This is a genomic window from [Clostridium] colinum, from assembly GCF_940677205.1.
Lineage (GTDB): Bacteria > Bacillota > Clostridia > Lachnospirales > CAG-274 > Tyzzerella > Tyzzerella colina.
Genome location: NZ_OW712331.1, coordinates 346,029 through 576,714, shown reverse-complemented (window position 1 = coordinate 576,714; position 230,686 = coordinate 346,029). Strand labels below are relative to the sequence as shown.

Here is a 230,686-nt window from a genome sequence, read left to right as displayed (position 1 = left end):
TTTATTAATTTTTTAATTGTAATAATCTTTTGTTATTAATATTTATGTCCCTAATTTTTAACTTTTAAAGATACATAAAAATAAAGGTTGTACAAATTTATTTAAGTACAACCTTTATTTTATTAAATATAAGATTAAATATTATTTTTTAATTTAAAATCTGAAACAGATGAATAGAATACTTCTGCTTGGCTAGCAAGTTCTTGAGCTGCTGCAGCAGATTCTTCACTTGTAGCAGTATTAGTTTGAGTAACAGTTGCTATTTGTGATATACCTGTTGTAACTTCTTCGATAGATTTTTCTTGTTCTTTAGAAGCTATAGTAGATGCATCTACTAATGCAGATATTTCTTCTATTTGACTAACAATACTAAGTAAAGATTGAGCAGTATTATTAGCTATTTTAGAGCCTTCTGCCACTTTTTCAACAGAGCTTTCTATAAGTTCTGTTGTTTCTCTTGCAGCTTGTTGGCTTCTAGCAGCAAGGTTTCTAACTTCTTCTGCAACTACCGCAAATCCTTTACCGTGTTCCCCAGCACGAGCCGCCTCAACAGCCGCATTAAGAGCAAGTATATTTGTTTGGAATGCAATATCATCTATTACTTTTATTATATTAGATATACTATTAGAAGCATTATTTATTTCTTCCATAGCTACAAGCATACTATCCATTTGATGACTACCATCATTAGCACTTTCTTTTGCTTGTAAAGCAAGTCTATTAGCTTTTTCAGAATTTTTAGCATTATCACTAGCTTGATTAGATATTACTTTTACAGTAGAGTTAAGTTCTTCTACAGCCTCAGCTTGTTTTGTAGCACCTTCTGCAAGAGATATACTAGATTCTGATATTTGTTTAGCACCAGCTGATACTTGTTCTGCAGAAGATATTATATCTTTTGTAAGGTTATTAAGATTATTAATAATTAAGTTTACAGAATTTTTGATTTGTCCAAAATCACCTAAGTATTCTCTTTCTATTGAAAGGTCAAAGTTTTTATCTGCCATTTCATTTAATATATAAGATATTTCTGATATATAAGAACCAACACTTTCTGCTGTATAATTTACATTTTGTTTAATGCTTTCAAATTCACCTTTATAGTCATTAGTCATTCTATGAGTAAAATTACCTTTAGAGAATTGTCCAAGTGCATCTTTAGCTTCTTGTATAGGTGTAACAACATTTTCTACAAGTTGATTTAAGCCATATGTTATTTCTTTCCATTGTCCAACATATCTAGATGTATCTAATCTAAATTCTAAATCACCATCTCCAGCAGCTTTTATAAGGTTATATATATCATTTGATACACTTTCTAAAGCCTTTTGTACACCAGAAATTTCTTCTTTTATAATAGCTTTATCACCTGGAAAATCTTTAACTTTAGACTCAAAGTTACCATCTCCAAATTCTTTTATCATACTAACTATATATAAACTGTCTTCAATTAAGTTGTTAGTTGATTCATTTACAGCTATTGTTGCATCTTTAAATACACCTTCATATTTTTCTGTATTTATTCTATAATTAATATTACCTTTATCTAATTGAGTAGATAATTCATTAATATCTAATAATATACCTCTAAATGTTTCTGCCATATTAGATATAGCATTAGATAATTCTCCTATTTCATCTGTAGAGTTTGATCTAGCATCAACATCTAAGTTACCTTTAGAAACTTGTACTGCAACCTCTTTTAATCTTTCAATAGGGAATCTTATCAGACGAGAAAGATATGTTCCAAAAATAGTGCCTACTATTACTATAATTATAAATAAAACTATTAAAATTATATTACGTTTTATAACACTACTTCTTACCGCTGTCATCTCTCCCAAAAGTAAATCAAATGAATCTTCTAATATGTCATACGCTATTGCAGTAAAATCTTTACTTAATTTTGCCATTTCATTAACGGTTTGTAATCTTTTAGTATCATTTTTAGTTTCTATTGCAGATGCTAAATCTTTATATAATGAGTAATAATTTTCTAGAGATACTAAAAAACCTTCAACTAATTTTATATTTGCTTCTCTATTTTTTCCTTTTTCTTGTATAATTTTAACATCTTTTAAATATAACTCTGCAGCTTCTTTTGCATTCTTATATGATTCATCTACACTTTTTTTATTTTCTTCTGTAATATAATTAGAAAATGCTATAGCAGTTAAATCTCTACGCATATTAGCTATATTCTCTGTTATTATCATGCCTTCTCTAACAGTAGTATCGTTAGATTTTAATGCATCATAATATGTGTTATTTGCATAACTTAAGCTTGAAACACCATTTAACCCAAGGATAAATACTAACAATAGTATTATTCCAAATGCAATTAAGAATTTAAATTTCAATTTTAAATTTTTAAGTTTATTCATAAAATCCCCCTTATAAAATATAATTAGAATACTTAATTATTTTCAAATAATATAATACAACATTTCTTAACATTTTTCAACTATTTTTTTATATAATATTTATAAATATATTACTATTAATATATTTATTTTTTAATACCCATTATATTTTACAATTAAAACATAATTAATCACACAATTTCTTTTTTAATTTACGTCTTTCGTATATTCTAGATGCAAATAATTTTATTGTTGCAAATACTGGTACTGCAAAAACCATACCCCATAATCCAAATAAATTACCTGCAATTGATAATGCTATAATAACTATAACTGGACTAAGCTCAACACTTTCTCCAACAACCTTTGGTGCTATAAATATAGTGTCTACTTGTTGTAAAGTTAACATACCTATTGTAGCATACAATGCTTGCATAGGTTCACCACTTATAAATGCTACACTTATAGCTAATAAAAATCCTACTAATGCTCCAAAATATGGTATTACATTAGAAAATCCAGATATTATACCTATAATTACTGAAAATTTTAAACCAATAACAGATAAAACAATGCTTATAAGTATAGTCATAATAGAAGCATCTAATAGCATTCCTCTTATATATCCAGAAAATACTGCGTGTACATCTCCTAATCCATCTTTTACAACTCTATAAAATTTTTTAGGTAAAAATGCTATACATACATTTTCAAGTTTACTTTTTATAACTTTTTTATCTTTTAAGAAATAAAAACAAATTACTATACTAATTAAAACATTAATGATACCATTTCCAATAGCTTTTGTAATATATATAAGATTATTTCCTATGTCATATATAAAAGATGTAAAATTTTTAGCTATTTTACTTATATGTGGTGATATATATTCTTCAAAAACTTCATTACTAATTATTTCACCATCTAATTTATTATAAAATTTAATTAAATCTTCTTGAAAACTAGATATAGATGTTTTTATAGATGTTGTAATATTATCTATAAAATTACCATTTCCACTTTTACTAATACTATTTACTAATACTATACTAATAATTATTAATACTAAAACAATTGATAAATAAGTTAAAAGTGTACCTTCTAGCCTTCCTTTTTCACCTTTTTTATGTTTTTTCTTATTATTTTTTCTCTTTATATTTTCTAATTTATCTTTTAAATATTTATTATATATTTTTTCATATTTTTCTTGAAAAAAATCTACAACTGGGTCTAATAAATATGCAAATATAAAAGCTATTACTACTACTATAATTGTTGATAAAAACCAACCTATAGCACCTTGTATTGTATAAATTATAGTACCAAAGTTTTTTAATACATATGCTAAAAAGTCTATTCCATATTTTAACGCATATATCATAACTAAAGTTACTACTACGTGAAAAGCGATTATTAAATATTTTTTATTCCAAGGTAATTTCATTTATAATATCTCCTAATTTAATTCTTTTAAAAGATTTAATAAAAACTTCCAAGTTCTATCAATAGATGAAATACTAGCTTTCTCATCTGGTGTGTGTATGTCATATAAATTAGGACCAAAAGATACTAAATCTAAATTAGGCATTTTTTTAGCAAAAAGACCACACTCTAAACCAGCATGTATTATTTGCAACTCTGGTTCTTTATTGTACATTTTTTTATACACTTCAAAACATTTTTCTCTAATTACAGAATCTTTTTTATATTCCCAAGCTGGATAGTCTCCTCTAAATTCTACTTTGCTATCAATACTATTTAGAAAAATTTCAATTTGTTCCATTATACTCTCTTTTTTAGATGCAACAGCACTTCTTATAGACGCTGTTATTTCAACAGTTTTATCCGTAGTTTTTACTACACCTAAATTTATAGAACTTTCTGTAAGTCCTTCTATATCCGTACTCATTGTTTGTGGACCATTTGGTAAAATCATAATGCTCATTATAACATTATTAAAAGATGATTTAGAAAAACATTTTTCTTGTTTATCAACCTTTTCTATTTTTAAATATAAATTAGAATCTGTATTTTGATATTCTTTTTTATAAATATTTTCTATTTCTTTCAACTTTTGATTTAATAAATCAAAATCTTTATCATCAAAAGATATTATAGCTTCGGCTTCTCGTGGTATAGCATTGTCTTTAGCTCCACCCTCTATTCTATTTAAAGAAAAATATACATCTTTATATAAAGTATTTAGTGTTCTAGCTAAAAGTTTGTTAGAGTTTGCTCTACCTTTATTAACATCTATTCCTGAATGTCCTCCCATCAAGCCATAAATACCTATACAATAAGATGGTTTGTCATTATCTTCAAAGCTTACAGGTATTTGTATATCACATTTGACACCTCCGGCGCAACCAACAGTAAAAATACCTTCTTCATCTGAGTCTATATTTAAAAATATACTAGATTTTAAGTCGCTAGTGTCTAAAGCATTTACTCCTTCCATACCAGATTCTTCACAAGCTGTAAAAATAGCCTCTATTGGTGGGTGTGCTATATCATCTGAATCTAATATAGCTAAAGCCATAGCAACTGCTATACCATTGTCTGCTCCTAAAGTAGTTCTATCTGCTTTTATAAAATCTCCTTCGTATATTATTTTAATAGGGTCTTTTAAAAAGTCATGTTCTACACCTTTATTTTTTTCACATACCATATCTGTATGACCTTGTATAGCAACTACTTTACTATTTTCATATCCTTTTGTTCCGGCCTTTTTTATAATAACATTGTATGCTTCATCTGCTCTTACTTCTAAATTTCTTTCTTTAGCAAAATTTACTAAATATTCACTAATAGCTTTTTCATTAAAACTACCTCTAGGTATTTTACTTATTTCTTCAAAAAATTGAAATACTTTATAACTTTCCAAATTAGATATATTTGTCATAAATATTCCTCCATAACACTAATTTTTAAAACTGTGAATTGGTGCAGGTATTCTTCCTCCACGTTTAATAAAATCTTCACATTTAGCCTTATTTACAGGCATTATAGGTGCTTGGCCTAAAAGTCCTCCAAAAGATACCATTTCTCCAACGTCTTTTCCTATAACTGGTATTATTCTTACCGCAGTTGTTTTATTATTTACCATACCTATTGCCATTTCATCTGCTATTATTGCCGATATTGTATGTTCATCTGTATCTCCTGGGATAGCAACCATATCTAATCCAACTGAACATACACAAGTCATAGCCTCTAATTTATCTAATGTTAAAAATCCTTTTTGAGCTGCTTCTATCATTCCATGGTCTTCGCTAACTGGTATAAACGCACCGCTAAGTCCGCCAACATAAGATGAAGCCATAACTCCTCCTTTTTTAACATTATCATTTAAAATAGCTAAAGCTGCTGTTGTTCCATGAGCCCCTGCATATTCAAGCCCCATTTCATTAAATATTTCTGCTATACTATCTCCTACTGCTGGCGTTGGTGCAAGAGATAAATCTATTATACCAAAAGGTACATTAAGCCTTTTAGATGCTTCTGTTGCTACTAATTGTCCTGCCCTTGTTATTTTAAAAGCAGTCTTTTTAACTGTTTCACAAAGTATTTCAAAATCTTTACCTTTTACTTCTTCTAATGCTTTTTTTACAACTCCAGGGCCACTAACTCCTACATTTATAACTACATCTCTTTCTGAAACACCGTGAAAAGCACCTGCCATAAATGGATTATCTCCAACTGCATTACAAAATACAACAAACTTTGCACAAGCCATGGAGCTATTGTCTTTTGTAAGATAAGCCATTTCTTTTATTATTTTTCCCATTTTTTTCACGGCATTCATATTTATTCCATATCTGGATGAACCAACGCAAACAGATGAACAAACTCTTTCTGTATTAGCCAATGCTTCTGGTATACTTCTAACAAGGTTTATGTCTGAATTTGTGCTACCTTTTTCTATTAAAGCCGAATAACCTCCAATAAAGTTTACTCCTATATTTTGAGCTGCTTTATCTAAAGTTTTAGCTATTTCAACAAAGTCTTGTTGTTTATGCCCTGCTCCTATAAGTCCTATTGGTGTAACAGATATTCTTTTATTAACAATAGGTATTCCATATTCTTTTGATATGTCTTCCCCAACAGATACTAAATTTTGAGCATTTTTTGTTATTTTATCATATATTTTATCTTTTAACTTATTTATGTCCGAATCTATACAATCTAAAAGACTTATACCCATTGTTATTGTTCTAACATCTAGGTTTGATTCTTCAATCATTTTATTAGTTTCTCGTATTTCATAATTTGTTAACATTAATATTCCTCCAAATTATATTAAATTCTATGCATACTATCAAATATATCGGCTCTTTGTAATTTTATTTCCATTCCAATATTTTTTCCAACTTGTTCTATACCTTCTATAATTTGACTAAATTTATCATCTACTTTAGATATATCAATAATCATTGTCATGTTAAGATATCCTCCAACTATATGTTGAGATATTTCTAATATATTAATTTCATTTTTAGCTAAAAAGCTACACACCTCTGCTATAATTCCTATCTTATCTTTCCCTAAAACGCTAACTATACCTTTCATTTTTATTCCTCCAAAATTTTTTAAGATTAATTAATTATTTTAACATAAATTTCAAGTTAATTCAACTTTTACTTTAATCTATAGATTTTATAATCAATAAATAACCATTTTTTATTGAAATATTAACATTTTCATCTTCCATAACATTACTTACACCTAAAGATTTACCTATATACATAGTTGCATTATCTAACGGATATTCTAACCCAGTTGTGCTTATTCCTTCCACCGTTGTGGTAAGAGGTATTAATGATAATAAATCTCCTTTTTTACCTTTTATATTAACTGTACTGCTAGTAATATTTATTTGATTATTTTTATCTATTATAGTTGCTTTTATATTAGCATCTTCAGCTTTTTTTAATAAATTTATATTAGTTAGTGTATGGTCTAGTCTTGTGCCTGTACCACCTAAAATAACAATTTCATCAATACCTAAAGATATAGAAAAATCAATGCAAAGCTCCATATCTGTTTCATCTTTTTTAGTATCAAACTTTTTAAATATTACATTTTTTGTTTCAAAAAACTGTATTATTTGAGGTATAGAAGAATCTAAATCACCTATTATATAATGTGGTATAATTCCTTCTTCAAATAAATATTTACTACCACCATCACAACATATGATAATATCACTAGGTTTTAAAATATCTTGTATACTGTTTTTTATATCTCCACTTGCTATAATTAAAGCTCTCATTAAATATCACCCAAAATTTTTAAATATTTCATTATATTGGCCTATTACATAAGTCTTGTCCTCTTTTTCAAATATATCAGACCCAACAACTATAACATTTGCTCCTGCTTCTAAGGCTTTATTAACATTGTCTAATTTTATACCACCATCTATCTCTAACTCACAGTTTAATTTATATTCATCTATATACTTTCTTATACCACGTATTTTTTCTATACTATCTTCTATAAGTTTTTGTCCTCCAAACCCAGGCTCTACCCCCATAACAAGTACTAAATCTATATATTGTAAGTAAGGTAATATTTCTTCAAATTTAGTGTTAGGTTTTATTGTCATACCAACTTTTTTATTAAAACTTTTTATTTTATTTATTATATCCATATGTTTATCTGTTGCTTCAATATGAAAATTTATAATATCACACCCTAAAGATATAAATTCATCTATGTATCGTTCTGGTTTTTCTATCATAAGATGTACATCTAATGTCATATTTGTAATTTTTCTAATACTTTTTACAACAGGCATACCAATAGATATATTAGGTACAAACATTCCGTCCATAATGTCTATATGTATATATTCTATTCCCTCTTTTTCTAATATTTTTATTTCATCTTCTAATCTTACAAAGTTTGCAGATAATATAGATGGTGATAATTTAATCATAAATTATTACTTCCTTTCTGTTAGTTCATTTAACAATTTTGTGTATCTATTATATCTTTGTTCAGATATATTTTTACCTATTTGAGCTTTTATAGCACATTCTGGCTCATGTATATGCTTACAATTATAAAATTTACACTCACCTAAAAATTCTCTAAATTCTTTAAAATAATATTGCATTTTATTTTCTTCTATAAAATCAATAGTAAGTGAAGTAAATCCTGGAGAATCTACAATATAAGTGTCTTCCCAAGCCTCTAAAAGCTCTACTTGTCTTGTTGTATGTTTACCTCGTTCTATTTTTTTACTTATATCTCCAGTTTTTAAACTTACATTAGGTAAAATAGAATTTATTAAACTAGATTTTCCAACACCTGAAGGACCTGCAAAAACAGTAACTTTTTTATTAATAAGCTCTTTTAACTCTTTTATCCCTTCATTATTTATAGTGCTAGTAAATATTAACGGATACAAACTTTCATATAATTGTTTTATCATATTAATATCTTCTTTTTTAGCTAAATCTGCCTTATTAATACATATTATTATATTTTCGATATTTTGGCTTTCTGCTAATATTAAAAATCTATCTAATAAATCTATATTAATGTTAGGGCTAATTATAGAAAATGTAATAATAGCACAGTCTATATTGGCTACTCTTGGTCTAATAAGAATATTTTTTCTTTCTAATATTTCTTCTATAATACCTTTATTTTCTTCTAATAAATCTAATTTTACATAATCTCCAACTGTTGGTATTATTTTATTTTTTCTAAATATACCTCTAACAGAACATTCTATTAGTCCTTTATTAGTAGATACAAAATATAAACCACCAACGCCTTTTATTATTCTTCCTTGTAACATATATACCTCACAACTTTTTCTTACAATAATAATTATATAATAATATTATATTTTATACAATATTAAAAATATAAATTTAAATTATATATACTTAATATATTTAATAAAAAATTTATTATTAATAAAATTTTATATTATAATTTTTGACAAATTTTATAAAATATATTACCTTTCATTTTATATCTAAACTTAATTATATACCTGTTATAAATCAATTTTTTGAATACTTGTGTATTCAAAAATAGGTATTCCTAAAATTTATAAAAATTAAAATTTAAACCAAAAACCCGTTTATAAATTTTAATTTCATAAATTAAGTCATACCTTAATTGTAATAATAAAAAAGACAAAGTCTAAATAGAGACTTCGTCTAAAATGTAAATATTAAAAATTTTTATTATCTATCCTTTAAATAAAATTATACTTTTACTCTTTATTTTGCCATTTATCAAATGTTTCCATTACTTTGTCATATGTTTTTTGAGATATTTCTGGAAGCTCATCTCCCCACATTCTTTCAACTTGTTTAAACCCTTTATCTACTGCATTACGCATTTCTTCTATTTTTTTAGGGTCATCACCTGCAATAGCTTTTGCAAAGCTTAATATTCTTTCAGAAGTTTGATTTACACCATAATAACCATCTTCAGATATATCTTGTTTAGCTTTTTCTATTGTTTTAGCATCTACAGTCAAATTTTTATAAAAATTTTTTAAATTTCCATCATAGGCCATACTAGCCATAGTTGCTTTATTAGATTGTTTTGAAAATATGCTAGATACTAATTTTTCAAAATTTGCTGTTTGTTGGTTTGCTTGTCTAACAATAGCATCTATTTCTTTTCTTTTTTCTCTATCAGAAAGTTTTACTGATACTCCATTATCTGTCGATTTTGTTTTGCTAGCTTTACTTGATTGTTTATTTTCTTCAGTATTTAATGTTTTTTCTATATCTTTATTATCTTCTTTGTTTGTATTTTTATTTGTAGTATTATAAGTAACTGAAGAACTAAAAATGCTATTTACCATACAACTACCTCCTCATATTTTTCTTATATACTATATATCGTCATATTTTAAAAAATATTAATATTAGTTGTAAAAAATTTCTTGTGCTTCAATTATTGTATTTTCATATTCAAAACTATTAGTATATGCATTTACATAAAAAGGAGTTTTACTATTTTTTATATAAAATCTATAATAAGGTAAAAAAGAAAATGTTATATTTTCGTTATCATATTTTAAATAATATCCTAAGTCTATTTGTGTTATATAAATTACTTTATCTGGTATAAGAGTTTTTATTTTTTTTATAAAAGTATATGTTGCTTCATCAGATGAACAAATATCTATTTTTTCACTTATTATATCTGGTTTTTGATAATTATTAAAATATATTTCAACTTTTCCTTTTTTGTATATCTTAATATTTAAAATATTATTAAATATTTTATATTTATTTAATTTCTGTATATAAGATACAAAAATATATTCTTCTTCTTCTTCAAACCTATCTAAATACATTTTCCCATATATTTTTTCTAAATTATCTTTATATTCTTTTGCTATGCTAAAACAATTTTTTTTATTATATGCAAAATTATCTTTTTCTTCTAAATCTTTAAAATGAATAAATAAATTATTTATTATTAAAATTTTATCTCCTTGTTTAAATATTGTATCTTCAAATTTTTCTGTTCTAATAAGATTAGATGTATTATCAAAAAAAACTTTTTGTAACATTAAGTTATCATTTTTAGTTTTTTTCATACTAATTTTATGCATAGGATAATATTTTTTAGGTAACTCTGTATATATTTTTATATTTTCTTGCTCCAAATAAGATACTATAGCTTTTTCTTGCTCTTTATCTAATTTATATTTATCTTTTAATAAAAAACTAATAAAAAATAACAATATATTTAATATTATTAAAAACAATATAGTATAGTTTTTAGCTAATTTTGTGTCCATATTTATCCTCCATATGCTACATCTTCATAATATACCTCATCTTTTACACCTATTAACCATCTAATACAAATTGGTTCATTTACATTGTTAAAATTATATATTAGTTTCATTTCATCTATATAATCATTATTTTTATTATTTAATAAAAAACTATCTATTGCTTTTATAAAAGATTTTTCTACTGTAATATAATCTTCTTGCACAACAAAGTCATAAATAATCCTTTTATATTTAGACACTATGTTATCTTCTATTGTTATTTCTATCATACTTTGCATACCTGTTTCTTCTTTCTTTTCGTTAGATAGCATAATAGGAAAATTATTTATTTTATAGTCAAAATAAAATGTTGTTTTATTTTCTTCCATTTTATAATCTTTTAAATAATATTCATTTTTTATATTCGTATCTTTTCCCAAAAATTGTAAAGCTATTTTATATGGATTACCTTGATTATCATTTAAACTACTTTTGTACTTTACATACTCTAAAACACCGTTTGGATAATATTTTACAATAATATTTTGATCATTATACGTATAAGTATTATTTATAAAAGAACTGGTTTTTGTAATAGGATTATCAAAAAATATATTTACATATTTTTCACTTTCAGATAATAAAATACCACCATCTTGTTCTAAAGGATTTATAGCTAATATATTATTTACGTTAAAGCTATCCTCTTTTGCTTTTGGTAAAAATTGATTTTTACTAAATAATGATATTCCACTTTCTTCACTAGATATATAATAAAAACTTTTTGGCTCTAAGTTATTAAATTCATTTATAGCATTTAAAACATTATGACTTAAATTATCTTTATTAATTTTTATTTCATAAGCTTCTGAAGTTTTGGAAGATAAAAAAATAGTTTTTATATTATATTTTTCACTAATAATAGGTAAAATAATTATTGTGTCAAATTCTTTTATTTTAGAAAAGTGATTTCCATTAATATTAAATATTTTACTTGCATCTTCTCCTTTAATATTAAAACTATAAGTATATATGACAGATTTATTATTTAAAACTTCATCTATGCTAAAATTATTTAAATAATAAAAATCTCCATTTTTAATACAAGTATAAATTACTTCATCAAATATCTTTTTATAATCTGTATTTGATATATTGTTATATTTTCTAATAAATTTATTGTTACCTGTATTTATTAATATACTTTCTGTTAAATATTGTGTATCTTTTTGTATATTATTATTAATAACTTTATTTCTACTTAAGTAAAAAAAGCTATGGGTTGAAAATTCTTCAAACCATAGCCCAGTAGTCTGATAAATAGCTAAAAATATTAAAAAAATTATAATAAAATTTTTCCATCTACTTAAATACATTTTACCACCTTTAAATTATTAAGCTATTTTCTAGTTCTTCCTAAAATAACAGCTTGCTCCAATTCATTTTTTATTTCACTATTTTTACGTGTAATAGATGTTTTGGCACTAGAAGTTTTATTATTTTTATCTTTAACATTTACACATATAATATTTTCACCAATAGCAAAATTTAATGTTTGACTAAAATATCCAGATGCACCAACAACTATTTTATACCTTTCAAGCTCTTTTAACTCTTCTTTCATTTCAAGAAGTTTTTCATAAACTATAATTGTAACAGTAGACCCCTCTTCGGCTTTGCCAGTTATTATTCTTGTTTTATCAAATGTAGCCTGACAATCTTTAGAAAAATCTAAACCACCTGTTATATAAAAATTACTTTTTACCTCATTAGAAACAGAGGCTGCAAATGTTAAAAAGCTATTATTAAGTATTAAAATAAAGATGGTTGACAATATTAGTATTAGTTTTTTCATAACAGTCCTCCTTTCTACTTTATATTATTATATTATACATTAATTATATTACATTTGTGTTACAATACCCTTACTTTTAATTTACATTATAATGTAATAATAAATAAAATTTACATAAATAACAAATATTTGTTATAAATTTTATAATTAAAAATTTTGGTTTTCATAATTAAATTTCAAGCTATTTTCAATATTTTTGTATTTTTTAAATATCACTTGCATAGTAGTTCCTTCTCCTACTTTACTATATGCTTTTATATCTCCGCTATGTTCTTGCATTATTTCTTTAGCAATAGATAACCCTAATCCATTTCCTCCCATTGCTCTACTTCTAGCTTTATCAACACGATAAAACCTTTCAAATATCCTACCTATATCTTCTTTTGGTATGCCTATACCATTATCTTTTATATTTACTATAAAGGTACTTTTTGTTTCCTCAATATATATTTGTATAACTGTATTCTCATAGCTATATTTTATAGCATTTGATACAATATTATTTAATACTTGATTTATTCTTCCTTCATCTACTATTACAATCATTTCTTTATTTTCAGGCTCATGTAGTAAAATTTCTTGATTTTTTTTGTTTGCTATAATTATATTTTGTTTTACACACCCAACAACAATATCATATAAATTTACAATATTAAAATTAAAGCTAATTTTACCTCCATCAAAGCGCGAAAGTTCTAAAAGGTCATCTGTCAAAAATTTCATTCTATCTGCTGCCTCATTTATAGTATTTAAAAAATCTATAGCTAATTCTTTTTCTTCTATTGCACCTTCTAAAAGAGTTTCTGTATAGCTTTTTATAGTTGTAATAGGTGTTCTTATTTCGTGAGAAACATTAGCTACAAATTCTTTTCTCATATCATCAAGTTTCTTTTGCTTAGTTATATCTTTTAAAACTATCATTATACCTTCTATAAAATTATTTTTATCTGTATATGGTATAAGAACAACCTGTATATATTTACCATTTTTATCTATTAATGTTTCTGTATTTTCATTTAGCTTTATTTTATTTTTAGGTAAGTCTATCTTATTTAAAAAATAATCTAAATTTATTTTATACAAATCTTCTTCTAAGCCCATAAGCTCGTAAAATTCTTTATTGGCGTGAATAAGATTACCTATTTCATCAAATGCTACTACTCCATCTGTCATATTGTGTAAAACTATTTCTAGTTTATTGTTTTCGTTTTCCATTTCTGATACAGTTTTTCTAAGCTCTCTTGCCATATGATTAAAACTTCTTGTAAGTTGTCCTATCTCATCTTCACCTTTAACGATAATATGTTGTTCTAAATTACCTTTTGCTAAAAGATTTGCTTTTCTAGTTAAGATAGATATTGGTGACGTTATTGTATTAGAAAACATACCTCCCAATATTATTGCCAAAACTAAAGCTATAATTACGGCTACACCTATTGTATTTGTTGTTTGAGTTAAAGTAGCTCTTATATTGCTAGAATCCATTTGAACATATATTACATATTCAACTTTATTATTATCATCAAAAATTGGATAAGCATAGCTTAACCATTCTTTAACAACAGAATTTTCATCTAATCCTTTTTTAAATTTTTCAAACTTTTCTTTTCCTGCTAATGCTGATATAACAATAGAATTTTTATATTGATATGGGCCTTGTGTTTGTGAAAAATTAGTAGCCGCTATTGTTTTTCCATCTTTATCTATTATAGCACCTTGCATATTTTGTATAAAAACTCTTTTCATAAAAAGGTCTGTAAATCCACTTTGAAAATCTTCTGGGTTTTCATACTGGTCTATAATCTGTTCTTTTATAGCTTTAGAAAAACTTTTAAGTTCTTCTTCTATTTTTATTGTTTCTTGTTTTTGTATAGTAAAAATAATAAATGTACCACTTATTATCATAACTATAAAAACTAATATAAAATATATAAAAATTAGTTTAAAACGTATACTTTTCATATCTCTTGTACCTATCTATGACATAAAATAATATCCTATACCTCTTTTAGTTATTATAAATTTAGGCTTACTAGCATCATCTTCTATCTTTTCTCTAAGCCTTCTTATAGTAACATCTACTGCTCTAACATCTCCAAAATATTCATATCCCCACACCTGAGATAATAATACCTCTCTAGTAAAAATTTGATTTTTTTTAAGTGCTAAAAATTTTAATAGCTCAAACTCTCTTATCGTAAGATTTATAGGTTCATTTCTTTTAAAAACTTCATATCTATCCAAATCTATAGTAAGTTCGCCAAAATTTTTAACATTTCCACTATTAATATTTGCTTGTTCATTTTCTTGATTTATATTAGTTTTTCTTCTAAGATTAGCTTTAACACGAGCCATAAGCTCACGATTGCTAAAAGGTTTTGTTACATAATCATCAGCCCCTATTTCAAGCCCCAAAACTTTATCTACTTCATCTGCACGAGCAGTAAGCATAATAATAGGTATGTCACTTTTGTCTCTTATCCTTTTGCAAACACCATATCCATCTATTTTAGGCATCATTATATCTAAAAGAATTAAATCTGGACTTTCTTCTTCAAAAATTTTTATAGCCATTTCTCCGTCTTCAGCACATACAACTTCATAACCTTCTTTTTTTAGGTTAAAAGCAATAATATTCATTATACTTTGTTCATCATCGACAACTAAAATTTTATTAGCCAAAAAATTCCCTCCTACTTAATTAAATTTATTTAATAATTTTTTATTATACTCTACTATTTTAAAATATTCAATATTTTAATTATATTATAATAGTTTATTAAAATAATATCCTACATTAAAAATTTTTAATTAAAAAAGATAGATTTTTTAAAAGTATTTAAATTTATAAAAATCTATCTTTTATGGTATATTAAAATAATTTAACTTTTTTTATTTTATTATTTTGATAATAATAGTTTTATAACATTTCTATAAATAATTTTCTCCAAAATTTAATAAACTATACTTAAAATAACCAAATTTTAGATTAACAAAATGTATTTTTATATTTTATTCTTAGAATAATTTAACCAATCATTACTAAAATCAAAATTAACATTAGTTTGTAAAGCTTCAAAATGTTTTTTACCACATTTTATTTTTAAATTTTCTTTAATTCTTAAATCATAGCTATTTATACTACCTTTTGTTTCTATAACAAAATAAAGTTTTTCTGTATCATTTTCTTGTCTATAAATTGCCCAATCTGGATTATAACTGCCAATAGGTGTATCTATTTTAAACTTTGAAGGAAATTTAAAAAATATTTTTACACTAGGGTCATTATCTAATTGTTTAGCAAAAGATTTTTCTACTGTTTCACTCTCATAAACTATATAATCATAAGGTGTTTTATTATTTTCAATTTTCAAAGCATTTTTATCTAAATATGCTATTATTTCACTTGTATCAAATATTTCTTCTTTTATATAATATTTGTCATTTTCATTTTTTATGTAATATATACCATTAATAATAGTTTTAGCTTGCACTTCTTTAAAAATATCAATCACTTGTTCTATAAATTTTTTAGGGTCATTATAAATTTCATCTAATCTTCCACTTTTTGATAACACTTCTAAAACTAAATTTATATGTACAGAAGATTTTTCGGCTATTTCCCATAAATCTTCTAAAGTTGGATTAAATTGTTTATATTCTATGTTTGTAAACTGTTCATACTTTTCTTCAGAATATACACCATCTTTTTCTACGTTAATATCAGCATTTTTTGTTACAATTCTTATTCTATTTATTTTAGGCATTTCTTTTATTTTTTCAATACATTCATTTTTATAGCTTTCTTCGTCTAATTTAAATCTATATTTTGTTTTATATTTTATTTTTTCCCAAAGTTCTAAAAAATCTGGGCTAACTAATACTTGTTTGTTCAATTTTACTACAACTTGCTTGTTAGCATTATTAATAGGTAACTTAATAGTAGATTTTAAAACTATATTATTTATATTGTCTTTAGCATTTTCAAATTTTTCTGGTAATTTTATATTACCTTTTTCTAAATCTTCTTTTAAAGTTTTTGTAACTTGTCCTTTATTATCTATATACTTACTATCTTTAAAACTTTGGAAAATTTCTCTTGCATCTTCTTCTGTTGTTATTTTCTCTTCTTTAGTAATTTTTTCATAAGTAATGTTAGTTAATAATTGTTTATTAAGATTTTCTATTTTTTGCTGTGTAAATATAGTTTCTACTTCCTTTTTAACATTTTCAAATTTTTCTGGAATATTAAAAAAGTTATCTTCTATATCATTTTTAATTTTTTCAGTATCAACATTTCCCTCATCATCAATATATCCTATTTTTTCAAAATGATTTAAAATTTCAGTAGCATCTTCATTTTTTATATTTACTTGCTCTATAACTGTTTGTTCATAGGTGATACCAATAAAAGATGTTATATCTATACTGCCAAATTTTAATCCTGTTTCTTCTTCTATTTCTTTTTGTAAATTTTTAGCAAAATCTTCAAAACTTTCGTTAGCTATAATATGTAAATTATTAATAGCTTTATCTTCTATACGCTCACCATTTTGATTTACACATAATCTAAGCCCTCGTCCTATTTTTTGTCTTGCGCTAAATTTTGATTTTTGCTCAATAAGTGTACAAACCTGAAAAACGTTAGGACTGTCCCACCCCTCCTTTAAAGCACTATGAGAAAAAATAAATCTTAAAGGACATTCAAAAGACAATAAATATTCTTTATCTTGCATAATAGTTTTATATGTGTTATCATCTTCATTACTTTCTCCTTTAGTATTTTTAAAATTACCTTTTTTATCTTTAGAAAAATATCCATTATGTATCTTTTCTATTGGTTGCGTAAATCTTTCTTTTAATATTTTATATTTAGGTAAATTTATAAGCTCTGTATAACATTCTTCAAACATTTTAGCATATATGCCTTTTTCTCCATCACCTAATCTATATTTATCTACTTTATCAATAAAAAATAAAGATAAAACTTTAATATCTAAATCTGTATAAATAAGTTCTTTTTCAAGGTGTTGTTCAATAGTTCTTTTGATTTGTTCTTTTTTTATTAAATCTTCATCTATATCCCCTATTGATTTTCCTAAACTTAGAGTTTGAGTATTAGCAAATTCTATATGCTCCTTATTTTCTGTACAATCTATGTTTGTAATTACATATCCGTTATATTCTTCTCTTTTAGTTATAGACTCTAAATCATCATTTTGTTTTAATATTTTTTTAGTTCTTGTTATTTTTCCATCTTTTAAAATATCTATTTCTAGCTTAGCTTTAAAATTTATACCACCAGTTACACCATTATCCATAGAAACCTCTAAAAGTTTTAAATAAGGTGTATTAAAATCTTGAGATGAAAAAACACTAGCAACAGAAATTTGTTTAACTATGCCCATTTGAAAGGCATCAACTGGAGTTAATCTATAAATAAGATTTATTTTTTCTCTATGAGTAGCAGAATACTTTAAAATAGCTAAAGGGTTAAGAGAATTTATAGCCTCCTTAGATTTTTCTGTATTATCTACAGATTGAGGTTCATCTATAATAACAATAGGACTAGTCTGTTTAATATACTCTATTGGTGTTTTAGCTAGTTTATCATTATCTTGATTTATAATATTTTCATCTTTTTTAAAAGCATCAATATTTATAATCATAATTTCAATATTGTTAGAAGTTGCAAAATTTTTAACTTGATTTAATTTACTAGAATTATATATAAAAACATTATAATTTTGGTTATATTTTTTAAGCTCATCTTCCATTATTTGAAATGACTTAAATACACCTTGTTTAATAGCAATACTAGGTACAACTATAATAAATTTTTTAAATCCATATTTTTTATTAAGTTCAAAAATAGTTTTTGTATATGTATATGTTTTACCTGTTCCTGTTTCCATTTCTATGCAAAAAGTGTTATTTTGTATGTCATTTGTAGTTTGTAACATATTTTGTTTTTGTACTCTTTGCATATTTTCAAGTATTTTTTCACTAGATATATTAATAGCATTATAACTTATATCATTAGGTATAAAAGTTGTTTGTATATCATTATCATCATAGGTTGTAGTATAATCTTGTTTAATTTGTCCATTAAACAAATTTATAACACTTTGTATAGCTTGTTTTTGAAATGCTTGTTCTTTAAACTTAATCTTCAATTTTAACAATCCTCCTTAAAAACCAGTAGAATTATTTAATCTACTGGTTTTTATTAAATTTATAAATAATTTTTAATTTCTTCCTCTGTTAAATTATAGTCTTCAGATATTATTTTTACTATTTCATCATTTGATACATTAAATTTTTTTAATGTCTTTATATGGTTAGTTACAACTTCTTTTATTCCTTCTTTTATTCCCTCTCTTATTCCTTCTTTTATTCCCTCTTTTATCCCTTTGGCAAAATTTTCTTCTGCTATTTCTTGTTCTCTCATTAATAGTGTCATATATTCTTGCCTCCATTCTTTATTTTCTTTTATTGCTTTTATTTTTTTATCTAATTTTTCTATAAATTTATTTTTTTCTTTTTCTCCTTTTACATACTTTAAAAATGTTTTTACTTTTTCGTCTTTTTCTTCTTCAAATCCTTCTGTATTAAAAAATATTTTATGTGTTTCATCTTTTAGCTCTAGCTGTTTTTTATCTTTACAATAATATCTAAATTCATATTTTGACATATTTTCTCCAAATGGGTCAAATGTACATATAAATATTACGTAGCTTTCTTTTAAATTTTTGTATGTTTTTCCTTTTTCTATTATATCTAAATCTATTAGCCCTTGATAATATCTACTTCTTTTTGCTAAATTTTTATTATTTACCACTTGCATTTCTACATTATATATTTTTTCATCTGCCTCTACATATACGTCTAGTCTTATACTTTTTGCATCATATCTTATGTCTATTGCTTTTTGTTCTTGTATATATTTTATTTCTTTTATTTTTATATTTAACAAATTTTCTAATGTTTCTTTACATATTTCCTTATCTCTCATTACTTTAGAAAATATAAAATCATTGCTTATCGTTAAGTTTTCCCATTTTTCAAAATTCATTTCTTGCTCCTTATTTATTTTATTATATCATACTTTTTTATTAAAGTCATTTTTTATTTTAACATCTTCAGCAAAAACCAGTAGATTTATTTACTCTACTGGTATAACTTTATAAATATTTTATTGCTTCTTCTTTTGTCAAATTATAATCTAACATTATTCTTTTTATTATTTCTTCTTCTTTTACTCCAAACTCTTTTAATAATTTTATTTCTTTGATTATTCCTTCTTTTATCCCTTCTTTTATCCCTTTGGCAAAATTTTCTTCTGCTATTTCTTGTTCTCTCATTAATAGTGTCATATATTCTTGCCTCCATTCTTTATTTTCTTTTATTGTTTTTATTTTTTTATCTAATTTTTCTATAAATTTATTATTTTCTTTTTCTCCTTTTACATACTTTAAAAATGTTTTTATTTTTTCGTCTTTTTCTTCTTCAAATCCTTCTGTATTAAAAAATATTTTATGTGTTTCATCTTTTAGCTCTAGCTCTTTTTTATCTTTGCAATAATATCTAAATTCATATTTTGACATATTTTCTCCAAATGGGTCAAATGTACATATAAATATTACGTAGCTTTCTTTTAAATTTTTGTATGTTTTTCCTTTTTCTATTATATCTAAATCTATTAGCCCTTGATAATACCTACTTCTTTTTGCTAAATTTTTATTATTTACCACTTGCATTTCTACATTATATATTTTTTCATCTGCCTCTACATATACGTCTAGCCTTATACTTTTTGCATCATATCTTATATCTATTGCTTTTTGTTCTTGTATATATTTTATTTCTTTTATTTTTATATTTAACAAATTTTCTAGTGTTTCTTTACATATTTCTTTATCTCTCATTACCTTTGAAAATATAAAATCATTACTTATCGTTAAGTTTTCCCATTTCTCAAATTTCATTTCTTACTCCTTATTTATTTTATTATATCATACTTTTTTATTAATGTCATTTTTTATAAAAATTCTACTTCTATTTGAGCATATGAAAATTCTTTACTTATTATATGTTTAGCTGTAACTATCTCCGACGTGTCTTTAAATGCTTTTCTGCTAAAAATCATTTTAGCTGGTGCATATTCTATTGCTTGTTCTACTATTTCTATTGGTATATTTTCTTCAAAACTAACCATAACTAAACAATCTTCTCCTATATGGTAAAATTTATATCCTCCTATGTCTAACCTATAAATTTTTTCTGTTAATGGAAAACCATTTTTTATAAGTATTTCAAACATTGCATCTACTTCTCTTCTTCCAGATATAATGCTTTTATTATTGTTTAAAAATTGTTGTAAATCTATTTCATCTGATAAAACTATGTTCCATTTTAAAAAGTTGCTTTTATCTAATTTAAACACTCTAAATCCTATGTCTAAATTTTCTGTATTTTCAATTTCTTCTTTTATTTTAGCTCCTGCTCTTCTTATTCTTTCTTTTCCTATTTCACATATATTTTTATATCCCGATTTATAAGCCTCTGTTTTTTCATCACATAACTGTGGCAATTGTACCATTATATATTTACGCTTTCCTCCGTCTTCTGCGTTTAATTGCATTACTGCGTGGGCTGTTGTTGCCGAACCACTAAAGAAGTCTAATATTATGTCATCTTTTTCTGTATATAGGTCTATACACCTTTTTATTAAATCTAAAGGTTTTGGATATGAAAATATTTTTTCTCCTTCAAAAAGTTTTTTTAATTCTTGTGTCGCCCCTTGAGAATGCCCAACTTCTTCATATTTCCACAAACTTAATGGATTAATTCTCTGTTTTACTTCTCTTAAAAAAGTTTTTATTCTAGGAACACCATTACCATCTTTACCAAACCATATTCTATTATCCTCTATAAGTGAATTATATTTTTCTACTGTATATACCCAATATCTACCATTAGGCGGAAAAACTTTTCTACCACTAGGTGTTTCTATTTCGTATAAATATTTATCCGTACCATTAGAAACAGTCATTGTACTAGATTGCCAATCTCCTCTAGGGTCATTATCTGGATTTGAATACCTGTCTAAACTTTTTCTATCTCTCGGTATACCAAAACATTCTAAATTTTGAATACTTTTACTATATATAAGTAGATAATCATGTCCCAAAGAAATATGCTTATTATCATTTTTAGGAGCAAAAGCTCTTTCCCAAATTATAGAAGATATAAAATTTTCTTCCCCAAAAATTTCATCACACATTTTTCTTAAATTATGTACTTCATTATCATCTATACTAATAAAAATAACACCATCATCTTTTAATAATGTATGAGCAAGCATTAATCGTGGAAACATCATATTTAGCCACTCTGTATGAAAACGTCCACTTGTTTCTGGATTTGATTTTCCTATACTGCTTACTATCTTTTTATAATTTTCTAAACTATCTCTATAATCATCTTTATATACAAAGTCATTTCCTGTATTATACGGTGGGTCTATGTATATCATCTTTACTTTGTTATAATACCCTTGTTGTAATATTTTTAATACCTCTAAGTTGTCCCCCTCTATGTACATATTTTCTGTATCGTTAAAATTTACACTTTCTTCTTCACACGGTATTAACGTTGCTTTTGTTCTCTCCCTTGCCGTTTTGTAGCATTCGTTTTTTCCTTTCCACGTAAATTCATATTTTTCATAATCTTTCTCGTCATATTCCCCTAATATATTTAATAGTTGGTCTATTTTTACCTTTCCCTCTACTACACACTGTGGAAATATACTTCTTAATTTTTCTATTTCTTCTTTTACTATATCTTTTGAATACCCGTCCATTTTTAATACTCCTTACTTGATAATTTTTTTATTGTGATATATTATAGTTATTTTCTAATATATGGTCAATAATCTTTATCTCATAATTATATAAGTCCATTTCAAATTTACTTTTAAAAAATAAAGAAAAAACAAATTTTGTTAAAAAATAAGTAATTCTAAATACTGTTAAAAACAAAAAAACCACGTAATTATTATAGCAAGTATATATATAAATATATTACCAATAAGCTCTACCTTTAAAATTTGTTGCACAAAATCACTTAATAAAGCACTCATTATAACTGTAAAAATAAAAATTCTTACATTATCTGAACTAGATATATCATTTGAAATAATTTTATATAAATAATTTCTTCTAAATAATAACTCATATTCTTCATTGTTATTTAACTTATTATGCAAAATATTTTTATCTATATCATAGTTATACCTTTTTATATATAAATCACTTATTATTTTTTCTATAAATTTATAGTCTTTAAAATTTATTTTTTCATAGTTAATTTGTATATTTAAAAATAGACCAAAAAATTTTCTTGGAAACGCCTTTTTTATTCTAATCCGTTCTTCATATGTTAGCTTTTCATTATTTAGAATGTTATTTATTTTTTTAGACACAATATTATGAATATTTAACCCTAAAATTCCTTTATTAAAATATAAATATAATTTATATTTTAAGCTATTATATAAATATATTTTTAATTTTTCTAACAAAACTCTTCACCCCTAAATATAATTACTAACTTTTACTCCTTTACAAATTATTTTTTTTGTTGTATAATTAAATTAACAAGAGGTAATTAAGATGTTGCCAACAATGTTTTATACTTTTATGTTTTTAGTAATAGCACAAAACTTTGCGGGCTTGGTGCTATTACTTTTTTGTGCTTTTAATAAGTACAATTATCAAACTTATGAAATTAATCATTGTATTTGACAATGTAAGTAATATTATTATTACCTTGTATGTACCCATTTGCACCACCTCCAATCTTATTAGATTGAAAGTATACCTCCTCTGTTTTATATTTATAATCATAAGTATAAAACATTGTTGGCTTGTAAGTAACAACACTTACTATATCTTAATTACCCTTTTTACATTTTACAACATTTTATTATTAGGTGCAACATTTTTTCCAAACTTTTAATAAACCTCTAAAACAAACAATCTATCAAAATCTACACTAAATTTTTCACTTTCTTTTAAGCTTTCAATACTATTTTTATAATTATTTTCAAGCCTTATTTCATCTAAAAATAAATCTTGTTCTAGTTTTTTAAGCTCCTTTTCTTTTAAAATTACTTTTTTATTAATACTTAATTTTTCAATTTTATTTACAGTTTTTTCATATTCTAGTTTTAATATGTTAAGCTCTGTTTTTATAGTATTAATATTATTTTTTAATTTTATTTTTTGTGTTTTTAAATCTTCTTTTAGATTGCCTAAATTTATTTCATTATTTTTGCTTAACCTATCTAAAAACATTTTTTCATATTTTGTTTTGTCCAAATTTTTTTCTATTTCTTCTATATTTTCAATATTAATATAATCTATATCTTTTGCCTCTTCCACCTCTAAACACATTATTTCTTTACACATTTCATTATTTAATATTGTGCCTGTTTTACTAACTCCTATAAGCTCACAAAAAAACTCTGTTGCAAACGACAAATGATTTATCTGTGCCTTATATCCCAAAATATAACAAGGTGATATATTACCTACAACCTTTATTTTAGCATATCCTTTTACCAAATATTTTACTTGTAGATTAAAATTATTTATTAATTTTTGTGTAATATTGCTTGTAAAAGTTAAATAGTTGTGATGGCTTATTCCCATACTTCTATCAAACATACTATATTTTATTTCTTTTTCTGTTTGCCTTTCATATATGTTTTTTGGTATGTAAGATTTTAGTATACTTATTGTCCTTGTTTTTTTATCATATTTAAACCCTTTTTCGTCTTTAAGCATAAATTTTGCTAGTTCCCATATAGCATTATTTATAAAATCATTTTTATATTTTAAATATGCTGGATTTATTTTATATCTTTCTTCTATCTCTTTGTTAAATATATATTTTACTATTGTTTCTGTATTATCTAATAACTTTATGTTTTCTTCTTTATTTTCTTCTAATATATTGTTATATTGTTCCTCTATCTCTTCTTTACTTCTTAATTTTATGTCCATATCTTCACAAAAGTCTATTATTGTATCTGTCATTCCCATTATGTCATTAAATTGTTTTAACCTTTTCTTTATAAGCTCTAATAACCTTACATCATAAAAGTTATTTACGTTAAAAAAGTTTACAACTAATACATCAAATGCCTGTCCCTTTCTATGACACCTACTTATACGTTGTTCTAGCTTTAACACATTGTAAGGCAAATCATAATTTATTACAAAACAACAAAAATCTAAATTAAACCCCTCAGATGCTATATCTGTTGCTATTAATATTTCATATTCTCTTTTAAATTTATCTATTATTTTATAATCTCTACTATTATCTCCGTTAAATACTAAAACTTTATATTTACTATTTAAAATGTTATATAAATAATTTTGAGTGGCTTTACTTTCTGTAAATATTATTGCTTTTTTATTGGCTCCTACACTTTTTAAATTATTAAACCCTTTTTTTAATATTAATTCCAATTGTTTTGTCTTCTCACTTGATTTTATACTATTACTAAACTCTAACATTAACTTTAATTGGTTTAATTCTTCATCACAATCTTCTATATTTTCTGCTCTTTTTATAATATTTTCAAGCATATTAGAAAAACTATTTACAGATGATGATAAATTTTTAGTAAACATTAACGTTAAATCATATAGCTCCATTTTAGGAAATATTTTTTTATTTTCTAACTTTAAATAAATTTCTATCATTTTATATAATTTTTCTTCTTTTTTAGTAAAATTATATTTTACCATTTTTATTATTCTATTTGGTATTTTTACATAATGTTTTACTTGTGCTTTCAAAGTTCTAAAGCAATATTTATTTACTTCTTCTAACAATTCTTTATATTTTTCCTCTTTTTTATAATATCTTTTAAAAAATGTATCCTTGTCCATTCCCCAAAAAGCATTATCATCTATAAATTTTATAATACCGTATAATTTTAAAATATTTATTTCAAAAGGTAACGGTGTTAATAATAGCTTAAAGCTATTTTTTATACTTTCTCTTAAGCTACTTATATATTTATTTTTATTATTATAAAAACTTCCTAATCTTTGTGCCTCATCAAAAATTACTATATCAAAGCTAGCTTGTTTTAATAATCCAAATTTATTATTTAAATATTCATATGTAGTTAATATTACTCTGTCATCAAATATATTTTCCGTAGCCTTTTCTTCTCCATTTAACACCTTATAATCTAATGTTAAATTATTATTCATAATTTCGCTCCATTGTCCTATTAAAGATATAGGTGTTACTATTAATATCTTTTTACCCTCTATATAATTTTGTGATATAAAAATCATAGATGTAAATGTTTTTCCAAGTCCTGCCTCGTTACCTAATATTAGTCCTTTTTCTTTACTATCTAATGCAAATATTGTTTCTGCTATTTGATGAGGATATACTTTCATAATAGAAGAAGAAAATGCTGGTATTAGTCTATCATAACCTTTGCTATTAGTTAATTTTCTAATTTCCGATATTTCATAAAATATATGATACCTACTTTTTCTTAACATAATATTAACGCTCCTAAACTTTATTTGCTTTATTAAATATATTATATAAAATATGTTGGTTATTTTCTACAATTATTTTGAATATAACTAATTTTAAAAATAATTTAATTATAATCAATTAAATCATACATTAATTGTAATAATAAAAAGAGAATGTTTTACACACACTCTCTCATACTGTATACAAAATATTTTATAGGTAATTTTTTTATTTTTATGCTTTTCATAAAAATTCTAATCACAATATGGGGCTTTGCCTCGTATTGTGTAAAAAGCTAGATTTATAGGGGCTTTAGCCCTTGTGCGAATAAATCTGCTTTTTCATACAGTATCTCAAAAAAATAATCTTGTTATTTTTTTGAAAGGTTGTAGATAAAGTCTACAACCTCAGAAAATGTTTTACACACTCTCTTTTTATATTATCTATTTTCTTTTAATATATTATAACTTTTTTATTCTTTTCATCTATATCTGCCTTTTTATTGTTATGTTTTAAAATATTATTCAAACTATAATATTTTTTACCATCTATATTAATACTATTTTCTAAATATATTTCATTTAAATCTATACTATTTAAGTTAAAATAACTTTCATCTACAAAAAATTGATTATCTATTTTATAAGCTAAACTATTTAATTTATATTCTTGCATTATCTCTCTTTTATTGTCTGCAAAAATTACAGATGATAAAAATATATCATTATTTAATAAATTTTTATAAGTTTCTAATATTTTTTTATTATCTGTTATTAAATAATTTTGCTTGTTAACTTTTTGTGTTTTAAAAGTATCATAATTTATATAGTTAATCATTTTTAATCTTTCATATTTATAAGGCATTTTATTAAAATATCTATTAAGTTCATTTATTTTATCATTTATATTATAGTTATAAGATGTATTGCCAAAATGCGATATAGCTAAATTTATAAAAATAGGCTTTTCACTCGCATATTTTTTATAAAAAAAATCAAATTCTTTAAACATTATATCTAATTTGTTGTTTTCATCTATATTTTCATATATTTCAATTCCAACCCAATCTACATAATTATCACCTGGATAAAAATCTTTTGCTCTATAAGAAAGATTTTTATCTATACTCCAGACCAGTGCAACATTAGGTGCATAAAGCTCAAAATATGTTTTTGCATCTTGTAAAAATTTTATATATTCGTTATTTCTACCTATAAAGCTATTATTTGCTGGGTATATACTAACAAACATAGGTATTTGTAAGCTTCCAAAATCTTTTGCAACATTTTTTATTAAAGTATTATTAAATGTATCTTTTTCATTTTCTGGTGGCAATATAGTTATAAATGGTGTTTTTAGATTAGAATAACAATTTAAAACCCACGATAAAGGATAACTATCATCTAATTTTTGGCTATACATATATATGCTAGGACTTGTATTTGTATAGCTTTCAAATTCCTGTATAAAGTCCCCTTCTATTTGCTCTATAAAAACACCTGTGTAGCATTTTTCTTCTGGTTCATATTTTTTTAAAGTATATTTATCTTTTTTATAAATATTATAAAGTTCTATTTGTTTATAATTATTTTGTACATTTACAGCCAATACATTTTCTTTAGGTTTGCTTTTATTACAACCTACTAAAATAATGCTTAAAATAAGTATACATATTTTCTTCACAAACACACCTTCTTTAATTATATTCTTTTAAGTATGTGTTTAATGCCTCTAAATAATGTACATAAAATTTTCCACTTTGCTTAACAATATATTTTTTTTCAAATGCTTTATATGGTATAGATTTTCTACCACCATTTTTAGCATTTTGCCACCATTTTAATATATCTTTAAATGGTAAATAATAATATTCATCATACATTTTAAAATATACAAGCATAAAAGCTATACCTTCTTGTTTTTCAAAACTTTCCATAAAATCTACTTGGTGTTGATGTATATTTTGTAAAGGTAAAAACCCTTGGCTTGTCTCTTTTGCATCAAAACATACTGGTATACCTTGTATTACACCCATATAGTCTACTGTACTTTTTTCGTTAAAATAAGCAAGTGTTATTGTTTTATTTTCGTTATTTATTTTAACTGGTGTTATAGGTGTTGGTATCTTTTGGATTATTGCCAAATTTTTCTCCCTATATACATCATTTGTAAGGTTTATAAATTCTTCTAAGGTGCTACCTCTAAGCCCTCTACTATTAAAATATCCCATTTTTTCACCTTTTGTTATTTAATTTATCTATTGCCCATAAAGCATAGTTTTTTATATCTTCTCTTGTATCATTTTTCATTTTTTCTAATATTTCTATTGCTTTTTCACTATATTTATAGTTAGCTAAAGCTATTATTGCATTACGCTGTAAAATTTTTTTACCTCTCCAACCACAAGCTGTTTTTTTATAGGTACTTTCAAATTGTTTATTAGTCATATTTAAAATTTCTTTGATATTAGGATAAAAAGTATCTACATCACATATTTCTTCTTTATATACTTCTTTATTATAAGGGCAAACTTTTTGGCAAATATCACAACCATATATTTGTCTATTAATAAGCTTTTTTTCTTCTTCACTTTCTAGCTCTTTTTTTTGTGTAAGATATGATATACATACTTTATAATTAAATCCATTTTCTAATATAGCTCCACTAGGGCAAGCTTTTATACATTTATCACAATTTTTGCATAAATCATCTGTATAAGTGTTAATGGTTGGTTTAAGTTGTACATTTGTTACCATATATCCTATAAAAAATATAGACCCTAATTTTTTATTAATAATGTTACCACTTTTACCAGCAATACCTAGTCCACACCTTTTAGCTACTTCTCTATCTACCAAAGGTCCTGTATCTACAAATATATCTCCTTCTATTTTAAGGCTATTTTTTATGTTTTCAAGTTTTTCTTTTACAAGTATATGATAATCTAGTCCCATGGCACCAATAGATATTTTACCTCTTATTTTATTATCTATATCACCTACAAAAGTTTTATTATAGCTAAGTCCTAAGGCAATAATACTTTTAGCATCACTTCTTATGAGCATAGGATTTATCCTTTTTTCAATATCTTTTTCTACAAAAGGTATATCACTCTTTTCTAATATAGGTTTTATACTATAAAAAGGTGTTGCATCTGATATACCTATAATAGTATTTTCTTCTTCAAAAGAATATATTTTTTCTTCTAATGTCATAATTTATCCCTTTAATTTATCTTTTAATATTTTCCATATTTCTTCTTTTTCAAGCCCTCTTTTCCAAGCTCCTGCTCCTGCTATATCATACTTTAAAACAAGATTTAATCTCTGTGTTATGCTCGTTTCATCTTCTAGCCAAACTTTATATGTTTTGCTACCTTCTTTTACTTCTCCATAGTTTTGTCCTGTTTTTTCATCAAATATAAAAGTTCCACCTTTTTCTTCTATAAAATTATAAGCTTTATTCATACTATAAGCTTTTGAAGTAAGCTTTACCTTATTATTTTGTAAATTTTCTGTCCAAATTCTACAATAAAATGGTATACCAAGTATAAGTTTTTCTTTAGGGACACCCTCTGCTAAAGTATCTTTTATAGCTATATCAGACCAGTTCATAGATGCAACAGACCCTGCACTTTCTGACCCTGCATAATGTTCGTCATAACCCATAACTATAACATAATCTGCTATTTTCCCTACTTCATTTCTATTGTAATGTTTAGTCCACGGCTTAGGTACAAATAAATCTACAGATAAAACTGCTCCTTCTGCTCTTAATAATGGAGCAAGTTCTCTTAAAAATTGAACAAAGTTATCTCCATCTTCTTTTGGAATACTTTCAAAATCAATATTTATACCATCTAAATCATACATAGCAACATATGCTAAAAGTTGCTTTATAACGTATTCTCTAATTTTAGTTGAAGATAAAACACTATGTGATATTTTTTTATCAAAATTATCTGTTAATAACCCCCAAACTTTATATCCATTTTTATGTGCCCAATCTACATATCCTTTATCTGCTATATTTATAATTTCACCTTTTTCATCTTTAAAAGAAAACCACGTAGGAACTAAAACATCTACTCCATCATGATATGTTCTTTTAGCCTGTGAACTATTAGCTAATACGTTTTGCACTTGGTCAAAAACAAGATTTATTTTTCCATTATCTACTTTCCAAGGAGCTTTGGCTACATAATCATTTTCATAGTTATTTTCCACTGTTTTATTTTCTATATTAATTAACAATTTTGTAGGTACAAATCCGATATAGCCATCATCATTTACTACTTTAGTATATCCATTTTGTTCATTTTCATAAAAATATACTGTTTCTCCTTTTTTAATTTTTTTAATATAAGGAGATTTTTTATCTGCTTCTTTTCTAATTCTAGTATTTTTAGATAAAGTAGCTTTTTTATAATCTTCTTTTATTATATTTAAAATTTTTGTATGTTCTATATATTGAAACTGTAACTCATAAAAATCTTGTAAAAATGATTTTGGTATGTAAGCTACGTTTTCTATATTATATATAGGTAAATTTAATTTTAAAGGCTCATTATTTACAAAATATTCTAGCTCATTTGTTTTCATTCTTATAACATTGTATTCATTTGTTATAGTTATTTGATTTTCTTTTTTATCCCAATAAATATATTTATCTATATAATCTTTAACAAAATCAATAGGAAGGTATATTTCATCATTTTGATATAAAGGTGGATTTTTCATAGATATATAGTCTAATTGCATATTTATACCTATCTCATCTTTAGATAAAGATACACTATCTCTATAATCTATATGCTTAAAACTTGGCAAAAATATTTTAAGTAATACTATAAAAAATATAACTAAAATAATTAAAGCTAAATTTTTAAATACTTTATTTTGTTTTTTATACTTCATATTTATTTTACCTCCATTAAATCATTTATAAATTATACGACAACTATTTTAAAAAAGTATAGTAATTTACCATTTTTATATATAATTTATAATATATTATATATTTATAACTTTTTTCTCTTCAAATAAGTATATTACTATTTATATAATAAAGCAATATATTTGTAATATAAAATAAGCTATATATAATAAAATTATAAATATAGTTTATTGGAGGTATATTATGAAAATCTTTATAGATGCAGGCCACGGTGGTAAAAATCCTGGTGCAATAGGCCCTAACGGTCTTCATGAAGCTGATGTAAATTTAGATATAGCTTTAAAACTTGGTAGAATATTATCAAAATGGGGCTATGAAATAGAATATTCCAGAACAATGGACATAACATTAACTTTATCTGAAAGAGCAAAAATGGCTAATGATTGGGGGGCAAATTATTTTGTAAGTATACATTGTAATTCTAATGTAAACCCAGAAGCTAGAGGAACTTCTACTTATTTTTATAAAACAAGAACAATAGCAGAAAGTTTTGCAAAAACTGTAAATAATAATTTAGTTAGACAAATAGAATTAAAAGATTTAGGAATATTCTCAGCAAACTTTGCAGTACTCCGTCTCACAAGAATGCCTGCTATATTAGTAGAAACCGCTTTTATATCTAATCCATATGAAGCTAGTTTATTAGCTACAAATTCATTTAGACAAAACTGTGCTATAGGAATAGCAAATGGTATAGCAGAGTTTACAACATAAAAATTTTAATATTAGTCAAGACCACCCGTTTAACGGGTGGTTTGCTTAAGTCCTATAATAACTTTTTTCTTGTTTTAAGCCTCTAAAAAGACCTTGAATACTCTGCCAATTACGATACTATTTCTTGACTTTCACTAAAGCTAATAATTTTTTACCTACTTATTCTTCCTATCTGTAAATGGAACAGTATACTTTTTTATAGTCTTTTGATCACTGTATGTACATATACCTTCTAAACCAAAATGGCTATTCCCATATTTATACTTTAAATTTACATACCTATCAAATATCATTAACCTGTTTTTACTACTTTAAATATAGCATAAATTATGATACACTCAAAATATAATTGTATCTCTACTAACATATATATTGTCTTTGCATGATTTAAGATTGTATGTTTTAACATATTTTTTCCCATAATGTGCTTAATATCTTCAATATATCTGCTTTTATCTTTCCATATATTTCATATCTTCTATATTTTAGTGAAAATGCTATATAATATTTACATATTAATTTAGAATTTGATAAACTATTTATATCTTTATGACTAAATCTGCTATGATTTTATTTTTAGGTGCCATACCAACTTTATTCTATTATATGAGTTTTTTTATTTTTCTATAATAATTTTTGCTTATCACTAACATATCTTGTGGTTTATATCAAATCTATTCAGCTATAATAAAAATATTTATAATTTTTATACCATAACTGTTAAATTTTATTTTTTTAATTTTTAAAGGTTCTATAAATTTATAATAAAATAATCAATAAATACCATTATATCAAACAAGTCATTTTTTCTTTTTAATACGTAAGAAAATAAGAACAACAAAAATTTTCTAAACAATTCAAAAAATATTTTAAATGTTTAAAATAACTTTTTGACTAAAAAATATAAATATTTAAATGAAGAATAAAAAATTCCATTTAAAAATATACTTAAAATTAGTTATAATGATGCATAATACTTTAAAAAAACCTTTTTTAGATCTTTGAATAATAAAATACTAAATGATACATTATGCTATATATTCTATCATGACTAAATTTAACCTTATGATAAAATTTTTTCTAATTAGCATAATAAAACAATTAATTCTTTTAATTTTTATTATATTAATGATTTTTTTTGAATATGTAATAATAAAATTAAGGTTTTAAAATGTAATGATTATGGTTATTATAGTTTTAGTCTTTTTATAAAGCGTATACTACATATATTAAATTGATTTTAATATAAAAAGTTATGGTTTTATAGTATATCTTTTTATATCTATTTTATTAATTTACGTTATACTAACTATTGAAAAAAATAATTTATTTTTAGTTTAAACCTATCAATATTAATATACAAATAACATTTACGATTTATGTAATTATAAATTATAATAATTAGTATCTTCTATATATATAGTTTAATATTTTTTAAATCTTTATCTAATTTTTAAGAAATCCAATAGATTTATACTTATATAATTTTAATTATTTTTATACTTTTTAAATATTTTTTGTAATTTAAAACTGCATTAATCATATAATGATCAAAAATATTTCTAGAATATAATATATTTTCTAACCAATTCTCTAATATTTCATCACTTTGTTATATTGCTTAGCTAATTGTTTTTTATACTTTGTTTCTTACCTTTTTCTATTTTTAAATTTTTATTTTCATTTTCTGATATATTTCTATAAAAATTATAAATCATACCCATTGTAAATAAACTTATAGCAACTATCCATAAAAATTATTTTTATAACCTTATGGTTCTATTTTATGTACTGATATATATGCTAGTTTAGTTCTTAAAGATATTTATATAAATTCTAATTCTTGCAATAATATAGTTCTAAATTTTTTTTCAAATAAAAATATTTTCAAGCATTACTTTTAAAATGCAGAAAATAACCTGTAAATGAATAATAATTAAAATTAAATAGTGTATTTATATATTTTTCTTGGTCTTATATATAATGCTTACATTTGATCTTCACATATAGTTGATGTTTTTATTTTATTTCAAATAAAAACATCATCATTGTATTACGCATAATATATAAATATAGCATAGGCATTACAAAGTCTATATAATATTATTATACTCTTATAAAAATGTTAATATTTTTTTAAAATCTTTTTTAAATTTTTATATACAATAATTTAATATCATAATCTTCTATTATATTATACATATATATCCTATATACAAAATCTAAAATACATGTTATAATATTAGCAAGTGATAGTATTATTATACCTTTTATAATTTTACTTTTACTCATAAAATCCCATTTTTAGATTTTTATTTAAATATGAGTTTTATTTATAATTATTACTTTGTTTGTAATTATCTATTTTAATTAATTTATTAATATGATATAATAAAAATTAAAATAAATATCAGGAGAATGCTTATGAAAAATAAATATACATTTTTACAACCAACTTTTTATAAAGATTTTAAATGTTCTGGTAATAACTGTGAAATAAATTGTTGTAGTTATAATTGGGGAATAACTGTAGATAAAGATACCTACTTTAAATATCGTAATGTTAAATATCCTAACGACTTAGTAGATTTATTAAATAAATATATTAAAAAAAATAGAAGTAAATTAAATAATAATAATTATGGTAAAATTGTCCATATAAAAGAAAAAATTAAAATAGATTACACTACTATAGAAGATGGTATTGAACAAGAAATAACTGAAGATATATATCTAAGTTTTTGTCCTTTTCAAGATGAAAATAAACTTTGTAAAATTCATAAAGCTTTAGGTGAAGATGGTCTTTGTACTACATGTAAAATATATCCAAGAGTTACCAACAATATATTTAGTAACTATGAACGTTCATTATCTATAGGTTGTGAAGAAGTTAGTAAACTTTTATATAATATAAAAGATGGTATTTCATTTGAACTTGTAGAAGTTAATAATAAAGATAGTGATTTTTATATCGTAGATTTATCCAAAAATAAAGAACTAATTTTAAATTATTTTGACGATATTAGAATAACTTGTTTAGAAATTTTACAATATAGAAATTTATCTTTAGATAATCGAATGATTTTGCTTAGTATATTTATGTTTAAAATAGATGAATTTAATAAAAATAATAATCTTAGTTCTATTCCAAACTATATAAATAACTTTTTTAATAATATTCAGCTATATGAACCAATATTAAATTTAAAAAAACAACAACAATATTTACTTTTAGATATAGTTTTAAAAGTTCTAGATTCTAATACAAACAATTTTGGTGTAAAAAGTCTTATATTAGAAACAAAAAAAGTAATTTTAACTTTATTTAAAGCTTATCTAGAAATAGTAACTGAAGAAAATAATACTTTTTCACCTTTATATAATGAATATAAAGAAAATAGAAATAAATTAATGAAAGATAAAGAATATTTTATAGAAAATATTTTTGTAAATTTATTTTTTGTTAAAGGATTTCCTTTTAATGGTCAAAACTCTATCAAAGAATGTTGTATTATATTTATTTTTAATTATATTTTCTACAAAGGTCTATTATCTGGATATTTAGCAAAAGAAGAAACATTAAATGAAAATATCTTGCATAGAATAAGTACTGTATTTGGTAGAACTTGTGCTGACCAACCTAGTAAATTATTAGAAATATTAAATGCATTTAAAAATAGTGAAATTGATAGTTTAGCATTTTTAGCTATATTAATAAAAAGTGCATAAAAAACCACCATTTAGGTGGTTTTTTACTATATAAACTATTAGTTTACAGATGCCATATGAGAAACTAAATCAAGACATTTATTTGAATAGCCCCACTCATTATCATACCAAGAAACTAATTTTACGAAATTATCATTTAATGCAATACCTGCTTTAGCATCAAATACAGATGTACAGTATTCATGGATAAAGTCAGTAGAAACTACATCATCTTCTGTGTATCCTAAAATACCTTTTAATTCACCATTAGCTGCTTCTTTAACAGCTGCTTTAATTTCTTCATAAGTAGCTGGTTTTTCAAGACGGCAAGTTAAGTCTACAACAGATACGTTAGTAGTTGGAACTCTAAATGCCATACCAGTTAATTTACCATTTAATTCTGGAATAACTTTACCAACGGCTTTAGCAGCACCAGTAGAAGAAGGTATTATGTTAGCAGCAGCAGCACGTCCACCTCTCCAGTCTTTTTTAGATGGACCATCAACTGTTTTTTGAGTAGCAGTTGTAGCATGTACAGTTGTCATTAAACCTTCGATTATGCCAAATTTATCGTTGATAACTTTTGATAAAGGTGCAAGACAGTTAGTAGTACAAGATGCATTAGATACAACATTCATATCTGATTTGTACTCTTTGTGGTTTACACCCATAACAAACATAGGTGCGTCTGCAGAAGGAGCAGATATAACAACTTTTTTAGCACCACCTTTAAAATGTGCAGATGCTTTATCAACAGTAGTGAATACGCCAGTAGATTCTACAACATATTCAACACCAGCTTCGCCCCAAGCGATATCTTCTGGGTTCATACATTGGAATACAGTGATTTCTTTACCATTAACAACAAGTTTGTCACCTTTGATAGAAACTTCACCATCAAATCTTCCGTGAACTGAGTCATATTTAAGCATATAAACCATATATTCAAGGTCAATAAATGGGTCATTTATTGCAACAACATCTAAATTATCTCTTTCAATTGAAGCACGAAATACAAGACGACCGATACGTCCAAAACCATTAATACCTACTTTAATCATTTTAAAGTCCTCCTAATTTTAAAGATTGAAGTTAAAAATTAATAATATTACTAATTTTTAACAACTATATTAACATTATAGCATAAATTATTAATAAGATAAACATTTTTTTAACGATTTTTTTATTTTTATTTTCTTTTGTGAACAAGTGATACAATAGACAAAGCTAAAGCACACCCACTTATTAATAATGCTACTGAACTTACAACAACACTTGTTACTTTCATATAATAACACCTCATTTTTTTATATTTTTTTATTAATTTTTACTTTTCTAGCCTTTTCTAATAATATAACTGTTATTAATATTAATATAGGCATAAAAATTAATGTTAATACTATATTTGTTATGGTAAATTTTTGTAGGTTTGATACTTCACCATATTCTAAAATAAAACTACATAATATACCTAAACTAATTAATACAAATGTAATATTATATATAAACACATATCTTTTATTTAATAAGTAAAATAATAGACTTATTAATAAAACACCTTGTAATTTCGGGTGTAATGTAAAAATACTTATACATAACATTGTACTAATGATAGTTGTTATATTTAATGTACTTCTCCATAATAAAATAAATATTAATACTGTAAATATTGTTAAAATTAGTTCTATTTTATTTAACATTATAGAAAATATAGGAAAATTAAATGTAATATAAAAAGGAATAAATATTATTATCAATGTTAATAAAATTTTATTTAGTACCTTTTCATTTTTTAATTTTAAATTATTTTTAATTTCTTTTATTAACTCATTTTTTAACATTATTATATTTTCCTTATATTATATAAGATTATTTTTCACTTTCCTTAAATCCTTCTAATCTCATTTTTTTGTATGCTTTAAATTCACCTTTTTCTAAAGCTTCTCTTATTTCTTCCATCATATTATTATAAAAATATAAATTGTGTAAAACACATAATCTCATAGCCAACATTTCTTTAGCTTTAAAAAGATGTCTTATATAAGCTCTACTATAAGTTTTGCAAGCAGGACAATTACAATCTTCTGCTATTGGTCTATCATCTAGCTCATATTTAGCATTATTAAGATTTAACTTACCTTTGTTAGTATATACATTAGCGTGTCTACCATTTCTAGCTGGCAAAACACAATCAAAAAAGTCTACGCCTCTATCTACGGCTTCTAAAATATTTTCTGGAGTGCCAACTCCCATAAGATATGTTGGTTTATTTTGTGGTAAATAAGGTACAACATCTTCTAATATTCTATACATTTCTTGATGTGTTTCTCCAACTGCAAGACCACCTACTGCATATCCATCTAAGTTTAAGTCTGATATAACTTTTGCATGTTCTATTCTAATATCTGAATAAGTCCCCCCTTGATTTATTCCAAAAAGCATTTGCTTTTTATTTATCGTATCATCTAAAGAGTTTAATCTATTCATCTCTTCTATACATCTTTTTAACCAACGAGTAGTCCTATCTACAGAATTTTGCATATATTCTCTAGTAGCTGGATAAGGAGGGCATTCATCAAAAGCCATAGCAATAGTAGATGCAAGATTAGATTGTATTTGCATACTTTCTTCTGGTCCCATAAATATTTTTCTACCATCTATATGTGAATTAAAATACACACCTTCTTCTTTTATCTTTCTAAGACCTGTTAAAGAAAATACCTGAAACCCACCAGAATCTGTTAATATAGGCTTGTCCCAAACCATAAATTTATGTAAACCGCCTAATTTTTTTACAACTTTATCTCCTGGTCTTAAATGTAAGTGATATGTGTTAGAAAGTTCTACTTGTGTTTTTATCCCTTGTAAATCTTCTGTAGAAACTGCTCCTTTTATAGCTGCTATAGTACCTACATTCATAAACACTGGTGTTTTTATAATTCCGTGTACTGTGTGAAATTCACCAAGCTTAGCTCTTCCTTCTGTTTTTAATAGTTTATACATAATTAAACCTCTACTTTATTTATTTTAATAATCTCATTATACAATATTTTTTTTATATAATAAAGCCTTATTTACTATTTTAATATTAATTTTTTTAATTATATATCAATATTGTTGAATAATTTGTTTTATTAATATATAATTTATTTAGTTATTCAAAATTACTTATATTTAGGAGAATTTTTATGATAAATTTTATTGCAACAACAACTTTTGGGCTTGAAGCTATTGTTAAAAGAGAAGCTCAAAATTTAGGATTTTCAAACATTAGCGTAGAAGATGGTATTGTAAATTTTACTGGTGAAATAAAAGACATACCTAAAGCTAATATATGGTTTAGAAGTGCTGACAGAATATTAATTGTAATGGCAAAATTTAAAGCTACCACTTTTGAAGAATTATTTCAAGGAGTTAAAGCTGTAAATTGGGCAGATTTTTTACCAAAAGATGCAAATTTTATTGTGTCTGGTAAATCCTTAAAATCTACTCTATCTAGCGTTCCAGCCTGTCAAAAAATAACAGAAAAAGCTATTGTAGAAAAATTAAAATTAACATATAAAGGTATAGAATATTTTTCAAAAAGTGGTAATTTATATAAAATACAAGTATCTCTTTTAAAAGATACTGCTACTATAACACTTGATACAAGTGGAACTGCTCTACACAAACGTGGATATAGAGAAAATCAACTTTCTGCCCCTTTAAAAGAAACTTTAGCAAATGCTTTAATAGATTTAAGCTACTATAAAAAAGAACGTATACTCATAGACCCAACTTGTGGTTCTGGCACTATAGCTATAGAGGCTGCTATGAGAGCTAAAAACATTGCACCTGGTCTTATGAGAAGCTTTGCTTCAGAAAATTGGGAATTTATAGATAAGTCTTACTGGAAAGATGCAAAAAAAGAGGCTTATAGCAAGATAGATGTAACATATCGTCCAGAAATATACGCAAGTGATATAGATGAAAAAGCTATACAAATAGCTAAAGGTAATGCAAAAATAGCTGGTGTTGATGATTGTATAAGATTTGAAGTAAAACCATTAAATAAATTAAATATTAAAAATATTAAATATGGTATTTGTGTTTGTAACCCTCCATATGCTGAACGTATTGGAGTTTTAAAAGAAGTTGAACAACTTTATAAAGATATGGGAAAAATTTTTAATAGTAATAAAACTTTTTCTACATATGTATTAACCTCGCACAAAGGATTTGAAAATTTATACGGTAGAAAGGCAGATAAAAAAAGAAAATTATTTAATGGTAATGTAAAAGTTGAATATTATCAATTTTTTGGAGAAAAGCCACCAAAACAAAATAAATAAAAATAATTATTACATAATATTATTATGTCTAAGACTGAAGACAAAATATTTTTGACTATTTTTATAAAAAGTATAAAAATTTTAATCACAAAATAAAGCTTTGCCTCGTATTGTGTAAAAAGCTAGATTTCTAGGTACTTTAGTCCTTAAGCAATTATTTTTTGAAATGTTGTAGACAAAGTCTTCAACCTCTAACATAATATTATTATATATATTAATTTAAATTAATTTTTTAGGAGGTTAAAATGTTAAATGAAAATGATATAAGTCTTTTAGAAAATAGCTCGAAAATTAACCTTACGTTAGAAGAAAAAAATTATATAATATCTAATTTTAATACTATATTAAAAAAATGTGATATACTTAAAGATTTACCTAAAACAAAAGAAGTATTTTTTAATAATATTGAAGATGAAATAATGTAATTTGGAAATGGAGATAACTTATATGAATATTTTCAATATGACTGCTTTACAAATTGGTAATAAAATAAAAAATAGAGAATTAAGTTGTTTAGAAGTTACAAAATATTTTTTTGATAATATAAATAACAAAAGTAACGGTTATATATGTTTTTGTGAAGATTATGCCTATAAAAAAGCTAAAGAAATACAAAAAAAGCTTGATAACAAAGAAAATTTACCTATTTTAGCAGGTGTACCTATATCTATAAAGGATAATATATGCACTAATAATATAAAAACTACTTGTGCCTCTAATATGCTTAAAGATTTTACTCCATCTTATAATGCAACTGCCTTTCAAAAATTAGAAAATGCAGGAGCTATACTTGTTGGTAAACTTAATATGGACGAATTTGCTATGGGTAATAGCGGTAAAACTTCTTTCTTTGGAGCTTGTAAAAATCCTTGGGACAATACAAAATCTACTGGTGGCTCTAGTAGCGGTTGTGCTAGTACTTTAGCATATAATGAAGCAATTTTTACCCTAGGCTCAGACACTGGTGGTTCTATAAGACAACCTTCTGCTTTTTGCTCTGTAACCGGTATTAAACCTACTTATGGTCTTGTTTCTAGATATGGCCTTGTTTCATTTGCTCCATCATTTGACCAAATAGGACCTATAACTAAAGATGCTTTAGACTGTGCTAAAACTTTAGAGATAATTAGTGGATATGATAAAAATGATAGCACTACAATAAAAAAAGATAATTTTAAATTTATAGATGAAAATTTTAATATAAAAGGACTAAAAATTGGTGTTTGTAAAAATTTTATAGAATATAGTGATGATGAAGTAAAAGAAGAAATATTAAAAACTATAAATATATTAAAAAATATGGGGGCTATAATAGAAGAAATAAATCTGGACGTTATAGAATATTCTATGCCTACGTATCAAATTTTATCTAACGCTTTAGCCTTTTCTAATATGGCTAGATATGATGGTATAAAATATGGGCTTAAACCTGAAAATATAGATTGTTTAAATGAATTGTGTATAAAATCTAGAACAGAAGGCTTTGGTATAGAAGTAAAAAAACGTATAATGCTTGGAAACTTTATATTAAAAAATAAAGATATTGAAAATAGTTATTATAAAAATGCTATAAATGCTAAAAATTATATAGCTAAACAATTTAAAGAGGCTTTTGAAAAATATGATATTTTATTATCACCTACAACACCTAAAACTCCTACTTCTTTTGACGATGATAGCGAAACAGATATATTTTTAGTATGTTCTAATCTAATAGGTACTCCTTCTATATCTATACCGTGTGGGTTTACTAAAAGCAATATACCAGTAGGGTTACAACTAATGGGTAACTATCTTAATGATAGCCTTATATTAAATGTAGCAATATGCTTTCAAAAAAATACAGATTTTCATCTAAAAAAACCTAACATACAATAGGAGGAAGATATGGATTATAAAGTTAATATTGGCTTAGAAGTTCATATAGAACTACTTACTAAACATAAAATGTTTTGTATGTGTAAAAATAACTTTGGTGATATACCAAATAAAAATATCTGCCCTATTTGTACAGGGCTACCTGGTAGTTTACCAGTACCTAATAGAGATGCTATATATCTTGCTGTTAAAGCTGGTTTAGCTACAAACTGTATAATAGATAAAAAAATAATATTTGATAGAAAAAACTATTTTTATAAAGATTTACCTAAAGGATACCAAATAACTCAATTTTTTAATCCTATTTGTAGAAATGGATATATTAGTTTATCAAATAAAAATATAAACATCAAAGAAATTCATATGGAAGAAGATGCAGGAAAAAGTAAAAATAATATTATAGACTATAATCGTGCTGGTGTTCCTCTATTAGAGCTTGTTACTATGCCTGATTTTGAAAATGAAGAAGAAGTTATAGAATTTTTAAATATTTTAAAAGAAATTTTAGTTTTTTGTAATATATCCGATTGTAAAATCCAAGAAGGGTCTATGCGTGTAGATATAAACTTATCTGTTAGAAAAGAAAATGAGCCTATGGGAAATAGAGTTGAAATTAAAAATGTAGGCTCTTTTAAATCTATAAGAAATGCTATTAAATATGAAATAAAAAGACATATAGAATTATTAGAATCTGGTAAAACTATAAATACAGAAACTAGAAAATTTGATGAAAATAGCAATAAAACTGTTTTTATGCGAAATAAAGAATCTATTAATGACTATTGTTATTTTAAAGACCCAGATATAACACCTATAAATTTATCTAATGATTTTATAAAAAATATAGCTAAAACTATACCTACATTACCACAAGAAAAACGAAAAATTTATAAAAATTTATATAATTTATCTATTGATGATATTAATATAGTTCTATATAATCCTAAAATAAACTCTTTATTTGAAGAATTAGTAAATAAAACAAATAAACCTAAAGAAGTTGTAAATCTTATATCTAGCGAGCTATTTAAAATATTAAATGAAAAAAATTTAAATATTGATACTTTAAATTTTAATACTAATTATATATCAAGCCTTATAAATATATTTTTAGATAATAAAATCTCAAGAGACACTTATAAAAAAGTATTTTTAGAAATAATAGTTAATAATATTAATCCTATTAATTTTATAAAAGAAAATAACTTGTATTTAATAGAAGATACAAAATTTATAGAAGATACTATTATAAATATAATAAATGAAAATACTAAAAGTGTTTTAGACTATAAAAGTGGTAAAGAAAAAGCATTAAAGTATTTAATAGGACAATGTATGAAAGCTTTTAAAGGAAAATGTGATATAAAGCTTATAGAAAAATTATTATTAAAGCATATAACTTAAACATTAATTTGTATACTAAATTTATATATTTTACACTTTTTAAAAATAGTTGAAAATTTTTTATTTTTTGATATAATTTATATAAACATTAAAATGATATATTTTAAAATTAAATTAAGGAGGTAATAGTATGACTAAAATTGATTTAAATTCCCCTACTGAAGATTATGCTAAAATAATTTTACAAGGTCTTGGTGGTAAAGATAATATCAAATTTATGACAAACTGTATAACTAGACTAAGACTTGTCTTAAATGATATATCTAAAATAGATGAAGATTTATTAATAAAAAAGACTGGTGCTACTAAAATCATTATAAATGAAAATGATGTTCACGTTGTTTATGGAATACACGTAGAAAAAATAAAAAAAGCTATAGATGAAGCTATAAAAAATGAAAAGTCTAACGAAGGTTATGTTGGTGATGTTAATGTAAAAAAAATATTGCAAGGTATTGGTGGTAAAGATAATATTAAAGATTTAACAAACTGTATGACTAGATTAAGACTTGTTTTAAACGATGTATCTAAAATAGATGAAAATTTATTAATAAGTGAAACCTTTGCTAGTAAAGTAATCGTTATAGATGAGCATAATGTTCATATTGTTTATGGATTAAAAATTGAAGAAATAAGAAACGCTCTAGAAAAAGAACTTAAAAATATCTAATAAAAATTATAATAATTGTGAAAATTTACTTTAAATTATTTAAAAAGCCAAATTTTTAAAGGATTTAAACCTTTTATTAGAAAATTGGCTTTTTTTCATACAAAATTTTTATTATATTATTGTATTGAAGCTGTAGATTTTAGCTACAACCTCAATATAACTTATTTTTATTTTTTATTATTTAACTAAAGCAATAACTTCAACTTCAACTAAAACTTGTTTTGGCAATTCTTTTACCGCTACACAAGAACGAGCTGGATTAGAAGTAAAATATTTAGCATATATTTCATTAAATCCTGCAAAATTTGACATATCTGATAAAAAGCAAGTAGTTTTTATAGCATTTTCAAAATTTGTACCTGCTTCTTCTAAAACAGCTTTTAAATTTTGCATAACTTGCTCTGTTTGTTCACTTATATTACTACCTACTACTTCACCATCTAAATTTAAAGGTATTTGACCAGATGTATATAAAATATTATTTACTAGCATAGCTTGTGAATAAGGTCCTATTGCTTTAGGTGCTTTGTCTGAATGTATTTTTTTCATAAATTTACCTCCAAGTTTTTATTTATAGTATATATTTTTTTTGTTTTTTAGTCAATTATTTTTACCAATTTTTAATAACTTCTATTGCTTTTTCTAATTGTAAATCTTCATTACTACCTTCTAAATTAGTTACTTTATAATGTGGTTCTATTCCTGTTCCATCTATACAAATACCACTAGGTGTATAATATTTAGCCATAGTAATTTTTACTCCACTACCATCACTTATTTGATATGTATTTTGTACAACACCTTTTCCATAAGTAGTATTACCAACTAATTTACCAACACCAAAATCTTTAACAGCGCCTGATAATACTTCTGACGCAGATGCAGAATTTTCATTTACAAGTATAACCAAAGGTTTGTTATAATAATTAGCATCTGATTTATGATAATCTCTATTACCATTTTTATCTTCTATATAAGTTATTGTTCCCTCTGGTACTAGCATATCTGTAATTTTATTAACTGTTGTTAATAACCCTCCTGGATTATTTCTAAGGTCAATTATAAGCCCATTAGAATTAGATAAATTATCAAATGCTTCTTTAAACTGTTCATATGTAACACGGTCAAATTGTGATATTGATATGTATCCTATGTTGTCTTGTAAAGTTTTATACTCCACAGTAGGAACATCTACATGTTTTCTTGTAACACTTACATCAAATGTTTTATTACCCTCTTCTCTATAAATAGTAATTTTTACCTTTGTACCCTCTTCACCTTTTATATTAGATATTATCTCTTGATAGTTTTCTATATTTGGAACAACATCTTCTACTTTTACTATTTTATCCCCTTCTTTTAATCCACTTTCTTGTGCTGGAGACCCTTTAAATACTTTATTAATATTAATTTTTCCATCTTCTGTTAAATTAACCATTATACCAATACCTACATAGTTTCCCTCTGTGCTTTCTAAAAATTGTTTAAGTTCATTTTTAGAAAGATAATAAGAGTAAGGGTCGCTTAAAGAAGCTATCATACCTTTATACATTGTTTCTTCCATAAGCTCTTTATCATAGTCATTTACATAATATTTATCTACTATTGATTGTATTTCTGCTGTTTTTTGCTTTAATGTTAATTCTTTTGCTATAAATCTTTTATAAATTAAATTTATATTTGTTACAAAACTATTTATAACAAATAAAGCTACCATCCCAAAAATAAATCCTGTAAAAAAACTTTTTTTATTATTTTTCATGTTTTCACCTCTTACTTTTTATATATAATAAAAATATTATATATTTATTTTATTATTAAGTTTTAATAAAATTCTTTATTTTATAAACAAATTTAAACTAAAGATTTAGCCCATTTATTTTTCTTAACTCTAGCACTACTAAAAAATCCTTTTACAATTTCTTCTGAATATACCATAGCATATGTTATATATATAGGTAAATCTAAAATATAGGCCCCTAAAAATGCCATTGGAATACCTATAAACCAAACACTAGCAAAGTCTAATATTGCTGTATATGTTGTATCACCACCACTTCTTAATATACCAACAATAGTTGTATAATTATATGTTTTAAATATCATACCAACAGCAACAACTATTAAAAGTTTGTGTGTATAATCTTTTACTAAGTCTTTTACATTAAATATATTAATTATATATGGTGATAAAACTAAAAGAATTAATCCCATAATACTACTTATAATAACAGTAAGTATTATACATTTTTTAGAATACTCTTTTGCTTTTTCTATATCTCCATATCCAAGTACATTAGATAGTAATATTCCACAACCACCTCCTATAGCTACACCCATAACAACAAATAAATTTTGGATAGTTCCTGTTATTTGTATAGCAGATTGTGCATCTGTACCGCTAAATTTATAAGCCATATTACAAATAGACACACCTGTAGCCCATACTATTTCATTTAAAATAATTGGTGTACAAACTTCAAAATATGATTTTAAAAACTTTTTATTAAAATTAAAGTAATTTTTAATATTTGTAATAATAGGAAGTCTTTTTCCAAATATAATTAAAAGTTGTGATATAAGCTCAACACACCTTGCACAAAGTGTTGCCATAGCTGCCCCTTTTACACCATATCCTAACTTAAATATAAATAAATAATTTAATATAATATTTGTAATAAGTGCTATAAATGTTGTTATCATAGGAAAATGTGTTTTTCTAATAGCTTTTAATGCTGCATTTATTGCCATAATAAATGATATAACAAAATATGAAAGGCATACAACCCTTAAATAATTTACTCCTTCTGCTATGACATTTATATCTTTAGAATATAAAGACATTAAAAATTCTGGAGCTAAAATAATAGCTAAAACAAATATACTAGCATTTAAAATGCTTAATATTATACCAATTCCTATAACTTTATGTATTCCTTTAAAATCTCCTTTTCCAAAATATTGACCTACAAACACAGCTGCACCACTGTTTATGCCAAATAAAATAAGGTTAAAAACAAAAAATATTTGGTTTGCAAGACCAACAGATGTAATTGCAACTTCTCCTAATTGTCCTATCATAAAGTTATCAACAAGATTTACAGAAGAATTTAATAATTCTTGAAATATAATTGGTATTACTAATAAAAATAAATTTTTAAAAAATATTTTGTCTGAAAAAAAATTTTTCATATAACACCTCTGCTTAAAATAAAAATTTTTATTAAAAATTTTATCATTAAAATAATTAAATTGCAACTATATCTATTTTTTTATAAATTATTTTATTTAACTAAATTATTATATTATATATAAACTTTTTTTATTCTAATGTCGTATATGTATATATAATGAAAAGATAAAAATTTTAATTGTATATTATGAGGTGTATGCTTATGGAAAAAAGACTTATATTATCTAAAAGTGATAAAATGATAGCTGGTGTTTGTGGTGGTATAGGTGAATATTTTAAAATTGACCCTACTATTATAAGAATATTTTTTGTTTTATTATCTTTTATATTTTTGGGCTCTACTATACCTCTATATATTATATTTTGGATTATAATACCAAGCCAAAATATTAAAATACCTACTAAAAAATATAAAGAAGGTTTTTATGATTTTAGTGAATTTGATGATAAATAACAATTTGTTTGCACATTTTTAAGGTTATAGACTTTGTCTATAACCTTTTTTATATACTAAATTTTTATAACATTTATTATATGTACTATACTAAAATGTTGTGATATAATTACACAGTAAATTTAATTTTTATGCAGAGTAGGAAATTGTACGTTAAGTGATAGTAAGACGGGGAGTTGCTTATTATACGAAAAGAATTTTTCTTGCGATACATTTTCCGCATCCCGCTGCTAACATAATTTTACTATGTTTGTGGCATATTTTATCAACTTATTAGGAGGTAATTTATGTTTAATTTATTTAAAAATTTATTTAAAGATTCGTTTTTAGAATTAAAAAAGACTAAAACTATTGTTATTTGTGGACTTTTATTAGCTATTTCTTTAATGCTAAATACTCAGTCCATAAAGATAGAGGGTGTAACTATTATAACATTCTCTTTTATAGCCAACTCAATTGCTGGATTTTTATTTGGACCTATACCAGCTGCTATGTTAGGAGGCTTAACAGATGTTTTAACGCATATTATGAATCCAAAAGGAGCTTATTTTTTTGGTTTTACATTTAATGCTATTTTAGGCGGTCTTTTTTATGGACTATTTCTTTACAAAAAAGTTTATGATTTAAAAAAATTAGTTATAAGAATTATTTTTTGTAAGCTAACAATTAGTATTATTATTAGTTTTGTTTTAGGTACTATTTGGCTTTCTATGATTTCTGGTAAAGGCTTTCTTGTTTTGTTACCAGCTAGAGTATTTAAAGAATGCTTTATTGTTCCTATCCATTGTATAGTTATGTATATTGTTCTAAAAACAGTAAACAAAGTATACAATCAGTTAAATTTAGATATTAAATAATAAAATAATACTTTTTTAATATATAGTAAAGGGTGATTTTATGATTTTTAAAACAAATGTAACCGTTAGATATCAAGAGACAGACCAAATGGGCGTTGCTCATCACTCTGTTTATCCTATATGGTATGAAGAAGCTAGAACAAATTTTATAAAATCGTGTTTAAATATTTCATACTCTGAAATAGAAAAAATGGGTATATTATTACCTTTAAGCAAGCTTAATTGTAAATATATAAAGCCTGCTTTATATGAAGATATTTTAACTATACATACGTATATAAAAAATGTTTCAAGTGTTAAATTAGAATTTGAATATAAAATATTTAAAAATGATGAGCTTATTAACACAGGTTACACAGAACACCCTTTTGTTAATAAAGATTTTAAACTTATTAATTTAAAAAAAGAAAATTTAAAACTTTATAATATTATAAACTCAGCTTATAAAAATTAAATTTAATATAAATTTTATATTTTAATATTATTAAAATATATAAAATAAAAAGGTTATAGAAAAATATATAACCTTTTTATTTTTTTTATTTATTATAATAAAAATTTGTTGACAATATTTATTATGTAATATACTATTTATATAAATTATCAATATATCAAGGAGGATAAAATTGTTTGATATAGAAGAAGAATTAAAAAAAGTACCTACAAATTCTGGAGTATATTTAATGTTTGATAAAGATGATATTGTTATATATATAGGAAAAGCCAAAGTTTTAAAAAATCGCTTAAGACAATATTTTAGAGATAGTAGCAAACAAAATTCTATTAAAACATTAAGCATGGTAAAAAAAATTAAAAGATTTGAATATATAATTACAAATACAGAAGTTGAAGCACTTATTTTAGAAAATAACCTTATAAAAAAATATGACCCAAAATATAATATACGTTTAAAAGATGACAAAACATATCCTTATGTAAAAATAACAACAAATGAAATGTTCCCTAAAGTTTTTATTACTAGAAAACATAATAATGATAAAGCAAAATATTTTGGTCCTTTTACAAATAGCCTTATGTTAAAAGAAAGTATTGAGCTTATCCATAATATATTACCAATAAGAAGTTGTAATCTTAAATTTCCTAGAGATTTAGGCAAAAATAGACCTTGTTTAAATTATCACATAGGAAAATGTTTAGCTCCTTGTAATTATCATATAACAGAAGAAGAATACAACAAAATAATAAGCCAAGCAATAGACTTTTTTAACGGAAAACATAATGAAATAATCACATTTTTAGAAAAACAAATGACTACATTTTCTGAAAATTTAGAATTTGAAAAAGCTATGGAAATAAGAGATAAAATTTTTGCTATAAAAAAATTAGAACAAAATCAACTTGTAGAAAATTCTAATATAGATGACAAAGATGTAATAGCCTTTGTAAAAGCTAACTATGAAGCTATGGTTCAAATATTTTTTGTTAGAAATGGAAAAATTATTGGTAGAGAACAATTTTTATTAAATAACGTAGAGCATATGTCAAGAAGTGAGCTAATGGAAAATTTTATAAAACAATTTTATAGCGGTACCCCTTTTATACCTAAAGAAATTATCTTACAAGAAGAAATTACAGACAAAGAAACTATAGAACAATGGTTATCTTCTATAAAAGAGCAAAAAGTTTATATTACAACCCCTAAAAAAGGTGAAAAACATAAACTAGTAGAAATGGCTTATCAAAATGCTTTAATAAGCTTTGAACGTTTTGGGGATAGACTAAAAAAAGAACAAGAAAAAACCGTTGGAGCATTAAAAGAAATCTCTAAAGCACTAGGTATAAAAAAATATTTAAAACGTATAGAAGCATATGACATATCAAATACTCAAGGTATAGAATCTGTTGGTTCAATGGTTGTTTTTGAAGATGGTAAACCTCTTAAGACAGATTATAGAAAGTTTAAAATAAAATACGTTGTTGGCCCTAATGACTATGCTAGTATGCAAGAAATAATAAAAAGAAGATTTTTAAGATATATTAAAGAAAATGATAATAATATAAAAAATAGTTTTAAAAAAATGCCTGATATTATATTTTTAGATGGTGGAAAAGGTCAAATAAGTGCTGTTTTTGAAATTCTAACAGAGCTTAATATAAATGTTTTGATATGTGGTATGGTAAAAGATGATAACCATAAAACTAGAGGTCTACTATTTAATAATAAAGAAATAGAATTAAAAAAATCTTCTGAAGCATTTAAACTTATAACAAGAATACAAGATGAAGTTCATAGATTTTCAATAGAATTTCATAGAAAATCTAGAGAAAAAACTGTTATAAAATCCGTATTAGACAATATAGAAGGTATTGGAGAAAAACGAAAAAAAGCATTATTAAAACATTTTGGGTCTATAGATAAAATTAAAAATGCTAGCATTGACGAGCTTTTAGAAGTTGATACTATGAGTAAAAAAACTTCTGAAGCTGTATATAATTTTTTTAGAAAATCTCTTTAATTTATAAAAATATATAGCCTCTTTTAATAAACAGTTATATATTTAAAGCTGAAGACAAAATATTTTAGACTAATTTTTGATTTTTATACTTTATAAGACTTTACTTTAGATTATATAAAAGGCTAGGTTTATAATAGGCTTAACCTTGCACCAAAAAATTTGTTATATTCATCAATATTTTGTCGTTATAATTTTATTATAACGACAAAATATTGTAAACAAGGTCTATACCCTATTTAAATAATATTATTTATCATATCTAACATATTTAAAAATTTTTTTCTATCTTCTTCTGGTAAATTTAAAATTATAGCCTGTATAAGAGTATCTTTTTCTTTATCTGATATTTTTACCTCTTTTGATATACAGTTATAAAAATTCATTATATGTAAAATAGCTTCATTTGTACTTTTGCCTTTTATATTAGATATAAGTACATTAAATTTTTCTAATACTTCTGGATTTATACATTTAAATGCCTCTTGTTTAAAAATTTCATCATAATTCATTAAATATCACCTCTTCTATAATTTTTGTTTAATATAGATTTCATTTCCATAGCCTTTAAAAATAAATCTGCTATATATTTATTATTTTCGTTTACATTTTGTTTTATATGTAAAATAGCCTCTTTTTTTAGGTCCAAAACTTGTTCTTTATCTATATTTTTATGTGCCTCTTTATATTTACTTAATAATTGATTTATTTCTAAATAATTTAAGATTTTATAAATATTATCATTATCTTCTCCAAGAAGTGGCAAAATAGATTTTATATTATTTATAGAATTTATTTTTAATAAATTATTTTCTTTTGAATTTTCTTTATTTTTATTTTCTTTTATTATATTTAAAAGATAGCTAATATTATTAAAATCTATATTATTTTCTAATTCCATAAATTTAACCTCCCAAAATATATTTATATAAAAATATGCAAAAAATAAAAATAAATACTAACAAAATTAAATTTATTAGTATTTATTTTATTATTTATATAGTATTATTTTTTCTTTACAGAATATCCAAACTTACCTATATAATCTCCTAAAGCATAGTATTCACCATGAGAATAACATATTGGTTCACTTTTGTCAAAATGGAATTTTCCATTTTCGTCCATATATTTTTCATCTGCCATAGTAGATACTACATTTGCTATAAACATATGATGTGTACCAAGCTCAACAATATCTTTTACTTTACATTCAATATTTATTGGGCTTTCTTCTATAATAGGACAATTTAAATTATGTGCTTTTTTAGCTGTTAAATTCATTTCTTTAAATTTATCAACATCTTTTCCAGATTTTACACCACAATAATCTGTTGCAAAAGCTAAATTTTTAGTTGTAAGATTTATTACAAATTCTCCAGTGTTTTTTATAATATCATAAGAATATCTACTTGGTCTAACAGATATATAAGCCATAGCAGGGTCTGTGTTAATAGTTCCTGTCCACGCAACAGTTATTATATTTTTTTGCCCTTTTTCATAATCTCCACAAGATACCATTACAATTGGTACTGGATAAAGAATAGTCCCTGGTTTCCAAATTTGTTTTGACATAAAATTCTCCTTTAATTATATATAAATTAATTATATTTATAAAAATTATTTATTATTATTAATTTTTATTTTAAAATAAATTTATTTAATGATAAAAGTTATTTATTGTATCTATAATATAAAATTTTATTAATGATTGTGATTACAACATTCATCAGAACAATTATGTTGTTCAAGTTCTTCTAGTGCTTCAATCATTTCAGAATCTATTAAAGTTTTAAATTTATATGTAATTAAAATTCCTGTTTCATTTTTTAATCCTTCTAATGCATTTTTAAAATATATTTTTAATGCATTTATATTTAATGGACAAGGTATATAGATAAAAAACTCTTGCTTTAATTTTTTTAACATTATATTAGTTATATCTAAACTATCTATAAAAGATAAAAATTCTTCTATTTTTTTATCTTTAAATTCTTGTGTTGCAATATTATTAGTACTGTTACTACAACTAAATATAATATTTTTTTCAAAATTTAACACATCATAATCTTCTAAAGCTAAACATACTTTTATAGCATCTGTATAATTATCATATTTTATTTTTTTGATATAATTTTTTATTATTTCTTCATTTTTAAGTACATTTTTTAAAATTTGTTCGTATTTAACTTCCATATTATTTGCTATATTTTCATAAGTAGAAAAATCTTTATTTTCTATCATTTCGCAAGTATAATAATACATATCTTTTAATATAAAGTCATCTTTAAAAAGATATTCTGTGTCTACTGCAAAATTATATATTGATAATATATCCATAATACAACCATATATAGCCCCTATATCCCCTATCTTATTGCTGTATTTTTCTGCCATTTTATCAAGATTTTCTAATATTTCTAAAAGTTCATCTTCTTTCATACTTTCATATTTTTTATTAAAAATATTTATTAAAAAATCTTTATCTTCTATATACATAAAAGGTGCAAACTTAAATTTTAAATTTTCTATTTCTTCATCTACTAATTTTTCTGTTGATTTTTCAAATAAAACATTTAAACTTTTAGTTATATAATCTTTATAATCCATTTTTATCATATTACAACTTAATAATGATAATAATAAACCTGCATTTTTTTGTATCGTATTTTCAGAATCTAATTCATCTAAAAAAGTATATATTATATCTAATACCATTTCTGCTTTAAATTTAATATTATCATCTATTTCACCATTTTTTATTTGATAATAATCTGAAATAATCGAGCTTAATAAATCTATAAAATTTAAAGTTGCTTTTAATGATATTTGAACTTTTTCAATTTGTTTTATATCTTGTTTTATATTATCTATGAAAGGAACTCTACTTTCAAAATCTTTAGACAATATGTTTTTTATATTATAAAAATAATTAGGAAGATTATTTTTTATTTTTTTTATACTAATATCCATATCTTCATAGCTATCTTCTTCAAAATATTCGCATATTTCATAAATATTATTTAAAATTTTTAAAGAAAGTTTATCTTTTACATATGTTATAGCTAATGAGTTTAATTCTTTTTCGTTCATAATAAATTCCTCCATTTCTATATATAATATAACATAAATTAAACAATTTTAAAATATTTAAAAAAATATTTAATCAAAAATAGACTAATTTACTAATATATGTTAAAATAGATTTAAAGGAGCGTGAAAAATAATGTTTAATGTGGTAATTGCCGATTTAGAAGAAAACCACACTCGAGGTATAAAATCATATATAGATACAAATTTTTTACAATTTAAAATAAAAAAAGTTTTTTCAAACGAAAAAGATTTTTATAAATATATAAAAAGTAACTCTATAGACCTTATAATTATGGAAATAAGATTTTTAGGTGTAGAATTTTTCAAAAAAATGAGTGAAATTTCTTCTACATATAAAAATACAAAATTTATCGTATATGGGGCTATGTCTGATGTAGACTATTTAGAAAAAGCCTTAGACATTGGAGCTATATCTTATACAATAAGACCTGTAAAACCCGTTGATTTAAATAAATGTTTAAATGTCTATATTGGATATATGAAAGCTAAAGAAACTTTTGAAAAAGAAGAAAAGTTATTATCTGTAGAATATATTCAAAATTTTAAACTTTTTGAAGATAAATTTTTATCTGTTTTATTAAATGAAAGTGTATTTGACAAAGAAGAAATTAAATCAAGTTTTGAATATTTTAATATACATATAACCCCTCCATATACAGTTGCTATATTTAGAATAGATTATTTTAGAAAATATATTTTAAATAAATCTCAAAAAGAAAAGCATCTTATAAGTTTTAAGCTTTTAAAAATAATACAATCTAGTGTAAATAATGCAAAAGCTTTTATAAACCTCTTTAATGAAATTGTTGTTATATTAGGTGGAGAAACTGAGCTTGAATATATTTTAGATGAAATGACTAATATAAAACAAAAAATCAAAGAAGAAACAGATATATGTGTTTCTTGTGGTATAGGTAGAACATATGATGAACCAGATAAAATACATACATCTTTTTTAGAAGCAATAGCTGCGCTTAGATATCGTTGTATAATTGGATATAACTCTGTTATATGTATAGAATATGTTGAACCAGAAAACACTTTTACTGCAAGCTACCCTTACAAAAGAGAACAACTTTTAGTCTATACTGCTATTATTGGGGAATATGAGTATTGTTTAACACTACTTAGCCAAATATTTGAGCAAATAAATGTTTATAAAGATAAATTTGAAAGTATATTACCTCAAGTTATTATGTCTATTCTTATATCTATAAATAGGAATGCTTTTGAACAAGGACTTAAAATAAAGCCAATAAATACATTTTTTGATACATCTAAAGTTCTTTCATTAAAAACTATTGATGAAGCTTATGATTTTTTAAAAGTTAACTTAAAAATATTTTGTGATTACATAAATGATTTTAGAAAAAAAATAGAAGATGAAACTTTCGAAAAAACTATTCAATATATAAATCAAAATTATTTTAAAAATATAAACTATAAAATTTTAAGTAGACAATTTAATTATAACGTTAAATATTTCAAAAAAATATTTGAAGAAAGAACTGGAAAACATATAGAAGAATATGTAGCACAAATTAGAATAAATAAAGCTAAAGAGTTAATTTCAACAACTAATTTAACTGATGATTTGATAGCACTTAAAATAGGCTATGATGATGTAAATGTATTTAGACAAACGTTTAAAAGGTTAGAAGGAATATTAGCAGGAGATTTTAGATATATAAACAGAGACTTAAAAAATAATTCACATTACAATTAGAAAGAGGATATTTTATGAATTTAGGAAAAATCGCTTTTACAACTTTAGGTTGTAAAGTTAATTTATATGATACCGAAGCTATGATAGAGCTTTTTGAAAAAGAAGGATACACTCTTGTAGATTTTGATGACTTTGCCGATATATATGTTATAAATACTTGTACTGTTACAAATTTAGGGGATAAAAAGTCTAGACAAATGATTAGAAGAGCAAAAACATTAAACCCAGACAGTATTATAGTAGCTACTGGTTGTTATTCTCAAGTAGCTCCAGATGAAGTTTCAAAAATAGAAGGAATAAATATCGTTATTGGTACAAAAAATAGATTGGAAATAGTAGAAACTGTTAAAAAATATCAAGAAGAACATAAAACAGATGTTTTAAACACTGTATCTGATATTATGAAAGAGCGTATATTTGAACCTTTATCTATATCTGAGCTTAAAGATAGAACAAGAGCTTATTTAAAAATTCAAGAAGGTTGCAACCGTTTCTGTACATACTGTATAATACCTTTTGCACGTGGACCTGTTAGAAGTAGAAAACCAGAAGACGTTATAAATGAAGTTAAAAATCTTGCTAAAAATGGGTTTAAAGAAATTGTTTTAACTGGAATACATATTTTATCTTATGGTATGGATTTAAAAAATACTAATCTTATAGATATAATTAAAAAAGTACATAATGTAGATGGTATAGAGCGTATACGTTTTAGCTCAATAGAGCCTCTTGTTGTAACAGATGAATTTATAGAAGAAATGAAAAAACTCCCTAAAGTTTGTGATCATTATCATTTGTCTTTACAAAGTGGTTGTAACAAAACTTTACAACGTATGAAAAGACAATATACAAAAGAACAATATGAAGAAGCTATTATAAAACTTAGAAAAACCTTTCCTAATGTTGCTATTACTACGGATATAATTGTTGGGTTTCCTGGTGAAACAGAAGAAGACTTTATAGATAGCTATAATTTTGCTAAAAAAATAAAAATAACTAAAATACACGCCTTTCCATATTCACCTAAAAAAGGTACTAAAGCTGCACTTTTTGATAATCAAATACCTAATGATATAAAAAATAAACGTAATAAAAAAATGATTGAATTATCAAATTCTATAAATATAGAATTTTTACAAAGTATGATTGATAAAACTATGCCTGTTTTATTTGAAAGAGAAAAAGAAAAAGGTGTATATGAAGGCCATACTACAAATTATATAACAGTTTCTGTAAAAAGTGATACTGATATAACAAATAAAATATTAAATGTTAAACTTACAGATATAATTAAAGAAGAGAATATGTTCGGTATTATTTGTTAATAATAAATATAAAGATACTAAAGGTTATATAATTATATAACCTTTTTTAATTTATAAAAAAATTTTACAATTATTTTTTAAAAAGTAATTGCAATAATATTTAATTTGTATTATTATTATTACAGTAAGTAATGTTCGGAGTTTATATTTATTTTATGGAGGTGATTTTATGGTAGAAAAAGATTTATCATTAACTCAAAAATTTGATGCTTACCAACAAAACGAAAAGTCTAAAGTAGATTTTATGGTTACAGATGTAAAAAACGCAATGCTAGAAAAAGGATATAACCCTGTTAATCAAATAGTAGGTTATATTTTATCTGGTGACCCTACCTATATAACTAGTCATAAAGGTGCTAGAAGTATTATCACTAAAATAGAACGAAATGAGCTTTTAGAAGAAATTGTTAAAAGCTACTTAAATAGTTTATAGCTAGGAGAATAAAATTGAGAATATTAGGATTAGATTTTGGACAAAAAACTATTGGCGTTGCTATAAGCGACCCTTTTGGTTGGACTGCTCAAGGTATTGAAATTATACGCCGTGATAAAGAAGAAGCTATTAACAAAAGTATTGAAAGAATCGGACAAATTATTAAAGAATATAATGTTGAAAAAATAGTTTTAGGCTATCCTAAAAATATGAACAATACTGTTGGTGAACGCGGTGAAAAAACTGAAGCATTTAAAAAAAAGCTAGAAAAGACTTTTAATAATATTGAAGTTATACTTTGGGATGAAAGGCTTAGCACTGTTGGTGCTGAAAGAAGTCTTTTAGAGGCCGATTTAAGCCGTAAAAAAAGAAAAAATGTTATTGATAAAATGGCCGCTGTATTCATATTACAAGGTTATTTAGATTGTAATAGTAAATAATTTTATTTATAAAAAGAAGGGATAAATATGCAAGAAGAATTTGATAATATTTTAGATGATATGGAAGATACTTATGATGTTGTATCTATTGTTTCTGAAAATAATGAAGTGATAGATTGTTTTGTAATAGATGGTGTTTTGGATAACAATACACAATATTTACTTGTTGTTTCTTGTGATGATTTTGATAAAGATGAAGCAGAAGCATTTATTTTAAAACAAATAGGCGAAGATGATGAAGAGGCTATATATGCTCCTGTTGAAGATAATAATGAATATAATAGAGTTTTAATTCTTCTTCAAGAAAATGAAACTGATTATGAAATGGAATTTTAATAAAATTATATATTTTAGAACTTACTTACAAAACTTATATAAATAATGGAGGTGTAAATTTGGCTGTAAGAAATGCAAAATTAAAAGTTATCCCTCTTGGTGGTCTTCAAGAGATAGGTAAAAATATAACAGCTTTTGAAATTAATGATGAAATAATTGTTGTAGATTGTGGCGTATCTTTCCCAGAAGATGATATGCTTGGTATAGACCTTGTTATACCTGATTTTTCTTACCTTATAAAAAATAGAGAAAAAGTAAAAGGTGTTGTTTTAACCCACGGACACGAAGACCACATAGGGGCATTACCTTATTTTTTAAAAGAACTTAATGTACCTATATATGGTACTAAACTTACAATAGGATTAGTAGAAAATAAATTAAAAGAACATAATATATTAAAAAAAGTAAATAGAGTATGTGTATCTGCTGGAGATACTATTAAGCTTGGCAATAGCTTTAAAGTAGAATTTATTAGTACAACTCATAGTATCGCCGATTCTTGTGCATTAGCTATTACAACGCCTGCTGGTGTTGTTGTGCATTCTGGAGATTTTAAGATAGATTACACACCTATACAAGGTGAATCTATAGACCTTCAACGCTTTGCTCAAATTGGAAAAAAAGGTGTTTTACTTTTTATGTGTGAAAGTACAAACGTTGAGCTAAAGGGCTTTACAATGAGTGAACGTAGTGTTGGTGTTATATTTGAAGAAATATTTGCCGAATCTTTAGACCAAAGAATTATGGTTGCAACATTTTCTTCCAACATACACCGTATACAACAAGTTATAAACTGTGCTATTAAATATAAACGAAAAGTTGCTATCATTGGCCGTAGTATGAACAATGTTGTAAAAACAGCTTGTGACCTTGGTTATTTAGATGCTCCTAAAAAAATATTTATAGATGCTAGTAGTATAAAAAATTATACAGATGATAAACTTGTTATAATTATGACTGGTAGCCAAGGTGAAACAATGTCTGCCCTTTCAAGAATATCTCAAAACGACCATAAACAAGTAGAAATAAAACCACGAGATAAAGTTATTATTAGTGCCTCCCCTATCCCTGGCAATGAAAAAAATGTTTATCGCGTTATAAATGAGCTACTTAAAAAAGGTGCTGATGTTATATACGAAGGTTTAAAAGATGTACACGTTTCTGGTCACGCTAGACAAGAAGAAATAAAAGTTTTACACGCACTTATTAAACCTAAATATTTTATGCCAATACACGGAGAATATAAACATCTTAGAACACATGCTAAACTTGCTGTTGAGCTTGGTATGGATAGAAAAAATGTATTTGTTTTAGAAACTGGCGAAGTGTTAGAAGTTGGTCGTGATAGTGGTAAAATAGTAGGGTCTGTTCCATCTGGTCAAGTATTGGTTGATGGACTAGGTGTTGGTGATGTTGGTAATATAGTTTTAAGAGATAGAAAACACCTTTCACAAGATGGTCTTATGATAGTTGTTGTATCTATGGATAGAGAAAATGGTAGTTTATTATCTGGTCCAGATATTATATCTCGTGGTTTCGTTTATGTTAGAGAATCTGAAAATTTAATATCTGATGCTAAAAGTGTTGTTAGAGATGCCCTTTTAGATTGTGAAGGCAATAAAATTGTTGAATGGGCTTATATTAAAACTTTAATAAAAGAAACTTTAAGAGAGTTTTTATGGCAAAAAACAAAACGAAATCCTATGATTTTACCTATTATTATGGAAATATAATAAATAAATACATTTCCCCTAATATTATTAAATTTAATATTAGGGGAAAACTTTTTTACTTTACAATAATTATTAAACATTTAAATTTTTATAATTATTTATGATTAGTTTAAAATTCTTCTTTACTATTGCTCATACTGTAATAAATATGTATAAAACATAATAATAGTTTACTTTAAATATATGTAATTTATAATAAATATATTTTTTTATCTATTTAAACAAATAAAAAATAATTAATATTTCTTTTTATTAGTATAAAAATCAAAAAATATATACATCTACTCATAAATGTATCAATATATTCTTTTATATCATTTTGATTTATTTCTACATTATCTCCATAATATTCTCTACACCACATATTTATACTTCAAATTTGTATTATTTCAAATATTATTACTCTTTAAACATCTTATAAATTGTAATATGTTCAAATATTGGTATTATTTATACTAATATTTGTATATAGTATTTACAAGCTTTAATATTTTATTATTTTAACTATTTTATTTTGATATATCATTATTAATATTTTATCTATATTTGTTTTTATCTTCCAATATATTTCTTCTCCTCTATATTTTGGTGTAAATACTACATAATATTTACATCTTCATTTAAATATAATAAAGTATTTATATATTTCATGATAAAACCTCCTATAATTTTATTTTTGGCTGCTAGACAGACTTTATTTTTTCATAGAAGTTTTTACCTTTCTATAAAAATTTTTACCTATCACTAAGCTATACTGGTGGTTTATCTCAAATATCCTATGAGAATAAATATAAAAATATATAGTATAAAAATAATATATTTTTATATTAAATTTAATTAAACATATGTACTATATAGTTTATAAAATAATTAAAATTAAAATAAGCATTACATTTTAAAATCTTAATTTTATTATTATAACCTTCAGTAAAACTATTCGTGTAAGAAAAATGAAAATAATTAATTATTTCATTATAGAAATTAGAAAAAGTTTTGGAATAATGGTTAAATTTTAGTATAATATAAGAAGTAGCATAATGTATCCAATTTTTAAATAAATTTATCATACCTTTAATATTTTCTTTGTAAAATATTAAAAAAGATGCTTTTTTTTAATGTATATTTAATATAATAAATACTAATGTTAATCATATTATTAACTTAAATTTTTTTGTTTATCAGTTAAATATTTATATTTTTTAGTTAAAAGTTATTTTTTGAAAAATAAAAAATATCTTTAACTACTTATTATCTATAATCTTAAATATTATTTGTTTTATCCCAATATTTATTATAAATACTTAATTTTAAAAAAGGTATGATTTTTATATCATACCTTTTTATACTTATTTTATTGATTTTGGGTTATTATAACTATTGAGAAAGAACATATATATTTAATATTCTATTCAAAAGTTGCAACAATATCTTCTCCAACTTTTGCATCAAATCCTGTTTTAAAATTTATATTTTTTGCATTACCCTCGCCTGTTACAACCAACATACTTGTTGTGCTATACCCTGCTTGCTTAATTTTTTCTGGATCAAAAGTAATAAGAGTTTGACCTGCTTTTACTTTATCACCTATTTCTACTAAACATTCAAAGCCATCGCCTTTCATATTTACAGTGTCTATACCTATATGAAGAATCATTTCCATACCATTATCAAGTTTTAAAGCACAAGCATGTTTAGAATCTTTCATAACTAAAGCTATTTCACCATCTGCCGGAGCTACAACTTTATTATCTGTTGGTATAATACCTATACCATCTCCCATACTTTTACTAGCAAATGCTTCATCTTCTACTTCTGTAATAGGTACAACTTTACCACTTAAAAATGCTTTTAAATCTTTATTTTTGTTTTTCTTAAAAAATGAAAACATACTTATACCTCCACATTTGTTACTTGAATTATTTCTCTAAAAAATCCATAATACTTTCAACTGTAGTTTTAGATAAAACTTCATTTGCATAGTTTTTAGCATCTTCAAAAGATGTTTCTAAAATTTGTTTTTTAACATTATTTATTTCAGATGCCGACATAGAAAATTCATCTAGCCCTAGACCTAATAATATTTTAGCCGCACGTGCATCACTTGCAAATTCTCCACACATACCAACTTTAATATTTTCTTTATGACCTGCTTCAATAACTTTTTTAATACTTTGTAAAACAACTGGGTGGAAAGAATTATACATATTAGATATTCTTTTATTTCCTCGGTCTACAACAAGCATATATTGAGTTAAATCATTAGTACCAATGCTAAAGAAATCTACATATTTTGCAAATTCATCTGCTAAAATGACTGAAGCTGGTGTTTCTATCATCATACCTACTTCTATTTTTTCATCAAATTGAATGTTTGCACTTCTAAGCTCTTCTTTACATTCTTCTAATATTTTATTAGCTTCTATCACTTCTTCAATTGAAATAATCATAGGATACATTATTCTTACATATCCAAAAGCACTAGCTCTTAATATAGCTTTTAATTGAGCTTTAAATACATCTTTAAGTTCTAATGAAATACGTATAGCTCTCCAACCTAAAAATGGATTTTCTTCAAAATCAAATTTATAATATGGTAAAGATTTATCTCCACCAATATCTAAAGTACGTATAGTAACTTCTTTTCCTCCACATAAAATAGCTGCCTCTTTATAAATCTCAAATTGTTCATCTTCTGTTGGAAAATGAGTATTTTCCATATAAACGCATTCACTTCTAAAAAGACCTATACCATCTATATTATGTTTAACTGCCATTTGTATGTCTAATATATTACCTACATTAGCACATAATTGTACTTCTCTACCATCTGTCGTAACAGCTTTAAGATTTTCAAGTTTTTTAAGCATTTCTTCTGCTTTTTTAAATTCTTCTTCTAGATTTTTATATTCTTCAAGCTCACTATCTTCTGGATTTATAATAATATTACCTTTAGATGCATCCATAGCAATAATATCATTATCTTTAACAGAGTCCATTATACCATTAACACCTACTAAAGCCGGTAAACCTAAGTTTCTTGCAATAATAGATACGTGGCTTGTAACTCCACCAAGTTCTGTAATAAAACCTTTTACTAAATTAAGGTCTATAAGAGCTGTGTCAGAAGGTGTTAAATCTTCAGCTATTAAAATGACTTCTTCTTTTATATTTTCAAAAGGATTTATATTAACACCTTTTAATTTAGACATAATTCTACTGCCGACATCTTTAACATCAGCAGATCTTTCTTTCATATATTCATCATCCATCATTTTAAATATATTAGAAATTTCTTCTATTGCATTAGAAACAGCAATTTGAACATTTTGACATTCATCTTTTATTTTACTCATTACAGAATCATATAATGTGATATCTTCTACAATCATATTATGGCCTGCAAATATTTCAGAATCTTTTGCTAAATTAGCTATTTCTTCTTTAGCTTCATTTAAAGACTTTTCAAATTTACTTATTTCGTCTTCTTTATTAGTTACATTATAATTTTCTGGTGTTAAATCTGCCTTTTTTATTATATATGACTTACCTATAACGATACCTTTAGAAGATGTCTTTTCAACGAATAATTTTTTTGACATATTTGCACCTCTTACTCGCCTAAACCACTTTCTACTGCATCAACTAATAATTTTAAATCTTCTGCTTCGTTAGCACCATCACATTTGATAGTAATACTATCTCCAAATTTAATAGCTGCAGCCATAATATTTAAAACACTTTTAGCATTTATGTCTTTGCCATTATGAACAATTTTTACATCTGATGTACATTTTGTAGCTAATTTAGCAAACTCTCCTGCTGGACGCATATGTAAACCTACTTTATTTTTTATAGTAATAGTTTTTTCTACCATAGTTTTATTCTCCTTTTAAATATATAATATTTTAAAAAAATAAACATCAATAATATTATAAATTTTGTATAAAATTAAAAATATTATACCTAAATACTATTATGATATATAAAAATAATGTCTATTTTTTATGATAAATAAACACAAACATTAATATTTTAATAAAAAAATTATATCTCTATTTTATAAAAAAGTCAACCACTTTAATATTTTTAACAGTAAAATAGTTATTTTATACAAATATACGTATATATTTTAGTATATTTTACACAACTTTTTATATATACTATATATAAATATTTTTGTTTAATTTTAATAAATATTAAAATATATTTTTAATTATTTTTATTAATATATTATAGATAAAATTTAACAAAAATACTAAATATATTCAAATAATACTTTATCTTTCAGTATTATTTTTTAAATTAATGAACAAAATAATACTATAATAAATGTATAAATTCAAGGAGGATTTTATATATGAAAAGAAAAAAATTATTATCTATTAGTTTATTTTTAATTGGATTACTTTCAACTGGATGTAATAATTCCAATAATAATGATAATTCAGAAAATACTACAATGGTAGAAAATACTACTGGTTCTAATGTTTCAAATAATATTAACGGCGTTTTTGACGGATATAGATATAATACAGATGATTATAATATTGAATCTAATACTTATGATAAAAATTATTATAATGGATATGAAAAAACTAATAATTCTTCTAACAATCGATTTGGACCTGGTATGAAAGGTGCAGAAAATATAAAAGGAAACGAAAATAAAACTACTAAACAAAAAATATCTTCAGATATTAAAAATATATATAATAAAGAAAAGAATATGTACGAAGATATAAAAAATAGTATAAAAAATTAAAATATTTAATTTAACAAAACTAGATCCTATAATAAATTTTATAGTAAAAAAATAAAGTTTAAAAAAATTATAATAAAATTAAAATAAAAAAAGAGCATATTTAATAAAATATAATAAAATAAATTTTAACCAAAATATATAAGGTTAAAAATATGCTCTTTTATAATATTATAACAAAACTTATAAATATTTATAATATTTTAGTAAAAATGTTAAAATTAATAAAAATTTTTACTTAATTTCCATTGAATTAAAAATAAAATTTAATATTTGCTCATTATTATAATAACAAAATAAATATTATTTACAATTATATACAATAAGTAGTTAAAAATATTTCTTGTTTTTACTAAAAATACTTCATTTATTATTAATAAAATATATTAATGGTATTTTTTAATAAAGTTTTTTAAATAATTATTTTTTGTTTGAATATTATTGTATATATCATGTATATTTTAACTATTATTGTAAAATTATATTAAAATTAATAGTCTTATCGTTTTATTAATATGCTTATTTTTAACAAAATTAATTACTCTAACACATATTATGATCTATTTTACATAATAAAAATTATAATTTTTTTATCTTATTATTTTAAAATTTATAAAAAATCTTTTTGAGGTATTTAAACAATAAAATAATAAATATATAATCAAATTATTTAAAGATTAAATACATTAACTATATATCTTATATCATGTCTAAGTACAAAACTTTTCTAATTGCAATATTTAAATAATTAGTTCTTTTAATTTTTCAGTTTTAGAAATCCTATAATACATAGATTTAATTAATTTTAATATAAAAATATATGTTTTTTATATTAAATTTTTTAATTTATTTTGAGTTACCCCAATTATTAACAAATATAAATATTAAATAAAACTACTCGTTAAACGAGTCATTTACTCAAGTTATATAAGGTATATTTTCTTGTTATAATCATTTAAAGAGGAAATGAATTGTCTTACAATTACATGCTATATCTTGCCTATCACTAAAATAACTATTTTTTCATACTTATTTTGAATACATATAAATATTTCAATATATTCTTTCAAACTTATTTTATCATTTGATATATATTCTTCTAATTGATTTTTTATGTATTATTTTATTAGATTTTGTTTTCTAGTTACTATATCTACATAATATACTCTACACCAAAAATATCTATTCCCATACTTATACTTTAAATTTATATGTCTATCAAATGTCATTAAGCTACTTTTACTTTTTAAATATCCCATAAATTGCGAGCCACTTAAATGTGGTGGTATTTCTACTAACATATGTATATGGTCTTTACAAGCTTCTGCCTCTATTATTTTAACCCCTTTCCTTTCACACAGCATTCTTAATATTTTTCCTATATCTGCTTTTATCTTTCCATATATTTCTTGTCTTCTATATTTTGGTGCAAATACTATATGATATTTATATCTATATTTAGAATGTGATAAACTATTTATGTCTTTCATCACAAAACCTCCTATGATTTTATTTTTTATTGCCATACCAACTTTATTCTATCATAGGAGGTTTTTACTTTTCTATAAGAGTTTTTACCTACCACCAGCATAGCTGGTGGTTTAATCAAGCCTATTCGGTGACAATAAAAAAGGTTAAAGACAAAGTCTTTAACCTTTATATATATTCTAGTTTATAATTATTCTATAATAGAAACAACAGCACCAGAACCAACAGTTCTACCACCTTCACGGATAGCAAAACGTAAACCTTCTTCCATAGCGATTGGAGAGATAAGTTCAATAGTCATTTCGATGTTGTCGCCAGGCATACACATTTCTGTACCTTCTGGAAGGTTAATAACACCTGTAACGTCAGTTGTTCTAAAGTAGAATTGTGGTCTATAGTTATTGAAGAATGGTTTATGACGTCCACCTTCATCAGCTTTTAATACGTAAACTTGAGCAGTAAATTTAGTGTGAGGAGTGATTGAACCTGGTTTACATAATACTTGACCTCTTTCAATCTCATCTCTTTGAACACCACGAAGAAGTGCACCAATGTTATCACCAGCTTCAGCAGTATCAAGAAGTTTACGGAACATTTCGATACCAGTAACAACTACTTTACGAGATTCTTCTACAAGACCAACGATTTCAACTTCGTCAGAAACGTTAAGAGTACCTCTTTCTACTCTACCAGTAGCAACAGTACCACGACCTGTAATAGAGAATACGTCTTCTACAGGCATAAGGAATGGTTTATCAGAATCTCTTTCTGGGTTAGGGATATATTCGTCAATTGTTTCGAATAATTTAATGATGCAATCGCCCCACTCACCAGATGTATCTTGAAGAGCTTGGAAAGCAGAACCTCTAATAACTGGAGAATCTTCAAATCCTTGTTCTGCTAAAAGGTCAGTGATTTCCATTTCAACTAATTCTAATAATTCTTCATCATCAACCATATCACATTTGTTCATAAATACAACGATTTTAGGAACACCTACTTGGCGAGAAAGAAGGATATGCTCTCTTGTTTGAGCCATAGGACCATCAGTAGCAGCAACAACAAGGATTGCACCGTCCATTTGAGCAGCACCAGTGATCATGTTTTTAACGTAGTCAGCATGTCCTGGACAGTCCACGTGAGCATAGTGTCTGTTAGGAGTTTCATATTCTACGTGAGTAGTAGAGATAGTGATACCTCTTTCTTTTTCTTCTGGAGCTTTATCGATTTTATCAAAATCAACTGCGCTACCTAATTGATATCTATCTGCTAAAGTTTTAGTAATAGCAGCTGTTAAAGTAGTTTTGCCGTGGTCAACGTGACCGATAGTACCAATATTAACGTGTGGTTTATTTCTTTCAAATTTTGCCTTAGCCATTAAAATTTTCCTCCTTAAAATAGAAAATATAAAATTTATAATGTTTATACTTATTATAGTGAATATTTGTAAAAAATGCAAGTATTTATTACATTTTTTACAAATAAATTCAAGATAATAAGTTTTAAATTTATTTTTTTAATAAAAATCTTTTTATAAATCTTACTCTTGAGCTCTTCCAGCAGCAACTTTTTCTTGAATACTTTTTGGAACTGCCTCATAATGATGTACTTCCATAGTGTAAGTACCACGACCTTGTGTTTTAGAACGAAGGTCTGTAGAATAACCAAACATTTCTGCAAGAGGAACAAAACCGTGAACAACTTGCATACCATTTAATGGTTCCATACCTTCAATTCTACCACGACGGCTATTCATATCACCAATAACCTCACCAGTATAATCTTCTGGTACAGTAACATCAACTTTCATAATAGGCTCAAGTAAAGCTGGGTCAGATTTTTTCATAGCATCTTTAAATGCCATAGAACCTGCTATTTTAAATGCCATCTCAGATGAGTCTACCTCGTGGTAAGAACCGTCATAACATACTGCTCTTAAACCAACAACTGGATAACCACCTATAATACCAGATTGCATAGCTTCTTGGATACCTTTGTCAACAGCTGGTATATATTCTTTAGGAATAGCACCACCAACGATTTCGTTAACAAACTCGTAAGTTTTACCTTCGTTAGCATCCATAACTTCAAATCTAATTTTACAATGTCCATATTGACCTTTACCACCAGATTGTCTAGCGTATTTACTTTCAACATCAACATCTTTTCTAAATGCTTCACGGTAAGCAACTTGTGGAGCACCAACATTAGCTTCTACTTTAAATTCTCTTAAAAGACGGTCTACGATAATTTCAAGATGAAGCTCACCCATACCAGCGATAATAGTATCACCTGTTTCTTGGTTTGTGTAAGTTTTAAATGTTGGGTCTTCTTCTGCAAGTTTAGCAAGAGCTATACCCATTTTATCTCTACCTTCTTTAGTTTTAGGCTCGATAGCAACAGATATAACTGGCTCTGGGAAGTTCATAGACTCAAGTATTACTTCATTGTTTTCATCACAAAGAGTATCACCAGTAGTAGTAAGTTTTAAACCTACTGCTGCTGCAATATCACCTGCATAAACTTTGTCTATCTCTTCACGAGAGTTTGCGTGCATTTGAAGAATACGTCCAATACGTTCTTTTTTACCTTTAACAGAGTTATAAACATAAGAACCAGACTCTAACACACCAGAGTAAACTCTAAAGAATGCAAGTTTACCAACAAATGGGTCATTCATAATTTTGAAAGCTAAAGCTGCAAAAGGTTCATCATCTGAAGAAATTCTTTCAATTTCATTTTCTTCATCTCCTGGTATATGACCTTTAATAGCAGGTATATCTGTAGGAGCTGGCATATATTCTAATACACCATCAAGAAGTTTTTGAACACCTTTATTTCTGTAAGCAGAACCACAGAAAACAGGAACAGCTTTACAAGCTATACAAGCTTCACGAAGACCTTTTTTAAGTTCTTCTATAGTAAATGCTTCTTCGCCTTCTTCAAAATATTTATCCATAAGCTCATCTGATGTTTCTGCAATAGATTCAATCATTTGAGTTCTATATTCATTAGCTTTATCTAACATATCGGCTGGGATATCTTCTACAGAGATATCTGTACCTTGTTTATCTTTGTAGATATAAGCTTTCATTTCCATAAGGTCAATGATACCTACGAAATCATCTTCTGCACCAATAGGAAGTTGAACAGGAACAGCATTAGCTTTAAGTCTGTCTTTTATCATAGAAACAACGTTATAGAAATCTGCCCCCATAATATCCATTTTGTTTACAAAAGCCATACGAGGTACGTTGTATCTATCTGCTTGTCTCCAAACAGTTTCTGATTGAGGCTCAACCCCACCTTTAGCACAGAATACACCAACAGAACCATCAAGAACACGAAGAGAACGTTCTACCTCAACAGTAAAGTCAACGTGTCCTGGTGTATCGATAATGTTGATACGGTGCATAGGACCATTACCAATGCTCCATTTAGTAGTCGTAGCAGCAGAAGTAATAGTAATACCTCTTTCCTGTTCTTGCTCCATCCAGTCCATAGTTGCAGTACCTTCGTGAGTATCGCCTATTTTATAGTTACGTCCTGTGTAAAATAAAATACGCTCAGTAAGAGTAGTTTTACCAGCATCAATATGGGCCATAATCCCAATATTTCTTGTTAATTCAAGCGGGCATGCTCTAGACACACTTATTCCTCCTTTTTTTTAAATTTATATATATAAAATCTGTAATTTTTTTAATTTTATTCTTAAAAGATATATTACCATTTGTAATGAGAGAAAGCTTTGTTTGCTTCTGCCATTTTATGAGTTTCTTCTTTTTTCTTAATAGCACCACCAGTATTATTGATAGCGTCCATTATTTCACCTGCAAGACGAGCTTCCATAGTTTTCTCGCCTCTTTTTCTACTATACATAGTTAACCAACGAAGACCTAAAGTTTGTCTTCTTTCTGGTCTAATTTCAATAGGTACTTGATAAGTAGCACCACCAACACGGCGAGCTTTAACCTCAAGAACAGGCATAATATTATTAAGAGCTTGCTCAAATCCTTCTAAACCAGAATTACCAGTTTTTTCTTCAACTATAGCAAATGCACCATAAACTATTTTTTGAGCAATACCTTTTTTTCCATCAAGCATAATAGAATTTATAAGTTTAGTAACTACTTTACTTTTATACATTGGATCTGGTAGTACTTCTCTTTTCGAAACATGACCTTTACGTGGCACGATTCTTCCCTCCTTAATCAATTATATTAATTCAACGGTACTTGACATTAAAAATGCCATTTCATGCCTATGCACAACCAAATACCATAAACAGAGTATTTAAAGTACAAGGCATTTTAAATATATATTAGCTAAAATTATTTTTTAGCTTTAGCACGTTTAGCGCCATATTTAGAACGAGCTTGCTTTCTATCAGCAACCCCAGCAGTATCAAGAGTACCTCTTATAATATGGTAACGAACCCCAGGTACGTCTTTTACTCTACCACCTCTAATAAGAACAACGCTATGCTCTTGTAAATTGTGTCCTTCACCTGGAATGTAAGCTGTAACTTCTATACCATTAGAAAGTCTAACCCTAGCGATTTTTCTAAGAGCTGAGTTAGGTTTTTTAGGTGTAGCTGTTTTAACAGATGTACAAACTCCTCTTTTTTGTGGAGAACTCATGTTAGTTTGCTTTTTTCTAAGAGAGTTTAACCCTTTTTGTAAAGCAGGAGCAGTAGATTTTTCAATTTTTGTTTGTCTACCTTTTCTAACTAACTGATTAAATGTTGGCATTAATTGCACCTCCCTGTAAATTTTAAATACTTCTGTGTTGTAAGTAGTTAATAATACATAAACACATTTATAAATTTTATCATTAAATACCAAAAAAGTCAATATTTTAGAGTAAATTTTTTTAAATTACAAAATTTTATTCTATAAATTAATTTTTATAATTCTTTAACAAAATGTAATCTTAATAATCTTACAAAATTAAAAAGTACAAATCCTATTATAGCTGTTGTAATATATATTTGTATGCCTTCTAACTGTTTAAATATACTGGCTATACTTTCATATCCAGTATTATTTAAATAAAATACCATTTTCTGAGTAGCTACTGTTCCTATTGCCATTGGGAAAGTAAGTCCTGCAAAAGCTGGCGTAAATGCATAAGAAAAAAACTTAGGCAACCTAACTAATACATAAAGTAATGATAATAAGACACAAATATATAATATCCATACTAAAACTATATTAAGATTTTTTATTATATTAATATATGAAACTATACAAAGACTACAAGGCCCTAATAATATTGCTGTACCATGTTGCATAGTATCTTTTATTTCAAATTTTAATAAACGCCAAACCATAACAGGTAATATTAAAAAATATATTAAAATACCATAATAAACAATAAATGTTAAAAATTTATCAGCTTGCATATTATCACCAACTACACTACTAACCATTATTCCATTATAGGTAACAAACCAAGTTGGCAAAAATGTATTTATATCTCTTGATTTTATAAAATGTAAATAAGTAAATAAAAAAATGTGTATACTATGAAAAACAATTGCTATAATCCATATAGTTTTACCCAAAAAAGTAGAATAGTCATAAAAATATGAGCCTATAACCATAGATACCATACATATTCCAGGATATAAACTACATGTAACAGGGTTTTTATACTCTTCTTTTATTACTGTTGGATGCATAATTATTTTTGTTATATATGATAGCACTACTAAAATAGCAAAAAATACAGTTAAATGTCTTATAAAGCTAAATCCCAACCCATTATACACATTAGATAATGTACACGCCCCCAACATACATGGTACTACTGGTAATGGTATATGTTTTGTTTTATCAATTATTCTTCTAATTTTAATCAAAACCTTTCTTAAATATGTTAAACATATTTTATATTATTATTAAAAAGCCCATTTTTTAATCAAAGTAAAAACAAATTTATAATTTAAAACTATAAATAAATCAATTAATATTAATAAAAACTAATATACAAAAAGTATATTAGTTTTTATTAATATTATACTAACTTTTTAGTGCATTTCTTTTGTCTTTAATACCTTTTATAATAATTTCTCTTGCTTTTATTGCATCTTCTTTTTTAAGAGCTGGCATATCTTTTAAAGGATATTCTATACCAAGGTTTTTATATTTAACCTCACCCATCTCATGATAAGGTAAAACATCTAGTGCTTTAACATTTTTTAGTTCACCTATAAAAAGTCCTAATTTATATAAATATTCTTCATTAAAAGTATATCCATCTACAACAACATGTCTAATCCAAACAGGTTGTTGTTTATCACTTAAATATTTAGCAAACTCTAAAATATGAGTATTAGGAACAGAACATAATTTCTTATGTTGTTCATTATCTATATGCTTTATATCCAAGAGAATTAAATCTGTAAAAGATAATAATTTTTCCATTTTATCTATTATTTTTTTATTATCTTGGTCAAAAATAATTCCAGAAGTATCTAAACAAGTATGAATATTTTTAGCTTTAGCTTTTTCAAAAAGTTCTGTTATAAAGTCTATCTGTAGAAGGGGCTCACCGCCTGTAACGGTAAGCCCTCCATCTTTATAATAACTTTTTGTTAAATCATACAGAGCTAATATTTCTTCTGACGTCATTTTTTTACCTTTGCCAACTTCCCACGTATCTGGGTTATGACAATATAGGCAACGTAGTGGACAACCTTGTGTAAAAACAACAAATCTTACACCAGGACCATCTACTGTACCAAAACTTTCTGTAGAATGAATATAGCCCTCCATAATTACATTGCTTTATGGAATGTTCTGTTAATTACATCATCTTGTTGTTCTTTAGTAAGTTTATTAAAGTTTACTGCATAACCAGATACACGAATTGTTAATTGTGGATATTTTTCTGGATGTGCTTGTGCATCTAATAATGTTTCTTTTGTAAATACGTTTACATTAAGGTGATGTCCACCTTGTTCTGCATATCCATCTAACATTGCTACTAAATTATCTACTTGTTGGTTGTTTATATTTGTCATAATAAATTCCTCCTATTATTTATATATTATTTTTATTTGTTTTAGCCCATATTGGGCCAAAACTATATATGATAAAATTATTAATTAATTATTATCATCAATTCCTTCAAAAAGAGTAGGCACTTTACAAGCCATATTACCTGATGAACAATCTAGACTATTAGCCATATCAACTTTTTTAGAAGTAACATTATCATCATTTACTTCAATATTAATATGCCCAACATTTTCGCTAGTAAACCCATCAAGCATAGAAATTATATCATCTATTCTTTTATCATTATTCAAAATATCACCTTCTTAGGCTAATTATTTATCAAGCTCTACTTCTAAATCTCCTACAAACACTTGATCTTCTTTACCAAGAGCACCAGGTATTATAGAAAATGTATTAGATATACCATCTTGTGCGTCCATAAATGGTAATTTTGCAACAGAAGCTAAACTTGCAACAGCTCCGTGATTATCACGACCGTGCATTGGATTAGCACCAGGAGCAAAAGGCTCACCTGCTTTTCTACCACAAGGTGTAGACCCAGTAGCTTTACCATAAACAACGTTTGAAGTAATAGTTAATATAGATGTAGTAGGTATACCATTTCTATAAGTTTGATTCATTCTTATATATTCCATAAATGTATGAACAAGCTCAACTGCTATACTATCTACTCTATCATCATTGTTACCATATTTAGGGAAATCACCTTCAACTTCATAATCTACAGCAATTCCATTTTCATCTCTAATAGCTTTAACTTTAGCATATTTAATAGCCGATAATGAATCTGCAACAACAGAAAGACCAGCTATACCTGTTGCAAACCAACGAGTAACATGTCTATCATGTAAAGCCATTTGAAGTCTTTCATAACAATATTTATCATGCATATAATGTATAACATTTAATGTGTTTACATAAACACCTGCAAGCCATTTCATCATATCTTTATATCTTGGCATAACTTCATCATATGTTAAATATTCATCTGTAATAGGTCTAAATTTTGGACCAATTTGTACTTTTTTAACTTCATCAACACCACCGTTGATAGCATAAAGTAAACATTTAGCAAGGTTGGCACGAGCTCCAAAAAATTGCATCTCTTTACCAACTTTCATAGATGATACACAACAAGCAATAGCATAATCATCACCGTGTGTAACTCTCATAATATCATCATTTTCATATTGAATAGAAGATGATGTAATAGAAGTTTTTGCACAGAATCTTTTAAAGCCTTCTGGTAATTTTACAGACCAAAGAACAGTTAAGTTTGGCTCTGGAGCAGTTCCTAAGTTATTAAGAGTGTGTAAATATCTAAAAGACATTTTTGTAACAAGTGGTCTACCATCTATACCAACACCTGCGATAGATTCTGTTACCCAAGTAGGGTCTCCTGAGAATAATTGATTATATTCTGGTGTACGAGCAAATTTTACAAGTCTTAATTTCATAATAAAGTGGTCAACAAATTCTTGAATTTGCTCTTCAGTATATCTACCCTCTTTTAAATCTCTTTCTGCATATATATCAATAAACGTAGATGTACGACCAAGAGACATAGCAGCACCATTTTGTTCTTTAATAGCTGCTAAATAGCCAAGATACATCCATTGTATAGCTTCTTTAACATCATTTGCTGGTCTTGAAATATCAAAACCATATATTTCACCTAATTTTTTAAGCTCTCCAAGTGCTCTAATTTGTTCTGATAATTCTTCTCTATCACGAATAATGTCAGAAGTCATTATATCACCTGTAGAACGTTTTTGTTCTAATTTATCTTCTATAAGTCTATCAACACCATATAAAGCAACTCTTCTATAATCACCTATTATACGGCCACGTCCATAAGCATCTGGTAAACCAGTTATTATTTTGCTTGAACGGCAAGCTTTCATTTCATCTGTATAAGCATCAAAAACTCCTGCATTATGAGTTTTTCTATGAGTAGTGAAAAACTCGCTAATTTCTGGGTCTACTGTATATCCATATGCTGCACAAGAGCTTTCTGCCATTCTTATACCACCATAAGGTTGTAAAGAACGTTTAAAAGGTTTTTCTGTTTGGAAACCTACAATAGTTTCTTTATCTTTGTCTAAATAACCTGCGCTGTGAGATGTTATTGTAGATACAACTTTTGTATCCATATCTAAAACACCGCCAACTTCACGTTCTTGTTTAGTAAGCTCCATAACTTGAGCCCAAAGTTCTGTTGTATTTTTAGTAGGACCTGCTAAAAAGCTATCGTCTCCTTCATATGGTGTGTAATTTTTTTGTATAAAGTCTCTTACATTAATTTCTTTTTGCCAGCTACCACCAACAAAATCTTTCCATTCAGTGTTCATTAATCATTCACCCCTAAAATAACAATATTAAAGTTAAAATTAATTTAAAGTATATTAAATTAATATACTTTCCTTTTCATTTAACATTATATAATATATTTCTATATAAATCAAGATGCTTATTAATTAATTTAGTTAAATTTTTTTACTTATTTTTTTATGATTTTTTAGCATATTTAACAATATTTTTAATACTATATGTTATAGCTTATAAGTCCTATATTTAAACTAAATAAGTTTAATTAAAATATAATATCTTAAATATTTTGTAACCAAATTAATTATATTTAATATATTATTATTAGGACAACCAATGTCCTTAATTTATAACTTAAAAGGAGAATTTTTATGGGTTTAAATCTTTCAAACAAATTAATAGATAAAGATAATATTTTATGTAACGAAACATTTTTTGTAACACTTGCCCTTTCAGCCTCACCAGATATACAAAGTAATCCAACAGACATAGCTCTTGTTTTAGATAGATCTGGTAGTATGACTGGTTTACCGCTAGAAGAAGTTAAGATTGGTGCTAAAACTTTTATTGACATTATTGAAGAAGCTACAGATGGTACTCCAGATGGTAATATAGGTAGTGGTAGTAGAATTGGTATTGTAAGTTTTTCTACTGATGCAACAAAAGATGTTCCTCTTTCAACAGATGTATCTACTTTAAAAACAGCTATAGATGATTTAGTAGCTGGAGGAAATACAAATCATTCTAGTGCATTTAAAAAAGCAATGGAATTATTTGACCCTTCATCAAATAATGCTAAAGTTATAGTAATGTTTACAGATGGAAAAACAACTGTTGGGCCAAATCCTTCGATAGATGCCGCCCTTGCAAGAAGCTTAGGTATAACTATTTATTGTATAGGTCTTAATGGTTCTGGTGGTATAGATATAACTACATTAAATGATTGGGCCACTGACCCAGATAACACACATGTTTATATAGCCCCTACTCCTGATGATCTAGAAGAAATATTTAAAACACTTGCTGCAAATATATCTAAAGTTGGTGCAACAAATATTGTTATAGATGAAGTATTAAATTCTAATTTTAATATAGTAGAAATTCTTACACCTAATATAGGAAATGCAAGTTTAATAAATAATACTACATTAAAATGGACAATTAATGAGCTTGGTAAAACATCTAATGAAGGTGCCTCTTTAAGCTTTAAAGTAAAATATATAGGAGATTCATCTGGTATTTTTAATGTAAATGAGTCTATACAATATCAAGATAATGAAGGTAATATAGCTAATTTTGGAAATCCAGAAATTACAATCGATTGTACAAAAACAGTTATTGTAGACCCTTGTCCAGAACCAAAAAATATAGTTTTTGAAAATTGTGAAAATTATTTAGAGTATGATTTAGGAGATTATGCTTTAGACCATTTAGGACGTATATTAGAATTAAGTCTTACTATTAAAAATGTTTGTCCCAATAAAAAAGTCGCTCTAGCAATTACTGTAAATGAAATAGATGATAATAATACAGAAAATAAAAAAGCTATGAAAATAATTTCTGTACCAATCCATAATAGTAATGCATGCGAAGATATAAGACTTACAAATATAAAATTTGTTTTACCTGAAGAAGACAACCTTATATGTAAAGAACGAAAATTTGCAATAAGAGTTATTGGTAACTATATTGATGATAATCCTATTTGTTAATTTTTTTATTGACAATAATTATAAATAATGTTATCATATGTAAAAAAATGTTATTTTATGTAGATTTTTGTCGTTTTATGTAAAATAACTTTTATAATACTTAAGAGGTGATAAAATGAAATCAACTGGAATAGTTAGACACATAGATGAACTAGGAAGAATAGTTTTACCTAAAGAACTTAGAAACAAATTTAACTTACGTTATAGAGATGGTTTAGAAATTTTTATTAAAGATGACTTTATAATTTTAAAAAAATGTGAATCTACAGATATTTTTAATGGCGATGCAAAAGATTTAATTGAATATGAAGGTAAAAAAGTTTCCATACAGTCTCTCAAAAATTTAATTGAAATCGCTAAAAAAAATGGTTATAATATATAATAAATTTACTACTTGATTATTAGTTATGCTATAAAGATAAATATTATATTAAAAATAGGTTATTTTATAACCTATTTTTAATATATGTATTAATTTCTAACCAATTAGGATAAAAATCTAATATATTTAATATTCTCCAAAATGATTTTTCATCTTTTATTAATTCTAAGCTTAATATGTCGTTAATCATTATATATTTTAATATATCATTAGGTACATATAACTTAATTTTTTTATTAGTATATATATTGTTCATTATCAAATAATTATCAAACCACTTTGTATATACTAAAAAAATTCCATTTTTATAATTTTCTTTATTTTTTAAATAACTTTTTTTATAATTATTGAAATCTACTATTTTATTATTAGAAAAACACTTACTTGATTTATAATTTTTTATATAATTACATCTATTTATTTCATTTAATATAATTTTTTCATCTAGCTCTATATCTATATCTAAAAAATTATTAAAAAACTTTACTATTTCATCTACTCTATCTTTTTGATTATAAAATAAATAAACATTTATTAAATCATTAAAGTTTTCAAACTTTTTATAATTATTAATAAAAAATTTATAAAAAGACATATATATGTTTTTTTCATCTTCATTTAAATATTTTACCCTTTTTAAATTACATAAAACATTAAATATATCTCTATTCATAATTTATCACCTACTATGTTAAAATATTTACATAATAAATGATATTTATACTATTAATAAAATATTACTTATTTATAATTTTTTTATATGTTGTATTATAGTATATAAAGCATACAATAAATCCCATTATAAATCCACCTATATGCCCTGCATTATCGATATTAACGCTACTAAAACTTGCTAATATACCTATAACACAAAATATACCTATTGTATAATAATCTAATCCATCTAACTTTATTTTTTCTTTTATAGAAAAGTATAAAGTTGCACTTTCTAATGCAAATATAGCACCACTAGCACCTATAGAATAAGTTTTTGTAAATATAATACTAAATATTCCACTAGATATTCCACCTATAAAAAATATTAACAAAAAGGCTTTCTTACCTAAATATTTTTCTATTCTTGTACCAAATATATATAAGCTTAAAAGATTTGATAAAAGATGCATTATTCCAGAATGTAAAAACAAAAATGTTATAAGCCTATAAAACTCCCTATTTTTAAATAAATTCGGTGATATTCCGTAACTATATATAATAGCATCTTTATCAATTGACATATTTGTAAGCATATATGATAGCATAATAATAAAAATAGTTGCGTATGTAAGATAGCTATTTTTAGATATAACATAGTTATTTTTTTTTAATTTTATCCCTTTAAAATCATTTTTTAAAGAGCTATTAATATATTTTTCTATATCTAAAAATTTAGTTGGTTGGTTTGATTTTTTTATCATTTTTTTATTTAATAAATCTACGCCCCATAATATGCTTATAATTTTATTATCTAAGTTTAACTCATAGTCTAAAAAATTAATATCTTGTTTTGAAAAATTTTCTCCTATTAATATTTTTATAATAAATATTTTTGATAAATTATAATTTTTTAAAATAATTTTACTATATTCTTCTACAGTATTAAAACATTCTTTATAATTTTCATCATTTGATATAGGTACAATTAAATATCCATTAGTTCCTATAGTTTTAAAATAAATATCTTTATTAAAAATAATATTTTCTATTTTAAAAAAGTCATTATTTAACAGACAGTCATTAAAGTTTGACAAAAATTTTAAATTCATTATTGTTTCCTCTTAAATATTAAAATGTAAAATTTTCTATGTTTGTATTTTATAACAATATTTGTAATATGTAAAGGCAAATTATACCTGGTATACCTAAAATACCAGCAAAAATGCCTGTAAAAATATTTATATTTAAATGTAATCCATTAGATTTTAGTAGTATATTAAATATATAAATAAATAATACACCCAATAAAAAATTAAATAAAATATTTATAGCATACTTATTATATAAGATTAACACTAAAACAAGTATGCCTATCATCATATAAATAATTGCATTAGATGTCATACCACCCTCCTATGATGCTGGAAATTTTTGTAATATTTGTGGAAAGTTTATTACTATCCCTTTTTCTTTACTAAGTTTTAAAAAATAATCATATTTTTTTTGCAAAGACATTATTTCATATATTATACTATCTATTAACGTATCATCATTAGCAAAGTTTAAACATAGCTCTGCATACTGTAATTTAACTTTAGTATCTTCTAAAAAATATATAATCTCTGTTGCTTCACTATCTAAAGAATTTGTAGATTTTAATAAATTTTTTCCTTTTTTTAACAATAATAAATTTTCCATTTGTACCCTCCATAAACTATCTAATAAAACTTATCTATGACTTTAGTATTAATATAGTCAAATTTTTACTTATTTATTCTAAAAAATAACAATTAGTTGACTAAATAATAACAATTGTTTAAAATAATTTATATGCACTCTTAGCTTAAAAGGATAGAGCTTTTGGCTCCGGACCAAAAGATATGGGTTCGATTCCCATAGAGTGCATCTTTATCAAATAAATATTTAAACTATAAATTATGTTAAAAATAACCATATTATTGTATTTATTTATAAAATAATTTATGTATCTATAATATATTAAATTATTTTTGTATATTTTTAATATAAATTATTAAATAAAAATTTAACAATAATAATTATTAAAAATCGTTTATTTTTATTTAATTCTTATTGTTGAATAATTCCTTGTAATATAGTATAATATAAATATACATATAATTAATTATTATTTGGAGGAATATTAATATGGAAAAAATTATTGTTGTTGGTGCTAACCACGCTGGTACTGCTTGTATAAATACAATACTTGATAATTATAAAGACAAAGAAGTTGTAGTATTTGATGCTAATAGTAATATAAGCTTTTTAGGTTGTGGTATGGCTCTTTGGATTGGTAAACAAATAGCTGGTCCAGAAGGTTTATTTTACTCTAACAAAGAAATATTAACTGGCAAAGGCGCTAAAATCTATATGGAAACAAAAGTTGACTGTATAGATTATGCTAATAAAAAGGTTTGTGCAACAGACAAAAATGGAAATAAAATAGAAGAAACTTATGATAAAATTATTTTAGCTACTGGGTCTTTACCTATCACTCCAAAAATTGAAGGTATGGAACTTAATAATGTGCAATTTGTTAAATTATATCAAAATGCTGCTGAAGTTATAGAAAAATTAAAAGACGATAGCATAAAACACGTTACAGTTGTTGGTGCTGGTTATATTGGTGTTGAGCTTGCTGAAGCATTTAAAAGAAATGGTAGAGATATAACTTTAATTGATTGTGCAAGCACTTGTCTTTCTGGATACTATGACCAAGACTTTACAGATATGATGACAGAAAATTTAAAACAAAATGGCGTACAAGTTGTATTTGATGAAATGGTTAAAAAAATAGTAGGTAAAGACAAAGTAGAAGGTATCGTTACAGATAAAAATGAATATAAAACAGATATGGTTATTCTCTGTATTGGGTTTAGACCAAACAATGAACTTGGTAAAGATGATTTACAATTATTTAAAAATGGTGCATATGTTGTTAACAAAAGACAAGAAACTAGCATAAAAGATGTTTATGCTATTGGAGATTGTGCTACTGTTTATGATAACTCTATCAAAGATACAAACTATATAGCTCTTGCTACAAATGCTGTACGTTCTGGTGTTGTAGCAGCCCATAATGCTTGTGGTACAGATATTCAAAGCATTGGTGTTCAAGGGTCTAATGGTATAAGCATTTGGGGTCTTAATATGGTATCTACTGGTCTTACATTAGAAAAAGCTAAAGCAAATGGATTTGATGCTATCACAACTGAATTTGAAGATTTACAAAAACCTGCATTTATAGAACATAACAATGAAAAAGTTAAATTAAGAATAGTTTATGATAAAAATACAAGAGTAATTTTAGGTGCTCAAATGGCTTCTAGAGAAGATATATCTATGGGTATCCATATGTTCTCTTTAGCTATACAAGAAGGAGTAACTATTGATAAATTAAAATTATTAGATATTTTTTTCTTACCACACTTTAACCAACCTTACAACTATATTACTATGGCTGCATTAACAGCTAAATAATATATAATAAACTAATAAAGGCTAAAGATAATCTTTAGCCTTTATTTTTAAATAAATATTTTAAAAAATATAATAAATTTTTATTATTTAAGTTTTTTTCTATTGTTTTTATATTCCCACCAAGGATATAAATTTTCTTTATCTACTATGTAACTTTTTTTAGCAAGCTCTGCTAAAGGCTCGTCTGAAAAAGAATCTGAATAAAACTCTCTTATTATTGTATTAGGTCTTTCTTTATTAAGCCTTACTACCTTTTCTTCACCATAACAATTAAGCCCTGTATATTTACCTGTTTTTTTATCTACTTTAGATGCTATTAAATGTTCTATTCCTATCTTTTTACATATAGGAGCTAACAAAAATTCTGGAGAAGCCGATATTATAATATCTGTTTTTTCTTGTTTATCATAATACCAACTTTTTATATTTTTTATATTTATATCCCAAAATTTTTCTACTTCTCTATCAATGTTCTTAACTATTTTAAAACAACTATAAAATTTTTCTTTAAATTTTGTTTTTTCCATAATTCCTAAAGAAAATGGTATAAAGTAAATAAATTGTTTAGGCAAATATATTACTATTTGAGGTTGTCTCTTTAATAAATATAAGTAAAATTTTTGTGTACTATCTCCATTAAATATTGTTTTATCAAAATCGTAAACATTTACTTCCATAACATTACTAAAACTAAATCTGTATAGATTTTAGTTCTTTTCCTTCTATATTTTTTATAATAAATTTTTTATCTTCATAAATCATATAACTATTTTCTTGATTTTCTTTTGGCATAGATATAGACCCTGGATTTATGTATAAACCTTTTTCAAGTTTTTCTATTATATTAATATGTGTATGTCCATGTATTAATATATCGTTATCTCCTATATTAGGCATATTATCTTTATTATATATATGTCCATGTGTTAAAAATAAATTTATTCCATCTACATTTATTATATTATAATCTGAAATAATAGGAAACTCTAAAACCATTTGGTCTACTTCCGAATCACAATTTCCTCTAACACATATAATTTTTTCTTTAAATGTGTTTAATGTTTTAAATACTTCTTGTGGGTTATAATGTTTAGGTAAAGGATTTCTTGGACCGTGATATAATATATCCCCTAATAAAACTATTTTATCTGGCTTTTCTTTACATATAATATTTTTTAAAACATTACAATAAAACTTTGAACCGTGTAAATCTGATGCAAATAATATTTTCAATTTATATTCCTTCTTTCATTTTTAATATAATAATAAAAATTAATAAATTTAAATTATTTTCGAACAAATGTTTGATTTTTTTGTGATTTTATGCTATTATATTACTATAAATTACAAATTATTACTTATTAGGAGGTTATTTTTATGAGTTTACATATAAAATTTTTTATAGGGCTTTTTATTAGTTGCATTTGTTTTTTATCTTCTTTTATTATTTGTGCTCTCCTATCTTGCCCTACTAAAATTATGATTTTATTTTGTACTAGTTTTTTAATAATAATGCTTATTTGTTTTATAGGCTTTTATATGTCATATAATAACCTTAGTATAAAGTTACTTATACCAATTAAAAAATTTTATTATATAATATTGCTAACCATTTTATAAAGTTTTTGGTAAATTTATTACTTTATTTTCAATATAAAATTTAGCTATTTCTAAATCTATAGGGTTATCTATATCTAAAGAATGATATTTGTCCATTATATAACCATACTTATTGTCTTTTAAATATCTATCATTATTTATATCATTAGTATAATTTATATATATAGCTCCATTTAAAATATAATATTTTTCCATTTCCTGTCTTAAACTTATATCACTTTCTATTAATGGAGTTATTTTATTATCATTACTTATACTTCTTATTAATGTAGGATTTTTATCTGTTTCTGTAATAGATAAAATACTTGGTAAATTATTATTTATAAGCATTTCTAATGCTTCATCTATATGTTGGTGTGTTCTAAATGGTGATGTAGGTTGAAGTAAAATAATTATATCATAAGTTTCTCCAACATCTTTTAATCTTTTTAAAGTATATACTATAGATGTTATAACATTAGAGTTATCTTCGGCTAAATTTTTAGGTCTAAAAAATGGAACTTCTGCACCATATTGTTTTGATATTTTAGCAATATCTTCTCCATCTGTACTTACTAAAATTTTATCTACATAGTTACTTTTTTTAGCTGCATTTATAGTATATGATATTAATGGATTTCCTGCTAAATCTATTATATTTTTATTTTTTATTCCTTTACTTCCTGCCCTTGCTGGTATAAAAGCTAAAACTTTTTTATTATCTATCATTTTTTCACCTTAAAAATTAATATTATAAAACTTTTTACTACAATCAACATTTTTATTTAAAAATTGTTTTATTAAAAATACTATATTTTTACAAGTATCATTCTTTTCATATGGATTTTTGCAATTTTTAATTTCATTTCTAAATTCATGACTTAAAGCTTTTTCTATTGCTTTTTTTATTTCACTAACTTCAACTTTACAATTAATAACACTGTCACAAGTAATTCTACCTTTCTGTCTAATACCAATATTTACTGTTGGTATACCAAATGATGGTACTTCTATTATGCCACTAGATGAATTTCCTACAACTGCATCTACATACTTTATTGCACTAAAGTATTTTATTTGCCCCATTGTGTCAAAAGCTATTGCATTTTTATTTTTATCAACATATTCATCTATCATATCATTAATAATTCTTCCATCTGTATCTGCATTTGCTTTAGTAAAAATAACATTAATATTTTCTATCCTATTAATAGCGTCTAAAATACTTTTAAATTGCTCCTTAGAAGATATACTTTCTAATGTAACTGGATGAAATGTTACAACAATTGTATTTTTTTTAATATTAAAATTAATACTTTCTTCTAATTCTTCTTTACTTAAAAGTTTTAATTTTTTTACATTTTCTGTACCTATAGCTCCTACATTAAATACATATTCTGGTATCTCACCTAATTGTATAACCCTTCTTCTATATTCTTCAGTACTAGTAAAATGTATATGACTCATTTTTGTTATACAGTGTCTTATAGTATCATCAATAGCACCTTCTGTTATTTCTCCACCATGTAAGTGAGCTAATTTTATATTATTAATCATAGCAGCTATAGACACAGCTAAAATTTCATATCTATCACCTAATATAACAACTATATCTGGATTTAGTCTTTGAAATACTTCACCAAAACTTATAATAGCAAGCCCAATAGATTTATTTATTCCTATTTTAGTATCCGAACTTAAAAGCATTTCAACTTTTTCATCTATAAAAAATCCATCTCTTTCTATATTTTTATATGTAAGCCCAAATTCACTTGATAAATGTGCTCCTGTTGCTACTAATTGTAATTTAAGGTCTTTATCATTTTTTATTTCTTCCATTATTGGCTTTAATAAACCATATTCAGCCCTTGAACCAGTTACAATACATACTTTTTTCATTACAGTTCAATCCTTTCATCTGTAACAAAATCTCTTTTTGCAGTTTTTCCTAAAACTTCGTACCATTTCATAGGAGATAAGCCATCACCTGGTCTTTTTATAGCCATATTTTCTTGTGTAAATTTTTCTCCTTTACATATATTACATTTTGCTACAATACTTTTTCTTGCTATAGTAATATTTTTTTGTTCAGATTTAGATGGAGCTTTTATACCTGTCCCCATAGCTTTTTCAATATTTCTAATACTATTTACCATTTGTCTTAATTCATCTGGCTCTAAACTTGCCTTATGGTCTGGACCTTCAAAATTTTTATCTAATGTAAAGTGTTTTTCTATTATAGTTGCTCCTAGTGTTACTGCTGCTATAGCTACTTCTATACCGTCTGTATGATCAGAATATCCAATTGGTAAATTTAATTCTTTTTCCATTGTTTTTATTGCTAATAAATTTACATCTTCCATAGGTGTTGGATATTCTGTATTACAATGTAAAACTGTTATATTTTTCCTTTCATTTTTATTAAGTATATTTATAGCCTCTTTTATTTCTTTTAAATCACTCATTCCCGTAGATAAAATTATATTTTTATAAACTTTAGCTATCTTTTCTAAATATATTAAATTAGTTATTTCTCCAGAAGGTATCTTGATAATATCTACTCCTAATGTTTTTAATAAATCAATACTTTCTATATCAAATGGTGATGATAAAAACTTTATATTTTCTTTATCACATATTTTTTTTAAATAAATATGGTCTTCTTTAGATAACTCTAACTTTTTTATCATACTATATTGAGTATCATCATTTTTAGTATTTTTTATTTGGTATTCTGCTTTTTTTGCATCTTTAGATACAAGTAAATCAGCTTTAAATGATTGAAACTTTACTGCATCAACACCTGCTTTTTTTGCTTCTAAAATCATTTTTTCTGCAATATCTAAATTTCCATTATGATTTACACCTATTTCTGCAATTATAAATACACTCATAAAATTATCCTTTCTTTAAATTTAATCTACTACAATATAAAATTAGTAACTATTTTACTTTACCATACAATTTACTATTTTCTATAACATTTCCTATAACTAAGCTACTAGCTCCTATAATACTATTTCTACCTATTGTCAATTGTTGCTTTATAGTAGTCCCTGCCCCTATAAATACATTATCATCTACTTTTATATTTCCGCATAATATTGTACCAATAGATACATGTGAAAATTCTCCAACAATACTTTCATGCTCTATTATCGCCCCAGTATTTATTATAGCCATATTACAAATTTTACAATCTGCACCTATAACTGCTCTTTTACCAATAAATATCCCTTCACCTAATTTAATATTATTAGATAAAATAGCTGAATTATCTATTATATTAGGTATTTTATATCCTATTTCTTTAACCTTTTTATATAATATATTTCTTACATTAGAATCTCCCATATATCCAATACAAATAAATACATTTCTTATTCCCTTATTGTAAAAATTTATTAAATCATCATCTGTTCCTAAAACTTTATATCCTTTATATACTTGTCCCAATTTTTCTTTTTTATCTAAAATACCATATATTTTATACTCTTTATTATTTTCTATACTATCAATAACACTTTTACAATGACCTCCAAATCCTATTAACAAAATATTTTCCATATATTATGTTTCTAACCTTTCTTTCATTTTTTTCATTTCATCAAATTGACCCATATCAAGCCAATAATTTTCATTTAAAATATAAGTTCCTGCTTTTTTACCTTTCTCAATACATTTTTCTATTATATCTGTAATATGAATAAAAGTGTTTTCAGGTACGTATTCCATAAATTCAGGTTCTATAATATATATGCCTGTGTTTACTATAAAAGATATTTCAGGTTTTTCTGTTATTTTTAATATATCACCTTTTTTATCTATATCTATGACTCCATAAGGTAAATTTTGGTTTTTTTCTATACAAATCATTGTTACTATATTATTGTTTTTTTTATGATATTCTAAAATTTTAGAATAGTCATAATCTATTAATACATCACAATTAGTTAAAAATGTTGTTTCTTTTATTTTATCTTTAATAAGAAACAATCCACCACCTGTACCTAGAAAATTTTCTTCATCAATAAAATCTATATTTTTGTTTATTTCATAAAAATATGTTTTTATAAAATTTTTTTTATAATTTACAATCATATAAAATTTTTCACAACCATATTTTTCAAAACTATCTATAATATGCTCTGTAATTGTTTTTTCTCCTATTGGTATTAAAGGTTTTGGTAAAATATTAGTATAAGGTTTTAATCTTGTACCTTTTCCACCTGCCATTATTATAACAGGTACATTTATTTTATTAAATTCTTTATTATTATCATTTAAAAATTCAATATCTATTATATTATTTTTTTCATCTAAAATTGGTAAGCTTATAATACTATTTTCCTCCATATACTTTTTATAATTTATATTAGAATTTTTATATACATAATGAGGAGTATAGTTTCCAATATTTTTTATTACGTTATTTAAATCTTTATTATTTATAATATATCTTCGTATATCTCCATCTGTTACACTTGCTAAAAGCTTTTTATCTTCACAAATAAAAACTATTCCTTTACCATTTTTATCTATCTTTTTTAAGACATTTAAAATAGTTTCATTTTCCGAAACAATATAATAACTTAAATCCATATTTCACCTCAGTTATTTTCTATTTCTTTTATTTTAGAACAAACATATAAAACTTCTTCATATGATAAATTAGAACTACAAGGAATATTTACTATTTTATCATAATAATAATTAGCTTTTTCTATTTTATAACATTGACAATTTTTATACGGTATTAATGTATGAATAAGTTTCCAAATAGGTCTTGATTGTATTTTATTTTTTTCTAATTCTTTAATTAATATGTCCCTTTTGTCTGTTAAATATGAATAAAACCAATAATTTACTCTACAACTTTCATTAAATTTCAATAATTTTATACTGTTTTTATTATATAAATTATAGTTTTCTTGTTTTACTTTAATAAACTTTTCTAAATTTTCTAATTGTCCTAAACCTATAGCAGCTTGTACATTTGTCATTCTATAATTATATCCTATTTCATTATGAACAAAATATACTTCATCATCTTTAGCTTGTGTTGATAAATATTTTATTTTGTTAATAATTTTTAAATTATTAGATACTACCATACCTCCCCCACCAGTTGTTATTATTTTATTACCATTAAATGAATATATTCCTACATCTCCTATTGTTCCAGAGTAACTACCTTTATAAACTCCTTTTATATAAAATGTACCTAAACTCTCTGTTGCATCCTCTATAACTTTAAGATTATATTTTTTAGCAAGCTTCATAATTTTTTCCATATTACACATATTGCCAAAAATATGAACTGCTATTATAGCTTTTATATGCTTATTAGTTAATTTATTGATTAATTTACCATCTTTAAATATACATTCATTTTCACAAAACTCTTCTAATTTTTCTACATCTAAACAAAGGCTATCATCACAATCCATAAATATAGGTGTTGCTCCTATGTATTTTACTGGATTAACTGCTGCAATAAATGTAAGTGTTGGAACAATTACTTCATCATCTTTTTTTACATCAAGTGCTAATAAAGCTAAATGTATTCCCGCTGTACCACTTTGACAAGCTGCTGCATATTTACATTTTGTATACTTAATAATATTATTTTCAAATTCTGTTATAAAACTTCCTGCTGTCGATACCCACTCAGCCTCTAAAGCTTTTATTACATATTCTATCTCTTTACCTTTAATATTAGGAACTGATAATGGTATAAATTTATTCATATTTTACCTCCTTAAAGGGATTAATTATATATTATAAACATCTATCTTATACCTATCCATATTTTCCTTTATCCATTGTACAGTTTCTTGTATACCTTGTTTAAACGTATAACTCATATCCCAATCTGTCAATTCTTTAATTTTTTTATTATCCCCCCACAATCTGTTAACTTCACTTTTTTCTGGTCTTAATCTTTGTTCATCACATATAATTTTGGCATTAGGATTTATTTGATTTATTATTTCATTTGCAAGTTCTCCTATTGATATTTCTTGATTAGATGCAATATTTATTTCTTGCCCAATAGTATTTTTAGATTTAGCTATTTCATAAAATCCTTTTACTGTGTCCTTTACGTAGTTAAAATCTCTTGTAGGTAATAAGCTTCCCAATTTTATTTCTTCTTTTCCAGCTAAAAGTTGTGTTATAATTGTTGGTATAATAGCTCTCGCTGATTGTCTTGGTCCATAAGTATTAAATGGTCTAACTATAGAAATTGGCATATCAAAACTTCTATAAAAACTTTCTGCTAATCTATCTGCTGCTATTTTTGTAGCAGAATATGGTGATTGCCCTTGATATGGATGGTTTTCATCTATTGGTACATATTTTGCTGTTCCATAAACTTCAGATGTTGATGTTATTAAAACTTTTGATATATCAAAATCTCTACAAGCCTGTAAAATATTTAAAGTTCCCTTTATATTGGTATCCACATATGAATCTGGTGAATGATAACTAAACGGTATTGCTATAAGTGCTGCTAAGTGAAATACTTGATCCATACCTTTTACAGCTTCTCTAACACCATTAGGATCTCTAATATCTCCAGAAAAAATCTCTATTTCATTTAATTTATCCTTAGATAAAGTATCAAGCCAACCCCAACTATTAAAGGAATTGTAATAAGTAAAAGCTTTTATATTATAACCTTTTTCTATTAAATATTCAACTAAATGGCTTCCTATAAAACCATCGGCTCCCGTAATAAGTGCTTTCATAAATAATTTTTCTCCTTTTAATTAAAATACTTTAATAAAAATATAAATATTTATATTTAAGTATATAATACTATTTATTAATTATTGTATCAAAAATTTATAAATTATTAAAGTATAATATTTTATACTTTATTGTATAATATTTTTAAATTAAATAAAAATATTATAACTTAAATGTAATAAAAAATATAATAAATTACCTATATTTTAACAGATTTTTTAAATTTTTAAAACCATTAAAATATAGGTATCCTTATTTTTAATATTAACTTTTACTAGCTCTAGCTATTTTCATAGCTTCTTTCCAAGTATCTCTAAATAATCTTAAATATTCTAATATTTCATTAACTATATCTATATCTTTTTTCATATTAGCTTGTGTAAGTCTTCTATGCATATAATCATATGCAGCATATAATTCATGAGATATATCATAATCCATATTTAATGTTAATTGTAATTCTCTAACTATATCTTTTGTTCTTTGTAACGCTTTATTAGCTGCAAAAAAATCCTTTTTTTCTATTGCTACAATTGCTTGATTTGCAAATTTTACAGCACCATTATATAACATTAATGTTAATTCTTCTGGTGTAGCAGTATTTATTGAATTTTCTTTTATTTTTGCATATGGATTATTATACATTTTTTTCACTCCTTAAATTAACTTTTTTTATCTATTATTAATCCTACCATTTCTTTTATTTTTGCAGCCAAATCTAAGCTTTCTTCAGATGGCAACTCTCTTATAACATCTCCGCTTTCAGAATCTTTTATTTTTACAATAACTCTATTAGTTTTTTCGTGTATATCATATGAAAATTCTTTATTAACTAATTTAAATTTTTCATTTAATTCATCTACTAATTTATCTAATCTTTCTTTGCTAATTCCATTTTTTTCAGAAGAACTATTATTTTCTTTATTATCAACTTTATTATGTTCTTTGTTATTGTTTTGATTTTTAATATTATGAGATATTTCATTAGTAATATTATTTGACGTGCTATAAATTTTATTATTAACTTCCATTTTAATAACCTCCATTTTATCTGGAGCTATCAAATAAATTGCCTTTTATTGTATTTTCATATATTCCTAAATAACTATTATTAACTTTAGATATATTTTTCAAATTTTTTATTTCTTTTTTTAGCAAATTAAAAATAGACTCCATTATTTTATTTTTTTCTTTATCTAATTTTGTAATTTCTTTAATAATTAAATCATTAGTTTTAATAATATTATTAACTTCCATATTATTTATATTATTAAATTGTAATTTTATTTTATTTATATCATCTTGAATAGAATTAAGTTTATCAAACATTTTTTGTCTATTATCTAAATAATATATTATTCTATCTACTTCATCTTCAGAAACCTCAAATAATTTTCCCTGTGTATATTTATAAATATTGTTTAAAACTTCTTGTTTTTGTTTTAATAGTTCTATATAAATATCAATATTCATAAATCACCTCTTTTATTGTCCACTCATGCCTAATATAGCAGCCATCTGATTATTTTTTTTGGTCATAGCTGCTTCCATTTTTGAAAATAACTTAAAGTAATATATTTCTTTATTTTGTAATCTTTCTCTTTCTTCTGATAATTTCTTTGTTATTTCTTTTAATTCCTTTGTTAAATCATTATTTGTAGCAGACGTTGTTCCTTTTATACCTGCTTTTTGTCTTAAATAACCTTTACTACCGATAGCATCATTAATATCTTTTTTAATACTATCAGCTATACCATTACCAGATTTAGTAAATAATTGTTTTACTTCATCTCCACGTTCTTGCAAAGCTTTTCTAAGTTTTTCTTCATCTATCTGAAGTTTTCCACCGTCATTATAATTTTTAGTTGTAGTTATTCCTATTTCATGTAAAGATATAGTTTTTCCGCCTATATCTACTGATTTATAAATATTATCTCTAAGACTAGTTAAAAAATTATTTAAATTTTCATCTTTATATAAAAGTCCTTTTTTAGCTTGCTCTTCATATTTTTTTATTTGATCATCACTTAAAGCTTTTTTCTCTTCATCTGTAAGTGGCTCATAATATCCATATTTTCCAGATCTAGGTCTATTTTCAGTAAAAGCATTATTAAATTCAGTTACTAATTTATTATAATCATCTACAAATTCTTTTATTTTCTTAACTGCACCATCTACATCATTAGTAGCAGACATATTAACTTTACCAGTACCATTGATAGTAAAGCTAATACCATTCATAGTAACATCATTTGATGGACGTGTTGTTTTGATACCATCTATTTCAAACTCTGCATCTTGCCCTTTAATATATTTTGCATTGCTTTCTTTATTTTCTACATCTATTTTAGTAATATTTTTAAGAAAATCTTTTGTAGCTTGGTCATTTATTTGTATATTACCACTTGATCCACTTTGTGAAGATTGTAATGTAAATCTATTAGTTACTTCATTAAAGCTAATCTTTACGCCACCTTCACTAGAATTAACTTTATTCATTAATGATTGTATTGTGTCATCTTTATTTATAACAACATCTTTTCCACCAAAATTTAACTTAAATTCATCATTACCACTAGTAAATAATTTTTCAAATTCCTGACCAAAAACATTAGATAATTTAGAATTTAACCCTACACTTGTACTACTATTTTTAAACCCTACTAATTCTACACTTCCTGTTGGATTAAGTATTTGTTGTTGAGAAGATCCATTAACTTTAATATCAACAGTAGTTTCTGATGATTTAGAATTATTCTTAATAACTAAATCACTACCTTCTCTACTTATAGAAACATAAGAGCTTAAATCCTTTTTTTCTGTTCCTCCTAGTTTTGTAGCCTCTTTTAGAGCTTTTTGTATCTTTGCTAATTTTTTATCTTCTGTATTATCTTCTGAGCTAAAATCTACTTTAGCTGTATAGCCATCTATTGTTATTTCAAAACTTGTAGCATTTGAATCTAATGCACCATTATCTTTAAAAGATACTCCTTCTGTTCTTTCTTTACCTTCAGATACACTTAAAGAATGTCCTTCTCCAGCTGCTTTAAGTACAAGTTTTCCATTTTCATTAGATGCTACTACTTTTTGGTTTCCATCATCTGTTGTACCAAATGCTTGTTTTACTTTATCATTAAAAACTTGATCTAATTGTTTTCCATTTATTTCATCTTTTGTTATTTTTATTTCTTTTGTAACACCATCTAAATTTAGATTTAAACTAATATCACCATATTTATTAATTATATTTGTAATATCTGATATACTTTTATCTGTTATTATATTAGTAGAAATGTTACCACCTGTTAAAGTTTCTGTTTCTGCTTTTTGTATAACATTTATGTTATAATTACCACTATTAGATGTATTATTTATTTTTATAACATTACTATCCAAACCTGTGTTAGCATCTTTTACGCTATTAGTATAGTTATTCCAAAATGAATTATATCCAATATTATTAGATACACTAGTACCTAACCATTTATCTTGAAAACTTTGCATAGATGTTATTAATTTTCCAAATGCCTCTTGTTCCCAAGTAACACTTATCTTTTCTTTTTCAAGTCTTTTATATTTAGCACCTTCTGCTTGCATCAATTTATCAATCATACCGTCTATATCCAATCCCGATAGACCTGTTACACGATTTGCATTTGATGTATATATAGCCATTATTATCCCTCCAAAATAAAAATATCTTCTATAATTTTATCGACATAAAATATAGTTTAATTTATAGCTTTTCAAGATTTTCATTTAAATCTTGTACTATTTCTACTATTTCATATTCAACTATATCTGCTACTAAATTAAAGTCACCATTTTCTACACCTTCTAATATTTCTTCTAATTGTGATTTTAAATTATCTTCAATTATACTAAAACTATCATTTATAATAACTAACCCTTTAATACAATAACTTATTCCCTCTAGCATATTTAATAAATTGTCAATATTATTATTATTTCTTATTTCATTTATAATATTTTCTATTTCATTATTAACTTTATTAATATACTCTTTTATATTAGGTATAATTTCTTCTTTTTCTATTTTATCCATAATATATCTCCTTAGTCAGTATAACCCATTTCTTCTTTTGCCATTTCTATTATTTCACCAACGGCTTTATCTATACTAGTATATAACTTTTCATTCATAATAGCAAAGTTAATTTTTTCATCTTCATCTTCATCTATAATAAAATAACTTTGTATTTCATTAGTATAAGAACTAATTAAAGATTTTATAATATCATTCTTCTTTATTTCAATATCTATATTATCTAACCTTTCTATTATTAACTGGTTATTTTTTATTTCTGATTTTCTTACATTTTCTAATAATTCTTTTGAAATACAACTCGCTTCTTTTAATAATTTTTTCATTTTTTTTAATTCATTATATACTTTTTTAACTTTTGACATAGCAATAAGTTCATTTTCTTCTTCAACTAGGACTTTATTTTTATTAAAAATACTGTTTATTATATTTTCTACATCACAAAATTTTTCTTTGCAATAAATATCTATACATTCTTGTAAAGTACTAGTTTCTGCTCCTTCTATAGCTAGCCCACCTTCTGTAGCTTGTATTAACTTAACTCCATAAGGTAATATTTTAGTATATTCATCAAATCCTTTTTTATATATTTTGAATGCTTCATTAACATATACTGTATTACCATATATATCTTTTTCTTTTATTCTATAATGATGGTAAGATAAGTATTCTTTTGTTGCTTTATGAACAGTTCCATCTGCATGAATTTTTTCTTTTGTCCAACAAAAATCTTGTCCGATTAATATTATTTCAGATGCTCCAAAAAATCTTGCTATATCCGTTGAAAAAAATGAAACTGTTCCACAACCATATGTTACATCATCTTCAACAAAATTTTCTCCTATTACTTCTTTTAAAAACTCATAATCATCTTTTAAACTAATTATTTTATTTGCTCTATGAGATAGTAACAATTCTTTATTGGCATCTTTTGTACATATTATAGGTATATTTTTTTCAAATTCTTTTATTCCATACTGCCTACTATCTATAGTAGTAAGAAAATTAGGCTTTATATTATTTTCTTCTAAAACTTTAGCTGCAGAAAATGCACTAATAATACAAATCTTACCTTGTATTTTTTTTAATAATTTAACATTCTTATTTAATGAAGGACCTGCTCCAACCACTATTATTGGCTTATCTTTAAATATATTTTTAAAGTCTTCTAATTTATAGCAATTAAAAATACTTCTTATATTTGCAAAATTATTCCTTGCCCAATCTAATTTAAATGAATCTATTGTAACTAAATTAGACCTATAAATCTTTATAAATTCTAGACAATCTTCCATAAATTGTTTATATTCTTTTATATATAAATCTTTATATACTGGTATATACTGTACATCATAATCACCAACACTATAAAATAATTGTAAGTTTTCTAAATTTTTTAAATTTTCAAAAAAAATAAAAACTTCTTTATTTTCTAATATATTACTTATATCTATGTTTTTCATAACTATATCAAACATATCTAAATCATTTTCATAAATAAGTAATGTGGCTTTATTTTCTAACTTTTTTAATAATTCTTGTATATGATAAGATAAACCAAATCCAAAAATAAGAATAATTGTTCCATAATTAATATTCTTCATATTACTATAATATTTTTCTGCTTCTTTTTTAGGGTTATATTTACTATTTAAATATACTTTTTTATTATCTATTTCAATTCTAAGAGTCTTATCTCCACTTTTGCAATCTTCTAATACATTTTCATATTTATTTTCTTCTATTTCTACATATTTTCCATATCTTTTTTCATACGCCTTTATATTATTTTTATAAACTTCCTTGTTCATTATTTTACCTCCTTATAATTATATATAAGGGCTAGATTTTCTAGTCCTTATATATAATTATAAGGACTAGAAAATCTAGCCCTTATATATAATTAACCTAATAATTGATTAATAGATTGTGGTGCTTGGTTAGCTTGTGCAAGCATAGCAGTAGCTGCTTGTTGCAATACGTTAGCAGATGTTAAGTTCATCATCTCTTTAGCCATATCTGTATCTTCTATACGAGATTTAGCTGCAGATAAATTTTCACTAGATACATTTAAGTTATTTACTGTATATTCAAGTCTATTTTGAGTAGCACCAAGATTTGCCCTTTGAGTTGCAACTTTACCAAGAGCTGAATCCAACTCATCTAATTTACTAGAGTATAATTTCGCTGCACTACCTTTAGTAGCTATAGATGCAAAACTAGTTTTAAAGTTTTCTAAACCGATTCCTTTCATATCCATTGATTCAATTTTAACTCTAAGTGCTTGAGATTTATTAGCACCTATTTGGAAAACTAAACCACTTTTAGATTGAGATCCGTCTGTAAGCTTTTTACTATTAAATTCTGTTCTTTTAGCAATACTATCAACTTCTTCAGCTAATTGTGTAATTTCTGCACTAATTTTTTGTCTATCTTCTTGAGTATTAGTATCATTAGCCGCTTGTACAGTAAGCTCTCTCATTCTTTGTACCATATTTGTTACTTCTGTAAGAGAACCTTCTGCTGTTTGAATTAAGCTTGTAGCATCCTCAGAGTTTTTAGCAGCCATATCAAGACCTCTAATTTGAGCTTTCATTTTATCAGAGATAGCTAAACCTGCTGCATCATCTGCTGCAGAGTTGATTTTTTTACCAGATGATAATCTTTGACTAGCTTTTGATTGTCTATTACCAACCATTGCTAAGTTTCTGTGAGAGTTTAACGCTCTAATATTTGTATTAATAACTGTATTCATTGCCATAATAATTTTCCTCCTTGAATAACAATATTTTAATATTGTTTTTATAAATTTTTAATCTTCCTTGATTTTTATTATAATTTTTAATTATAATTTGAAAATGATATGTATAATTGGCCAATTATTTATCTTTCAAGTTATATATCGTCACTTTTTTTATATACTTAACCCCTTTTTTAAAAATTTTTTAAAATTTTTATTTTTTATTTTAAAAATTATAATAATATCGCAATTTAATCCTATTAATACTATATTTAAATAAAATATAACTTTTGTATAATATATATCATTATATATTCAAATTATTTTAACAATTTTTATCTTGTCGCATTTTTTCAAACCATTCTGCTGTTTTAGGGTCTAAATTATCAAAAAGCATGTTGTTTTTTATAGGCTTTATTTCTTCTATCTTCCTAGATACTTTTTTTGCCATATATCTTATATCTTGTCTAAGCTCTGTTGCCGACACTCTTATAGCACCTGAGCCTAATATAATAATTTGCTCTAGCCTATCTGATGTAGCTACTTTTACTATACAGTCCTTTACTAATTCTTTTGTTATACGTTCTATATAGTTATCTGCTGTTTCTGCCTCTTTTGTATAAACAATGTATGTTTTACCTATTTTTTCTATGCTACCTCTATTGCCCTTTACCATATGGGCATCAAAAACAATAATAAGCTCTATCCCTTTAGCCCCTTGATAATTAGATAAAATAGATATAAGCTTATCTCTAGCATCTTCTAAAGAATGCTCACACATTTTTTTTAAGTCTTCCCACGCAAAAATAATATTATAGCCGTCTACAAGCAAATATTCCTTTTTCATTGGCTATCTATCCTTTTTATAAAAATTTTCTTTGTCTTACAACCTCATACATTAAAAGCCCCGCCGCAACAGATGCATTTAAAGACTCTATGTTACCATACATAGGTATTTTTACAGAATAATCACAAGTTTCTTTAACAAGGCGAGATACCCCGTCACCTTCGTTACCTATAACTATACCTATAGCTCCTTTTAAATCTGCCTTAAAGCATTCTGTACCTTTCATATCGGCACAAGCTATCCAAAGCCCTTGTTTTTTAAGTTTTTCTATTTCTTTAGATATATTATTTACTCTAGCTACTGGTACATATTCTAAAGCACCTGCCGATGTTTTGCTAACAATAGCCGTAAGAGATACTGCCCTTCTTTTTGGTATAATAACACCGTGAGCTCCTGCCGCATCTGCCGTTCTTATTATAGCACCCAAATTATGTGGGTCTGTTATTTCATCTAATATTATAACAAAAGGGTCTTCTCCACGTTTTTTTGCATTTTCTAATATATCTTCTACCTCGCAATATTCGTGTGCCGGACAAAGTGCTATTATGCCTTGAGGATTATTTGTTCTTTTCATTTGTTCCATTCTAAGTTTATCTATTTCTTGTACAATTATTCCTCGCTCTAAGGCTTTAGCAACTATTACTTTTAATGTACCATCTATCTCGCCTTTTTTTACAAATATTTTATCTATAGTTTTGTTATGGTTTAAAGCCTCCAAAACGCTATTTCTACCCTCTAGCTGAAACCCGTCTTCTTCAAAATCATCTTTACGAAATGTTTTTTTAGTGTTTGGTTTCGAGCCTTTTTTCATATTTTTATTTTTGTTATTTTTCTTTTGCTTTTTCATTTTATATACTCCTAATCATTTACTATTTTTAAACATATATTAAAAAGCTCATTTATACGCTCTGTCTCCCCTTTTAAATGGAGATAACCAAAAAGTGCTTCTAAGCCCGTTGCATTCTTATAATCTATCATTGTAGCATTTTTTGCTTTTGTATTTGTATGAGCATTTCTTCCTCTTTTTAATATAGCTTTTTCTTCTTCTGTTACTATGTCAATAAGTCCTTTATACATTTTAGACTGGCTAGTAGCATTAACTAAAGCTTTAGATTTTTGGTGCAACTTATTAGCTGGCATATTAGCCTGTTTTAAAAGATATGTTCTTACACAAAAATCAAATATACAATCACCCATATAAGCAAGCGCAAGCGGAGAATATTGTTTTATATCTATTGTTTTATCTTCCATTATTGTCTGCTCCATAAAACACCTTTTGATGTATCTTTTAAAATAATACCTTTTTCTTTTAAGCTATCTCTTATTTCATCTGCTAGCTTATAATCTTTATTATTTTTAGCTTCTTGCCTTTTTGCTATAAGCTCTTCTATTTGCTTTTCATCTATATCTAAACTATCTTGTTCTAATGTATAAATAATACCTAAAACATTACAAAGTGTTAATATTTCATTTAATAATGATTGTAAAAATTCTTTAGAAGACTTATCTGATACAACAGAATTTATAAGCCTTACCACTTCAAATATACAAGTAATTGCATTTGCTGTGTTAAAATCATTGTCCATTTCTTCTTCAAAAGTATTTTTATATTTATTTATATTTTGTAACGTATCAAGATTTTTTTCTTCTTCTGTTATATTTTCTATTGTGGCATTATTTATAAGATGATTAAGATTGTTTATACAGTTTTTTATTCTGTCTAAACTTTTTTTGCTAGCTTCCATAGCCTCTCTACTAAAATTTATAGGTGCTCTATAATGTCCACATAAGATAAAAAATCTTATAACATCATAAGCCACCTCTTTTGATATATCTCTAACAGTAAAGAAATTTCCCTTAGATTTACTCATTTTTTCATTATCTATGTTTATAAATCCATTATGTAACCAATACTTAGCAAAAGGTTTATGATTACAACATTCGCTTTGAGCTATTTCATTTTCGTGATGTGGAAAAATTAAATCTTCTCCACCAGCGTGTATATCTATTTCTTCACCTAAATATTTTTTAGCCATAACAGAACATTCTATATGCCAACCAGGACGCCCCTCTCCCCAAGGAGATTTCCATGCTACTTCACAATCTTTTTTAGGCTTCCAAAGTACAAAATCTGTTTCATTTTTTTTAGCCTCATCTAGCTTTATCCTAGACCCAATTTCTAGTTCATCTAACTTTTTGCCCGATAATTTGCCATATTCTTTAAAAGTTTTTGTATCAAAAAATACTGTACCATCTACTTCATAAGCATTTTTTTGTTCTATTAAAGTTTCTATCATTTCAATTATTTCTTTTATTTCTTGCGTAACTCGTGGAGCATATGTTGGCTCTTTTACATTTAATGCTTTAGCATCTTTTAGTGCTTCTTCTATATATCTATTAGATATAACTTCTGTATCAACACCTTCTTCATTTGCTCTATTTATAATTTTGTCATCTACATCTGTAAAATTTTGAACATAAGTTACATCATATCCCTTATACTCTAAGTATCTTCTTATTGTATCAAAAACAACATAAGGTCTAGCATTTCCTATATGTATAAAATCATATACAGTAGGCCCACAAACATACATTTTAACTTTATTTTTTTCTATAGGTATAAACTCTTCTTTTTGTCTAGTTAAAGTGTTATATAATTTCATATCTTCCTCCTATTTTATTTTTATTATTATATTTATTACTTACTATTTTTTTATAAGGCAAACTGCACTAGCACTTATTCCTTCCAAAGCACCTGTAAATCCAAGTCCTTCTTCTGTTGTTGCCTTAACGTTTATTTTATTTTTATCTATATTAAGACACATAGCTATGTTTTCTTCCATTTTATCTATATAAGGACGCATTTTTGGAGCTTGAGCTACAATTGTAGAATCTATATTTATTATTTCATATCCATCATCTTTTAAAATATTATATACCTTTTTTAAAAGCTCTAAGCTACAAATGTTTTTAAAACTATCATCATTGTCTGGAAAAAGCTTTCCTATATCACCCTTTTTAGTAGCACCAAGCAAACTATCCATAATAGCGTGTACCAATACATCTGCATCAGAATGTCCTAATAGACCCTTTTCATAAGGTATTAAAACTCCACCTATTATAAGGTTTCTATCAGGTACAAGCCTATGCACGTCATATCCATTTCCTATCCTTATATCCATAACTACACCTCCTTTTGTTTTATATAAATTATACATTAAATTAACACAGTTTTCAATGTAAAATATAATGTTTTAAAAATTGTTTAATATTTTATATTACGTAATTAAAAAATTTGTAATACTTTAAAAATTAATGTTATTAACATACAAATTACTACACCAATTATTGTAGGTATAATAAAAGAAAGAACAGTCCATTTTATACTTTTTGTTTCTTTATTAATTGTAAGACAAGTAGTAGAACAAGGCCAATGGAATATACAAAATACCGCAGTGCAAATAGCTGTGTTTAAGCTCCACCCGTTTAATAATAAAAGTTCTTTTAATTTATATATATTATCTATTTCTATAAGAGTATTACTTCCCATATATGCCATTATTATAATAGGAAAGACTATCTCATTAGCTGGAAACCCTAATATAAAAGCAATTAATATTACACCATCTAATCCCATAAGACTAGCAAAAGGGTTTAAAAAATCTGTTATATAAACTAAAAGTGTTTTATCTAGTATAGTTACATTCGCCATAATCCATATTATAAATCCAGCTGGTATAGCAACAATAATAGCCCTACCTAAAACAAATAATGTTCTATCAAATATAGACCTTATTATAGTTTTAAAAATTTGTGGTTTTCTATATGGCGGTAACTCTAATGTAAAATTTGCAGATGTTCCTTTTAATATAGTTTTAGATAAAATATTAGATACTAAAAAAGTCATAGCTATACCTAATAGTATTATAAGTATCAAAAATAATACAGATAAAAAAGAGTTATAAACTCCTACAACACCACCTATAAAAAACATAGATATAATCGATATTAAAGTTGGAAAACGTCCATTACAAGGTACAAAGTTATTAGTTATAATAGCTATTAGCCTTTCTCTTTCACTATCTATTATCCTACAACCTGTTATTGCACAAGCATTACACCCAAACCCCATACACATAGTTAATGCTTGTTTTCCACAAGTATTACATTTTTTAAACAATTTATCCATATTAAAAGCAATTCTTGGTAAATATCCTAAATCTTCTAATATAGTAAATAAAGGAAAAAATATAGCCATAGGTGGTAACATAACAGATATAACCCATGTTACAACTTTATATACTCCGTCTATAAGCATACTTACAAGAAAATTTGGAAAATGAATATATTCTAAAGCATATTTAAGATTATCTTCAATAGAAAAAAACATATTTGATAATAAACTAGATGGATAGTTTGCACCAACAATAGTTATCCAAAATATTAAACCTAATAAAATTAACATTACTGGTATACCAATTTTTTTACTTGTTAGATATTTATCAACATTTATATTTTTTTTATAATAATCTTTATTTTCAAATGTTACTGTTTGTTTTATTATTTTTTCACAATGATTATATATTTCTTTTGTTATACTATCTGTAATATTTATATTATTTTTTTCAACATATTCTTTACAGTCATTTAAAGATTTTAAAATATTTTTATCTTCTAATAAATTAAAACCTATATATTCACTTATATTTTTTATTAATTTTTCATCATTTTCTAATAACTTTAAACAAATAAACCTTTTATCTAGTTTTTTTGTATTAATGTTATTTAAGCTTTCTTGTAAAATATTAATAATATTTTCTATATGTTCATTATATTTTACAAAATATATATCATTATTATTAGTCTCTTCTATCTTTTCTAAAAGTTCATCTATACCTTGATTTTTTCTAGCACTTACACCTACTACTGGTATTCCTAATATCTTACTTAATTTCTTTATACCTATATTTATATGTTTTTTTTTGGCCTCATCTAAAAGATTTATACACAATATTACATTTTTTCTTGCCTCTATTGTTTGTAAAACGAGAGATAAATTTCTTTCTAATGCAGTTGCATCACAAACAATTATTATTTTATACGTATCTTTAAAACAAATAAAATCTCTCGCTACTTCTTCATCTGCTTGTGTCAACATATAACTAAAATTTATAACTAAAACTAAATAATTAAGTTATATAATTACAAAATACTAAATTTTAAAGCTACTTAAAGCCTACAAAAATAGTAACTTATTGTAATAATTTTATTATAATAAAAGGTTGTAGACTTTTCTACAACCTAATTAAATTAATATTATATTTGTATATTTTTATTTTTTATTCTTTTGGATAAATCTAAAATATTATTATAAATTTTATCTATTATTTTAATAAACTCTATGTCATCTTTACCTGTTGGGTCATCTAAACCCCAATCTTCTCTATGTTTACAAGGCAAATGTGGACAATTTACATTACACCCCATAGTTATAACTATATCAACCTCTGGTATATCTTCTAAAATTTTTGAATATTGTGTTTTTTCCATATCTATATTATATTTATCTTTCATAAGACGAACTGCATCTTGATTTATTTGTGGCTTTGTTTCTGTACCTGCCGAATAACTTTCAAAAGTATCTGATGCTAAATATTTTCCTAATGCTTCTGCAATTTGACTACGACAAGAATTGTGAACACACACAAATGCTACTTTTAGTTTATTATTTTTCATATTTTTATCTCTTTTCTTTAATAATTTCTTTTACTTCTTCAACTGTTAAAACTCTTCCATAAGAAACTACTTTTCCATCTAATACTAACGCTGGTGTAGACATAACTCCATAGCTAGAAATTTGAACAAAATCTTTAATAGCCTCTATGTCTAAATTTAATCCTAATTCATCTAATGCTAATTTAACATTATTTTTTAGCTCATTACATTTTGCACACCCTGTTCCTAAAACTTTTATACCTTCTTCATTTTTTTAATTTCAGTATTTTTCATTGCTTCCATTGTACAATTATCTCCACAAGAACAAGATTTTTTTCTTTTAAATAAATTCATCAAAAATTCCTCCTTTTATTTTAAATAAAATTATTTATATTAAAAATGAATGAAATATATTAAATAAATACCCTACTAAAATAATACCAAAAGTACAAATTCCAATAAATAACCATAATAATTTTGGTTTTATTGCTTTTTTAAGCATAATCATAGATGGTAAACTTAATGTTGTAACTGCCATCATAAAAGCAAGTATTGTACCAAGCTCTGCACCTTTAGAAAGTAATGCCTCTGCTACTGGTATTGTTCCAAAAATATCTGCATACATAGGAATACCTACCAATGTTGCTAATATAACTCCTAATGGATTGTTACTACCTAAAATTGTTTCTATCCAATGTTCTGGTATCCAATTATGAATTAATGCTCCAATACCAACACCAACTAAAATATAAGGAAATACTTTTTTAAATGTTTCAGTTACTTGTTCTTTTGCAAATTTAATTCTATCAATTTTAGTTAATACAGGTGATTCTATATCTACGCTACTAGCAGTTTTTATAAATTCTTCTACATATTTTTCCATATGCAATTTTTCAATTAATATACCACCTAATATTGCTATTATTAATCCTATTAATACATATGCAACTGCTACTTTACTACCAAAAATACTCATTAATAAAACTAAGCTACCTAAATCTACCATAGGTGAAGATATTAAAAATGAAAATGTTACACCTAATGGAAGACCAGCACTTGTAAAACCTATAAAAAGTGGTATTGATGAACAAGAGCAAAATGGTGTAACAGTTCCTAATAAAGCTGAAACAATATTCGCGCTTATTCCATTAAAACGCCCCAATATTTTTTTACTTCTTTCTGGTGGAAAGTAACTTTGAATATAAGATATAAAAAATATTAAAAAACATAACAAAACAGTTATTTTTATTATATCATAAATAAAAAAATGAATACTTGCTCCTATTTTACTTTGAATGTCTATACCTAACATAGAAATTACTCTACCAATAAGATTATTTAACCAATTCATACCAAGTATTTCATCTTGAATAAATAAAAATAATTGTTTAATAAACTCCAACTTAAACTCCTCCTTATATTACAACCTATTTTTCATATCAAAAAAAATTGATATATAATTTCTTATAAAAGTCATCTTTAAGATGACTAATTTTTAATATACTCTATTCATTTGATGTAGTTATATCTAATAATCTTTTTAAAGCATAGTTACTACCTAATTTACTTAGTTTATAGTGTGTCCATTTACCTTCTTGTCTACTTTCTACAATACCAGATTCACATAAAATTTTCATGTGATATGATAATGCTGACTGTCCTATATTCATTTCATCTATAAGCATACAAGCACATTTTTCTCCACTTCTTAAAAGTTCTAAAATAGCAAGCCTTTTTTCATCACAAAATGCTTTAAATATAATTGCATCTTCTGTATACTTTTCAAATATATCACTCACCTCAAATCAACTTTTTTTGATATATAGATAATAACATATTATATCTGCTCTGTCAATTTTTATATAAAATTTCTTATAATTTATAATATCCCTATTAAATATAAATACGTCTTATTATATATGTTTCCTCCTTAGACTGACTTATTAAGGAATAAGTCCCTGGTATATCTATTATTGTATATTCTTCATTATTGTATTTAAAATATCCTTTTGAGTTTATAACTGTTTTTCCTGCCCAATTACCTGTATGTTGTTTCATACCAGTTAATTTGTTAAATACAGTTGTTTTTCCAACATTAGGATTTCCTGCAAGAGTTAATATTTTATTTTCTTTCATTATTTATACCCTTTCTACTAATATATTTTTTGTTATTTCTTCTCTAAGTGCTATCATTGTACCTTTTACAAAATAAGCCGTAGGTTCATTAAAAGGACTTTTTAATACACATTTTATAAGACTTCCCTCTATAAAGCCTAATTCTTGTAACCTTCTTTTTATATTTTTATCTAATAAAATTTTTTTGATATAACAACTATCCCCAATATCTAAGCTATTTAACATTATTTTATTCATATCAATTCTCCTATTTAATATATTTAGTTTAAGGAAACTTTTATATATTATATTAAAAAATTTTTAAACTGTTACAAATAAAGGAGATGATTTTATATTTAAGACTCAAAAAGCATATGATTTAGAAAGAAATAATGTTATAACTTTTGCTATGGAAGATTATATAGAAATGATATACAGAACAAATAAAGAATATGTTAAAATAACTGAACTTGCTAGCTTATTAAATATTAAAGCTTCATCTGTTTCTAAAATGATAGAAAAACTAAAAGTTTTAAATTTAGTAGAAAAAGAAAAATATGGTCTTATTTATTTAACAAAAGAAGGTAAAGAACTTGGTTGTTATCTTTTAAAAAGACATAATATATTATGTAATTTTTTTATAATATAAATAAAAAAGATAACTTATATTTAGTTGAACAAATAGAACATTTTTTTGATAAAGAAACAATAATCAATATAGAAAATTTTTTAAAAAATATGGAGGAAAACAATGTTTAAACAAAAAAAAATAATAATTAATGTTACATTATTTTTAGTATTATTATTTAACCTTATCTTATCTTTTTCATATCTTTATAATAATACTACCCCTTGCTATAATAATGTTGATAATGATACTGCTATTAAATTACCCATCATAATGTATCACCACATATTAGAAAATGAAAAAAGATTAAATGATTTTACAATTAGCCCACAACAATTTGAAAAAGACATTATTTATATAAAAGAAAAAGGATATGAAACAATAAGTGTTAAACAACTTTTAGACTATGTATATAACAATAAACCTTTACCAGAAAAACCTATTATGATTACTTTTGATGATGGTCATGAGAGTTTCTATGAATATATATATCCTTTATTAAAAGAATATGATTTAAAAGCAGTTTTATCTATTGTAGGGTCTTTTACAGATACTTTTAGTAAAAATGAAGACCATAACATAAACTATTCTTATTTAACTTGGAAACAAATAAACGAGCTTTCAGATAGTGGATATGTAGAAATAGGTAATCATACATATGACTTACATAGTACAGATAAAGGACGTGAAGGTTGTAAAAAAAAATCTTTAGAAAGCTTTGAAGAATACAAAAGTTTCTTATCTAAAGATGTATTAAAATTACAAGATGAAATATTAAATTATACTGGATATAACTCAAATATATTTACATATCCTTTTGGTAAATATAGTAAAGAAACTAAAGAAATAATAAAAGAGCTAGGATTTTCTGTTATTTTTAATTGTGCTCAAGTTGTAAATTTAGTAGATAAAAATAACCCCGATTTTCTTTATAATTTAGGAAGATTTAACCGCCCTAATGGTATAAGCACTGAACAGTTTTTTAAAGATATATTAAAATAAATAAAAAAGGTGTTAAAATTAACACCTTTGAGGTTGTCGACAAAGTCGACAACCTTTCAAAAAAATAACAAGATTATTTTTTTGAAATACTGTATGAAAAAAAGCTGATTTATTCGCACAAGGGCTAAAGCCCCTATAAATCTAGCTTTTTACACAATACGAGGCAAAGCCTCATATTGTGATTAGAATTTTTATGCAAAGCATAAAAATAAAAAAATTACTCATAAAATATTTTATCTACAGTCTGAATTATTAAAATTAACACCTTTTTATTCTATAAATTTTCACCATTTGAAGCTATAACATTTTTATACCATTCAAAAGATTTTTTCTTTTTCCTTTTTATAGTTCCATTTCCTTCATTATCTTTATCTACATATACAAATCCATATCTTTTTTTCATTTCACCTGTTGAAGCACTTACAAGGTCTATCCAACCCCAAGGTGTATAACCAATAAGCTCTACACCATCTTCATTAACAGCCTTTATCATTTCTTTAATATGTTCTCTTAGATACTCTATTCTATAGTCATCATCTATATTTCCATTTTCATTAATAGTATCAATTGCTCCAATACCATTTTCTACTATAAATAATGGTTTTTGATATCTATCATAAAGTGTATTCATTGTTATTCTAAGTCCAAGAGGGTCTATTTGCCAACCCCATTCACTAGCTTTAAGATGTGGATTTTTTAAAGATTTAAAAATATTACCACTTGTTTGTTCATTATTGTCTGGATTTGCACTTGTTACTCTTGAAGAATAATAACTAAAACTTATAAAATCTACTGTATTTTCTTTCAATATTTTTTCATCTTCTAGCTCCATATCTAGTTTTATGCCTTTTTTCTCAAACATTTTTTTAGCATAATTAGGATATTCTCCTCTAGATTGTACATCTACAAAGAAATAGTTATCTCTATCTTTTTCAATAGAATTCCATACATCTTCTGGTTTACAAGAATAAGGATAAAACTGTCCTGCTGCAAGCATACATCCTATTTTAAAATCTGGATTTATTTGATGAGCAATTTTAGTTGCTCTAGCAGATGCTACAAGCTCATTATGAGCTACTTGATATTTTATTTGCTCTTCATTTTCTCCTTCTTTAAACATTATACCAGCACCCATAAAAGGTAAATGTAAAAGCATATTTATTTCATTAAATGTTATCCAATATTTAACTTTATCTTTAAATCTATTAAATATAGTCTCACAATATTTAACATATAAATCAATTGTTTTACGGCTTCTCCAAGACCCATATTTTTCAACAAGATTTAATGGTATGTCAAAATGGCATATTGTTACTACTGGCTCAATATTATATTTTATAAGTTCATCTATAATATTTTCATAAAACTTAAGCCCTTCTTCATTATGTTCTCCTTCACCAGTTGGAAATATTCTTGACCAAGCAAATGAAAATCTATAACATTTAAATCCCATTTCAGCCATTAAAGCTATATCTTCTTTCCAATTTTCATACATATTGATAGCCTCTCTAGCCGGAAAATAACTATCTTTTGGCAAATCTTTATAATCTAATTTGCCACGCATAACATTTAGCCTATTTTCACCCCAAGGTATAACATCAACAATAGCTAATCCTTTTCCGCCTTTTCCAAATCCTCCTTCACATTGATTAGCCGCTGTAGCGCCTCCCCATAAAAATCCATCATATATTTTACTCATAATACTTCCTCCTTTTATTTTATAACTTTTATAAAACTATCTCCTACATTTATATTATCATTTGTTGTAACGATAACATCTCCAAAATCATAAGAGTTATTAATAATTACTGGTGTAATTATATCATAACCTTCACTTTTTATTTTTTCAATATCTGCTTCTACAAGTAATGTACCAGCTTTAACTTTATCTCCAACTTTTGCATATGCTTTAAAATGCTTTCCACCTAATTTAACTGTATCAAGCCCAATATGTATAAGTATTTCTACGCCATCATCTGTTTTTATACCTATTGCGTGTAACGTATCAAATATAGCTTCAACAGTGGCATCTACTGGTGAATAAATTTTTCCATCTTCTAAAATTATAGCTCCACCTTTTCCCATTATTTCTTGTGAAAATGCTTCATCATTAACTTGACTTAAAGGTACTGCCTTACCTTTTGCTGGTGATAAAATTAAATTGCTATTATTAACTATATTATCTGTTTTTATAGTTATATTACTTTGTTCTTTTATATTTTCTTCTTTAATTTTTTCTGTTTCTTCAATAGGGTCTTTATATAATATATATGATATTATAAATGAAACTACAAATCCTATTGTTGCACCAATACAAGCTAAATAAAAATCTCTTAAACTATCTCCACCTATATATCCTGGTAAAGTTAAAAGCCCTGGTGAACCACCAACATAGTTTTTTACACCATTTATACCATTAAAAAATCCACCACAAGCTCCACCTATCATAGCAGCATATAAAGGAGTTTTAAAACGTAAATTTACACCATATAAAGCTGGTTCTGTTATACCACATACACCAGTTATCCCTGATGATAATGCTATTTGTTTTATTTCTGAATTTTTAGTTTTTAAAGCAACGGCTAAAGATGCAGCCCCTTGTCCTATATTAGAAGGGTTATTAGATGGGTTTAATATTGTGTCATACCCTAAAGTTACTCTATTATTTATTGCCATAGGTATAATAGCATAATGAGTTCCTGTCATTACAAGAAGTGGGAATATTCCTCCAAGTATTGTTGGTACAAGCCAACTACAATATTGTTCTAGTGTTAAAATTGACTTAGCTATTATTTCACTTATTATATAACCAATAGGTGCTAATACAGTAAGACTTAATATACTTGTAACTAAAATAGTTATAAGTGGCTTAGTAAAAAATTTTACTGTATGATGTGAAATTTTATCTGCAAAAGGTTCTATATAAGACATAACCCAAACTGTCAATATAATAGGTATAACTGATGATGCATAACCAGCTGCATAAACTGGAATACCAAATAAAGCAATGCCTTCTCCTGTTTCTTTAACTGTATTTACCATATTTACAAATGTTGGATGTAATAATACTCCTCCCAAAAACATTGCAAGATATGGATTACATTTAAACTTTTTAGCTGCCGAATTAGCAAGAAATATAGGTAAAAAATAAAATCCTGCATCTGATATAAATTCCAAAATCTTATAAGTTTCAGATGTATTATCTAAAAGTTTAAAAGTTACTAAAAGAGTTATAACAACTTTAACCATACCGGCTGCTGTAACAGCTGGTAATATAGGTGTAAATATACCTGTTAATGTATCTACAAATTTAGATAATATACTTTGTTTTTTCTTTTCTTCATTACCATTATTTTCAGATATATTACACATTTCTATTAAAGGTTTATAAACATTAGCAACATCACTACCTATAATAACTTGATATTGTCCACCACTTTTTACAACACCCATAACTCCTCTAGTGTCTTTAAGTATATCTGTATTTGCTTTATTTTCATCTTTTAAATTAAATCTAAGTCTTGTTGCACAATGAACAAGTCCTGTTACATTTTTTTCTCCTCCAACATTTTTAAGGATTGTTTCGGCCAATTTTTTATAATCCATACAAATTCCTCCTTTACATAGTAATTATTCTTCTAATATGAACTGTTATATAAACTAATTCATCTTCTGTAAGGTCATATCCGTATTCACTTTTAATATACTTTCTTATTTTTAGTGCACATTGATACTCATTTTTATATTGCTCTTTTAAAACAAGTAAAAAGCTTTTATCGTCATCATCAATTTCTACACCACTAAATACTCGTTGTACAAAAAATTTAAGATGTGTTATAAACCTTTCATAATGTAAAGAATTTTCATCAAGCTCTACTTTAAAATGATATTTAACAATATTTAAAATATTTTGAATAACTTTTGTCATTTCTGTTGTTTCTCCAACACTAGACGAAGACATTAAAGCACTTACTATATGAAGAGTTATAAATCCTGCCTCATCTTCTGGCAATTCTATATTTAGGTGCTTTTTTATTATAGATAAAGCCTCTTTTCCTATTAAAAATTCATGGTTATAAAACCTTTTTATTTCCCATAAAAGAGCATTCTTTATATATATTCCTTTATTAAAACGTTCAACCGCAAAGCTTATATGGTCTGTAAGTGTTATATATATATTATCATTTAGCTTTTTCCCTAAAGATACTTTTGCATAACTTACAATTTCATTAGCAGCTTGTATATATTCTAATGGTAATTTTTCTAATAAACTTATTAGCTTATTTGATGTTTCTTTGTCTTTTGATATATATATCTTTTCTATTTTATCTTCGTCGATATCATCACCTTCAGATTTTTTAAATCCAAGTCCACAGCCCATAACTAAAATTTCTTGATTATTTTCATTAAACGACTTTACAAGATTGTTATTAATAACTTTTTTTACTTTCATATAGATTCACCTCATTAAGATTTGTAGGTATAAAAAAAGACTATACCTAACCTATATAAAAATACATACTAGTATTTATATAGAAAATGGTATAGCCTGCTTAACCAGTAACAATCCAATAACTATGTTATAATTTTATAATATATATCGAATTTTGTCAATACACTTTTATATTTTTGTGAATTTCTTACTATTTTTAGATTTATTTTTGTACATTTTGTATAATACAAGACATTAAAATTATATATTTAAAACTTGTTAAAATATAATTATTAAAATTAATATAAAAATTACTAATATAATTTTTTAATAAAATTGCAAATTAAGTAAATTAATTATAATAAATAAAAACTACACTTTAATATTATTTTAATAATCTTAAGGTGTAGTTTAAAATTTTTATCTTAAATTTAAATATTAATCTTAAATATTATAAATTTTCAAATACATGAACCATATCTAATTTTTCCCAAGGTAAATCTAAATCATTTCTACCAAAATGTCCATAAGCGGCTGTTTGTTTATATATAGGTCTTTTTAAATCAAAGTTTTTAATAATAGCAGAAGGACGTAAATCAAAGTTTTCTTTTACAATTTCTGCTATTTTATCATCAGCTATTTTACCAGTGCCATAAGTATTTACTAAAATAGATAAAGGTTTTGCAACACCAATAGCATATGCAAGCTCTATTTCACATTTTTTAGCTATTTTACTAGCTACGATATTTTTAGCTACATATCTAGCAGCATAAGCACCAGAACGGTCTACTTTTGTTGGGTCTTTACCAGAAAATGCACCTCCACCATGGCTAGCATATCCACCATAAGTGTCAACGATTATTTTTCTACCTGTAAGACCACAGTCTCCTTGTGGACCTCCAATAACAAATCTACCTGTAGGATTAATATAATATTTAGTATTTTCATCTAAAAGATGACTAGGTATAACGGCTTGTATAACATGTTTTTTAATATCTTCACATATTTGTTCATGGCTAATATTTTCATTATGTTGTGTAGATATTACGATAGAATCTATTCTTACTACTTTATCATCATCATATTCTACAGATACTTGACTTTTACCATCTGGTCTTAAATAAGATAATGTACCATTTTTTCTAACTTCTGAAAGACGTCTTGTTAATTTATGTGCTAAATATATAGGCATAGGCATATAATCTTCTGTTTCATCACAAGCAAACCCAAACATCATACCTTGGTCGCCTGCTCCTGTGTCTTGTTCATCATTTTCTCTAGTTTCAAAAGCATTATCTACGCCTTGAGCTATATCTGGAGATTGACCTTTTAAAGATGTCATAACAGCACAAGTGTCACAGTCAAAGCCATATTTTGCTCTATCATAACCTATGTTACGAACTGTTTCTCTAGCTATGCTATCTATATCTACATAACAGTTTGTTGTTATCTCCCCTGCTACCATAATAAGACCTGTTGTAGCAAGTGTTTCACAAGCTACCCTTGCGTTAGGGTCTTTTGTTAAAATAGCATCTAATATAGCATCTGATATTTGGTCACATATTTTATCTGGATGTCCTTCTGTAACAGACTCAGATGTAAATAATCTTTTCATAATATATTCCTCCTAAAAAAATAATATATACAATATATAGTAAATAGGCAATATTTTTTTAACAAAGCCTAACAATTTTTATAGAATAATTATTAAGTTTTTGCTAATAAAAAAAAGCCGTTTATGGCTTATACAAAAAAATCCTCATCTTCCGTAAAAACGGGGGATTTAGCACCAATGCAAAAAGCTGGTTGCCGGGTATCATAGGGCCCTTATCCCTCCACCACTCTTGATAAGACATATATTATTCTTATATATTATATTACTTATTTTAAAAAAAGTCAATAATTATTATTTTTTTAACAAAAATATTTTTTATATACAAATTTTTATACTATTTGACAACATATATTTTTTATAATAAAATTTAATTATAAAATTTTAAGGAGAAAAAACTATGTCAGATTATTTTGTTATTGGTAAAATAGTTAACACTCAAGGTATCAAAGGTGAAGTTAGAGTGTTACCTACAACAGATGATATAAATAGATTTAAAAAATTAAAAGAAGTATATATATCTAAACGTAATAATATGGATTTATACGAAATAGAAACTGTTAGATTTCATAAACAATTTGTACTTTTAACTTTTAAAGGTATAAATTCTATGAATGATGCAGAACTTTTAAAAAATACAGAAATAAAAATACCAAAAGATTTAGCCCTACCTTGTGAAAAAGATGAATATTATATTAGTGATTTATATGGTATGAAAGTATTTACAGATTTAGGAGAAGATATTGGTATAATAGATGATATTATATTTACTGGTGCTAATGACGTATATGTTGTAAAAAAAGAAGATAGCCAAATTTTAATACCTGCTATAAAACAATGTATCCTAAATGTTGATATAAAAGAAAAAACTATGAAAGTACATCTTTTAGAAGGATTAAGATAATGAATTACTATGTATTAACATTATTTCCAGAAATGATATACAACGGGCTAAATCACAGTATTATTAAAAAAGCGTTAGAAAACAAAATTATAAACATAAATTGTATCAATATTAGAGATTTTTCTAACAATAAACACAAGCAAGTAGATGATTATGCCTATGGTGGTGGGGCTGGTATGGTCATAAAGCCTGAACCAGTATATAATAGCTATTTAAGCATAAAAGATAAGGTAGAAAAAAACACCAAAGTTTTATATATGACACCTCAAGGTAAACCCTTTAACCAAAAAATGGCAGAAAATTTATCAAAAGAAAAAGACTTAATTATTTTATGTGGTCATTATGAAGGTATAGATGAAAGAGTTATAGAAGAAATAGTAACTGATGAAATATCTATAGGCGATTTTATATTAACTGGTGGAGAGCTACCAGCAATGATGCTTATAGACAGTATATCTAGGCTAGTTCCCAATGTTTTGGGGAAAGAAGAAAGCTTTTTAAATGAAAGCTTTTCTAACAACTTATTAGAACACCCTAATTATACAAGACCTTTTATTTTTAATGATAAAAAAGTACCAGATATATTGTTATCTGGTAACCATAAAAAAATAGAAGAATGGAAAAAACAAAATTCTTTAATTACAACTTATAAAAAAAGACCTGAACTTTTAAAAAATTGTAAATTAACTGAAGAAGAACAAAACTTTTTAAATAACTATATTAAAAATATTAATATATATTAAAAATAATTGATATATATTAAATTTTTTAGTATAATATAGTAAATTACTATAATTAGATTTTAGGTGATATTATGTTAGATGTTTGTTTATTAGGTGTTGGTGGTATGATGCCTTTGCCAGATAGGTTTTTAACATCTATGTTATTTAGATTAAATGGAAAAATGTTACTTATAGATTGTGGTGAAGGTACACAAGTTACAGCTAAAATGCTTGGTTGGGGCTTTAAAAACATAGATATAATTTGTTTTACCCATCTTCACGCAGACCATATATCTGGTCTTCCTGGTCTTTTACTTGCAATAGGTAATTCTGGTAGAGAAAAAAATCTTGTAATAATAGGCCCTATTGGTATTAAACATGTTTATAATGGGTTATCTACAATATTTCCAGAGCTACCATTTAATGTAGATATAATAGAGCTTGATATAGATGAAAAAAACAACATAAGTCAAGAAATAAGTATAAGTGGATTTAATATTCAAGCAATGTTTATGGACCATAAAATACCTTGTTTTTCATATAGTATACAAGTTAAAAGAATGGGAAAATTTTTACCCCAAAACGCAATAAATCTCAATATACCTAGAGAACTTTGGGCAACATTACAAAAAGGTATAGAAATAGAACATAACGGGAAAATTTTTACTCCTAATATGGTTTTGGGTGAAAATAGAACAGGCATAAAAGTTTGCTATTGTACTGATAGTAGACCTTTAGAAAGAATGCATAGTTTTATAAACAAGGCCGATTTATTCGTTTGTGAGGGTATGTACGGTGAAGAAGAAAAAAAAGAAAATGCAATAGCCAAAAAACATATGATATTTAGCGAAGCCGCTACTATGGCTAAATATGGCAATGTAGAAGAGCTATGGCTAACCCACTTTAGTCCTGCTTTAACAGACCCACAAGCTTTTATTGACAATGCCACTAATATATTTAAAAATACTGTTGTAGGCTATGATAGAATTTGCAAAACTATATATTTTAAAAATTAAAAAATTATATGTATAATTAAAATTTATATTTAATATTAAAGAAAAAACTTTTATATACGGAGTGATTAAAATGAATATAAAAAATTTAACAGATTATGAACTTGTCCAGAAATGTCTAAATGGAGAAAAAGATTACTTTTCTGAAATAATATCTAGACATAAAAATTTAGTTTATTCTGTTGTATTAAGAATGGTTAATAATCAAGATGATGCTAACGATTTAGCTCAAGAAGTTTTTATAAAAATATATAAAAATTTAGATAAATATTTTCCAGATTTTAAATTTTCTACGTGGATTGTAAAAATAACAACAAATCATGTTATAGATTATAGAAGAAAGAAAAAATATGAAACTGTTCCTATGGATGAAATAGAATATAAACTTATATCTGAAAAATCTCCTGAGCAAAATTGCTTAGAAAAAGAAGAACGTTTAATGCTAAACCAGTTGTTAAATAATTTGCCAGATATTTACAAAGTACCTATAGTTTTATATCATCAACAAGGACTTAGTTATCAAGAAATTGCAGATACTATAAACGAACCTTTATCTAAAGTTAAAAATCGTATCTTTAGAGGCAGAAGAATTTTAAAAGAAGAGCTTTTAAAACTGAAAGAAGGTGAAAATATTGAATTGCAACAAAGCTAATAAACTTATGATGGATTATATGGATTTTAACATCTCACAAGAAGATGAATTTTTATTAAAAAATCATTTGAAAGAATGTAATGAATGTAAAGAAAGTTTTGAGCTTTATAATGAAATTTTAGAAGAATTTTCATTAGATTGTAATACTATTATAGAAGCACCAGAAGATTTTGAAATAAATATTATGGAAAAAATAGAACATATAGAACCTAGATATATTAAAGATAAAGTTAAAAAAAATATGGTAACTTATGTATTTTTAGCTATGACTTCTTTAGTATTTTCATTATTTTTAATAGTATACTTAAATAAAGATGTATTATTATCAAATCAATCATCTATTTTATACAAATACTATTCATTTTTTGAAAATATTTTTAGTATATCAATAGAAACATTTAATATATCATATATATGGGAATCTATTTTATCTATTTTACCTTATGTTTTAGAAGGCTTAAAATATACTTCAATATTAACAATTATTGCTATAATAATAGCACAATATATATTATATAGAAGAAAAACTTTAAAATTATAAATTTTTAGGTTATTTACTATTTTAATTATCTTAAAAATATAATATAAAATAATATTAATAATAAAAAGGATCTTTGTTAAAATTATTAGATATAAAAATATCATAAAATTAACAAAGAGCCTAAAAAAGTTGTATGTTATTAACATACAACTTAAACATATTATTCAGCGATAGGATGAACAGAAAGTTGTTTTTTATCTCTACCTTTTCTTTCATATCTAACGATACCATCAACTAAAGCAAAAAGTGTATCGTTACCACCTCTACCAACGTTCACACCAGGGTGAATTTTTGTACCTCTTTGAGTATAAAGAATGTTACCTGCTTTAACAAATTGACCGTCAGCACGTTTAGGTCCTAATCTTTTAGATTCAGAATCACGACCATTTTTTGTAGAACCTACCCCTTTTTTATGAGCAAAGAATTGAAGATTAATTCTAATCATTGTTACACCTCCTTATATTTTAGACAAATATCTTTAGGATATTCTGCCTCAATGCCTTTAAGACCTAGCTCTAAACTAGATAATAATAAAATAGTTTTTTCACAAAGACTATTTTTATCTATAATGCATTTTAAAAAACCACCATTAGTATCATAATCTATACTATAAATAGCATCTGTAAATACTTCTATGCTATTAACAGTATTTAATGTTAATATAGATACCGCAGAACAAACTATGTCCTTACCGTGATTTTTTACTTCAAAGCCTATTATATTTTCGTTATTTTTAAAAAATATAGCTTGTATCATTTAAAAACCTAATATTAAGCATTAATTTTTTCAATTTTAAGCATTGTAAAAGGTTGTCTATGACCTTTTTTCTTGTGGAAACCTTTTTTAGGTTTGTATTTATAGATGATAACTTTTTTAGCTTTACCATCACCTATAACAGATGCATTAACAGATGCACCAGAAACAACAGGAGTACCAAATTTAACATCATCACCGTTAGCTACAGTTAAAACTCTGTCAAAAGTATAAGAAGCTCCAGCTTCTACATCTAATTTTTCAACTTTGATAATGTCTCCTTCAGAAACTTTGTATTGTTTTCCACCAGTTTCGATAATTGCGTACATTAGTACACCTCCTTAAATATAACTCGCCAGATACGGTGCTAAGCTTAAACCTCTCTGTGCGGCAAACAATAGATATTATACCATTTATAAAAAATTTTGTCAATAGTTCTAATTTTAGTTTATAATTAAACCTAAATTATAATAATAATATTAATTATTATTTAAAATAATTATAAAAAATCTATTTATTATATATATTTTTTATGTTATAATGAATAAAATATAAATTTTAAGAGGTAATTATGGATATAATTTTTAATATTGATAAGAATACTATACTAAGTATAAGCGAAATATTACCCAACTATCCATCCATTATAAAATTTTTTTCTTTTATAACTCACTTAGGAGATGGAGGTATTATATGGATAATTTTAGGTATAGCAATGATTTTAAAAAAATTTACAAGAAAAAATGGTATTTTAATGCTTTCATCTTTAGCAATAGGCTCTGCTATTGGTAATCTTATATTAAAAAATATATTTCAAAGACAAAGACCTTTTATAGAATTATCCTTAAACCCTTTTATATCTGCTCCTACTAGCTTTTCGTTTCCTTCTGGTCATAGCTTATCATCTTTTCTTGCCGCAACTTTCATATTCTATACTAATAAAAAATGGGGTATTATAGCTTATATTTTAGCTTTTTTTATAGCACTATCAAGAGTTATATTAATGGTACATTATCCTAGTGATGTAATAGTTGGTGCTATATTAGGTCTAACAATAGCCTTATTTATAATTTGGATACTTAAAAAATTTAAACAATGTTACAAGTAATATTGATTTTTTGTAAAATATATGGTATAATTCATCCATATGTAATTTTTACCAACATTTTAAGGAGGATATAATAAATGAATAATATAGAAAATATGGATACTAATAAGTACAAAATAACATTTTCTGTTAGTGCTGAAAGGTTCCAAGAAGGTTTAGATTATTCTTTTAATAAAAACCAAAAACATTTTAATATTAAAGGATTTAGAAAAGGTAAAGTTCCTAGACAAATTATAGAAAAAACTTATGGTCCTGAAGTATTTTATGATGATGCTTTAAATTTTGTTTTACAAGATGCATATGCAAAAGCTGCTGAAGAAAGCAAATTAGAAATAGTTTCAAAACCAGAAATAGATGTAGTTAGCGTTTCAAAAGAAGAAGGTGTTGTATTTTCAGCTACTGTTTATACAAAACCAGAAGTAAAAGTATCTGATTATAAAGGCTTAGTTTGTGAAAAACCTAGCACTACTGTTAATAAAGATGATGTAGAAGAGTATCTTAACAGAGAAAGAGAAAAACACTCAAGAATCAACAAAGTTACAGATAGAGCTGTTAAAAAAGGTGATTTAGTAAATATAGATTTTGAAGGATTTATAGATGGTGTTGCCTTTGAAGGTGGAAAAGGTGAAAAATATGACCTTGAAATAGGTTCTAAAACTTTTATTGATACATTTGAAGACCAAATAATTGGTAAAAATATTGGGGATGAATTTGATGTAAATGTTACATTCCCAGAAGAATATGGTAAAAAAGAATTAGCATCTAAACCAGCTGTATTTAAAGTAAAAATTAATGAAATAAACGAAAAAATTCTTCCAGAATTAAACGACGAATTTGTTCAAGATACAACTGAATTTGAAACTTTAAAAGATTATAAAAAAGAAATTAAATCTAAACTTACTGCTATTAAAAAAGAAGAAGCAGATAGAAAAATGAAAGAAGCTGTTTTAGAAGCTTTAATTGAAAAAGTAGAAGTTGATATACCAGAAGCTATGATTGAGCTTGAAATAGATCAAAAAGTTAATGAATTTGCAAATGGTATAGGAGCTCAAGGTTTAACTTTAAAAACTTATTTAGATTATATGGGACAAAGTATGGAAAATATGAGAGAAGCTTATCGTATAATCTGTGAAAAACAAGTTAAAGGTAGACTAGCTTTAGAAGCTGTTGCAGAATTAGAAAAAGTTAAAGTTTCTGAAAAAGATATTGATGCAGAATTAACTCGTATTGCTGAGGCTTATCACATTGATAAAGATAAAATAGAAAGTATTTTTGGCGAAAAAGAAAAAGAAAATATAATTAAAGATTTAAAAGCTCAAAAAGCACTTGACTTTTTAGTAAAAAATTCTGTTCAACCAGAAGATAAATAATTTTTAAGATATTAAAAAAATAAAGAGAGGTTATTACCTCTTTTTGTTTTATATAATATAATATAATATATTAATTTTATATTTAAATATAATTATTAATATATTTTTAATAAAAATTTTATTTAAAAGCATATTTTACATAATTTGGGATATACTATTTTTTAGGAAATTTTATAAATTTAATTTTAAGGAGGATTTTTATGAGTTTAGTACCTATGGTTGTTGACCAAACAAACGCCGGTGAACGTTCTTATGATATTTATTCAAGACTTTTAAAAGATAGAATTATATTTTTAGGAGAAGAAGTTAATGATACAACAGCTAGTTTAGTTGTTGCTCAACTTTTATTTTTGGCTGCCGAAGACCCAGACAAAGATATTAGTCTTTATATAAATAGTCCAGGTGGCTCTGTTACGGCTGGACTTGCTATATACGATACTATGCAATATATAAAACCAGATGTATCAACTATATGTATAGGCCTTGCAGCTAGTATGGGGGCTTTCTTATTAGCTGGTGGTGCAAAAGGTAAAAGATATGCTCTACCTAATGCAGAAATTATGATACACCAACCTTTAGGTGGTGCTAGAGGCCAAGCTACAGATATGCAAATACAAGTAGAGCAAATATTAAAAATAAAAAATAAATTAAATCAAATGCTTTCTGAAAATACAGGTCAAAATTTAGAAACTATTAAAAATGATACAGAAAGAGATAACTATATGTCAGCCGAAGAAGCTAAGGCTTATGGTCTTATTGACAATGTTATTACAAAACCACAATAATTAAGGAGTTGAAGTAGATGCCTTCAAAAAATGATGATCACAAAATAACTTGTTCATTTTGTGGCAAAACTCAAGAAGAAGCTAAAAAACTTGTAGCTGGTCCTAAAAACATATATATATGTGACGAATGTGTAGACCTTTGTTGCCAAATAATATATGAAGAGTTTCCAGCTGAACCTATACACTCAAACTTTTTAGAAGACTTTAATTTACCAAAGCCAAAAACTATAAAAGACCATTTAGACCAATATGTAATAGGTCAAGATGATGCTAAAAAAGCATTAGCAGTTGCTGTATATAACCACTATAAAAGAATAACTTCAGATCCAGTGGAAAGTGATGTAGAGCTTCAAAAAAGTAATATTTTATTAATAGGTCCAACAGGTACTGGTAAAACTTTACTTGCTCAAACATTAGCTAGATTAATAGATGTACCATTTGCTATTGCCGATGCTACAAGCCTTACAGAAGCAGGATATGTTGGTGAAGATGTTGAAAATATACTTTTAAAAATTATACAAGCTGCAGATTTTGATATAGAAAGAGCCCAAAGAGGTATCATATATATAGATGAAATAGATAAAATAGCTAGAAAAGCAGATAACCCATCTATTACAAGAGATGTTAGTGGAGAAGGAGTACAACAAGCTTTACTAAAAATACTAGAAGGTACTGTTGCATCTGTTCCTCCTCAAGGAGGTAGAAAACACCCTCATCAAGAATTTATACAAATAGATACATCTAATATACTATTTATTTGTGGTGGAGCATTTAGTGGTCTTGAAAAAGTTATACAAAAAAGAACAAAAAATAAAGTTATAGGATTTGGTGCAGAAATTCAATCTAAAGAAGATTTAAAATCTGGTAAAATTTTAAAAGATGTTTTACCACAAGATTTACACAAGTTTGGACTTATACCCGAGCTTATAGGTCGTATGCCAATTGTTGTTACTTTAAATAATTTAGATGAAGACTCTTTAGTATCTATTTTGACAGAGCCTAAAAATGCTCTTATAAAACAATATCAATATCTTTTTAAATTAGATAACGTTACATTAGAATTTGATGAACCTGCTATAAGAGCTATTGCTAAAAAAGCTATTGCTCAGGAAACAGGTGCTCGTGGTCTTCGTGCAATAGTAGAAAGCTTTATGACTGATATTATGTATGAAATACCTTTAAATGAAAATATTGAAAAATGTATAATTACTGAAAAAGTTGTTAATAAAGAGGAAAATCCAACTTATATATATAAAAATAGTCAAGAATTGGCTTAAGTCAAATAAAACCACCAAAAATATGGTGGTTTTATTTTTTAGTAAGGAGATTTATCTTAATTTTTATAGATTATATTATTATATTGCATTATGAGTAAAGCTTGCTATTTTACAGATAGGTATTTCTGTAACAGAACCAAGCCAGTTATAGCCACAACCATAATTTTGATTATTATAGTTATATCCATATCCAGAACAACTAGACCCTAAAGGACAACTAGGAGCTGCTCCAATATTTGTTATTAATTTTACATAGTTTTCATTTACACTTGCTAAAACACCAGTAAATCCGCTACCAGAGCAACCACCGCTTGTAGTAAATATTGTTACTGTTTGCCCAATATAACGTGTTAAACTATCTAATAAATAAGACTCATTCATTTTTATTGCCTCCTTTCAAATATCTTAATGTATATTATGGATTTTATATTATTTTGTTACAAATATTTGAAATAAAATATATTTTTTACAATAGTAACATTTAATTTATAAGCTACATAATATGCTATATAAAGAAAAAGGAGGTCAAATTATATGGAAAATTGGATGGGTTCTTTAAAAGAAGATCTTTGTAGATATATAGGTCAAACGGTTACTATTTTCACAACAAGTGGTGGTTGTTCTGGTAGTGGATTTACTGGTGTTTTAGTATCTGTAAGTGACTGTGTAGTAAGATTACTCGTTAGCGCTGGTGAAGCACCTGCTTGCCCTATTGGTTCTAGTTGTTCTAATTCTATGACACCATATGGCAATGGGTCTTATAACTATGTATATTCAGGAAATCCATTAGGCGCTATTGCAGTTATACCTACAAACTCTATTGCAGCATTTACTCATAATGCTATTTAATTTATCTTATTTTAAAGGGGCATTACATTAAAAAAATTATTTGCTAATAGTTGTTAAATTTTTTTAATTTTCTAACTTTAGCAAATAATTTTTTTAATAATCAAACTTTTCTATTTTTTATAAAGTACATAATATTTAAATTTTATTAATTTTGGCTCTATAATAAATGTTTGTGTAAAACAAAAATAGAGCTTTAAAAAAAAGATCATATTAATAAATAATTTTATCAAAAAAACTATCAGAGATTAAAAATATGCTCTCTTTTAATATTATAACAAAACTTATAAATACTCAAAATATTTTAATAAAAAATATTGAAATTTATAAAAATTTTTCCTTTATTCATATTTTATAAAAAAAATTTTTATACTTGTCCTTGTTATAGTAATAAAATAAATACTATTCGCAACTATATACAACAAGTAGTTAAACATATTTCTTATTTTATCAAAAAGACTTTATTTATTATTAATAAAATACGTTATCTATGCTCTTATTGTAAATATTTTTTTGAAAATAATTTTTTTCCTAAATATTATAGTATGACTTCTAGATTTATCAAGACTGTTTTATAAACTCTAAAAAATATATATTATTTTAAAAGTGTAGCAAAATTATTAAACTTATCTATTTTTACTGATATACGTATTTTTGATAAAATAAGCCCATGTTATCTTCTATTTTGTCTATCGATAAATTTAAAATTAATTTTTTGTTAAAAGTATAGCCTTATTTTTAAAAAAGTTTTAGATATTCTACTTACTAAAAAATATCATTTTTTATCGTATTATTTTAAAATTTCAAGCAAAAAAGATGTTCAATTTTTTGAAAACCTTTCATTAATATTGAATATACCTTCTTTTAAATTATAATAAGATAATCAATAAATATAATTATATACGAAAAGTTATTTGGTCTTTTGAACATATACAATAAAAATTTTATAAATAATACAAAAGATATTTTAAACATTAAAAATCACTCTTCAAAATATTTAACTTACAAACACAAAATTCAAGTTAATAATATTCTTAACATTAGTCATGATTTGTATGATACATATACTTTAAAAGAAGCTTTTCTAATATTTGAACAAGAAAATACTAAAAATATGATCAATTTATTTAAAGGTTGGATATATTATACTACCTCTTATGTCATACCAAAATTTAAATTAAATATTGATCTAAAACTTTATACTATATATATTTAATTAATTTTAATACAAAAGTTATAATTTTTTATACTATAACTTTCTATATTTGTTTTATTAATTTTAGTTTCCTTAAACTATTGACAAATAGCTAAATTAAAATATTACCTATAAAAAATAAAACATTGATAGTAATTTTAACTAACTTAAATAGTTAAATATTACTATCAATGTTTTGTTTTATAAAAGTATTAATAATATATTTTTATATTAAAAATATATTATTGTTCTGATGGAGTTAATAATCTACATGGCTCATCTGGTAATTTAAATTCTGGTACACTTTCTCCTTTCATTCCTGAAAGTTCTCTTGTAGTTCCATCTAATTTTGAACCATTTATAACTTGACCTTCCATATTATTTACTAATATGTCTGATGCTTCTTGTTCTCTAACGTCTATTGTAACACATGCTTCATAATAATCATCTTCCTCATTTTCATAAAAACCTGAAGTAGTAAATATACTGTCTGTTTTTTTTTCTCTCCTGAAAGCCCTGGAAGTCCTACTGTATCACCTGCAAAAGTTATAGGTCTTCCACATTCATCAAAATAATCTTCCCAATTATAAAAATCTAATGTAGTTCCACAAAAACTATTATTTACTTGTTCTCTCTCTCCTGAAAAACTTGATAATGTTGTTATTTGACCTGAAGTTGAACTATTTACACTTGATGTTGAGTTTGTTGCAATTGTTGTTGAACTTGAATCTGAGTTTTCACCTTCAAGACCTGGAAGTCTTGATACTCCTGATGTTCCTAATATAACTGTTGTTCCTCTTGTCTCATTTAAAACATTTGTGTTCACTGTTGTTGTACTTGAACCTTCCATTCCTGAAAGTCCTGTTGTTCTTCCTCCTACAACCCCTGAACTACTTGTGTTTGATGTTTTTTTTCTTCAATTCTTTTTCCATAGCCTTGTCCTCTTGAGTAACTATATGTTTCATAGCCCTCTCCTGTTATAATACTTGTTCCACCATGTATTTTTCCATTTTCTCCATCTTGTGTCCAAACAACTGTTCCATGATTCTCAACTCTTGATGTATTTATTGTTCCATAAGAACCTTCACCATTCTCTCTTGTCCAATTTCTTACTACATCAGATTTATTATTTGTCCAATCTATATGACCTTGAGTCTTTTCTTTATTATTTGTCCAATTTGTTACTCCAGTATTATTCTTAAAGTCCCATCTTGTTGTTCCAAAACCTTCATCAAGACCCCAATGACTTACTCCATTAGTTTCTCTAATAGTCCAATCTGTTTTTTCGTAACCATTTTCACCGTCCCAAAATGTTTCTCCATTAGTTTCTCTAACGATAAAATTTCTTGTATCGTATTTTTCTCCATCTCTCCACTCAGTATTAACTTTATCTTCTCTTCTAGTTAAATCTGTTCTACTTCCTCCATATCCACTTATACCTGCTAAACTAGGTCTATCTCCTGTTTATATAGTATCACTTGTAAAAGTTGTTCTTCTCTCTTCTTTACCTTTATTTGATAAAGTTGTTGTTACACTTGAATTACTATTTGATAACATAGGATAATTGTTAGTCAATACTCTATTTTCAGTAGCATTGCTTACGGCATAAACATTAATTGCACTTGATAATCCTAATATTGATGATAAAAGCATTGTTGTAAGTTTTCTTTTCATTCTCATTCTCCCTTTTCTCTGTTAAAACATGATGTTAAATTTTTTAAATTACAAATTATCAGGTAATAAATACATTTTTATACTATTGCCTGATACATAAATTATTTTATTGTATTAATTACATATAATAATTTGTGGTATTTTTTGATATATAAATGTTATCTCTGGAAAACTAAATTAATTTGATAATTAAAACCCACATTCTATAAATTCTAGATTTATTTCTTCTTCTACTGTTGTTATTACTGAACCTGGTAATATAAATTCATATTCTATAAATGATGAACTTATTTCTTCATCTATTGCTTCTAAAAAACCAAATTCAGTTGGTAATCCAAATCCACATTCTATAACTTCTGGTCTTTTTTCATCTTGATATACCACTGTTACTTCAGGAAACTCATTTCCTGTTCCACATTCTATAACTTCTGGTCTTTTTTCATCTTGATATACCACTGTTACTTCAGGAAACTCATTTCCTGTTCCACATTCTATAACTTCTGGTCTTTTTTCATCTTGATGTACCACTGTTACTTCAGGAAACTCATTTCCTGTTCCACATTCTATAACTTCTGGTCTTTTCTCTTCTTGATGTACAATTGTTACTACTGGAAAGTCATTGTTAGCTTTTTCAGCTTGACAAGCTTGAACATTCATAACACTCGCTAATCCTAATATAGTTGTTAAACATATTGATACTAATTTTCTTTTCATTTACTATTTCCTCCTTAATACATAATTATTTTATGTATACAAATTTGTAAGCCTATAAACAATTATTTTTAGATTTTATATAATACTTTATATTAATATATATTGGACTTTATCCACTATATATTAATATAAATAAAATTTTAAACTATAAAATATTTTTACAATACTACTTTTACTTGTATTTTTTAATAATAAATTCTATAAATATAATTGTATATAATTGTATTTTTTTAAATTAATTAAATTTAAATTATTTTTTATATAAATTTATCAATAAACATTTTACCTATCTAATTATTATTTTAAAAATAATTCTATTTATACAGTGAAACAATTTTGAAATTTGTTCATTTTTTAATAAAAAAAATTATCTTATTACATTATAGATGATAAAGCTATTGAAGTATTTATAATTACACTGCTTAAAAATAAAGCCATAATAATTATTGCTATCACATTCTCACTATCACATTATCAAATCCTTTAAATTATTTTCTCCTCTCACTTATTATTTTACCGAATATTTATTAAATGTCAAGTATTTTAGTATATTTTTTATTTTTTTGCCAATTTATACTATTTTTTCAATAATCTATACTTTTTTATGTATATTTTAAACTAAATTTGTAATAAAAATATACATAAAAAATAAAATTAAACATATATTCAATATACATTTAATTTTATTTTTATTATATATTTATTAAATTTTATATAAAATTAATTTATTTTAAAAAACTTACTAGCTCTATCTACATCTTTAGATATTTGTCTTTTAAGCTCATCTATACCATTAAATTTTTTTACACTTCTTACCCATTCATAAAAGTATACTTCTATATATTTATTGTATAAATCTTGATTAAAATCAAAGATATATGTTTCAATTGTTCTATCTACATTGTTAACTGTAGGATTTGTACCTATATTAGTAATACTATCATATATTTTATTATTATACTTAGTTTTTGTTATATATACACCATCTGGTGGTAAAAGCTTATTTTTAGTAGGTATAATATTAGCAGTAGGAAACCCAATAGTTCTTCCAAATTTATTTCCTTCAACTACTTTTCCCAAAATATAATATGGTTTATTAAGCAATAAATTTGCTTTTTTTATATTTCTATTGTTTATACATTCTCTAATAATAGAACTACTTACTCTTTCACCGTCTATAATAATATTAGATATTTTTATAATCTCTATACCTTTTTCTTTACCTATCTTTTTTAATATATCAATATTACCTTTTCTATTTTTACCAAAGCAATAGTCTTCTCCAACAACAAGTATTTTACAATTTAATTTTTCTATTAATATATCTACAAATTTTTCTGGACTAATATCAGAAAACTCTTTTGTAAAATTATATTTTATAAAAAAATCTATATTTTCTTTTTCCATTTCCAAATATTTTTCTTTTTCAGAAAAGATATAAAAAAATGATGTATTATTTTTTATAATTTCTATAGGGTGTGGGCTAAAAGTCAAAACAACAGATTTTAGCCCTTTTTCTAAAGCACATTTTTTAGTAGTAGTAATAAGTTTTTTATGCCCTATATGTATTCCATCAAAATTACCTACTGTAACAACTGTCCCATTTTTATTATCTTCATCAAAAATATTAAAATTGTCTGTTATATTCATTTTCACACCTCTACAATAACATAGTTAAAGGCTTTATACAATCTATCAAAACAATATATATACCTATAAGATTATTATCTTCGTCATATACAATTACTTTTTCATCTTCAATTAAGTTTTGTTTATTTTTTATAAAATTAAAGCTTATTTTATTGCCATTGTATAAAAATTTATTAGCTTTTGATAAAACAATAATTTTTTTATAATCTAATAAAACTCTATCCATAGGTATTAAAACTTTATTTAAGTCATTATCTTCTAAAATTTTATCTATATCTTCTAATTTTATTGCTTCATTTATATAAAAATGACCTGTTCTTGTTCTTAAAAGATAACTCATATGAGCACCACACCCAAGAGCTTTTCCTATATCATCACATAATGTTCTTATATATGTTCCTTTAGAACAAAGAACAGTTATTTCAAAATTTTCTTTATCTATAAATTTAGTCACTTCTATATTATATATATTTATTTTTCTTTGTTTTCTTTCTATTTCCTTGCCTTCTCTTGCAAGTTCATAAAGTTTTTTGCCATTTATTTTTATAGCAGAATACATAGGCGGTGTTTGCATTATTTCACCTTTAAATGTACTAACTATATTTTTTATGTCATTTTGCGTACAATCAACTTTTTTTTCTTCTACAATATCTCCAGAGCTATCTTGTGTAGTTGTTGTTTTTCCTAATGTTACAATTGCTTTGTATTCTTTTATAGAAGATGCTATATATTCTGAAAGCTTAGTTGCTTTGCCAACGCATATAGGTAAAACACCCATAGCGTCTGGGTCTAAAGTACCTGTATGACCTGTTTTTATTTTACCTAATTTTTTTTTTATAATATTTACAACATCATGAGATGTAAATCCTTTTTCTTTATATACATTTATAACACCAGATATATTTTTCATATTTATCATCTTTCTTTATAAACTATACATTTTTTATTTTTTGTAAAATATCATTTTTTATTTGTTCAAGTGTCATATCTAAAATAGTTGCACCTGCTGCTAAAATATGTCCACCACCACCATAGCTACTTGCTATTTTATTTACATCAATAGTTTTAGACCTAAAACTTACTTTTATAGATTTATCATTTTTTTCATATAAAAACACAGCAACATTTATATTTTTTATATCTAATAAATATTGTACTATACCTCCTGTATTTTTATGTGATGCTCCTAAATCTTCCATTTCTTGTTTAGAAAGTGTAGATATAATTATATCGTCTTCTATATATATATTTTGTATAGCTTTAGATAAAAGTTTACTATTTTCTAGTGTATGCATAGATAAAATATCTGAATATATATTTACAGTATCTACACCTATTGCTACAAGTTCACCTGCTATTTGATGTGTTCTTTTACTAGTACAATTATGCTTAAATCCACCTGTATCAAAAACTATACCAGTATAAACAGCCGTTGCTATATCTAAATCTATTGCACCTATATGGTTTATTATTTCAAATATAATTTCTGAAGTTGAAGAAGCTTTATCATTTACTATGTTTAAATCTCCAAAATTATCATTACTTATATGATGGTCTATATTTACAGTTTTTTTAGCTTTTTCAAAAATAGCTTTAGCATCTCCTAGCCTGTTTATATCACCACAATCTACACTTATAAATAAATCAACATCTTTTAAATCTTCATAGCTATCTTTATAGACCATATAATGACCTTTTACATAATTATAAACACTTTCATACTCTTCTAACAGAATAGTAACAGATTTATTCATTTTTTCTAAAGTCATACCAAGTGATAAAGCCGAACATATTGCATCTCCATCTGGAGATGTATGACCTGCTATAACTATATTTTTACTCTTTTCAATTTCTTGGATAAATGGCTCTATATTTTTATAAATATTATTCACTTTTATTTACCTCATCTATCAATTTTGATATTTTTATACTATATTCAAGAGAATCATCTATTTCAAATTTAAATTGAGGTGTGTTTCTTAAATTTATTCTCATAGCTACCTGTTTTCTAATAAATCCGCTAGCATTTTTTAACCCTTCTATAACGTCAGATTTTTGCTTTTCATCGCCTAAAACGCTAACGTAAACTTTACAATATTTTAAATCATTAGTTGTTTCTACTTTTAAAATACTTGTCATTACACCTATACGAGGGTCTTTAAGCTCTGAGCGAACTATCTCAGATAATTCTCTTTTTATTTCATCATTTATTCTTATCATTCTTGTATTATTTTTCATAAATATCATTCCTTTAGTGTGGTATTTGCTCCATAACAAATGCTTCTACTTGGTCACCTTCTTTAATATCATTAAATTTATTAAATAAAAGCCCACATTCATAGCCTGCATTTACTTCTTTTACATCATCTTTAAATCTTCTAAGAGCTGCAAGTTCTCCTTCATATACAACTATGCCATCTCTTATTATTCTAACTTGAGAGTTTCTTACAATTTTACCATCTGTTACATAAGACCCACCAATAGTACCTACGCCAGAAGCTTTAAATATTTGTCTAATCTCTGCGTGTCCTATAACTTTTTCTTCATATACTGGGTCTAACATACCTTTCATTGCTGCAGTTATATCTTCTATTGCATTATATATTACACGATATAATCTTACGTCTACTTTTTGGTCTTCTGCTACCGATTTTGCCGTATTTTCTGGACGAACATTAAATCCTATAATAATAGCGTTAGATGCACTAGCAAGCATAACATCAGATTCTGTAATAGCTCCAACACCACCGTGTATAGTACGTATTCTTACTTCTTCATTAGATAATTTTTCAAGACTTGAGCGTACTGCCTCAACAGACCCTTGAACATCTGCTTTTATAACAATATTTAGCTCTTTCATATTTCCAGATTGTATCTGTGTAAATAAATCATCTAAAGATACTTTTTGTGATGTAGATTTAATCATATCTACTCTGTCTTTAGCAATAACTGCCTCTGCCACTTGTCTTGCTTGCTTATCACTTTTAGCTACGTAAAAACTATCGCCCGCAGATGGTACTTCGCTAAGACCTAATATTTCAACTGGTATAGAAGGTCCTGCCGATTTTACTTTTTGCCCTTTATCATTCATCATAGCTCTTATTTTACCATAAGTAGAACCAGCAACAATAGGGTCTCCTACTTTTAATGTACCACTTTGTACTAATATTGTAGCAACTGGACCTCTACCTTTATCTAATTTAGCTTCTATAACTGTACCTCTAGCTTTTTTATTATGGTTTGCCTTAAGCTCTTTCATTTCTGCTACAAGTATAATCATTTCTAAGAGATTATCTATACCTTGTTTAGTAACTGCAGATACTGGAACACATATAGTATCTCCACCCCAGTCTTCTGCAAGAAGTCCATATTCTGTAAGTTCTTGTTTTACTCTATCTGGATTAGCACTTTCTTTATCCATTTTGTTAATAGCAACTATTATTTCTACACCTGCTGCTTTTGCGTGGTTTATAGCCTCTATCGTTTGTGGCATAACACCGTCATCTGCTGCTACAACAAGTATAGCAATATCTGTAACACTAGCACCACGCATACGCATAGCAGTAAAGGCTTCGTGTCCTGGAGTATCTAAAAATGTAATTGGTTTATCATCAATAGATACTGTATAAGCACCTATATGTTGAGTGATACCACCTGCTTCTTTTTCTGTTACACGACTTTTTCTTATAGAGTCTAAAAGAGAAGTTTTACCGTGGTCAACGTGTCCCATAACAACAACAACTGGTGGTCTTTCTGTAAGGTCTTCTTCATTTTCCTCTTCTTCTTTAAAAGTTTCTTCTAAAATATCTATCTCTGGTGCTTCTTCTGTTAAAATATCAAATTCTTCACATATGGAAGATGCTAATTCAAAATCTATTTCTTGATTTAAATTTACCATCATACCTCTTTTCATAAGACGCATAACTAAATCTGAACTTGTTGTTCCTATTTTTTCTGCAAGTTCTTTTACTGTTATTGATTTTTCTATTTGTATAATTTTAATATCTTCATTTTCGTTTTTAGAATTTTCACTTGTCATAGCCTTTTTTTCTTTTTTACCCTCTTTTTTATTTTGTTTAGATTTTTTTTCTTCAATTTTATCTTCTTTTACTTCTTCTTTTGGAGAATTTTCTTCTAAATAGTATTCAATTATAAAATCTACATCTTTTTCTTCAATACTACTAGAATGACTTTTTACCTCTATGCCAAACTCTGATAATTTATCTATAAGCTCTTTATTTTCTATATCTTTTCCTATTGTTTCACTTATTTTTTTTCTAAGTTCATGTACTCTAATTTTTCCCAAATAAATCACCCCTATTTTATATCATTTTCTATATAATATTTTATTTTATTATAAAATCCTTCATCTAAAATTGCAAACACTGTTCTATTAAATTTGCCTATACTATGGCTAAGAATTTCTTTTTCACCATATATAACATTTTCAACTTCGTAATAAAAAGCTTTATTTTGAAATTTTTTCTTAGTATTTTCTGATGCATCATTTGCTATTATAACATAAATAGCACTGCCATTTTGTAAAGCTTTTTCTACTGCAAATTCTCCAGATACTATTTTGCCTGCTTTTTGACATATAGATAGCATAGATAATAATTTTTTATTCATTTAAAACCAACTCATTTCTAAGTTTTTCATATATATCTTTTGGTATAGCAGATTTAAAAGAACGTTCTAACCCTTTAGATTTAAAAGCTTTTTCAAGGCATTCTATATTTTTACATATATATGCTCCACGTCCAGACATTCTGCCTGTTAAATCTATTGTATATTGATTTTCATCTGTTCGCACTACTCTTATAAGCTCTTTTTTTTCTTTCATCTGCTGACAACCTGTACATTTTCTAAGAGGAATTTTCTTTTTAATCATACTACCCTCCTATTACTCAAAATCTGTTTCATTTTCAACATCTATTTCATCATTATTTATTGTATCAAAATCTGTATCTTCTAAAACAATATCATCTTTTTCTTCTTCAACATCTACTTGGCTAGTATCTATATTTGTTTCTAATTCATCTTCATAATTTATAAAGTTTGTATCTTTTGCTACTTGTTCACTTTTTATATCTATTTTCCAACCAGTAAGTTTTGCTGCTAAGCGTACATTTTGCCCTTCTTTACCTATTGCAAGAGAAAGCTGATCATCTGGTACTACAACTTTTGCTATTCTCTCTTTCTCTAATAATTGTATTTCTAAAACACTAGCTGGTTTTAAAGCCTCTGATATATAAGCTTTAGTATCTTCGTGCCAATTTATAATATCTATTTTTTCGCCTCTAATTTCTTTTATTACAGCATTTATCCTATTGCTATTATTACCTATACAAGCTCCAACAGCTTCAACATTTTCATTTTTAGAAAAAACAGCCATTTTAGTTCTTGAACCAGCATCTCTAGCTATAGATTTTATTTCTACTGTACCATCATATATTTCTGGCACTTCAAGCTCAAAAAGTCTTTTTATAAGGTCTTGATGTGTTCTAGAAGCTGTAATTTTTGTTCCTTTACCAGATTTAATAACACTACATATATATATTTTTATTCTATCGTGAACGTTATATGTTTCTGTTGGCACTTGTTCTTTTAAAGGAATAACTGCATCAATTGGCCCAAGAGATACTATTATATTTTTATTTTCTATTTTTCTTACTATACCTGTGTCTATATCATTTTTCTTAACTATAAATTGGTTGTAAATTTTTTCTCTTTCTGCCTCTCTAAACTTTTGTACAACAACCTGTTTTGCAGCCTGTGCAGATATACGTCCAAAATCTTTTGGTATTATAGGTATATCAACTATATCTCCATATTCATAATTAGGATTTATTTCTTTTGCCTCTTCAAGAGATATTTCTAAAAAAGCATCATAAACATCTTCTGTTACTTCTTTTTGTGCATAAACATTAATTTCTCCTGTTTCTCTATTCATGCTTACTTTAATATTTTGAGATGTTCCAAAATTTTTTTTACATGCAGATATTAAAGAATTTTCTATTGCCGAAAATATTTCTTCTCTATCTATACCTCTTTGTTTTTCTATTAGCTGTAAAGCTTTCATAAGTTCACGGCTATTCATTATATTATCCTCCTTAAAAGTTGTATTTATACAATTGATATATATTTTATATATTAAAATTAAAAAATTACTGCTAATCTACAAACTGCAACATCTTTTTTATCAAAACTTATTTCTTTTTCATTTTCACATACTACTATTTTATCATCTATAAGCCCTACAAGCTCACCTTGAAATTCTTTTACTTTATCTATAGGTTTATAAAGTTTAATATCTACAATTCGTCCTTTATATTTTTGGTATTCACTATCTTTTTTAAGCACTCTATCTATACCAGGTGAACTGACTTCTAATATATATGCTTTGTCTATAAAATCATCTTCTTCTAGTTTTTCTTCTAAATATCTACTTACTATCTCACAGTCATTTATAGAAAATCCACCCTCTTTATCAATATAAAGTCTTAAATAATAGTTAGCACCTTCTTTTACAAACTCTGTTTCTACAAGCTCATAGTTATTTTTTTCTATAATGGGCATAACATATTGTTCTACTTTTTTAATAATATCTTTTGTTTGCATAAATAGGCTCCTTTCTTATAGTAAAATCTTAAAATTTTAGATATAAAACTTAATTATTATACAAAAGGAGAGTGGGCAAAACCCACTCTCTAGATAAACATATTAATAATATACTTATATTATATCACTAATTATTACTTATTGCAATACTATTTTTTCATTTTAATACCAATAAACATCCTAAAATATAAGCTACTAATCCTATTTTTAATAAAACTATAATTTTTGTATACCATTTATATTAAAACTAAATACATCTTTAATACTTTTAACAATGATAATATTACTTATTATATCAAAAATAATTACTATAATAAATAACTAAAGTATATAATACTATATTGTAGACAAAATATTTTGGATTAATTTTTTATTTTTATGCTTTGCATAAAAATTCTAATCACAAGACATAGCTTTGCCTTGAATTATGTAAAAGCTAGATTTTTATGGCATTTAGCCCTTGTTCGAATAACTCAGCTTTTTCATACAACCTCAGTATATATTTAAGTTATAAAATTAATTATTATATAGTACATTGCCTCCAACAATAGTTGCTAAAATATCTCCAAAAACAGATAAATTTTCATAAGGGGAATATTTTGCTCTTGATAAAAATTCACTAGATTTTATAATTTTTTCTTTTTTAGTATCTAAAATAATAATATCTGCGTCATATCCTTCTTTTATTTCTCCTTTAGTTTTGAATCCTAAAATATTAGCTGGATTTTTACTCATTAACTTTGTAATTTCTTTTAATGAAAATGTATCTTCTTTTATAAGCTTTGTATTTGTAATATTAAATGCAACCTCTAACCCAGATAATCCAAACTCTGATCTTTCAAATTCTGTAGCCTTTTTTTCATATAAAGAAGGTGAGTGTCCAGAAACTATCGTATCTATTGTACCATCTCTAAGGCCTTCTTTTATAGCTTCTATGTCTTCTTCTTCTCTAAGTGGTGGCATAACTTTTGCAAATGTATTATAATTATCTATTGCTCTATCTGTAAGGGTAAAATAATGCGGTGCTGTGCTACAAGTTATATTTACCCCTTCTTTTTTTGCTTGTCTAATAAGCTCTACAGTTCCTTTTGTTGTTACATAAGATATATGTACTTTAGCACCTGTATGTTTTGCCAAAATAATGTTTTTTGATGCTTCTATTTCTTCTGCCTCTTTTGGTATACCAGCAAGTCCTAGCTTTGTAGCCATACAACCATAATTTATCATACCACCTTTAGATAAATTAGGCTCTATTAGTGTTGTCATAACTGTTATATCAAACATTCTAGAATATAAAAATACATCTCTTAAAAGCTTTGTGTCTTCTATTGCTTTTTCTCCGTCTGATATAGCTACAACACCAGTTAATACCATTTCTCCTATTTCCGATATTTGTTTTCCCTCTCCACCTTTTGTTATATTACCTGTTGGATACAAATTTATATTAATTCCTTCTTTACATTTAGAGCTTATATATTCTACCACTGTTTTATTATCTACTATAGGCTTTGCAGATGAAGAAGTTGTAATAGTAGTGTAACCACCTTTAGCTCCTGCTTGTGTAAGCCTTATAATGTTATCTTTACTTTCATACCCATTTTCAAAAACTCGACAACCAATATCTATAAATCCAGGTAAAACATAATTATTTTTAGCATCTACTGTTTTTATATCTTTTATATTTATATTTTTATCTATTGTTTTTATTATACCATCTTCTATGTAAATATCTTTTATTTCTTTTTCTTCTATACCATTAGATACAATTTTTGCATTTTTTATTAATAAATTCATAATTATACCCCCATTCCTAAAGACAATAAATATAACAATGCCATACGCACTGCCACACCGTTAGTTATTTGGTCATCCATTAAAACACGTGTACTTTCTAATATAGATGTAGATATTTCTATACTTTTATGTGGTCTACCTGGGTGCATAACAATAGCATCTTTATTGGCATATGATAATAAAGTTTCATCTAGTTTAAAAAAGCTTTTATATTCATTAAAAGATGATAATTTACTACCGTAAGATTTTTCATCTTGCAATCTAAGAGTCATTATAACATCTGCGTCTTTTACTGCCTCTTTAGGATTATAATATACTTTCACACCAAATTTTTCTAACTGTGGTGGTATCATAGTAGGTGGACCAGAAACACATACATCTGCTCCCAATTTTAAAAGCCCCCATATATTGCTTCTTGTTACTCTAGAGCTTTCTACATCTCCTATAATTGCTACTTTAAGTCCTTTAAAGCTACCTTTCATATTTTTTATAGTCATAAGGTCCAAAAGAGCTTGGCTTGGGTTTTCGTTTATACCATCACCTGCATTTATAACACTAGCACTTACATTTTCTGCCATAAATTTAGCACTACCACTCATAGGGTGTCTACATATAATAAAATCTGCACCCATTTGGTCTATCGTTCTTCCCATTTCATATAAATTTTCATATCTGTTATTACTTTCAGATACTAATATATCTACTATATTTGCACTTAAATATTGTGCTGCTAGCTCATAAGATAACTTTGCTCTTACACTTTTTTCATAAAATAATACAATAACAGATTTTCCTTCTAAATAAGGTGATTTTTTATTTTTTTTACCTATAACGTGTTTCATAGTTTCTGCTGTATCTAATATATGTAATATTTCTTCAGCACTTATATCCATAAGACTTATAAAATCTTTTCTTTTAAAAATCATAAACTTTCTCCTTTAATTTTATTATAATTTATTTAAAACATTTTTAAAATAATATGGCAAGTCTGTTTCAAATTCCATATATTTATTGCTTGTAGGGTGTATAAACCCTAATACTTTAGCGTGTAACACTTGACCTACTAAATTAAAAGGTTGTTTTTGTTTACCATATACAATATCTCCTAAAAGAGGATTACCTATATATGCCATATGTACTCTTATTTGATGTGTCCTTCCAGTTTCTAGTTTTAGTTTAATAAGCGTATGATTTTTAAATCTTTTTAAAACTTCATAATGTGTAACTGCTCTTTTAGAATTTTTATTTGTAACTGCCATTTTTTTTCTATCAATTGGATGTCTTCCAATAGGTGCATCTATTGTTCCTTTATCATTTTTTAAATTATTGTATACAATAGCGTAATATACTCTTGTCATAGAATGATTTTCTAGCTGAATAGCAAGATTTTTATGTGCTTTATCATTTTTTGCAACTACAAGTATACCTGATGTATCTTTATCTATTCTATGGACTATTCCAGGACGCATAATACCATTTATGCCCGATAAATTATCTTTACAATGATACATTAACCCATTAACTAATGTGCCTGTATAATGTCCATTAGCTGGATGAACAACCATATCTTGTGGTTTATTAATAAGTATAACATCATCATCTTCATATACTATATCTAATGGTATATTTTCTGGTAAAATATCTATTTCTTTTGGTTCTTCTATGTTAACACTAATAATATCATCTTTTCTAAGCTTATAATTTTTATTAATATTTTTATTATTTACTAATATTTGATTTTCTTCTATAAGCTTTTGTATTCTACTTCTTGATATGTCTTCTAAATTAATATTTAAAAAATTATCTATTCTTTTGTCTTCATCATCTTTTAATACTGTAAATTCTAAATGTATCAAACTAATCTTCCTTTTCTATTTTATGTTTTTTATCTTTTGAAAAAATAACTACTATTGCAAGTAAAAATGTCCCTACACAAACTAAAATATCCGCAACATTAAAAACAGCAAAATCTTTACCCCAAAAAATAAAATGAAACATATCTATAACATATCCTCTAAATATTCTATCTATCATATTGCCTATTGCTCCAGATATAATAAGTAAAAATGATATTTTGGTTATACTATTAAATTTATTTTTAGGTAATTTATAATAATATATACTACAAAAAATAACCGCACATAATGCTATGATTATAAACACCCATCTTCCACCTTTTAGCATACCAAAAGCAGCTCCTCTATTTTCTACATAAGTAAGATAAAAAAAGTCTTGTATTATTTTAACAGAACCTATTGGTTTTAGCTTTTCTAAACATGTCAATTTAACTAATTGGTCAATTATTATAAGTATTGTTGTATATATAATAGGTAATATTTTCTTCATTTTAACCCTCCAAAGAATATTTTATAGCATCTTTTATTATTTTTTCTGATATTTCATTTGTAGCAAATGCTTCTCCTATGTTTTTAAGCATAATTATCTTTATTTTCTTATCTTCATTTTTTTTATCATATATCATATTTTTATAAATATTTTCTATATTTAGTTTATTTTCACTATATAAATTAAAATATTTTAATATATCTTTAGCTTTTTCTAAATCTTCTTGTTGTAAATATCCTTTAATATAAGAAATATACATACTGGCTATAATGCCAATAGCTACACCTTGCCCGTGTAATACATTAAAATCTGTTTCTGTTTCTATAGAGTGACCAAAAGTATGTCCAAAATTTAAAATTTCTCTTATTTCTTGCTCTTTTTCATCTTTACAAACTATATTAGCCTTTATTTTACAAGATTGATATATCATTTTCTTTAAAATATTTTTGTCATAATTTTTTATTTTTTCTTTTTGGTATAATATAAAATCTAAAAATTCTTTATCTAAAATATATCCATGCTTTATAACTTCTGCCATACCATTTTCAAATTGTTCTTTTGGTAATGTTTCTAGCGTTTTAATATTTATATATACTAAAGATGGATTATAAAAACTTCCTATAATATTTTTTTTATTTAAAAAGTCTACTCCAGTTTTACCTCCAATGCTACTATCTACTTGTGATAATAAAGTAGTTGGTATTTGGATAAATTTTATACCTCTCATATATGTAGATGCTACAAATCCAGCTATATCTCCTACAACACCTCCACCAAGAGATATTATAAGGCTTTTTCTGTCTATATTATTATTTAATAAAAACTCATATATTTTATGTATTTGTGTTAAATTTTTACTTTTTTCTCCTGATTTTATTTTATATACATATATATTACTATTATTAAATAAATTTTTTATATCTTTTAAATAGTAATTAAATACATTATCATCGGTAATAATAACAATATTATTATGTTTTATATTATTTTTATTTAAATATTTTATAAGATTTGTAAAATCTTCTTCTATATATATTGTATATTTTCGTTTTATATTTATACTATACATAATCTAAATTCTCCTTATTTTTTAATATTTTAACACACTTATATATTTTTTTCTATACATTTTTATTATATATTTAATGGTTATCTTTTATATATTTATAACTTTATATGATTTTTTATAAAGTGCTTGTATTTTTTTAGTATTTAATATATAATATTGACTTATACATTAAACACAAAACTAGAAGGGAATGATTTTATGAAAAAAAAGAAAATAGGTCTTATTCCTAAGCTTATTATGGCTATATTATTAGGTATATTCTTAGGTTATTTTACTATGATTCTTTCAAACAAAGGCTTTAAAAGTTTTGAAATAATAATGTCCATAATTATTACATTAGCCAACTTTTTTAGCTTATTTTTAAAATTTGTAATACCACTTATGATATTAGCATTTATAACAAAAGGTATTGCAGACTTAACACAAGGCGCTGGTAAGCTATTAGGATTTACAACATTTGTTTCTTATGCTTCCACATTAATAGCTGGTACTATAGCATATATTGTTGCTATAAATCTTTTTCCACATTTTATATCGAGCAACTTGTTTAACAATTTAGCAGATGAAGGTGCTTTTATACAACCATTATTTTCAATAGATTTAAAACCACTTTTTGATGTTACTTCTGCTGTTGTTTTAGCTTTTGTTATGGGCTTATCTGTTAGTACAATGAGAGGTAAAGAGATAGGAAACGTTACTTATGACTTTTTTACAGAATTTTCTGCAATTATTACAAAAGTTTTAAATAAGGCTATTATTCCATTTTTACCATTTTATATTTTGTCTACATTTGCAAACTTAACATATAGTGGACAAGCATTTTCTATATTGTCTGTATTATGGAAAGTATTTTTAACAGTGCTTATTTTACACATATTATACCTTATTGCAATATTTATTTTTGCTGGGACTATTAGTAAGCAAAGCCCTATTAAACTATTAAAAAACCAAATTCCTGGATATCTTACTGCAATAGGTACTCAATCTTCTGCTGCTACAATACCTGTTAATTTAGCTTGTGCCGAAAAAAACAACACTTCTCCAGAAATAAGAGAATTTGTTATACCTTTATGTGCTAATATACATTTAGCTGGTAGTATGATAACTATTACATCTTGTGTAACAAGTGTTTTATTAATGAATAATATGGACATAAGTATTAGTACAATCATTCCTTTTATATTAACCTTAGCAGTTGTAATGATTGCCTCTCCTGGTGCTCCTGGTGGTGGTATTATGTCTGCCGTTCCATTTTTATCAATGGTCGGTATAGACCCAGACGGAGCCTTAACTGGCCTTTTAATAACATTATATATAACTCAAGATAGCTTTGGTACTGCTTGTAATGTATCTGGAGATAATGCTATTGCTATCATAGTAGATAAGTTTTATAAAAAACATATAAAGAAAAATTAATTTTTAATATTTAAAATTATATATTATGAGGTTGTAGACAAAGTCTACAACCTTTCAAAAAATAACAAGATTATTTTTTTGATGTACTGTATGAAAAAAGCAAGGTTTTCTCGCACAATGGGCTAAAGCCCACTAAAAACCTAGCTTTACGTATCCGTGGCAAAGCCACAGATACGATTAAAGATGGGAACTCTTCATTCTCATACTATCTGCTTTTTGTGTTATTCCTATTTTGCCTACAGTTTGATATTATTAATACATTTATATATAAAAAACTTTAAATAATTTAATTATTTCATAAAAATATAATAAAAAACTCTAAAAAGCTAATAAATATATTAGCTTTTTAGAGTTTTTTTAAAATTTTGTTGCTAAATATTTTTCAATAGATGTTATAGCATTTGCTCCATCAGAAACTGCTGTTACAACCTGCCTTAAAGCCTTAGTACGAACATCTCCTGCTACAAATACACCATCTACAGAAGTTTTACAATCTTCTGTTGCAACAATATAGTTGCTATCATCAAGTTTTAAATGCTCTTCAAATATATGACTATTTGGTATAATACCTATTGCTACAAATATACCATCTACTTCTATCATTTTTTTATCTTCTGTTTTAACATTAAATATATTAATAGCTGTTACTTCATTTTCTCCACATATTTCATCTACAACAGTATCCCATATTACCTCGATATTGTTAATAGAAAAAACTTTTTCTTGTAATATTTTTGCCCCTCTAAATTCATCTCTTCTGTGTATAAGATAAACTTTTTTACATATTCTTGATAAAAATATAGCATCTTCTAAAGCAACATCTCCACCACCAACAACTGCAACAGTTTTTTCTTTATAAAATGCACCATCACAAGTAGCACAATATGAAACACCTTTTCCATACAACTCTTTTTCACCTTTAACATCTAAAAGCCTATGTTGTGCTCCTGTTGCTATTATTACAGTTTTTGTTAAAAATTCATTTTTTTTACAATGGACTTTTTTAATTTTATCTGTTATTTCAAGCTCTAAAACTTCATCTTTAATAAATTGTGAACCCAGCTTTTCTGCATGTTGTCTAAATTTTTGTCCCATATCAAATCCATTTATTTCTGGAAGACCTGGATAGTTATCTACTTCATAAGTATTTAAAACTTGCCCACCACTCATATATTGCTTTTCTATTGTTATTGTTTTTAACTTTGCTCTTTCTGCATATATAGCCGCAGAAAGCCCCGAAGGACCAGAGCCTATTATTACTACATCATATATATCATTATTCATACTAATCACCTCAAATTTAATTATACTTTTATATTACATATTAAAAACATTTATGTCAATAATTATTTTGTTACTAATCTTTACCTTTTATATATTTAAAAAATATGCTATAATATTAATTATATATACTATTAGGAGGTAAAAATGAATAGTTTTTTTGACTTACAAAGCCCTGTGTGGCAATTTTTAGGTAAATTTTTTAATGCTTGTTTTTTAAGTATAATATATATTATATTTTGTATCCCCATTTTTACAATAGGTGCTGCCACCACCGCTCTATATTATGCCCTTTTAAAGCTAAACAAAGATGAAGAAAGTTATCTTATTAGAGATTTTTTAAAATCTTTTAAACAAAATTTTAAACAATGTACTATAGTTTGGTTTATACTTTTTATAATTGGAATAATACTTATAGTAGATATTTATTATTTCAAATTTATCCCTACTACTAAGGGACTTTTTATATACTATTTATTTTGTGTATTATTATTATTTTTTTCTATAATAAACTTATACATATTCCCTTTAATTGCAAAATTTGAAAATACTACAAAAAATATGTTTAAATTTTCTTTTATAATGGCTATCAAACACTTAGGTTGGACTATATTAATGCTTATTATATCTACTGTTACCATATTTTCCATACTACGTATTCCACCAGCTTTAGTATTTTTACCTGGAATATTAGCTTTTTTCAATTCTTACGTTTTAAATCATATTTTTGATATATATCTAAAATAATAATTAAACATACTTTAAATAATATAATAAAAATTTGTAACTAATATAAAATATAATTTATTTAGGGCTAAAGATTAAATCTCTAGCCCTATTTTTTATTTATCATCATTATGGTGAGAGCAACCTGAACAACTGTTGCTACAACCACAACAACCGCCTTTTTTCTTATCTTTAACTATTTTTAAAATTGATAAAATAGCAAATATTATTATAATTCCTAAAACAATATATGTTGCCAAAAAAATCACCTCTTTAATTATTATTACCTTTTCTAAACATCATATAAAGAGTAAATATTATTATTAAAATTGATATTATAGCACCTAAACCAAAATTAGCACCTAAAAATATTACACTTCCTAATTGATATATAACAAAAGAAACAAGATAAGCTACTAATGTTTGATAACCTATAGTCATTAATGTCCACTTCCAATTTCCCATTTCTCTTTTTATAGCACCTATAGCTGCAAAACAAGGAGCACATAACATATTAAATGCTACAAAAGAATATGCACTCATTGTATTAAACATAAGAGCTATTTGATTTGTTAATCCTAAATCTGTTTCGGCAACTTCACCTAAACCTAGTAATACTCCAAAGGTTGATACAAGTTGTTCTTTTGCTATAAGACCATTTATTGTTGCAACGGCTGCTTGCCATTTATTAAATCCTAAAGGAGCAAATATAGGAGCTATTATTTTACCTATTGTAGCTAAAATACTCTCTTCTGGGTCTACCATTTTTAAACTAAAATTAAATCTACTTAATAACCATAAAACAATAGAAGCTACAAATATAATAGTCCCTGCTTTTATTATAAAAGATTTAACTCTATCCCATATATGTCTTAAAACAGTTTTAACAGATGGTAAATGATATTGTGGTAATTCCATAATAAATGGTGATGTATCTCCACTAAATACTTTTAATTTTTTAAGTATTAATCCAGATATTAATATCATTACTATCCCTAAAAAATATATAGATGGACCTATAAGTGAATTATTAGGAAATAATGCAGCTCCAAATAATGCTATAACAGGTAACTTTGCACCACAAGGTATAAATGTAGTAACCATAACAGTTATTTTTCGTTCACGATGGTTTTCAATAGTTCTAGAAGCCATAATCCCTGGCACCCCACAACCTGTGCTTATAAGCATTGGTATAAAAGATTTGCCAGATAATCCAACTTTTCTAAAAATTCTATCCATAACAAAAGCTATTCTAGACATATATCCACAATCTTCTAAAAATGATAAAAAGAAAAATAAAATACACATTTGTGGAACAAAGCCTAATACAGCACCAACTCCGCCTACTATACCATCTATAATAAGGCTATGTAACCAGTCTGCAACATTAAGGCTTTCTAAAATACCACTAACAAAATTTGTTACATATTCTCCAAAAAACACATCATTTGTCCAGTCTGTAACAAAAGTACCAACAGATGTTACCGATATATAGTATATTAAATACATGATACCAAAAAATATAGGTAACCCTAAATATTTATTTGTTAATATATTATCTACTTTTGTAGATATATTATTATCTTTATCTTCTTTTTTTGTTAAAACTTCTTTAACTATATTTGTTATATAATTATATCTTTCATTTATAATTATACTCTCACTTTCATCATCAAATGATTGTTCTATATCTTTTATTATATTATCTATTTTTTCTTGTTTATCTTTATCTAAATTAATTTTTTCTAAAACTTTTTTATCTTTTTCAAAAACTTTTATACTATACCATCTTTTTTCTTCATCTACATCTATAATATCTTCTATCTCATTTAAAGCATATTCTATTTCACTAGAAAATATAGGTAAATTTTTATTTTTTTTATTATTTCTTAATGTTTTTAAACATTCATCTATAAGTATATTTAAACCATTACCTTTTAATGCAGATGTTTCTACTACCTGACAACCAATAATGTCTTTTAATTTTTCAACATTAATTACTTCCCCTCTTTTTTTAACAATATCCATCATATTAAGGGCAACTATTGTAGGTATACCCATCTCAAGAACTTGTGTTGTAAGATATAGATTTCTTTCTATATTAGAAGCATCAACAATATTTATTATAATGTCTGGTCGCTCATTCATAATATAGTCTCTTGTTACAACTTCTTCTAACGTATAAGGTGATAAAGAATATATCCCTGGTAAATCTACTATATTTATATCTTCATTATTCTTAATTTTACCTTCTTTTTTTTCTACTGTAACACCAGGCCAATTACCAACATATTGAAAACTGCCTGTTAATTTATTAAACATAGTTGTTTTGCCACAATTAGGGTTGCCAACTAAACCAATTTTTATTGGCATCTTTATTCACTCTCCTCTACTAATACCATATTTGCATCTTCTTTTCTTATAGTAAGCTCATATCCTCTTACATATATCTCCATAGGGTCTCCTAAAGGTGCTGTTTTTCTTACAAAAATATTAGCCCCTTTTGTAATACCCATATCCATAATTCGCCTTTTAACAGCTCCTTCTCCACATACTTTCAAAACTTTTATACTCGTTCCAACTTTCATATTACTTAATTTCTTCATAAAATAACACTCCTTTTATGTAACTAATAACAAAATATTTTACTATTAGTTATAGCTAACTTAATTTTACATTTACTAACAGGTTTTGTCAATATCTTTTAATAATTATTATCCACTTGACATTGATTATTATTAAGTATATAATTATTTGATAATTGGAGGTGTTGACTTGGAGTTAAGACAACTTATAGTTGAAACTAGTAAAAAATTAGCTCTTGAAAATGGGGTTCCTTCTATGAATATACGTCTTATTGCTAAAGAATGTAATATTGCCGTTGGCTCTATATATAATTATTTTTCATCTAAATCTGAGTTACTTATGTGTACTATGGAAAGTATTTGGAAAGAATTATTTAATGTTAATAGCAATAATCTTCATTTTGATAATTTTACAGATTGTGTAAAATGGCTTTTTAAAACAATAGATGCTTGCTCAAAAAAATATCCGGACTTTTTTGCACTACACTATGTAAACTTTAATGTTAATGAAAAAACTAAAGGACGTAAAATGAGAGAATACTTTTTAAATAATTTTAAAAATATTTTAATAAATTCTTTAAAAAATGATAAAAATATACGTAGTGATGCTTTTGATGAAAATTTAACACATAAAATATTTGTAGAATACGTATTTAATTTAATAATATTATCATTTTTACAAAATCAAAATGATTATAAACCTTTATTAAAATTTATAGAAAATAGTATATATTAAACATAAAGGGGCGTTAAAATTGAATATTAAAAAACATACTTTATTATTATTAGCTGGCTTTATATGGTTATTAGCCGGCTTTAATGTTTTACGTATAGGACTTATCACCTATGTAAAATACATTAATATTGTTAATATACTTTTATCTATTTTAATTTTTTTAATCTTTTGGCTTATGATATTTAAAAATTTAGTTTTTAAACACACTAATAGAATTAAAAATTTAGATGGCGAGCTTCATTTCTTTTTAAAATTTTTTGATAAAAAATCTTTTCTTATAATGTTTTTTATGATTTTATTTGGTGTACTAATAAGAACTTTTAATTTATTACCTGATGTATTTATAGCTGTTTTTTATTCAGGTTTAGGCTCTGCATTATTTTTAGCTGGAATATTATTTTTATATAACTATATACAATTTTTTAGACAAAATAAATAAAAACTATTTATTTTTATTAAAGGAGAATACTTATGAAAAAGCTAATTAATATTTCTTTTATTTATTTTATATTATCTATGATTGGTGGAGTTTTTTATAGAGAATTTACTAAATTTAATAACTTTTATGGTAAAACTTCTTTATCTATTATACACTTACATTTATTTGCATTAGGTACTATTATTTTTTTAATTTTATCATTATTTTCTATAAATACAAATATATTAGAACAAAAAAATTTTAAGAATTTTTTAAAACTATATAACATAGCACTACCTTTTATGATTATTATGATGGTTTTAAAAGGTATAATACAAGTTTTAAATATAAATATTACTTCTGCTATTAGTGCTTCTATAAGTGGTATAGCTGGTATATCTCATATTTTAATTTTAATATCTTTTATATTGCTATTTTTATCTTTAAAAAATTTAAATGTTGATAAAAATAATATACAATAAATCTTGAAAATATATACATTATATGTTATTATAGTAACTACTATAATAAGTGAGGTGTTTTAATGAAAATACAAGAATCTGGTGAAAATTATTTAGAAACTATCCTTATCTTGCAAAAAAGAAATGGTATAGCACGCTCTGTAGATATCGCAAATGAACTTAATTTTTCTAGAGCCAGTGTTAGTAGAGCTATGTCTTTATTAAAAGCCTCTGGTTATATAGAAATAGGTAATATAAATCAAATAATATTAACAGAAAGTGGCAAAGAAATTGCCGAGAAAATATATGCTAAACATTGTATATTAAAAGAATTTTTAATAACAATTGGAGTAAACAGCGATGTAGCTGCAGAAGATGCTTGCAAAATGGAGCATATTATAAGCGAAGAAACATTTAATTGTTTAAAAAATTTACTTGATTCATTAAACAATAAAAAAAGCTAAAGATAAATCCTTAGCTTGATGGTGTAGACTTTGTCTACACCCTTTTGTTGTAATAACAATAATATTACAACAAATATATCTTTTGAAAAAAGCTTATTTTTTCATAAAAGGGCTAAATCATCTAAAAATCTGCCTTTTTACATAATAAAAACAATACCTTGTATTAAAAAATATAAAGATAAATTAAAATCTATTATATAATTTGTCTTTAATCTAAAATATTTAGCTTTTTTATGAATATATATGGCAAGAAGTGTAATGTCCATAACCAAAATCTTTCCATATAGGTTCTTTTTCTTTACAAATATCCATACATTTAGGACATCTAGTATGAAATTTACAACCTTTTGGTGGATTAGACGCAGATGGTATATCACCTTGTAATATTATTCTATTCATTTTTTTGTCTGGGTCTGGTATAGGTATTGCACTAAGTAATGCTTCTGTATAAGGGTGTTTTGGGTTACTAAATAATTGTTCTTTTGTTGCAAGCTCAACAAGGCTACCTAAATACATAACCCCTACCATATCTGCTAAATATTCTACAACTGACAAATCATGAGATATAAAAAGATATGTTAAATTATTTTTTATCTGTAAGTCTTTCATAAGATTTATAACTTGCGCTTGTATAGAAACATCAAGGGCGGAAACTGGTTCATCTGCTATTACTAGCTCTGGACGAAGAGCTAAAGCTCTAGCTATACAAATTCTTTGTCTTTGTCCTCCAGAAAATTCGTGTGGATATCTATCTATATAATATCTTCTAAGCCCACATTCTTCCATCACTTGTAAGATATAGTCTTTAAAATTATCTTTTTCTACAATTTTATGTTCACGAACAGCCTCTCCTATTATTTCTCCAACTGGCATACGAGGATTTAATGATGAATATGGGTCTTGAAATATCATCTGAATTTTTGGTCTTAAAGCTTTTAGTTCCTTTTTATTTAGGCTAAATATATCTTTTCCATTTAAAATAGCTTCACCAGAGGTTGGTTCTACAAGTCTTATTAATGTTCTACCTATTGTTGTTTTTCCACAACCAGATTCACCAACAAGCCCAAAAGTTTGCCCTCTTTTTATAGAAAAAGAAACACCATCTACAGAACGCACTTTTCCAACTGTTTTTTGTAAAATATCAGATTTTATTGGATAGTGTTTTACAAGATTTTTTACTTCTAAAAGAACATTATCTTTATTATCCATTATTAATCCTCCTCTCTTTTGCTATAAAGATGACAAGCAACCTTGTGTGTATTGCTTATGTCTATTACATTTGGATATACTGTATCACAAATATCTATACAATTTTCACATCTATTTTTAAAAAAACAACCACTTGGCATATTTATAGGATTTGGGACTGCTCCTGGTATACAATATAACTTTTCTGTACCTTCTTGTAACACTGGACGAGATTTTAATAAACCTTTAGTATATGGATGTTTAGGATTTTTAAATATTTCCTTTACTTCGCCTTTTTCTACAACTCTTCCTGAATACATTATAACAACATAATCTGCCATTTCTGCCACAACGCCTAAATCGTGTGTTATAAGCATTATAGATGCATTTATTTTATTTTTTAACTCACGAAGAAGGTCTAATATTTGAGCTTGTATAGTAACATCAAGTGCTGTTGTAGGTTCGTCTGCAACAATAAAATTAGGATTACAAGCAAGCGACATAGCTATAACAACTCTTTGACGCATTCCTCCAGATAATTCGTGTGGATAACTTTTATATATCTCTTCTACACGAGATATTCCAACTGATTTTAAAAGCTCTAACGTTCTTTTTTTTCTACCCTCTTTTGTTTCTTGTGGCTCATGATAATAAATAACTTCTTCTATTTGTTTGCCTATTGTAAATATAGGATTTAAACTAGTCATTGGCTCTTGAAATATCATAGATATTTCTCCACCTCTTATTTTATTGTGTATGTTTTGAGGTAGCTTAGCTAAGTTTACTGTTTTTCCTAAAGATTTGCTATTATATCTAATTTCTCCACCTGCTATTTGCCCGTGTGGTGAAGGTAAAAGCCCCATAAGAGATAAACTTGTAACAGATTTTCCACAACCAGATTCGCCAACAACACCAACTGTTTTTCCTAAAGGTATATCAAAAGAAACACCATCTACTGATTTTACTGTACCAGCATCTGTATAAAAATATGTTTGTAAATTATCAAATTCTATTAAATTTTTATCGTTTTTCATTTGAGTAACATACTCTTCTTCTGGTATATTTTTTCTATTTTTTTGTTTTGTATATTCTTTAAACTTTTGTTTATTAAATTTTTTTATTTCTCTTTCTTTTTCTCTTATTTGCTTTTTATTTAAAGTCATATCTTTCACCTACCTTTTCATTTTAGGGTCAAAGGCATCTCTTAGACCATCACCGACAAAGTTAAATGCCATTACAAGCAACAATATAGCAATACCTGGTGGCAACCATATATTAATATAATTTTGCATAATAACAGAATTATTAACTGCATTAACCATATTACCCCAAGATGCATAAGGGAAAGATAAACCAACACCTAAAAAGCTTAATGTAGATTCTGTTAAAATAACGCTACCTAAATCCATTGTAGCCATAACAATTATTATAGAAGTAACATTAGGTATAAGATGTTTTATAATTATTCTTGGTGTTTTAAGCCCACAAGCCTTAGCAGCTTGCATATATTCCATTTCACGTATAGACAAAATTTGCCCTCTTACAAGCCTTGCAACAGAAGCCCACTTTAAAGCACCCATTATAATCATAAGTACGTATATTTTTTGTTGCCCAGGTACTTTCATACTAGCCATAACACCAGATATCATAAGCATAAGTGGTAAAAATGGTATACAATAAAATATATCAACAAGACGCATTATAAGCATATCTACCCATTTGCCATAATAACCTGCTATACCACCAAGCGTTACACCTATTAAAAGCTCTAATATAACAACACAAAATCCAAACATTAATGATATTCTACCACCATACATAAGGCGTGTAAAAACATCTCTACCGTCAGCATCTGTACCTAAAATATGTTCTTTAGATATAGGTGCTTTAAGGTTAATTTCTAATCCTGATTTTTCATTTGTTGTGTCATTTTCATTATCAATACTTATTTCATTGCCATTTTCATCTTTATAAAAAATTTCGTATTCTCCATAAGGTGAAAAAAAAGGACCTACTAAACAAAATACTAATATAAAACTTATAATAGCTAAACCTACCACTGCTAATTTATTTTTAAAAAATCTTTTCATTATTAAAGCACCAGGAGTTTGTATAGCTGTTATATTTTCTTGTTCTTCTCTTTCTTTTAAATTTTCCATAACAAACCTCCTGTTTACTAATTATATCTAACCCTTGGGTCAACTACTGCATATAATATATCTGAAATTAAAGTACCTAAAAGAGTTAAAACGGCTAAAAACATAAAATATCCCATTAAAAAAGGTACATCTCCTTGGTTAACGGCTTTTAATGCTATATTCCCAAGCCCATCTATAGAAAATAAGCCTTCTGTTATAATAGCCCCTGCAAATAATGAAGGTAAACTTCCACCTATCATAGTTATAATTGGTATTAAAGTGTTTCTAAAAGCATGTTTACCTACAACAACTTTTTCTGGAACCCCTTTAGCACGTGCTGTTCTAACATAGTCTGCATTTAAAACTTCTAGCATATTATTTCTCGTATATCTAAGCCAAGCTCCCATACTTGTAACAACAAATACTATTATTGGTAATATAAAATGTTTTCCCATATCAAGCAAAAGAGGTATTCCCTCTAAATTTTTACGAGCTGTAACCATACCTTGTAGCGGTAATATCCCCAAATCTATTGCAAATATTTTTTGTAAAACAGCTGCAAAAAAGAAGGAAGGAAGTGATATACCTGCAAGTGCAAAAGCCACTATGGAATAGTCTATTTTTGAATATTGCTTTGTAGCTGCAATAGTTCCTAAAGGTAATGCTATTGCAATTTGTATAATAAATGCTATAAAAGCTAACCAAAACGATATCCACATTCTATCTTTTATAACTTGTGTAACTGGTTGTTGAAAGACAAAAGATGTACCAAAATCACCTTTTAGGGCAGATAAGGCCCAATCTTTATAGCCTTCTAAAAGCCCTTTGTCAATACCATATAATTCTCTTAATTTTTGTCTCATTTCTTCTGTTATAGATGGATTACCAGATGTTATAGTTGTTATAAAATCTCCAGGCATAAAATGTATTATAGCGTATAATAAAAATGAAACCCCAACAAGAACAACAAAGCTAATTAAAATTCTTCTTATTATATATTGTTTCATTAAAATCATTCCTTTCTTTTATATCTTAAATAATTTAAGATTATGTGGAATAATATGTATACTAAACAAATTAATAATTAATTTTTATTAAATATACTTCCAAACCATAAACCTTTTATATATAACCATATTTATATTATAAATAACAATAATCAAAAACTATTATAAATTAAGACGCCTCTGAAAACTAAAAAATAATTTTATATGGTTATTTTAGTATAACTTCAGAAGCGTCTTATTTATTTTTTATTGAAAATTATTTCATTTCTATAGTGTGATATTCATCTCTAAATGTATGATATGGAGATGATGTTCTATAAACTGTATCTATTTTTAAATTATCGCTAAATATATTAAGGTTTTTTCTTTGATAAACAGGCATAATAACTGCATTTTCCATAATTAAATCAAGCTCTTTAGCTACAAGCTCTTTTCTTTTTTCAAAATCTAAAGTGCTAGCTACTTGTTCTATAAGTTTATCCACCTCTGGGTCTTTTAAATTATATCTATTAGACCCTGCTTTATCTGCAAAAGAGCTATGGAATATTTGTGTTAAGTCACAGTTATTAGAATCGCCCCACGCAAGAGCAAACATATCTAAATCTCCACTATTAAGTCGGTCTGAAAGAGCATTAAACTGTAAATCTGATACAATAAACTCGGCTCCCATTTCTTCCATATCTATTTTCATTTGTGAAAAAATACCTGCCGTTGGATGAGATTTTAAGTCGCCAACACCTACTTCTACTTTAAGTTGATTACCATTTTTATCTACAAGTTTTCCGTTAGAATCCTTTTTATATCCAGCTTTTTCAAAATATTCTAAGGCTTTAGCTTTATCATATTGATAATAAGGTTTTGCACCTTCTGGATACTCTGGTAAAGTGCTAGTCATAGGTCTTTCTATAACCTCTGCTAAATCTCCAAAATATGATTTTACTGCAGGTTCTCTATTCATAAGACACATTAAACCTTTTCTTACGTTTATATCTGGTATACGGTTAGCATCAATACCTATATATCCATAACCATTATTGTCTGTTAAATTATATTCAATGCTTTCTGCCTCAAGCCTTGCCATTGTTTCTTTATCTGCTGATGGGTCTGCAATATCAACTTCGCCGTTTACTACAACATCAACTTTATTATTTTCTGAAACAACTTGGAATTTTAAATTTGGAGTTTTTGGAGCTCCTTTAAAGTAATTAGGGTTTGCCTCTAATGTGGCTATATTTTTATCATAACTTTTAAATATATAAGGACCACTACCCATTGGCATTGAATTTCTAGATTTTGGTACTGTCATATCGCCTTTTTTATATTCTTTTCCATCTTGTGAAATACCATAATAATGTTTTGGTAAAATATATTGCTCTGCAAGAAGCCTATCACCAATAATATTTACACCATCAACAAGTACAGTACAAGTTAAGTCATCAATTTTTTCTATACCTGATATTTCTGTAACATTATCTCCACCCTCTCTATACTCTTTAAGCCCTACAATATTTAATGAGCTAAGGGTGTTCATTCCATCATATGTTGGGTCTACTGCTAATTTTAATGAAAATATATAATCATCTATAGTAACCGGTGTACCATCTGAAAATGTAACACCGTCTTTTAATTTTATTGTGTATTTAACTTGAGTAGTATTGCCAGAATTATCTTTTATTTCTTCGGTGGTTATAGAACCTGCATTATCTATAAGGTTGTTTTCATCATCTAAGCTGCAAACAGTTGAAAAACAAGGGTCAAATACATACTTATCAAAAGCACTTGTGTAAAATAAAGGGTTAAATATACCATTAAGCTCATTTACACTAACAACTAATGTATCATATTCCGAATTTGTTTGTTGATTAGTCGAAATATTTGTGTCTTCATTACTCTCTTTAGAGCCACAAGCAACTAATGAAAATGTCATAGTTCCTATAAGTACCATTGCCAAAAATTTTTTAAATTTCATTCGCAATTCCTCCTCACAAAACATAAATAACCAATAAACATTATTAATAATTATACATACTTTTTGAATATTTATGTATAATCAATTTTAATAAAAAAAATTTAATTTATGTTTTTTATTTTTTATATTAAAGAATATATTATAACAAAAATATATAAATGTCAATTAAAAATAAAAATTAAGTAATAACACAACTTGTTATTTTTTTATAAAAATAATAAATTAAAGTAATAAATTTTGATTTATTTTTGCAAATATTTTTTAATTATTTTAAAAATAAATATAAATTTTATAAATTTATATAATTTATTATAAAATTTATATACATTTTTAATAAAATTTATATTTTAACAAAATATGTATTTTTATATAAATTTATAAAAAAAATATATTAATAATATTTTTTTATACTATGCATAAAAATTCTAGTCATAATGTAATATTTTCATTTAACTTGTTTAAAAAACAATATTTTTATGATATTTTATTATTATATAATAAATCTGACTTTTTTACATTAATTTAAACATTAAAAGATAAGTTTTTTATTAAAAAGGCATAGACAAAGTCTACACCCTTAAATATTATTTTAATTATATTTTATTTTGGTAATACTATAATTGGTTTTTCTTTAGATTCTCTATATACAACTATTTTTTTACCTATAATTTGAACAATATCTGATTTTGTTCTTTCACTAATAGCTGATGCTATATATTTTATATCATCCATGCAATTATTAAGCACTGTACATTTTATTAGTTCTCTAGCTTCCAATGCTTCATCTATTGCAACCACTAGCTCAGGGCTTACTCCACCTTTTCCTATTTGAAAAATAGGGTCTATTTTATTAGACAATCCTCTAAGATATGCTCTTTGTTTACTATTTAACATAATATTTCCTTTCCATTATTAAAACTATTTATAATAATCAAATTCTAAATCATATATTTTAACAGTATCGCCTTCTTGAATACCTTTTTCTTCTAAAGCCTCTATAATACCTTTATCTCTAAGATATTTTTGAAAAAATGCAAAGCCTTTTTCTGTATCAATATTAGTGTATCCCATCATTTTTTCAACACCAACACCTTCTACAACATAATAACCACTGTCTATGTTAGTTATTGTAAACGGCTCACTATCTACACTTACATCTACATAAGGTGAAAAGTCTTCTTCAAATACAATATCTTCTGGATAATCTTTTAATATATCTGCAACTGCTGCTAAAAGATTATCTAAGCCCTCATTAGTTGCCGCAGATATAGGAAAAACTTTTATTCCTTTTTTTTCATAAATTTCTTTTATTTTTTTAAAGTTTTCTTCTGCCTCTGGTATATCCATTTTATTACAAGCTATTACCATAGGTCTATCTAAAAGATTTTCATTATATTTTTTTAACTCTTCATTTATTTTTTCTATATTTTCAAGAGGACACACCCCTTCAAGACCTGCAGCATCTACAACGTGGATAAAAACTTTTGTTCTTTCAACGTGTCTTAAAAACTCATGGCCAAGCCCAATACCCTCGCTAGCACCTTCTATAAGTCCTGGTATATCTGCCATTACAAAATCACTCCCCCATTTACTTCGTACAACTCCTAAGTTTGGAGATAATGTTGTAAAATGATAATTAGCTATTTTAGGGTTAGCATTTGTAACCATTGATAAAATCGTAGATTTACCAACATTTGGAAACCCAATAAGCCCTACATCTGCTATAAGCTTTAGCTCTAAAATAACATCATATTCTTTTGCCGTTCTTCCTCTTTCTGCATATCGTGGAGCTTGTCTTGTTGGTGTTGCAAAATGTTGGTTACCTTTTCCACCTTTTCCACCTTTTATAATAACTTTCTCTTCAAATGGAACAACCATATCTGCCATTACTTTTCCACTTTCTGATTCTCTTATTATAGTACCTACTGGAACTTTTATTATAACATCTTTACCATTAGCACCAGTACAATTTCTTTTGCTACCATCTACTCCATTTTCTGCTTTAAAAAGTTTTTTATATCTAAAATCCATTAAAGTGTTTATGCCTTCATCTGCAACAAATATTACGTTGCCACCTTTTCCACCATCACCACCATCAGGACCACCGTTTGTTACATATTTAGCTCTATAAAACGATACACAACCATTGCCACCGTTACCAGCTTTTATATGAATCTTTACTCTATCTACAAACATATTATCCTCCGTATTTTATCCTATTTTATACTTAATAAATTATATCATATAAATATTTAAAATTCAATTATAATGTTTTTTATTATACTTTTATAATATTTTATATAACTAAGCTAATTTTTTTATTAATATTTGTTAAATATTAATATTGCAATTATTCTTAAAAAATTGCATAATTATATATAAGGAGGTGTTATATGATGAAAATATTAAATAAGGTTCAAAAAGTAGACTTATACGGCTCTAATCTACATAAAACAAACAAAAAAGCCGAAAAAACAAACGAACGTTTATCTTCTGGAAAAAAGATAAACAAAGCTGGTGATGATGCTGCTGGTCTTGCTATTGCTGAAAAAATGAATGCACTTATACAAGGTATAGGTAAAGGTGTAAACAACACTTACGATATGCAAAATGCTTTAAAAACAGCAGACGGTGCATTAGGAAGTATAGGAGATAGTTTACAAAGAGTAAGAGAGCTTAGCTTACAAGCTTCTAGTGGTATTTTAAGTGACAGTGATAAAAAAATTATCCAAGAAGAAATAAACCAAACTTTAGCCAGCATTAATGATATGTCTAACAATACACAATTTAATGGACAAAACCTTTTAGATGGTAGCTTTAAAGATAAAAATGTGGCTATGAATCAAGATGGCTCTGGTACAACTATATCTATAGGTGCAGTAAACACTGACTCTTTAGGCTTAGGTAATTTTAGTGTTATGGGTGATAAAATAGATATAGATGCTATTGATAAAGCTATAAATGATGTGTCAACTGCAAGAGTTCAAATTGGTGCACAAATAAATAGATTTGATTATGATATTTCTTCTAATTCTAACTCTGAATTAAACACTATTCAGTCTAAAAGTAAAATATCTGATGCAGATATGGCAAAAGAATCTATAGATAGAAGCACTAATAAAGTTTTAATTCAATATGGTATATTTGCTCAAAAAAATAAAACACACACTCAATATAATATGCTTAATGTTTTATTTTAATTTATAGATAATAATGAGGGTGTAGATTTTATCTACACCCTTAAATATTTATTTAATTTATTCTTACTTCTGGTCCTTTTATATCTATCATTGAATTTAATTTTATTTCACTTCGTTTACAATTCATCTTTATTTCTTCATTTGCTATTATTTCAATTTTTTCTTCTGCCTCTATTCTTATTTCTTTTCCACTTTTTAATAATATTGGTTGTGTACTTATTATTTCTATTCCTGTATTTTGATTCATTTTTATGTATACTACTCTATCTTCACCTGTATCTTTTTCTTTACCATTTATACAAGTTATTAATATTTCATCTGGTGCAAACTTTATTTCTTTTCCATCTATTGTTCTAAAGTATTTTATATTAGGATTATTTATTTTATCTGTATCTTTATCACCCACCCTAATAGAACTTATCCCCATAGCTTCACTTTCTTCTTTTGTTGGAAAATATATATATACTGTATCGTTTATTTCAGGCATACAATACCAACCAATATTTCCTTCTGCTGTATACATTGTTGAATATAAAAATTCCCACGCTGTTTCTTCATCTTGATTTTCGTCTATTTCTAAATGTACTTTTATTCTATCTTGTATAGGCTTTAATACTCTTCCTTTTATAGATAATCCTACTATTTTATCATTATAAAATCTATCTCTTGTTAAGCCTTTTTTATTGCATATTTCATATTCAAATTTTAATATACCATCTTTTAAAAATGCTCTTTTTTTACTTATATATAAATCAAAATCTTGATATTTTATTTTACTATAAATATCAAAGTTTTCTATTGTTTCTATTTTAAATCTTATACTATCAATCTCTGACAAATTCTCATTATAATTTTCTTTTGATATAAGATAATTTTTTATGTTTTTTTCTAATATATATTTATATTCCTCTACATTTCCTATATTTTTTCCTTCTCTAATGCCAAACATTATGTTAGCTCCTTCATCTGCTCCTAAAGGAATTAAACCAACATTAAATCTAGAAGCTAATCTCTTTATAAATTCCCAATCGGTTTCTTCATATTGTAAAATAAGATTTTCAATTTTTTTACTTTCTGTTGCAAAATCTAATATTTGGCTTGACGAATAATCACTTGCTATTTTATCTATTATATCTTTATATGTCATATTTTTATCTTGAAACGAGCGATTTTTCTTTTTTATATCTAGCTTAAATGAATTTGATACACAATTTAATGTTAAATAATATACACTTCCTATATGTCTTATTTCAGATTTTTGTATTATTCCATTAAATATTACTGTTGGTGTTTCTTTTTCTGTTCTTATTTGTATTGGACTAAATGCTGTTATATGTTTTACAAAAAATTCTTCGTCTTCTTCTTTTAAAATTCCTGTTATGCTACAATAGCAATGTTTATTTATTTCATATTTCATTTCAAAATCTATTATTTCTTGCAAATTTGTAATATTTGTTTTTAAATCTAAATATGTTATTGCATCTACCATTATACCACCTCTATTCTTTTGTTTGACCCGATTTTTCTATTTTTATTATTCCACCATTTAAACAAGGTAATATACAGTTATCTAACAAGGCTACTTCTCCTTGTATTTTGTGATTTTTATCTGCTAATTGCCATTTTAATAATATCATTGGTATACAAGGAGTTGGTGGATTAGTTTTTTTACAGCTACAAAAATTTGTTATATTAACACCTAATACATTATCTGATATTACAGCTTGTGGTTCTCCATTTATTAAAGCATTTTTATCTCTAGATACCTTTAGTTTTGATTTACCTGTTCCTAGTGTACAACTTAGGGTTGCACCATCTCTTACATTTTTTGCCATACATTTTCTCCTTTCTAAAATTTTAACTATTTATATAATAAATCTCTATTTTTATTTATGTAGTTATTTTACAAGATATTTTAAATATCTATAGATATATTATTACTTATGTTATATTATTTTGTCAATCATTTACTTAATTAAATAATAATATAAAATTAAAATTAAATTTAAGATAAAATATTTTAGACTAATTTTTTTATTTTTTTTAAGGTTTTAACCTTTGTTTATAGCCTTAATATTTTAAAAATATTATAGCTATAAAAATTATTGCTTTTTACAAAAATATATAGTAATATAAAAAATATAATAAGTATATAAAAGGAGGGTTTATATGTTTGCACTAGCTATTTTATATTATTCTATATTAGCATTAGTTATAGTTGGTACAATAGGTATAATTTGTATAAAAAATAAAATTATACAAAACATAATAATATTTTTAATGATTATCTTATCGTTATGTATAGGCTTTTTATCATTTACTTCTTTTCCAAGTAACTATATAATACAAAAAATATTAGCATTATTTATAAGCATAATACCTTTAATTTGTATTGTTCTACTCTACTATAAAAAAATAAACTGGGCTATATTTAAATATTTAGTTATATTATCAACAATTATAGGAACAATTTATTTAATATTTTAATAATTAAAAGGAGTGTTTTTATGATAGATGAATATGTTACTTTAACTATAAAAAAACAAAAAAATATAGCTCTCATAGCTCATGACAATAAAAAAATTGAGCTTATAAATTGGTGTAAACAATATAAAGAAATATTAGAAAAACATAACCTTTATGGAACAGGTACAACCTCTAAAATGATATCTCAAAATACAGACCTTAAAATAAAAGGATTTAATAGTGGTCCTTTAGGTGGAGACCAACAAATAGGAGCTAAAGTTGTAGAAGGAGAGATAGATTTTATTATATTTTTCTCAGACCCATTAACAGCTCAACCACACGACCCAGATGTAAAAGCTCTTCTTCGTATAGCTCAAGTTTATGACATACCTATTGCAAACAATAAATCTTCAGCAGATTTTATGATAACATCTAAATTTATGGACGAAAACTATGAACATAAAGTTTTAAATTTTCAAAAACATATTGAAAATCGTATTAAATTTTATAATTTTTAAAGGAGAATGAAAATGATAAAACTTATTACTTGTGATATAGACGGAACACTTCTTCAAAGCTATTCAGACCCAATAGACCCAGAACTATTTACATTAATAGAAAAGTTTTATAAAAAAGGTGTACTTTTCTTCGCAACAAGTGGTCGTCAACTTTATAATCTCCAAAAAATATTTGAACCTGTTAAAGATAAAATAGGATATATAGCTGAAAATGGTGCAATAGTAGTACATAATGATGAAATCCTATATAAATCTCCAATAGATATAGAACTTGCTAAAAGTTTATCTAAAAAAATTTTAGATAAAGAAGGTACAGAATTATTTATATGTGGAGAAAAAACAACATATATTATGCCAAAATCTAAAGATTTTCATAAACTAATAGGTAATGAAGAAGAAAACCATATGACTATCATAGAATGTTTTGATGATATAAATCAAGATATTTTAAAAGTATCTTTACACTATAATGAAGGTTTAAATGATGAAATAATACAATATTTTGTTAAAGACTTTGGTAATAAATTTCAACATACTGTGTCAGGACACACTTGGTATGATTTTATGAACATTGATATACATAAAGGAAATGCTATAAAATTATTACAAAAATATATAAACGTATCTAGCGAAGAAACAATGGCTTTTGGAGATAACTTTAATGACATAGAAATGCTTACAGATGCAAAATATAGCTATGCTATGGAAGATGCTCACGAAGACGTTAAAAAGGTTGCAAAATATACTTGTAAAAACGTAGTAGAAACTTTAAAAAAAGTTTATAATGATTTTTTTGATGAGGTGTAAAATATGACTAATGATATGACAGTAGGTAGCCCTACTAAACTTGTTATAAAATTTATTATACCACTTCTTATAGGCAACATTTTTCAACAGCTATATAGTATGGTAGATACTATTATTGTAGGCAAATACGTTGGTACACAAGCTTTAGCAGGTGTAGGCTCTACAGGCGGTATAAATTTTTTTATTTTTGGATTTGCTATGGGTATGACAAGTGGATTTGCCGTGCCAATAGCACAAGGCTTTGGTGCTAATGATTATAAAAGAGTAAGACATTTTGTTGCTATGAGTGCATATCTTACTACAATTGTTGCTATAATAATAACAATTATATCTACAATAGGCTTAGGACCTTTATTAACTATTACAAAAACACCACAAGATATATATAATTATGCTTATAACTATATGATAATAATATTAGCTGGCTTATTTACAAATATGGCCTACAATATGACTGCTAGCATATTAAGAGCATTAGGTGATAGTAAAACTCCTTTATATTTTCTTATAATAGCATCATTTCTAAATATCGCCCTAGATTTATTGTTTATATTATCATTTAATATGGGTGTTGTAGGTGCAGCTTTAGCAACTGTTATATCTCAAGGTGTATCTGCCTTATTATGTGCTATATATATGTATAAAAAATTTGAAATATTAAAAATGCAAAAAGAAGACCTTTATTACAAACAAAAATCTGCTAATAGACTTTTAAGTATTGGCTTTCCTATGGCTTTTCAATATTCAGTAATAGCTACTGGTAGTATATTATTACAAAGTGCTGTAAATTCTTTGGGTACAATAGCTGTTGCAAGCTATACTGTATGTTGTAGGATAGAACAACTTGCTATACAACCTTTTTCTACACTAGGTATTGCAAGCACTACGTATACAGGACAAAACTTAGGTGCTGGTAAATTCGACAGAATAAAAGAAGGTATGAAAAAAATGACTATAATAGGTATATTGTTAGCTTTAATATGCAGTGCCATAATATACGTATTTAATATGCCTCTTATCAACTTATTTATATCAGAAGAGACTAATAAAGATTTAGTTGTTCAATATGTTAGACAATATTTAGCTTGGGCTTGTGCATTTTTTATTCCTCTTATGCTTTTAATATTATATAGAAGTTCTATACAAGGAATGGGAGATGTAGTTTTCCCTATGATAGCTAGCATTATAGAATTAGTAGGAAGAGTTGTTGTTGCTGTTGGTTTTGTAGGTATATTAGGATATTTGGCAATATCTCTTGCTTGTCCTGCTGCTTGGGCAGGAGGTGCACTAATAGTTGTACCTGCATATTTTATAAAAATAAAAAAATTAGAAAAAAATATTATAAATAAGGAATAGGCTATGTATAAAAATATAATTAAATCAAAAAAGGATTTTTTTAAAACAAATATAACAAAAAATATAAACTTTAGGATACAAATGCTTAAAAATTTAAAAAAGAGTATAATAAAATATGAAAATGACATAATTATGGCACTTAAAAAAGATTTAAATAGGTCTGAATTTGATTCATATACGGCAGAAATATTACCTATTTTACACGAAATAGACTACTTTTTAAAAAATACTAAAAAACTATCAAAAAAAATTGTTAAAAAAACTCCTAAAATGTGCTTAGGATATAAAAGTTATGAAATAAAAGACCCATATGGCATTTGTCTTATTATATCCCCTTGGAATTATCCTTTTTTACTAGCCTTATCTCCTCTTGTTGGTGCTATATCTGCGGGAAATTGTGCTATAATAAAACCTTCAGAATATTCCCAAAATAGCTCAAATATATTAAAAAAAATTATAGAAGATACTTTTGATGATAATTATTGTCAAGTTGTTTTAGGTGAAGCAGATGTAGTAGAAAATATAATAGAAAATAATATAGATTTTATATTTTTTACTGGTAGCACTAACATAGGTAAAATTATAATGAAAAATGCTGCAAAAACTTTAACTCCTGTAGCTTTAGAGCTAGGTGGTAAAAGCCCTTGTATTATAGATAAAAATATAGACCTTGATAAAACTGCAAAACGTATAGTTTGGGGCAAAACATTAAATGCTGGTCAAACTTGTATAGCTCCAGACTACTTGTTAGTTCATAATGATATAAAAGATAAATTAATAGAGAAAATTATTTTTTATACAAAAAAATTCTTAGGTAATGAACCATTAAAAAATGCTCAATATTCTAAAATAATAAATGAAAAAAATTTTAATAGAATACTAAATTTAATAAAAGATACAAATATTATATATGGTGGTAAATATGATGAAAAAACATTAAAAATAGAACCTACTTATGTTGATAATGTTTCTATCAAACAAAATATTATGAAAGAAGAAATATTTGGTCCTATATTACCTATAATATCATATAATAACTTAAAGGAAGTATATAATATAGTAGAATACAATAAAAATCCATTGGCTATGTATATTTTTTCTAAAAATAAAAAGTTTGTAAATATATTAATTGAAAATATACCTTGTGGTAATATTTGTATAAATGATACTATATTACAAGTATCTAATCATAATATACCTTTTGGTGGTAGAGGTAATAGTGGTATTGGCGTATATCACGGCAAATATAGCTTTGAATTATTTTCTCATAAAAAAGGTGTCTTAAAAGCTACTAACCTGTATGATTTAAACATAAGATATAATAATAATTTAAGTTTATTAAAAAAACTATTAAAATAAAAAGATATCTTTATTAACCTCTAACTACCCTATTATACTCATTAATAAAATTAGCTAATATTTGTTATAAACTTAAAAAAGTTGATAGTAAATTGCTATCAACTTTTTTAATACACCCTCAGTTGGAATCGAACCAACAACTAGCCCTTAGGAGGGGCTTGTTATATCCATTTAACTATGAAGGCAAACATATTTAATTAATTATAAATTATATATGTTTAAATGTCAAATAATTTTTTTATATTTTTAATATCTACATCTAATACAGCTTGTTTATTTTCTTTTGTTATCTGTTCAATTATCTCTTTTCTATATATCGGTATATGTTTTGGTGCATTTATGCCTATTTTTACTTGTTCTTTTCCTATATCTATAATCACTATTTCTATTTCATCATTTATAATTATAGAATCACCTTTTTTTCTACTAAGGGCTAACACATCATTCACCACCCTTTTTTACTTCTTTGTGCACATAGTATTTTATAGGATATTCTTCATTATTACATATAACTTGTTTTGCATTATTATTATCTAAATTTATTACAATAGGTGCTTTTAAATTTATTGTCATTTCTTTTACATTTTTAGGTGGTATAGTAGCTATACAATATATAGCTAAATTTTCATCTTTTATATCTCCTAAAGTATCTAAAAGCTCTATATCTACATTAGGATTATAGTCTGGCAATACCTTAAATACATTAAATAATGTAAATACTATATCTATATCTTCTATAGATTGTAACCAAGAAAATGGGCTATTCTCATCTTCATCTGTCATAAATAAAAATTTAGTTATATTTTCAAACCCTGGCAATCCATCTTTAAATGTTATTACTTTATTATCATCTACATCTATATCCCCAAAAAATTTTGTCTTTATTGTCATAAATGCACCTCCAAAACTATTTTATATAAGGATTTAAAAATAATCTTTCATCTCTATTGCTTAATTTCATAAATATTTCTTCTTCTGTTGGTAAATTATCTAAATATTCTTTTGCTACTTCGTCATTAAAATTTATATTTCTAGTATATCTAATTTCTTTATCTTTATCTTGTTTAACTGGCAAATAACTATATATTTCTTTATTGTATATTCTATCAACTAACGAATCTTGAGCTACTTTTACAGCTTTCATTCCTAATAAAAATGGATTTATTTTTTCTGCTTTTGGTAAAGCATGATATAGCATATCACCTGAATCAAGACCTGTACTTAAAAGATGTATAGTTGCACCTATAAGTTCTGGATTTTTATCATATGCAGCCCAAAAGTTACATGAACTCCCCCTATAATAAGGGCTTATTCCCATATGGATATTAATTGCTTTTTTTTCTACTAAGAAATCTACCAATGGTTCTTTTATAAAACTACTTCCAAAAACTACATATATATCAGAGTTTAATGCACTTTTTAAATTTTCAATATTAATATTATTTAAATCTCCAGATTTTATAGATAATGTTCTAACATTTTCTCTTGTAAAAAATATATTTCCAAAAACTTCATTTTCAGCTTTTATAACATTATAAAAATACTCTTTCATTATTTCAGAATTATTAAAAAAATCTTTTTTTATCCCTGGAAATACTGTATTACATTCTTATATAGCAAATACTTCATCACTTATTTTAGCTAATTCATCTATTAATCTTAAATGTCTTGGTTGATTACTTGTAAATATAGTTATTTTCATAATTATTATTTTTCCTTAAATTATTAAAAATATTTGCATGATCTTCTCTTAAAAATTCATATTTTGTATTATTATTTAAAATCATATTACTTGTAAAACCTATTTTTATATTAAGGTTTTTTAGTACTTCTAATGTATCATTATTATATCTTCCACAAGGATGAGACATACAAATTATATTGTCATTTATAATATCTTCTAAAATATTTTTATTAGTCAAATATTCTTTATATTGTCCCTCTTTAGAAAGCTTTGTAATATCTGTTGGATGTGTATGGCTATGTAATCCTATAACGTTACCTTGTTTATGCAAATCTTTTATTTGCTCTTTGCTTATCCATAACTTTTTAGCACTTTCTTCAATATTAAAGTTATATTTTTTCATAATTTTATTCATAAAATAATCATAACTTTCATAAATTATATTATCTCTTAAATATCTAAATAATTTATCATTATATGTATAAAATTTATAATCTTTTAAATATTCTTTTTCATTAAAATTATATATAATATTTTTTACTTGATATCCTATATTTTTATGATTAATTAATAACTCAAAGAATTCATTATAAAAATCATCTATATCATTGTATGTTATAGTTCTAAAATATCTATAAACTTCTAATTTACTAAATTGTTTTGTATATATATCTGTATATATAAAATAAAACGCTGTTAAAGTATTATTCCCCCCCCCGACAATTCTTGTAGAACTAAATTTGCTATATCATATTGGCATTTTAATCCATCATCAAATGTAAGACATACATCTTTTTTCTCTAATTTATTTTTTAAAGCTTTTTCTAACCACTCTTTACTATCTATAATTTTATATTTACTATTATAATAATCTAATATATTTAATAAATCTTTTCTATTAATTGCACCTTGACCATATATATGTTCATTGTTATCATAGAAATGATGAAACATTATCGCATGTCCTGTATCTATCATATTTATCCTCTATTTCTATATAATACTTATACTTTATAATATTTACAATATCTATTATATATTTTTATCTTAAATAATCTGCTAAAGTTGTTTGAGTTATTTTCATACCAATGTTAAGAGAAGCCATATATGCTGCATTAGCTGTATTGTAGTTCATCATAACCTCTGCTATATCCGCATCTTCATTTTGGCTCATAACAGATTTATAGTTTACTTTATCATCTTCAAGCCTTACTTGAACAAGCTCTACCCTTTTAGAGCGAACACCTATATCTGTATCTTGAATAGATAGCTTAGCTTGAAAGTCTTCTATACTTTGTATAGTTTCTGCCATTTGTCCTCTAAGGTCATTAGCTTTTTCCCAATTTAGCTTTTCTTCTTCTGTTTTTAATCCATCTATTTCTTTTATAATTTCTTCAAATGATTTATTAAACTTTGGATTTATTAAACCTCTTAATGTATCATAATCTTTTTTGTCATAAACATCTGTTGCAAGAGTATTAATGTCAACTGTAATACCAGCACCAACTTGAACTTCTATTTTTTGTCCTGCTATAGATGGTGTTGTATTATCTCCGTATACTTCCGGATTTAATATATTAACTCCATTTGCATCTTGTATGATAGGTTTTTTATCTGTTCTAAATCCAGAAAATAAATTTCTTCCCATATAGTCACTATTAAGCTCTTGCTCTAATTGACCAACTAAAGACATATATTCAGTTAATAATTTTTTTCTATCTTCTAATGTATATGTATCATTAGCTCCTTGAGTCATTAAACCTTTCATATCTTCTAATATTCTATTCATATTAACAAATACTGTTTCTGTAGCATCTATCCAAGATGTAGCATCTGAAGTATTTTTAGCATATTGCTCTGTTTCTGCAAGCATTGTTCTAAATTTTAAAGAACGGCTAGCTATGATTGGGTCATCTGAAGGTACTTGTATTTTCTTCCCAGTTGAACCTTGAGTATTATATTTGTCTAACAAAGATAAATTTCTATTAACATTTGTAAGAAGCCTATTAGACATCATAGAATTTGTTACTCTCATTTTTTAACCTCCCTAAACACCAAGTCCATTTATTGTAGTATTATATACTTCATTTATAACATTCATAAGCTTTGATGCTGCTTGATATAAATGTTGATATTTAACCATATTAGTTATTTCTTCATTTATACTAACAGCTGAAACTTGCATTCTTTGGTTGTCTATAGTTTTTGTAACATCTGTATAAAAAGATGTAAAACTATTAGCTTGTTTTGTATCTATACCTAAAGTAGCAGAAATAGCATTAACAAACTGGTATGCTCCACCTTCTGCAAATAAAGATGTATCATCTTTAAGTTTTAAAAATCCAAGCACAACTTTATTATTACTTTCTTGTGTTGAATCATTAGTATCTGATATTGCAAGTTTTGAAGGATCTGCTTTTATTTCATCTGATATTGCAAAATTAAATACATTTATATCTGAATAATCTGCAATATTAGTTACTGTTTTTCCTGTAGTAGGATCAACCATACTAAATAAAAGTCCACCTTTATTTCCTTTCATATCAAATCCATCTTGATGACCTATTACACCTTCTAAATCTCCATCATCTGATAATCTTTTACCAGTGTTCATAGCATAAGCCATAGTTCTTACAAATTCATTTAATTTGTCTATATAATATGGTATACCTTTATAGCTACCACCACCGCCTATGCCACTATCTCCATCACGTACGTCTAATATACCTTTTAATTCACCAGTAAGAGTTTTTAAGTTTAACTCATCACCATTTTCCCATTTAATATCATAAAGACCTGGAGGGTCATTAGGATGCAATGCATTTTCTCTTCTTATACATTCTAATTTTCTACTTGTTTTATGGTCTACAAATTCTTGACCATTTAATAAAACAACATATTTTTTATCAAGCTCTCTACCAGTACCATCTGAATATTCTTTTACTTCTACATTAACGTATTTAGATAATTCATCTATTAAAAGTGCTCTTTGGTCTCTAAGCTCATTAGCTGTGTTTCCATCTAATTCATATGTATATATTTGGTCATTAAGACTTGCTATTTGTGTGCCAATAGAATTTATACGTTCAACAAGAGCATAAGCATCATCATTTAAATCTATCTGTTGTTGTCTTAACTTTGTTGCATGATTTCTTATGTTTGTAACTAATGTATCTGCATTATTTATTACTGCCATTCTATACTCTAAGCTATCTGCAGAAAAAGCTAAGTCTGATATAGATTTAAAAAAATCATTTACATTATTTGTTATACTTGTTTTAGATAATTCACTAAGAGAAGTTTCTATAAGGCTTAACTGAGATGATTTTTGACTATATTCCCCTAATGTGCTTACTTGTGGCCAATATTTTTGGTCTAAATATACATCTCTATGTTGACCTATTCCATAAACAACTGTACCAGTTCCAACTTGTCCTACACCACTATATCTATCTAATGGTATACCAGCTTTTTGTTTAATATATTGTCTAGAATATCCAGGTGTTGCAACATTTGATACATTATGAGATGTAATTTCTAAGCCTGCTCTAGCTGCAAACAACCCAGTTGTAGCTATATTAAATTCAAAAAAAGATGAACCCATATATTACCTCCTATTATATTCCTACTCTACCAGTTCCATTTATAACTTTATCCATCATACCATCTATTACATTTATAATTTTTGCCGCAGAATTATATGCGTGTTGAAATTTTAACATATTAGTAAGCTCTTCATCTAAAGAAACACCAGATATTGAAGTTCTTTTATTATCTGCAAGATTAATACTTCCTGTCTTAGAATCTAACTTTTCTCTATCTTCTTGCACTTTCACAGCAAAATCTGTTATTATCTTTTTATAATATCCATCAATAGATGCACCTTCTAAACTATCTATTGGCTCTTTCCATTTTTTACTAAGTTCAAGCAAAATTCTATTATCATCTTTATCTCCAGCTTGAGAAAAACCTAATCTATTGTAACCTTCTGCTTCTAATATGTCTTGATTAATCATTATATTATCTAAAGTAAATAAAGTATCATAATTTTTAGGGTCTTCTTGTGTATTTTGTGCTACACCAGATTTTCTAACAAAAATAGGTACTCCATTGTTTCCATCTAAGCCTACACCACTTGTAGATGCACCATTTAATAATGTTACTATCTCATGTGTAAGTGTATCTATTTTCTTTTGTATATTAGGTATAGAAAAATTGCCAACTTCTGCATCATCCATAACATAATTTCCTATAACCTCACCACGAGCTACTAAAAGACCTTTTAAAGACCCTTTAGTACTAGTAGAATTTGTACCTAAATCTTCTGATGCTAAATTAGGAAAAAGTTTTGCTGATGTATCCTCTGCTGGTAATATTTCTTGACTGCTAGAAAAAACTGGTTCTACAAAAGGATAATCACCATTACAATATTTAAGCCCTATTTTTTGTTGTATATTCCCTACTAAAAGTTCATTTCCTTGTATTAATATATCTATTCTACTACTATTACCATTACCAACTGCTACTTCTTTTACTTCTATATCAATATAACCACTAAGCTCATCTAAAAGATTATTTCTTTCATCTCTTAAGTCATTAGCTCTACTGCCGTCTGCCTCTATTTCTTGTATCTTTTGATTTAAATTACCTATTTTAGACACAATATCATTTATAGCATTTACTTCTCTTTTTACTTGATTATTTAAATTCATTTGATATTCAAATAAACTTTTATTAATATCTTGCATTTTGTTTAAAAAACTAACACAACTTTGTATAAATCCAGACCTTGTTTCTATAGCTGCTGGATTTTTACTCATTTCACTTATAGAGTTCCATAAGTCTACTATTACATCTTGTGCTTTATATTCACTTTGTAACTCACCTATAATAGTATTTATTTCTTCTCCTGCTGTATATTTTCTAGAGTAATATCCAAGGGAGCTATTTTCTTCTCTATATGTTACATCATAAAATTTATTTCTAAGTTGTCTTATTTGTGATACATTTGTACCAAGTCCTACTTGTAACTTCAAACTTCCTACTGGACTTGAACCCAAGTTTCTATACGAAAAATCTTGTTGTATAGCTTGTTGTCTTGTATATCCTGTTACAGTAGAATTTGAAACGTTATGACCTGTTACCGATAAACCGGATTGAGCTGCTCTAAGCCCACTTAAAGCAATACCAATACTAGACATAGATGCCATAATTAAAATCTCCTTTACAGTTTTTTATTGTTTAGCATCAAACATTTTTTTATCTGACAAATTTATTTCGTTACCTGATAAATCATAATAAGTAGGGCTGTTGCCACCAGCGCCTCTTATTACATTTATAGAAAAATCTATATAATCCATAGACATTTTTATAAGTTCCTGATTTTGATCGTTTATTGTTTTTAGTTTTGGTAAAACATCTATTATTTTTTCTCTAATTAATGTAAGCTCTTTATGTCCTTCTTGACCATTTATAGTATCAATAATATCTTTTAAAGATAAATCGTTGCTTTTACCTAAAACCATAGACATATCGTTAAAAATTTCTATTCTTTTCTTTTCTAATTTTTGATTTTTTCCTACCAACAAATTTTCTTGTTTTATAAATTGTTGTAATGTAGATATATCATTTTCTATAATAGAAACTTTCTTTTTAGATGCTATATCTAAAAGGGATTGATAAATATTATTTTGTTCTTCAAGAGTATCTATAAGTTCTTTAATAAGGCTTGCCAAAATATCACCTCATATTTATTAATATCTTGAAAATAGCTTTTCTACAATATCTTCTGTTGATACATTATAGCTTTTTTCTTCTATTTGACTTTTAATTTTATCTATTTTATCTTGTCTAACATCAGGACTATTAGAAACAGCTTTTAATACTGTTTGAAAATCTTTAGCTTTGTCAGATACTACAAAAGTATCTTTATCTTTTTTAGTTTTTTCTACTTTCTTATCATTTTTAATTGTTTTGTTATATATATTTGTTGTATTAAATAAATTGCTTATCTTCATAAAATAAGGCCTCCTTTTATAATAAATATCTTCCCTTTAATAAATTTTATTGTCTTATATATATATCGTATATATTATTAAAAATATTAATATATAATATTAAAATATTTTCAAAATGGAAAATATTAACTTTTAAAATAGCATAAAACTATGCCCTATTTTATTTATGTATTTAACATAAGCAAAATAAGGCATAGTTTTATATATTAGCTAATATATTTATTGCATCTTTTTTTATTATAACCTCACCATACTCATATAGATAAGATTTTGATATAACATTAGAAATATGTTTTTGTCCATATTCAGATATGATAGACTCTATATCATTAACAATATTATTTACTTTTTCTAATGATAAAAAATATCTATCTTGATATTTATATAGTATATTGTTACCATCATAAATATCTACTATTCTATTAGATAAACTTATTATATCTTCTAAATTTTTAAATGAATAAATATATATTTTATCATTATCTATATTTTCTAAGCTTATTTCTTCTATTTCTTCAAATTTTTTAATTGTACTTTGTTTATATTTTCTATCTTCTAAACTTTTAGGAGATAATGATATAACTTTATCTATATCTACATCTTTATTTACTTTAGATACAATAATCATAACAGTATCCATAGTAACTGGCATTGCCTCTATCATAAGTGGAGTATTGGTTGCATCAAATCCACAATCTAACATAGCTTCAGTCATTATATCTCTAAAAAAAGCTTGTGCTTTTTCAGACCCTTGAGCTAATTCAGATAATTTAATTTCTCTTTCTTGCAAATCTTCGTTTGTAAGCAAAAATTTGATTTGATTATCATTTATTTTTTCTATTTTCATTAAATCACTTCCTTAAATTTAAAAGTTAAAATTAACTTTAAAAAAATTTTTATATATTTAATTATTATCATCAAAGTTAAATATATATATAGTATACATAATATTTAAACCATTGTAAAGAGGTATAATATCCCTTGTTTATTTAAATTAATTTGTAGATATTTCAAATGGCTTATAAGTAGATATTTCCATATTTTTTTCCATTTCTATTTTAATATCTTTTGTTGTACTTTCTATTATAGTGTTAGTATTATTTTGAATACTTGTAGCCTCTGTTGTGCTTTCTATAACTGTAGTAGATGTTGCTATATTAATTGTATTATTATCAACTTTTAATACATTATATAAAAAAAGCGAAATAATAGATACTACAACTAAACCTGTTCCTAAGCCAATAAAAAATATATATTTTTCTTTCATAGGTTACCCTTTCCAAATTTAATTATTAATTCTACTTCACCTTTACCCATATTTAATGTTTTTGCTATATCCGATATTGTCATATTTTGATCGTATAATTCTTTTATTTTATCTGCCATAGGATGAGATTTAATATATTTTTTATTTTTATAAGTACCTTGATTTGCAATATTTTCATCAATTTTTATATCTATCTTATTAGACATAGATTTTTTCTTTTCTATAATTTCATATAAAAATAATAATTGTCTTTGTTTTTCATCAAATCTTTTAAATATTTCTTCAGACATTAAATTCAAATCATCTATTGCTAAATCTGCTTGGTCAATAGTTTCTTTAATTTGCTTTATATGATTATCTATATCTGATATTGGTGTAGAATTACTATATTTATTAATTTTTAAAATAGATGATATTATTACAGTAAATCCTAATATCATTATAATTATAAAAATCCAATTAAATATATCCATAAATTTTTACCTCTATATACTTATATCTAAAAAACTTAAATTATCCTTTTTATTATCTTTTTCTTTTGTTAAACTTTGAGATTTCTTATTATTATTTTTATTATATAAATTACCTTTTCCTTTTTTATCTTTATTTATGTTTTCTTCTTCAGTCTTGCTAGATTCTATAGTTTTTTGTCCTTCCATATCTGTATTTTTTTTAAAATGTTCAGAAAATATAAAATTTTGTTCCAGATTTCTATGATTATAATCTTCTGATTTATTTATTTGCGTAGATTTATTTATAAACATTTGTACATCAATTGGCTTTATATCCATTATAAACACCTCCTTATTTAAAAACTTTTATTTTACCATCTACATTTCTTAATATACAGCTATCTAAATCTTCCTTTATAAAAATAATAGCATTATTAATAACTATTTTTGTACCACTATAAAGCTTATTTATTACTTTTATTTGAGAATTAGTTTTATTAAATAAAGGTATTAAACTTTTTATAATTTCTTTATATTTAAAAATTTTCTTTTTTATTTCTAATTTTTCTTTAATAGATTTTTCAAGTATCATTCTTTTATGCTCACATAAATCTTCTATATTAGTTTCAGATAATTTTTCAACTATTTTTTCTAATACATTGTATCTTTCAGTTATATCATCTAAAATTTTTATAAATTCTTCATATTTTTCTAATACTTTATAGCTTATGCCAACTGTAATATCTGTATTTTTAGACATTATAGAGCCTATGTCTTTTGCTATTAAATTTCCAGATATAATAGATTTTCCACCTAATATTAATCCTCTTTTGCCTAAAACAGTTAAGTTTCCATTACAAAACACATTACAATGCATTAAAGAATTAACATTTATGTCTTTTTCACAAATAATAGTCGCATTTTCTATAAAGCTTACATTTATATTTTCATCTGAAATTAGCTTAGCTTTTCCTGCTCCTTGAACACCTTGTGCTATAAATATATCACCTTTAGCCTCAATTGTTGCACCTTCAACCCAGCCATATATATCTACATCACCTTCTGCTTTTATAGTAAAGCCATTTAATACATTCCCTCTTACAATAACATTACCTAAAAAGTCTATATTCCCTGTACTATTATTAATATCTGATTTTATTTCTAGTATAGGTAATATATCTATTACATTATTTCTATAAAATACACAACCATTTATAGTAGATATAAGTTTTTTTCCATCTTTTGATATTTCAGTATTTTTACCTTTTGGTAAACTTGGTGATTTTATCGGTTCATCACTAAATACAATCTCTCCATAAATATTTTTACCACTATCACCTTTTATAGGGTCTACTTGTTCAACTAGTACATCGCCTTTTCTTACATTTTCAAATAAATCTAATGTTTTATAGTCAATTGTACCATCATCTAATATTTTAGGTCTTAAATTTTTTTCTTCTATATTAACATAATATTTTAAAAATCCATTTTGACTTTGCTTAGGGTACATACCTCTAGCAATTAAATATGTTCTTTTATAATCTCTTGTTTTTATAAAATCTTCTATATTTGATAAATTAAGTCCAAATTTAATATTATAACTAAAAATTTGTTCTAATATTTCCTTTTTATCTAAAAGCTTTCCATTTTTATGTGGTGGAAAAAAAGTAACTTCTGCTGTTATTTTATCTTCAGATATACATACTTTCATAGTTTCATTAATATCTATAGCTGTTATATCCTCTGTTAAAAAAATATATTCTTCTTTATTATTAATATTATTTTCTAATTCTAAATAATTAATATCTTTTATTTCATATTTATTAATAATATATAATATATCCTGTTTGGGATTTTTTTTATTATAGTCTACTAAAAAATATATACCATCTTCATAAAATACTACCCTATCTAAAATATCTCTCATAAAATTCTATCCCTATATAAATATAAGTTTATAAATATAATAAATTATATCTATTTCCTAATTTATTTTTTAATATTCTCATACAATTAGAATGTATTTGAGAAACCCTTGATTCAGAAACTCCTAATACCTTACTAATTTCTTTTAAAGTTAGTTCCTCATAATAATATAAAGTAATAACTTGCCTTTGTTTTTCAGTAAGACTATTAATAGCCTCTATTAATATTTTTTTATCTTCTTTTTGTTGTAATACTTTTTCTGGTAAATATTTTTCATTTTCAATTAAAGTATCTACTGGTTTTTCATGATTTTGCTCTAAATATCCATCTAAAGATACTAGATTATATAGCGAATAATTTTTTAGATAATCTTTAACTTGTTCTATTGAAATATCTAAAATTTTAGCCAACTCTTCTTCTGTAGGTACTCTACCATATTCTATTTCAAATTTATCTATTGCCTCTTCTATAGTCTTATTTTTTTGTCTTAAAGAACGTGGTATCCAATCTATTTTTCTAATATTATCTATTATTTCTCCTCTTATTCTAAGAGAGGCATAAGTTTCAAACTTATAACCTTTTTTATAGTCAAATTTGTCTATTGCATCAATAAGACCAAATATTCCATACCCTATTAAATCTTCATATTCTATTTGAGAATTAGTGTAAATATTCATTCTACCTGCAACAATTTTAACTAAATTAGCATATTTATTTATTATGCATTCTTTTAATTCTTGGCTTTTGGTTTTTTCATATTCTTCCCATAGTTTAGTATCTTCCAAAATTACTCACCACTCTTTAATAAATATTATTTATTCATTACTTATATTATTAATTTCATCATCTTCTTGTTCACTTTCTACATAATCATACTCAAGTTCTTCTTCTATTTCTAAATGTTCTACATTTTCTGTATCTTGATTAATTTTATTATTTTCAAGTTTTTCTATTTGATTTTTTAAGAAAATTTCAATAAATCCACCTAAAAAATAAAATACAACTATTGTTATAATAATAGCATAACAAGTTTTTAAAAAGTCATCATTATATAGATAAGCAAAAATTGTAACAACTAAAGTTGCTATTAATGTTATTTTTATTCTAAGCTTTTCTAACATAAAACTCACCTTTTTATATAATATATGTTCCGTGTTCTATAGTTTTAATAGTAAATTTACCATCTTCAGCACTTAATTCAACGGTTCTACCAAAAGTTTTTCCAACATCTTTTGCCAATATTTTTATACCAAGTCTTCTTAACATACGCTCTGCCGCTTCAATATTTCTATCACCTATTCTCATATTAGGATGTGTAGAACCAAAGGCAAACATTTGGGCTCCTCCAGCTAGCTTTGCAACAATTCTACTTTGTTGAGCACCATATGATATCATATCTTTAGTTAATTTTATAGTAGCTAAGTCTACAAACTTTGCTATATTACTATTATTTTTTATTTCTTTACTATCTGGCAACATAGAATGAGCTAAACCAGCCACCTTTGCAACTGGGTCATATAATGCAATTCCTACACAAGATCCTAATCCTAAAGTTATTAAAACTCCTTTATCTTTTGCTATATTCATATCTGCCATACCAACTATTAAAGAACCAGAACTTATCATACTAAACCTTCCCCTATCCAAGAGTAAATCTCAATTAATCATTTTTGTATTTTTAAAATAATTTTTTAATAAATCTCCATTTTCTACATTATCAAATTTTATTCTATATTGATTTTTATAATTAGCTTTTGGATAATACTGAGTTTGTACTATTTCTCCACTAGCTAAAAAATCTTCTTCATTTAAGTTTATTTTTATATTTACATTTTTCTCTATATCTACATTAGCTAAAAATCTAATGCCTCCTAAACTAATATCTTTAATTATAACATTTATTTGTTCTTCTTTATATTTATCTATTAAATATATTTTATATGGTAAATTACAAAAAAATCTTTCATATTTTCTTTTTTGATTTTCTTGTTTAAATGTTTGTAAAATATTTATTATATAATATTCTCTTCTCCCATTAATTATATAATCTTTAATAGTAACTATTGCATTTATAATTTGAATATTAGTTAATATAACCATATTATACTTAATCTTTTCATTTAATAAAATTTTATTTTTATACGTATAAGGTGCTTGTATTAAAATACTACCATCATCTAATACATCTTCTATAAAAGATATTAGTTTAGTATTATTATAAGATATTATTATTTTATTTCCTATTTCCACAACTTCACCTCATATATACATATAGATATATATTATTTATTAAAAATTCGTGTTAATCTTTGAATAAAACTTTTTATCCCTTCATTAGATACAACTTGATTTTCATCTACTATTCTATTACCAATAATTTTTATAGATTTAGAAAAATCACTATTTGGAAAAGATAATATAGCAGGTTGCTGTTGTTTTACAGCTTTTATAAGTGCTACATCTGTTGCTATGTATCCCATATTTTCTATATTTATTCCTAAAAATTTGTTACACACATGGTCTAATTTAGTAAAAATTCTATCTGCTTCATATTTATCATCTGCCTTATTAATAACAATTCCTATTTTGTCTATTGCTTTATTTTGTTCTTTTATAATTTTTATAAGTGTATAAGCATCTGTAAAAGAAGTAGGCTCAGGAGTTGTAACAATAATATTTTCATCTGAAGCCATTAAAAAATTAGTAACATTAGGAGATATACCAGCACCCGTATCTATTATTATTATGTCTGCAATTTTATCTAAATACTCAAATTGCTCTATAAAATATTTTATTTCTGTACTATTTACATTAGATAATTCTTTTAAACCATTACCACCAGATATAAGTTTTATTCCATAATCCGTATCTACTATAATTTCTGAAATATTTTTTTCACCTTTTAACATATGATAAAAGTTGTATTTAGGTCTAACACCTAATAATACTTCTATATTAGCTAGTCCAAAATCTGCATCTATTATCAAAACTCTTTTGTTTAAACTTGATAAATATATAGCAAGATTTACTGAAAAACTAGATTTACCAACTCCACCTTTACCACTACTAATAGTTAAAACTCTAGAATTAAGTGTATTTTTTAAATTTATATTTTGTACATTATTTATTAAGCTTCTTAGCTCTTTAGCTTGATCCATTATTTATACATACTCCCTAACAAAACTTTAGCAATTTTTTCTCCAGAAAATTTTTCTATATCTGATGGTACATTTTGCCCTACAGTAACATATGCTATTTTATGTTTAGTACTATGTGCTATATTTAATATTGTTCCTATAGTATCTGTTTCATCTATTTTAGTAAAAATAATATTAAATTGTGAAAATTTAGAATATACATTTATTATATTTTCTATATCTTCAAAATTACTTGTAGAGCTAATAACAAGATATATTTCTGGATTTTCTATTTCTTTTAATAGTTCTTTTATCTCTTCCATATTTTTTTCATTTTTATGAGATCTACCAGCAGTATCAAAGAAAATATAATCATTTACTACTTTTAACTTATTAATTTTTTCTTTTACATCTTCTGGTTTATAAACAACTTCTACTTGGCTTCCTAAAATTTCAGCATATGTTTTAAGTTGTTCTACAGCAGCTATTCTGTAAGTATCTGAAGTAATAAATCCTACTTTTTTATTTTTGTTCATAATAAGGTTTGAAGATAATTTTGCTATTGTTGTAGTTTTACCAACACCTGTAGTGCCTAAAAATACTATACTTTTAGCTTCATTATTCTTCTGTTCATTTTCTATGCTTAAGTCTTTACATACTACATTTTCTAATATTTCTACTATTTTATTATATACTACTTTAACAATTAAATCAATATTTTGATTTTCTTCTTTATCAATTTCTTGCAAAATATCATCACAAACAGATTGATTTACTCCTTTTGTTATAAGCATTTCATATATAAATTGTACTAATTGATTTTTATATTTATCATTTTTTACATTTTTATCCATAGAAAGAGTTTTCATAGCTTTTTCTAGATATGCTTCTAATTCAGCTATCCTTTTTTCTAATCTTTCTATAGTATTATCTTTTTCTTTTAGCCTATCTTCAAAATTATTTGATTTATTTTTTATATCTCCAAAAAAATTTTTAGGCTTTTCTTCTATCTTTACCTTATTTTCATCATAAGATGCTGTAAGCTCAATATAGGGCTTTTTTATTATAGAAAATATACCTGTAGGAGTTATTTTTTTTATACTAAGTACAATTGCATCATTTCCTAACTCTTGTTTAGCCATTTCTATAACTTGTTCTTCTGTTTCACCTTGATATTTTTTTATTTTCATATTTAAATTTCCACCATTCCAATAGATTGAATTTCTGCACTAGGATCTATCTCATTGTAGCTAATTACAACTAAATCTGGTGCTACTTGTTCTACAAGTTTTTTAAAGTAAATTCTAACAACCGGAGAAGTAAGAATAATTGGTTGTATGCCAAGTGTTGTTAGCTTAGATAATTGTGTATTTAAACTGTTAAATATCATCTGAGTTTTTTCTGGGTCTAATGCTATGAAAGACCCTTGTTCAGAATGTTGAACACTATCCATTATTTCTTGTTCAAGATTAGGGTCTAGTGTAATAACTTTATTTCCTGCATCTGAAAAATATTTTTGAGATATGCTCTTTTTAAGAGATTGTCTTACATATTCTGTAAGCATATCTGTATCTCTTGTAACTTGAGCATAATCTGCTAATGTTTCTAATATAGTAACTAAATCTCTTATAGATATACCTTCTTTAAGAAGATTTGATAAAACTTTTTGAACTTCACCTATACCTAATAATTTTGGTACTAATTCATCTATAAGAACTGGATGATTTTCTTTAACATTATCTATTAATGTTTGTACATCTTGTCTTGATAATAACTCGCTTAAGCTATTTCTTATTACTTCTGTTAAATGAGTTGCTATAATAGCTGGCGGGTCTACTACTGTATAACCTAAAGCTTCTGCTCGTTCTCTTTGTGTTTCTGTTATCCATAATGCTGGTAATCCTAAATAAGGCTCAACTGTTTCTATACCATCTATTTCTTCTTCAATATATCCTGGATTCATAGCCATATAATGGTCAAATAATATTTCACCTTCTGCTACTTCCACACCTTTTATTAATATTTTATATTGATTAGGAGCAAGCTTTATATCATCTCTAAGCCTTATTATTGGTACTACTGCACCAAGCTCTAATGCTATTTGCCTTCTAATCATAACAACTCTATCTAATAAATCTCCCCCTTGACTATTATCAACTAAAGGGATTAAACCATAACCAAATATTAATAAAATAGGGTCTACATTTAATAAAGAAATAACATTTTCTGGTTTTCTAATTTCTTCAACTTCTTCATCTTCTGTAGATATTTCTTCTGTAATAGCCTGTACTTTTTGTGCCTTATTAAGTTGATACCCACAAAATAGTAAAACGATACCAAAAGGAACAAAAAACATAGTTGGTAAAGGTGTAAACCCTAATGCTATCATAACAAATCCTGCAATATATAATGTTAATGGTATGCTAAATAATTGTTTTGTAAGAGATGATGTTATACCATCTTCTTCGCTAGATTTAGTAACTAATATACCTGTTGCAGTAGATATTAATATAGCTGGTATTTGACCTACAAGACCATCACCTATTGTCATAAGAGTATATACTTGTACAGCTTCTCCAAAAGGTAGTTTAGTCCCCGTAGATAAACCAGTCATACCAAGTGTTATACCACCTATCATATTTATTGCAGTTATTATAATACCTGCTATTGCATCACCTTTTACAAACTTAGATGCACCGTCCATAGCTCCATAAAATGATGCTTCGTCTTGAATTTCTTTTCTTCTAGCTTTAGCTTCTTCATCATTTATAAGCCCTGTATTTAAATCGGCATCTATTGCCATTTGTTTACCCGGCATAGCATCAAGTGTAAATCTAGCTGTAACCTCAGATACCCTTTCAGAACCTTTTGTTATAACCATAAAGTTTACTAAAACAAGGATTAAAAATATGATTACACCTACAACCATATTACCACCTGCAACAAACTGTCCAAAGGTTTCTATAACTTCGCCTGCATCACCTTCTAAAAGTATAAGCTTTGTAGAAGATAAGTTTAAAGCTATTCTAAATAGTGTTGTTACTAATAATATTGTAGGAAACATACTCATATCAAGAGCTTTTTTAGAATATATAGCATCTAAAAGGATTAATACTGCAAAAAATATATTAATCATAAATAAAAAGTCTAATAAAAATGAAGGTACAGGAATGATTAATACTAAAACTATTAATATAATAAAAATACCTAAAAATGCTTCTTTTATTTTCATAAAAATTTCTCCATAAAATCTATATTAAAAGTTAAACCATATTTTTAAGCTTATAAACAAAGGCAAGAACTTCGGCAACTGCTTGATATAATTCTGGCGGTATTTCTTTGCCAACATCAACTGTGCTATATAATGCCCTTGCTAAAGGCTTATTTTCTACAATTTCAACTTTATTTTCTTTAGCTACATTCTTTATTTTTTGTGCTAAATGGTCTACACCTTTAGCTAAAACAACAGGAGCTCCTTCTTTTTCTCTATCATATTTTATTGCAACTGCAAAATGTGTTGGATTTGTTATAACAACATCTGCTCCAGGCACCTCTTGCATCATTCTTTTTAAGGCCGATTCTCTCATCTTTTGCCTAATTTTTCCTTTTATAACTGGATCTCCTTCTGTTTGCTTATATTCATCTTTTATGTCTTGTTTACTCATTCTTAATTTTTTATTATGAGAGTATCTTTGATAAACAAAATCTAAAATTGCTATAATAATGAAAAAATATCCTACCCTAAGCCCTATATCTATACATAAATTACATATGTATATAACAGCAGAAAATAAATCCATATATACAATATTTGTTAATTGATGTGATTTACCTTTTATAGCTGTATATATAACAATACCTAAAAATATAATTTTTATAATAGATATAAATGCTTCAACTATTTGTTTAAAAGAAAATAGTCTTTTAAATCCATTAGCTGGATTAAAAGCATCAAACTTTGGTTTTAGTGGTTTTGTCGTTGGATGCCAACCTACCTGTAATATATTTGTTACTATACCCACAAACATAGTAACTATACATATAGGACCTGCTATAATAATACATCTTAAAGTTATATAAATAAAAAAATCTAAAAGATAGTCTTCACTTATTATTTTATCTGCATCCTGTATTAACGTAAAATTAAAATTCATTACACTTGCTATTTGTTTATACATAAATTTACCTAAAATTTTTAAGCTCAAAAAACCTAATATTAAAGTTATTGCAGTAGCAATTTCTTTACTTATTGCAACTTGCCCTTCACTTCTAGCTTTTTGTTTTCTTTTAGGTGTTGGTTTTTCTGTTTTTTCACCACTAAAAAACTTTAGATTTATATTAATATAAAAATTATTTTTATCCTTAACTTTTGAAACTATCATGGCATCATAACCTTTATAGAATTTAATAAAAGTTCTGAAATTAAATTATATATCCTATAATAAACTTCAGAAAATACTGGTGTTATAACCCATAAAGCTAACAGCCCAGCTATAACTTTTAAGGGCATACCTACAACAAAAACATTCATTTTTGGTACTGCACGGACTAATACACCTAATGCAATATCCATAACAAGTATTAATCCTATGATAGGTAAAGCAAATAAAAATCCTATTTTTAAAAACTCTATCATTATATTTATAATACCGTAAAATAATCCATTGTTACCTAATATATATGCTTTACCAATGGGCAAAGATTTATAACTATAAAATATAGTGCTTATAACCATATGATGACCTCTATTTAAAATAAATAATACACATAATGAAAAATAATATAAATTACCAGTTATTGGCACTTGTGTATTAGTCATTGGGTCAAAAACATTTGCCATAGAATATCCTATTTGTTGGTCTATCATATGACCTGTAAAATAAACAGAATTAAACACAAAAAACACTATATAACTAATTATAGCTCCTATAAAAAATTCTTTTAAAATTAACATAAAATAACTCATAAAATTATTTACATATGTTACTTGTTCAACATTGCCAGAAGTAAATATTATAGTAGATATAGCCATTGCTAATCCTATTTTTATCATAGCTATACCATTATTACCACCTATAACAGGCATAAAAATTAAAAATCCTAATATTCTAACAAGTATTAACATATATAAATCTGCATTATTAAATATGTCAACTAAAACTTGAGTATTTTCAAAATTCATTATATTCTCCCCTTAACGGATAAACCTAACAAGGTCCACATATAAGGCTAAAAAAAGTTCTTTTATAGAATTTATTATAAAAGGTCCAAATATTATTAATGATAAAAAAACAGCCAAAATTTTAGGTATAAGTGCTAATGTCTGTTCATTAATAGAGGTAATTGTTTGTATTATACTTACTACTATACCTACTATAAGACCTAATAATAAAGGTGGTGCTGAAGCAAATATAACAGTTTTTATAGCCATTTGCATTATATTAATTACAGTATCTTCTGACATAAAAGCCCTCCTTATCCTGTAAATGTTTTTACAATACTACCAATAATTAAATTCCAACCGTCTATCATTATAAAAAATATTATTTTAAACGGTGCCGATATTAAAGCTGGTGGTAACATCATCATACCCATAGCCATAAGGACTGAAGAAACTACCATATCTATTACAATAAATGGTATATATATTATAAATCCTATTATAAATCCTTTTGTAACTTCACCTAATATAAATGATGGTATTAAAATAGAACTTGGAACATCTTCTAAATTATCATAAGATTCTATACCTGCTAAATCTGTAAATAATTTTAAATCTTTATCACTAACTTGTGTAAACATAAATTCTCTTATAGGTTTCATAGATTCATCTATAAATTGTTGTTGTGATATTTTACCCTCAGAATATGGTATAAATGCTTTTTCATTTACTTGTTTTATAGTTGGTGACATTATAAATATTGTTAAAAATAATGCTATACCAATAATTATTTGGTTAGGTGGCATTTGTTGTGTTCCCAAAGCATTTCTTAAAAAATGAAGAGATATAACTATTCTTGTAAAAGAAGTAAGCATTATTATAATAGATGGTGCTAACGTTAGTATTGTAAATAATACTATTAACTGTACAGATGTAGCCACTCCTCCATCATTATTATCTCCAACACTTATACTAATATCCGGAAAAATATTGTTAGCAAAAACAGTTGAGGAGGTAAATACTATTATTGAAAAAATACTAGCCAACAATATTATTTTAGCTAAAATTTTTTTATTCTTCATATTTACCTCCCTTTTTTCCTTTTTCTTTTGTATTATTAAAATATTGTTTAAGGTATTTTTCAAATGGTAAAGATTGTGAATTATTTTCATTTATTATTAAATCTTTACCATCTATTTCTGTTAAAATTCTAATACCTTCTTTAGATGAACTTATTAAAAAGTATTGTTTATTTACTTGGATAATATGAACATAGTTAAATCCTATAGATATAGTCTCTATTATTTTCATATTATTTTTAGTCATATTTTTAATTTTTGCATTTGCTATAAATTTTGTAGAATAATAAGCTAAAAATATAACAAATATGAATATTAATATTAAAAATATAAGCTGAAAAGCCATTCCCAAAAAGTTAAGGGGTTGGCTTTTTTGTGTTATACTAGATAATAATATCATAATTATCCTATTACTTTTTTAACAGCTTCTAAAACTCTATCTGGCTGGAATGGCTTAACAATAAAGTCTTTAGCTCCTGCTTGTATTGCTTCAATAACCATAGCTTGTTGTCCCATAGCAGAACACATAATAATTAAAGCATTTGCATCTTCACCTTTTATAGCTTTTGCAGCTTGTATACCGTCCATTTCTGGCATAGTTATATCCATAACAACTAAATTAGGTTTAAGTTCTTTATATTTTTCTACTGCTTGAGCACCATTTTCTGCTTCTCCTATTACATTATAACCATTTTTAGTAAGTATATCCTTTAACATCATTCTCATAAAAGCAGCATCATCAACTAAAAGTATATTTTTATCAGACATTTTTTTACTCTCCTTATTAATAAAATTATTTTTATTTTAATATAACATTTTAATTATATATTTAACTATATTCTTTCTTCAGTATTTATAATATCTGTAATCCTAACACCAAAGTTTTCATCTATTACTACAACTTCTCCTCTTGCTATAAATTTACCATTAACAAGTATATCTATAGGCTCACCAGCTAATTTGTCAAGCTCTATAACAGTCCCTGGATTAAATTCTAATATTTCTTTAATAGGTTTTCTAGTTCTACCAAGCTCTACTGTTACTTCAAGAGGTACATCTCTAATTATAGTAATATTTTCTTTTTGTTGTGCAAGTTCATTCATATCAAAACTTTGGAACTGTGCTGTTTGTACATTAACATTATTATGCATAATATTACTTTGTTGAGACATAGGTTGTTGCTGTACTGGTTGTGGTATTGGTTGTGGCTGAGGTGTTGGTGTTGGTTGTGGTATTTGAGGCTGTGTCGGTTGTGGTTGTGGAACTGGCTGTGGTGTCGGTTCTGGTGTTGCTTCAGCCTCATTTGCTGTAAGCTTTTGTATAATACTTTCTGCAAATTCTATTGGTAAAAGTTGCATTATCTCACTATCTATTAAATCTTGTACAACCATTCTAAAAGAATTACATACTAAATGTTCATCTGTAATAGTTAGTTCTTCAAAAAATGTATCATCTTCAAATTTTAAAATAAAAGCTTGAGGTGTATCTATATCTATTTTATATCCTAACATAGATGATAATGATGTAGAAGAAGACCCAACCATTTGGTTCATAGCTTCAGATATAGCACTAAGGTCTAATTCTGTAAGCTCTTCATCTAGTGGTACATTACCGTCTCCACCCATCATAAGATTTGCTATTATTTTTACGTCTTCTTGTTTTAATATAAGAAGATTAGATCCTATTAAACCTTCTTTATAATTTATTTTAAGACCTACACAAGGTTTATCATATTTTGAAGATAAATCTTTTGGATAAACCATACTAACAGTTGGTGTAGATATTTCCACTTTATGATTTAATAATGCAGATAAAGTAGTAGCTGATGTTCCCATACTTATGTTACCAACTTCACCTAAAATATCCCTATTCTCATCTGTTAATATTTCACTTGAATTATTTAAATTTTTATCTTCATTAGTAGCTACACTATCGCCTAGCAAAGCATTTATTTCTTCTTGCGAAAGCATGTCGCTCATCTTTATTCCCCCTTCCTAATAATAGAAGTTATTTGTATAGCATTTTTACCTTTATTTACGCCAGGCTTAGCATAAAATTTTGTTAAATCTCCAACTTTAACCTTAAAATCTGATGTTACATATGAATCTAAAGGTATAACATCACCTACTTGTATATTTATGAATTCATCTACTGTAATATTAGTTTTACCTACTATAACAGATATAGGTATTTTTGTTTCTTGTAAATGACTTTCTACAAAAGGTCTATATTGTCCATCATTATTACCATCTACTGTAGAGAACCAATGTTTTGTATTTAAGTTTCCTACAATAGGCTCTATAACTATATATGGTATACAGAAGTTCATTAATCCCTCTATATCACCAACTTTAATGCTTAAAGTAACTAAAGCTACCATTTCATTAGGAGACATTATTTGAGCAAATTGGGCATTTGTTTCAAGTTTTTCAAGGCGTGGATTTATTTCACAAACTTGACTCCAAGGCTCTTCTAATCTATCAACAAGCTTCTCCATTATTTTACTTAGTAAAGTAACCTCTATTTCAGTAAATTCTCTTATTTTACTTACTGTTTTACCAGTTCCTCCAAGTATCCTATCTATCATAGCATAACCTATATTAGATGACAAATCTAATAAAATAGAGCCTTTAAAAGGATTAAAGTCTATTATACTAAGTACAACTGGATTTAATAATGAATTATTAAACTCTCCATATGTTACTTGTTCAGAACTTATAACCTCTATTGTTGTTGTACTTCTTAAATAGCCTGTTAAAAATGAAGATGATATTCTAGCAAAATTATCAAAAATAACTTCAAGAGTTCTTAATTGTTCTTTACCAAACTTAGATGGCCTTGCAAAGTTATAAAGACTTACCTTTTTTTCATTTTCTGGTGCTTGCTCAATAACTTCATTGTTACCACTTGCCATAGCGCTTAAAAGGCTATCTATCTCCTCCTGAGATAAAATTTCGCTCATTTATATACCACCTACCTTTCAAAAAATTATATTATTGTAAGAATATTTCATCAACATATACATCTACTATAAGGTCTGTTGAAAAAATTTCTTGTAATTTTAATAATATTTCGTTTTTCAAAACAACTCTTGCATCTGTCATATTTAGCTCTTCATAAGTTTTACTTCTACAAATACCTATTACAGTATCTTTTATAACTGGTTTTTGAGCTTCTAATGTAGGAATAAGCTTTTCAGCATCTTTTGCTGTATCTTTACTTGTGTTTATACCTAAACTTACATTTATTTTTATTACATGAGTTTTTTTATCTGGTCCTTCTAATAAGTTTGTTACTATTGGGTCACCTATTGGAAAGTTAGTTATATCTTCTATTTTTAGCTCTTGTTGTACTACTACATTAGCTTCATCGCCTTGATTAGCTTTATTCATAGCTTTATATAAAAACCCAAATCCTACTGCAAATAATACTAATAAAATAACTAATAGTACTATTATTAGTATCATTCCTACTTTATTTTTTCCCATTTTGTATGCCTCCTTAATGCTTATAGTTCATTATTATAATATTTACTAATAACTTTTATTTCAACTCTCCTGTTAATAGCTCTATTTTCTGGAGTATCATTAGGTACTTTTTGTTTATATTCCCCATATCCTTCAGTAGATATTCTATCTGGTGGAAATCCTTTCGTATCTGTAAAGTATGTTGCAACAGATATAGCTCTAGCAGCAGATAAATACCAGTTATTTGGATATCTTATTGTATTAATTGGTCTATTATCTGTATGACCTTCTATTTTTATATTATTTTCTGGATATTTTAATAATTCATCTGCAACTTGAGATAATATTGTTATTGCTTGTGGTTTTAAATCTGAACTACCACTTTCAAATAAAATACCATCTTTAAAATTTAAAGTAATATATCTATCATTTTGTTCAATTTCTATTTTATCTTGAAGGTCATTTTCCGCAAAATAAGTTTTAAATTTTTCTGCTATACTTTCCATTTCTTCTTTACTTTTTTGTTCAAACTCTTTGTCAGAATTACCTTCCACTTTAGGCATTTGTATAATTCCATTACCCAAAGCATCTAACATACCTGCCTGTTGTTCTGGCATAACAACTATCTGATTATTAGAAAATGATGATGCTATTTGTTTAAATTTTTCAGCATCAACATTTGATGATGCAAACATAAGAACGAAAAAACATAATAGCAATGTAACCATATCGCCATATGTACCCATCCATTCTGCAAGCCCTTGCTTTATCTCTATTTTTTTTTCTTTTTTAGCCATATAATATCACCATTCCTTATTCGCTATCACCCTCACCAAATGAATCTCTAAGACTTGGTGATATGAAAACTTTAAGTTTTTCTTCTATTATACGTGGATTTTCACCTGCTGCCACAGATAGTATTCCTTCAATTGTAACTTCTTTAACTAACATTTCTTGTTTACTATAAACTTTCATTTTATTTGCAATAGGAGTAGATAACCAGTTGGCAAATAAGGAACCATAAAAAGTTGTTATTAAGGCAACGGCCATTTTAGGACCGATAGCTGAAGGGTCATCAAGATTTTGAAGCATTATAACAAGACCAACAAGAGTACCTATCATACCCCAAGCTGGAAACTGTGACGCCATAAGCTCCCATATTTCTATATTTTCTTTATGCCTATCTTCTATATATCCCATTTCAGTTTCTAAAACATTTCTTACAAGTTCTTGATCTGTTCCATCAACTACAAGCATTATTCCTTTTCTTAAAAAGGGATCCATATCTACAGATTTATCATCAAGTGCTAAAAGCCCTTCTTTTCTAGCAACATTTGCAAGCTCTATAATGTCTTTTATAGCTGCTATTGGGTCAACAGTGTCTGGCTTTAATATTTTGCTAACACTTTTCATTGCATTTACAAATTTAGGTAATGGATAAGACCCTATAACGGCTGCCATAGCTCCACCAACTGTTATCATAAAAGATGGTGCATCAAGGAAGCTTACAACAGCACTTACTTGCATATCCCCTGCTAAAAGTATAGATATAAATGTAAAGCCCATACCTGCAACTAAACCTATAATTAAACCTAGTTCCATTGTTATTTACTCCTCTCTATATTATTTTAAGCTTTTTTTATATGTAATTATTTTTTCTATAATATCATCAACTGCTTCCTTAACTATTATTTTTCGGCCAGTAGTTAATGTTATTGTCGTATCTGGTGTTTCTTGCATTACCTCTATATAATCACTATTAATAACTATCTCTACATCATTTAATTTTGTTAAAACAATCATAATAATGCTCTCCTAAAGTTTCTCTATCATTTTAAATTTTCTTATCTTAATTAATATACACTATTTTTAACAATTTCTCAAGTATAAAATTTATTATTTTAAATATTTTTTTACATTATAGTATATAGCTCTTAAAAAATAAAATTTAAAAGCCATATACTATTTATAATTAAAAATTATCTTTTTAAGTTTACTAATTCTTGTATCATTTCATCTGTTGTAGTTATAATTCTAGAATTAGCTTGGAATCCTCTTTGTGTAGTTATCATTTCACTAAATTCATAAGATAAATCTACATTTGACATTTCTAAAGCTCCACCTTGTAATTTAGACCCTAAAGCACTAGCTTCTTGTCCTATACCGTCAAACTCACTAGAGTTACCTGTTTCTTTGTAAAGGTTATTACCATATTTTTCAAGACCTGCTGGATTTTTAAAGTTAGCTAATGGTATTTGAGCTAAAATTCTTGTTTTACCATTAGAATATGTTCCTCTAATCATACCATTTGCATCTATATTGTATCCTGTCATATTTCCTGCAGTATTACCATCTTTTGTTTCAGATGTAACAGTTACTTTAGAGTTAAATTGTGTAACAGTTGAAAAATCTATATTTAATTCTTTAGATGTAAGCTCTCCACCTAAATTAGCATTTTCAAGTTGTCCATTAGCACCAACTTTTTGTAATTTTGTTAAATCAAGTCCTGTTACTTTTATAGATTTACTACCTGCTTGAGTTTCTTTTAATGTTCCATTTTCATTAAATATTAAATTTGCAGAATCTAATTGAATACCATCCATATACATTTTTTCAGTTCCATTTACAGTTACTTCTATCTTTCCATTACCAGGTGAATTTTGATCATTAATAGTTGGTATACTAGCTGTCCATTGATTAGGAGTAGCTGGATCTTTATCAAACTGAATATTTATACTATATTTATTACCTTGGCTATCATAAAAAGATATTGTATTTTTTTGTGTAGGATTTGTTGTTTGATTAAAGTTACCTGTAAATTCCACACTAGTTGTTTGTTCTGCTGGAGAATATAAGTTATTTCCCTCATATAAATTAATAGGTGTAACTGTATCTTTAACTATTTTTTGTTGTCCTGGATTATCTGGATCATCTACTGCTTTCCAACCACAAACATTAAACCCATTAGGATCTACAAGGTTACCTGATGCATCTACTTCAAATGTACCTGCTCTAGTAAAAGAAAATCCAGTAGAATCTTTTACAATAAAGAAACCTTCCCCATCAATCATAAGGTCACTACCATAATCTGTTCTTTGTGCAGCTCCTTGTCCCATAACATTAACTATAGAAGCAACGTTAGCCCCCATACCTATTTGTTGTGGATTTATTCCCCCTCTATCTTGATTAGCAGAAGTTGCAGAACTTAATGTTTGATTAAAACTATCTTTAAAAGAAACAGAAGCTCTTTTAAAACCAACAGTATTAATATTTGATATATTATTAGCTATAACATCCATTTTTGTTTGATGCACTCTTAACCCAGAAACACCTGAGTACATACTTCTCATCATAATAATTTCCTCCTTAAATTTACCGCTTTTTCTTATCTGTCATTCAAAGAAAATAGGCTTCCTAAAGGTCCAGCCTAAACTATAACGGCACCATCTATATTTGTATAAACCTTCTCACTATTATTGTCAATAGCAGTAACAACTGTTTTATTTTTTATGTTTACTAAAAGTGCTATATTATCCACTAAAACAAGTGAATCTTTTATGCCTTTTGCTTCGGCTCTTTTTATACCATCTTCAACTCTTTTGATTTGAGAATTAGAAAGTGATAAATTTCTAGAATTAAGCCTCATATAAGCATGCTTAGAAAACATAATATTATTACTTTCTTCTTTATTTTTTAAAATTTGTTTAAATGTTTCTTCTTTTTCATTTATTTTATAATTTACAGTAGGCTCAGATTTTTTAACCTTATTTACTAAATTAGGATTTATTAAATTGTTATTTATTATAGTCAAAAAAATCACCACCTACTTATTAATATCTTTATAAGATATTTCTTTATCTCCTACTTGAAGATATACTTTTTTATCTTTAATAATTACACCACTTACTTTACCAGTAGTATCATTAAATGTTACTTCTTCTCCTATGAGAGAAACAGAACTTACTAAAGAGCCTATATCTTCTATTTGTATTTCTTTTTCACTACCTTCTAATTTTACAAATATCTCTTTATCTTTTAATGAAATCTTTTCTATTTTTCCTGTTATCTTATCTACACCTTCAGAATCGATAGCAGCACTTATTTCTGCACCAATAAGTAATGTATTTTCAGATACAGCAACAATTTCTCCTAAGTATACATCTTTACCATTAACACTTAATACTGGTACTCCTTGTGAAAACTTAACAAAATCAACACTACCTTCTACATAACCAGTTGGATTTAATTCATTATCAACAGTTATAGCTTGTATAGTTTTTCCTATTAATGACATAGCTTGAGAAACCATAGCCGAATTATCTGCCATATTAACATCTTGCATTTTATAAATATCTTCATAAGGAGCAGTTTTGCCTCCAACATTAAGATATGGCTTACCATTTTTAATTTCTACAGAGTCAACTATACCATAAATAAGTTCATATTGACCAGATTTTTCATTAAGAGTATTTAAAAATACGCCTTTTCCTATAGTTTGAAAAGCTTGTGAATTATTCATTGTTTTATTTAAATTTTGCATCTGCTCTAATGCAGTAAATTGTGCTGTTTGAGCAATAAATTCAGTATTATCCATAGGTTGTAATGGATCTTGATATTTTAATTGAGTAACCAAAAGTTTTAAAAAGTCATCTTTTCCTAACTGAGTTTTTACTTCTCTAACATTGCTAGGATTTTTTATTGCTCCACCTTGTTCTGGTAGGCTCACCTGTGGACCAGATGTATCATTTTCTTTTTTTTCTTTATTTACTTTTTCTGTACTTCTCATAGAAGTTCCATTAGAAATACCATTAATAGAAGCTCTTGGGTTATTACGTATATTACTATACATAGTACTATCTAACATTTTATCCATTTATTTCACCTCCTATATAGAATAATTTACTTGAGAATCTAATAGTTGTTCTTGCTCTACTTTTTGTTGATTTTCTTTTATTTCTATGTTGTTTTCTATTTGATTATCAAAAGTTCTATTATTTTTATTATTTTGTTCAAACATATTATATGTTTGTTCTCCACCTTCACTATTAGACACATTAACTTCTAATCCACCAACATTAATGCCTTGTTCTAATAATAAATCTTTAAGTTGATTAAAATTAGATTCTATAATTTCTTTTACTTTTTGACTTTCTGCTATAAATTGTGCTGTAATAATTCCATTTTGTGTAGTTATTTTAAGAGAAACTTCTCCCAATTGTTCTGGTTTTAATAACATTTTCACTTCAGAAATATTAGGTTTAACTTCAACTTTTATTTTTTCCATTATTTGATTTACAACATCTGTTGTATTAATACTTCTAAAAGCTTGTGTTTTAGGTAAAGAACTGTTAAACACTTTAGAATTATTAGTTATAGATGATATATTAAAAGTTTCTTCGTTAATTTCAATTTCCTTATTTATATTCTCACCTAAAAATCCTTGTTGATTATTGTTAGATTGACCACTGCTTTGATAAGGATTTTCATTATTAGCTTGTTTAACATTTTTACCTTGTTCTAAATTAACTACACTTTCGTCAACATTTTGCATTTCAATATGTTCATCAAGCGTTTTTTGCTCTAAATTTGTACTATTATTAATCTGCATTAAATCTGTATTAATATTTTCTTCAATAATACTACCATTTAGCTCTTTTAATAATTGACTTATTTTTTGTTTAAAGTCTTCATTACCGTTTAAAATAGTAATATTTTTAATTTTATCATCACTTAAATTATTTAATAATTCTTTTACATCACAATTTATAATATCTTGATAGTCAATATTTTTAGCAACTTCACTTATTTTATCCATAATATTTTTTATATTATCTATAGATAATAGTTGAGCTGCATTATTTATATCGAATGCATTTTGTAAAAAATTAATTAAATTTTTACCATCTTGTAACATAGATATTGACATAGATAAATTTGATAAAATATCCATTATTTTATCTGTAGAAATACCTAAAATTTCGGATAAATCTTTTAAAGAATCATTATCAACAATTATAGCTTTATCTTCATCACTAATATCTTCTTTTACTAGATTACTGTTATCATCTATTTTTTTATAATCATTATCTGAAGACTGTTTAGCGTCTATTCTTTTACTACTTTCATTAAAAGGTTCTCTTTTTTCATTATATTTTATATTTTTAGAATAGTTATCTTTTTTATCAAAATTTTTATTATAACTATTTGTATTATTTTTTAATTCTGCTTTATTTAAAAATTCATCAAACCCTTTATTATTATTACTTGTATTAAAAGTATTTAAATTGCTTTTACCTGTTAATTGATTTAAAAACATACTTGTTAACTCCATCATTTTCACCTCCTTTCAAAATAAATTTTAATTTTCTACTGGTGCTAAAAGTTTTGAACAAGATGCTGCATTTTGAGGGTCCATAGCACTTAATATTTCACTTCTTTTTTCACTTGGTAAATTATCTAATATAGTTATAACTAAATCCATATCTGTTATCATAAGCTCCTCTAAAATAGTTGCTACTGCATCTTTTTTCATACTTTCAAAAGTTCTTATATAATCTTTAAATTTTTTATCTGTTATTTGTTTATTTACTGCTTCTTTATATAACTCTTCTGCATTTTCTGGAGCTATAGTTTCATAAAAGTCAACATAGGCTTTTGGTTCTTTTAAGGCTATCATTCTATCAAACTCTTCTTTTTCTGCCTTAAATTGTAGTTGTGTTTCTTCAAACTTTTTTAACCTTGTTATCTCTTTATTTAATTCTTCTATTTCTTTTGTAAGAGCATCTATAGTTTGTTGTTTTTCATCTATTGGCACTTCTTCTTCAGTTTCTTCTAATGGTGGTAATAAGTTTTTTATAATAGGCATTTTTTCTAGACCTGGTCTTAAATATTTATCTCTAATATTACCAACATTAAAACTTATAAGAGCAACTGGTATAGCTATTATAATAAGAATGATTAATATTTTGAATAAACAACCACCTTTTTTCTTTTTAGGTTCTTCTTCATCATATTCATTTTCTTCTAATTCTTCGTCTATTAAGTCTAATTCTTCTTTTTCATTTTTTACTTTTTTATTTTTTTTCGCCATCTTAAACCTCCAAGCTAAGCCTTATTATATTTATAACTAACTATTTCATCAATTACTTTTTGCTCTTTTTTTATTTCTTCTTTAAAATAATTTTCTTTTTCTTTTTCTTTAAGAGCTTCAAGAACTTTTCTTTCTTTCATAGCATCTAATAATGCTAACCTTTTTTCCTCTACAATATCTTTAGCCTTATTAATGTTTTCCATTTGTTGTTCCATTTTTTTATCTATAAAGCTAACATATTGATTAATACTATTAATATAACTAGGCTTAACACTAGTGTTAATACTTTGTTTAAAGCTTAATATATTTTCTTGTTTTTTATTTTCAAGGTTTAAAAGTATACTTTTTTCTTCTTCTAGTTTGTTTAAAGCTTTACCATATTCTGTTTTAGTCTGTTCTTCTAGCTTTTCTTTAATATTTAAAAGTCCTTGCATATTAAATATAAATTTAGCCATTTTCTAATCCTCTAAAATTCCATTCATTTGTTGAGATACTTCTTCTAAAGAAAAACATTCATCGGTAGACTGGGTTACAAATTGTAATATAGGTTTTCTTTTTGATATAGCCATATCAATATCTTCATTACTTCCAGACACATAAGCCCCTACGTTAATAAGGTCTTCTGCTTCAGAATAAGTTCCCATAAGTTTTTTTATTTCAAAAGCATTATTTTTATGCTCTTTTGTAACAATATCACTCATAACACGAGATACACTAGCTAATACATCTATTGCTGGATAGTGATTTTTATTAGCTAATTTTCTAGATAAAACTATATGTCCATCTAATATACCTCTAGCCGTATCTGTAACAGGTTCTGTTAAATCATCACCATCTACAAGGACTGTATATAAACCTGTTATAGAACCTTTGTCAGAATTACCAGCTCTTTCTAAAAGCTTAGGCATAATAGAAAAAACAGATGGTGTATATCCTCGTGATACTGGAGGTTCTCCTATAGCTAATCCAACTTCTCTTTGAGCCATTGCATACCTTGTTAGAGAGTCCATAAGTAATAAAACATCATTTCCTTCTTCTCTAAAATATTCTGCTATTGAGGTTGCAACTTCTGCAGCTTTTAATCTTACTAAAGCTGGTTGATCTGATGTTGCTATAACTAATACAGAACGTTTAAGCCCTTCTTCTCCAAGGTCTTTTTCAATAAATTCTTTTACCTCTCTACCACGTTCTCCTATTAGTGCTATAACATTTATAGATGCACTTGTATTTCTAGCTATCATACCCATTAAAGTACTTTTTCCAACGCCAGACCCTGCAAATATACCAACCCTTTGTCCTTTACCAATAGATAATAATCCATCTATTGCTTTAACTCCCAAAGATAATTGGTCTTTTATACGCTTTCTAGATAATGGGTCTGGTGGAACATTAGTTGTAGACACTTCTTTTTTAGCATCTATAGGTCCTTTATGGTCCATAGGTTCTCCTAGTCCATTTAAAACTCTACCTAGTAGGTTTTCTGATACTTTTACACTAAGAGGATAATCAAATCCTTCTACAATGCTACCAAGTCCAACCCCTTCAATATCACCATAAGGCATAAGAAGTATTTTTTTATCTTTAAAACCTACTACTTCTGCCAAAACACTTTTACCTTCTTTAGTATAGATTTTACAACAGTTACCAATGCTAACATCTGGTCCATCAGATTCTATTGTAAGACCTACTACTCTAGAAACTTTTCCTAATTTTTTAATATAATTTTTTTCTAATACATATCTATATTTACTTATATCTATATTAAACATATTTTTCACCCTATTAATTTAATATATAGTATAAAGCTTCTTTTATTGAAGATAATTGCTCATCTATACCACACTGTATACTGCCTATTTCTGTATCTATTATACAATCAGTATCTTTTAATGAAGTATCTTTTATTATTTCTATATTATTTTTATCTGTATTTGTGTTAAATATTGTTTCTTTGTTTTGTTCTACATAATCATATTGTTGCTCAGATACATAAACTTTTACATTTTTTAAAGTTTTTATAGATAATAGTCCTTTTTTTATAAGTAAAGATATTATTTGCGGATTAAATTCAAAAGATTTTGTTAATATATTTTGTGTTGTATCAACTATAAAATTTATGATTTCTGATTCAAGGTTATTAATAGTCTCTTTTCGCTCTTCTTGTGCTTGTAATACTATTTTTTCTGCCTCTTCTTTCATAGCCTGACATTCTTGTTCTGCCTTTAACATTCCTTCTTGATAACCTTTATCAAAATTTTCTTTATAAATTTCATCTGCTTTTATATCTATTTCTTCTTGTGCTTGTCTTAATATGTTTTCAGCCTCAATACTAGCCTCTTGCTTAGCCTGTTCTATTATCTCACTGGCTTCTTGATTAGCTTGTTCTATTATTTCTTGCTTTGTATCTTCTAGCTGTTTTATTATTTCTTCATTTGTAACACTGTTATTATTTTCTACCTCTAAACTTTCATCAACGTTTTCTTTACTATCTTGTTTTAAATTTTCTTGTTCTATAGAAAATGTGTTATCTATAACAATATTTTTTTCAACATTTACATAAGATGCTTTTAATATCCTAGACAATTATATCATCGCCTCCACCTCTAGCAACAACAATTTGATTAGTCTCTTGAAGTCTTCTAACAATATTAACAATTTTTTGTTGTGATTCTTCAACGTCTGTTCTTCTAACAGGACCCATAAAGTCCATATCTTCTTTTATCATAGCCGCTAAACGTTTTGATAAGTTATTAAATATAAGATTTTGTAATTCTTCAGTTGCACCTTTAAGCGCAATTGCAATATCTTTTTGGTCAATATCTTCTCTAAGGATTGTTTGTATAGATCTATTGTCAAGAGATAATAAATCTTCAAATACAAACATTTTCTTCTTAATCTCTTCAGAAAGTTCAACTTCCTCTGTTTCAAGAGTATCCATAATATTTTTCTCTGTATTTCTATCAACAGAGTTAAGGATTTCTACGATAGCATCTATACCACCAACATCTGTATACTCTGCTGTCATAAGAGTAGAGATTTTCTTTTCAAGTGCTATTTCTACTTCTTTAATAATGTCTGGGTTAGTTCTATCCATTATGGCTATTCTTTTAGCAACATCTGTTTGTTTTTCTGGTGCTAAAGAAGATAATACCTCCCCTGCTTGTGCTGGTTTTAAATAAGATAATATTAAAGCTATTGTCTGTGGATGTTCATTTTGTATAAAGTTTATAAGTTGTGTTATATCATCTTTTCTAATAAAGTCAAATGGTCTAACTTTTAAAGAAACAGTAAGTTTAGATATTATCTCATTTGCTTTATCATCACCAAAAGACTGTTCTAAAAGCTGTTTAGCATATCCTATGCCACCTTCAACAATATATTTTTGAGCTATACAAACTTGATAAAATTCCTCTAAAATTCCTTCTTTAGTTTCTGGTAATATAGTATTAAGGTTTGCTATTTCAAGAGTTAAGGCTTCTATTTCTTCTTCTTTAAGATGTTTAAACACTTTAGCCGATTTTTCTGGCCCTAAGCATACTAATAACATAGCTGCTTTTGTTCTTCCGCCATATTGTTCTAATAATACAGACATATTATATTATCACTCCCATTCATCATTAAGCCAATTTCTAAGAAGTTGTGCAGCTGCTTCTGGATTTTCATCTATAAAGTCTTCAATTTTAATTTTAAACTCAGATTCCACTTCATTAATTCCAGCAATTTTTTCTGCCACTTCTTCATCTTCTCTTTTATTTGTTGCAATAAGGTCTTCTATAGATATTTCAGGCTCAATTTCTTCAACTTCATCTGGTTGAACTTTCTTAATAAGCGCAAGAGCTAATAACCCTATCAATACAACTAATATAATTAAAACTATTATTTGTTCTACTTTTATAGGTTCTTTAACTTTATCAACAAATATAGGTTTTTCATATCCTGTTAAAGTAACATTTTCTATACCTGTTCCAGTTTTAATCGTATCTAACAATTGTTGATCCATCTCTATTAAAACAGGTGTTCCATTTTGTTCTTTAAATTGTTCCCAAGTTAAATCTTTATTTAAAGTTTTATTTTTTATTAAATCCGCTTCATTATAATATTTGTGCTTATAAACAGTAACAGCGACAGAAGAACTATCTGGTACAAAGCTACCCCCTGCAACTTCTTTTAATTGCTCTTGTTCATTATATCCATACTCTGTTTCCTTACTAGCGCTATCATAAGTACCTGTGCTTTGACCTCCCATAGCATAATTAGTAGGATTTTGGTCATTAGATTCTACACCTGGTTCTGCACCAACTTCACCATTTACAACACTTTCTGTTTGTTCTTTTTGTACTTTAGGTACACCTACTGTTGCATCATCAACTGGGGGTGTTAAAGTAAGATTTCTTTCTTGTATCTTGTCCCAATCAAATTTGACACTAGATATAACTTTTACTTCATCATACAAAGGATTTAAAGTGTCTTGTATTTTTGTTTCTATTTCTTGCTTTTTATTATTTTCTATTTCTTCTTTTTTAGAATGGCTAATAGTGTTACTTTCTTTACCAGAATATAAAATTTTTCCTTTTGTATCTGCTATAGTAACATTTTCTACCTTTACCCCTTCAACACTGCTAGCTATAAGATTAGCTATTATAGCACCTTGTTCTTCTGTGAAGTCATCTTTAACATCAAGTGTAACCCCTGCGCTTGCTTCTTTTTTATTATTATTAAAAACAACTGTTTCTTCTGGTAAAGCTAACATAACTTTAGCTGTTTTAACATTTTCAAATGTTTCGATAAGTTGTTTCATTTCTTGTTCTTTTAATCTTTTGTATTGTTCTCTTTTATCATTTTCGGTCATACCTATATCTATATTAGCCGAAACATCATCAAAAGTTATACCTTCTTTACCTATCTCACTACTAGCAATAAGTATTTTAGCTCTGCTTTCATCTTTTTCTAATACTTCTATACCAGTACCTCTATCTAACAACCTGTTTTTGATAGTATTATCATTTAATATTTTTTCTACTTGACCTATAATTTCTGGGTCAGCGTTCGACTTTAAAACTACCCATTCTGGTTTAAAGTTCATATATAATAAAAGTCCTAAAGTAACTATAAGACCAATAACAATAATTATTATTTTATTTCTTAAGCCTTTATCTATACTATTCCATTTTTCAGTAGCTTTGGCCTTATAGCTTAATAGTTTTTCATGCATACTCACACCTCATATAAATATTTTAAAAAATTAATTAAAATATAGTATAAATTTTTACAAAATGTATATACTATAAATCTAATATTTATTAAATAGGTATCCTCATAATCTCTTGATAAGCATTTAATATCTTGCTAGTAACTTGTGATGTAAATTGTATAGCTGAGCCTGCTCTAGACTGCGCCATAATAAGACTTATCATATCATCCGATTTACCTGTTATAAAATCTATTTGTTTTTGCTCTACATCTTTTTGCATAACGTTTGTTTCTTCAATAAGATTTACTGCTTCATCAAAAAATTTTCCAAAACTATCTATCCTAGATGTTTGACTTTCATTATTTTCTGTATTAAATGTTAATGTTTTATTAAATGCTTGTATATTATTATCTATACGCATATTTATTTATCCCCCTAAAAATTTTACTGTCTTCCTATTTCTAAAGTTTTGTTTATCATTCCTTTAGTAATATTAACAGCTGTGATGTTTGCTTCATAAGCTCGATTTGCTGAAATCATATTTACCATTTCTTCTACTACATTGACATTAGGTTTTGTAACATAACCATTTTCATCTGCATCTGGGTGGCTAGGGTTATATTCTTTAGGACCTTCTGTGTTATCTTCTACTATTTTTTCTACTTTAACACCAGATAAGGTTTGGTTATTATTTAATTTTTTACTAAACATAGTTTTAAAACTGTTTTGACTACCATCTATTTCTCTAAATATAACTGTCTTTCTTTTATAAGGTCCCCCATCTGCTGTTCTTGTTGTATCTATATTAGCCATATTTTGACTTATAACGTCCATCCTAAGGCTCTGTGCTGTAAGTGCTGTTGTGCTTGTGTTTAAACTATCAAAAAATGACATATTTTATCCTCCTAAATTATATATTATTTAAACGTAGTATAAACAGAATTTGTTCTGCTAGAATTAGAAATAACACTATTTACTATTATATCATATTTTGCGGAATTTTTGTAAAAATTTATCATTTCAGTTTCTATATCAACGCTATTTTCATCAATAGTTGTGCTATTTTCTTTTGTGCTAAGGGTTATATTTTTCATTACATTTCCCATATGGTCTACACCTGTTTCTTTAGTCTTTGTTATAGCATCGGCTAAAACACCTTCAAAATTTACAGTTTTGGCTTTATAGTTTGGGGTATCTATATTTGCCATATTATTTAATATTACCTGATTTTTATATTGTGTAGCCTGCATAGCCGTTTCTAATATTCTATTTTGGTTAAATAATCTATCAAAAACCATAATCAACTCTCCTTTATCTTATATATTTTAACCTATTTTTTTAAAAAGTAAAGTTTTTTTAGACATATATATTTTGTAATATTTACATTTTTATTTTTTTCGACAATTTTAATGTATTTTTTAATTTTATTTTAGTATTAATTTATATATTTAAGTTTATAGTATTAATTTTAAATATATAAATATTGTGTATATTTTATGTTTTTTACTTTTTCTTATATTATTTTAAGTGTTTTTTATAAAACTATATTTTATTTTTTGTCGTATTATTACAAAAATAAAGTATAGCTTTTAGCTATACTCTTTCATTATTGGTTGTACTTGTTCTCCTTTTAATGCACTATAAATAGTTTCTGGTATTTTTTCAAAATGAGCTACAATAGATTTTGGTTTTTTTACATAATCATCTTGCCCAAATGGAACAAAATATATATTCTTTTTATTAATCATACCACCTATATTTTGCATATTAGCTCCTAATGCATCATTGGTAGATATTGCTATTATAACTGGTTTATTATTTCTTATATGAGCTTTACTAGCCATTAATACAGGTGTATCACATATTCCAGCGTTTAACTTAGCAAGAGTATTTCCAGTACAAGGTGCTATAACAAACACATCTAAATGGTTTTTAGGCCCTATAGGCTCTGCAGCTTCTATTGTTTTTATTACTTTATTACCTGTTATATTTTCTATTTCTTCTATAAAATCGTTTGCTTTTCCAAATCTCGTATCTATATTTTGAGAGTTAAAAGAAAAAACTGGATAGACATTAGCTTTTAATGATACTAATTCTTTTATTTGCTCAATAGTTTCTTTAAATGTACAAAAAGACCCTGTTAATGCGTAACCTATATTTACTCCTTCAAAATTCATTTTAACACCTCCATAGTTAATAATATGAATTTATTTAAAATAGGTTACTAAAATTAATAATTATTTAATATTTTAAGCTATAGTACATTTTTACAAAATTTTTAATCAAATAAAAAACCACCTTTAAGGTGGTTTGAAATACTGCCCGAGACCGGAATCGAACCGGTACGGGATTTAACTCCCGCAGGATTTTAAGTCCTGTGCGTCTGCCAGTTCCGCCACTCGGGCTCAGTATGGGAACAACAGGGCTCGAACCTGTGACCCCCTGCTTGTAAGGCAGGTGCTCTCCCAGCTGAGCTATGCTCCCACAAGCGACCCAAAAGGGGCTCGAACCCTCGACCTCTGGCGTGACAGGCCAGCGCTCTAACCAACTGAGCTATTGGGCCGTATGCTTAACTGCTAACGACAAAATAAATTATAATATAAACTTAAAAAAATGTCAACACTTTTTTTAAAATTTTTTTAAAAATTTTTTAAATTGACAAATATTATTAAATTAGCTACTATAATTATAAACTAATTAAAAAGGAAGTGGTTTATTATGAAAAGATTATCCTTAAAAATCTCTATTATTTTATGTTTTATTTTTTTAGCCTCTTTATTTTATTATATTTATCTACCTGTTATAAACATACATTCTTCTGATTTATGGATTTTTGTTATAGGTTTATTATTTATAGGTATTAGTATATATAAAATAGTAAAATTTAGAAATGCTAATCCAAAAATTATTAATTTTACTATATTTTTAGCTATATTGCTAGCTATTGTTTACGTAATAGGTCTCATACTTTCATCTCCTATTATAAGTGCAAAAAAATATCAATCTTTAATAAATATAAAAGATAGTAATTTTACACAAGATATAAAACAAATATCTTATGATGAGATACCCTTAGTAGATAAAGATACTGCTATAAATTTAGGCTCTAGAAAAATGGGAAGTATGGTAGATATGGTATCTCAATTTGAAGTAAATAATCTTTATACACAAATAAACTATAAATCTAAACCCACACGAGTTACTCCTCTTGACTATGGTAACATTTTTAAATGGTTGACAAATCGTAAAAATGGTATTCCAGCTTATATGATGATAGATATGGCAACTCAAGAAGTAAACCTTGTAAAGCTAGATAAAGGCATAAAATATTCTTTTTCTGAACCTTTAAATAGAAATGTAAATCGCTATCTTAGATTTAATTATCCAACTTACATATTTGATAAAATTAACTTTGAAATAGACGATAATGGTACTCCTTATTGGATATGTCCTGTTAAAACATACTCCATAGGTTTATTTGGTGGACCTATTTTAAAAAAAGTTATTTTATTAAATGCTATAACTGGAGAACTAAAAGAGTATAATATTAAAGATGTTCCTAATTGGGTAGACTCTGTTTATTCTGCCGACCTTTTAATATCTTACTATAATTATTATGGAATGTTAAAAAATGGATATCTAAACAGTATATTAGGGCAAAAAGGCTGTCTTAAAACAACAGAAGGATATAACTATATTGCATTAAATGATGATGTTTATGTTTATACTGGTGTAACCTCTGTTGGTGGAGATAAATCTAATGTTGGTTTTGTTCTTATGAACCAACGTACTGGTGAGGCCAAATATTATACTATCTCAGGTGCTCAAGAAACCTCTGCTATGGCTTCTGCAGAAGGTCAAGTACAAAATTTAGGATATAAAGCTACTTTCCCTATTTTATTAAATATTTCAAACCAACCTACTTACTTTATGTCATTAAAAGATGGAGCTGGACTTGTAAAAAAATATGCTATGGTTAATATAGAAAAATATCAAATAGTAGCTATTGGAGACACTGTTTCTGAATGTGAAAATAACTATATAGATTTACTTTATAAAAGTAATATAAGTGTAAATAATAATATAAAATCTAATAATATACAAGGTAAAATAACATACCTTAAAGAAATTATTATTGATGGTAATAGTTATATTTTTATAAAAATTGATAATAATGAAAAATATTTTGCAATACCTATCAAAGATAATTTAAATATTTTAAACTATAACTTAAATGATAATATTTCTTTAACATATGAAGAACAAAAAAATTATAATTTAATAAAAACAATTTCTTAATTATTTTTAATTATTAAAAAGTAATACAGACTGTAGACAAAATATTTTATGAGTAATTTTTTTATTTTTATGCTTTACATAAAAAGTTTATGCAAGGCATAAAAATTCTAATCACAATATGGGGCTTTGCCTTATATTGTGTAAAAAGCTAGATTTATAGTGGCTTTAGCCCTTATGCGAATAAATCAGTTTTTTTCATACAGCACCTCAAAAAAATAACAAGATTATTTTTTTGACAAGTTATAGACTTTGTCTACAACCTCAAGTAATAGCTAGTTATAATTTTTACTAAAATATTATAATTAACTATTACTTTTCATATAATATATCAATAATTTTTAAAATAAAATATATAATTATAGAGGTGATTTTTTGAAAAAAATAGTTTTAACTGGTGGGGGTACAGCCGGACACGTAAATCCAAATATTGCATTAATACCTTTTTTAAAAGAAAAAGGATATCATATAAGCTATATAGGGAGTAAAGATGGTATAGAAAAAACTCTTATTAAGCCTTTAGATATAGATTATTATGAAATATCTACTGGTAAACTTAGAAGATATTTAGATTTTAAAAATATTACAGATAGTTTTAGAGTAACAAAAGGAGTAACAGATGCCACATCTATTATAAAAAAAATTAAACCTAATATAATATTTTCTAAAGGTGGATTTGTTAGCGTTCCAGTTGTTATAGGTGGATATTTTAACAAAGTACCTATTATAATACATGAATCCGATATATCTCCAGGGCTTGCCAACAAAATATCTATACCTTTTGCAAAAAAAGTTTGTACTACTTTTCCAGAAGCATTAGAAAATATTCCTAAAAATAAAGCTATATTAACAGGAACTCCTATAAGAGTAGAACTTTTTGAAGGTTCTAAAGATCAAGGTCTAAAAATATGTAATTTTAAAAATAACAAACCTATTATTTTAGTTATGGGTGGGTCTTTAGGCTCTGTAAAAATTAATACTATTTTGAGAGAATGCTTAGATGTTCTTTTAAAAGATTTTAATATAATACATTTATGTGGTAAAAATAATGTAGATAGATCTATAAATAAAGAAGGATATTATCAAATAGAATATGCAACAGATGAATTAAAACATTTTTTAGCTGTTAGTAACCTTGTTGTATCAAGGGCTGGTTCTAATGCTATATGTGAATTTTTAGCATTAAAAAAACCTAATCTTTTAATACCTCTTTCTAAAAATGCAAGCAGAGGTGACCAAATATTAAATGCTAATTCTTTCAAAAAACAAGGTTTTAGTAATGTTTTATACGAAGAAGATTTATCAAAAGATAGCCTTATAGAAAATATAAATATTTTATCAAAACAACAAACTGTTCATATAAACACTATGAATTCATCTTCTTTAAATAATTCTATCGATAAAATTTTAAATGAAATAGATATTTTATGCAAATCTTGATTTTTTTTATAAATTATATATAATTATAAATGATGTATACAAAATAAATTTTAAGGAGACATAAAATGAATAGTTTTTTAAACTTATTTTTAAAAGGAATTTTTGTTGGTGTAGCAAATATTATTCCTGGCGTTAGTGGTGGAACAATAGCTGTTGTACTTAGAATATTTGACCAAATGATAGATGCTATAAATAACTTTTTTAAAAATCCTAAAAAGCATATAAAATTTTTAATACCATTATTTTTAGGAGCTAGTGTTGGTATATTAATATTTAGTAAAATAATAGAAGTTTGCTTAGCTAAAGAATCTTTACCTACTAGTATGTTTTTTGTAGGGCTTGTTGTTGGTAGCATACCCCTTATTATTAAACATGCAAAAACAAAACCAGTTAAGCCTATATATTATTTAGCTAGTTTAATAAGTTTTTCAATAGTCGTTTTTATATCTTTTATAAAAGAACCTTCGGCTACTTCTGTAGATATAGTTATTACTACTCCGTGGCTTATAAAAATATTTATATATTGTATGATATCTAGTGCTGCTATGGTTGTTCCTGGTATAAGTGGCTCATTTGTTATGGTTTTATTAGGTATTTATAATGTTATATTAACATCTATTAGTGGACTTATTAATGTAATAATAACTGGTATAGAAATTATGTCTACAAATAGTTTTTTTGCTGGTATAAAATACATAGTAACTTCTAATGTATTTATTACTCTTTTTGTTGGAGGTCTTGGGATAGTTATTGGTGTTATACTAATATCTAAACTTATAGCATTTTTATTAGAAAAAGCTTTTTCTGTAACATATTTTACTATTTTAGGACTTATATTTGGTTCTATTTTTTCAATTTTTAAAGACCCTATGACATATAGTAGTTATGATAATAATATACCTATTTTAAGTATTGTATTTTCTATTATAATGGCTATAATCGGGTTTATTATAGCTTTTAAATTAAGTAAAGATGAATAAATAAAAATAAAGTAAATAGATCTTTTAAAAAAATTATAATAACAATTAAAAAAGAGCATATTCAATCAAAATACGATATATGCTCTTTTTTATACTATATTCAAAATTAATAATTTTTTTATTTTATTAGATTAAATTTTACTCTAATATAGCAATGTTAATTATAATTATAAACAACTATTTTATAAATATGTTTATTATTTTTAATCTTCTATGTATTATTAATAAAATATGAATATTATCCTATCACTTGTATACTTATTAACACTATTTTTAAGTTTAAAAAATATATTCTTTTAAAAGTATAATTATAAATATTAAAAAAGATTTTTTATAATAACTATGTATAAAGGTATAAAATATTATTAGACTCAACTTTAATAATACTTATTAATAAAATTGCCAAAATATTTGTTGTATAGCTAAAAAATTGACTAATTGATTTTAAATATTATTAACTAGCATATTCTAAAAATTTTAAATATTTTATACACCATAATATTAGTTTCATAATTGTAATAAAAATTCTTATAATTAATATAATTTTATACTAATCAAAACTTAGTAAATAAGTCAAAATAAAAAGAGACTTAAAAGCCTCTTTTTATTTTTTTAATTTATATTATTTATTAGCTGTTTTTAAAACATCATATAATTTAGACATTATAGTAGCCATTTCTGCTCTAGTAACAGGAGCAGTAGGATTTAATTTACCATTATTTCCAGATATAATACCTGAGTTAACTAATATAGCTACACTTTCTTTTGCATAAGATGATACTTTATTTACATCATTAAATTTATTTAATACACTTATATCTGTATTAACATTTAAATCTAATGATTTTAATATTTGTGATATCATAACCATTGTATCTTGTCTAGATATTACACTTTCTGGTTTAAACATACCGTTAGAACCATTTACTATACCATACGTAGATGCTGTTCCTACATATGGTGCATAATATGCTGAAGGATTAACATCTATAAATTTATTGTTAGCTTGTGGTTGTAATCCTAAAAGATTAACTAACATAATTGTAACATCGGCACGTTTTGTTTGTCCATTAGGATTAAAACTTCCATTTGCACCGTTTATAACACCTGCTTTAGATAATTTATCAATATGAGCTTTTGCCCAATGATTAGCAGATATATCTCCAAATGTTTTAGCTTCACCTTCTACGCTAGGTAATTTGATAGTATCTAATGTAAGTTTTTTATCTTCTACAACTGTTTGATTATTTCCTGTATTAGTATTATTGTTTGTTGTAGTACTTGAATTATTATCTTTATCGCCTGTAACACCTACGTTAGCTCCACTACCGCTACTACTGATACTACCTCCACCACTTGTTGAGCTTGTTGTAGTTTCTTTATTTTCACTTTTTACTGTTAAAGTAATTCCTTTTTTAGTTTCAAGCATTTTATCTCCGCTATCTTTAAGCTCTTTAACATTTCCTTCAAAATCAATTGTATAGCTACCTTCTTCTATAGGATTTGATAAAGTAAGGATTATTGTTTTCTTATCTGTTCCTACTTTGTATTCTGTTATTTTTGTTGTTGTATTTTTATTTGTTCTTGTTGATTTTTTAGTTAATGTAAATGCATTTTGTTCCTTATTAGAAGTAAATTCTTGTAATTCTTCACTTATTTGAAGAGTTATAGTTTTATCTCCTTTTTTAGCTTCTAAAGTTGTTGTTGTTATTGTAGGAGCTACGTTTGGTACTGGTTTAACAGTTTCAGATTGCTTATCACCTGAAGATACTGTTACATTTTGTGTTGTACCTGAATTATTAATAACTTTTTCTATTTGTTTTTCATCTGTATGAGCATTTGTTTTTATTTCACTTAAATTTTTACTACCTGAAAGTGCATTTGGATCAATAGTTAAAGGTTGTTTATTATTTTTATCTGCACCTAAATATATAGTTGTAAGTTTTTCATTATTTGCAAATGCTTTTGATTCTACTACACTAACATGTGGTAAATCTACTTTTGTTAAGTTTGTATCTGCAAAAGCATTTTCTTCTACTTTAGCAACAACTGGTAGATAAAGTTTTTCAAGTGAAATTTCTGAAATTTCTTTATTACCTTCAAAAGCTTTTGCAGCAACAGTTCTTACATTACCTGTTATTCCTTTTAATTCTTCATTAGTTATGCCACTTATAGGTTTTTCTCCATCACCTAATTGTGTAATTGCATAATCTTCACTATTTATTGTAACTTTATCACCTTTAAAAATTGCTTGTGCTCCTATAACTTGTGCTTCTCCACTTCTATTGTTTTTTTCTTCTTTACCTTTAAATTCTACTAAAGCAACTTGTTTTCCTAAACTCTCTGAATCTTTAAGTATTTTAAATGTATATTCACCTTTATCATCTTTTATAGCTTTTACTAAACAATTTTCTGGATTTTCTGGTAATTCTGTTCTAACTACAACTTTTGGTGCATTTGTTTTAAGTCTTTCTACTAAACTCTGCCAATTTGCATTACTTGGTAATTCTATTGTTATTCTTGCATTTGTAGTACCAATAGCTTTTACTAATTCATCTTCTGTTATTTGTGTTGTATCTTCTGTTCCATAATTTGTAATTTTAATAACTAAATTAGATGATGCTTGTAAATTTAATGAATTTTCACCAATTTTTGTTACTGTACTTGGTATTTCCATTACTTTAAAAGGTGACACAATTGAAAGCCCTTCTAATGCTTTATCAGCAATCACCTTAACATCTTTAAAAGGTGTTTGAAAATTATTAACCATAATGTTCCATTTACTATTCGTATCTTTAATTTTATCCTTAATAGTTATAGTATATTCAGATAATCCATCTTTTCCATTACCTATTTGAGTAACTGTACATTTTACTGGTTCTTTTACTTCTCTAGCTTTTTCTTCTCCAGGAGTTATTGTTAACTCTGATCCATCTTCTAATAATACCCCTACATAAGGTATTTTAGTACCATCTGCTGTTCCTTCTCCTTTGCCATTACCTCTTGATTTTATTTTACCTACAAATGAAATTTCTTGTGCTTCGTTATTTTTTTCTAAAACTTGAAATAAATATCCTTCTTTTGTAATTATAAAATCATCTTTATTTAAATTTATATCACTTGGATTATTTATAATATTTTTTTCCTCTGCCTTTACTATAGCTATATTATTTCCAACTCCACTTAAAGCAGTACCACAACCCATAGTAACAGTCATACCAATAACCATAGCTTTAACTGCTGTTTTTGATAAATTTTTTTTCATATATTTTACCTCCAAAAAAATACAATTATATTCATCTTTACTTTATTTCTATTATAAATTTTTATTATTTAAAAGTCAATATAAAATATTATAAAAAAGTTTGATATTACTTGCTTTATATAATATAGAAATTTTAGTATAAATCATATATAATTAATTTTTTTATTTTATAACTTTAGCTCTCATTATTTTATATAACATTCTTAATATTTTATCTATATATAATTTTATATTTTCATATATTTTTCATAATAATATGTATTTTTAGATCTCTACTTTATTTTATACAATTAATATATTTTTATATCTTTTACTCATCAAAATTAGTGATAAATTTAAAAAATTTATCACTATAATTAAATTATAATTTAATTTATAAATTTATTGATATTTTTATTTTTATCACTAAATACAGTATACAAAAATTTAAAAAAATATATAGACCCATTTATAGGTAGTCAGAGTAATTAGACAAAAAATAGCCACTTTTAGTGGCAGTCAATAAAGTATTATAATTGTCAGATCATTCAATGTCTATTTAGAGGCTTACAACAAATTCCTTATAAAGCTAATAAACCACCCTTTTAATGGGTAGTTTTGATTATAATATATTTTATTTATTAGTTTATACCTAAAATTTCACGATCAACAGGATCTTTTATAAGATCTTTTAGTAAATTTTTAGATGCTTGTTTAATAAATTCATCTATATTTAACTTGTTTTCTCCTTTACTTTCATTTATATATAAATCTCTTTTTATATTTTCATTTGTATACCTAATTCTTTCTTCCATTATTGATTTGTCTTTTTCAGCAATTTCAAATTCAATAGGTAAATACCTAGTATTTGCAAATATATTAACACTACTTAATACTACACTGCTACCAATAATAATACTTAAAATAATTTTTTTCATAAACCCCTCCACAAACAAATCTCTCATTAATTTAATAAAAACACTCAAAGGCGACACCCAGATTCGAACTGGGGATCAGGGAGTTGCAGTCCCATGCCTTACCGCTTGGCTATATCGCCATCAATGACCCGTAGGGGAATCGAACCCCTGTTTTAGCCGTGAAAGGGCCACGTCTTAACCGCTTGACCAACGGGCCTTAAAAAGCTCCCCGAGTAGGATTCGAACCTACGACCTATCGGTTAACAGCCGAGTGCTCTACCGCTGAGCTATCGAGGATTATTACTTACTAAAATAGTATATCACATTTTTTATACTTTTGCAAGCTATTTTTTAATTTTTTTCAATTTTTCAATATTTACATAAAAAATAATAACAAACACAAACCAAACTAAAAGAATTAAACAAAATCATTGGACAAGCACTCGACCATTAGTACCTATCAGCTGAATACGTTACCGTACTTACACCTTAGGCCTATCAACCTCGTCGTCTTCAAGGGGTCTTACTTGCACTAGGCAATGGAAATCTAGTCTTGAGGTTGGCTTCACGCTTAGATGCCTTCAGCGTTTATCCTTTCCAAACTTGGCTACTCTGCCGTGGCATTGGTTACCAACAGATACACCAGCGGTTCGTCCATCCCGGTCCTCTCGTACTAAGGACAGCTCCTCTCAAATTTCCTACGCCCACAACGGATAGGGACCGAACTGTCTCACGACGTTCTGAACCCAGCTCGCGTACCGCTTTAATGGGCGAACAGCCCAACCCTTGGGACCTACTTCAGCCCCAGGATGCGATGAGCCGACATCGAGGTGCCAAACCTCCCCGTCGATGTGAACTCTTGGGGGAGATAAGCCTGTTATCCCCAGGGTAGCTTTTATCCGTTAAGCGATGGCACTCCCACTTGTTACCACCGGATCACTAAGTCCTACTTTCGTACCTGCTCGAACCGTCGCTCTCGCAGTCAAGCCTTCTTCTGCCTTTACACTCTTTGAATGGTTTCCAATCATTCTGAGAAGACCTTTGAGCGCCTCCGTTACTCTTTCGGAGGCGACCGCCCCAGTCAAACTGCCCGCCTAACAATGTCCCTCTTCTGGATCACAGAAGCAGGTTAGAAATCCAATACTACAAGAGAGGTATCCCAACATCGACTCCACCAATACTGGCGTACTGGCTTCTCAGTCTCCCTCCTATCCTGTACATGTAATACCGAATCCCAATATTAAGCTGCAGTAAAGCTCCATGGGGTCTTTCCGTCCTGTTGCGGGTAACCAGTATCTTCACTGGTTCTTCAATTTCACCGGGCGTGTTGTCGAGACAGTGCTCAAATCGTTACACCTTTCGTGCGGGTCAGAACTTACCTGACAAGGAATTTCGCTACCTTAGGACCGTTATAGTTACGGCCGCCGTTTACTGGGGCTTGAATTCAAAGCTTCGGATTGCTCCTAACCTCTCCTTTTGACCTTCCAGCACCGGGCAGGTGTCAGCCCCTATACTTCACCTTTCGGTTTAGCAGAGACCTGTGTTTTTGCTAAACAGTCGCTTGAGCCTCTTCTCTGTGGCCTACTCTCGTAGGCTCCCCTTCTCCCTAAGTTACGGGGTCATTTTGCCGAGTTCCTTAACAACACTTCTCCCGTCGGTCTGTGGATTTTCTCCTCGTCTACCTGTGTCGGTTTGCGGTACGGGTACTAATAACACTATAGCGGCTTTTCTTGACAGTGTGGATTCAGAAACTTCGCTACTTTTCTTCACTCCCTATCACACTTCACCTTTAGATATGTGATTTGCATCATATCCACAGCTTTGTGCTTAGCCGAGTATTTCCTTTCCTCGGTTTTCCTATCCTCCTGTGTCCCCACAGTTCTGATTATTAGTAGTACAGGAATTTAAACCTGTTATCCATCGACTACGTCTTTCGACCTCGCCTTAGGTCCCGACTTACCCAGAGCAGATCAGCTTTACTCTGGAAACCTTAGACATTCGACCTATATGATTCTCACATATATCTCGCTACTCATTCCGGCATTCTCTCTTCTGCTTCGTCCACCATTCCTTTCAGTTTGGCTTCATCCTTGCAGATTGCTCCTCTACCAATTGTACATTCGTACAATTCCGTAGCTTCGGTGGTGTGTTTTAGCCCCGGACATTTTCGGCGCAAAAACTCTCGACTAGTGAGCTGTTACGCACTCTTTAAATGAGTGGCTGCTTCTAAGCCAACATCCTAGTTGTCTTCGAATTCTCACATCCTTTTCCACTTAACACACACTTTGGGACCTTAGCTGTCGGTCTGGGCTCTTTCCCTTTTGACTATGAAACTTATCTCACATAGTCTGACTCCTGTGCATCATCTTTCTGGCATTCTTAGTTTGATATGATTTGGTAACCCGCGAAGGCCCCGCACCAATTCAGTGCTTTACCTCCAGTAGATTAACACAAGGCTAGCCCTAAAGCTATTTCGAGGAGAACCAGCTATCTCCGGGTTCGATTGGAATTTCTCCGCTATCCACAAGTCATCTCAACCTTTTTCAACAGATACGAGTTCGGTCCTCCATTACCTTTTACGGTAACTTCAACCTGCTCATGGATAGGTCACCCGGTTTCGGGTCTACACCTACAAACTTGTCGCCCTTTTCAGACTTGGTTTCCCTTCGGCTTCTTAGCTTCTTACTAATTAACCTCGCTTGCAAATGTAACTCGCCGGACCGTTCTACAAAAAGTACGCAGTTGTTACTATTGTAACTCCCACTGTTTGTAAACAAAGGGTTTCAGGTTCTTTTTCACTCCCCTCCCGGGGTTCTTTTCACCTTTCCTTCACAGTACTATTTCACTATCGGTCATCAAGGAATATTTAGGCTTGGGGGGTGGTCCCCCCGGCTTCCCACAGGGTTTCTCGTGTCCCGTGGTACTCTGGATTCTGCCTCCTGACTCCAAATTTCGTCTACTGGACTTTCACCTTCTTTGGTTTGCTTTCCCAAAACAATTCGACTATTCTTTGTCAATGGATTATGCAGTCCTCAACCCCGACAAGCACGCTCGTCGGTTTGGCCTTCTTCCCTTTCGCTCGCCGCTACTTAGGAAATCGATTTTTCTTTCTCTTCCTGTTGCTACTTAGATGTTTCAGTTCACAACGTTCCCCCTACATACCTATTTATTCAGTATGCAGTAACAGAGCTTTTCTCTGCTAGGTTTCCCCATTCGGATATCCACGAGTCGCTGACTGTTTGCGTCTCTTCGTGGCTTTTCGCAGCTTTCTACGTCCTTCTTCGGTTCTTGATGCCAAGGCATTCACCCTTTGCTCTTATTAGCTTGACCTTTCGGTTTCTTTATTTATTCACCGAGATATTGTTTAAATCTTTTTTCGGAAAAACTTTTATTTCTTGCTTTTACCTCTTAAACATTTTTGTCTGGCTCACGATATCGTTTTCTCAAACTTTATCGCGTTGTGTTTGTTATTTAATTTTCAATGTACAATATATGTGAGTGTGTATATAATTTTACTTTGTAAAATTAATACGTTTTAAACACTCAAAACTAAATAATCAATGAATTAGCTTCCCTTTTTCCTTAGAAAGGAGGTGATCCAGCCGCACCTTCCGATACGGCTACCTTGTTACGACTTCACCCCAGTCACTGGCTTCACCTTCGACTGCTCCTCCCTTGCGGTTAGGTCACAGGCTTCGGGCGCTTCCAACTCCCATGGTGTGACGGGCGGTGTGTACAAGACCCGGGAACGTATTCACCGCGACATTCTGATTCGCGATTACTAGCGATTCCAACTTCATGTAGTCGAGTTGCAGACTACAATCCGAACTGGGACTGCTTTTTTGTGCTTTGCTCCATATCACTATCTTGCTTCACTTTGTTACAGCCATTGTAGCACGTGTGTAGCCCTAAACATAAGGGGCATGATGATTTGACGTCATCCCCACCTTCCTCCGTGTTATCCACGGCAGTCTCCCTAGAGTGCCCATCCGAATTGCTGGCTACTAAGAATAGGGGTTGCGCTCGTTGCGGGACTTAACCCAACATCTCACGACACGAGCTGACGACAACCATGCACCACCTGTCACCGATGTTCCGAAGAAAGTCTGCATTACACAGATTGTCATCGGGATGTCAAGTTTAGGTAAGGTTCTTCGCGTTGCTTCGAATTAAACCACATGCTCCACCGCTTGTGCGGGTCCCCGTCAATTCCTTTGAGTTTCAACCTTGCGGTCGTACTCCCCAGGTGGAGTGCTTATTGCGTTTGCTGCGGCACCGAGAATCTCTTCCCAACACCTAGCACTCATCGTTTACGGCGTGGACTACCAGGGTATCTAATCCTGTTCGCTCCCACGCTTTCGTGACTCAGCGTCAGTTTCAGTCCAGTAAGCCGCCTTCGCCACCGGTGTTCTTCCTAATATCTACGCATTTCACCGCTACACTAGGAATTCCGCTTACCTCTCCTGTACTCTAGTTACACAGTTTCTTATGCAGCCCTGAGGTTGAGCCCCAGAATTTCACATATGACTTGCATAACCGCCTACTCACCCTTTACACCCAGTAAATCCGGATAACGCTTGCACCATACGTATTACCGCGGCTGCTGGCACGTATTTAGCCGGTGCTTCTTATTCAGGTACCGTCATTTATTTCTTCCCTGTCGATAGAAGTTTACATACCGAAATACTTCTTCCTTCACGCGGCGTTGCTGCATCAGGGTTCCCCCCATTGTGCAATATTCCCCACTGCTGCCTCCCGTAGGAGTTTGGACCGTGTCTCAGTTCCAATGTGGCCGATCACCCTCTCAGGTCGGCTACTGATCGTCGCCTTGGTAGGCCTTTACCCCACCAACTAGCTAATCAGACGCGGGCCCCTCCTATACCACCTCAGTTTTTCCAACTTGCAGATGCCTACTTGTTGGCTTATCAGGTATTAGCATCAATTTCTCAATGTTATCCCTGTGTATAGGGCAGGTTACCCACGCGTTACTCACCCGTCCGCCGCTAAATTTTATAAAAGCAAGCTCCCATAAAACTCCGCTCGACTTGCATGTGTTAGGCACGCCGCCAGCGTTCATCCTGAGCCAGGATCAAACTCTCATTTTAATTCTTTAAACTTTAAGTTTAATTCGCTCAGATTACTCTGACTTTTTCTCTTTTTTAGTGTTTTTTCTCACTTGAATTTTTCGGGTTGTCTAATTCACTTTTTGATTATTTAGTTTTCAATGTTCAATTTTTTATAATATCTTTAACTAATCTCATTTTTTGTAAATTTTATTAGTTACTTGTTCTATTATAACATTTTTTTCATTTTTGTCAAGCACTTTTTATTTTATTTACTTGACTTTTGATTTATCGTCGTTTTAGCGACTTAATTAGTTTATCACTTATCTTTCATATTGTCAAGAACTTTTTTCATCTTTTTTACATTTTTTCTTTTTCTTAACAACTTTATTTTAGCGACTTGATTATAATATCATAATACATTTTTCATGTCAATACTTTTTTATTAATATTTTAAAAAATTTTATTACATAATAATTTAAAATTTTTTAATTTTTTTAAGCTAACATTTAAAAAATTACATATAATATTATAAACCCTTAAGATATTTTAAATTATTATAAATAATAAAAATAAAAAACAGTATAAAAATATTATATAGATAAATATGAAATAAAATATAAATAATAAGGAGCTTTACTTAAAATCGTATTAAAAATAAATTTTTATACACTTTTTCTTTTTTACAATAAAATCAAATTTTTTAATACAGTTCATTCAAAAAGATAAGCCTTTTTTTATTAAAAAAGTGTAGACTTTCTCTAAACTCTTTCTATATCCTAAATGTTGATAACTTATTTTTAAATATTAAAACTATCCACAATATATTAACAAATATTGTGGATAGTTTGAGCTATAGACAAATTCAATTATGAATTACAATTTATTTAAGATTATGAAAGTTTTTATAGTTTTAAAAAAGCTAAAGATTTTATCTTTAACCTTGGCTTATGTATTAAGTCCCAAGCTAATTAACAACGCTTTGTCTACTTTACTCATTATAGTATCATCTAAATGGCCTATTTTTTCTTTCATTCTTTTTTTATCAATAGTTCTTACTTGTTCTAACAAAACTACAGAATCTTTTATTAAAGGATATTTTGTACAATCTATTTCTATATGTGTTGGCAATTTAGCCTTGTTTATTTGAGATGTTATAGCCGCACAAATAACAGTTGGGCTATATCTATTTCCTATATCATTTTGTATAATTAAAATTGGCCTAACGCCCCCCTGTTCGGAGCCTATAACAGGGCTTAAATCTGCATAAAATATATCCCCTCTTTTCACAATCATATTTTTTCACACTCCGCATTAATTTTGTTCTTTATATATATATTCATAATATCACCTACTAACTAATTTGTTATCTTTATTATGAACATATTTAAAAATATTTATACTTAATCTACGTTTTTATTTAATATTTTTGCGGGAGTATTTTTATATAAACTATTTTTTTATTTTCAAAAATTGATTGTTTTTTATATAAACTCTAGGTACTCTTTTTCCTATATTACATACAATTTCATAATTTATAGTGCCTTGTAAAGAAGCTATTTCTTCCGCTGTTATTCCTTCACCCATAAGAATAGCTATATCTCCTTGTTTTATATTAGATATATGTGTTACATCTATCATAAATTGGTCCATACAAATATTTCCTATAACATTTGCATATTCTCCGTTTATAAAAACTCTTGCTTTATTGCTTAAAGCTCTTGCATATCCATCTGCATAACCAACTGGTATTGTTGCTATTTTAGTTTTTTTATTTGTAAAATATGTACGACAATAACTAACACTAACATTTTCTTCTACTTCTTTAACATAGCTTATATGAGTTTTTAGGCTCATAGCTGGTTTTAAGTTTATAGTTTTTAAAACTTGATTAGATGGATACATACCATATAATATTATCCCTGCTCTAACCATATCAAGCCTATATTCTTCTAAATCTAATATAGCTCCGCTATTAGAGATATGTTTTATAATATTTTCAAATCCTCTTTTTTCTAATATATCTACAACATATTTATATTTTTCAAATTGATTTTTAGTAAAAGATTTATCTTCCATATCTGACGTTGCAAAATGTGTAAATATACCTGTTATATTTATGTATGGTAATTTTTTTATAGCTATTATTTGTTCTATGCTTTCTTCTGTTGGTAAAAATCCAAGTCTAGACATACCAGTGTCTATTTTTATATGTATATCTACACTTTTTTTAATCTTTGTTGCCTCATCCGACAATTTTTTTGCCATTTCATAAGAAAAAACAGTTTGAGTTATATTATATCTTATAACTTGTAAAAATTTGTGTTCCATAGTGTGCCCTAAAATTAAAATAGGCTCAAATATATTGTTTTTTCTAAGCTCTATAGCTTCATCTATTATAGCCACTCCTAGCCAATCTGCTCCATTATAAAGTGCTGTTTTTGCTACCTCAACTGCTCCGTGTCCATAAGCATCTGCTTTTACTATTGCCATTATTTTTGTTTTTTTATCTATATTTTTTCTAATATTAGACATATTATAAGCTATATTGTCCAAATTTATTTCCGCTATCACTCTTTCATAATCTATCATATATTATCCCCTTTTAAAGTTATTATAATATATAATACTAATTTTCTTCTGGTTTTGCAATATTTTCTATATCAAATTTGCTATCTTGAATTTGAGGATTATAAATAAAATTATCATATTCAACTAAAATTCTTTCTTTTCCTTCTGTATCATATATAATAAGTTTTTCTGGAGCTTTTGTTTCATTGTTTATCCATAGCTTTTCACTATCAAAATATTTGTTACCCCCAGGTATTTTAGCCTCCAAAACAGAATAAACATTGTCATCTATATTAGCTGTTTCTAAAGCTATATCTTTACTTTTTAAATGATTTTCTAAAAAACTAAAAAGACAAATTTCTTTTCTAGCCATTTTATCTTTATCACCTACTGATATTTTACTATCTAATGTCGGATTATATTGCCAAAGTATATTACCATCAAAAAGTATTATATTTCCTTTTACATTATCTGGAGAAGTAGCCTCTATGTAATATCTACCATCATTTTTAGCTTGTTGAGCTATATTATATTTATTTTCCCCATTGTTAGAATAAAATGTTACTTCAGCATTACAAGAATAAGCCTCCATATTAACAAACTTCTCTTGTACACTTACATAATCGTCTTTATCCTCTTTATTTTTAGAACAACCTGCTAATATAAAAATAAGCATAATAAAAAAAGATTTTTTTAGAAAATTCATATTTTTTCTCCTTATATATTTTTTATATAAATATACTAAAAAAATCTTATTGTATGCTTACTTTTTTTATTTTATCAATTTAATAAATTATAAATATATACTAAAAACAAAATATTCTAGACTAATTTTTTCTTTTTTATGTAAATATAAAAATTATAATCACAAGACGAGACTTTGTTGTATTAAGAAATCTACTTTTTTCATACCCCTGTTATAATCCTTTATATTGCATATACTTAAATATTAATATTTCACTTATCATAAAAAATGCTGATGTAGAAAATACGTTGTCTTTTATATAATGAGTATAAAAAAATAAATTTATATCACTTATTTGGGCTAGTTCATTATTTCCATCTTTAGTAATAGAGATAACTTTTACACCTTTATTTTTAAGCTTTAATGCAAAATCATTTACAAACTTATCATTTCCTGATAAAGAAATTATAAAAAATACATCTTCTTTTTGTAAAAATTTAATTACAATCTGCGTTTCTTCTCTTCCTTCAATAACATTTAATAATTTATTTGAAAATAAGAAAGAATTTTTTAAAAATTTACAAACACTTTTTTGAATAGATCCACTTGCATAAGAATAAATTTTATTTGCATTGTCTAATAAATTAAAAATATCTGTACAATCTCTATTTTTTATAATATTTAAAGAAGATATTAAATCATTATATATTTTATCTAGTTCATTTTCTTTTATTTTAGTTTTTTTCTCTTCTTCCCATTTTAAATATATTTTTAATTCACTATAGCCTTTAAGTCCTAGCTTTGTAGTAAGCCTAAATATACTTGTATGAGAAACGCTACATTTTTTAGCTAATTCTTGTATACTAATATTAATACATTCTTTTCTGTTGTTTAATATATAATTACATATATGTAAATCATTTTGGTTTAGCTTCTCATAGTTTTTGTTCACTAACTCCTCTATACCCACCATCACACCTCTTATCTATATTTTTATATTCAATATATTTTAAAAATAAAATTTCAATTAATATAAAATATGAAACTACTGAATTATATACTATATTGTTTAATGATGAAGAAAGAGAAACAGAAGATATATATAAATTATAGCTACTTATATGTGCTAAAGAGTTATCTTTTAATTCAGTAATAGATATAGTTTGTATATTACGTATATTTAAATATTTAGCACAATTTAAAATAAATTCATTTTCTCCAGAAACAGATATAAGTATAAAAACATCATCACTATCTGCCAAATTTATAATCATTTCTGCCTCGTTATATCCACTTATATCATAAAATATCTTTCCTGCTGCCATAAAAATTCGCTTTAGCTCTTTTTTTATAGAAGATTGTACCATACCAAAGCCAATTAAATAAATATTTTTAGCATTGTCAATACATTTAAAAATATCATTACAATTTTTATTTTTTATATATAACATAGCTTGCTCATAAGCATTACAAACTAAATTTATGTTATCTATACTATTTATAGTTTTTTTATTTTCTAGCTTTAGATATAATTTTAGCTCGCTATAACCTTTTAATGATAATTTTTTAGCAAATCTTAATATAGTAGTTCTAGATACATTACATTTTAAAGCAAGTTCATCTATAGATAAATTTTCACATTCTTTTTTATTATTTTTTATATATTCTAAAATAAATAAATCATTTTGATTTAAACAATTATAATGTTTATTTACAAGTTCATCAAAACTCATAAATACCTCCCTTTTATAATTTTACATTAATTTTACTACATATATAAAACTTTGTCTACACAAACTAAATTATCTTATATATAGTAAAGATATTAAAAAAATAGATAGTTTTAAACTAAAAATAAATAACAAATAACCTTCAATTTAACTCTTATGTAATAAAATACACTTTTTAATTTAAAATAAAAAAAGATAAATTTTTATATTTTTAAAAGGATGTAGATAAAGTCTACACCCTTTTAAAAATATATAATTTAATATAATTATTTGCTCATTTATTTCAACTCTGGCCAATAATCTTTGTTAGCCTCTATTAAATCATCTAATATAAGTTTAGCTACTTTAGCGCTAGGGACAGTTTTTGATAAAGTCAAAGCTTGCCATAGCTTTTGATAGCTTCCCTCAATCCACGCTTCAACTGTCAATTTTTCTACGCTAACTTGTTGTTCCATTAGTCCTTTTTGAAACTGAGGTATAACCCCTTGACATATTTTTTCATATCCATTACTACCTACAATACAAGGAATTTCAACCATTGCTGTTTTATCAAAATTTTCTATTGCTCCCTCATTTTCTACTATTAATAAAAATCTTTCTTGAGTATTTTTTGCAATAGCACAAGCTAAATCTACAATATAAGTTGCATGTGCATCTGCTTCAAACCCACAGCCTACGCTTGTTCCTTTTTCTATAATTTCTCTACACATACCAAAGATATGCTTTTCTCTTCCGTCCATAACTTCATTTGCACGAGTATATTCTGGGTTAGAAGTTTCTACTATATAGTCTGGAAATAAATAATATTTTAAATAAGTATTTGGTATAGTTTCTGGGTCTACTGCATAAACATCTTTTGCTTTTTTAAATGTATGAACCCAGCTTTCATCTACATGTTGGTTTGTATCAGATAAAGCATCTGCAAATCCATTTACAGCTATATGTTTTTTTATTTGTGGCATCAAATCTTTTCCTTCTTTATCATATATTTTATGCCACCAACCAAAATGGTTTAGTCCATAATATCCTACTTGCATTTCTTTTCTAGACTTAAGCCCAACCATATGAGCCATTTTTTCTTCTAAATCTATTGGCATATCACAAATATTTAATATTTTAGAATTTGGTTTTAATCTTCTTGTAGCTTCAGCAACAATAGCCGCAGGGTTAGAATAGTTAAGCATCCACGCATTAGGAGAATATTTTTCCATATAATCAAGAATTTCTAAAACGCCACCTATAGAACGCATACCATAAGCTATACCACCTGGACCACAAGTTTCTTGCCCTACAACTCCATATTTTAAAGGTATTTTTTCATCTTTTTCACGCATTGCATATTTACCCACACGAATATGAGCTAATACAAAGTCTATGTCTGTAAATGCTTCTTCTGGTTCTGTTGTATATTTAAATTCTATATCTGGTGCATTTTCTTTAAAATATATTTCACAAGCTTTTGCTATAATCTCTTGTCTTTCTTTATCATTATCATAAAATATTATCTTTCTTATTGGAAATCTATCAAGATTTTCTAATAACATTAATGCAATACCTGGTGTAAATGTACTACCACCGCCAGCAACTGTAATTGAATATTTTTTATTTTCCATAATTATTTCCTCCTAAAAATTAATTTATTTTTATATTTGCAAAAAAACAAATACAAGCTAATATATTTATTGCAATACTTCCATATATTAATGAAAATATTTTATTATTATTTTTTAATTTACAAGCGTCTAAAATGTTAATATTATATGTTTTAATTATTTTATATAGCATAAAGCTTAATATTAGTATATACCATATGTTTTGGAATAAAATTTGAGATAAAATTAATAATAATAAATTTAAAACAACATATTTAATATCTCCCAACTTTAACCTTTGTTCAATTATTGATAACATATATGCAATAAAAGGATTAGTCATTGCTATTAAAAACATTATTGTAATAACTGGATTAGTTTGTATAGCTTCATAAAAAGGTATATTGGTATTTTTAAATAGCATATAAAAATATAAAAAATATAAAATCGGACTTACCAAAAATAGAGTTTTAGTTATTATAAAATATCTATTTATTGTATTTTTTTTAATATCTAACATAAATATCACAACCTTTGTCAATATAAAAATTTTTCAAATTCTTCTCTAACAGATGCAACATTTAACCCTATAATAACTTGATAAGATTTACCCTTACAAAAACAACCGTGAGCACCTATATGTTTAAAATAGTCATCACCTTTACATATTGTTTCATCTTTTACATTAACTCTTAACCTTGTTGCACAATTTGTTACTTCAACTATATTTTCTTTACCGCCTAATCCATCTAAAATTGCTAATACAAACTCTCTATCATCATTTTTATCTTTACTTTTTTTATTTTTTTGTTCTCTATATTCTTTTTTAGACCCAAATTTTATTTCCATATCATCTTCACGGCCTGGTGTTTTAAAGTCAAATTTTAATATTAAAAATCTAAATACTACAAACCATATAAAAGTAAATGTTAAACCGATTAATAACATTATTAAATATTGGCTCCAATGATTTTTCATAAGAGGTATCCAGTTTAAAGATGCCATTTCTATTGCACCACCTGCATGTATTCCTACAATACCTGCCAAATACATAGTTGTTGATAATGTCGCCGCCAATAATGCGTGTACTACAAATAACATTGGTGCAATAAATAAAAATGTAAATTCAATAGGCTCTGTTACACCACAGAAAATTGCTGTTAAAGTAATAGGTATTAATAATCCTAAAACTTTTTTCTTTTTTTCTGGTTTAGCTGTACAATAAAAAGCTAATGCAACTCCAGGACAACCAAATATTTTAGAAAATCCAGTAGATGTAAATCCAGCCTCTGGCACCAAACTTCTTAAGCTCTCTGTTGATGCTGCAATATCTGGTAATTGTGTTGCCCAGTAAGAATATAGTCCTCCAGGAACAAGAACATTATCATACCAAAATGGTGAATATAATATATGATGTAATCCAAATGGTATTAATATCCTTTCAAGAAATACAAATATCCATATACCAAAAGCTCCCATTTGAGTTACAAATCCTTGAAATAACCCCATAATATCTTGTACTTTAGGCCAAACTATTGCGGAAATTAACGCTAATGGTAGCATAACAACAAATCCTATCATAAATATAAAGGTTGAACCACTAAAAGTACCTAACCACTCTGGTAATTTTGTATCAAAAAATCTATTATGTAAATAAATAACTACTAAAGATATACCCAACGCTCCAAGCATACCCATATCAAGTGTTTTAATATTTGCAATCATTGTTAATCCGCTTGTTCCACCAACTTCTGCAGAAAAATCTACTCCAAAGTTAGCTCCCCATTGAGATAAAATAGCACTTAAAAAATAATGAAATGTCAAATATAAAACAAGTGCTTCCATAGCACATCTACCATTTTGTTTATTTGCCATACCTATAGGAAGACCTACAACAAATAATAATGGTAATTGATTAAAAACTGTCCAACCACCTTGTAAAATTACATTCCAACATTTATACCAAAAACTTGTTGGTAATGCTAAATCCCCCATAACTGCTTGTGTGGTAAATAATGTACCAAGCCCTATAACTATTCCAGCAAAAGCAAATAATAAAACAGGTGTAAACATAGCCCCACCAAATTTTTGAATTTTCTGTAACATAGTTTTCACTCCTTTCTAAAAAACATATGTATCTTTATTTAATATTATATGCGTCTTAATATTTTAATCAATATATATAATAGATTTAGAAACAAATTGAAATATTTTTATTTTTTTCACATTTATTGTGATTTTTCACATTTATTTTAGATATTTTATATAAATAATATTAGTGTATTTTATAATTTTTTATTAAACTTTAATATTGTATGAAATTTTATTCAAAACAACTAAAAATCCTATTAAAAAAATTTTTTAATAACTTTTAATTTGATAAAATTTATATTTAGCTTTATATTTTTATACAATAAAAAAAGATAAAGCTATAACTAAATAACTTTATCTTTTTTATTATTCATTACTAAATAACCTTAAAAATGTTAAATTTATTTGTTTACAACATCATAAAGTCTATCCATAATAACAGCAACTTCTGCTTTTGTTATATTTTTTTCAACATTTAGTTTCCCATTACTACCACAAATTATATTTGCATTAACTAAAGCTGAAATATAATCAACAGACTCTTTAGAAATTTTGTCTTTATCTTTAAAATTATTTAAAGATGATGTATTTTTATCTAAATCTATATTTATACTTTCTAAAGCTTTAGCAACTATAACCATAGCATCTTCTCTTAATACTTCATCATTTAAATTATTTAAAGCTAATTCTTCTTTTTTATCTATTCCTAAAGTATCTGTAATAATATTTATTAAATCTGATTTTTTTACGCTTTCATTCGGATTAAATTTATCACTATCTGTATTTTTTATAACACCAACGCTAACTAACTTACTTATAGATTTATTTGCCCAATGACTTTCTTTAACATCATCAAATTTAATAATATCTTCAACTTTTTCTGATTTTTCTTCTTCATTAATTACTTTAACTTCTTCTATTTCTTGGCTGATTTGTTCTTCTACCACTGGTTTACTTTCTGTTGTACTTTCTGTGCCTTCTTCTACACTTGGTACCATTTCTACCATTGGTTTACTTTCTGTTGTACTTTCTGTACTTTCTTCAATACTTGGTACTACCTCTACCATTGGCTTGCTTTCTGTTGTACTCTCTGTGCTTTCTTCTACACTTGGTACCATTTCTACCACTGGCTTATTTTCTGGTTTACTTTCTGTACTTTCTTCTACACTTGGTACTACTTCTACCACTGGTTTACTTTCTGTTGTACTCTCTGTACTTTCTTCTACACTTGGTACTACTTCTACCACTGGTTTACTTTCTGTTGTACTCTCTGTACTTTCTTCAATACTTGGTACTATTTCTACCATTGGTTTACTTTCTGTTGTACTTTCTGTACTTTCTTCTACACTTGGTACTATTTCTACCACTGGTTTACTTTCCGTTGTACTTTCTGTACTTTCTTCAATACTTGGTACTATTTCTACCATTGGCAATTTTTCAGGTTCTTTTTCGAGTTTAGTTTCTACTTCTTCTGATGATTTTACTACTATTTCATCAAAAGTTCCAGTTTTTAAATTCACTTTAAATGATTCTAATTTATTTCCAGTTCCGCTTTTATCTTCAAGTTTTCCTTTTTCAGAATCATATACTAATATGTATTCCGCACCATCTTTTGGTGTAAATCCTAATGTAAGAGCTATTACACTTTCTTTACCAATTTTGCCAATAGCAACATCTGTAACTCTATCTGGTAAATTTACTTCTTTTCCATTTCGTTTTGATATGATGCTAAATCCACTGTTGTCTCCATATCTTTCATTTGCTTCATCTACTTTTAACCCCTTACTTATATATAGATGAATTGTAGATTTTTTTACATCAACTTTAATTAACTTTACACTGTCTTGAGACTTTTCTTTTAAAATAGCATTGTTAGCATACGTATCTGCAAAAACAGCTGTTCCTGATAAAGCTACTGTTAAAGAAACTGCTGTAGCTCTAACAAAATTTGAATATAAATTTTTTTTCATAAAAAATAAACTTCCCTTCTCTTAAATAATAAAAAATAGTTTATATAACTATTCTTCATAAGATTATATCATACGTATCGAGTTAATACAATTATTTTCTACAATATATTTAAAATCTAATTATTTCTAAAAATAAAGTAAAAATTTAACTATATATAAGATAAATAAAGTAAATAGTTGATAAATATATTCCTTTTGGTGTATAATATAATAAAACTTTATACGGAGGTAAGCATATGATAGCTAATATAGAAAATGAATTAGGTACAATTAATATAGAACCAGAAGCTATTGCTAAAATAGCAGGGCTTGCTACGACAGAATGTTATGGAATAGTTGGTATGGCAAGTAAAAATATGAAAGATGGTATTGTAAAGCTTTTAAAAATAGAAAGCCTTACAAAAGGTGTAAAGCTTAAAATAGAAGACAATAAACTTATCATAGATTTACATATTATTGTAAAATATGGTACTAATATAAAAGCTGTGGCAGAAACTATAATAAGTACTGTAAAATATAAAGTAGAAGAAGCTACAAGTATGAATGTTTCTTGTATAAACATATTTGTTGAAGGTATAAAAATAAAAGATTAAAAATTGGAGGATGTAACAATTGAAACTATTAATGCTAGATGGGTATAAACTAAAGAAATTTATTATATCGGGGGCTAACAGACTTAATAAAAATAGAGAAAAAGTAGATGCTTTAAATGTTTTTCCAGTACCAGATGGAGATACTGGTACAAATATGTCTTTAACAGTTATCTCTGCTGCTAAAGAAGTATCAAAAATAAATTCACCAAATATATATGATGTTTCAAAGGCTTTATCTTCTGGGTCTTTAAGAGGTGCTAGAGGTAATTCTGGAGTTATTTTATCTCAGTTATTTAGAGGATTTTCCAAAGCATTAGAAGGAAAAGATATAGCAAATGCAAAAGATATAGCAAATGCTTTTACAAAAGGTATGGAAACAGCCTATAAAGCTGTTATGAAGCCAAAAGAAGGTACTATTCTTACTATATCTAAAGCTATAAGTGAAAAGTCTTTAGAAATGGCTAATAAAACAGATGATATTATAGAAATGATGCAAGAGGTAATATCTTATGCAAATACTATACTAGATAAAACTGTTAATATGTTACCAGAGCTTAAACAAGCTGGTGTTGTAGATGCTGGTGGTAAAGGTCTTTTAAGTATATTAGAAGGTGGTTTGTTTGACAATAATGATTATGTAGAGCTTGATATTACTCCTTCTAAAGAAAATAACTTACCTAATAATACAGAAAATGTAGAAATAAAATATGGGTATTGTACAGAATTTTTTATTAATCTTAACAACAATAATGAAGAAATAGAAAAAGATTTAAAATCTTTTTTAGAAAGTATTGGAGATTCTATTGTATTAGCTAGTGATGATGACTTTATAAAAATTCACGTTCATACAGATAATCCTGGTAAAGTTTTAGAGAGAGCTTTGTTAATTGGAAGCCTCGATAATATAAAAATAGAAAATATGAGAACACAACATACAAACCTTATAGATTTTAATGTAAAAGAAGAAAAAAATAAAGAAAATCAAAAAGAGTTTGGATTTGTTGCAGTATCTATAGGTGATGGTATAAATAACCTTTTTAAAGAATTTGGTGTAGATGAAATTATACAAGGTGGTCAAACTATGAACCCTAGTATAGAAGATATATTACTTGCTGTAGAAAAGGTTAATGCTAAAAATGTATTTATATTACCTAATAATAAAAATATTATATTAGCAGCTAAGCAGGCAAAAGAAGCCTATGATAAAAAGAATATATGTGTTATAGATACTATCAGTATAACTCAAGGTTTTTCTGCTCTCACAAGCTTTCTTCCTAATGTTAGCTTAGAAGAAAATATTAAAAATATCGAAAATGCTATAAAAAATGTATCTACTGGTCAAGTTACATTTGCCGTTAGAGAAACAAAGATTGATAATTTTGATATAAAAGAAAATGACATTTTATGTATGCTTGAAGGTAAAATTAATAATGTATCTAAAGATATACAAGATGGTGCTAAAAAGCTTATAGATGCTATGCTACAAAAGTCTGAAGAAGCTAGTGTAATAACAATATATTTTGGAGAAGATATAAAAGAAGAACAAGCTAGTTTATTAGAAGAATATATTAGTGAAAATTATGATTATGTTGATATAGAAATTATTAACGGAGGTCAACCTTTATATTACTATATAATTTCGGTTGAATAATTAAATTAAATATAATTAATTTTAAAGGGAGCTTTTTAGCTCCTTTTAAAATATATAAGGAGGTAAAAATGCTACTTTCTGATAGTATTATAAATATAAAAAATATAGGCCAAGAACGTGCTAAAAAGCTAGAAAAATTAAATATTTTTACTGTAAATGACCTTATAGAATATTTCCCACGAGATTATGATGATAGAAGTAATATATGTAAAATAAAAGATATAGAATTAAATAAAATAAATACAGTAAAAGGAAAAGTTGTATCTAAACCAGAAACAATGAAAATTAAGCATACTTCTATCACAAAAATACGTATATATGATGGTAGTGAATTTTTAGAAATAGTATGGTTTAATCAACCTTATTTAAAAAATACCATAAAATATAAATCTGATTATATTTTTACTGGCAAAGTAATAGAAAAATATGGTAGAAGACAAATGAAAGCTCCAGAGTATGAAATAATAGATAATAAAGAGCTTTTGTCAAATGGAAGAATAGTTCCTATATATGCTTCTACTTATAAATTTTCTCAAAAACTTTTTAGAGAGCTTATAAACCAGACTTTATGCCTTGTTAAAAACCAAATAGAA

At 26.0% G+C, this 230,686-nt stretch carries 226 protein-coding genes, 8 tRNA genes, 2 rRNA genes, 4 pseudogenes and 2 riboswitches (1 of these 242 running past the window's edge); of the genes and pseudogenes, 52 read left to right on the top strand and 188 right to left on the bottom strand.

Going from position 1 to position 230,686, the window contains the following annotated elements:
- Window positions 1–134 precede the first annotated feature (134 nt).
- The 24 genes from NBW53_RS02850 to NBW53_RS02735 all read right to left on the bottom strand — a co-directional run bounded on the left by NBW53_RS02850 (window position 135) and on the right by NBW53_RS02735 (window position 31,482).
- Complete coding sequence (locus NBW53_RS02850; RefSeq protein ID WP_250278614.1) at window positions 135–2,384, bottom strand: methyl-accepting chemotaxis protein; 2,250 nt, start codon at window positions 2,382–2,384, stop codon at window positions 135–137.
- Window positions 2,385–2,550: 166 nt separating this feature from the next.
- Entirely contained in the window at window positions 2,551–3,807 is a 1,257-nt protein-coding gene (locus NBW53_RS02845) for an AI-2E family transporter (protein WP_250278613.1), read from the bottom strand.
- A 12-nt stretch (window positions 3,808–3,819) separates the two neighbouring features.
- On the bottom strand, window positions 3,820–5,265 hold the full coding sequence (locus NBW53_RS02840; RefSeq protein WP_250278612.1) for an aminoacyl-histidine dipeptidase: 1,446 nt from the start codon (window positions 5,263–5,265) through the stop codon (window positions 3,820–3,822).
- An 18-nt stretch (window positions 5,266–5,283) separates the two neighbouring features.
- Window positions 5,284–6,642: a PFL family protein gene (locus NBW53_RS02835; RefSeq protein WP_250278611.1), complete on the bottom strand. Its 1,359-nt coding sequence runs from the start codon at window positions 6,640–6,642 to the stop codon at window positions 5,284–5,286.
- Window positions 6,643–6,662: 20 nt separating this feature from the next.
- On the bottom strand, window positions 6,663–6,932 hold the full coding sequence (locus NBW53_RS02830; RefSeq protein WP_250278610.1) for an ACT domain-containing protein: 270 nt from the start codon (window positions 6,930–6,932) through the stop codon (window positions 6,663–6,665).
- A gap of 73 nt (window positions 6,933–7,005) precedes the next feature.
- Window positions 7,006–7,635 (bottom strand): thiamine diphosphokinase, encoded by a 630-nt coding sequence (locus NBW53_RS02825; RefSeq protein WP_250278609.1) that lies wholly within the window; start codon window positions 7,633–7,635, stop codon window positions 7,006–7,008.
- 6 nt (window positions 7,636–7,641) lie between these two features.
- A complete protein-coding gene (gene rpe / locus NBW53_RS02820; protein WP_250278608.1) occupies window positions 7,642–8,304 on the bottom strand; it encodes a ribulose-phosphate 3-epimerase in 663 nt (220 codons plus the stop codon).
- A gap of 6 nt (window positions 8,305–8,310) precedes the next feature.
- The gene (rsgA, locus tag NBW53_RS02815) at window positions 8,311–9,174 is read right to left on the bottom strand and encodes a ribosome small subunit-dependent GTPase A (protein ID WP_250278607.1); all 864 of its coding nucleotides are present in this window, start codon (window positions 9,172–9,174) and stop codon (window positions 8,311–8,313) included.
- Between the two features lie 426 nt (window positions 9,175–9,600).
- Window positions 9,601–10,203, bottom strand: coding sequence for a hypothetical protein (locus tag NBW53_RS02810; protein ID WP_250278606.1), 603 nt, complete (start codon window positions 10,201–10,203; stop codon window positions 9,601–9,603).
- A gap of 63 nt (window positions 10,204–10,266) precedes the next feature.
- On the bottom strand, window positions 10,267–11,151 hold the full coding sequence (locus tag NBW53_RS02805; protein ID WP_250278605.1) for a hypothetical protein: 885 nt from the start codon (window positions 11,149–11,151) through the stop codon (window positions 10,267–10,269).
- A gap of 2 nt (window positions 11,152–11,153) precedes the next feature.
- Window positions 11,154–12,506, bottom strand: coding sequence for a hypothetical protein (locus NBW53_RS02800; protein WP_250278604.1), 1,353 nt, complete (start codon window positions 12,504–12,506; stop codon window positions 11,154–11,156).
- Between the two features lie 23 nt (window positions 12,507–12,529).
- Window positions 12,530–12,985, bottom strand: coding sequence for a hypothetical protein (locus NBW53_RS02795; protein ID WP_250278603.1), 456 nt, complete (start codon window positions 12,983–12,985; stop codon window positions 12,530–12,532).
- A 147-nt stretch (window positions 12,986–13,132) separates the two neighbouring features.
- Entirely contained in the window at window positions 13,133–14,947 is a 1,815-nt protein-coding gene (locus tag NBW53_RS02790) for an ATP-binding protein (RefSeq protein ID WP_250278602.1), read from the bottom strand.
- 15 nt (window positions 14,948–14,962) lie between these two features.
- Window positions 14,963–15,667 (bottom strand): response regulator YycF, encoded by a 705-nt coding sequence (gene yycF, locus NBW53_RS02785; protein WP_250278601.1) that lies wholly within the window; start codon window positions 15,665–15,667, stop codon window positions 14,963–14,965.
- A 323-nt stretch (window positions 15,668–15,990) separates the two neighbouring features.
- A complete protein-coding gene (locus NBW53_RS02780) occupies window positions 15,991–19,161 on the bottom strand; it encodes a restriction endonuclease (protein ID WP_250278600.1) in 3,171 nt (1,056 codons plus the stop codon).
- A 59-nt stretch (window positions 19,162–19,220) separates the two neighbouring features.
- Window positions 19,221–20,060 (bottom strand): Rpn family recombination-promoting nuclease/putative transposase, encoded by an 840-nt coding sequence (locus NBW53_RS02775; RefSeq protein WP_250278599.1) that lies wholly within the window; start codon window positions 20,058–20,060, stop codon window positions 19,221–19,223.
- A gap of 109 nt (window positions 20,061–20,169) precedes the next feature.
- The gene (locus NBW53_RS02770) at window positions 20,170–20,973 is read right to left on the bottom strand and encodes an Rpn family recombination-promoting nuclease/putative transposase (RefSeq protein ID WP_250278598.1); all 804 of its coding nucleotides are present in this window, start codon (window positions 20,971–20,973) and stop codon (window positions 20,170–20,172) included.
- Between the two features lie 53 nt (window positions 20,974–21,026).
- Window positions 21,027–22,850, bottom strand: coding sequence for a site-specific DNA-methyltransferase (locus NBW53_RS02765; RefSeq protein ID WP_250278597.1), 1,824 nt, complete (start codon window positions 22,848–22,850; stop codon window positions 21,027–21,029).
- Window positions 22,851–23,018: 168 nt separating this feature from the next.
- Window positions 23,019–23,570 carry a hypothetical protein gene (locus NBW53_RS02760; protein WP_250278596.1) on the bottom strand — a complete coding sequence of 184 codons (552 nt, stop codon included), beginning with the start codon at window positions 23,568–23,570 and terminating at the stop codon, window positions 23,019–23,021.
- Between the two features lie 433 nt (window positions 23,571–24,003).
- A complete protein-coding gene (locus NBW53_RS02755; RefSeq protein ID WP_250278595.1) occupies window positions 24,004–26,586 on the bottom strand; it encodes a DEAD/DEAH box helicase in 2,583 nt (860 codons plus the stop codon).
- Window positions 26,587–27,019: 433 nt separating this feature from the next.
- On the bottom strand, window positions 27,020–28,249 hold the full coding sequence (locus NBW53_RS02750) for a glycosyl hydrolase (RefSeq protein ID WP_250278594.1): 1,230 nt from the start codon (window positions 28,247–28,249) through the stop codon (window positions 27,020–27,022).
- A gap of 13 nt (window positions 28,250–28,262) precedes the next feature.
- On the bottom strand, window positions 28,263–28,796 hold the full coding sequence (locus tag NBW53_RS02745; RefSeq protein ID WP_250278593.1) for a Holliday junction resolvase RecU: 534 nt from the start codon (window positions 28,794–28,796) through the stop codon (window positions 28,263–28,265).
- Between the two features lie 4 nt (window positions 28,797–28,800).
- Window positions 28,801–29,781: a tRNA epoxyqueuosine(34) reductase QueG gene (gene queG / locus NBW53_RS02740; protein WP_250278592.1), complete on the bottom strand. Its 981-nt coding sequence runs from the start codon at window positions 29,779–29,781 to the stop codon at window positions 28,801–28,803.
- A gap of 3 nt (window positions 29,782–29,784) precedes the next feature.
- Window positions 29,785–31,482, bottom strand: a complete 1,698-nt coding sequence (locus NBW53_RS02735; protein ID WP_250278591.1) for a glycosyl hydrolase family 18 protein — start codon at window positions 31,480–31,482, stop codon at window positions 29,785–29,787.
- Window positions 31,483–31,705: 223 nt separating this feature from the next.
- Here NBW53_RS02735 and NBW53_RS02730 point away from each other — a divergent pair, with 223 nt between their 5' ends.
- Together NBW53_RS02730 and fliB are read left to right on the top strand one after the other, a co-directional pair.
- Complete coding sequence (locus NBW53_RS02730) at window positions 31,706–32,236, top strand: N-acetylmuramoyl-L-alanine amidase family protein (protein WP_250278590.1); 531 nt, start codon at window positions 31,706–31,708, stop codon at window positions 32,234–32,236.
- Window positions 32,237–34,660: 2,424 nt separating this feature from the next.
- Window positions 34,661–35,965 (top strand): flagellin lysine-N-methylase, encoded by a 1,305-nt coding sequence (gene fliB / locus NBW53_RS02720; protein WP_250278589.1) that lies wholly within the window; start codon window positions 34,661–34,663, stop codon window positions 35,963–35,965.
- Window positions 35,966–36,003: 38 nt separating this feature from the next.
- Here the strand turns inward: fliB and gap are convergent, their stop codons facing one another.
- From gap to tgt, 3 genes are all read right to left on the bottom strand, one after another.
- Window positions 36,004–37,005 carry a type I glyceraldehyde-3-phosphate dehydrogenase gene (gene gap, locus NBW53_RS02715; protein ID WP_250278588.1) on the bottom strand — a complete coding sequence of 334 codons (1,002 nt, stop codon included), beginning with the start codon at window positions 37,003–37,005 and terminating at the stop codon, window positions 36,004–36,006.
- Window positions 37,006–37,251: 246 nt separating this feature from the next.
- Entirely contained in the window at window positions 37,252–37,785 is a 534-nt protein-coding gene (locus NBW53_RS02710) for a hypothetical protein (RefSeq protein WP_250278587.1), read from the bottom strand.
- A gap of 28 nt (window positions 37,786–37,813) precedes the next feature.
- Window positions 37,814–38,947, bottom strand: a complete 1,134-nt coding sequence (gene tgt, locus NBW53_RS02705; RefSeq protein WP_250278586.1) for a tRNA guanosine(34) transglycosylase Tgt — start codon at window positions 38,945–38,947, stop codon at window positions 37,814–37,816.
- 185 nt (window positions 38,948–39,132) lie between these two features.
- Between tgt and NBW53_RS02700 the strand changes: the two genes are divergently transcribed.
- The 5 genes from NBW53_RS02700 to NBW53_RS02680 all read left to right on the top strand — a co-directional run bounded on the left by NBW53_RS02700 (window position 39,133) and on the right by NBW53_RS02680 (window position 44,227).
- The gene (locus tag NBW53_RS02700; protein ID WP_250278585.1) at window positions 39,133–40,275 is read left to right on the top strand and encodes a THUMP domain-containing class I SAM-dependent RNA methyltransferase; all 1,143 of its coding nucleotides are present in this window, start codon (window positions 39,133–39,135) and stop codon (window positions 40,273–40,275) included.
- Between the two features lie 245 nt (window positions 40,276–40,520).
- The gene (locus NBW53_RS02695) at window positions 40,521–40,700 is read left to right on the top strand and encodes a hypothetical protein (protein ID WP_250278584.1); all 180 of its coding nucleotides are present in this window, start codon (window positions 40,521–40,523) and stop codon (window positions 40,698–40,700) included.
- Window positions 40,701–40,722: 22 nt separating this feature from the next.
- Window positions 40,723–42,153 (top strand): Asp-tRNA(Asn)/Glu-tRNA(Gln) amidotransferase subunit GatA, encoded by a 1,431-nt coding sequence (gatA, locus tag NBW53_RS02690; RefSeq protein ID WP_250278583.1) that lies wholly within the window; start codon window positions 40,723–40,725, stop codon window positions 42,151–42,153.
- 9 nt (window positions 42,154–42,162) lie between these two features.
- Window positions 42,163–43,557, top strand: a complete 1,395-nt coding sequence (gatB, locus tag NBW53_RS02685) for an Asp-tRNA(Asn)/Glu-tRNA(Gln) amidotransferase subunit GatB (protein ID WP_250278582.1) — start codon at window positions 42,163–42,165, stop codon at window positions 43,555–43,557.
- 130 nt (window positions 43,558–43,687) lie between these two features.
- Window positions 43,688–44,227 carry a PTS transporter subunit EIIB gene (locus NBW53_RS02680; RefSeq protein ID WP_250278581.1) on the top strand — a complete coding sequence of 180 codons (540 nt, stop codon included), beginning with the start codon at window positions 43,688–43,690 and terminating at the stop codon, window positions 44,225–44,227.
- Between the two features lie 177 nt (window positions 44,228–44,404).
- Here NBW53_RS02680 and NBW53_RS02675 read toward each other — a convergent pair whose 3' ends face one another.
- The 3 genes from NBW53_RS02675 to NBW53_RS02665 all read right to left on the bottom strand — a co-directional run bounded on the left by NBW53_RS02675 (window position 44,405) and on the right by NBW53_RS02665 (window position 47,419).
- On the bottom strand, window positions 44,405–44,776 hold the full coding sequence (locus NBW53_RS02675; RefSeq protein ID WP_250278580.1) for a RidA family protein: 372 nt from the start codon (window positions 44,774–44,776) through the stop codon (window positions 44,405–44,407).
- 61 nt (window positions 44,777–44,837) lie between these two features.
- Window positions 44,838–45,989 carry a S41 family peptidase gene (locus NBW53_RS02670; RefSeq protein ID WP_250278579.1) on the bottom strand — a complete coding sequence of 384 codons (1,152 nt, stop codon included), beginning with the start codon at window positions 45,987–45,989 and terminating at the stop codon, window positions 44,838–44,840.
- A gap of 92 nt (window positions 45,990–46,081) precedes the next feature.
- Window positions 46,082–47,419 (bottom strand): MATE family efflux transporter, encoded by a 1,338-nt coding sequence (locus NBW53_RS02665; protein WP_250278578.1) that lies wholly within the window; start codon window positions 47,417–47,419, stop codon window positions 46,082–46,084.
- A gap of 203 nt (window positions 47,420–47,622) precedes the next feature.
- Between NBW53_RS02665 and NBW53_RS02660 the strand changes: the two genes are divergently transcribed.
- From NBW53_RS02660 to uvrC, 4 genes are all read left to right on the top strand, one after another.
- Window positions 47,623–47,874: a PspC domain-containing protein gene (locus NBW53_RS02660; RefSeq protein WP_250278577.1), complete on the top strand. Its 252-nt coding sequence runs from the start codon at window positions 47,623–47,625 to the stop codon at window positions 47,872–47,874.
- A gap of 132 nt (window positions 47,875–48,006) precedes the next feature.
- Window positions 48,007–48,106, top strand: a riboswitch (THF riboswitch).
- A gap of 55 nt (window positions 48,107–48,161) precedes the next feature.
- Window positions 48,162–48,731, top strand: coding sequence for a folate family ECF transporter S component (locus NBW53_RS02655; RefSeq protein ID WP_250278576.1), 570 nt, complete (start codon window positions 48,162–48,164; stop codon window positions 48,729–48,731).
- Between the two features lie 40 nt (window positions 48,732–48,771).
- On the top strand, window positions 48,772–49,185 hold the full coding sequence (locus NBW53_RS02650; RefSeq protein ID WP_250278575.1) for an acyl-CoA thioesterase: 414 nt from the start codon (window positions 48,772–48,774) through the stop codon (window positions 49,183–49,185).
- A 172-nt stretch (window positions 49,186–49,357) separates the two neighbouring features.
- Window positions 49,358–51,208, top strand: a complete 1,851-nt coding sequence (gene uvrC / locus NBW53_RS02645) for an excinuclease ABC subunit UvrC (RefSeq protein ID WP_250278574.1) — start codon at window positions 49,358–49,360, stop codon at window positions 51,206–51,208.
- Window positions 51,209–51,444: 236 nt separating this feature from the next.
- Here the strand turns inward: uvrC and NBW53_RS02640 are convergent, their stop codons facing one another.
- The 4 genes from NBW53_RS02640 to NBW53_RS02625 all read right to left on the bottom strand — a co-directional run bounded on the left by NBW53_RS02640 (window position 51,445) and on the right by NBW53_RS02625 (window position 54,295).
- Window positions 51,445–51,717: a hypothetical protein gene (locus NBW53_RS02640; protein ID WP_250278573.1), complete on the bottom strand. Its 273-nt coding sequence runs from the start codon at window positions 51,715–51,717 to the stop codon at window positions 51,445–51,447.
- Complete coding sequence (locus NBW53_RS02635; protein ID WP_250278572.1) at window positions 51,717–52,106, bottom strand: hypothetical protein; 390 nt, start codon at window positions 52,104–52,106, stop codon at window positions 51,717–51,719. The genes NBW53_RS02640 and NBW53_RS02635 overlap by 1 nt, the downstream gene beginning before the upstream one ends.
- Before the next feature lie 104 nt (window positions 52,107–52,210).
- Window positions 52,211–52,777 (bottom strand): flavin reductase family protein, encoded by a 567-nt coding sequence (locus NBW53_RS02630; protein WP_250278571.1) that lies wholly within the window; start codon window positions 52,775–52,777, stop codon window positions 52,211–52,213.
- A 129-nt stretch (window positions 52,778–52,906) separates the two neighbouring features.
- Window positions 52,907–54,295 carry a hypothetical protein gene (locus NBW53_RS02625; protein ID WP_250278570.1) on the bottom strand — a complete coding sequence of 463 codons (1,389 nt, stop codon included), beginning with the start codon at window positions 54,293–54,295 and terminating at the stop codon, window positions 52,907–52,909.
- A gap of 133 nt (window positions 54,296–54,428) precedes the next feature.
- Here NBW53_RS02625 and NBW53_RS02620 point away from each other — a divergent pair, with 133 nt between their 5' ends.
- From NBW53_RS02620 to NBW53_RS02595, 6 genes are all read left to right on the top strand, one after another.
- Entirely contained in the window at window positions 54,429–56,042 is a 1,614-nt protein-coding gene (locus NBW53_RS02620; protein WP_250278569.1) for a helix-turn-helix domain-containing protein, read from the top strand.
- A 14-nt stretch (window positions 56,043–56,056) separates the two neighbouring features.
- A complete protein-coding gene (gene mtaB / locus NBW53_RS02615; RefSeq protein WP_250278568.1) occupies window positions 56,057–57,367 on the top strand; it encodes a tRNA (N(6)-L-threonylcarbamoyladenosine(37)-C(2))-methylthiotransferase MtaB in 1,311 nt (436 codons plus the stop codon).
- A 169-nt stretch (window positions 57,368–57,536) separates the two neighbouring features.
- Window positions 57,537–57,800, top strand: coding sequence for an IreB family regulatory phosphoprotein (locus tag NBW53_RS02610; protein ID WP_250278567.1), 264 nt, complete (start codon window positions 57,537–57,539; stop codon window positions 57,798–57,800).
- A 14-nt stretch (window positions 57,801–57,814) separates the two neighbouring features.
- A complete protein-coding gene (ruvX, locus tag NBW53_RS02605) occupies window positions 57,815–58,240 on the top strand; it encodes a Holliday junction resolvase RuvX (RefSeq protein WP_250278566.1) in 426 nt (141 codons plus the stop codon).
- Between the two features lie 27 nt (window positions 58,241–58,267).
- A complete protein-coding gene (locus NBW53_RS02600) occupies window positions 58,268–58,576 on the top strand; it encodes a DUF1292 domain-containing protein (protein WP_250278565.1) in 309 nt (102 codons plus the stop codon).
- A gap of 59 nt (window positions 58,577–58,635) precedes the next feature.
- Entirely contained in the window at window positions 58,636–60,309 is a 1,674-nt protein-coding gene (locus tag NBW53_RS02595) for a ribonuclease J (RefSeq protein WP_250278564.1), read from the top strand.
- Between the two features lie 217 nt (window positions 60,310–60,526).
- Here the strand turns inward: NBW53_RS02595 and NBW53_RS02590 are convergent, their stop codons facing one another.
- The 5 genes from NBW53_RS02590 to NBW53_RS02575 form a co-directional block, all read right to left on the bottom strand.
- Window positions 60,527–60,673 carry a hypothetical protein gene (locus tag NBW53_RS02590; protein WP_250278563.1) on the bottom strand — a complete coding sequence of 49 codons (147 nt, stop codon included), beginning with the start codon at window positions 60,671–60,673 and terminating at the stop codon, window positions 60,527–60,529.
- A gap of 469 nt (window positions 60,674–61,142) precedes the next feature.
- On the bottom strand, window positions 61,143–61,376 hold the full coding sequence (locus tag NBW53_RS10145) for a transposase (RefSeq protein WP_408647020.1): 234 nt from the start codon (window positions 61,374–61,376) through the stop codon (window positions 61,143–61,145).
- A 338-nt stretch (window positions 61,377–61,714) separates the two neighbouring features.
- Complete coding sequence (locus NBW53_RS02585) at window positions 61,715–62,197, bottom strand: PTS sugar transporter subunit IIA (RefSeq protein ID WP_250278562.1); 483 nt, start codon at window positions 62,195–62,197, stop codon at window positions 61,715–61,717.
- 28 nt (window positions 62,198–62,225) lie between these two features.
- Window positions 62,226–63,908 (bottom strand): phosphoenolpyruvate--protein phosphotransferase, encoded by a 1,683-nt coding sequence (ptsP, locus tag NBW53_RS02580; RefSeq protein WP_250278561.1) that lies wholly within the window; start codon window positions 63,906–63,908, stop codon window positions 62,226–62,228.
- Between the two features lie 11 nt (window positions 63,909–63,919).
- Window positions 63,920–64,183, bottom strand: a complete 264-nt coding sequence (locus NBW53_RS02575) for an HPr family phosphocarrier protein (RefSeq protein WP_250278560.1) — start codon at window positions 64,181–64,183, stop codon at window positions 63,920–63,922.
- A 483-nt stretch (window positions 64,184–64,666) separates the two neighbouring features.
- On the opposite strand from NBW53_RS02575, the gene NBW53_RS02570 reads away from it, so the two are divergent.
- Window positions 64,667–65,071 (top strand): hypothetical protein, encoded by a 405-nt coding sequence (locus tag NBW53_RS02570; RefSeq protein ID WP_250278559.1) that lies wholly within the window; start codon window positions 64,667–64,669, stop codon window positions 65,069–65,071.
- Window positions 65,072–66,057: 986 nt separating this feature from the next.
- Here NBW53_RS02570 and tnpA read toward each other — a convergent pair.
- The 10 genes and pseudogenes from tnpA to pflB all read right to left on the bottom strand — a co-directional run bounded on the left by tnpA (window position 66,058) and on the right by pflB (window position 75,932).
- A pseudogene (tnpA, locus tag NBW53_RS02565) lies at window positions 66,058–66,558 on the bottom strand (IS200/IS605 family transposase).
- A 188-nt stretch (window positions 66,559–66,746) separates the two neighbouring features.
- A complete protein-coding gene (tuf, locus tag NBW53_RS02560) occupies window positions 66,747–67,934 on the bottom strand; it encodes an elongation factor Tu (RefSeq protein ID WP_250278558.1) in 1,188 nt (395 codons plus the stop codon).
- Between the two features lie 162 nt (window positions 67,935–68,096).
- Entirely contained in the window at window positions 68,097–70,160 is a 2,064-nt protein-coding gene (fusA, locus tag NBW53_RS02555; RefSeq protein ID WP_250278994.1) for an elongation factor G, read from the bottom strand.
- 119 nt (window positions 70,161–70,279) lie between these two features.
- Complete coding sequence (rpsG, locus tag NBW53_RS02550; protein WP_250278557.1) at window positions 70,280–70,750, bottom strand: 30S ribosomal protein S7; 471 nt, start codon at window positions 70,748–70,750, stop codon at window positions 70,280–70,282.
- 137 nt (window positions 70,751–70,887) lie between these two features.
- On the bottom strand, window positions 70,888–71,307 hold the full coding sequence (gene rpsL, locus NBW53_RS02545; protein ID WP_250278556.1) for a 30S ribosomal protein S12: 420 nt from the start codon (window positions 71,305–71,307) through the stop codon (window positions 70,888–70,890).
- 155 nt (window positions 71,308–71,462) lie between these two features.
- Window positions 71,463–72,419 carry a TDT family transporter gene (locus tag NBW53_RS02540; RefSeq protein ID WP_250278555.1) on the bottom strand — a complete coding sequence of 319 codons (957 nt, stop codon included), beginning with the start codon at window positions 72,417–72,419 and terminating at the stop codon, window positions 71,463–71,465.
- Between the two features lie 160 nt (window positions 72,420–72,579).
- Complete coding sequence (gene pflA / locus NBW53_RS02535; protein WP_250278554.1) at window positions 72,580–73,335, bottom strand: pyruvate formate-lyase-activating protein; 756 nt, start codon at window positions 73,333–73,335, stop codon at window positions 72,580–72,582.
- Between the two features lie 2 nt (window positions 73,336–73,337).
- Window positions 73,338–73,583, bottom strand: a complete 246-nt coding sequence (gene grcA3, locus NBW53_RS02530; protein ID WP_250278553.1) for an autonomous glycyl radical cofactor GrcA3 — start codon at window positions 73,581–73,583, stop codon at window positions 73,338–73,340.
- A gap of 84 nt (window positions 73,584–73,667) precedes the next feature.
- Window positions 73,668–73,871, bottom strand: coding sequence for a hypothetical protein (locus NBW53_RS02525; protein WP_250278552.1), 204 nt, complete (start codon window positions 73,869–73,871; stop codon window positions 73,668–73,670).
- A gap of 21 nt (window positions 73,872–73,892) precedes the next feature.
- A complete protein-coding gene (gene pflB / locus NBW53_RS02520) occupies window positions 73,893–75,932 on the bottom strand; it encodes a formate C-acetyltransferase (protein WP_250278551.1) in 2,040 nt (679 codons plus the stop codon).
- 348 nt (window positions 75,933–76,280) lie between these two features.
- Between pflB and NBW53_RS02515 the strand changes: the two genes are divergently transcribed.
- Both NBW53_RS02515 and NBW53_RS02510 read left to right on the top strand, forming a co-directional pair.
- Window positions 76,281–77,621: a vWA domain-containing protein gene (locus tag NBW53_RS02515; protein ID WP_250278550.1), complete on the top strand. Its 1,341-nt coding sequence runs from the start codon at window positions 76,281–76,283 to the stop codon at window positions 77,619–77,621.
- 115 nt (window positions 77,622–77,736) lie between these two features.
- A complete protein-coding gene (locus NBW53_RS02510) occupies window positions 77,737–78,003 on the top strand; it encodes an AbrB/MazE/SpoVT family DNA-binding domain-containing protein (RefSeq protein ID WP_250278549.1) in 267 nt (88 codons plus the stop codon).
- A gap of 64 nt (window positions 78,004–78,067) precedes the next feature.
- Here the strand turns inward: NBW53_RS02510 and NBW53_RS02505 are convergent, their stop codons facing one another.
- From NBW53_RS02505 to NBW53_RS02490, 4 genes are all read right to left on the bottom strand, one after another.
- Window positions 78,068–78,676, bottom strand: coding sequence for a hypothetical protein (locus tag NBW53_RS02505; RefSeq protein WP_250278548.1), 609 nt, complete (start codon window positions 78,674–78,676; stop codon window positions 78,068–78,070).
- Window positions 78,677–78,740: 64 nt separating this feature from the next.
- On the bottom strand, window positions 78,741–79,769 hold the full coding sequence (locus NBW53_RS02500) for a rhomboid family intramembrane serine protease (protein WP_250278547.1): 1,029 nt from the start codon (window positions 79,767–79,769) through the stop codon (window positions 78,741–78,743).
- Window positions 79,770–79,818: 49 nt separating this feature from the next.
- Window positions 79,819–80,064, bottom strand: a complete 246-nt coding sequence (locus tag NBW53_RS02495) for a pro-sigmaK processing inhibitor BofA family protein (RefSeq protein ID WP_250278546.1) — start codon at window positions 80,062–80,064, stop codon at window positions 79,819–79,821.
- Between the two features lie 9 nt (window positions 80,065–80,073).
- Window positions 80,074–80,358, bottom strand: a complete 285-nt coding sequence (locus tag NBW53_RS02490; RefSeq protein ID WP_250278545.1) for a DUF2508 family protein — start codon at window positions 80,356–80,358, stop codon at window positions 80,074–80,076.
- 134 nt (window positions 80,359–80,492) lie between these two features.
- Here NBW53_RS02490 and NBW53_RS02485 point away from each other — a divergent pair.
- Window positions 80,493–80,565, top strand: a tRNA-Arg gene (locus NBW53_RS02485).
- Between the two features lie 261 nt (window positions 80,566–80,826).
- Window positions 80,827–82,161, top strand: coding sequence for a H2O-forming NADH oxidase (gene nox / locus NBW53_RS02480; RefSeq protein WP_250278544.1), 1,335 nt, complete (start codon window positions 80,827–80,829; stop codon window positions 82,159–82,161).
- A gap of 83 nt (window positions 82,162–82,244) precedes the next feature.
- Here the strand turns inward: nox and NBW53_RS02475 are convergent, their stop codons facing one another.
- From NBW53_RS02475 to NBW53_RS02340, 28 genes and pseudogenes are all read right to left on the bottom strand, one after another.
- A complete protein-coding gene (locus NBW53_RS02475) occupies window positions 82,245–82,838 on the bottom strand; it encodes an HAD-IB family phosphatase (RefSeq protein WP_250278543.1) in 594 nt (197 codons plus the stop codon).
- A gap of 13 nt (window positions 82,839–82,851) precedes the next feature.
- Complete coding sequence (gene yfcE, locus NBW53_RS02470) at window positions 82,852–83,394, bottom strand: phosphodiesterase (protein ID WP_250278542.1); 543 nt, start codon at window positions 83,392–83,394, stop codon at window positions 82,852–82,854.
- Between the two features lie 381 nt (window positions 83,395–83,775).
- Window positions 83,776–84,489, bottom strand: a complete 714-nt coding sequence (locus NBW53_RS02465) for an acylneuraminate cytidylyltransferase family protein (RefSeq protein WP_250278541.1) — start codon at window positions 84,487–84,489, stop codon at window positions 83,776–83,778.
- 9 nt (window positions 84,490–84,498) lie between these two features.
- Window positions 84,499–85,659 carry a UDP-N-acetylglucosamine 2-epimerase gene (gene neuC / locus NBW53_RS02460; protein WP_250278540.1) on the bottom strand — a complete coding sequence of 387 codons (1,161 nt, stop codon included), beginning with the start codon at window positions 85,657–85,659 and terminating at the stop codon, window positions 84,499–84,501.
- Window positions 85,659–86,654 (bottom strand): N-acetylneuraminate synthase, encoded by a 996-nt coding sequence (gene neuB / locus NBW53_RS02455; protein ID WP_250278539.1) that lies wholly within the window; start codon window positions 86,652–86,654, stop codon window positions 85,659–85,661. The genes neuC and neuB overlap by 1 nt, the downstream gene beginning before the upstream one ends.
- A gap of 49 nt (window positions 86,655–86,703) precedes the next feature.
- The gene (locus NBW53_RS02450) at window positions 86,704–87,327 is read right to left on the bottom strand and encodes an acetyltransferase (protein WP_250278538.1); all 624 of its coding nucleotides are present in this window, start codon (window positions 87,325–87,327) and stop codon (window positions 86,704–86,706) included.
- Between the two features lie 3 nt (window positions 87,328–87,330).
- On the bottom strand, window positions 87,331–88,362 hold the full coding sequence (locus NBW53_RS02445; protein WP_250278537.1) for a sugar phosphate nucleotidyltransferase: 1,032 nt from the start codon (window positions 88,360–88,362) through the stop codon (window positions 87,331–87,333).
- 8 nt (window positions 88,363–88,370) lie between these two features.
- Complete coding sequence (locus NBW53_RS02440; protein WP_250278536.1) at window positions 88,371–89,510, bottom strand: LegC family aminotransferase; 1,140 nt, start codon at window positions 89,508–89,510, stop codon at window positions 88,371–88,373.
- A 24-nt stretch (window positions 89,511–89,534) separates the two neighbouring features.
- Window positions 89,535–90,512 (bottom strand): NAD-dependent 4,6-dehydratase LegB, encoded by a 978-nt coding sequence (locus NBW53_RS02435; protein WP_250278535.1) that lies wholly within the window; start codon window positions 90,510–90,512, stop codon window positions 89,535–89,537.
- 265 nt (window positions 90,513–90,777) lie between these two features.
- Window positions 90,778–91,158: a flagellar export chaperone FliS gene (gene fliS / locus NBW53_RS02430; protein WP_250278534.1), complete on the bottom strand. Its 381-nt coding sequence runs from the start codon at window positions 91,156–91,158 to the stop codon at window positions 90,778–90,780.
- A 17-nt stretch (window positions 91,159–91,175) separates the two neighbouring features.
- Window positions 91,176–91,544 carry a flagellar protein FlaG gene (locus NBW53_RS02425; protein WP_250278533.1) on the bottom strand — a complete coding sequence of 123 codons (369 nt, stop codon included), beginning with the start codon at window positions 91,542–91,544 and terminating at the stop codon, window positions 91,176–91,178.
- Window positions 91,545–91,560: 16 nt separating this feature from the next.
- Complete coding sequence (locus NBW53_RS02420; protein ID WP_250278532.1) at window positions 91,561–91,986, bottom strand: hypothetical protein; 426 nt, start codon at window positions 91,984–91,986, stop codon at window positions 91,561–91,563.
- Between the two features lie 12 nt (window positions 91,987–91,998).
- Window positions 91,999–94,188 carry a flagellar filament capping protein FliD gene (gene fliD / locus NBW53_RS02415; protein ID WP_250278531.1) on the bottom strand — a complete coding sequence of 730 codons (2,190 nt, stop codon included), beginning with the start codon at window positions 94,186–94,188 and terminating at the stop codon, window positions 91,999–92,001.
- Window positions 94,189–94,249: 61 nt separating this feature from the next.
- Window positions 94,250–94,579 carry a hypothetical protein gene (locus NBW53_RS02410; RefSeq protein WP_250278530.1) on the bottom strand — a complete coding sequence of 110 codons (330 nt, stop codon included), beginning with the start codon at window positions 94,577–94,579 and terminating at the stop codon, window positions 94,250–94,252.
- Window positions 94,580–94,590: 11 nt separating this feature from the next.
- Entirely contained in the window at window positions 94,591–96,390 is a 1,800-nt protein-coding gene (locus NBW53_RS02405) for a motility associated factor glycosyltransferase family protein (protein WP_250278529.1), read from the bottom strand.
- Between the two features lie 92 nt (window positions 96,391–96,482).
- Window positions 96,483–97,340: a flagellin N-terminal helical domain-containing protein gene (locus NBW53_RS02400; RefSeq protein ID WP_284345826.1), complete on the bottom strand. Its 858-nt coding sequence runs from the start codon at window positions 97,338–97,340 to the stop codon at window positions 96,483–96,485.
- A gap of 304 nt (window positions 97,341–97,644) precedes the next feature.
- Window positions 97,645–98,166, bottom strand: a complete 522-nt coding sequence (locus NBW53_RS02395; protein ID WP_250278528.1) for an NYN domain-containing protein — start codon at window positions 98,164–98,166, stop codon at window positions 97,645–97,647.
- A 16-nt stretch (window positions 98,167–98,182) separates the two neighbouring features.
- Window positions 98,183–98,977, bottom strand: coding sequence for a 23S rRNA (guanosine(2251)-2'-O)-methyltransferase RlmB (gene rlmB / locus NBW53_RS02390; protein WP_334302893.1), 795 nt, complete (start codon window positions 98,975–98,977; stop codon window positions 98,183–98,185).
- 47 nt (window positions 98,978–99,024) lie between these two features.
- Window positions 99,025–99,417, bottom strand: coding sequence for a Mini-ribonuclease 3 (locus NBW53_RS02385; protein ID WP_250278526.1), 393 nt, complete (start codon window positions 99,415–99,417; stop codon window positions 99,025–99,027).
- Complete coding sequence (gene cysS, locus NBW53_RS02380; RefSeq protein WP_250278525.1) at window positions 99,417–100,829, bottom strand: cysteine--tRNA ligase; 1,413 nt, start codon at window positions 100,827–100,829, stop codon at window positions 99,417–99,419. The genes NBW53_RS02385 and cysS overlap by 1 nt, the downstream gene beginning before the upstream one ends.
- A gap of 45 nt (window positions 100,830–100,874) precedes the next feature.
- Window positions 100,875–101,342 (bottom strand): annotated as a pseudogene (gene ispF / locus NBW53_RS02375) (2-C-methyl-D-erythritol 2,4-cyclodiphosphate synthase); the annotation flags it as partial.
- A 110-nt stretch (window positions 101,343–101,452) separates the two neighbouring features.
- On the bottom strand, window positions 101,453–103,324 hold the full coding sequence (gene feoB / locus NBW53_RS02370; protein WP_250278524.1) for a ferrous iron transporter B: 1,872 nt from the start codon (window positions 103,322–103,324) through the stop codon (window positions 101,453–101,455).
- Between the two features lie 158 nt (window positions 103,325–103,482).
- Entirely contained in the window at window positions 103,483–103,902 is a 420-nt protein-coding gene (locus NBW53_RS02365) for an arsenate reductase ArsC (RefSeq protein WP_250278523.1), read from the bottom strand.
- 4 nt (window positions 103,903–103,906) lie between these two features.
- A pseudogene (locus NBW53_RS02360) lies at window positions 103,907–104,235 on the bottom strand (thioredoxin family protein).
- A gap of 34 nt (window positions 104,236–104,269) precedes the next feature.
- Window positions 104,270–105,232 carry a permease gene (locus NBW53_RS02355; protein WP_408647044.1) on the bottom strand — a complete coding sequence of 321 codons (963 nt, stop codon included), beginning with the start codon at window positions 105,230–105,232 and terminating at the stop codon, window positions 104,270–104,272.
- A 154-nt stretch (window positions 105,233–105,386) separates the two neighbouring features.
- Window positions 105,387–105,671 carry an ArsR/SmtB family transcription factor gene (locus NBW53_RS02350; RefSeq protein WP_250278991.1) on the bottom strand — a complete coding sequence of 95 codons (285 nt, stop codon included), beginning with the start codon at window positions 105,669–105,671 and terminating at the stop codon, window positions 105,387–105,389.
- Between the two features lie 133 nt (window positions 105,672–105,804).
- A pseudogene (locus NBW53_RS02345) lies at window positions 105,805–106,017 on the bottom strand (FeoB small GTPase domain-containing protein); the annotation flags it as partial.
- Between the two features lie 3 nt (window positions 106,018–106,020).
- Window positions 106,021–106,254, bottom strand: coding sequence for a FeoA family protein (locus NBW53_RS02340; RefSeq protein ID WP_250278520.1), 234 nt, complete (start codon window positions 106,252–106,254; stop codon window positions 106,021–106,023).
- 151 nt (window positions 106,255–106,405) lie between these two features.
- On the opposite strand from NBW53_RS02340, the gene NBW53_RS02335 reads away from it, so the two are divergent.
- On the top strand, window positions 106,406–106,645 hold the full coding sequence (locus NBW53_RS02335; RefSeq protein ID WP_250278519.1) for a metal-dependent transcriptional regulator: 240 nt from the start codon (window positions 106,406–106,408) through the stop codon (window positions 106,643–106,645).
- A 102-nt stretch (window positions 106,646–106,747) separates the two neighbouring features.
- Window positions 106,748–107,626: a polysaccharide deacetylase family protein gene (locus NBW53_RS02330; protein WP_250278518.1), complete on the top strand. Its 879-nt coding sequence runs from the start codon at window positions 106,748–106,750 to the stop codon at window positions 107,624–107,626.
- Window positions 107,627–107,900: 274 nt separating this feature from the next.
- Here NBW53_RS02330 and NBW53_RS02325 read toward each other — a convergent pair whose 3' ends face one another.
- From NBW53_RS02325 to metK, 4 genes are all read right to left on the bottom strand, one after another.
- A complete protein-coding gene (locus NBW53_RS02325) occupies window positions 107,901–109,325 on the bottom strand; it encodes a 6-phospho-beta-glucosidase (RefSeq protein ID WP_250278517.1) in 1,425 nt (474 codons plus the stop codon).
- 14 nt (window positions 109,326–109,339) lie between these two features.
- Window positions 109,340–111,232: a beta-glucoside-specific PTS transporter subunit IIABC gene (locus tag NBW53_RS02320; protein ID WP_250278516.1), complete on the bottom strand. Its 1,893-nt coding sequence runs from the start codon at window positions 111,230–111,232 to the stop codon at window positions 109,340–109,342.
- Window positions 111,233–111,245: 13 nt separating this feature from the next.
- Entirely contained in the window at window positions 111,246–112,079 is an 834-nt protein-coding gene (licT, locus tag NBW53_RS02315) for a BglG family transcription antiterminator LicT (protein WP_250278515.1), read from the bottom strand.
- Between the two features lie 430 nt (window positions 112,080–112,509).
- Window positions 112,510–113,676, bottom strand: a complete 1,167-nt coding sequence (metK, locus tag NBW53_RS02310) for a methionine adenosyltransferase (protein ID WP_334302892.1) — start codon at window positions 113,674–113,676, stop codon at window positions 112,510–112,512.
- A 138-nt stretch (window positions 113,677–113,814) separates the two neighbouring features.
- Window positions 113,815–113,912: riboswitch (SAM riboswitch) on the bottom strand.
- Between the two features lie 158 nt (window positions 113,913–114,070).
- Here metK and rimM point away from each other — a divergent pair.
- The 5 genes from rimM to NBW53_RS02285 all read left to right on the top strand — a co-directional run bounded on the left by rimM (window position 114,071) and on the right by NBW53_RS02285 (window position 117,502).
- Complete coding sequence (gene rimM, locus NBW53_RS02305; protein WP_250278513.1) at window positions 114,071–114,574, top strand: ribosome maturation factor RimM; 504 nt, start codon at window positions 114,071–114,073, stop codon at window positions 114,572–114,574.
- Window positions 114,574–115,317 (top strand): tRNA (guanosine(37)-N1)-methyltransferase TrmD, encoded by a 744-nt coding sequence (trmD, locus tag NBW53_RS02300; protein ID WP_250278512.1) that lies wholly within the window; start codon window positions 114,574–114,576, stop codon window positions 115,315–115,317. Before rimM ends, trmD begins: the two co-directional genes overlap by 1 nt.
- A 71-nt stretch (window positions 115,318–115,388) precedes the next feature.
- Window positions 115,389–116,312 carry a ribonuclease Z gene (locus NBW53_RS02295; RefSeq protein WP_250278511.1) on the top strand — a complete coding sequence of 308 codons (924 nt, stop codon included), beginning with the start codon at window positions 115,389–115,391 and terminating at the stop codon, window positions 116,310–116,312.
- Between the two features lie 70 nt (window positions 116,313–116,382).
- A complete protein-coding gene (locus NBW53_RS02290; RefSeq protein ID WP_250278510.1) occupies window positions 116,383–116,961 on the top strand; it encodes an RNA polymerase sigma factor in 579 nt (192 codons plus the stop codon).
- On the top strand, window positions 116,942–117,502 hold the full coding sequence (locus NBW53_RS02285) for an anti-sigma factor family protein (protein WP_250278509.1): 561 nt from the start codon (window positions 116,942–116,944) through the stop codon (window positions 117,500–117,502). Before NBW53_RS02290 ends, NBW53_RS02285 begins: the two co-directional genes overlap by 20 nt.
- Window positions 117,503–117,662: 160 nt before the next feature.
- On the opposite strand, the gene rpmA is transcribed toward NBW53_RS02285, so the two are convergent.
- From rpmA to rplU, 3 genes are read right to left on the bottom strand one after another with little or no spacing between them, the layout of a single operon-like run.
- Window positions 117,663–117,947, bottom strand: coding sequence for a 50S ribosomal protein L27 (rpmA, locus tag NBW53_RS02280; RefSeq protein ID WP_250278508.1), 285 nt, complete (start codon window positions 117,945–117,947; stop codon window positions 117,663–117,665).
- Window positions 117,948–117,949: 2 nt separating this feature from the next.
- Complete coding sequence (locus NBW53_RS02275) at window positions 117,950–118,258, bottom strand: ribosomal-processing cysteine protease Prp (protein ID WP_250278507.1); 309 nt, start codon at window positions 118,256–118,258, stop codon at window positions 117,950–117,952.
- Window positions 118,259–118,272: 14 nt separating this feature from the next.
- Entirely contained in the window at window positions 118,273–118,584 is a 312-nt protein-coding gene (gene rplU / locus NBW53_RS02270) for a 50S ribosomal protein L21 (protein WP_250278506.1), read from the bottom strand.
- Window positions 118,585–118,826: 242 nt separating this feature from the next.
- Here rplU and NBW53_RS02265 point away from each other — a divergent pair, with 242 nt between their 5' ends.
- From NBW53_RS02265 to clpX, 4 genes are all read left to right on the top strand, one after another.
- On the top strand, window positions 118,827–119,363 hold the full coding sequence (locus NBW53_RS02265) for a phosphatase PAP2 family protein (RefSeq protein WP_250278505.1): 537 nt from the start codon (window positions 118,827–118,829) through the stop codon (window positions 119,361–119,363).
- Window positions 119,364–119,440: 77 nt separating this feature from the next.
- Window positions 119,441–120,733, top strand: a complete 1,293-nt coding sequence (gene tig / locus NBW53_RS02260; protein ID WP_250278504.1) for a trigger factor — start codon at window positions 119,441–119,443, stop codon at window positions 120,731–120,733.
- Between the two features lie 200 nt (window positions 120,734–120,933).
- Complete coding sequence (gene clpP, locus NBW53_RS02255; RefSeq protein ID WP_250278503.1) at window positions 120,934–121,518, top strand: ATP-dependent Clp endopeptidase proteolytic subunit ClpP; 585 nt, start codon at window positions 120,934–120,936, stop codon at window positions 121,516–121,518.
- A gap of 17 nt (window positions 121,519–121,535) precedes the next feature.
- A complete protein-coding gene (gene clpX, locus NBW53_RS02250; protein ID WP_250278502.1) occupies window positions 121,536–122,795 on the top strand; it encodes an ATP-dependent Clp protease ATP-binding subunit ClpX in 1,260 nt (419 codons plus the stop codon).
- Window positions 122,796–122,873: 78 nt separating this feature from the next.
- On the opposite strand, the gene NBW53_RS02245 is transcribed toward clpX, so the two are convergent.
- The gene (locus NBW53_RS02245) at window positions 122,874–123,176 is read right to left on the bottom strand and encodes an LSm family protein (RefSeq protein ID WP_250278501.1); all 303 of its coding nucleotides are present in this window, start codon (window positions 123,174–123,176) and stop codon (window positions 122,874–122,876) included.
- Window positions 123,177–123,329: 153 nt separating this feature from the next.
- On the opposite strand from NBW53_RS02245, the gene NBW53_RS02240 reads away from it, so the two are divergent.
- On the top strand, window positions 123,330–123,644 hold the full coding sequence (locus NBW53_RS02240; protein WP_250278500.1) for an LSm family protein: 315 nt from the start codon (window positions 123,330–123,332) through the stop codon (window positions 123,642–123,644).
- Between the two features lie 1,434 nt (window positions 123,645–125,078).
- On the opposite strand, the gene NBW53_RS10050 is transcribed toward NBW53_RS02240, so the two are convergent.
- The 18 genes from NBW53_RS10050 to aroB all read right to left on the bottom strand — a co-directional run bounded on the left by NBW53_RS10050 (window position 125,079) and on the right by aroB (window position 140,704).
- Window positions 125,079–125,213, bottom strand: a complete 135-nt coding sequence (locus NBW53_RS10050) for a hypothetical protein (protein WP_284345825.1) — start codon at window positions 125,211–125,213, stop codon at window positions 125,079–125,081.
- A 41-nt stretch (window positions 125,214–125,254) separates the two neighbouring features.
- Window positions 125,255–125,686, bottom strand: a complete 432-nt coding sequence (locus NBW53_RS02235; protein WP_250278499.1) for a hypothetical protein — start codon at window positions 125,684–125,686, stop codon at window positions 125,255–125,257.
- A 614-nt stretch (window positions 125,687–126,300) separates the two neighbouring features.
- Window positions 126,301–126,510, bottom strand: a complete 210-nt coding sequence (locus tag NBW53_RS02230) for a hypothetical protein (protein ID WP_250278498.1) — start codon at window positions 126,508–126,510, stop codon at window positions 126,301–126,303.
- Between the two features lie 189 nt (window positions 126,511–126,699).
- Window positions 126,700–127,224: a hypothetical protein gene (locus NBW53_RS02225; RefSeq protein WP_250278497.1), complete on the bottom strand. Its 525-nt coding sequence runs from the start codon at window positions 127,222–127,224 to the stop codon at window positions 126,700–126,702.
- 720 nt (window positions 127,225–127,944) lie between these two features.
- Window positions 127,945–128,874 (bottom strand): bifunctional riboflavin kinase/FAD synthetase, encoded by a 930-nt coding sequence (locus NBW53_RS02220; protein WP_250278496.1) that lies wholly within the window; start codon window positions 128,872–128,874, stop codon window positions 127,945–127,947.
- 10 nt (window positions 128,875–128,884) lie between these two features.
- Window positions 128,885–129,784 carry a tRNA pseudouridine(55) synthase TruB gene (truB, locus tag NBW53_RS02215; RefSeq protein WP_250278495.1) on the bottom strand — a complete coding sequence of 300 codons (900 nt, stop codon included), beginning with the start codon at window positions 129,782–129,784 and terminating at the stop codon, window positions 128,885–128,887.
- A 22-nt stretch (window positions 129,785–129,806) separates the two neighbouring features.
- Window positions 129,807–130,766 (bottom strand): DHH family phosphoesterase, encoded by a 960-nt coding sequence (locus tag NBW53_RS02210; protein ID WP_250278494.1) that lies wholly within the window; start codon window positions 130,764–130,766, stop codon window positions 129,807–129,809.
- The gene (rbfA, locus tag NBW53_RS02205) at window positions 130,759–131,112 is read right to left on the bottom strand and encodes a 30S ribosome-binding factor RbfA (protein WP_250278493.1); all 354 of its coding nucleotides are present in this window, start codon (window positions 131,110–131,112) and stop codon (window positions 130,759–130,761) included. The genes NBW53_RS02210 and rbfA overlap by 8 nt, the downstream gene beginning before the upstream one ends.
- A gap of 13 nt (window positions 131,113–131,125) precedes the next feature.
- The gene (infB, locus tag NBW53_RS02200) at window positions 131,126–133,189 is read right to left on the bottom strand and encodes a translation initiation factor IF-2 (RefSeq protein ID WP_408647015.1); all 2,064 of its coding nucleotides are present in this window, start codon (window positions 133,187–133,189) and stop codon (window positions 131,126–131,128) included.
- A gap of 2 nt (window positions 133,190–133,191) precedes the next feature.
- Window positions 133,192–133,503, bottom strand: coding sequence for a L7Ae/L30e/S12e/Gadd45 family ribosomal protein (locus tag NBW53_RS02195; protein ID WP_250278491.1), 312 nt, complete (start codon window positions 133,501–133,503; stop codon window positions 133,192–133,194).
- Complete coding sequence (gene rnpM, locus NBW53_RS02190) at window positions 133,496–133,765, bottom strand: RNase P modulator RnpM (protein WP_250278490.1); 270 nt, start codon at window positions 133,763–133,765, stop codon at window positions 133,496–133,498. Before rnpM ends, NBW53_RS02195 begins: the two co-directional genes overlap by 8 nt.
- A 12-nt stretch (window positions 133,766–133,777) precedes the next feature.
- The gene (nusA, locus tag NBW53_RS02185) at window positions 133,778–134,974 is read right to left on the bottom strand and encodes a transcription termination factor NusA (RefSeq protein WP_250278489.1); all 1,197 of its coding nucleotides are present in this window, start codon (window positions 134,972–134,974) and stop codon (window positions 133,778–133,780) included.
- A 59-nt stretch (window positions 134,975–135,033) separates the two neighbouring features.
- Window positions 135,034–135,495, bottom strand: a complete 462-nt coding sequence (locus NBW53_RS02180; protein ID WP_250278488.1) for a ribosome maturation factor RimP — start codon at window positions 135,493–135,495, stop codon at window positions 135,034–135,036.
- 516 nt (window positions 135,496–136,011) lie between these two features.
- Window positions 136,012–137,289, bottom strand: a complete 1,278-nt coding sequence (locus NBW53_RS02175) for a dihydroorotase (protein ID WP_250278487.1) — start codon at window positions 137,287–137,289, stop codon at window positions 136,012–136,014.
- Between the two features lie 2 nt (window positions 137,290–137,291).
- Window positions 137,292–138,215 (bottom strand): aspartate carbamoyltransferase catalytic subunit, encoded by a 924-nt coding sequence (locus NBW53_RS02170; protein ID WP_250278486.1) that lies wholly within the window; start codon window positions 138,213–138,215, stop codon window positions 137,292–137,294.
- A 21-nt stretch (window positions 138,216–138,236) separates the two neighbouring features.
- The gene (locus NBW53_RS02165; RefSeq protein WP_250278485.1) at window positions 138,237–139,145 is read right to left on the bottom strand and encodes an RluA family pseudouridine synthase; all 909 of its coding nucleotides are present in this window, start codon (window positions 139,143–139,145) and stop codon (window positions 138,237–138,239) included.
- 1 nt (window position 139,146) lies between these two features.
- Window positions 139,147–139,635, bottom strand: a complete 489-nt coding sequence (gene lspA / locus NBW53_RS02160; protein ID WP_250278484.1) for a signal peptidase II — start codon at window positions 139,633–139,635, stop codon at window positions 139,147–139,149.
- 1 nt (window position 139,636) lies between these two features.
- Window positions 139,637–140,704, bottom strand: coding sequence for a 3-dehydroquinate synthase (gene aroB / locus NBW53_RS02155; protein WP_250278483.1), 1,068 nt, complete (start codon window positions 140,702–140,704; stop codon window positions 139,637–139,639).
- 198 nt (window positions 140,705–140,902) lie between these two features.
- Between aroB and NBW53_RS02150 the strand changes: the two genes are divergently transcribed.
- Window positions 140,903–142,120 (top strand): dicarboxylate/amino acid:cation symporter, encoded by a 1,218-nt coding sequence (locus NBW53_RS02150; protein WP_250278482.1) that lies wholly within the window; start codon window positions 140,903–140,905, stop codon window positions 142,118–142,120.
- 357 nt (window positions 142,121–142,477) lie between these two features.
- Here the strand turns inward: NBW53_RS02150 and trxB are convergent, their stop codons facing one another.
- Window positions 142,478–143,404 carry a thioredoxin-disulfide reductase gene (trxB, locus tag NBW53_RS02145; protein WP_250278481.1) on the bottom strand — a complete coding sequence of 309 codons (927 nt, stop codon included), beginning with the start codon at window positions 143,402–143,404 and terminating at the stop codon, window positions 142,478–142,480.
- A 144-nt stretch (window positions 143,405–143,548) separates the two neighbouring features.
- Between trxB and NBW53_RS02140 the strand changes: the two genes are divergently transcribed.
- The gene (locus tag NBW53_RS02140; protein ID WP_250278480.1) at window positions 143,549–144,148 is read left to right on the top strand and encodes a YesL family protein; all 600 of its coding nucleotides are present in this window, start codon (window positions 143,549–143,551) and stop codon (window positions 144,146–144,148) included.
- Between the two features lie 95 nt (window positions 144,149–144,243).
- Here the strand turns inward: NBW53_RS02140 and NBW53_RS02135 are convergent, their stop codons facing one another.
- From NBW53_RS02135 to NBW53_RS02125, 3 genes are read right to left on the bottom strand one after another with little or no spacing between them, the layout of a single operon-like run.
- Complete coding sequence (locus tag NBW53_RS02135) at window positions 144,244–144,387, bottom strand: FeoB-associated Cys-rich membrane protein (RefSeq protein ID WP_330651626.1); 144 nt, start codon at window positions 144,385–144,387, stop codon at window positions 144,244–144,246.
- Window positions 144,388–144,400: 13 nt separating this feature from the next.
- Entirely contained in the window at window positions 144,401–146,500 is a 2,100-nt protein-coding gene (gene feoB / locus NBW53_RS02130; RefSeq protein ID WP_250278478.1) for a ferrous iron transport protein B, read from the bottom strand.
- 2 nt (window positions 146,501–146,502) lie between these two features.
- On the bottom strand, window positions 146,503–146,733 hold the full coding sequence (locus tag NBW53_RS02125; protein WP_250278477.1) for a FeoA family protein: 231 nt from the start codon (window positions 146,731–146,733) through the stop codon (window positions 146,503–146,505).
- 169 nt (window positions 146,734–146,902) lie between these two features.
- On the opposite strand from NBW53_RS02125, the gene NBW53_RS02120 reads away from it, so the two are divergent.
- From NBW53_RS02120 to NBW53_RS02105, 4 genes are all read left to right on the top strand, one after another.
- Entirely contained in the window at window positions 146,903–147,448 is a 546-nt protein-coding gene (locus tag NBW53_RS02120) for a TetR/AcrR family transcriptional regulator (protein ID WP_250278476.1), read from the top strand.
- 19 nt (window positions 147,449–147,467) lie between these two features.
- Window positions 147,468–147,887, top strand: a complete 420-nt coding sequence (locus tag NBW53_RS02115; protein ID WP_250278475.1) for a hypothetical protein — start codon at window positions 147,468–147,470, stop codon at window positions 147,885–147,887.
- Between the two features lie 32 nt (window positions 147,888–147,919).
- Window positions 147,920–148,348 (top strand): DUF2871 domain-containing protein, encoded by a 429-nt coding sequence (locus tag NBW53_RS02110; protein ID WP_250278474.1) that lies wholly within the window; start codon window positions 147,920–147,922, stop codon window positions 148,346–148,348.
- A 62-nt stretch (window positions 148,349–148,410) separates the two neighbouring features.
- Entirely contained in the window at window positions 148,411–148,791 is a 381-nt protein-coding gene (locus NBW53_RS02105; protein WP_250278473.1) for a metal-dependent transcriptional regulator, read from the top strand.
- 231 nt (window positions 148,792–149,022) lie between these two features.
- Here NBW53_RS02105 and NBW53_RS02100 read toward each other — a convergent pair whose 3' ends face one another.
- From NBW53_RS02100 to obgE, 7 genes are all read right to left on the bottom strand, one after another.
- Window positions 149,023–150,000: an ABC transporter ATP-binding protein gene (locus NBW53_RS02100; RefSeq protein WP_250278472.1), complete on the bottom strand. Its 978-nt coding sequence runs from the start codon at window positions 149,998–150,000 to the stop codon at window positions 149,023–149,025.
- 2 nt (window positions 150,001–150,002) lie between these two features.
- Window positions 150,003–151,142 (bottom strand): ABC transporter ATP-binding protein, encoded by a 1,140-nt coding sequence (locus tag NBW53_RS02095; RefSeq protein ID WP_250278471.1) that lies wholly within the window; start codon window positions 151,140–151,142, stop codon window positions 150,003–150,005.
- Between the two features lie 9 nt (window positions 151,143–151,151).
- Window positions 151,152–152,138, bottom strand: a complete 987-nt coding sequence (locus tag NBW53_RS02090) for an ABC transporter permease (protein WP_250278470.1) — start codon at window positions 152,136–152,138, stop codon at window positions 151,152–151,154.
- A gap of 17 nt (window positions 152,139–152,155) precedes the next feature.
- Window positions 152,156–153,124, bottom strand: a complete 969-nt coding sequence (locus NBW53_RS02085) for an ABC transporter permease (protein ID WP_250278469.1) — start codon at window positions 153,122–153,124, stop codon at window positions 152,156–152,158.
- Window positions 153,125–153,380: 256 nt separating this feature from the next.
- A complete protein-coding gene (locus tag NBW53_RS02080; protein WP_250278468.1) occupies window positions 153,381–155,093 on the bottom strand; it encodes an ABC transporter substrate-binding protein in 1,713 nt (570 codons plus the stop codon).
- 600 nt (window positions 155,094–155,693) lie between these two features.
- Entirely contained in the window at window positions 155,694–155,987 is a 294-nt protein-coding gene (gene yhbY, locus NBW53_RS02075) for a ribosome assembly RNA-binding protein YhbY (protein WP_250278467.1), read from the bottom strand.
- 24 nt (window positions 155,988–156,011) lie between these two features.
- The gene (gene obgE / locus NBW53_RS02070) at window positions 156,012–157,289 is read right to left on the bottom strand and encodes a GTPase ObgE (protein WP_250278466.1); all 1,278 of its coding nucleotides are present in this window, start codon (window positions 157,287–157,289) and stop codon (window positions 156,012–156,014) included.
- 197 nt (window positions 157,290–157,486) lie between these two features.
- On the opposite strand from obgE, the gene NBW53_RS02065 reads away from it, so the two are divergent.
- Window positions 157,487–158,293 (top strand): flagellin, encoded by an 807-nt coding sequence (locus NBW53_RS02065; protein WP_250278465.1) that lies wholly within the window; start codon window positions 157,487–157,489, stop codon window positions 158,291–158,293.
- 52 nt (window positions 158,294–158,345) lie between these two features.
- On the opposite strand, the gene NBW53_RS02060 is transcribed toward NBW53_RS02065, so the two are convergent.
- Window positions 158,346–159,782: a contractile injection system protein, VgrG/Pvc8 family gene (locus NBW53_RS02060; RefSeq protein ID WP_250278464.1), complete on the bottom strand. Its 1,437-nt coding sequence runs from the start codon at window positions 159,780–159,782 to the stop codon at window positions 158,346–158,348.
- Between the two features lie 10 nt (window positions 159,783–159,792).
- Window positions 159,793–160,128 carry a DUF4280 domain-containing protein gene (locus NBW53_RS02055; RefSeq protein WP_250278463.1) on the bottom strand — a complete coding sequence of 112 codons (336 nt, stop codon included), beginning with the start codon at window positions 160,126–160,128 and terminating at the stop codon, window positions 159,793–159,795.
- 334 nt (window positions 160,129–160,462) lie between these two features.
- Here NBW53_RS02055 and NBW53_RS02050 point away from each other — a divergent pair, with 334 nt between their 5' ends.
- From NBW53_RS02050 to NBW53_RS02030, 5 genes are read left to right on the top strand one after another with little or no spacing between them, the layout of a single operon-like run.
- On the top strand, window positions 160,463–160,780 hold the full coding sequence (locus tag NBW53_RS02050; protein ID WP_250278462.1) for a hypothetical protein: 318 nt from the start codon (window positions 160,463–160,465) through the stop codon (window positions 160,778–160,780).
- Between the two features lie 20 nt (window positions 160,781–160,800).
- Window positions 160,801–161,277 (top strand): methylglyoxal synthase, encoded by a 477-nt coding sequence (locus tag NBW53_RS02045; protein ID WP_250278461.1) that lies wholly within the window; start codon window positions 160,801–160,803, stop codon window positions 161,275–161,277.
- A gap of 12 nt (window positions 161,278–161,289) precedes the next feature.
- Window positions 161,290–162,084, top strand: coding sequence for an HAD family hydrolase (locus tag NBW53_RS02040; RefSeq protein ID WP_250278460.1), 795 nt, complete (start codon window positions 161,290–161,292; stop codon window positions 162,082–162,084).
- 3 nt (window positions 162,085–162,087) lie between these two features.
- Window positions 162,088–163,440, top strand: a complete 1,353-nt coding sequence (locus NBW53_RS02035) for an MATE family efflux transporter (RefSeq protein WP_250278459.1) — start codon at window positions 162,088–162,090, stop codon at window positions 163,438–163,440.
- A 3-nt stretch (window positions 163,441–163,443) separates the two neighbouring features.
- The gene (locus NBW53_RS02030) at window positions 163,444–164,799 is read left to right on the top strand and encodes an aldehyde dehydrogenase family protein (RefSeq protein ID WP_250278458.1); all 1,356 of its coding nucleotides are present in this window, start codon (window positions 163,444–163,446) and stop codon (window positions 164,797–164,799) included.
- Window positions 164,800–164,912: 113 nt separating this feature from the next.
- Here NBW53_RS02030 and NBW53_RS02025 read toward each other — a convergent pair.
- From NBW53_RS02025 to NBW53_RS01770, 52 genes are all read right to left on the bottom strand, one after another.
- Window positions 164,913–164,984, bottom strand: a tRNA-Arg gene (locus tag NBW53_RS02025).
- A 33-nt stretch (window positions 164,985–165,017) separates the two neighbouring features.
- Window positions 165,018–165,239, bottom strand: coding sequence for a carbon storage regulator CsrA (gene csrA, locus NBW53_RS02020; protein WP_250278457.1), 222 nt, complete (start codon window positions 165,237–165,239; stop codon window positions 165,018–165,020).
- Window position 165,240: 1 nt separating this feature from the next.
- A complete protein-coding gene (gene fliW, locus NBW53_RS02015) occupies window positions 165,241–165,690 on the bottom strand; it encodes a flagellar assembly protein FliW (RefSeq protein WP_250278456.1) in 450 nt (149 codons plus the stop codon).
- A gap of 16 nt (window positions 165,691–165,706) precedes the next feature.
- The gene (locus NBW53_RS02010; protein WP_250278455.1) at window positions 165,707–166,351 is read right to left on the bottom strand and encodes a formyltransferase family protein; all 645 of its coding nucleotides are present in this window, start codon (window positions 166,349–166,351) and stop codon (window positions 165,707–165,709) included.
- A 124-nt stretch (window positions 166,352–166,475) separates the two neighbouring features.
- A complete protein-coding gene (locus NBW53_RS02005; protein ID WP_250278454.1) occupies window positions 166,476–166,898 on the bottom strand; it encodes a polysaccharide deacetylase family protein in 423 nt (140 codons plus the stop codon).
- A gap of 281 nt (window positions 166,899–167,179) precedes the next feature.
- Window positions 167,180–167,461, bottom strand: a complete 282-nt coding sequence (locus NBW53_RS02000; RefSeq protein ID WP_250278453.1) for a hypothetical protein — start codon at window positions 167,459–167,461, stop codon at window positions 167,180–167,182.
- Window positions 167,462–167,525: 64 nt separating this feature from the next.
- The gene (gene flgL / locus NBW53_RS01995; protein ID WP_250278452.1) at window positions 167,526–168,518 is read right to left on the bottom strand and encodes a flagellar hook-associated protein FlgL; all 993 of its coding nucleotides are present in this window, start codon (window positions 168,516–168,518) and stop codon (window positions 167,526–167,528) included.
- 12 nt (window positions 168,519–168,530) lie between these two features.
- Complete coding sequence (gene flgK, locus NBW53_RS01990) at window positions 168,531–170,087, bottom strand: flagellar hook-associated protein FlgK (RefSeq protein WP_250278451.1); 1,557 nt, start codon at window positions 170,085–170,087, stop codon at window positions 168,531–168,533.
- Window positions 170,088–170,100: 13 nt separating this feature from the next.
- Complete coding sequence (gene flgK, locus NBW53_RS01985) at window positions 170,101–171,693, bottom strand: flagellar hook-associated protein FlgK (RefSeq protein WP_250278450.1); 1,593 nt, start codon at window positions 171,691–171,693, stop codon at window positions 170,101–170,103.
- Window positions 171,694–171,717: 24 nt separating this feature from the next.
- Window positions 171,718–172,218 (bottom strand): flagellar protein FlgN, encoded by a 501-nt coding sequence (locus NBW53_RS01980; protein WP_250278449.1) that lies wholly within the window; start codon window positions 172,216–172,218, stop codon window positions 171,718–171,720.
- 18 nt (window positions 172,219–172,236) lie between these two features.
- Entirely contained in the window at window positions 172,237–172,500 is a 264-nt protein-coding gene (locus tag NBW53_RS01975; RefSeq protein WP_250278448.1) for a flagellar biosynthesis anti-sigma factor FlgM, read from the bottom strand.
- 199 nt (window positions 172,501–172,699) lie between these two features.
- Complete coding sequence (locus NBW53_RS01970) at window positions 172,700–173,347, bottom strand: adaptor protein MecA (protein ID WP_250278447.1); 648 nt, start codon at window positions 173,345–173,347, stop codon at window positions 172,700–172,702.
- Window positions 173,348–173,494: 147 nt separating this feature from the next.
- The gene (locus tag NBW53_RS01965) at window positions 173,495–173,767 is read right to left on the bottom strand and encodes a hypothetical protein (protein WP_250278446.1); all 273 of its coding nucleotides are present in this window, start codon (window positions 173,765–173,767) and stop codon (window positions 173,495–173,497) included.
- Window positions 173,764–174,240, bottom strand: coding sequence for a DUF6115 domain-containing protein (locus tag NBW53_RS01960; RefSeq protein ID WP_250278445.1), 477 nt, complete (start codon window positions 174,238–174,240; stop codon window positions 173,764–173,766). Before NBW53_RS01960 ends, NBW53_RS01965 begins: the two co-directional genes overlap by 4 nt.
- Before the next feature lie 12 nt (window positions 174,241–174,252).
- Entirely contained in the window at window positions 174,253–174,558 is a 306-nt protein-coding gene (locus NBW53_RS01955; RefSeq protein WP_250278444.1) for a hypothetical protein, read from the bottom strand.
- A gap of 13 nt (window positions 174,559–174,571) precedes the next feature.
- A complete protein-coding gene (locus NBW53_RS01950) occupies window positions 174,572–176,146 on the bottom strand; it encodes a DUF342 domain-containing protein (protein WP_250278443.1) in 1,575 nt (524 codons plus the stop codon).
- Window positions 176,147–176,174: 28 nt separating this feature from the next.
- Window positions 176,175–176,930: a FliA/WhiG family RNA polymerase sigma factor gene (locus NBW53_RS01945; protein WP_250278442.1), complete on the bottom strand. Its 756-nt coding sequence runs from the start codon at window positions 176,928–176,930 to the stop codon at window positions 176,175–176,177.
- Between the two features lie 30 nt (window positions 176,931–176,960).
- Window positions 176,961–177,266, bottom strand: a complete 306-nt coding sequence (locus NBW53_RS01940) for a hypothetical protein (protein WP_250278441.1) — start codon at window positions 177,264–177,266, stop codon at window positions 176,961–176,963.
- Window positions 177,267–177,279: 13 nt separating this feature from the next.
- Window positions 177,280–177,771, bottom strand: coding sequence for a chemotaxis protein CheD (locus NBW53_RS01935; RefSeq protein WP_250278440.1), 492 nt, complete (start codon window positions 177,769–177,771; stop codon window positions 177,280–177,282).
- 30 nt (window positions 177,772–177,801) lie between these two features.
- Window positions 177,802–178,395 carry a PilZ domain-containing protein gene (locus NBW53_RS01930; RefSeq protein ID WP_250278439.1) on the bottom strand — a complete coding sequence of 198 codons (594 nt, stop codon included), beginning with the start codon at window positions 178,393–178,395 and terminating at the stop codon, window positions 177,802–177,804.
- Window positions 178,396–178,427: 32 nt separating this feature from the next.
- Window positions 178,428–179,303, bottom strand: a complete 876-nt coding sequence (locus NBW53_RS01925; RefSeq protein ID WP_250278438.1) for a MinD/ParA family protein — start codon at window positions 179,301–179,303, stop codon at window positions 178,428–178,430.
- Window positions 179,303–180,472 (bottom strand): flagellar biosynthesis protein FlhF, encoded by a 1,170-nt coding sequence (gene flhF, locus NBW53_RS01920; protein ID WP_250278437.1) that lies wholly within the window; start codon window positions 180,470–180,472, stop codon window positions 179,303–179,305. Before flhF ends, NBW53_RS01925 begins: the two co-directional genes overlap by 1 nt.
- A 2-nt stretch (window positions 180,473–180,474) precedes the next feature.
- Entirely contained in the window at window positions 180,475–182,514 is a 2,040-nt protein-coding gene (gene flhA / locus NBW53_RS01915; protein WP_250278436.1) for a flagellar biosynthesis protein FlhA, read from the bottom strand.
- Between the two features lie 31 nt (window positions 182,515–182,545).
- On the bottom strand, window positions 182,546–183,664 hold the full coding sequence (flhB, locus tag NBW53_RS01910; protein WP_250278435.1) for a flagellar biosynthesis protein FlhB: 1,119 nt from the start codon (window positions 183,662–183,664) through the stop codon (window positions 182,546–182,548).
- On the bottom strand, window positions 183,661–184,464 hold the full coding sequence (fliR, locus tag NBW53_RS01905; RefSeq protein WP_250278434.1) for a flagellar biosynthetic protein FliR: 804 nt from the start codon (window positions 184,462–184,464) through the stop codon (window positions 183,661–183,663). The genes flhB and fliR overlap by 4 nt, the downstream gene beginning before the upstream one ends.
- A 12-nt stretch (window positions 184,465–184,476) precedes the next feature.
- Window positions 184,477–184,746 carry a flagellar biosynthetic protein FliQ gene (locus NBW53_RS01900; protein WP_250278433.1) on the bottom strand — a complete coding sequence of 90 codons (270 nt, stop codon included), beginning with the start codon at window positions 184,744–184,746 and terminating at the stop codon, window positions 184,477–184,479.
- A gap of 11 nt (window positions 184,747–184,757) precedes the next feature.
- Entirely contained in the window at window positions 184,758–185,525 is a 768-nt protein-coding gene (gene fliP / locus NBW53_RS01895; protein WP_250278432.1) for a flagellar type III secretion system pore protein FliP, read from the bottom strand.
- On the bottom strand, window positions 185,515–185,922 hold the full coding sequence (locus NBW53_RS01890; protein ID WP_250278431.1) for a flagellar biosynthetic protein FliO: 408 nt from the start codon (window positions 185,920–185,922) through the stop codon (window positions 185,515–185,517). The genes fliP and NBW53_RS01890 overlap by 11 nt, the downstream gene beginning before the upstream one ends.
- A 2-nt stretch (window positions 185,923–185,924) precedes the next feature.
- Window positions 185,925–186,290, bottom strand: coding sequence for a response regulator (locus NBW53_RS01885; protein ID WP_250278430.1), 366 nt, complete (start codon window positions 186,288–186,290; stop codon window positions 185,925–185,927).
- A gap of 65 nt (window positions 186,291–186,355) precedes the next feature.
- Window positions 186,356–187,501 carry a flagellar motor switch phosphatase FliY gene (gene fliY, locus NBW53_RS01880; protein ID WP_250278429.1) on the bottom strand — a complete coding sequence of 382 codons (1,146 nt, stop codon included), beginning with the start codon at window positions 187,499–187,501 and terminating at the stop codon, window positions 186,356–186,358.
- Between the two features lie 2 nt (window positions 187,502–187,503).
- Window positions 187,504–188,484: a flagellar motor switch protein FliM gene (gene fliM, locus NBW53_RS01875; RefSeq protein WP_250278428.1), complete on the bottom strand. Its 981-nt coding sequence runs from the start codon at window positions 188,482–188,484 to the stop codon at window positions 187,504–187,506.
- A 31-nt stretch (window positions 188,485–188,515) separates the two neighbouring features.
- Entirely contained in the window at window positions 188,516–189,010 is a 495-nt protein-coding gene (locus NBW53_RS01870) for a flagellar basal body-associated FliL family protein (RefSeq protein WP_250278427.1), read from the bottom strand.
- Between the two features lie 20 nt (window positions 189,011–189,030).
- A complete protein-coding gene (locus NBW53_RS01865; protein ID WP_250278426.1) occupies window positions 189,031–189,786 on the bottom strand; it encodes an OmpA/MotB family protein in 756 nt (251 codons plus the stop codon).
- Window positions 189,787–189,802: 16 nt separating this feature from the next.
- Complete coding sequence (locus NBW53_RS01860; protein WP_250278425.1) at window positions 189,803–190,591, bottom strand: motility protein A; 789 nt, start codon at window positions 190,589–190,591, stop codon at window positions 189,803–189,805.
- A 21-nt stretch (window positions 190,592–190,612) separates the two neighbouring features.
- Window positions 190,613–190,792, bottom strand: a complete 180-nt coding sequence (locus NBW53_RS01855) for a flagellar FlbD family protein (protein WP_250278424.1) — start codon at window positions 190,790–190,792, stop codon at window positions 190,613–190,615.
- 176 nt (window positions 190,793–190,968) lie between these two features.
- Complete coding sequence (locus NBW53_RS01850; protein WP_250278423.1) at window positions 190,969–192,342, bottom strand: flagellar hook protein FlgE; 1,374 nt, start codon at window positions 192,340–192,342, stop codon at window positions 190,969–190,971.
- 74 nt (window positions 192,343–192,416) lie between these two features.
- Window positions 192,417–192,800 carry a TIGR02530 family flagellar biosynthesis protein gene (locus tag NBW53_RS01845; protein ID WP_250278422.1) on the bottom strand — a complete coding sequence of 128 codons (384 nt, stop codon included), beginning with the start codon at window positions 192,798–192,800 and terminating at the stop codon, window positions 192,417–192,419.
- A gap of 12 nt (window positions 192,801–192,812) precedes the next feature.
- Window positions 192,813–193,862, bottom strand: coding sequence for a flagellar hook assembly protein FlgD (locus NBW53_RS01840; RefSeq protein ID WP_250278421.1), 1,050 nt, complete (start codon window positions 193,860–193,862; stop codon window positions 192,813–192,815).
- A 12-nt stretch (window positions 193,863–193,874) separates the two neighbouring features.
- Window positions 193,875–195,323: a flagellar hook-length control protein FliK gene (locus tag NBW53_RS01835; protein ID WP_250278420.1), complete on the bottom strand. Its 1,449-nt coding sequence runs from the start codon at window positions 195,321–195,323 to the stop codon at window positions 193,875–193,877.
- A 24-nt stretch (window positions 195,324–195,347) separates the two neighbouring features.
- Window positions 195,348–196,079, bottom strand: coding sequence for a MotE family protein (locus NBW53_RS01830; RefSeq protein WP_250278419.1), 732 nt, complete (start codon window positions 196,077–196,079; stop codon window positions 195,348–195,350).
- A gap of 14 nt (window positions 196,080–196,093) precedes the next feature.
- Window positions 196,094–196,534 (bottom strand): flagellar export protein FliJ, encoded by a 441-nt coding sequence (gene fliJ / locus NBW53_RS01825; RefSeq protein WP_250278418.1) that lies wholly within the window; start codon window positions 196,532–196,534, stop codon window positions 196,094–196,096.
- A 3-nt stretch (window positions 196,535–196,537) separates the two neighbouring features.
- Window positions 196,538–197,848: a flagellar protein export ATPase FliI gene (gene fliI / locus NBW53_RS01820; protein WP_250278417.1), complete on the bottom strand. Its 1,311-nt coding sequence runs from the start codon at window positions 197,846–197,848 to the stop codon at window positions 196,538–196,540.
- Window positions 197,849–197,861: 13 nt separating this feature from the next.
- The gene (locus NBW53_RS01815; RefSeq protein ID WP_250278416.1) at window positions 197,862–198,662 is read right to left on the bottom strand and encodes a FliH/SctL family protein; all 801 of its coding nucleotides are present in this window, start codon (window positions 198,660–198,662) and stop codon (window positions 197,862–197,864) included.
- A complete protein-coding gene (gene fliG, locus NBW53_RS01810; RefSeq protein WP_250278415.1) occupies window positions 198,655–199,671 on the bottom strand; it encodes a flagellar motor switch protein FliG in 1,017 nt (338 codons plus the stop codon). Before fliG ends, NBW53_RS01815 begins: the two co-directional genes overlap by 8 nt.
- Before the next feature lie 9 nt (window positions 199,672–199,680).
- Window positions 199,681–201,291, bottom strand: coding sequence for a hypothetical protein (locus NBW53_RS01805; RefSeq protein WP_250278414.1), 1,611 nt, complete (start codon window positions 201,289–201,291; stop codon window positions 199,681–199,683).
- A gap of 88 nt (window positions 201,292–201,379) precedes the next feature.
- Window positions 201,380–201,691, bottom strand: coding sequence for a flagellar hook-basal body complex protein FliE (locus tag NBW53_RS01800; protein WP_250278413.1), 312 nt, complete (start codon window positions 201,689–201,691; stop codon window positions 201,380–201,382).
- Between the two features lie 23 nt (window positions 201,692–201,714).
- Window positions 201,715–202,164 carry a flagellar basal body rod protein FlgC gene (gene flgC / locus NBW53_RS01795; RefSeq protein ID WP_250278412.1) on the bottom strand — a complete coding sequence of 150 codons (450 nt, stop codon included), beginning with the start codon at window positions 202,162–202,164 and terminating at the stop codon, window positions 201,715–201,717.
- 23 nt (window positions 202,165–202,187) lie between these two features.
- Complete coding sequence (gene flgB, locus NBW53_RS01790; RefSeq protein ID WP_250278411.1) at window positions 202,188–202,568, bottom strand: flagellar basal body rod protein FlgB; 381 nt, start codon at window positions 202,566–202,568, stop codon at window positions 202,188–202,190.
- 291 nt (window positions 202,569–202,859) lie between these two features.
- Window positions 202,860–203,447 carry a dipicolinate synthase subunit B gene (locus tag NBW53_RS01785; RefSeq protein ID WP_250278410.1) on the bottom strand — a complete coding sequence of 196 codons (588 nt, stop codon included), beginning with the start codon at window positions 203,445–203,447 and terminating at the stop codon, window positions 202,860–202,862.
- A 142-nt stretch (window positions 203,448–203,589) separates the two neighbouring features.
- Window positions 203,590–203,675 (bottom strand) — tRNA-Leu (locus NBW53_RS01780).
- 6 nt (window positions 203,676–203,681) lie between these two features.
- Window positions 203,682–203,754: transfer RNA gene (locus NBW53_RS01775), tRNA-Val, on the bottom strand.
- Between the two features lie 5 nt (window positions 203,755–203,759).
- A tRNA-Asp gene (locus tag NBW53_RS01770) sits at window positions 203,760–203,833 on the bottom strand.
- 155 nt (window positions 203,834–203,988) lie between these two features.
- On the opposite strand from NBW53_RS01770, the gene NBW53_RS01765 reads away from it, so the two are divergent.
- The 3 genes from NBW53_RS01765 (at window position 203,989) to NBW53_RS01755 (ending at window position 207,986) form a co-directional block, all read left to right on the top strand.
- A complete protein-coding gene (locus NBW53_RS01765; RefSeq protein ID WP_250278409.1) occupies window positions 203,989–205,569 on the top strand; it encodes a CvpA family protein in 1,581 nt (526 codons plus the stop codon).
- A 372-nt stretch (window positions 205,570–205,941) separates the two neighbouring features.
- Entirely contained in the window at window positions 205,942–207,006 is a 1,065-nt protein-coding gene (locus tag NBW53_RS01760) for an undecaprenyldiphospho-muramoylpentapeptide beta-N-acetylglucosaminyltransferase (RefSeq protein ID WP_250278408.1), read from the top strand.
- Window positions 207,007–207,071: 65 nt separating this feature from the next.
- The gene (locus NBW53_RS01755) at window positions 207,072–207,986 is read left to right on the top strand and encodes a DUF368 domain-containing protein (RefSeq protein ID WP_250278407.1); all 915 of its coding nucleotides are present in this window, start codon (window positions 207,072–207,074) and stop codon (window positions 207,984–207,986) included.
- A gap of 622 nt (window positions 207,987–208,608) precedes the next feature.
- On the opposite strand, the gene NBW53_RS01750 is transcribed toward NBW53_RS01755, so the two are convergent.
- The 16 genes from NBW53_RS01750 to NBW53_RS01675 form a co-directional block, all read right to left on the bottom strand.
- A complete protein-coding gene (locus NBW53_RS01750; RefSeq protein WP_250278406.1) occupies window positions 208,609–211,251 on the bottom strand; it encodes an S-layer homology domain-containing protein in 2,643 nt (880 codons plus the stop codon).
- Between the two features lie 620 nt (window positions 211,252–211,871).
- Window positions 211,872–212,168, bottom strand: a complete 297-nt coding sequence (locus NBW53_RS01745) for a hypothetical protein (RefSeq protein WP_250278405.1) — start codon at window positions 212,166–212,168, stop codon at window positions 211,872–211,874.
- 48 nt (window positions 212,169–212,216) lie between these two features.
- A tRNA-Cys gene (locus tag NBW53_RS01740) sits at window positions 212,217–212,287 on the bottom strand.
- A 5-nt stretch (window positions 212,288–212,292) separates the two neighbouring features.
- A tRNA-Glu gene (locus NBW53_RS01735) sits at window positions 212,293–212,364 on the bottom strand.
- An 8-nt stretch (window positions 212,365–212,372) separates the two neighbouring features.
- Window positions 212,373–212,444: transfer RNA gene (locus NBW53_RS01730), tRNA-Asn, on the bottom strand.
- Between the two features lie 134 nt (window positions 212,445–212,578).
- A 23S ribosomal RNA gene (locus NBW53_RS01725) occupies window positions 212,579–215,477 on the bottom strand.
- A gap of 256 nt (window positions 215,478–215,733) precedes the next feature.
- Window positions 215,734–217,252 (bottom strand): 16S ribosomal RNA (locus NBW53_RS01720).
- The 16S and 23S rRNA genes sit together here with 3 tRNA genes alongside, the layout of an rRNA operon.
- A gap of 906 nt (window positions 217,253–218,158) precedes the next feature.
- The gene (locus tag NBW53_RS01715) at window positions 218,159–218,506 is read right to left on the bottom strand and encodes a type II toxin-antitoxin system PemK/MazF family toxin (RefSeq protein ID WP_250278404.1); all 348 of its coding nucleotides are present in this window, start codon (window positions 218,504–218,506) and stop codon (window positions 218,159–218,161) included.
- 156 nt (window positions 218,507–218,662) lie between these two features.
- Entirely contained in the window at window positions 218,663–219,802 is a 1,140-nt protein-coding gene (gene alr, locus NBW53_RS01710) for an alanine racemase (protein WP_250278403.1), read from the bottom strand.
- Window positions 219,803–219,839: 37 nt separating this feature from the next.
- Window positions 219,840–220,487, bottom strand: a complete 648-nt coding sequence (locus tag NBW53_RS01705) for a hypothetical protein (RefSeq protein WP_250278402.1) — start codon at window positions 220,485–220,487, stop codon at window positions 219,840–219,842.
- A gap of 211 nt (window positions 220,488–220,698) precedes the next feature.
- Window positions 220,699–221,418 carry a MurR/RpiR family transcriptional regulator gene (locus NBW53_RS01700; RefSeq protein WP_250278401.1) on the bottom strand — a complete coding sequence of 240 codons (720 nt, stop codon included), beginning with the start codon at window positions 221,416–221,418 and terminating at the stop codon, window positions 220,699–220,701.
- Entirely contained in the window at window positions 221,402–222,199 is a 798-nt protein-coding gene (locus NBW53_RS01695; protein WP_250278400.1) for a MurR/RpiR family transcriptional regulator, read from the bottom strand. The genes NBW53_RS01700 and NBW53_RS01695 overlap by 17 nt, the downstream gene beginning before the upstream one ends.
- Window positions 222,200–222,474: 275 nt before the next feature.
- A complete protein-coding gene (locus NBW53_RS01690) occupies window positions 222,475–223,809 on the bottom strand; it encodes a 6-phospho-alpha-glucosidase (protein ID WP_250278399.1) in 1,335 nt (444 codons plus the stop codon).
- Window positions 223,810–223,828: 19 nt separating this feature from the next.
- Window positions 223,829–224,212, bottom strand: a complete 384-nt coding sequence (locus NBW53_RS01685; protein WP_250278398.1) for a hypothetical protein — start codon at window positions 224,210–224,212, stop codon at window positions 223,829–223,831.
- Window positions 224,213–224,325: 113 nt separating this feature from the next.
- Window positions 224,326–225,894, bottom strand: coding sequence for an alpha-glucoside-specific PTS transporter subunit IIBC (locus tag NBW53_RS01680; RefSeq protein WP_250278397.1), 1,569 nt, complete (start codon window positions 225,892–225,894; stop codon window positions 224,326–224,328).
- Between the two features lie 386 nt (window positions 225,895–226,280).
- Entirely contained in the window at window positions 226,281–227,849 is a 1,569-nt protein-coding gene (locus tag NBW53_RS01675; RefSeq protein WP_250278396.1) for an S-layer homology domain-containing protein, read from the bottom strand.
- Window positions 227,850–228,085: 236 nt separating this feature from the next.
- On the opposite strand from NBW53_RS01675, the gene NBW53_RS01670 reads away from it, so the two are divergent.
- From NBW53_RS01670 to recG, 3 genes are all read left to right on the top strand, one after another.
- Window positions 228,086–228,442 (top strand): Asp23/Gls24 family envelope stress response protein, encoded by a 357-nt coding sequence (locus tag NBW53_RS01670; protein ID WP_250278395.1) that lies wholly within the window; start codon window positions 228,086–228,088, stop codon window positions 228,440–228,442.
- Between the two features lie 19 nt (window positions 228,443–228,461).
- Entirely contained in the window at window positions 228,462–230,093 is a 1,632-nt protein-coding gene (locus NBW53_RS01665) for a DAK2 domain-containing protein (protein WP_250278394.1), read from the top strand.
- 68 nt (window positions 230,094–230,161) lie between these two features.
- Window positions 230,162–230,686, top strand: partial view of an ATP-dependent DNA helicase RecG gene (recG, locus tag NBW53_RS01660; protein ID WP_250278393.1) — the 5' end (the start) only. 1,530 nt of this gene lie beyond the right edge of the window; 525 of the gene's 2,055 nt are visible here — the first part of the coding sequence; the start codon lies at window positions 230,162–230,164; its stop codon lies beyond the right edge, outside the window.

Excerpts from the sequence above, each read along its gene's own strand:
- NBW53_RS02850 (WP_250278614.1), bottom strand. The coding sequence starts at position 2,384 with ATGAATAAACTTAAAAATTTAAAATTGAAATTTAAATTCTTAATTGCA.
- NBW53_RS02845 (WP_250278613.1), bottom strand. The coding sequence starts at position 3,807 with ATGAAATTACCTTGGAATAAAAAATATTTAATAATCGCTTTTCACGTA.
- NBW53_RS02840 (WP_250278612.1), bottom strand. The coding sequence starts at position 5,265 with ATGACAAATATATCTAATTTGGAAAGTTATAAAGTATTTCAATTTTTT.
- NBW53_RS02835 (WP_250278611.1), bottom strand. The coding sequence starts at position 6,642 with ATGTTAACAAATTATGAAATACGAGAAACTAATAAAATGATTGAAGAA.
- NBW53_RS02830 (WP_250278610.1), bottom strand. The coding sequence starts at position 6,932 with ATGAAAGGTATAGTTAGCGTTTTAGGGAAAGATAAGATAGGAATTATA.
- NBW53_RS02825 (WP_250278609.1), bottom strand. The coding sequence starts at position 7,635 with ATGAGAGCTTTAATTATAGCAAGTGGAGATATAAAAAACAGTATACAA.
- rpe (WP_250278608.1), bottom strand. The coding sequence starts at position 8,304 with ATGATTAAATTATCACCATCTATATTATCTGCAAACTTTGTAAGATTA.
- rsgA (WP_250278607.1), bottom strand. The coding sequence starts at position 9,174 with ATGTTACAAGGAAGAATAATAAAAGGCGTTGGTGGTTTATATTTTGTA.
- NBW53_RS02810 (WP_250278606.1), bottom strand. The coding sequence starts at position 10,203 with ATGGTAAATAGCATTTTTAGTTCTTCAGTTACTTATAATACTACAAAT.
- NBW53_RS02805 (WP_250278605.1), bottom strand. The coding sequence starts at position 11,151 with ATGGACACAAAATTAGCTAAAAACTATACTATATTGTTTTTAATAATA.
- NBW53_RS02800 (WP_250278604.1), bottom strand. The coding sequence starts at position 12,506 with ATGTATTTAAGTAGATGGAAAAATTTTATTATAATTTTTTTAATATTT.
- NBW53_RS02795 (WP_250278603.1), bottom strand. The coding sequence starts at position 12,985 with ATGAAAAAACTAATACTAATATTGTCAACCATCTTTATTTTAATACTT.
- NBW53_RS02790 (WP_250278602.1), bottom strand. The coding sequence starts at position 14,947 with ATGAAAAGTATACGTTTTAAACTAATTTTTATATATTTTATATTAGTT.
- NBW53_RS02775 (WP_250278599.1), bottom strand. The coding sequence starts at position 20,060 with ATGAATTTTGAAAAATGGGAAAACTTAACGATAAGCAATGATTTTATA.
- NBW53_RS02770 (WP_250278598.1), bottom strand. The coding sequence starts at position 20,973 with ATGAAATTTGAGAAATGGGAAAACTTAACGATAAGTAATGATTTTATA.
- NBW53_RS02765 (WP_250278597.1), bottom strand. The coding sequence starts at position 22,850 with ATGGACGGGTATTCAAAAGATATAGTAAAAGAAGAAATAGAAAAATTA.
- NBW53_RS02755 (WP_250278595.1), bottom strand. The coding sequence starts at position 26,586 with ATGTTAAGAAAAAGTAGGTATCATATATTTTATGAAATATCGGAAATT.
- NBW53_RS02745 (WP_250278593.1), bottom strand. The coding sequence starts at position 28,796 with ATGGGATATTTTAATAGTAGAGGGCTTAGAGGTAGCACCTTAGAAGAA.
- queG (WP_250278592.1), bottom strand. The coding sequence starts at position 29,781 with ATGACATTAGAAGAAAAAATATATTCTTTTGAAGAAGAAAATACTATT.
- NBW53_RS02735 (WP_250278591.1), bottom strand. The coding sequence starts at position 31,482 with ATGAAGTATAAAAAACAAAATAAAGTATTTAAAAATTTAGCTTTAATT.
- NBW53_RS02730 (WP_250278590.1), top strand. The coding sequence starts at position 31,706 with ATGAAAATCTTTATAGATGCAGGCCACGGTGGTAAAAATCCTGGTGCA.
- fliB (WP_250278589.1), top strand. The coding sequence starts at position 34,661 with ATGAAAAATAAATATACATTTTTACAACCAACTTTTTATAAAGATTTT.
- gap (WP_250278588.1), bottom strand. The coding sequence starts at position 37,005 with ATGATTAAAGTAGGTATTAATGGTTTTGGACGTATCGGTCGTCTTGTA.
- NBW53_RS02710 (WP_250278587.1), bottom strand. The coding sequence starts at position 37,785 with ATGTTAAAAAATGAGTTAATAAAAGAAATTAAAAATAATTTAAAATTA.
- tgt (WP_250278586.1), bottom strand. The coding sequence starts at position 38,947 with ATGTATAAACTATTAAAAACAGAAGGAAGAGCTAAGCTTGGTGAATTT.
- NBW53_RS02700 (WP_250278585.1), top strand. The coding sequence starts at position 39,133 with ATGATAAATTTTATTGCAACAACAACTTTTGGGCTTGAAGCTATTGTT.
- NBW53_RS02695 (WP_250278584.1), top strand. The coding sequence starts at position 40,521 with ATGTTAAATGAAAATGATATAAGTCTTTTAGAAAATAGCTCGAAAATT.
- gatA (WP_250278583.1), top strand. The coding sequence starts at position 40,723 with ATGAATATTTTCAATATGACTGCTTTACAAATTGGTAATAAAATAAAA.
- gatB (WP_250278582.1), top strand. The coding sequence starts at position 42,163 with ATGGATTATAAAGTTAATATTGGCTTAGAAGTTCATATAGAACTACTT.
- NBW53_RS02680 (WP_250278581.1), top strand. The coding sequence starts at position 43,688 with ATGACTAAAATTGATTTAAATTCCCCTACTGAAGATTATGCTAAAATA.
- NBW53_RS02675 (WP_250278580.1), bottom strand. The coding sequence starts at position 44,776 with ATGAAAAAAATACATTCAGACAAAGCACCTAAAGCAATAGGACCTTAT.
- NBW53_RS02670 (WP_250278579.1), bottom strand. The coding sequence starts at position 45,989 with ATGAAAAATAATAAAAAAAGTTTTTTTACAGGATTTATTTTTGGGATG.
- NBW53_RS02665 (WP_250278578.1), bottom strand. The coding sequence starts at position 47,419 with ATGAAAAATTTTTTTTCAGACAAAATATTTTTTAAAAATTTATTTTTA.
- NBW53_RS02660 (WP_250278577.1), top strand. The coding sequence starts at position 47,623 with ATGGAAAAAAGACTTATATTATCTAAAAGTGATAAAATGATAGCTGGT.
- NBW53_RS02655 (WP_250278576.1), top strand. The coding sequence starts at position 48,162 with ATGTTTAATTTATTTAAAAATTTATTTAAAGATTCGTTTTTAGAATTA.
- NBW53_RS02650 (WP_250278575.1), top strand. The coding sequence starts at position 48,772 with ATGATTTTTAAAACAAATGTAACCGTTAGATATCAAGAGACAGACCAA.
- NBW53_RS02640 (WP_250278573.1), bottom strand. The coding sequence starts at position 51,717 with ATGAATTATGATGAAATTTTTAAACAAGAGGCATTTAAATGTATAAAT.
- NBW53_RS02635 (WP_250278572.1), bottom strand. The coding sequence starts at position 52,106 with ATGGAATTAGAAAATAATATAGATTTTAATAATATTAGCTATCTTTTA.
- NBW53_RS02630 (WP_250278571.1), bottom strand. The coding sequence starts at position 52,777 with ATGTCAAAACAAATTTGGAAACCAGGGACTATTCTTTATCCAGTACCA.
- NBW53_RS02625 (WP_250278570.1), bottom strand. The coding sequence starts at position 54,295 with ATGAACGAAAAAGAATTAAACTCATTAGCTATAACATATGTAAAAGAT.
- NBW53_RS02620 (WP_250278569.1), top strand. The coding sequence starts at position 54,429 with ATGTTTAATGTGGTAATTGCCGATTTAGAAGAAAACCACACTCGAGGT.
- mtaB (WP_250278568.1), top strand. The coding sequence starts at position 56,057 with ATGAATTTAGGAAAAATCGCTTTTACAACTTTAGGTTGTAAAGTTAAT.
- NBW53_RS02610 (WP_250278567.1), top strand. The coding sequence starts at position 57,537 with ATGGTAGAAAAAGATTTATCATTAACTCAAAAATTTGATGCTTACCAA.
- NBW53_RS02600 (WP_250278565.1), top strand. The coding sequence starts at position 58,268 with ATGCAAGAAGAATTTGATAATATTTTAGATGATATGGAAGATACTTAT.
- NBW53_RS02590 (WP_250278563.1), bottom strand. The coding sequence starts at position 60,673 with ATGTGGTGTAGAGAATATTATGGAGATAATGTAGAAATAAATCAAAAT.
- NBW53_RS10145 (WP_408647020.1), bottom strand. The coding sequence starts at position 61,376 with ATGATAAATTTATTTAAAAATTGGATACATTATGCTACTTCTTATATT.
- NBW53_RS02585 (WP_250278562.1), bottom strand. The coding sequence starts at position 62,197 with ATGTTTTCATTTTTTAAGAAAAACAAAAATAAAGATTTAAAAGCATTT.
- ptsP (WP_250278561.1), bottom strand. The coding sequence starts at position 63,908 with ATGTCAAAAAAATTATTCGTTGAAAAGACATCTTCTAAAGGTATCGTT.
- NBW53_RS02575 (WP_250278560.1), bottom strand. The coding sequence starts at position 64,183 with ATGGTAGAAAAAACTATTACTATAAAAAATAAAGTAGGTTTACATATG.
- NBW53_RS02570 (WP_250278559.1), top strand. The coding sequence starts at position 64,667 with ATGAAAAGAAAAAAATTATTATCTATTAGTTTATTTTTAATTGGATTA.
- tuf (WP_250278558.1), bottom strand. The coding sequence starts at position 67,934 with ATGGCTAAGGCAAAATTTGAAAGAAATAAACCACACGTTAATATTGGT.
- fusA (WP_250278994.1), bottom strand. The coding sequence starts at position 70,160 with ATGGCCCATATTGATGCTGGTAAAACTACTCTTACTGAGCGTATTTTA.
- rpsL (WP_250278556.1), bottom strand. The coding sequence starts at position 71,307 with ATGCCAACATTTAATCAGTTAGTTAGAAAAGGTAGACAAACAAAAATT.
- pflA (WP_250278554.1), bottom strand. The coding sequence starts at position 73,335 with ATGGAGGGCTATATTCATTCTACAGAAAGTTTTGGTACAGTAGATGGT.
- grcA3 (WP_250278553.1), bottom strand. The coding sequence starts at position 73,583 with ATGACAAATATAAACAACCAACAAGTAGATAATTTAGTAGCAATGTTA.
- pflB (WP_250278551.1), bottom strand. The coding sequence starts at position 75,932 with ATGAACACTGAATGGAAAGATTTTGTTGGTGGTAGCTGGCAAAAAGAA.
- NBW53_RS02515 (WP_250278550.1), top strand. The coding sequence starts at position 76,281 with ATGGGTTTAAATCTTTCAAACAAATTAATAGATAAAGATAATATTTTA.
- NBW53_RS02510 (WP_250278549.1), top strand. The coding sequence starts at position 77,737 with ATGAAATCAACTGGAATAGTTAGACACATAGATGAACTAGGAAGAATA.
- NBW53_RS02505 (WP_250278548.1), bottom strand. The coding sequence starts at position 78,676 with ATGAATAGAGATATATTTAATGTTTTATGTAATTTAAAAAGGGTAAAA.
- NBW53_RS02500 (WP_250278547.1), bottom strand. The coding sequence starts at position 79,769 with ATGAATTTAAAATTTTTGTCAAACTTTAATGACTGTCTGTTAAATAAT.
- NBW53_RS02495 (WP_250278546.1), bottom strand. The coding sequence starts at position 80,064 with ATGACATCTAATGCAATTATTTATATGATGATAGGCATACTTGTTTTA.
- NBW53_RS02490 (WP_250278545.1), bottom strand. The coding sequence starts at position 80,358 with ATGGAAAATTTATTATTGTTAAAAAAAGGAAAAAATTTATTAAAATCT.
- nox (WP_250278544.1), top strand. The coding sequence starts at position 80,827 with ATGGAAAAAATTATTGTTGTTGGTGCTAACCACGCTGGTACTGCTTGT.
- NBW53_RS02475 (WP_250278543.1), bottom strand. The coding sequence starts at position 82,838 with ATGGAAGTAAATGTTTACGATTTTGATAAAACAATATTTAATGGAGAT.
- NBW53_RS02465 (WP_250278541.1), bottom strand. The coding sequence starts at position 84,489 with ATGATAGATAATAAAAAAGTTTTAGCTTTTATACCAGCAAGGGCAGGA.
- neuC (WP_250278540.1), bottom strand. The coding sequence starts at position 85,659 with ATGAAAAAAGTATGTATTGTAACTGGTTCAAGGGCTGAATATGGTTTA.
- neuB (WP_250278539.1), bottom strand. The coding sequence starts at position 86,654 with ATGAGTGTATTTATAATTGCAGAAATAGGTGTAAATCATAATGGAAAT.
- NBW53_RS02450 (WP_250278538.1), bottom strand. The coding sequence starts at position 87,327 with ATGGAAAATATTTTGTTAATAGGATTTGGAGGTCATTGTAAAAGTGTT.
- NBW53_RS02445 (WP_250278537.1), bottom strand. The coding sequence starts at position 88,362 with ATGGATTTAAGTTATTATATTGTTTCGGAAAATGAAACTATTTTAAAT.
- NBW53_RS02440 (WP_250278536.1), bottom strand. The coding sequence starts at position 89,510 with ATGAATAAATTTATACCATTATCAGTTCCTAATATTAAAGGTAAAGAG.
- NBW53_RS02435 (WP_250278535.1), bottom strand. The coding sequence starts at position 90,512 with ATGAAAGCACTTATTACGGGAGCCGATGGTTTTATAGGAAGCCATTTA.
- fliS (WP_250278534.1), bottom strand. The coding sequence starts at position 91,158 with ATGTATAATAATCCATATGCAAAAATAAAAGAAAATTCAATAAATACT.
- NBW53_RS02425 (WP_250278533.1), bottom strand. The coding sequence starts at position 91,544 with ATGGAAGTTAATAATAAAATTTATAGCACGTCAAATAATATTACTAAT.
- NBW53_RS02420 (WP_250278532.1), bottom strand. The coding sequence starts at position 91,986 with ATGAATATTGATATTTATATAGAACTATTAAAACAAAAACAAGAAGTT.
- fliD (WP_250278531.1), bottom strand. The coding sequence starts at position 94,188 with ATGGCTATATATACATCAAATGCAAATCGTGTAACAGGTCTATCGGGA.
- NBW53_RS02410 (WP_250278530.1), bottom strand. The coding sequence starts at position 94,579 with ATGGATAAAATAGAAAAAGAAGAAATTATACCTAATATAAAAGAGTAT.
- NBW53_RS02405 (WP_250278529.1), bottom strand. The coding sequence starts at position 96,390 with ATGAACAAGGAAGTTTATAAAAATAATATAAAGGCGTATGAAAAAAGA.
- NBW53_RS02400 (WP_284345826.1), bottom strand. The coding sequence starts at position 97,340 with ATGGCAATGAATACAGTTATTAATACAAATATTAGAGCGTTAAACTCT.
- NBW53_RS02395 (WP_250278528.1), bottom strand. The coding sequence starts at position 98,166 with ATGAAAAAGGAATATTTGCTTGTAGACGGCTATAATATTATTTTTGCG.
- rlmB (WP_334302893.1), bottom strand. The coding sequence starts at position 98,977 with ATGAAAAAAGGCTCGAAACCAAACACTAAAAAAACATTTCGTAAAGAT.
- NBW53_RS02385 (WP_250278526.1), bottom strand. The coding sequence starts at position 99,417 with ATGGAAGATAAAACAATAGATATAAAACAATATTCTCCGCTTGCGCTT.
- cysS (WP_250278525.1), bottom strand. The coding sequence starts at position 100,829 with ATGAAATTATATAACACTTTAACTAGACAAAAAGAAGAGTTTATACCT.
- feoB (WP_250278524.1), bottom strand. The coding sequence starts at position 103,324 with ATGTTGACACAAGCAGATGAAGAAGTAGCGAGAGATTTTATTTGTTTT.
- NBW53_RS02365 (WP_250278523.1), bottom strand. The coding sequence starts at position 103,902 with ATGAAAAATAATAAACTAAAAGTAGCATTTGTGTGTGTTCACAATTCT.
- NBW53_RS02355 (WP_408647044.1), bottom strand. The coding sequence starts at position 105,232 with ATGAATTGGTTAAATAATCTTATTGGTAGAGTAATTTCTATGTTAGGT.
- NBW53_RS02340 (WP_250278520.1), bottom strand. The coding sequence starts at position 106,254 with ATGAATAAAATAATGTTAAATAGCTTAGATATTGGGGATAGTTGTTAT.
- NBW53_RS02335 (WP_250278519.1), top strand. The coding sequence starts at position 106,406 with ATGGAAGATTATATAGAAATGATATACAGAACAAATAAAGAATATGTT.
- NBW53_RS02330 (WP_250278518.1), top strand. The coding sequence starts at position 106,748 with ATGTTTAAACAAAAAAAAATAATAATTAATGTTACATTATTTTTAGTA.
- NBW53_RS02325 (WP_250278517.1), bottom strand. The coding sequence starts at position 109,325 with ATGAGTAAAATATATGATGGATTTTTATGGGGAGGCGCTACAGCGGCT.
- NBW53_RS02320 (WP_250278516.1), bottom strand. The coding sequence starts at position 111,232 with ATGGATTATAAAAAATTGGCCGAAACAATCCTTAAAAATGTTGGAGGA.
- licT (WP_250278515.1), bottom strand. The coding sequence starts at position 112,079 with ATGAAAGTAAAAAAAGTTATTAATAACAATCTTGTAAAGTCGTTTAAT.
- rimM (WP_250278513.1), top strand. The coding sequence starts at position 114,071 with ATGTCAGATTATTTTGTTATTGGTAAAATAGTTAACACTCAAGGTATC.
- trmD (WP_250278512.1), top strand. The coding sequence starts at position 114,574 with ATGAATTACTATGTATTAACATTATTTCCAGAAATGATATACAACGGG.
- NBW53_RS02295 (WP_250278511.1), top strand. The coding sequence starts at position 115,389 with ATGTTAGATGTTTGTTTATTAGGTGTTGGTGGTATGATGCCTTTGCCA.
- NBW53_RS02290 (WP_250278510.1), top strand. The coding sequence starts at position 116,383 with ATGAATATAAAAAATTTAACAGATTATGAACTTGTCCAGAAATGTCTA.
- rpmA (WP_250278508.1), bottom strand. The coding sequence starts at position 117,947 with ATGATTAGAATTAATCTTCAATTCTTTGCTCATAAAAAAGGGGTAGGT.
- NBW53_RS02275 (WP_250278507.1), bottom strand. The coding sequence starts at position 118,258 with ATGATACAAGCTATATTTTTTAAAAATAACGAAAATATAATAGGCTTT.
- rplU (WP_250278506.1), bottom strand. The coding sequence starts at position 118,584 with ATGTACGCAATTATCGAAACTGGTGGAAAACAATACAAAGTTTCTGAA.
- NBW53_RS02265 (WP_250278505.1), top strand. The coding sequence starts at position 118,827 with ATGGATATAATTTTTAATATTGATAAGAATACTATACTAAGTATAAGC.
- tig (WP_250278504.1), top strand. The coding sequence starts at position 119,441 with ATGAATAATATAGAAAATATGGATACTAATAAGTACAAAATAACATTT.
- clpP (WP_250278503.1), top strand. The coding sequence starts at position 120,934 with ATGAGTTTAGTACCTATGGTTGTTGACCAAACAAACGCCGGTGAACGT.
- clpX (WP_250278502.1), top strand. The coding sequence starts at position 121,536 with ATGCCTTCAAAAAATGATGATCACAAAATAACTTGTTCATTTTGTGGC.
- NBW53_RS02245 (WP_250278501.1), bottom strand. The coding sequence starts at position 123,176 with ATGAATGAGTCTTATTTATTAGATAGTTTAACACGTTATATTGGGCAA.
- NBW53_RS02240 (WP_250278500.1), top strand. The coding sequence starts at position 123,330 with ATGGAAAATTGGATGGGTTCTTTAAAAGAAGATCTTTGTAGATATATA.
- NBW53_RS10050 (WP_284345825.1), bottom strand. The coding sequence starts at position 125,213 with ATGGAAGGTCAAGTTATAAATGGTTCAAAATTAGATGGAACTACAAGA.
- NBW53_RS02235 (WP_250278499.1), bottom strand. The coding sequence starts at position 125,686 with ATGGAAGGTTCAAGTACAACAACAGTGAACACAAATGTTTTAAATGAG.
- NBW53_RS02230 (WP_250278498.1), bottom strand. The coding sequence starts at position 126,510 with ATGAAAAGAAAACTTACAACAATGCTTTTATCATCAATATTAGGATTA.
- NBW53_RS02225 (WP_250278497.1), bottom strand. The coding sequence starts at position 127,224 with ATGAAAAGAAAATTAGTATCAATATGTTTAACAACTATATTAGGATTA.
- NBW53_RS02220 (WP_250278496.1), bottom strand. The coding sequence starts at position 128,874 with ATGAATATAACAGACAATTTTAATATTTTTGATGAAGATAATAAAAAT.
- truB (WP_250278495.1), bottom strand. The coding sequence starts at position 129,784 with ATGAAAAATATATCTGGTGTTATAAATGTATATAAAGAAAAAGGATTT.
- rbfA (WP_250278493.1), bottom strand. The coding sequence starts at position 131,112 with ATGAAAAATAATACAAGAATGATAAGAATAAATGATGAAATAAAAAGA.
- NBW53_RS02195 (WP_250278491.1), bottom strand. The coding sequence starts at position 133,503 with ATGAATAAAAAATTATTATCTATGCTATCTATATGTCAAAAAGCAGGC.
- rnpM (WP_250278490.1), bottom strand. The coding sequence starts at position 133,765 with ATGATTAAAAAGAAAATTCCTCTTAGAAAATGTACAGGTTGTCAGCAG.
- nusA (WP_250278489.1), bottom strand. The coding sequence starts at position 134,974 with ATGAATAGCCGTGAACTTATGAAAGCTTTACAGCTAATAGAAAAACAA.
- NBW53_RS02180 (WP_250278488.1), bottom strand. The coding sequence starts at position 135,495 with ATGCAAACAAAAGATATTATTAAAAAAGTAGAACAATATGTTATGCCC.
- NBW53_RS02175 (WP_250278487.1), bottom strand. The coding sequence starts at position 137,289 with ATGAATTTATTAATAAAAAATGCAAAAATTGTATCTAATGGTATAGAA.
- NBW53_RS02170 (WP_250278486.1), bottom strand. The coding sequence starts at position 138,215 with ATGATTTTTAAAAGAAAAGATTTTATAAGTCTTATGGATATAAGTGCT.
- lspA (WP_250278484.1), bottom strand. The coding sequence starts at position 139,635 with ATGAAGAAAATATTACCTATTATATATACAACAATACTTATAATAATT.
- aroB (WP_250278483.1), bottom strand. The coding sequence starts at position 140,704 with ATGTATAGTATAAATATAAAACGAAAATATACAATATATATAGAAGAA.
- NBW53_RS02150 (WP_250278482.1), top strand. The coding sequence starts at position 140,903 with ATGAAAAAAAAGAAAATAGGTCTTATTCCTAAGCTTATTATGGCTATA.
- trxB (WP_250278481.1), bottom strand. The coding sequence starts at position 143,404 with ATGAATAATGATATATATGATGTAGTAATAATAGGCTCTGGTCCTTCG.
- NBW53_RS02140 (WP_250278480.1), top strand. The coding sequence starts at position 143,549 with ATGAATAGTTTTTTTGACTTACAAAGCCCTGTGTGGCAATTTTTAGGT.
- feoB (WP_250278478.1), bottom strand. The coding sequence starts at position 146,500 with ATGCCAATAAAAATTGGTTTAGTTGGCAACCCTAATTGTGGCAAAACA.
- NBW53_RS02125 (WP_250278477.1), bottom strand. The coding sequence starts at position 146,733 with ATGAAGAAATTAAGTAATATGAAAGTTGGAACGAGTATAAAAGTTTTG.
- NBW53_RS02110 (WP_250278474.1), top strand. The coding sequence starts at position 147,920 with ATGAAAAAGCTAATTAATATTTCTTTTATTTATTTTATATTATCTATG.
- NBW53_RS02105 (WP_250278473.1), top strand. The coding sequence starts at position 148,411 with ATGAAAATACAAGAATCTGGTGAAAATTATTTAGAAACTATCCTTATC.
- NBW53_RS02100 (WP_250278472.1), bottom strand. The coding sequence starts at position 150,000 with ATGGATAATAAAGATAATGTTCTTTTAGAAGTAAAAAATCTTGTAAAA.
- NBW53_RS02095 (WP_250278471.1), bottom strand. The coding sequence starts at position 151,142 with ATGACTTTAAATAAAAAGCAAATAAGAGAAAAAGAAAGAGAAATAAAA.
- NBW53_RS02090 (WP_250278470.1), bottom strand. The coding sequence starts at position 152,138 with ATGGAAAATTTAAAAGAAAGAGAAGAACAAGAAAATATAACAGCTATA.
- NBW53_RS02085 (WP_250278469.1), bottom strand. The coding sequence starts at position 153,124 with ATGAAACAATATATAATAAGAAGAATTTTAATTAGCTTTGTTGTTCTT.
- NBW53_RS02080 (WP_250278468.1), bottom strand. The coding sequence starts at position 155,093 with ATGAAATTTAAAAAATTTTTGGCAATGGTACTTATAGGAACTATGACA.
- yhbY (WP_250278467.1), bottom strand. The coding sequence starts at position 155,987 with ATGTTAAATAGTAAACAAAGAGCATATCTTAGAGGATTGTCTAATAAA.
- obgE (WP_250278466.1), bottom strand. The coding sequence starts at position 157,289 with ATGTTTGTAGATAGAGTAAAGATTCATATAAAAGCTGGTAACGGTGGC.
- NBW53_RS02065 (WP_250278465.1), top strand. The coding sequence starts at position 157,487 with ATGATGAAAATATTAAATAAGGTTCAAAAAGTAGACTTATACGGCTCT.
- NBW53_RS02060 (WP_250278464.1), bottom strand. The coding sequence starts at position 159,782 with ATGGTAGATGCAATAACATATTTAGATTTAAAAACAAATATTACAAAT.
- NBW53_RS02055 (WP_250278463.1), bottom strand. The coding sequence starts at position 160,128 with ATGGCAAAAAATGTAAGAGATGGTGCAACCCTAAGTTGTACACTAGGA.
- NBW53_RS02050 (WP_250278462.1), top strand. The coding sequence starts at position 160,463 with ATGTTTGCACTAGCTATTTTATATTATTCTATATTAGCATTAGTTATA.
- NBW53_RS02045 (WP_250278461.1), top strand. The coding sequence starts at position 160,801 with ATGATAGATGAATATGTTACTTTAACTATAAAAAAACAAAAAAATATA.
- NBW53_RS02040 (WP_250278460.1), top strand. The coding sequence starts at position 161,290 with ATGATAAAACTTATTACTTGTGATATAGACGGAACACTTCTTCAAAGC.
- NBW53_RS02035 (WP_250278459.1), top strand. The coding sequence starts at position 162,088 with ATGACTAATGATATGACAGTAGGTAGCCCTACTAAACTTGTTATAAAA.
- NBW53_RS02030 (WP_250278458.1), top strand. The coding sequence starts at position 163,444 with ATGTATAAAAATATAATTAAATCAAAAAAGGATTTTTTTAAAACAAAT.
- fliW (WP_250278456.1), bottom strand. The coding sequence starts at position 165,690 with ATGACAATAAAGACAAAATTTTTTGGGGATATAGATGTAGATGATAAT.
- NBW53_RS02010 (WP_250278455.1), bottom strand. The coding sequence starts at position 166,351 with ATGAAAGAGTATTTTTATAATGTTATAAAAGCTGAAAATGAAGTTTTT.
- NBW53_RS02005 (WP_250278454.1), bottom strand. The coding sequence starts at position 166,898 with ATGAATAAAATTATGAAAAAATATAACTTTAATATTGAAGAAAGTGCT.
- NBW53_RS02000 (WP_250278453.1), bottom strand. The coding sequence starts at position 167,461 with ATGATAGATACAGGACATGCGATAATGTTTCATCATTTCTATGATAAC.
- flgL (WP_250278452.1), bottom strand. The coding sequence starts at position 168,518 with ATGAGAGTAACAAATTCTATGATGTCTAATAGGCTTCTTACAAATGTT.
- flgK (WP_250278451.1), bottom strand. The coding sequence starts at position 170,087 with ATGGGTTCATCTTTTTTTGAATTTAATATAGCTACAACTGGGTTGTTT.
- flgK (WP_250278450.1), bottom strand. The coding sequence starts at position 171,693 with ATGGCATCTATGTCTAGTATTGGTATTGCTTTAAGTGGGCTTAGAGCA.
- NBW53_RS01975 (WP_250278448.1), bottom strand. The coding sequence starts at position 172,500 with ATGAAGATAAGCAATTTATTTAATACAACAAATATATATAACAAAACA.
- NBW53_RS01970 (WP_250278447.1), bottom strand. The coding sequence starts at position 173,347 with ATGAAAATAGAAAAAATAAATGATAATCAAATCAAATTTTTGCTTACA.
- NBW53_RS01965 (WP_250278446.1), bottom strand. The coding sequence starts at position 173,767 with ATGAAAGAAAAATATATATTTTTTATTGGCTTAGGAACAGGTTTAGTT.
- NBW53_RS01960 (WP_250278445.1), bottom strand. The coding sequence starts at position 174,240 with ATGGATATATTTAATTGGATTTTTATAATTATAATGATATTAGGATTT.
- NBW53_RS01955 (WP_250278444.1), bottom strand. The coding sequence starts at position 174,558 with ATGGATATAAAGCCAATTGATGTACAAATGTTTATAAATAAATCTACG.
- NBW53_RS01950 (WP_250278443.1), bottom strand. The coding sequence starts at position 176,146 with ATGAGAGATATTTTAGATAGGGTAGTATTTTATGAAGATGGTATATAT.
- NBW53_RS01940 (WP_250278441.1), bottom strand. The coding sequence starts at position 177,266 with ATGTTAGAAAAGCTTAGAATAAAAATAACATTAATAGCAACTTTAGTT.
- NBW53_RS01935 (WP_250278440.1), bottom strand. The coding sequence starts at position 177,771 with ATGATAAGTTCTGGTTCTTTAATAGTTGGTATGGCAGATATGAATATA.
- NBW53_RS01925 (WP_250278438.1), bottom strand. The coding sequence starts at position 179,303 with ATGGATCAAGCTAAAGAGCTAAGAAGCTTAATAAATAATGTACAAAAT.
- flhF (WP_250278437.1), bottom strand. The coding sequence starts at position 180,472 with ATGAAAATAAAAAAATATCAAGGTGAAACAGAAGAACAAGTTATAGAA.
- flhA (WP_250278436.1), bottom strand. The coding sequence starts at position 182,514 with ATGAAAATAAAAGAAGCATTTTTAGGTATTTTTATTATATTAATAGTT.
- flhB (WP_250278435.1), bottom strand. The coding sequence starts at position 183,664 with ATGATAGTTTCAAAAGTTAAGGATAAAAATAATTTTTATATTAATATA.
- fliR (WP_250278434.1), bottom strand. The coding sequence starts at position 184,464 with ATGAATTTTGAAAATACTCAAGTTTTAGTTGACATATTTAATAATGCA.
- NBW53_RS01900 (WP_250278433.1), bottom strand. The coding sequence starts at position 184,746 with ATGTCAGAAGATACTGTAATTAATATAATGCAAATGGCTATAAAAACT.
- fliP (WP_250278432.1), bottom strand. The coding sequence starts at position 185,525 with ATGAAGAATAAAAAAATTTTAGCTAAAATAATATTGTTGGCTAGTATT.
- NBW53_RS01890 (WP_250278431.1), bottom strand. The coding sequence starts at position 185,922 with ATGATATTATTATCTAGTATAACACAAAAAAGCCAACCCCTTAACTTT.
- NBW53_RS01885 (WP_250278430.1), bottom strand. The coding sequence starts at position 186,290 with ATGTCTGATAAAAATATACTTTTAGTTGATGATGCTGCTTTTATGAGA.
- fliY (WP_250278429.1), bottom strand. The coding sequence starts at position 187,501 with ATGAGCGACATGCTTTCGCAAGAAGAAATAAATGCTTTGCTAGGCGAT.
- fliM (WP_250278428.1), bottom strand. The coding sequence starts at position 188,484 with ATGAGCGAAATTTTATCTCAGGAGGAGATAGATAGCCTTTTAAGCGCT.
- NBW53_RS01870 (WP_250278427.1), bottom strand. The coding sequence starts at position 189,010 with ATGGGAAAAAATAAAGTAGGAATGATACTAATAATAGTACTATTAGTT.
- NBW53_RS01865 (WP_250278426.1), bottom strand. The coding sequence starts at position 189,786 with ATGGCTAAAAAAGAAAAAAAAATAGAGATAAAGCAAGGGCTTGCAGAA.
- NBW53_RS01860 (WP_250278425.1), bottom strand. The coding sequence starts at position 190,591 with ATGGAACTAGGTTTAATTATAGGTTTAGTTGCAGGTATGGGCTTTACA.
- NBW53_RS01855 (WP_250278424.1), bottom strand. The coding sequence starts at position 190,792 with ATGATTGTTTTAACAAAATTAAATGATGTAGAGATAGTTATTAATAGT.
- NBW53_RS01850 (WP_250278423.1), bottom strand. The coding sequence starts at position 192,342 with ATGATGAGAAGTATGTACTCAGGTGTTTCTGGGTTAAGAGTGCATCAA.
- NBW53_RS01840 (WP_250278421.1), bottom strand. The coding sequence starts at position 193,862 with ATGGATAAAATGTTAGATAGTACTATGTATAGTAATATACGTAATAAC.
- NBW53_RS01835 (WP_250278420.1), bottom strand. The coding sequence starts at position 195,323 with ATGATGGAGTTAACAAGTATGTTTTTAAATCAATTAACAGGTAAAAGC.
- NBW53_RS01830 (WP_250278419.1), bottom strand. The coding sequence starts at position 196,079 with ATGGCGAAAAAAAATAAAAAAGTAAAAAATGAAAAAGAAGAATTAGAC.
- fliJ (WP_250278418.1), bottom strand. The coding sequence starts at position 196,534 with ATGGCTAAATTTATATTTAATATGCAAGGACTTTTAAATATTAAAGAA.
- fliI (WP_250278417.1), bottom strand. The coding sequence starts at position 197,848 with ATGTTTAATATAGATATAAGTAAATATAGATATGTATTAGAAAAAAAT.
- fliG (WP_250278415.1), bottom strand. The coding sequence starts at position 199,671 with ATGTCTGTATTATTAGAACAATATGGCGGAAGAACAAAAGCAGCTATG.
- NBW53_RS01805 (WP_250278414.1), bottom strand. The coding sequence starts at position 201,291 with ATGCATGAAAAACTATTAAGCTATAAGGCCAAAGCTACTGAAAAATGG.
- NBW53_RS01800 (WP_250278413.1), bottom strand. The coding sequence starts at position 201,691 with ATGCGTATAGATAATAATATACAAGCATTTAATAAAACATTAACATTT.
- flgC (WP_250278412.1), bottom strand. The coding sequence starts at position 202,164 with ATGTCATTTTTTGATAGTTTAAACACAAGCACAACAGCACTTACAGCA.
- flgB (WP_250278411.1), bottom strand. The coding sequence starts at position 202,568 with ATGGTTTTTGATAGATTATTTAACCAAAATAGAATATTAGAAACGGCT.
- NBW53_RS01785 (WP_250278410.1), bottom strand. The coding sequence starts at position 203,447 with ATGAATTTTGAAGGAGTAAATATAGGTTACGCATTAACAGGGTCTTTT.
- NBW53_RS01765 (WP_250278409.1), top strand. The coding sequence starts at position 203,989 with ATGAAAAGATTATCCTTAAAAATCTCTATTATTTTATGTTTTATTTTT.
- NBW53_RS01755 (WP_250278407.1), top strand. The coding sequence starts at position 207,072 with ATGAATAGTTTTTTAAACTTATTTTTAAAAGGAATTTTTGTTGGTGTA.
- NBW53_RS01750 (WP_250278406.1), bottom strand. The coding sequence starts at position 211,251 with ATGAAAAAAAATTTATCAAAAACAGCAGTTAAAGCTATGGTTATTGGT.
- NBW53_RS01745 (WP_250278405.1), bottom strand. The coding sequence starts at position 212,168 with ATGAAAAAAATTATTTTAAGTATTATTATTGGTAGCAGTGTAGTATTA.
- NBW53_RS01715 (WP_250278404.1), bottom strand. The coding sequence starts at position 218,506 with ATGATTGTGAAAAGAGGGGATATATTTTATGCAGATTTAAGCCCTGTT.
- alr (WP_250278403.1), bottom strand. The coding sequence starts at position 219,802 with ATGATAGATTATGAAAGAGTGATAGCGGAAATAAATTTGGACAATATA.
- NBW53_RS01705 (WP_250278402.1), bottom strand. The coding sequence starts at position 220,487 with ATGAATTTTCTAAAAAAATCTTTTTTTATTATGCTTATTTTTATATTA.
- NBW53_RS01695 (WP_250278400.1), bottom strand. The coding sequence starts at position 222,199 with ATGAGTTTTGATGAACTTGTAAATAAACATTATAATTGTTTAAATCAA.
- NBW53_RS01690 (WP_250278399.1), bottom strand. The coding sequence starts at position 223,809 with ATGGAAAATAAAAAATATTCAATTACAGTTGCTGGCGGTGGTAGTACA.
- NBW53_RS01685 (WP_250278398.1), bottom strand. The coding sequence starts at position 224,212 with ATGCTATTTAAAAATACCAATATACCTTTTTATGAAGCTATACAAACT.
- NBW53_RS01680 (WP_250278397.1), bottom strand. The coding sequence starts at position 225,894 with ATGTTACAGAAAATTCAAAAATTTGGTGGGGCTATGTTTACACCTGTT.
- NBW53_RS01675 (WP_250278396.1), bottom strand. The coding sequence starts at position 227,849 with ATGAAAAAAAATTTATATTCAAATTTTGTTAGAGCTACAGCAGTTTCT.
- NBW53_RS01670 (WP_250278395.1), top strand. The coding sequence starts at position 228,086 with ATGATAGCTAATATAGAAAATGAATTAGGTACAATTAATATAGAACCA.